Origin of the sequence: Mesorhizobium sp. B2-6-2 (assembly GCF_006440615.1) — a bacterium.
In the GTDB taxonomy this organism is placed as follows: Bacteria; Pseudomonadota; Alphaproteobacteria; order Rhizobiales; family Rhizobiaceae; genus Mesorhizobium.
The window spans coordinates 1-224032 of record NZ_VFUG01000002.1 but is presented as its reverse complement, the minus strand read 5'-3'; the positions used below and the strand labels follow the sequence as shown (position 1 = coordinate 224032).

Below are 224032 nucleotides of genomic sequence, written 5' to 3'. Positions count from 1 at the left end.
TCAAGCGATATTCGCAGGACCTGGCCCCCGCCGGCCAGCCGATGGCGGTCGCCGTGACCCAGGCGACCGAGGTCGGCACGGTCTACAGCGTCGACGACGTCAAGGCGATCGCCGAGGTCAGCCGCCGCCATAAGCTGCCGCTGCACATGGACGGCGCGCGCTTCGCCAATGCGATTGCAGCGACCGGCGTCAGCCCGGCCGAAATGACCTGGAAGAGCGGCGTCGACCTCATCTCCTTCGGCGGCACCAAGAATGGCTGCTGGATGGCCGACGCGGTCGTGGTTCTCAATCCGGACGTCGGCAAGGATCTGCGCCTGCTGCGCCAGCGCGCCGGACAGACTTTTTCCAAGGCCCGCTTCATCTCGGCCCAGTTCGAGGCCTATTTCACCGACGATCTGTGGTTGAGGATGGCAGGCCACGCCAATGCGATGGCCGCGCATCTGGCCGAGACGATCGAGGATGCGCCGGCCGGCAAGCTCGCCTGGCTGCCGCAGGCCAACGAAGTGTTTGCCATCCTCGGTCGCGCCACCGCGGAAAAGCTGCAAGCGGCCGGCGCCAAATTCTACGAATGGGGCGTGCCGCAGGGTTTCGATGGCCATTTCGGCGATAATGAAGCGATCTACCGCTTCGTCGCCAGCTTCGCCACCACGACGCAAGAGATCGACCGTCTCGGCCAGTTGCTTGGCTGAGCTTGCGGCACTCGGGAGCAGCCAGATGACCAAGCCGTCTCTCGGCTCGACGATGCGGCTGGTCCGTTCGGCGCCGAACGTGCTGGGCTTCTATGACGGCGCGTTGCCGGCGGCACCAATAAAAAGCGGCGCCTCGCGGCGCCGCTTTCGTCTCGGGAGGGAGACGTTGTCTGCGATGGAGCCCGCAGGTTACGCGGCGGCCTTGGTTTCGATCTGCTTGGCCTTATCCGCGGACGAGGTGATCGCGATCTTGCGCGGCTTCAGCTCCTCGGGAATGTTGCGCTTGAGGTCGACGAAGAGCAGGCCGTTCTTCAGCGTGGCGCCTTCCACTTCGACGTGATCCGCCAGCTGGAAGCGGCGCTCGAAGGACCTCGAGGCGATGCCGCGGTAAAGCAGCTCCGAACCCTCGCTGTTGTTCTCTTCCTTGCGCTCGCCCTTGACGGTCAGAACGTTGCGGTGGGCTTCGATCGAAATCTCGTCTTCCGAGAAGCCGGCAACGGCCATCGAGATGCGATAGGCGTTCTCGCCCGTGCGCTCGATATTATAGGGCGGATAGGTCTGCGCGGTCTCGGGCTGGCCGAGCGAATCGAGCATGGTGAACAGCCGGTCGAAGCCGACGGTCGAACGATAAAGCGGGGAAAAATCAACGTGACGCATGAGTGTTCTCCTTTTGAGCAACATGGTTTGCGTATGACCCGGTGCGAAACCCTCGAAAGGCGTTCCGGATAGGCCAGCGGCCCCGACATCGGCGGCCACAACCTTCATTTGGGAAGCTCAAAAAGCCATTTCAAGGTTTTCCTTGGTCGCAATGCAGCCACGTTCATGAACGGTGGATGAACCACCGCTTCGGCCTCCGTTCAGTCATGCGGCATTAGGCTTTGGTCAAGTTCGAGCAATTCCAGGAAAAGTGTGAAGCGGTTTTCCGTCCGGAATTGCGCGTCAAGACAGAGAGACAAGCGGCGCCCACTCCCCTGCGCCGCGACGAGGCCGAACCGGGTGCAACGTCCCTTCCTCCCGGATCGACAGAGGCCGGAAGTGCACCGCAGGCACTTCCGGCCTTCCCCGCACTACAGCGCCGCGCGTCCCCTGGACGCGCTAAGGACGCTGTAGCACTTTTGATTTCGCGCATGATCCTTTCCGAAAATCGATTCCGATTTTCGGGGTCATGTGCGGCAACCGCGTAAATCCTCGCAACGCCTTTGCTTTTGCCGCCTGGCCGTCTATCACCATGCCGACGCCTCGCCCGTCCGGGCAAAGAACAAGCAACGACGCCGCATGACGGATCTTTTCCATCTGACCGAGGACAATCCCGCGCCGCAGAATGCCGCGGGCGGCTTCTTCACCACACGCGACGGCAAGAAGATCCGCTACGGCGTCTTTGCCGCTGTCAGCCGCCCGCTGCAGGGCACGGTGGTTCTGCTGACCGGGCGCAACGAATGCATCGAGAAATATTTCGAGACCATCCGCTATCTCGCCGATCGCGGCTTCGGCGTCGCCATTCTCGACTGGCGCGGCCAGGGCGGTTCCAGCCGCCTGCTACGTGACCGCCAGCGCGGCTACGTCCGCAGCTTCCGCGACTATACGCGTGATCTCGAGCAATTCTTCGAAGAAATCGTGCTGCCCGACTGCCGCGGCCCCTATTACATCCTCGCGCACTCCACGGGCGCGGTGATTGCGCTGCTTGCCTCGCCGTCGATGGTCAACCGGGTGCGGCGCATGGTGCTGCTGGCTCCTTTTCTCGAAGTGCCGGACCTGCCGGTCTCGATCGCCACGGTCCGGCGCGTCTGCGCGGTCTTTTGCGCGCTCGGTCTCGGCCGGCTCTATGCCGCGCTCGGTCCGCGCCCGAAAGTGGCGCCCGCTTTCGAGGTGAACAAGGTGACCTCGGATCCTGCGCGCTACCGGCGCAATGTCGGAATCTACGAGGCCTGGCCGCAGCTCGCGCTCGGCGGCCCGACCATCCGCTGGCTGAGGGCCGCCGCCGCCGCCGCGAAAGCCGTCAGCGATCCGGATTTCATGGCCAGGGTGAAGGTGCCGATGCTGATCGTCGCTGCCGGCGCCGACCGGGTGGTCTCGACCAAGGCGGTGGAGGCCTATGCCAGGAAACTGCGCGTCGGCTCGCTGTTGATGATCGACGGCGCGCAGCACGAGATCCTGCAGGAGAAGGACATCTACCGCGAGCAGCTCCTGGCCGCTTTCGACGCCTTCATCCCCGGCACGGGTGATGCCATCTGACGCCCGATCGTGGGCGGCGGCCGCCGGCGACGCCTTACGGCTGGCACACGAGCTTCACGGCCGGTGGGTTCGACCTCGCCGCTCGGTCCACAAATCTCGGCTGAACGCGGCGGCGTTGTCACCTGCATGGTCATTGCCGATCCTGCAGCAAACGCGGGCGGAACCGGCTTAACTGAAGGCGCGCTCGCGCGGGAGCGACACCTCGTTTCCGCCAAGGCACCGAGCGCTAGATACCTTCCGGCGCCATGCGCCAGCCGAAAAGGACCGGGAGGAGGAACGGACATGAACGCATTGCTGTCACGTCAGGGGCATCGCCTGTTGCAGATCGGCGTCGCCCTACTGCTGTTTTCGTCATTCGAAGGATTTGCAATCCCATACCTCGCCGCACCGCGCCTGGGGCTGTCGGCGCATACGCTCAGCGGCTTGGAGGCCGTTCTCCTGCTGGCGCTGGGTCTCCTTTGGGAAAGGCTCAGCCTCAGCGCCGCCACATCGCGGGTTGCGTTCTGGCTTCTGATCTATTCGGCTCTTGCCATTCTGGCCGCCTACGTGATGGCGAGCGTCTGGGGCGCCGGCAACGAGACGATGCCTCTGGCAGCCGGAGCCTTCCACGGCAGCGCCTTTGAGGAGACGGCGATCAAGGGCATCGGGTATTCGTCGGCGCCGACCGGCCTCATTGCTTTCGCGCTCATTCTGTGGGGCTTGCGCCTTGCAGAGCCTTCGTCAACGGAGAGCTAGAGCGCGCCGCAGTCTTGCATCGGCGTTGCATGAAACGGTCTCATGGGCCACCTGGTGCTCAGCCGCGCAGCGCCGCCATCGCTGCCGCGTGAAGCTCGGGCGTCGCTGCCGCCAGTATATCGCCGCCCTTCTCCGCCGGCCCGCCTTCGAAAGTGGTGATGACGCCGCCGGCCTTCTCGATGATCGGGATCAGCGCGACGATGTCGTAGGGCTTCAGGCCCGGGTCGGCGACGATGTCGATGCTGCCGGCCGCCAGCATGGCGAAGGCGTAGCAATCGGTGCCGTAGCGGGCGAGCTGCACCTTTGTCTCGAACTGGTCATAGCGCTTGCGCGCATCGCCCTGGAACAATGCCGGCGTGGTCGTGAACAGCGTCGCTTGCGCGAGCTCGGTCGTCTTGCGGGTCGCGAGCCGGCGCGGGCTGCCCGGTCCTTCATAATGCGACCCGGAAGCGTTGGCGTAGAACAGCTCGCCGGTGAAGGGTTGCGACATCATGCCGGCGACCGCCTCGCCATCGACGGTCAGCCCGACCAGCGTTCCCCACACCGGGATACCGGAAATGAAGGCGCGGGTGCCGTCGATCGGGTCGATCACCCAGACATGCCGGCTGGCGAGGTTATGGCTGCCGTGCTCCTCGCCGAGGATGCCGTGCTCGGGATATTCGGACGAAATCAGCGCCCGGATCGCGCGCTCGGCTTCGCGATCGGCCTCCGTTACCGGATCGAAGCTTCCCGCAAGCTTGTTGGTGACCGCCCCCTGGCTGCGGAAACGCGGCAAGGTTTCGGCGGCGGCGGCATGCGCGATGCGCCGCATGAAATCGGTGCTGATATCCAAGTCGCTCTCCCCATCGCGGCCGTTGCCGGCCGCTCCTTATCGCGGAACAGGCGCGCTGAAGACCGGTCAGACGCCCGTTTTCTGTTGCCCGAATGTCACATCTGAGCCGCCGAAGCGGAATTTCCACATCATATTGAATTAAAAAAGCCCGCTGTCGATTGACATTTGTGCGGCGCACAATAATTTTGTCATCGGACAGGTTTTCCTGTCCATGCCCTCCTTGGGCGTTTCCTCCCTAGACTTCGACCGTGTCGTGAAAACGATGCGGTCTTTTTTTCAGGCAATTCCGGGAAAAATGTGAAGCGGTTTTCCGTCCGGAATTGCGTTTACAAGAACTGGGCGCGCCGACCGCGCCGTCATTCCGCCGCCAGCGGCAAATCGACGAAATGGTGGTCGGGCATCGACATCAGGTCGGCCGAGAAGCGGCTCAGGTCGCAGGCCAAGGCGTCGAAGCCGGCCGATTTCTGGAACGTCCGCTCGTCCATGTAAAGCCCGCGATTGACCTCGATCTGCAACGCATGCAGATGCCGCGCCGGCCTGCCATAATGTTCGGTGATGAACCCTCCCGCATAGGGCTTGTTATGCGCGACGGTGTAGCCCATGCGGACAAGCAGGCTAATCGCCATCTCGGTGAGCGCCGGCGAGGCCGAGATTCCGAACCGGTCGCCGATGATGAAGTCGGGCCGCACGCCGTTGTCGCCGACGCGTATGCTGGCCGGCATCGAGTGGCAGTCGATCAGCACGGCATAGCCGAACCTGGCATGCGTCCTGGTCAGGAGCCGCTTCAGCGTCTCGTGATAAGGCTTGTACACCGCTTCGATGCGCGCCACCGCCTCGGCCAGCGGCAGGCGGCCGGGATAGATATCGAGGCCTTCGCCGACAAGCTTCGGCACCGTGCCCAGCCCGCCGGCGACACGCGCCGAACGGATGTTGCAGAAGGACGGGACCGGCTCCGCGAACATGCGCGGATCGAGTTCCCACGGCTCGCGGTTGACGTCGAGATAGGCGCGCGGAAAATTGGCCGCCAGCAGTGGCGCGCCGAGCGGCACGGCGCCGCCGAAAAGCTCCTCGACATAGCAGTCCTCCGACCGGCGGATGGCGTTGCGGTCAAGCCGCGCCATGGCCAAGAAGCGCTCCGGATAATGGCGGCCGCTATGCGGTGAGTTGAACAGGAAGGGGACGCGCTGTTCGGCGCCCGATCGGATTTCGAAGGGTGGGACGACCGAAAAATCCTCGGCTGCCGTTTTCAATTTGCACGAACCAGGAAACAGCACTGCATCATGACGTAAAACTTGCCACCTTGCGTGCGGCATGTCCAGCATTTCAGGCGACGAAACCGCAGCTTGAACCGGATGTGGGACGCCCTTCATTCACTTGATGTTTACCGACACATCCTCATATACAGCATGGTTAACAGCCTTGCCCGGCGGCAGGCTTGGGGCGGGTGATTCGGACGGGATATGATGGCACGCATTCTGCTGGCGGAAGACGACGACGATATGCGCCGCTTCCTCGTCAAGGCGCTGGAACGCGCCGGCTACCAGGTAAGCGATTTCGACAATGGCGCCAGCGCCTATGAGCGGCTGCGCGAAGAGCCTTTCTCGCTGCTCCTGACCGACATCGTCATGCCGGAGATGGACGGCATCGAGCTTGCCCGCCGCGCCACCGAGATCGACCCGGACCTCAAGGTGATGTTCATCACCGGCTTTGCCGCGGTCGCGCTCAATCCGGATTCCAAGGCGCCCAAGGACGCCAAGGTGCTGTCGAAGCCTTTCCACCTGCGCGATCTCGTCAACGAGGTCGAGAAGATGCTGCAGGCGGCCTGAGCCACTTCGGCAGGCATCGACGATGCGCCGCGCCGATGCGACAAACACAAGCCGTCTTTCCACATTCCCGCTATTGACGCGCCGGATCAAAAGTGGTGTATGCGCGGCTTCGGATGGGCGTGTAGCTCAGCGGGAGAGCACTGCATTGACATTGCAGGGGTCACAAGTTCAATCCTTGTCACGCCCACCATCCTTCCAATAAGTTAGATATCTGGCGAGCACAGAACCCTGTGCGTGACTGTCTGGCTGCACTGCGGTTCGCGATTACCCGAGATCTCTTCGAACGAGCACAAGCATTTCGCCCAAGACGGCGAGCCCGTGGACGACGTAGCCCTTGCCGAGCAGCAGCTCGGCCAGATATGCCCCGTCCTGCCCGGTAACCCCGGTGACAAGGGCGACCTTGTCTGCCGGGGCGACTTTGTCCGCCATTGCCATGTGCGCCCGCGCCTATTTTTCGGCAAGCGAATACGATTTGTCGCCGAAACGCAAATTCCCGCGCGGGGGCCGGCTTAAACGCCCGCGACCGCCAGCAGGGTCTTCATCCTGGCGATGGCAAGATCGGGATCGGCCAGCAGCCCGGCCTGGTCGCAGAGCCGGAAGACATCCGCGTAGTGGCATATGCCGCGCGCCGACTGCATGCCGCCCACCATCGTGAAGTGGTCCTGATGCCCGTTCAGCCAGGCCATGAAGACGATGCCGGCCTTGTAGTATTCGGTCGGCGCCTCGAAGATTTTTCGCGATAGCGGCACGGTCGGCGCCATCAGCGCGTCGTAGCCGGCCTTGTCACCCTCTGCCAGCTTCGCCAGCGCGGCATTTGCCACCGGCGCTATGGCGTCGAAGATGCCGAGCAGCGCGTGCGAGTGTTTCCTGCCGTCGCCGGCAATCAGTTGGGGATAGTTGAAATCGTCGCCGGTGAACATCACCACCCCGTCGGGCAGCCTGTCACGCAGCCGCACTTCCTTCTCCGCGTCGAGCAGCGATATCTTGATGCCTTCGACCTTGCCCGCGTGCCGCTCGATGATGGCGACGACCGTGTCGAGCGCGGCATCGAAATCGTTGCTGCCCCAATAGCCCTTGAGCGCCGGATCGAACATGTCGCCCAGCCAGTGCAGGATGACCTTGCCCGATGCCTGGGACAGCATGCGGTCATAGACGCGGGCATAATCGTCCGGCCCCTTTGCCACCGCCGCGAGCGCGCGGCTCGCCATCATGATCGCCTTGCCGCCCTCGCCTTCGATGAAGGCGAGTTGCTCTTCATAGGCGCCGACGACGTCGTCGAGCGTCTTGGCCGCCGCCGGCGCCAGATGGTCGGTTCCCGCCCCCGAGGCAAGGTCGGCGCCCCGCACCGTTTTGGCTTCCGCGATCGAGCGGCGGATCAGCTCCTTCGCGCTCGCCCAGTCGAAACCCATCCCGCGCTGAGACGTGTCCATGGCTTCGGCGATGCGAAAGCCGAGCCGCCACAGATGATGGCGGAACGCCATCGTCCTGTCCCAGTCGACCGCCGGCCGCGACCACGGATCGGTCATGGCGATGGGATCGGCAACGACATGGGCGGCGGCATAGGCGATGCGCGAAAAGCGTGCGCCCTTGATCGGTTCGACCGGTTTGCCGACGAGCCGGTAGCTGACCCGGTCGCCGTTTGCCGCAGGCAAGGTGATGTCCATGGTTCTCTCCCGTTGCGGCCGCTATAAATGGAACGTTCCAATAAATCAAGGATCTTGATGGTTCAACGGATCCAGGTTGGAAGACACCGTGCCCTCCTGGAGGTGTCCCTTGCATTTGCTGAGGTTTTGAACCGCTTCAATCAATTTTTCGATTTTCGTCGCAATCGCAATTGACTCGGATTTGGATCGATGATTAGAACGTTCCAATAGATTTTGTCAAACTGGGAGGACGAGACGAGGATGGCCAGCCGGGCCAAGGCGACGATCCTGGACATCGCGCGCGAGGCCGGCGTGTCCAAATCGACGGTGTCGCTCGTGCTGCAGGGCAGCGGGCTGATCCGGCCTGAAACCGCGACCAAGGTGCGCAAGGCGATCGAGGATGTCGGCTATGTCTACAACCGCGGCGCCGCCAATCTGCGCAAGGCCCATTCCAATGTCATCGGCATGGTGATCAACGATCTCACCAACCCCTTTTTCGCCGAGTTGGCGGTCGGCATGGAGCGCGTGTTCCAGGCGGCGGGCGTAGTCCCCTTCATCGCCAACACGGCGGAAAACCCGGTACGTCAGGAAGAGGTGCTGAAGTCGCTGATGGAACAGGGCGTCGCCGGCCTGATCGTCTCGCCGGCGCGGGGCACGTCGCCCGGTACCTTCCGCCGCATCGAGACGGCCGGCGTCCCGATCGTCTTCACCATGCGCAGGCTGCCGGACAGCCGCATTCCGGTGATCGCGCCGGACAATCATCGCGGCGCGGTGCTTGCCGCCGAACATCTGATCCGCAGGGGCCATCGCCGCCTGGCCTTCTTCGGCGGTTCATCCGATCTCGTTGTTTATCAGGAGCGCCTGGGCGGCTTCCTCGAAGCCTGCGAAACGCTCGGCATCCCGGCTCCGGACCGGCTGATCGTCGAGGGCGAGACGAACCGCAAGGGCGGCATGGCCTGCCTGGAGACGGCCTTTGCCGTGCGGCAGCCACCGACCGCGGCGCTGTGCTTCAACGATGCGGTAGCCTTCGGCGTCATGCTGGCATTGCGCAAGCGCGGTCTCGAGGCGGGCGCAGACTTCGCCGTCGTCGGCTTCGACGATGTCGCCGAGGCCGAGCACTACAGTCCGGCGCTGACCAGCGTCGCCGTCGACACCGCGGGCCTCGGCGAGCGCGCGGCCCACGTCATGCTGAAGATGATCCAGTCGCGCACCACGCGCGCCGAGAACCATATTGGTGCCGTCAGCCTGGTCGTGCGGGAAAGCAGCGGCCCGGACCGCAACAGCCAAGTGGGAGACGCGGCGTGAGCGTGCGATGGGGACTGATCGGCGCCAGCACGATCGCCAGACAGTTCATGATCGATGCCATCCGCGCGCAGGCCGACGGCGAGGTCGCCGCCGTGATGAGCTCCAGCCCGGAACGGGCCGAGACCTATGCGAGGGAAAACGGCATCGCACGCGCAGTCTCGTCTCTCGACGCGCTGCTCAACTCGGACATCGACGCCGTCTACATCTCGACCACCAACGAATTGCATCTCGAGCAGGGGCTTGCCGCGATCAAGGCCGGCAAGCATGTGCTGTGCGAGAAGCCGCTGGCGCTGACGAGCGCCGATGCGCGTGAGATGGTTGTCGCCGCGAAAGCTGCCGGCATCGTCTTCGGCACCAATCACCATCTGCGCAATGCCGGCGCCCACCGCGCCATGCGCGAGGCGATTGCCGCCGGCCGCATCGGCAAGCCGATCGCCGCACGCGTCTTCCACTCCGTCTACCTGCCGGAGAACCTGCAGGGCTGGCGCATCGCCAGGCCTGAGGCCGGCGGCGGCGTGGTGCTCGACATCACCGTGCATGATGCCGACACGCTGCGCTTCGTGCTGGACGACGACCCCGTCGAGATTTCGGCCTTCACGCAAGCCGCCGGCATGGCCGGCGGCGGACTGGAGGACGGCGCCATGTGCATCTGGCGTTTCGGGTCGGGCGTGATTGCCCAGTCGCATGAGGGCTTCACCACGAAATTCGCCGGCACCGGCTTCGAGGTGCATGGCTCGGAAGGCTCGCTGATCGCCGCCAATGTGATGACGCAGAAGCCGGTCGGCTCGGTGCTGCTGCGCAGCGCGAGCGGGGAAGAAGAGCTGGGCTTCGACCGCGAGGATCTCTACACCCGCTCGCTGCGCCACTTCCATGCCGCGATCCGCGGCGAAGGCCATCCTGCCGCCACCGGCGAGGACGGCGTCTGGTCGCTGGCGTCGGCCGAAGCAGCACTGCAATCGTCGAACACCGGCAAGGCCGTCGCCATCGACCCGCAACTTGGGGGCCTCGCGTGAGCAAGCTCGTCTCGGCGGCCCATGCCGCCAGCCTGATCAAGGACGGCATGGTCGTCTCGGTGTCGTCGTCGAGCGGGCTCGGCTGTCCCGACGCCGTGCTTGCCGCGATCGGCGAGCGTTTCGAGGCGGAAGGCCATCCGCAGGCGATCACCACGCTGCATCCGATCGCCGCCGGCGACATGTACGGCATCAAGGGTATCGACCATCTCGCCAAGCCGGGCCTGCTCAAGCGCACGCTCTGCGGCTCCTATCCGTCCGGCCCCTCCTCTGCCGAGCCGCCGCAGATCTGGAAGATGATCGGCGACGATTCGATCGCCGCCTACAACGTGCCGTCCGGCATCCTGTTCGACATGCATCGCGAGGCCGCCGCCAAGCGTCCGGGCGTGCTGACCAAGGTCGGCCTCGACACCTTTGCCGATCCGCGCCACCAGGGTTGCGCCATGAACGCCGCGGCCAGCGAGCCGATCGTCTCGGTTGAGCAGTTCGACGGCGAGGAATGGCTTTATTTCCGCGCCATCGTGCCGAATGTCTCGATCATTCGCGCCACCACGGCCGACGAACGCGGCAATCTCACCTACGAGCATGAGGGCGCCTATCTCGGCGGGCTGGAGCAGGCGCTGGCCGCCCGCAACAATGGCGGCATCGTCATTGCGCAGGTCAAGCGCGTCGTCGAGAACGGCACGCTGAAGCCGCACGATGTGCGTGTGCCCGGCGTGCTGGTCGACTATATCGTGGTGGCGCCCGACCAGTTGCAGACGACGCAGACCTCTTATGACCCAGCGATCTCGGGCGAGATTTTCCGGCCGCTGTCGACCTTCCGCACGCCGGAGATGAACATCCAGAAGGTCATCGCGCGCCGCGTCGCCATGGAATTGCGCGACGGCATGGCCGTCAACATCGGCTTCGGCATCTCGGCCAACGTGCCGCGCATCCTTCTCGAGGAAGGCCAGCACGGCAAGGTCACCTGGGTGATCGAGCAGGGCGCGGTCGGCGGCGTGCCGCTGCTCGACTTCAAGTTCGGCTGTGCCTCCAACGCCGAGGCAATCATGCCCTCGCCGCACCAGTTCATCTATTTCCAGGCCGGCGGCTTCGACGCCTCGCTGCTCTCCTTCCTGCAGATCGACCGGCATGGCTCGGTCAACGTCTCGAAGCTCTCGGCGCGGCCGCATGTGACGGCAGGCGCCGGCGGCTTCGTCGACATCACCGCGCGGGCGAAGAAGATCGTCTTTTCCGGCTTCTTCAATGCCGGCGCGAAACTCTCGCTGGCGGATGGCGCCATCCGCATCGATCAGGAAGGCAAGGTCAAGAAGGTGGTCGCAGAGGTCGAGCACATCTCCTTCTCCGGCAAGCGGGCGGTCGCTCAAGGACAGGACATCACCTATGTCACCGAGCGCTGCGTGATGAAGCTGACGCCGGACGGGCTGATGGTGACGGAACTGGCCCCCGGCATCGATCTCGAACGCGATGTGCTGGCGCAGGCTGAGATCCCGCTCGCTGTGGCGAACGATCTCAAGGTCACGCCTGCGGCACTCTACCACGACCGGCCGATCGGCCTGTCGCTCAATGGCGGCGCTTCGCTCGGAGGCGCGCATGGCTGAGGGTCTCGTCACCTTCGAAAAGGACGGCGCCGTCGGCATCGTCACGCTGTGCCGGCCGGAAAAGTTCAACGCCCTCGACATCCCGATGCTGCGTGCGCTCGAGACGGCGCTCGACGAAGCGGAACTGGCCGAGGGCGTTCGCGCCGTGCTCGTCCGCGGCGAAGGCAAGGGCTTCTGCGCCGGTGGCGACGTCGAGGCCTGGGGTGCCATGAGCGCCGCCGACTTCCAGGTGCAATGGGTGCGCTACGGCCACCGCGTCTTCGACCGGCTGGCGCGGCTCAGGCAGCCGACCATCGCTGTGCTCTCCGGCCATGCGCTGGGCGGCGGGCTGGAACTGGCCGCGGCCTGCGATTTCCGCGTCGCCGAAATGCAGGTGAAGCTCGGCTTTCCCGAAACCTTGATCGGCGTCGTTCCCGGCTGGTCCGGCACCCAGCGCGCTGTGCGCCGCTTCGGTGCACAAATCGTGCGCCGGATGGCGATTGGCGGTGAGATTTTCCCGGCAGCCGAGGCGCTGGCGCACGGCGTCGTCGACCGGCTGGTCGAAACAGGCAAGGCTTTCGACGAAGCCAAAGCCTGGGCCGAAAAGATCGCCGAGCGCGGTCCGCTGGCGACCGAGGCCGCGAAGCTGATGATCGGCGTTGCCGAGGGCGAGGAAGACGCCGCCGCGACCGAGGCGCTGGCCAGCGGTTTCATCGCGCTGACAGGCGACCTCAAAGCCGGCGTCGACGCCTTCAAGGCCAAGCAGAAGCCGGCCTTTTCGAGATCCTAGAGAAGACATGATGAACGCACCGCTCAACATTACCATGCCGGCCGAGGCGTCCCACGCGCCGAAGGCCTACAAGCTGCTGATCGATGGCAGGCATGTCGATGCCCGCGACGGCCGCAGCATCGAACGCGCCAGCCCCGGCCATGGCTTCGTCGTGTCGCGCTATGCGCAAGCGGGCGCGGCGGAAGTCGAGGCGGCGGTGCAGGCCGCGCATAACGCCTTCGAGAACGGCCCGTGGCCGCGCATGAAGGCATCGGAACGCGCGGCGATTCTGCTGAAGACTGCCGACCTGATCGAGAGCCGGCTGGAAGAGATTGCGCGCCTCGACGCGCTGGAATCCGGCAAGCCGATCACCCAGGCGCGCGGCGAGATCGGCGGCGCGATCGACATCTGGCGCTATGCCGCCTCGCTTGCCCGCACGCTGCATGGCGAAAGCTACGCCAATCTGGGCGACTCCATGCTGGGCGTGGTGCTGCGCGAACCGATCGGCGTCGTCTCGATCATCACGCCGTGGAATTTCCCCTTCCTGATCGTCAGCCAAAAGCTGCCCTTCGCGCTCGCCGCCGGCTGCACGGCGGTGGTGAAGCCGAGCGAGATGACGTCCGCTTCCACTTTCGTGCTCGGCGACATGCTGCTCGAGACCGGGCTGCCAGCCGGCGTCGTCAACATTCTCGCCGGTTACGGCGCCGACGTCGGCGCGCCGATGGTCAGCCACCCGCTGGTCGAGATGGTCTCCTTCACCGGCTCGACCCTCGTCGGCAAGATAACCATGGCCGCCGCTTCCGATTCCTTGAAGAAGGTCTCGATGGAGCTCGGCGGCAAGAATGGCCAGATCGTCCTGCCCGACGCCGACCTCGAGGCCGCTGCGGATGCCGCGGTGTTCGGCGGCTTCTTCAACGCCGGCGAATGCTGCAATGCCGGCAGCCGCCTCATCGTGCATGAGGCGATCGCCGACGACTTCCTCAACGCGGTCAAGGCGCTGTCCCGGAAGGTCCGCGTCGGCGATCCGCTCGACGACCGCACCAAGGTCGGCGCGATGATCTCGGCCGACCATATGGAAAGGGTAGCCGGCTATGTGACGGCGGCGAAAACCGACGGCGGCAGCGTTTTCGCCGGTGGCGCGCGGCTTGCATCCAATGCCGGTCAATATCTCGATCCGACCATCATCCGTGACGTCACGGAGGATATGGCGATCGCGCGCGAGGAAGTGTTCGGACCGGTGCTGTCCGTGCTCACTTTTGAAACGATTGAAGAGGCATTGCGCATTGCCAACAACACGCCCTATGGTTTGTCCGCAGGGGTGTGGAGCGCCGGTATCGACACGTGCATGTCGGTGGCGCGCGGCGTGCGTTCGGGGACGGTTTGGGTGAATACGTTCATGGAAGGTTATCCCGAACTGCCCTTCGGCGGCTACAAGCAGTCCGGTCTGGGACGCGAACTCGGCAAACGCGCTGTCGAGGATTATACCGAGGAAAAGACTATCCAGTTTCATCGCGGCCAGCGCACCGGATGGTGGGTCGGCTGAGTTGGGAGACCCCGGCGGACACCCGCCGGTTCTGTGAATGCAACAAGGGAGGTAGTACATGTTGCGCAAACTGCTTATCGGAACGGCTCTTGCGACGAGCTTTGCGTTCTCGGCGAACGCCGCGGACGTCAAGGAAGTGCAGATGCTGCATTGGTGGACGTCGGGCGGCGAAGCGGCTGCTCTGAACGTGCTGAAGCAGGATCTAGCCAAGGAAGGTTATGCCTGGAAGGACGTGCCGGTGGCCGGCGGTGGCGGTGACCCCGCAATGGTCGCGCTGAAGGCAATGGTGGCTGCAGGCAATCCGCCGACGGCTTCTCAGATGCTCGGCTACACCGCGCTCGACTATGCGGCGGCCGGCAAGATGGGCGATATCACCGCCATCGCCGTCAAGGAGGGCTGGGACAAGGTTGTTCCCGCGGCGCTGCAGAAGTTTACCGTCTATGACGGCAAATGGGTCGCGGTGCCCGTCAACGTCCATTCGGTCAACTGGTTGTGGATCAACAAGGCGGTGATGGACAAGATCGGCGGCACCGAGCCCAAGACCTTCGACGACCTTATTGCGCTGCTCGATAAGGCCAAGGCGGCCGGCGTCATTCCGCTTGCCCTGGGTGGCCAGAACTGGCAGGAAGCCACCATGTTCGACTCTGTCGTGCTGTCGACCGGCGGACCTGAGTTCTACAAGAAGGCCTTCAACGACCTCGACGACGCATCGCTGAAGTCCGACACGATGAAGAAGTCGTTCGACAACCTCGCCAAGCTCGTCACCTATGTCGACCCGAACTTCTCGGGCCGCGACTGGAACCTCGCCACCGCCATGGTCATCAAGGGGGATGCCCTGGTTCAAGTCATGGGCGATTGGGCCAAGGGCGAGTTCCACGCCGCCAACAAGACCCCGGGTACGGATTTCCTGTGCTACCGCTTCCCGGGCACCGACGGCAGCGTCGTCTACAATTCCGACGTGTTCGGCATGTTCGACGTATCTGACGACCGCAAGGCCGCCCAAGCCGCACTTGCCACCGCCACTTTGTCGAAGAGCTTCCAGTCGGCCTTCAACGTCGTCAAGGGCTCGGTTCCGGCCCGCACCGACGTTCCGGACACCGACTTCGACGCCTGCGGCAAGAAGGGCATCGCCGACCTTAAGGCCGCCAACGAGAAGGGCACGTTGTTCGGTTCGCTGGCCCAGGGCTATGGCGCCCCGCCCGCGATCGCCAATGCCTACAAGGATGTCGTGACCAAGTTCGTCCACGGCCAGATCAAGACCTCGGACGAGGCGGTGACCGAGCTGGTCAAGGCGATCGACGACGCCAAGTAGGCCGTTACTTGAACTCGGGTCTCCCCCGCTTCGGCGGGGGAGATCTCCCGTCGACAAAAGGTGCGGGAAAGACCCTGGTGCGTTTCGCGCCGGGCGGTTTCCGACCAACCGGTACTGGACGAGCCGATGAGCACAGTTGCCGAAACCCAGATCAAGCTGACGCCGGAGCATGACGCCCGCCCTGGCGCGTCGGTCCGTTCGCGGCTGCAGGACCTGCTGCCGAAGATCGTTTTGGCGCCAAGCTTCGCGGCGACGATCGTCTTCGTCTATGGCTTCATTCTGTGGACGATCTATCTGTCCTTCACCAATTCAAAGACCTTCCCGTCCTATGTCATCACTGGCTCGCGCGCCTATCGGCGGCTGTGGGGCTGGACCTTCGACACCGACCCGCCATCGAGCTGGTACACGTCGATCACCAATATGGGCATATTCGGTTTCCTCTACATCCTGATCTGCCTGGCGCTCGGCCTGTTCCTGGCCATCCTGCTCGACCAGAAGATCCGCGGCGAAGGCATGCTCAGGCCGATCTACCTCTACCCTATGGCGCTCTCCTTCATCGTCACCGGCGTTGCGTGGAAATGGTTCCTCGATCCCGGCCTCGGGCTGGAACAGACGCTGCACCAATGGGGCTGGACGAGCTTCCATTTTGACTGGATCAAGAACAAGGATTTCGTCATCTACACGGTTGTGATCGCCGGCGTCTGGCAGGCGTCCGGCTTCGTCATGGCGATGTTCCTGGCCGGCCTGCGCGGCATCGACGGCGAGATCATGAAGGCCGCGCAGATCGACGGCGCTTCCGCCTTCCAGCTCTATCGCCGCATCGTCATCCCGCTGCTGCGACCGATCTTCCTGTCGGCCTTCATCGTGCTCGCGCACCTTGCCATCAAGTCGTATGACCTTGTCGTGGCGCTGACCAGCGGCGGGCCGGGCGGCTCGGCCTGGCTGCCGTCGAACTTCATGTATGAGTACACTTTCAAGCGCAACGAGATGGCCGTCGGCTCGGCCAGCGCCGTGATCATGCTGATGACAATCACGGCCATCATCGTTCCGTATCTCTATTCCGAGCTCAGGGAGAAGTCGCGATGAGCGCTGTCGCTTCACCCGCCCGCCGGACCGCAAGCGGCGCCCGCGCCAGGACGCTCAACCGCATCGTCATCTACGGGCTGCTCGGGCTGTTCGCGATCTTCTATCTGATGCCGCTCTTCGTCATGCTGGTCACCTCGTTCAAGACCATGGACGAGATCCAGAACGGCAACATGCTGTCGCTGCCGCATGCGCCGACCTTCGCACCGTGGATAAAGGCGTGGAGCGAAGTCTGCTCGGGCCTGACCTGCGTCGGCATGAAGGGCTACTTCTGGAACTCCATCAAGATGGTAGTGCCGGCGGTGCTGATCTCGACGCTGCTCGGCGCGCTCAACGGCTATGTGCTGACCAAATGGCGCTTCCGCGGCCACACGCTGGTCTTTGCCATGATGCTGTTCGCCTGCTTCATCCCGTTCCAGTCGGTGCTGTTGCCGATGGCGACGATCCTCGGCAGCCTCGGCCGCTTCGGTGTCACCTTGCAGAACGCCACCGGCTTTAGTTTCGGCCTCGGCAATTCGACCGTCAATCTCGTCTTCGTCCATGTGGTCTACGGCCTCGGCTTCACCACGCTCTTCTTCCGCAATTATTACGAGGCCTTCCCCACCGAGTTGGTGAAGGCGGCACAAGTCGACGGCGCGTCCTTCTTCCAGATATTTCGGCGCATCATGCTGCCCAATTCGCTGCCGATCATCGTTGTGACCGTGATCTACCAGTTCACCAACATCTGGAACGACTTCCTGTTCGCCTCCGCCTATGCCGGCTCCGGCGACGTAATGCCGATGACGGTTGCGCTGAACAACGTCGTCAACACCTCGACGGGCGTCGTCGAATACAACGTCAACATGGCGGCGGCGATGATTGCCGCGCTCCCCACCCTGATCGTCTATGTCGTCGCCGGCCGCTATTTCGTGCGCGGGCTGATGGCGGGCGCGGTCAAGGGCTGACCACATTTGGAAGGAACGACCATGGCTTTTCTGGAAATTGATGGGCTGAAGAAGCGCTTCGGGAATGTCGAGATCCTGAAGGGCATCGATGTCGAGCTCGAAAAAGGCGGCTTCCTGGTGCTGGTCGGTCCGTCCGGTTGCGGCAAGTCCACGCTGCTCAACACCATCGCCGGCCTGGAGCAGATCACCGAGGGCGAGATCCGCGTCGACGGTCGCGCGATCAACGACCTGCACCCTTCGAAGCGCGACATCGCCATGGTGTTCCAGAGCTACGCGCTCTATCCGAACATGACGGTGGCCGGCAACATCGCCTTCGGCATGGAGATGCGCGGCGTGCCGGCGGCCGAGCGCCAGGCGGCGATCGACAAGGTGGCGAAGATCCTGCAGATCGGCCATCTCCTCAAACGCAAGCCGAGCCAGCTTTCCGGCGGCCAGCGGCAGCGCGTCGCCATGGGCCGGGCGCTGGTGCGCGACCCGAAACTCTTCCTGTTCGACGAGCCACTCTCCAACCTGGACGCCAAGCTGCGCGTCGACATGCGCATCGAGATCAAGCGCCTGCACGCCACGACGGGCACGACCATCGTCTATGTCACGCACGACCAGATCGAGGCGATGACGCTGGCGACCAAGATCGCCGTTATGCGCGACGGCGAGGTGCAGCAGTTCGGCACCCCGGCCGAGATCTACAACAACCCGACCAACATCTTCGTCGCCGACTTCATGGGCTCGCCGGCGATGAACCTGATTCCGGCCAAGATCGGCGCCAATGGCAGCGGCCTTTCGGTGGTGCTCGACCGCGAGGCGCGCCAGCCCATCGTGCTGCCGATGCCTGGCGCGCCCTCCGGCCTTGCGGCCTTCAAGGACAAGCCGGTGATCTTCGGCGTGCGCCCCGAAGCGCTGACCGACCCGGAAGGTGCGGAACGCAACGCTTCCAGCATCGCTACGGCCGACTGCCATATCGAAGTGGTGGAGCCGGCGGGATCGGACACTTTCGCCGTCACCAATCTGGGCGGCAAGGGCGTGGTGGCGCGGCTGAGGGCCGATGCGAATATCCAGCCCGGCACCAGCACGCCTTTGGCCTTCAACCTCAGCAAGGCGGTGTTCTTCGACCCGGCGACCGAGAAGCGCATTCTTTAAAAGCTATGGCAAACCCGGATATCGTCATCATCGGCTCCGGCATCGGCGGCGCCACGATCGCCTCCGGCTTGGCCGGCAGCGGCGCCTCGATCCTGATCCTGGAGCGCGGCGAGCCGCTGCCCGCGACGCCGCATGCGCGCTCGACGCGATCGATCTTCATCGACGAGCACTACCGGCCGAAGGAGATGTGGCGCGAGGCCGGCGGTGCCGCCTTCAACCCAGGCAACTACTACTATGTCGGCGGCAATTCGAAATTCTTCGGCGCCGTCCTCATCCGCTACCGCAAGGAGGATTTTTCCGAGCTCGAGCATTTCGGCGGCATCTCGCCGGCCTGGCCGTTTTCCTATGATGAATTCGAGCCATGGTATTCGAAGGCCGAGCAGCTTTTTCGCGTGCGCGGCGCGCTCGGTGAGGATCCGACCGAGCCGTTCCATTCGATCCCCTACGCCTTCAAGCCGGTGCCGGACGAGCCGCCGATCGCGCGCGCCCGCGCCGAGCTGAAGAGACTTGGACTGCACCCCGCCTCGCTGCCGCTCGGCGTCGACATCGAGGCCTGGCTGAAGGACGGCAAGACGGGTTGGGACGCCTTCCCCAACACCGGCCAGGGCAAGATCGACGCCCAGACCGGGCCGCTGACGGCCGCACTCACCGACAAGAACATCCGGCTTGAGACCGGCGCGCATGTCGACTGGCTCGAAACCGCGCCGGACGGCAGGTCGATCGCGGCCATCCATTACACCCAAAACGGCGCGCAAAAGACGCTGTCGCCGAAGCTCGTCATCCTGTCCGCAGGCGCGATCAATTCGGCTGCCATCCTGCTGCGTTCACCTTCCGCAACGGGCAAGGGCCTCGCCAACAGCTCCGACCAGGTCGGGCGCAATTTCATGAATCACAATTCGAGCGCGATGCTGGCGATCGACCCGCGCCGCCGCAACACATCCGTCTACCAGAAGACGCTGATGCTCAACGACTACTATCTGTCGGACGGCAAGGGCGGCAAGCCGCTCGGCAATGTGCAACTGCTCGGCAAGATCGACGGCAACATGCTCAAGGCCAATGTGAAGAGGATGCCGAAATTCGCGCTCGACTTCGTGGCCGGCCACGCCGTCGACTGGTATCTGATGTGCGAGGACCTGCCCGATCCCGAAAGCCGCATCATGGTCGACGGCAAGGAGATCGTCATGCAGTGGCGGCGCTCCAACATGCAGTCGCTGGATGGCCTGACCAAGGTCATGCGCGAGAACCTTCGCGCCTGCGGCTATCCGATCGTGTTGTCGCGGCCCTTCGACAAGCGCACGCCATCGCACCAATGCGGCACCGTGAAGATGGGCAACGATCCGGCCACCTCGCCGCTCGACCCCTACTGCCGCGCCTGGGACCATCAAAACCTGTTCGTCGTCGACGGCGGCTTCCTGCCGACCTCCGCCGCCGTCAACCCGGCGCTATCGATCGCGGCGCAGGCGCTGCGCGTGGCCGACCATATTCGCAGGACGGAGCTTTCTTCATGATAGGCCGGCGCCACCCCTCATCCGCCTGCCGGCACCTTCTCCCCGTAAACGGGGAGAAGAAGGCTGGCCGCAACGCCGGCACCCATTCTGCAACGCTTGCGACTGGCGAAGCCGGCGACAAAGGCTTCCTTCTCCCCGTCACTATACGGGGAGAAGTGCCCGGCAGGGCGATGAGGGGCAGCGCGAACGTTCAAAAGGCTAGTCTCCAATGACCCGCCCGGCAGCCATCGTCACCGGCGGCGCGCGTGGCATCGGCCTCGCTTGCGCCGAGGCGCTGGCGGACGCCGGCTTCGACCTCCTCGTCGCCGACCTTGCCGACAATCCCGTCGGCGGTCTCGCCGAAAACATCGCCGGACGCAGCGCGAAGTTCGCTTACGCCCAATGCGACATCGCTGATCTCGCCGGCCATTCGAGACTTGTCGAAGCCGCAACCAACGCCTTCGGCCGGATCGATTGCCTGGTCAACAACGCCGGCGTCGGCGCCGTGGTGCGCGGCGATCTGTTGGAGCTGAAGCCGGAGAATTTCGACCGCGCTCTGGATATCAACCTGCGCGGTACAGTGTTCCTCAGCCAGGCCGTCGCCAAGGTCATGCTTGCGGCACCCGCAAACGCCGTCCGATCGATCATCACCATCACCTCGGTCAGCGCCGCCATGGCTTCGCCGGAACGCGCCGACTACTGCATCTCCAAGGCCGGCTTGTCCATGTGGGTGAAGAACCTGGCGCTGCGGCTCGCACCCGAAAATATCGGCGTGTTCGAGGTCCGGCCGGGCATCATCCGAACCGATATGACGGCTGGCGTTTCCGCCAAATATGACGCGCTGATCGAGGACGGCCTGGTGCCGGCAAAACGCTGGGGTGAGGCCGGCGACATCGGCGCCGTCGTAGCCGCGCTAGCCTCCGGAAAATTCGGCTTTTCGACAGGATCGGTCATCGATGTCGACGGCGCGCTCTCCGTGCCACGCTTGTGAGGAACAATGGCTGACTACATCATCGTCGGCGCCGGTCCGGCCGGCTGCGTTCTCGCCAACCGGCTGAGCGAGGATCCGTCCAATTCCGTCCTGCTTCTGGAGGCCGGCGGCAAGGACTGGCACCCGCTGATCCACATGCCGGCGGGCTTTGCCAAGATGACCAAGGGCATCGCCTCCTGGGGCTGGTCGACAGTGCCGCAGGGGCATATGAAGGACCGCGTCTTCTGGTACACGCAGGCCAAGGTCGTCGGCGGCGGCTCGTCGATCAACGCCCAGATCTACACGCGCGGCAATGCCCGCGACTATGACGCCTGGGAGAAGGAAGAGGGGTTGGCCGGCTGGGGCTATCGCGATGTTCTGCCCTATTTCAAGCGCGCCGAGAACAACCAGCGCTTCGCCAACGATTTCCATGGCGACCAAGGGCCGCTCGGCGTCTCCAACCCGATCTCGCCGCTGCCGATCTGCGAGGCCTATTTCCGCGCCGGGCAGGAAATGGGAATACCCTTCAACCCCGACTTCAACGGCGCCAGCCAGGAAGGCGTCGGCTACTATCAGCTGACCCAGAAAGACGCGCGGCGCTCGTCGGCCTCCGTCGCCTATCTGAAGCCGATCCGCAGCCGCAAGAACCTGACGGTCAGGACCGATGTGCTCGTCACCCGCGTCGTTGTCGAGAAGGGTCGCGCCGTCGGCGTCGAGATCGTCGACAAGCCGGGCGGTGAGAAGACCATATTGCGCGCCGAACGCGAGGTGATCGTCTCGTCGGGCGCGATCGGTTCGCCAAAACTCCTCATGCAATCCGGTATCGGCCCCGCGGACCATCTAAAGTCGGTGGGCGTCACGCCCGTGCATGACCTGCCCGGCGTCGGCTCCAACATGCAGGATCATCTCGACCTCTTCGTCATTGCCGAATGCACCGGCGATCACACCTACGACAATTACGCCAAGCTGCACCGCACGATGTGGGCCGGCTTGCAATATCTGCTGCTCAAGAAGGGCCCCGTCGCCTCGAGCCTGTTCGAGACCGGCGGCTTCTGGTACGCCGACCCGACCGCCGCCTCGCCCGACATCCAGTTCCATCTCGGCCTCGGCTCCGGCATCGAGGCCGGCGTCGAGAAGCTGAAGAATCCCGGCGTGACGCTGAACTCCGCCTTCCTGCGCCCGCGCTCGCGCGGCACGGTGCGATTGAAGAGCGCCGACCCGGCCGACCACCCGCTGATCGATCCGAACTACTGGTCGGACCCTTACGACCGCGACATGTCGATCAAGGGCCTGCGGCTGGCCCGCGAGATCATGCGGCAGAAGGCGCTGCAGCCTTATGTGCTGCGCGAGGTGCTGCCCGGCCCTGCCCTGCAAGGCGACGCGGACCTCTTCGACTACGCCTGCCGCTCCTCCAAGACCGACCACCACCCCGTCGGCACCTGCCGCATGGGGCATGATGCGATGGCCGTGGTGACGCCGGATTTGAGGCTGCGCGGCATCGAAGGTCTGCGCGTCTGCGATGCGTCGGTGATGCCGCGCGTTCCCTCCTCCAACACCAATGCGCCGACGATCATGGTCGGCGAAAAGGGCGCCGATCTCATCCTCGGCCGCGAGCCGCTGCCGCCGGCCGTGTTCAAGGGCAACCAGGCGGCATGAGGCATCAACGATGATCCGGCATTGCGTCTTTGTCCGCTTTCGCGACGACGTCCCTGAGACCGAGCGCGCGGCGATTCACGCCGATCTCGAAGCCTTGCGCGCCGTTATCGACGGCATGGACAGGGTGCAATTCAGCGCCAATGTCAGCCCGGAGCCGTTCGGGCGCGGCTTCGGCCACGGCTTCACCATCGACTTTCGCGATGCCGCCGCCCGCGACGCCTATCTCGTTCACGAGGCGCATCAGCGCGCCGGCGCCCGACTGGTCGCCGCGCTTGAAGGCGGCACCGATGGGCTGATGGTCATCGATCTGGAGCATGAATCCGAAAAGTGGGAACCGGTTTTCGGAAAAGATCATGCTCCAACAAAGAGTTAGATTGGGGCGACGATCCAACAAGGATTCACGCGACATGCCATAGGTCTTTGATTTTACTCATGTCTTTGTCCCGAAACCGCTGCACGCGCTGCAGGCTTTCGGAAGATACTTTAACACGAAAGCCGTCAATCGAGCGCGTCTAGGTCGATGACCTGGCCAACAGCGCCCTGCAACGATGCCGCTGCCGCGGCGCCCGAGAAGTTGGCGCGCAGCGCACCCACCGGGTCGCGGTCGCGGCCAAGGGCCAATCGACAGGTCGGGGTTGCCCGGCCGTTGACTTCGATCAGATGGGCGGTTCCTTCTTCGTCGAGAATGAAGTCGATCCCAGCGAGACCCGTCAGCCGCAATTGCTCCATGACCTTGCTGGCGGCCTGGAGTATCCCGGGATGGTCGATCACGCGAACTGTCTTCGCAGGACCGTTCCTGCATCGGCTTTCCAGCACCTCCACTGCCACCGCGGCTAACACTTTTCCGTCAACGACAGCGAGCGCGACGTTGGCGTCGCGTCCGGCCACATAGGCTTGTGCGTGCACAAAGGGCTTGCGGCCACGCCACAGATCCCGCAGTGAGCTGAGGTCGGCGTTCACGATCGCCCGTTTGAGGGCGCGGAAGAGGCTCGGACGGCGCGATAGGCAGCGCCACAGATGGGCGGCATGCGCCCTGTCGCGGGCGATGGCCACTCCGCGGCCACCCCAACTGCGGTCGGTTTTCAACACGATCGGCAGACCGTATGCGTTAATCCATTTGTCTAGCTCGGCAGGATCGCCGATACGTTGCGTCGGTGGCGCCTTGACCCCGGCAGCAAGCGCAATTTCGATCATCTCGGAGCGGGAGAGGTCCGGCCACGCACTTCGGCAGCTGTCGCGGATATTCCTCACCAAGTCCAATGCGGGCTCGTCACAGGGGACTACAAGATCCGGATTAACGCGCGCGATGAGTGTCCTAAGCGCGCGCTCTGGATGTTGCCACGGCATGCGGTACGACGCCAAGCCCGGCTGGCGCCGCATCGGATGCCGTCTTGGACAAAGCGCCACGACTCTGAAGCCGCCCCGCGCGAGGGCCGCGACGACGCCGACGGTCATTGGCCAGCGGAAGGTCGTGACGACGAGGGCGAGAGGCCGATGAGCGGTACCCTCCGGCCCTAAATGCTTGTCGACCAATCCTGCGAGCCGCTCGATCGACGTTGTGGCCCGCACAAGGTCGAGATGGTCGCCGGCGACTTCCTCGACGACAAGCCCATAGCTTCTCGCACGCCAGAGATCGGCCGGTCGACAGCCGAACATGGTGGGATCGCCAGCGCTGAGCAGTATCAGAGCACCGGGATAGAATGGAGGATCGTACGCGCGCAATGCGGCCATATTGGCGTCTGCGAGCGTCTCCGGTGTCGGTTCGTCAACTGGCGGCGCCGAGCTCCGCCATCTCGACTGGAGCCTTTGTGCCAACCGCCGGGCGCGGAAGGTCAATTCGCGAAATGCAGGGCCGGGCAACCGCCAGCCGATCTGGACCAGTTGGGCCTTGGTCCTGCGAACCTGCCCGAACCACCATGCCTTTCCCGGCCAGAACCGCTGGTCGTAATATGCATCGATCAGGATCGGCGGCGCCACCTTCTCGCCCGCATGTTTCAGTTGCCGAGCAACTTCCACCGCGACGAGGGCTCCGAAGGAGTAGCCAACCAGCCGGTAGGGGCCGTGTGGCTGGACCGTACGCAAGGCAGCAACCGCCGAGGCGGCGAGGCGACCAAGAGCATTGCTGCTCCCGGTCTGGAACGAGTAGGAGAGGCCGAAGATACGCCCTGGCATCGCCAGCCGCTCTGCCAGCCGGGCCAGCTCGCGGGCGTGTCCACCCAAGCCCGGGAAGAAAAACACCGTATCGGCGGCTGTGCCGTCGCGCAGGAGCTCCAGCGGCAAGGCTGCCGGGCGAGTCTCTCCAGCTGAGATAAACCGGTCCGACCTATACTCGATGACGGCAGCGTCACTCATATTCAGGCTGCCTGGGCGCTCTGCTGTCCGCGACGCCGACATTTCGGCGTACGCGGGTTGTCTCCAGGTGTTGCACAATCCGGCGAGCCGTGTAGTCGGCGCCGGCAACGAAACGCATAAGAGGGCCGAAGCTGCTGGCCGCAGCCAGTCCCGTCGCGTAGAGGCCGGGAGCCGAAGTCTCGAAATCGTGCGACAGGATCGGCACGCCGGCCACATGGCGGATTGCTCCTCGCAGCGACTTGTCTAGAAATTGCAGACGTTCGATCTGCGGCCAATAGCCGGTTGCAGCGATGACATGATCGACGTCGAGGGTTTTCGATTTGCCGGATGCATCGCCCAGCTTCAGCCGCACGCCGTTCCCGGTGGGCGCCGCGCCTTGCAGATGATGGCCGGCAAGGACCTCGGCCCCTCCCAGCACCTTGCCGCGGAGATACCATGCGGAGGACGGCCCGAGATGTCGGCGCAGGATGTTCAGCCGCAAGCGAGCCGGGAGGAGGCGATAAATCTGCGGCAGGTCGCTCGCAAGGCGGGACCGCCAACCAGGTCCAAGTGGCGACGAGGGATGCGTCAGCCACCCTAAGAGCGGCGGCTCACCGGCAGTGGGCTCAGAAGCAAAACGGATTCGATCCGCCCGGGTCACGATCTTCGGGCGAGCGCCTGCGTCGATCAGCGCAGCGGCCAGATCGACTGCCGACGCGCCTGCGCCGACAATAGCGATATCGCGCCCAGCGAAGCGATCCATATTGCGGTGGTCGGCGCTGTGACTGACCAGCGATGCGGGAAGGTCCGCCAGTTCTCTCGGCGCCACCCTGAAATGCGTGACGCCGACGGCCAGCACGACGCGCCGGGCCAGCACTGTCTGACCTTCCTCGGTTGTCAGCCTGAACCCATCGCCGCTGCGTCCGATATGACTAACGTTCACGGTTTCCAGGTGAGGGACGAAGCGTCGCTGGAAGTCCAGTCCGTAGGCGACAAAGGTCTCGAGCGACGCTGGCTCACCCTTGTCGCCGTAGGGAATCCCTCTGGTACGGCAGAACTCCCCGAGGGTCGACCCGGGACCCGGCGCCGACAGGTTGGACGCGAAGCCGTCCGACTTGAGCTTCATGCCGGCCGGCATGGCCGTGCACCAGGTCTGAAGCGGATTTCCAAAGACCCGCAGGCTTCGGCCCGCTGTGATGACGTTTGCCGCGACGGATAGCCCATAAGGGCCTGCCCCCACGACAGCAACATCCACGCTCGACGCCCCCATCTCAACGCTTCTCCCAGTCTGTGTTGCCGAAGAGACTGTCGGCGCGATGCCGCCATCCGGCTGCCACCGCAACCCACCGGTGGCCTTCCTTAGACTCGTGGCTGCGGGTCTGATTGCGAGAGCCGCCGCGTCCCGCCTGTCCTAAGCGATTGCGAAGTAGACCGCCCGGTTCCGGTAGGGAGTCAGAATGATTGTTGAAAGGTAGGTGAGCCGCCACGAGATCCGCCGTTGCCGAGACAAAATCCAGCTGGGCATTAGTAACAGCACAGATCGGAGTAGAGTAGGGGTAGCTCCCTACACCGTTAGTCTGTCTCACCCCTATCCGGCAGCAGAAAACGCAGGAGAGAAGTAAGATTTTAGGTCCCTAGGTCGGCGGTGCTTCGCGCAGCCCAGCGACTTGTGCGACGGAGTCCTCGAGCGCCGATGCCCAACAAGGGGTCGAGGCTTGGCGCAGCCTATTGCGGCGAACACCGGGTCGCCAGCGCAACTGACGCGCCTCCGGCAAGACTAACCAGCGGTATCAGCCATAGGTTGAACAAGGGCAGATATGAAAACAGGGGCGGCAGAAGCAACAATCCCGCGAACAGGCCGGCAAGCAGGCAAGCTGTTTGCCCGGCCGAGCGCCACCAGCTCAGAATGGCGATTGCCGTCATCATCCCGAGCATTGCCGCCCGCAGCGGGATTATCGTATCCTCTTTGTCGGACATGCGTATGCGGTCGGCCGCCCTTGGACGCTCGTGTTCTGTCGCCCTGCCGATTCCATCGCCGCGCATCACCGCCTTTATCTCCTCTCGGGTCAGCGCCAGTGAGTAGATTCGCGCGTCGTCAATGGAACCAGCAAACGCATAGCCGTCGGCGTCCTGGCGCTGCCCCACCGCAACACCCGCGCGAGCGCTGCGCTGTTGTGGCGTTATGGTGCCAAGAAGATCGCCATTGTCCAGTTCGCCATCGAGGTAGACGTCCAGGGTCCGGGCCGCAGCATTATATACGCCCGCGATATGGTACCAGGCGCCAAGGCCCAGAGGAGTGGCCCCGTACCGGGCCATGAGTTCCCCGTGCGAGTTGGTGAGCTTGAAGCCGATCGTGCGGGGCCCTCGGTCCACGGTCGTGTCCAGTTGGTAGCCGGCGTCTCCGCCGAATTGCGATATTACCGCCGCGTCATTTGCCGGAAACTTTGACGAATTGATCCAAGCGGTGATCGTCATGCTGCCGGCGAGCCGCAACGGTGTGGATTGGTGGAGATCGATTGAGTCGGTTGCACCATCGAAAGCGGCTGCACCATTCAGAACGCCCGAGACTCGCTTGGGCGGGTTGTGGAATCTTCCATTCAAGCCGTGTCCGGAAGAATCCCCTGCGGTATTTCCGCCCGGCTCGTCGAATTTCCAATGAGCCTCGAGTGTTCCCGGCGATGTGTATCCTCGCGTGTTGATAGGATTTGCCGCTGGAACCAAACCCCAGATCACGATCGCGCACGCCCCGATAGCGCCTCCCCATCCCGTCCACCGGTTCAAAGCGAGTTCTGGGGGCCGAAGCTCCCAATAGGTGCCGATGCCGGCTCCCAGCGCAGCGCCGATGGTGTTGGCGAGAATATCCGCTCCGGAAGGATCGCGATACATCATCACGAGCTGGCTGACTTCCGCGGTCGTTGATAGCAAGGCTGCCGCAACTATTGCTTGCAACCGGCCCACCCTGGCGAAAACCAGCCCCACCGGCACAAATCCCAAGACATTTGCTACGAAGTCGCCAGGATAAGCCCTGAAGTCCAGCGTTGCGTGGCCGAGGTCCCGCATCTCCACGGGAACCGCGATAGCAGCTAGAGTGAGCAGCAACACTGGGGCCCACAATGCAACTCGAAGATCGGGATTGGACCCTGTCACGAAAGCCCGTCCGCTCACGCCCTCATATGTCAAGGCGTTTACGGGATTGTCCAGAGGCAGACCTTCACGAGATATCAGCCTTGCGACCAAGTGCCTCTCACCCGTTCGTATACTGTCAAGTAACAAGAATTGGATGGGAAGAGTTCGAATGCCTGACTTCGAGTCCTTGTTGATTGCGTCTCGGCGGCGCGCGGGAACAGGGTTCCTTTTCGGAATTGCGCAAAACAAAGACTTACAGCGGTTCGGCGATTCCGTGAAACGCTGAACCGCTCCAGCGTTTACGGAAATGTGACCGCCGGTCCTCGAAAACCGGCAAACCAGCTGTTCTCTTTTGCACCTGGTGGAACATATCCTTGCGCCTGGTGGAACATATCGTGGCCTTTGGGGGATGCAAAAGGAGAACTGCCTTGAACCTCACCCCCGAGCAGAAGAAAACCGTAACCGCATCGTTTCTCGGCTGGACGCTCGACGCTTTTGATTTCTTCCTTCTGACGTTCCTTCTCACCGATATTGCCGCTGAGTTCCAGACCGACGTGCCGGCGGTCTCCAAAGCACTGTTCCTGACACTGGCGACACGCTTCATCGGCGCGTTCTTCTTCGGCATGCTTGCCGACAGATACGGCCGCAAGCCCATTCTGATGCTCAATATCGTCAGCTATTCGGTGATCGGCGCTTTAGCCGCCTTCTCGCCCAATCTCGGCATATTCCTGGCGCTGCGTGCCCTGTTCGGCATCGCCATGGGAGGCGAATGGGGTCTGGGCAGCTCGCTCGCCATGGAATCCATTCCGCCGAGCGCGCGCGGCACGGTCTCGGGCATTCTGCAATGCGGCTATCCGGCCGGCTATCTGCTGGCCGCGGTGGTCTACGGGCTGCTCTACGGGCAGAAGATCGGCGACTTTACCTTCGGTTGGCGCGCCATGTTCCTCCTGAGCTTCCTGCCGGCGCTGATCGTGCTCTTCATCCGCTCGCATGTGCCGGAATCGCCGGCCTTCGTCGAGGGCCGCGCCCAGACACGACCCGGCCTCCTCGAAACGCTGCGGAAGCACTGGCGGATCGCGCTCTATGCCGTGGTGCTGATGATGTTCTTCAACTTCTTCAGCCATGGTACGCAGGACCTCTATCCCACCTTCCTGAAAAAGCAGCATGGCTTCGACGCGCACACGGTGAGCTGGATCACCATCGTCGCCAATATCGGCGCCATCGTCGGCGGCCTGGCCTTCGGCGCGCTATCGGAAAGGATCGGCCGCATCAATGCCATCACGCTCGCCTGTGTGATCGCCTTGCCGGCAATTCCGCTATGGGCCTACACGACCACGCCCTTCATGCTGGCGATCGGCGCCTTCATCATGCAGGTAGCTGTGCAGGGCGCCTGGGGCGTCATCCCGGTGCATCTCAACGAATTGTCGCCGGGCTCGGTGCGGGCGACCTTGCCCGGCTTCATCTATCAGGCCGGCAATCTCGCCGCTTCCTATGGCGGTCCCTATCAGGCCGGCATCGCCGAAGCGCCGGGAGGCAGCTACGGCTATGCGCTGGCCCTGTTTGCCGGCGTGGTTGCCGTCTGCATCATCGTCGTCATCCGCTTCAGTCCGGAAAAGCGCGGCCAGGTGATGACCGTCCTCGGCTGAGGGTCTGTTTTCAACCCATTCTGAGCGCCGCGACGCCGGCAACGATGCCGAGCGCCGCGGCCGCGCGCCAGACGGTCATCTTCTCGCCCAGCGCCAGCACCGAGATCAGCATGGCGAACAGGATCGAGGTCTCGCGCAGCGACGCGACCGAGGCTATCGGCGCCTTGGTCATTGCCCACATCGCGATCCAATAGGCCGCGCCGCTGAGCACGCCGGTGAACAGCCCGGCCTTCCAGTCGTGCGCCAACACAGGCAGCGACCGCGGCCCGCGAAAGAAGATGCACAGCACAAGTGCCCACGTCGCGTCGCAGATGAACAGCCAGGCCGCATAGCTTTGCGCGGTTGCCGCCAGCCGCGCGCCGCTGCCGTCTGACAGCGTGTAGCTGGCGATGAAGATCGACGTGCCGAGCGCGAAGCCGACCGCGCGCAGATTGAGCTTCTCCAGATGCGCCCCGCCCCGAAACGACATGACCAGCGTGCCCGCCGACAAAAGCACGATGCCGAGGATGGCGAACGGCGCCGGGACCTCGCCGATCAGGACGATGCCGCCGAGCACCGAGAGCAATGGTGCGGTGCCGCGCGCCAGCGGATAGGTCTGGGCGAAATCGCCGGCCTTGTAGGCGCCGATCAAGAAAGTGCGGTAGCCCATGTGGAAGATCACCGAGGCGAAGATGTAGGGCCAAACTTCGGCCTTTGGCACCTCGACGAAGGGAAGCGCGACCAGCGCCGCAAAGCCCATGCCGAGCGTCATCAGCGTGATCGACAGGAAGCGGTCGAGATGCACCTTGACCAACGCGTTCCAGATCGCATGCATGGCCGCCGCCGAAAGCACCGCCAGGACGACGAACAGCGTCATGCCTGCCTCACCTGCTCGCCAGGCCTGAGGCGATGCCCGGCATTTCCAGATCGATATCGATCCTGAGCGGGAAATGGTCGGAAGCCACCTCGCCGATATCGGCGCTCACGGAACGCACCCGCCCGGCCAGCATGCCGCCGACGAAGCAATGATCGAGCCGTCGTTTCGCCAGCCTGCCGTCGATGATCTTTTCGTGCGTATGGAAGTCCGGCCCCGGCTCGCTGGCGACGGCCGCGGCATCGACGAATCCGTCGATATAGGCAGCGCCGCGATGGTAGGTCGTATTGCCGACGATGCGCCGGTATTCGGGGCTGCCCGGCTCCATGTTGAAGTCGCCCAGCCAGATCGCCGCCAGCGGGTTTTCCGGCTCCGGCTGGCCGTTCGACCAGTCGCGCTGCGGCTCGTCGTCGACGCCGCTCCAGGGGCCGCCGTCGGACGGCGCGCGGCGATGCTCGGCAAGCAGATAGTCGATCTGCTCCAGCCGCTCCTCGGCCGCGATGTGAGCGAGATGCAGCGAGAAAAAACGCACTGGCCCCGCCGGCGTGCGGATCATGCATTCCAGCGCCGCGTTGCGGGTGTTGAGCGGCCTCAGCGTGCGCCGCAGCGGCAAGGTGTGCAGGCGCGACCAAACGATCGGCAGCTTCGACAGCACCATCGTGCCGAACTGCCGCCGGCGGTTGACGACGCGGCCATCGCGCTTCTCGCTGGCATCCATGTCGAAGGCCGGGCCGTAGGCCCAGTAATAGCCGGGCAGCAAGCTGGACAGGATCTCGGGCTGGTCGTCCTCGTTGCTGCGCTGCCAATGCCGCTCCACCTCCTGCAGCGCGATGATGTCGGCGCCGTCCACCAGCCTGGCGCAGCGGCTGAGATCGTAGCGCCCGTCGCTGCCGTAGCCATACTGGATATTGTAGCTGATCAGCTTCATTGATTAACCGGCTCACTTCTGGTGATCGCAGTAGCGCCCCGCCCCTTGCGTTGCAATGGACCGGCGTGGCAAGCGGAATAGTCCAGTGGAAATCGGCGAACCGGCGCTCTAATAAGTCGTCAGCGGCTGGAAGCTTCCGGCGGGCGACGCCGCAAGTTCCGACCAGTCGATCTCCTCCTCCAGCCGGTGATAGGCTTCGTCGCCGATCGTGCCGTTGCTGCGCAGTTCCTCCAGCGTGTCGCGCTGCCGCTTGATGGCGTAGAGGCGCAACCGGTCGTATTCCGTCGCGGCCTGCGCATCGTCGGGATTTTCGGCGATCCGCCGCTGCGCCTCGTACTGCTCGCGCACGACGGCGGCGGCCGACGAGGTCTTGCGGCTCAGCACATCGAGCGCGGCCTGCATGATGGCGACGCGCGCCTCGGCCACCTCGCGATCGATCGTCGTATCGCGCGGGAAATTGAGCCAGCGCAGCAGGACCTTCAGGCTCATGCCTTGCAGCACCAGCGTGCCGAGCACGACCGCGAAAGCGGCGAGCACGATCGGGTCACGCCCGGGAAAGCCGGCCGGCAAGGCAATGGCGGCGACCAGCGTCACCAGCCCGCGCATGCCGCACCAGCCGACAAGCACGGCACCGGCAAATGTCGGCGCATCCTGCTTTTCTTCCTCGCTGTCGTTGCGGGCAAACCATCGGATGATCGCGACGTATCCCGCCACCCAGACGAGGCGCGCCACGACGACGACGGCAAGAACCGTCGCGGCGAAGACGAATGCCTCGCCTTGCCCATCGCCGGCAAGCCGGCCGATGATCGACCGTGCCTGCAGGCCCATCAGCACGAACGCCAGCACGTTGAGCACGAACACCGCCGATTCCCAGACCGAATAGGCGCTGACGCGGCGTCTTGCCGACATGCGGCGCGGCGTGGTGCGCGCGATGGTGATGGCATAGACGACGATGGTGATGATGGCGGAGAGGCCGAGCTTGTCGGCAATGATCCAGACGGCGAAGGTTCCGGCGAACTGCACCACGGTGCTGCTTGCCGCGTCCTCGATGCGTGTCAGCGTGAGCCGCGACGCTCGGCCGAACAGATAGCCGGCGATAACACTGCCGACCGTTGCAAGCAGGATGACGGGCGCTGCGTCTTTGAGCATGAGCGTGCCGATGGCGGCTGAAACCGATATCCGGTAGATCAGCAGCGCCGTGGCATCGTTGAGCAGGCTCTCGCCCTGCAGGATTGCAGTCAGACGGTGCGGCACCTTGAACTGATTGAGCACCGCGCTTGCGGCGACCGCGTCCGGCGGCGCGACGATGGCGCCGAGCGCGATCGCCGCCGCGATCGGCAGGCCGGCCATCTGCCAGCCGACAAAGGCAACGACCAACGCGGTGAAGACGACCGCGCCGAGCGCCAGCAGGGCAAGCGACAGCCGGTAGCGCTTCAGGTCGCGCAGCGAGGTGTCATAGGCGGCATCGAGCAGCACCGGCGCGATGAACAGCGCCAGCGCCAGTTCCGGATCGATCTCGATCGTCGGCGCGCCCGGCACGAAGGCAAGCCCAACGCCGGCAAGCGCCAGCAGCGACGGATAAGGTACCTCCAGCCATCGCGATACCGCCGTCAGCGCGACGGCGATGAGAAGCAGGATCAGGGTAAGTTCGAACAGCGCCATGGCTCATCGTAGCGATGGAACCAGGCGTTTGGCACTGCAAAAGTGATGGTGAATGGTGAATGGTGAATGGTGAATGGGTATCATCAGAACATCTCGAGCACGTAAAGTGCTGATCGCCATTCACCATTTACTATTCACCATTCACTCTTTCCCTAGTGCAAAACCAGCATATCGCCGGACGAGAACGAAATGTCCGCCTTGTCGCCTACAACAGGCGGCGGCGTCGTGGAGTTGTTGAAGGTATCGAGCGATACCGTGTTGCCGCCGATGCCGACGCGCACGCGGATGACTGAGCCAAGGAAATGCACTTCGGCGATCTCGCCCGACAGGCTGGTGTCGTGGCCGGGCTGGCGCCCCAGCGAGATGGCCTCGGGCCGCAGCGCCAGCGACAGCGTGTCGCCTGATTTCGAACCGTTGAGCTTGCCTTTCAGCGAGACTTCCTGCGAGTTGACTTGCACCTTGCCGGACGCGGCGTCGGTGACCTTGCCCTCCAGCACGTTGAGCGTGCCGACGAAATTGGCGACGAATTTGGTCGCCGGCCGGTTGTAGATCTCGAACGGCGTGCCGACCTGCTCGGCCTTGCCGCCATACATCACCGCGATGCGGTCGGAGATCGACAGCGCCTCTTCCTGGTCATGCGTGACGAAGATGGTGGTGATGCCGAGCTTCTTCTGGATCGAGCGGATTTCCTCGCGCAGCGACACGCGCACCTTGGCGTCGAGCGCCGACAGCGGCTCGTCGAGCAAGAGCAGCTTCGGCTTCGGCGCAATCGCCCGCGCCAGCGCTATGCGCTGCTGCTGGCCGCCGGAAAGCTGGTAGGGATAGCGATCGGCCATCTGCGGCAGCTTGATGATGTCGAGCATCTCGGCGACCCGCCTGTCGGCATCCGCCTTCGGCATGCCTCCTACCTTCAGCCCGAAGGCGATGTTCTGCGCCACCGTCAGGTTCGGGAACAGCGCGTAGGCCTGGAACACCATGCCGACATTGCGCTGGTTGGGCTTCAGCCTGGTGATGTCCTTGCCGCCGACGACGATCTTGCCGGCCGATGGCTCCTCGAAGCCGGCGACCATACGCAACACCGTGGTTTTGCCGCAGCCGGACGGCCCCAGGAACGAGACGAATTCGCCCGGCTCGACGTCGAGATTGAAATCCTCCACCACGGTGGTGGCACCGAAGGATTTTCGAACGTGCTGGATGGAGAGGAATGGGTCGGCCATGGCGTGGTTCTCTCGATCAATTTGGGCGGTTCGCCGATTTCGGCGCGAAGCGGGACAGGATCTGGATCAGCGACATGCAGCCCCAGGTGATGGCGAAGGCGATGATCGCAAGTGCAGCCGGCTCATAGGCACGATTGGCGCCGATATTCTGCAGGTAAGGGCCGAATGCCGGCCGATTGAGCAGGCTTGCCATGGTGAATTCGCCGATGACGATGGCGAAGGTGAGGAAGGCACCCGACAGCACCGCGATCAGCACGTTGGGCAGGATGACGCGAGTGATGATCGTGCCCCATCCGGCGCCGAGGATTTGGGCTGCTTCCGTCAGCGTCCTGACATCGATGGTCCGAAGACCGGTGTCGACGGCGCGGTACATGTAGGGTAGCGCCAGCGTCGCATAGCCGATCACCAGCAAGGCGCTGGCGCCGAGATCGCTGGCCAGGAACGGCAGCGGCGAATTCGAGCCGTACATACGGATATAGCCGAAGACGATGACGATCGCCGGAATGACCAGCGGCAGCAGCGTGATGAATTCGACGATCGGCCTGATTTGAGGCAATCGGAGACGGATCCAGTAGGCGGCCGGCACCACGATCAGCACGCCGAGGATGATGGTGAAGATCGCGGCGACCACCGAATACAGGAACGTCGCTTGGAAGCGCGGATCGCCGAGCACGACTTGATAGGCGTCGAAGGAATGGACGCCGCGCCGCATGCGCAGCGAAAACTCGAACGTCGCCAGCAGCGGGATGAAGAAATAGGCCGTGCCTATACCGAAGACGACCCAGGCCCAGAATTTGCCCGATTTCATTTCAGCCACCTCTCGGAACGGGTCCGGAACCAGATGTAGAAGACGTTCGCCAATCCGGTGATGACGATCATGCCGAACGCGATCGCGTAGCCCAGTTGCGGGTTGTGCAGCACGTCGCCGTTGATCTGCGAATAGAGCTTGATGGGGACGATGTTGAGCTGCGGACCGGCGAATGCATAGGCCGTCGCGATCGCGCCGAAGGCGTTGGCGAACAGAAGGATGACGGTGCCGAGGAAGCTCGGAAACAACACCGGTATCACCACCATGCGCCAGTACTGCCACTGGGTGGCGCCAAGCGTGGCGGCAGCCTCGTTCCATTCCTTCTTCAAGCCGTCGATCGCCGGCACGATGATCACCACCATCAGCGGGATCTGAAAGAAGAGATAGACCACGATCAACCCCCACGTGGTCAGGAAATTGAATCCCAGCGCATAGATGTTGAGGTTGAATATGTCGCGCAGCAGCACCGTCACGATGCCGACGCGGCCGAGCGTTGCTATGAACGCGAAGGCAAGCGGCAAGCCGGCAAAATTCGAGGCGACGCCCGAGAAGGTCAGCGTCGCGGAGCGCACCCAACTGGGCAGGCCGCCGCGCACGATGGCCACGGCAATCGCCAGTCCGGCAAAAGCGCCGACGATGGCCGACCAGAAGCTGATCTTAATCGAAACCCAATAGGAGTTGGCGATCGAAGGATCGCTCACCAATTGCAGGACGTTGTCGAGCGTGAACCCGCCTTCCCCGGTCTGAAACGCGCCGATGACGAGATAAAGCGTCGGCATGATCAGGAACATCAGGGCGAAGACGAAGAACGGCGCCACGCCGATCCATTGCGTCGGCAGGCGGAAAGCAGTCGCTTCGGTCGGCGGCGCGGGCTTGGTGGCAACAGACTGATTTGAAAGCGATAGATCGGCCATGCCCGGGCACCGTCTTCGAGGGAACGCCGGGCGGCCAGGCGGCCGCCCGGTGCATTTCAAGTCTTACTTGACGTTGGCGCCGACAGTGGCGTCCCAGTTCTTGCTGATGGCTTCCTTGGCCTTGCCCTGCTCGTCGAGCGTCGGGAAAGCCGCCGAGGCGTAGGACTCAGCCGGCGGCAGCTTGGCCAGCACGTCCGCCGGGATCTTGCCGTTCTTGGCGAGATCGTTGAAGCGGATCGGGTGGCAATAGCCCTTCAGCCAGCCGACCTGGCCTTCGTCGGAATAGAGGTATTCCATCCACAGCTTCGCGGCATTCGGATGCGGCGCGAAGGCGCTGATCGCCTGCACATAGACGCCGGCGACGACGCCGGTCTTCGGCACGATCACGTCGACGGGCGGGTTGCCCTTCAGCGTGTCGCGGCCGGCGAGCGCGTTGTAGTCCCAGTTGATCAGGATCGGCGTCTGGCCCTGGGCCAGCGTCGCCGGCTTGCCGACGACCGGAACGAAGTTGCCGGCGGCGTTGAGCTTCTTGAAGAACTCGAGGCCGGCTTTTCCGGCAGCTTCGCCAGCGGCGGCGCCCGACGACAGGCCGGAGGCATAGACCGCCTGGATGGCCTGGTTCGACGCGCGCGGGTCACCGGCGAGCGCGACCGAATTGGCAAATTCCGGCTTCTGCAGGTCGGCCCAGTCGGTCGGCGATTCCTTGACCAGGTCCTTGTTCACCATGAACGACAGCACGCCGTAATAATCGCCATACCAGGCACCATCGGCATCCTTGGCGCTGTCCGGGATCGAGTCCCAGGTCGACACCTTGTAAGGCATCAGCAGGCCGTCGGCCTTGGCGGTCGGGCCGAAGGACAGGCCGACGTCGATGACGTCGGGCGCCTGCGGGCCCTTGTTGTCCTTATTGGCCTTGATCGCCTCGACCTCGTCGCCCGAGCCGGCGTCGGGATTGAGCTCGTTGATGGTGATCCCCGGATACTTAGCCTTGAAACCGTCGATCACTGCCCCGTAGCCACACCAGTCATGCGGAAGCGCGATGGTGGTGAGCTGGCCTTCAGCCTTCGCGGCCTTGACGAGATCGTCCAGCGAATCCGCGGACGAAATCACCGTCGACGCAAAGAGCGCCGCGGCCGAGAGGGAAAGCACTTTCCCCGTGAACTTGAACATGTGTTCTCTCCGTTGAACTGGCGCGTTTAAGCGCCTGCGATGCGGGTATCGTTTTCGTGTGACAGCCGGATGAAGGCTTTTTGAAACCCGATCCCCGCGGCGAAAAAAGTTAACTCTTTTTAACGGACTGTAGCAATTAGCCCGCGCTTAATTTTCCGGCTAATGGTTATTCACCTTGCCCTTTGCCCTCTCCCTTCCCCTTTGGAACGCCTCTTCAGTCAACTCTTCGGCATTGAAAGCCGGCTCTCAGAAGGAGCCGGCGATCGCATTTTCGAGCAGCGTCAGCGCCGCCTTCTTGGTGAGCTTGACCGGGTTGCCGCCGGCGGTCGGGTCGACCACCGCCATGTCGGCGATCAGCGTCCTGCGCTTCTTGTCCATGTCGAGGCCCTTGATCAGGCCGGGCAGCGCGTGCGGCACCTTGAGCTCCTTGCGCAGCTTGACGATCGCCTTGGCGAAGCCGTCGAAGCCGCCCTTGATGCCGCAATAGGCGGCGAGCCTGGCGATACGCTCGTCGATCGCCTCGCGGTTGAAGGCCAGCACATAAGGCATGAACACGGCATTGGTCATGCCATGATGGGTGTCGTAGAGCGCGCCGATCGGATGCGACAGCGAATGGATTGCGCCCAGCCCCTTCTGGAAGGCGGCGGCGCCCATGGAGGCGGCGCTCATCATATGGGCGCGGGCAACCAGATCCTTGCCGTTGGCGAAAGCCCTGGGCAGGTTCTCGAACACCAGCCGGATACCTTCCACCGCGATGCCGTCGGCCATCGGATGGTAGCCCGGCGCGCAATAGGCCTCGAGGCAATGCGCGAGCGCATCCATGCCGGTGCCGGCGGTGATGAAGGCCGGCATGCCGACCGACAGCTCCGGATCGGCAATGACGATCGCCGGCAAAAGCTTCGGATGGAAGATAACCTTCTTGGTGTGGGTCTCCTCATTGGTGATGACGCCGGCGCGGCCGACCTCGGAGCCGGTTCCCGCCGTGGTCGGCACCGCGATGATCGGCGCGATCGCGTCCGAGTTGGCCCTGGTCCACCAGTCGCCGACATCCTCGAAATCCCATACCGGGCGCGTTTGCCCGGCCTGGAAGGCGATCAGCTTGCCGAGGTCGAGCGCCGAACCGCCGCCGAAGGCGATGACGCCGTCATGCTTGCCCTTCTTGAACACCGCGATGCCTGCAGTGAGGTTGGACTCGACCGGGTTCGGCTTCACCTCCGAAAACACACCGTAGGGAACCTTGGCCTCGTCGAGGATCTTCAGCGTCGAAGCGACGACCGGAAGTTTTGCCAGGCCCGGGTCGGTGACGAAGAGCGGACGCTTGATGCCCGCGGCAGCCAGCACGTCCGGCAGTTCCTTGATGCGCCCGGCGCCGAAACGGACGGTGGTGGGGTAGTTCCATTTGGAGATCAGCTTGGACATGTCTTGTCTTTCAAAAAGTCAGATTGCTTCGCGCAGGTGATAGGATTTCGGCCGGGTCAGATTGTCGTAGCCGATGGCCGAGAGCGCGGCGCCCTTGCCGGTGTCCTTGACGCCGGTCCAGACCAGCGCCGGGTCGAGATAGTCGCAGCGGTTCATGAACACCGTGCCGGTTTCGACGCGGTCGCCGATGGCCACCGCGCGCTCCGTGTCGCGCGTCCAGATCGAGGCGGTCAGCCCGTACGGGCTGTCGTTCATCAGCGCGATCGCCTCCTCGTCATTGCGCACCTTCATGATGCCGACGATCGGCCCAAAACTTTCCTCGCGCATGACGCTCATCTGGTGGTCGACCCCGGTCAGCACGTCCGGCGCCAGATAGGGCGAGCCTGGCCTGTCGTTCTCGACCTTCATGTCGATATGCGCCTTGGCGCCCTTGCGCAGCGCCTCGGCTTTTTGCTCGCGGATCAGGTCGGCGAAGCGTGGCTGCGCCATCGGTCCCATGGTCGTCGCCTGCTCCAGCGGATTGCCGACGACATAATTCCTGGTCTCGGCGACAAAACCCTCGACGAACTCGTCATAGACCTTCTCATGCACATAGACGCGCTCGATGCCGCAGCAGCACTGGCCCGAATTGAAGAAAGCGCCGTCGACCAGATTGGCGACCGCATGATCCATCTTGGCGTCGGGCAGCACATAGGCGGGATCCTTGCCGCCGAGCTCGAGGCCGAGCGTCATGAAGGTGCCGGCCGCGGCCTTCTCGATGGCGCGGCCGCCGCCGACCGAGCCGGTGAAATTGACATGGTCGATCTTGCCGGAGCCGAGCAGCTTCTCGGTCTGGGCGTGGTTCATGACCAGGTTCTGGAACAGCCCCTTTGGCAGGCCGGCCTTATCGAAAGCCTGCTGGAAGCGCTCGCCGACCAGCAACGTCTGCGCGGCATGCTTGAGGATGACGGCACTGCCCGCCATCAACGCCGGCACGATCGTGTTGACGGCGGTGAGATACGGATAGTTCCAAGGCGCGATCACCAGGACGACCCCGAGCGGCACCTTCTTCACATAGCGGCGGAAGCCGTCCTTCGGGTTGGGCGCCAGCACCGGCTTCAGCGCGGCTTCGGCGATCTCGACCATATAGTTGGTGCGTTCCTTGACGCCGCCGAACTCGCCGCCATAGCGCACCGGCCGGCCCATCTGCCAGGCGATCTCGGGCACGATCTCGTCGGTCATCGCAACCAGGGCTTCCAGCATTGCCAACATGTATTTGCCGCGCTCGACGACCGGCGTCTCAGCCCATTTTTCTTGCGCCGCCCTGGCGCGCTCGACCGCCGCGTTGATCGCCTGGTCGCTCGCGACCGGCCGCTCGGCATAGATCGAGCCGTCGATTGGGGATTTGAGTTTCACGGTTTCCAATTAAACGCTCTCCAGTTTGTCAGCAGGCAATGGCTCGAACGTGGCCCTGGGCTGCATAAGCCAGAATGGCCCGGTCTCGCGTTATGATCGTCTGATCGCGCTCTCTTGCAGTGGCTATGAGCATCCGGTCGACGGGATCGTTGTGCACCGTGCCAGGAAGATGGGACGCAGCCACAAGGATGCGGGGAGTGACGCCTTCCACCGTAACGGCCGCCGTCTCCACGAACTCTTCGAACCAGCGTTCGGGAGTCCTGATGGAGGGCAGCCTGCCTTTTGAGACCAGCATTCCGATTTCCCAAGCCGACATGACCGAGACAGCGATCGTACAGGCGTTCTTTCGTGCACGGTTCACCGCTTCAATCGCCGTTTTGGTGACCGGCTGCCGCGCCGACGACCAAAGCACGAAGCAGGTATCAAGCAGCAGCCCGTCATCTGTCATACACTTTGCCCCAGTCGGGATCCGCGGGGGCGGTGTAGTCAACTTCGGGAAGCAGCTTCAGCGTTCCGGCCATGCATCCAAACAAAGGGTCTGCGCCTGGAGGCGGCACGACATAGTTTTCCTTCACGTCGGTATCGTTGTTGAAATCCACATGCCCCTCCATGAAACCCGGTTCGCTTTCCAGCGCAGGGCGAGGCTTTGCGTCCGCAGGGTCGGATGAAGAACCCAGGTGGACCAATATCTCGCTGACGGGCCGATCGAAAACTTCCGCGATCTTGCGTATTTCATCGACTTGCATACGCCGTTCGCCGTTGAAGGTTCGCGACAGCGCGCTGTAGTGCATGCCCAAGCGGACGGCCATGCTGCGAACCGTTAGTTTGCGCTCCCTCATCCTGCTCATGAACCATGCCTTGTCGATGCCAGGCCTGCTTTCCGACAACGTCGCCTCCATGTTGCGGTACTATAATCGCAACATATTGCGAAAATCACAACAACGTCAATACCTCTCAAAGCCCCTGTGCAGCTCCCAATCCGTGATGCGGCGGTCATATTCGAACTGCTCCCAGCGGGCGGTGTGCACATAGTGCTCGATCACGTCGTCGCCGAAGGCCTGCTTCAGCATCTTCGACTTGGCCAGCGTTTCGGTGGCGTCGCGCAGCGTCTTCGGAATCTCGGGCAGGCGCGAGGCCTGATAGGCGTCGCCGACGAACGGCTTCTGCAGCTCCAGCTTCTCGTCGATGCCGGCAAGGCCGGACGCGATCAGAGCGGCGAAGGCGAGATACGGATTGAGATCGGCGCCGCCGATGCGGCATTCCATGCGGATGCCCTTGGTGCCCTCGCCGCACAGCCGGAAGCCGGCGGTGCGGTTGTCCTCGCTCCACATGATCTTGGTCGGTGCGAAGGTGCCGGCCTGGAAGCGTTTGTAGGAGTTGATGTACGGCGCCAGGAACCAGGTGAATTCCTTGGCGTATTTGAGCTGGCCGGCCGCCCATTGCTGGCCGAGGCTCGACAGCGTCCAGTCGGCCTTCTTGTCGAAGAACAGCGGCGTCTTGCCGTCCGCGCTCCACAGCGAATTGTGGATGTGGCTGGAATTGCCGGCGAGGCCGTAATTGTACTTGGCCATGAAGGAGATGGCCTTGCCCTCGGAATCGGCGATCTCCTTGGCGCCGTTCTTCAGGATGACGTGGCGGTCGGCCATCTCGAGCGCTTCGGCATAGCGCACATTGATCTCTTCCTGGCCGGGTCCCCACTCGCCCTTGGAATTCTCGATCGGAATGCCCGCCGCTTCCATCTCGTTGCGAAGCCGGCGCATGACGCCTTCTTCCTTGCTGGTGATGCCGATCTGGTAGTCGCCGATATAGGGCGAGGCGCTGTCGAGCCCCTGCCAGTGCTTCTTGCGCGCGGAATCGTAGGTCTCGCTGAACAGGTAGAATTCGAGTTCTGAGGCGAAATAGCCGATATAGCCGCGCTGCTGCAGGCGCTTGACCTGCTTCTTCAGGATCGCGCGCGGCGAGTGCGCCAAATCCTCGTGGTCGTGATGGTCGAGCACGTCGCAGATGACCAGCGCCGTCTTCCCCAGCCACGGAATGCGCCGCAGCGTCGACAGGTCCGGCTTCATGACGAAGTCGCCATAGCCCTTCGACCAGCTCGCCGCCTTGTAGCCCGGCACCGGCTCCATATCGATGTCGCAGGCCAAGAGATAGTTGCAGCCATGCGTCTCGCCATGCGCGGAATCGACGAAATACTGAGCCAGGAAGCGTTTGCCCGAGAGCCGGCCCTGCATGTCGACGATGCAGGCCAGCACCGTGTCGATCTCGCCGTTCGAGACCGCTTTCTTCAACTGATCGAACGAGAAATTCCCGGCCATTCCTTTGGCACTCCAGCGCTTGTCGATTGAAAGGGAGAAACAAAACCATGGCCGGCGTTGCGCCGGCCATGGCCATGAAGCGAAGTATCAGTGGCCGGTCTCGCCGACCGCCACTTCGGCTGCCGCAATTTCCGCCTGACGGCGAGCAATATCGGCCCCGATCGGCGGGCCTTTGAACCGCTTGGATTCGATGCCGAACCACAGCACCGCGAGAAGGATGATCAAACCGATGGCATAGTTGATCAAGATATCGAAGGGCGGCTGGATACCGGCATACATCAGGATCAGCACGCCGAGGATGGTGATGATCGCGAACGGCTTGGACCACATGCCCAGACGGAACGGACCGAATTCGGTCCAGCTCTTGCCTTCCGCAAAAAGGCCGGCCGCCACCGGCATCGCATAGGACACATAGAGGAAGAGCGCGCAGCCGGCCGCCAAAGCCGCGAAAGCCGGCGAGTAAAGCGTCGCTGCGATCGAGAGGACGGCTCCAAGCCAGATCGCCGCCACCGGCGTGCGCCATGTCGGGCTGACGGTTTTCCACATGGAGGAGCCTGGCAGGCCGCCATCACGCGCGAAGGCGAATATCATGCGCGAGGTGGAGGTCAGTCCGGCCAGCGCGCAGATGTAGTTTGCTACCACGATCGCGATGGCGATGATGCTCTTCAACCAAAACGGCGCCGGCAGGTTGTTAAAGAGATTGAACCAGGCGTTGGCGCCGTCCTTGGCGGTCGCGGCCAGATCCGGGCTTGCCAGCACGAAAGAGACGGCCATGACGAAGCCGAAGATCAACGACCAGAGAACCGAATGGATCATGCCGCGCGGCACTGCCACCCGGGCGTTATGGGTCTCCTCCGAGGTATGGGCGGAGGCGTCAAAACCGGTGATGGTGTATAGTGGATAGAGAAGACCGATCAGGAAGGCGACCAGCGCTGTCCGTGCCGTCGGCACATAGCCGCCACCCGCATCGCCCGTGTTGTTGACGAAAGTGGTCAGTCGCGAGAAATCCCAGCTCGCGCCCCAGATCAGGAACATCGCGGTCAACACCACCGCGACGACCAGGATGAGATAGCCCGAAAAGTCGGTCAGCGCGGTGGTCAGCTTGATGCCGAAATGGTTGAATAGCGCCTGCGTCACCGTGATGATCACGACCCCGATCACCTGCTCCTGATAACCCCACGCCGACACATCGTGGCCGAACACGCCGGCCCAGACGAGGTCCTTGAAGAGCGCATAGACGCCGACATTGACCGAAGCGACAACGAAGATCAGGCCAAGCAGGTTGATCCATGCCGTGGCCCAGCCCCAGCCGCGTCCGCCAAGGATTGAGGACCAGTGGTAAAGACCGCCCGCGGTCGGATAGGCTGAGCCGATCTGGCCGAGGGAGGCGGCGACGACCAGCGCGAAGACGCCGCCGACGGCCCAGCCGATAGTCGCCTCGAAACCGCTGCCGGTGGCCATGGCCAGCGGGAACGAGGTGATGCCACCCGCCAGGATGCAAATGATCGAGAAGGAAATGGCAAAATTGGAGAAGCCGCTCATGCGGCGAGCCAATTCCTGGGCGTATCCCATGCTGTGAAGGACTTTTACGTCCTCGGACTTGTCGAATTCTTCAGGTCTCATTTTGGAAGTCCCCTATCTGGTTCTTAGCTGGCCGATTGTACTGACTTTCCCATTGCGCGTTGTCGGGAGCCCCAGGCCTCGTCGGGCTCCAGATTCGAGAATATGCCGGTGAGCAGATCCGCCCATTTCCGCTGCCCGGTCTCGCCGGAGATTTCGTCGTTGCGGATTTCGATCATCGCGCAGGCAAGGCCGCGCGAACGCGCGTGCCGTTCCAGCGTGAAATAGACGCGGTCGGCCGGCGAATAGGGCTCGTTGATGCCGACGGTGACGCCGGAGAGCCGCTGCAGCGCCGATATCAGCGGCGCCGCCAACCGGCGATCCTCGTCATGGATGATGCCGACATGCCATGGCCGGCTCTTGCCCTTATAGACCGGCGTGAAGGAGTGCACCGACACCAGCCGCGTCTCCTGGCTGCGCGCCAGCCGCTCATCGATGATCTGGGCGATCGTGTCGTGGAACGGGCGCCAGGCAAGGTCGACGCGCGCGGCGCGCTGCTTGTCGGATAGATCCGTGTTGCCCGGGATGGCTGTCGTCTCGCTAATCGGCGGCACGAGGTCCGGCGCGTCGAGCGGCCGGTTGCAATCGATGACGAGCCGCGACACGCGGGTCTCGATCAAGGTGGCATCGAGCGTCTCAGCCATGCGGCGGGCGACGGGAAGCGCGCCCGGATCCCAGGCGATATGGCGCGAAAGGTCCTCGGCCGGCAGGCCGAGCGTCCCGAACTCGGCGGGCAGGACGTTGGAAGCGTGGTCGCAGGTGAAGACGAAGGGGCTTGAGCCGCCGGGGTTCGTCACCCTTACGGTTTCAGACGGTGCAAGGCTGGTGGGCCGTGCTCTCTCCATACTGCCGTCCCCTGGGGGGCGCTGTATCGAATGTTACGTATTTTGTCTCATTGCGTCCCTATGAATGATTTCATACAGTTTGACCGGCTTTGTCAAACGCGAATTCGGGAAAACCGCGGCGGGCGGCCAACGGGCGGGGGAAAACCATGATTTCCAGCATTGCCGAACTGATCTCGGACCGCATCGGGACGATGCCGGCCGGCGAGCGCCGCGCCGCCCAGACGCTGATTGCCAACTATCCCTTGACCGGGCTGAAGACGGTCGCCGAATTCTCGGCCGCGGCCGGTGTGTCGTCGCCGACGATCCTGCGCTTCGTCGCCAGGCTCGGCTTCCAGAACTACCCTGAGTTCCAGTCGGCGCTGCAGGATGAGTTGGCAGCGCAATTGCAGTCGCCCGCTTCGCGCACGCTCAATCCAAGCTCGGCCGGCGGGGCCGTCTCGCCGATGCTCGAGGCAACGCTCGACAACATGCGCGAGACCTTCCGGCACCTCACCGACAGACAACTGGCAGACATTGCCACGAGACTTGCCGAGCGGCGCGGCAAGACCTTCCTGATCGGCGGCCGTTTCACCGATCCGCTGGCGCGCTACATGGCCGCTCACCTGGCCATCATCCAGCCGGATGTCTATCACCTCGCCGGCCAGGAGAGCATCTGGCGCGACCGGCTGATCGACATGGGCAAGCGCGACGTCCTGGTGATCTTCGACATCCGCCGCTATCAGGAAAGTCTCGTCCGCTTCGCCGAGAAGGCCCATCACCGCGGCGTGCAGATTATTCTTTTCACCGATCAGTGGCTTTCGCCGATCGCCCGCTTCGCCCGCCACGTGATCGCGGGGCGCACCGCCGTGCCCTCGGCCTGGGATTCGTCCGCCGCACTCTTCGTCGTCGCAGAAACGCTGATCGGCGCCGTGACGAGGCAATTGGAAGCCGCCGGCGCCAAACGCATCCGCGACCTGGAGAGCTTGCGATAGAGCCGGATGATTTCATGTCGAATTTACCTGAAATCTGAATCCGTCTTTAAGCCGCCTATATCAATGCGGAGCCGGCCGAGCAGCTACTTTGCGATCCTGCCCTCGATCGACCAGCGTGCTGCCAAAAAGTTCAGCACGGCGGCGACCACGACGCCGATGATCTTGGCCGGCCAGACGCCGACAACCCCCGCCAGTGCGGCGATCGACAGGCTCGAAACGCCGAGCGAAATCAGCGCTCCGAGTGAGACGAAGCGCAGGAAGGAATGGTGCAGCCGGATGCCCGGGTCCCGTTCGAACGACCAGAAGCCGTTCGCCACGAAGGAGAAGAGCACCGCGACGAACCATGCGCCGACATTGGCGGCCAAAGCCGGCGCCGCGAGCTTGAGCAGCACGAAGAATGCGGCGAGATCGATACCGGTGTTGACCAGGCCGACCAAGGCGAAGCGGACGATCTTGTTGCCGGTCGAACGCCGCGGCTGGCCGGCGCTCACGCTTTGCCGTCCCTGACGCGCACTCCGGCCCGTTCGAGGCTGGCGCCGAAATCCTCAGAACTCAGAATCGTGAACTCGACCTCACGCGCGCCCTGCATCGGGTCTCGCTCACACAAGATAGCGTCGACATGGCCCGGATGGCACATGAACACCCCTTGTTCGGGCAAGGTGTCGACCACCGCGCGCAGCGTCGGAGCAAATTTTTGCGGCTGCCGCCAGTCATAGATGCCGCAGAGCGGCGTCATCACGTTAAAGCCGGCCCGCTGCATCGACCTGTTGAAGCCCGCGGCCAGCGTGGCGATCGCCGCGATCTTGGCCGCAGCGTCCAGGCCGGCAAGTCCGGGCGCGCCGCGCAGCGCCGGCTTGTGTGCGCTGCCTTCAAACCGGGCAAGCAACCAATTCCGTACCATGGGAAGAAAATGCACGTGCTGGTGCCCGTCGATGTGATCGGGCGGGCCAGCCAGCGCTTCGGTGAAGCGGTCGTACTGGGCGTCGAGCTCGGCATGAACGTCCCGCTCGTCGATGCGCCCGCGCCGCACCGGCAGCGCAAGAGAGGCAAGGCCAGGCAATTTGCCGTCTGGCGCCAGGCTGGACGAACCGGTTGCGGCTATCTGATCGGTGAGGGTCAGGTGCAGCCCGATGGCGGCCCGTTGACGCAACGGCCTGATGCGCGCCGCCGCCTCTTCCCATTCGGCAAACCCGGTCATGCAACTGGTCCCGGTCAGGCGGCCGCGCTCGATGAGGTCGAGGATCGCGCTCGATACTCCCGGCGCAAGCCCGTAATCATCGGCAATCAGGCGGATCGGCCGGGTCATTTGCCCGGAGCAACCTGCTCGGCGGCATTGCCATGCAGCACGTCGCGCACGATATAGACGGGCCGGTCCTTGCTTTCGCTGAGCGTGACCCAGACATACTCGCCGATCAGGCCGAGCAGCGCCAGGTTGAGGCCTCCAAAAAGCACGACGGCGACCATGATGCTGGGGTAGCCAGGCACGGCGATGCCATAGAACAGCACCTCGAAGAGCACCTTCACGCCATAGGCCAGGCCTGCGAATGCCGCGAGCAATCCAATGAGGCTGATGACGCGCAGCGGGATCACGGAAAACGAGGTGAACCCTTCAAGCGAGAACGCGATCAGGTTGAACCTGGTCCATTTCGACGTGCCGCCGCGGCGGTTTTCCGGCGAGTAAAGCACAGCCTTCTGGCGGAAGCCGGCCCAGGCGAACAGACCTTTGTTGAAGCGGCGCTTGTCGCGCACGCTGGTCAAGGCACGCGCCACCGCGCCGCGCATGACACGGAAATCTCCGGCATTCTCGGGAATATCGAAGCGCTGGCTGCTGTTGATCAGCCTGTAGAAAAGCCGCGCCAGCTGGCTGCGCCGCCAGCTCCCCTCGCGCCGGTCGTTCTGCGCGTAGACGACATCGATCTGCGGATGCTCGACCAGCTCGCCGATCATCCTCAAGCTGATATCCGTGGAATGCTGGAGGTCGGAGTCCATGATCAGGACCATGTCGCCACGGGAATGATCGAGCCCGGCGAGCACCGCCGCTTCCTTGCCGAAATTGCGGCTGAGCCGCACGATCTCCCAGGAGCCGGAGAGCGCGGCCGCGAACGTCTCGGCGCTGCCGTCGCGGCTGCCGTCGTCGACGAGTATCTTGCGGACCGTCATGCCGAAGCGCTCCGCCACAGCCACTTCCAGCCTGTCGAGCAGCCCGACAAACGCGATGGCGGATTCGGCCTCGTTGAAGAACGGCGCGATGATGTCGAGCATCTCAGCCATGCGCGACGGCTCCGGCGGCGGGCGCCTTCTGTTTGTCTTGCGTCCAGAACCAGCCGACGAGCACGCAGGCAATTATGCTGATGCTGATCGGCCGGAACCATAGGTGGAAGAAATCGTGCAGTCGCAGGTCGACACTGGTCAGTCCGGTGACGAAGAGAAGCGTGGCCAAAAACCAGCACATGGCCCTGGCTCCTTTCTCCCGCCAAAGCAAGGCGATGGAGACACCGGCAGGCACCGCCACCATGGCGTAGGTGTTCTGCTCGACCCGCGGATTGAAGACGCACATGTAGAATGCCGCGGCGAGGAAGACGGCGAGTCCGCTGATGTTCGCGTCAAGCCTACGATCGAGCTGGAGCACCAGCCAAAGCGTGAGCAAACCCGCGACAACGCGCATGATCGTCGCGTCAAACTCGGAAATCGGGATGCCAAATCGCATGAAAGGCGCTGTGAAGTCGGCCGGAATGAAGGGGCCGGTCGGGTCCACCGTCATCGAAGTCAGAAGCTGGAAGAAATCATGATATTGCGCGTTGACGTAGCCGGTCGACGCAAAGCCATAGGGTATGGCGAGCGCAACGAGCACCGCCAGCACCAGCACCGGTATCAGCCGGGGACGCAGCGCCCCCGTCAGAAGCAGCATGATGATCGCGGTCGGCTTGGCAATGATCGCAAGCATGGCCCAGAAGAAGGTTTCGGCCCGGCGCCCCTCAACTGCCGACCGCGTGAGAAACCAGCACGCCCCCGTGAGCAGGATCGTCGCCTGGCCATTGCGAAGCGCTGCCAGCGCCATCGGCAAGGCAAGAAAAAGACCCAAGGACAGCAGCCATGTCTGCTCCTCGCCGCCAAGCTTGCGCACCTGACGCATTGCGGCAAACGTCAGGACGCCGAAGCCCAGCACGTGCCACAAAATATTGCCCAGATAGGGCCCGAGCTTCAGCAGGGGAACATAGAGGACGGCGAAGGCGGGAGCGTATAGATACCCCATGGCAACTTCGACCTGATACAGCGGCTGGCGATCCAGAAAAGCTTCACTGCCATGCCTGTAGATATGGACCACCGAACGCGCATCGGGCGACCATAGCGCCAGACCAAGCACAAGCAGAAACGACCCGGCCCAAAGCCAAAGCCCCAAACGGTCGAAAACCGGCTTGGTTACCATCATAGCGCACCCCGCGTTCCGACCAGGACGGCTTTCCCATCGCCGCCTGGTTTTCCACCGCCGGCGAGATATCACATCGAATGGAATAAAACATCCGAACGTGGCTGTTACCGGCGCAAGGACGGCGCAACAGCGGCTTTTTTCCGCCGCCGTCTGGTCGATCACAGCTTTGTGTTCAAGGCATTGGTCTGGTCTGAACGGCTGCGATCGGCGCTCGGATTGCCTCACGGCCTGATGAACACCTTTCCGTTTGGCTTGGCGAGCTCGGCCGGCAGCCTCGCCATCGCTTCGTCGAGCGGCACGACCGCGGTGACGTCGGTCGACCAGCGTCCATCGGAAAAGCGCTTCTGCGCTTCCAGCACCGCCGGGCCCAGCCTGTCGCGGAACTGGCGCATCCATTCGGCCAGCCAGAACCCTTCGACGCGCTTGTGCTGGAAGATCAGTTGGCCGGGCTCGCGGATCACCGTCGGCTCGGCGCCGAGCCTTCCATAGACGATCCAGCGCGCGCGTTTCGGCATGGCATTGAAGACGGTCGAAGCCAGCGGGCCGGTGACCGCGTCGAGGAAGATGCGCGGCTGCTCGGTCTTCATCGCCTCGCGCAACGCCGCCTCGAAATCCGCCGCTTTCTCGTTGAGCACATGGGCGGCGCCGAGCTCCTTCAAAAGCGGGATCTGCTCGTCGCGACGCACGGTGACGATCGGGCGGAAACCTTCCTCCTTCGCCAACCCGATGATCAGCTTGCTGAGCTGGCTGGCGCCCGCGGTCATGATGAAGGATTTTTCGCCCTCCTCCCTGACGATGTCGAACATGGCCAAGGCCGTCAGCGGATTGACGATCATCGCTGCGCCGTCCTCATCGCGCACGGTGTCGAGAAGCGGAATGCAGGACGCGGCCTCGGCAACCGCATAATCCGCCCATGCGCCCCAGTTCGACACGCCGGTGGCAAAGGCGACGCGTTTCCCTGCAAGGCTCCTTGCATAGGGATCGTCGCCCGTGGCGACGACGATGCCGACGCCTTCGAAGCCCGCCGGCCGGCCCTTTACCCGCGGCTGGCCGTACTGGCCCTTGATGAAGGCGATGTCGGACGGGTTGATCGAGGCGAGGCTGACCTTGACCAGCGCCTGCGACGGCCCGGGCGCCGGCACCGCAATGCTGCCGGGCTGGAGGTAAGCCTCCATCGCCTCGAGCGCGGCCGCCGACGGCGTCCTGGTGTAACCGTCGCCGACAAGCAGCAGGCCCTGCATTTGCGAAGGAAGCGTCATGGCCGTCAGACCTTCTCCTGCGTGTATTTCTTCAGTTCCGTGCGCGCCACCTGCCGCCGGTGCACCGCGTCCGGCCCGTCGGCCAGCCGCAGCGTCCTCAAATGCGCCCACGAGCGGGCGAGCGGCGTGTCCTGGCTGATGCCTTGCGCGCCGAACATCTGCACCGCCTCGTCCGTGACTTTCAGCGCGACGCGCGGCGCCACCACCTTGATCTGGCTGATCCAGGGCGCGGCGGCGCGAGTGTCCCCCTGATCGATCATCCAGGCAGCCTTGAGGCATAAGAGCCTCGCCATCTCGATCTCCATCCGGCATTCGGCGATGATGTCGAAATTGGCGCCGAGCTTTGCCAGCGGCTGGCCGAAGGCCTCGCGCCGCACCGAGCGTTGGCACAGCATCTCCAGCGCCATCTCGGCCTGGCCGATCGCGCGCATGCAGTGATGGATGCGGCCAGGCCCGAGCCGCCCCTGCGCGATCTCGAACCCCCTGCCCTCGCCGAGGATCAGGTTCGCCGCCGGCACCCGGACGTTGTCGAATCTCAGATGCATATGCCCATGCGGCGCGTCGTCATCGCCATAGACCTGCATGGGCCGCAGCTTGGCGATGCCCTTGCTGTCGGAGGGCACCAGGATCATCGAATGCCGGCGATGTCGCGGATCCTCGTCCGAGCCGGTCCTGACCATGACGATATAGATGGCGCAGCGCGGATCGCCGGCTCCGGAAGCCCACCATTTCTCGCCGTTCAGCACATAGTCATCGCCTTGCCGTTCGCAGCGCATCGAAATGTTGGTGGCGTCAGAGGAGGCGACGTCCGGCTCGGTCATCAGATAGGCCGAGCGTATTTTCCCCTCGAGCAACGGCTCCAGCCAGTCGCGCTTGTGCGCTTCCGATCCGTAACGCTCCAGCACCTCCATGTTGCCGGTGTCGGGCGCCGAGCAGTTGAAGGTCTCGGCGCCGAGATGTGCCTTGCCCATCTCTTCGGCCAGATAGGCGTATTCGACGGTGGAAAGGCCGTAGCCGCGCTTGGAATCAGTGAGCCAGAAGTTCCACAGCCCGCGCTCCCGCGCCGTCTTCTTCAGGCCTTGCAGGATTTCCATCTGCCTGGCCGTATAGGCCCAGCGGTCGCCATTCTTGCCGACTTCGGCGAGGAACTCTTCGCCGAGCGGCGCGATCTCGTCGCGCACCATCGCCGCCACGCGCTGATGGATTGGCTTCAGCCGCTCGGTCATGCCGAGATTCATGTCCGTCATCGCTTCCGGCCTTTCCGAAGATAAATCTTTACGCGTGGCAAGGATGACCGTACTTCGGCTAGCCTTGTCAACGCGAGTCCTTGGGCGAGTCCCGGCCGGCCGGATGCGGAGAAACACGATGAGCTATCTGGACAAGCTGTTCTCGGTCGCCGGCAAGACCGCGCTGGTGACCGGTGCGGCGACCGGCATCGGCCGCATGGTGGCGACCGGGCTGGTACGCGCCGGCGCGCAGGTGATGATCGCCTCGCGCAAGGGTGAGGATTGCGCGAAAGTCGCCAACGAATTGAACGCGCTTGGCGGCTCGGGCCATGCCGAGGGCTTTGCCGGCGACGTGTCCAGCGAAGCGGGCATCGCCGCTTTAGTCGCCGAGGTCAAGGCGCGCACGGAACGCCTGCACATCCTGGTCAACAACGCCGGCATTTCCTGGGGCGCGCCGCTGCAGGATTTCCCCTACCACGCCTGGGCCAAGGTGTTCGGCGTCAACGTCACCGCCGTCTTCCATTTGACGCGGGAGCTCTTGCCGCTTCTCGATGTCGCCGCGAGCGACGAGGATCCTGCCCGCGTCATCAATCTTGGCTCGGTGATGGGCACCCAGCCGCTGGCCGACGACGCCTATTCCTATGCTGCTTCGAAAGCGGCGGTGCATCATTTGACGCGCACGCTGGCGATCGAGTTCGCCGCCCGCCGCATCACCGTCAACGCCTTTGCGCCCGGCCCTTTTCAGAGCCGCATGACGGCCTTTGCCACCGCGACCGCGGAGCAGGCGAGACATGTCGGTAACCATGTTCCGCTCGGCCGCATCGGCGTGGCGGATGACATTGCCGGCGCAACGCTTTATTTGTGCAGCCGAGCCGGAAGCTATGTCACCGGCGCCATCCTGCCTATCGACGGCGGCCAGTCGGTGCAGCATGGCATGACTTTGTTCAAGGAATAAGGTGCCCGGTTCGAGGAATCGCGATCCGGGCGGGTTGCGGAGGACATCAGTGTGGAACCGATCAGTCTCGATACGCTTCTGGCAAGCGTCGGCAAGGAGGTCGGCGTCTCGCCCTGGCGAACGGTGACGCAGCGCATGATCGATCAGTTCGCCGATGCGACCGACGACCACCAGTTCATCCATTGCGATCCGGAGCGCGCCGAGCGCGAGACGCCGTTCGGCGGCACCATCGCGCATGGCTTCCTGTCGCTGTCGCTTTTGTCGGCAATGACCTTTGAGACCATGCCGCCACTGGAAAACACCAAGATGGGCGTCAATCACGGCTTCGACACGCTGCGTTTCCTGGCGCCGGTGAAGACGGGTTCGCGCATCCGCACCCGGTTCGTGCTGGCGGACGTCAAGGTCAGGCCGTCCGGCTGGGTGCAGACCGCACATGACGTGACCATCGAGATCGAGGGCTCGAAGAAGCCGGCGCTGACGGCGCGCTGGCTGACCTTGACGCTGATTGAGCGCCAATCCGAGAACGCATGAGCGGCGAGGCCGGTGCCATAGACCAGGCGACGCTTGCGCCCTACCTCGAGGCGCATATCCCGGGTTTTGCCGGCCTGTCCGCGATTGAAAAATTCAAGTCCGGGCAGTCCAATCCGACCTATCTTTTGACCGCCGCCAGCGGACGCTACGTGCTGCGCGCCAAGCCGCCGGGACAGTTGCTGAAATCCGCGCATCAGGTCGACCGGGAATTCCGGGTGATGCAGGCGCTTGCCGGCACGGCGGTGCCGGTGCCGCGCATGCTGCATCTTTCCGGCGAGGACTCCCCGATCGGCCGCATGTTCTACGTCATGGAATATCTCGACGGCCGCATCTTCTGGGATCCGTCGCTGCCGGACGCATCCGGCAATGACGAGCGCGCCGCGATTTACGATGCCATGAATGCGACGCTCGCCGCCTTGCACGATATCGATGTGGACGCCGTCGGTCTTGGCGATTTCGGCAGGCCCGGCAGCTATTTCGAGCGCCAGCTCGCGCGCTGGACCAGCCAGTACAAGGCCTCCGAAACCGAAACCATAGCCGACATGGACAGGCTGATTGCGTGGCTCGAAACGCATATGCCTGCCGATGACGGCCGCGTCTCGCTTGTCCATGGCGACTACCGGCTGGACAACATGATGTTCGCGCCGGGCGCGCCGGAGATCATCGCGCTGCTCGACTGGGAGCTGTCGACGCTCGGGCATCCCTTCGCCGACCTTGCCTATCAATGCATGCAATGGCGGCTGCCGCATGCCTCGGGCTTTCGCGGCCTCGGCGGCATCGACCGCGCCGCTGCCGGCCTGCCTACCGAGGAAGCCTATGTCGAGGCCTACTGCAAACGGCGCGGCATCGAGAAGATCGACAACTGGACCTTCTTCCTCGCCTTCTCCTTCTTCCGGCTGGCGGCGATCTGCCAGGGCGTCTACCGCCGCGTGCTGGACGGCAACGCCTCCAATCCGGAGAAGGCAAGGACCTACGGCCAGGCGGTAAAACTGCTCGCCGCGCTCGCGGTGGAACTGATTGACGAGAACAGCTGAACGCGGAGGAGCCGGGCAATGGGCCGTTTCGATGGAATGACGGTGCTGATCACCGGCGCGACCGGCGGTCTCGGCAGCGGCGCGGCAAAGGCCTTCGCCGCGGAAGGGGCTCGGCTCGTTCTGTCCGACCTCGACGAGTCTGCGCTTGGCGATTTCGCCGCAACGCTCGACGCGGAGACGGCTCACCTTGCCGGCAACATTGCCGACGAAAAGCTCTCGGAGAGTTTGGTGGAGCTTGCCGTGCAAAAATTCGGCCGGCTCGATATCGCCGTCAACAATGCCGGCATTGTCCACTCCTTCGTACGCCTGCCGCAGGTCACCTCGGAGGAAGCGCGCCGCGTGGTGGAGGTCGACCTGCTCGGCGTCTTCTATGCCATGAAACATCAGATTCCTCAGTTGGAACGGCAATTCAGGGAAAGCGGCAAGGGCGGCGTCATCGTCAACATCGCCTCGGTCGCCGGCCTCTCAGGCGCGCCGAAGCTGTCGGTCTATGCCGCCGCCAAGCACGGCGTCGTCGGGCTGACGCGCTCGGCTGCCGTGGAATATGCCAGCAAGGGCATACGCATCAACGCGGTCTGCCCGGCTCACACCCGCACCGCGATGGTCGACGGCTTCGTGCGTTTTACCGGAGCGCCCGAAGCTGAAGCGATGGCCGAGCTCACGCGCGGCGTGCCGATGAAGCGTGTCGGCGAGGTCGACGAGATCACCACCGGCATCCTGTTCCTCGCCGACCCGGCCAATTCCTTCATGACCGGCCACGCTCTGGCGCTCGACGGCGGCATTGGCGCCATCTGAGCAATTCCAGGAAAAGTGCCTTAGCGGTTTTCCATCCGGATTGCGTTAAAACGGAGAGCGTACGCAAGGGAACCGGGGGCTCTCTTGTCCGTTTCCGTACAGCGTATATAATTTCGTCAGGCAACCAATCACAAAGGCAGGCGCATATTGGCGTTGAGCGTTCAGAAACGCCGCGAAAAACAGAAGGCGGAGCTTCGCTCCGAACTGGTCGCGGCGGCTCACAAGCTGGTCCAGGAAGAAGGCTATGAGGGCCTGACGATCCGCAAGCTCGCCAAGCGGGTCGGCTATGCGCCGATGTCCGTCTATTCCTATTTCGCCGACAAGCAGGACATTCTGTTCGCGCTCGCCGAAGACGCCTTCGAAACGCTCGCGCGGCGCATCGAGGAGCATCCCGCGGACGATCCGATCGAGGCGCTCAAGGCGGTGATGACCGAATATGCTGCCTTCGGGCTCGGCAATCCCAATGAATACCGCACCGTCTTCATGACCGAGAAGACCAAGCTGCCCGAAGGACGCAGCTACGCGGAAATGGAAGAAGGCAATCCGGCCATGAAGGTGCTGATCAAACGCGTCGAGGCCTGTGTTGCCGCCGGCAGGCTCAAGGGCGACCCGCGCGCCATCGCCACCATGCTGTGGACCGTGGGCCACGGCACGATTTCGCTCTTGATCACCTTTCCCTTCTATCCGTTCGGCGACGCCCAGGCCTATGTGAAGCGCATGTGCGATTTCACGCTGGCGGGGTTGCAGGCGCAGGATATTCCGCCGCTGACCGCAACGCCCGTCAACTGCTGATCTCTTTGATCGTCGGGTTGCACCGCTTCGCTTGATTTGCGGCGCCGAATTCCGGTGTTCAAAAAAATTTGTCGTACACCTACAGATTCCTCCTTGAATTCCGACTCTATTAACCGTATTTGTACGTCGTATCGTACGTGTACGAAAAAGATTGACTGGAGACGGAAAATGAAGAAGACCATCCTTGCTCTCGCCACCGTGCTGGCTTTCTCGGGTACCGCTTTCGCTGGCGCAAGCCAGCCGGCCAAGCACGCCCCCGCGGCTTGCGCCCAGACCAACGCCAGCGTGAAGCTCGACTGCACCTCGACCGGTTCGGTCGAAAAGGCCGACGCCGCCAAGACGACGAAGAGCCCGCGGCTCGGCATCGATGTCAGCCCCTGGTTCGTGCCCGGCCTCTGACAACTATTGGCAAGACTTCGAACGAAAACGGGCGGCATTTGGCCGCCCTTTTTCGTTTCTGCCCGCGCCCCTGAGGACCTGCTCGAGCCTATTTCTTGCGCGGTTTCGTTCCTGCGGCAGTCTTGGCCTTACTCTGCTTTGCCGGCCCGCCGGGGATGGAAGTGCCGGTGATCGATACCGGATCGCTGGCCGGAAATGTGTCCTCGAGGCCTTCCTCGAGTTCCTCTTCCTCGACCTCGTGGCGCCGCTCCTGCTCCAGCGAACGGACTGCAGCTGTCTTCTTGGATGACTTCGGCGCGGATTTGGACGGCATCGGCAATCTCCCTCGCAAGCCGCAGAAACGGCATGGACTGGCGATGGTTCCTTGGAACCGACGCCGCGAAGCTCAGTTCGCCGCGTCGCCCGCCGCTTCCGAAAGCAGAGTAAAGACATAGTCCGAGAAGGAACGCCAGCATTCCACCCGGAACGCATCGCCCGCGCTGCGCAGCAGCACGATCTCGGATTTGCCGAGAATGGTGCGCGAGGCAGCACCGACCGGGAAAGCCTCGAGCGACAGGTCCTGCGGGCAACCCGAATTGACCGTCGCCGCGGCCGCCGGCCCGATAACGGAGATCCCGACATTGCGGTGCGAGATGCCGACCGCCGAATGCAGCGCCGTCACCTTGGCGCAATCGGCGAACGGATCCTTGCCCGCCTCGTCGATGATCATCCATTCGTCGGGCCCGAGCCACAGCGCCGTGCGCCCGTCCTTGGTCGCCGAAGCCTTGGGCATTGTCGGCAGCGTGAGGCCGAGCGCCTTGGAAAGCGCGGCAAGCGAAGCTTGCGGCGCGCGCAGCGAGATGCGTTCGGCCGGCGGCAGTATCTCGACCTTGACGCCCGGCGCCGACAGCGTGCGGCCGGCAAGCGCGGGCCGACGCTCGACGAAGGCGGAAGCAGCGGCGGCTTTTGTCTTGGCGGCGGCCTTAGCCATTGAGGCGTTCTCCCTTCTCGTCGACGAACACCATGCCGGTGACTTCCACCTCGATCGTGCCGCTCGGCATCGGCACGTAGAGCGTCTGGCCAATGCGGTCGCGGCCGCCGGCGACGAGCGCCAGCGCGATCGAGCGGCCGCAATTCTCCGACCAATAGCTGGAGGTGACGTGGCCGATCATCTTCATCGGGATTGATTGCTTCGGGTCCGCGACGATCTGCGCGCCCTCTTCCAGCACGACCTTCGGGTCCCTGGTCTTCAAGCCGACCAGCTGCTTGCGGCCCTTGGCTACAAGGTCCGGCCGGGTCAGGCCGCGGATGCCGACGAAATCGGTCTTCTTCTTGCCGACCGCCCAGTCGAGCCCGGCATCGTTCGGCGTCACAGTGCCGTCGGTGTCCTGGCCGACGATGATGTAGCCCTTCTCGGCGCGCAGCACGTGCATCGTCTCGGTGCCGTAGGCAGTCGCGCCATGCTTCTGGCCTTCGGCCCACAGCGCTTCCCAGACGGCCTCGCCGTAATCGGCCGGCACGTTGACCTCGAAACCGCGCTCGCCGGTGAAGGACATGCGGAACAGCCTTGTCGGCACGCCGCAGATCTTGCCCTCGCGCACCGACATATGCGGCATCGCCTCGTCCGACATGTCGATGCCTTCGACCAGCGGCGCGATGATCTCGCGTGACTTGGGCCCCTGCACCGCGATCACCGCCCATTGCTCGGTGATCGAGGTCAGCCAGACATTCAAGTGCGGGAATTCGGTCTGAAGGTAGTCCTCCATGTGGTTCATGACGCGCGGCGCGCCGCCGGTCGTCGTCGTCACATGGAAGCGATCGGACGCCAGCCTGCCGACGACGCCGTCGTCATAGATGAAGCCGTCCTCGCGCAGCATGATGCCGTAACGGCAGCGGCCGGTTTCGAGCTTCTCCCACGGATTGGTGTAGAGCAGTTCCATGAACTTCGCCGCGTCCGGCCCGACCACCTCGATCTTGCCGAGCGTGGAGGCGTCGAACAGGCCGGCGGCCTTGCGCACCGTCACGCATTCGCGGTCGACGGCGGCATGCATGTCCTCGCCCGCCTTGGGGAAATACCAGGCGCGCTTCCAGTGGCCGACATCCTCGAACACCGCACCGTGCGACGCCGCCCAGCCATGCGTTGCCGTGCGGCGGGTCGGGTCGAACAAGGCGCCGCGCGCGTGGCCGACGATCGAGCCGAACGTCACCGGCGTGTAAGGCGCGCGGAAGGTGGTGAGGCCGACCTGCGGGATCGGCTTGCCGAGCGTCTCGGCGGCTATCGCCAGGCCGTGCATGTTGGACGTCTTGCCCTGGTCGGTCGCCATGCCGTTGGTGGTGAAGCGCTTGACGTGCTCGATCGAATGCATGCCTTCATGCACCGCCTGGCGGATGTCCTTGGCGGTGACATCGTTCTGGAAATCGACAAAGGCCTTGACCGTCGTGCCCGGCCCGGCACCGGGCGCGGCGCCCAGCATGCCGCGCGACCAGCTCTCGCCGGCGTCGACCTTCGGCTTGCCGCCCTTGCCAACCTTGCCGCCGGCCTCCTTCGCAGCCTTGGCGCCGGCCGCATAGGCCTCGTCGACTGAGGCGGCGAGCCCGTCGGTGCCGTTGCAGGCGCCGACCGAGACGCAGTCCTGCGCATAGGTGCCCGGCACGAAGCGCTTGGTCTCGTCGTTGAATGCGACCTTGCCGCGCGATTGCGAGAACAGATGCACCGACGGTGTCCAGCCGGCCGACATGAGGATCGCGTCAACCGGGATGGTCCGCTCGCCGCCGCCATTCTTCGGCTGCACGGTCATCGAGGACACACGCAATTTGCCGCCGGCGCTGACCACCGCGCGGCCGAAATTGATCTCGATGCCGAGCGCCCTCGCCTCGTCGATCACCGCCCCCGACGGATTGTCGCGCAGGTCAATGATCGCCGCGATGTTGATGCCGGCCTTCTTGAGGTCGATCGCGGCGGCGTAGGCGGAATCGTTGGCCGTATAGACGCCGACATTCCTGCCTACCGCCACGCCATACTGGTTGAGGTAGATGCGCGCCGCTGAAGCAAGCATCACACCCGGACGGTCATTGTTGGCGAACACCATGTGGCGCTCGATGGCGCCGGTGGCGATCACGACGCGCTTGGCGCGAACCTGCCACAGGCGTTCTCGCGCAAGCTCCCGGCCCGGGCTCTTGAGATGGTCGCTGACCCGCTCGACCAGTCCGACGAAGTTCTGCGCGTAATAGCCGAAGGCGGTCGTGCGCGACAGCACGCGCACATTGTCCATCGCCTTGAGCTTGGCGATCGCCGCTTTCGCCCAGGCATAGCCGTCGTGGCCGTCGATCCTGGCGCCGCTCTCGAAGCGCAGGCTGCCGCCGAATTCGGCTTGCTCGTCGGCGAGGATCACCCGCACGCCCGTTTCGGCCGCAGCGAGCGCGGCCGCGATGCCGGCGGCGCCACCGCCCAGCACCAGCACCTCGCAATGCGCGTAGCGCGCGGCATAGTGGTCGGGATCCGGCTTGTCCGGCGAAACACCGAGGCCCGCGGCAGCGCGGATCTTCGGCTCGTAGAGGTCCTTCCAGGCCCATTTCGGCCACATGAAGGTCTTGTAGTAGAAGCCGGCCGAAAACATCGGTGATGCAAGGTCGTTGAGGGCCCCGACATCAAAGGCAAGCGACGGCCAGCGGTTCTGCGAGTTGGCCGTCAGCCCGTCAAAGAGCTCCTGCACTGTCGCCCGCACATTCGGCGTCTTGCGCGCATCGTCGCGCACGATCTGCACCAGCGCGTTGGGTTCTTCCGCGCCGGCCGACAGGAAGCCGCGCGGACGGTGATATTTGAACGAGCGCCCGACCAGGTGCACGCCGTTGGCGAGCAGCGCCGAGGCCAGCGTGTCGCCCTCGATGCCGACATACGGCTTGTCGTCGAAGCTGAAGGAGGCGGTCTTCGCCTGGCTGAGGCGACCGGCACCGGAAATGCGGAAGGCGGCGTTCATTTCGAGGCTCCGGGCAGCTTCGCAGGCTTCGGCTCGCCGGCCTTGTAGGTCATGACGAACCTGTCGGTGACCGTGTCGCGCACCGCGTTGAAGAAGCGCGCGCAGCCATGGATGTGCCGCCAGCGCTCATAGATGACGCCCTTGGGGTTGGCGCGGATGAAGAAGAATTTCTCGAAATCGTCGTCGCTCTCGGCGGCAATGTTGGTCGGGCGCGCGATATGCGCCTCGCCGGCATTGCGGAACTCGAGTTCCGGGCGCTCTTCCTCGCAATAGGGGCAGCGGATGAGAAGCATCTGGGTTATCCTAAAACTTGCCGTGACCGGCGCACGCGCCGGCTAAGTGAAAGCAAATCGGCTGAGCCATCGTCAGTGCGCCACCGCCGCCGCGGCGGCTTCGTCGATGAGACGGCCGGTGCGGAAGCGCTCGAGTGTGAAGGGCGCGTTGATCGGATGCGGCTCGTCCTTGGCGATCGTATGCGCAAAGACGTTGCCCGAGCCGGGCGTCGCCTTGAACCCGCCTGTGCCCCAGCCGCAATTGACGTAGAGGCCCTGGACCGGCGTCTTCGCCAGGATCGGCGAACGGTCGGGGGTCACGTCAACGATGCCGCCCCAGGAGCGCAGCATCTTCATGCGGGTGAAGATCGGGAACATCTCGCAGATGGCGTCGAGCGTGTGCTGCAATATGTGCAGGCCGCCGGTCTGCGAATAGGAGACATACTGGTCGGTGCCGGCGCCGATCACCAGCTCGCCCTTGTCCGACTGCGAGATATAGGCGTGCACCGTGTTCGACATCACCACGCAGGGCACGACCGGCTTGACCGGCTCCGACACCAGCGCCTGCAGCGGATAGCTTTCGAGCGGCATGCGCACGCCCGCCATGTTCATGATGACGGAGGAATGGCCGGCGGCGACCACGCCGACCTTCTTGGCGCCGATGAAGCCGCGCGTCGTCTCCACGCCGCTGACCGCGCCATTGGCCGCGCGCTTGATGCCGGTGACCTCGCAGTTCTGGATGATGTGCACGCCGCGCGCCGAAGCCCCGCGCGCATAGCCCCAGGCCACCGCATCATGGCGCGCCGTGCCGCCGCGACGCTGCAGCGCGGCGCCCATCACCGGATAGCGCGCGTCCCTGGAGATGTTTAGCGGCGGACAGAATTCCTTCGCCTGTTCGGGCGTCAGCCATTCATTGTCGATGCCGTTGAGGCGGTTGGCATGGATGTGGCGCTTGAACACCTGGATGTCATGCACATTGTGCGCCAGCATCATGACGCCGCGCGGCGAATACATGACATTGTAGTTGAGCTCCTGGCTGAGCCCGTCCCACAGCTTCAGCGCATGGTCGTAGATGCCGGCGCTTTCGTCATAGAGGTAGTTGGAGCGGATGATGGTGGTGTTGCGGCCGGTGTTGCCGCCGCCGAGCCAGCCCTTTTCCAACACCGCGATGTTGGTGATGCCGTGCTCGCTCGCCAGATAATAGGCCGTCGCCAGGCCGTGTCCGCCGGCGCCGACGATGATGACGTCGTATTCTTTCCTCGGCTCGGGCGACGTCCATTGCTCTTCCCAGCCTCTGTGGCCGCGCATGGCCTCGCGGGCAATGGCGAATACCGAGTATTTCTTCACGTTCAGGCCTCGCGCCAGTAGCTTTCGCGGATTTGCGGCCGGGCATCCCTGCCCCGGCTTGCGAGGTGTATCACTAGCGAAACCGCGTCGCCATCCTTGCGCTGTTTGCGACGGCGCTTGCCGTTTTGCGCCACGGTCAAAAAACGAAGCGTCTGCTCTGGCTTCCGTGGTTCCGTTCGGCGACACTCCTGCCGCGTGATGCTGGAGGACGACAATGGGTAATGTCTGGTGGAATCTGACCCTGCGCTTCCTGCTGGAACTTGCAGCGCTGCTTGGGCTCGGCATGATCGGCTGGAGCTTTGCCGTCGGGTTCAGCCGTTGGATTCTTGCCGTCGCCTTGCCGCTCGTCGCGGCGGTGCTGTGGGGCACTTTCGCCGTGCTCAATGATCCGAGCCGGTCGGGTCGAGCTCCGGTGCCGGTGCCCGGCGCCCTCAGGCTGGCGCTGGAACTCGTCATCCTGTGCGGCGGCGCCGGGGGATTCTATCTGACCGGTCACGTGGCCATTGGCATCGTCATGGCTCTGCTGATTGCCTTCAGCTACGCCTTCTCGGTGGACCGGCTGGCTTGGCTGTTGCGGCAGTAGGGCAATGGCGCCTTTGCCGGTTTCGGGTGGCCGCCGTAATCCTCATCTGCGACCAAGCATCCAACCGCCGGCCAGCCCGGTACAAAGGAAGGATGCAAAGACATGTTCACCCTTACAAACAAGGTCGCAATCGTCACCGGCGCGAGCTCCGGCATCGGCCGCGCCACCGCCAAACTGTTTGCCGAGCAAGGCGCAACCCTGGTCGTCGCGGCCCGGCGTCAGGCCGAGCTCGACGCGCTCGTCGGCGAGATCGAAACGGCCGGCGGCACGGCAGCCGCGCTTGCCGGCAATGTAAGGGACGAGGCCTATGCGAAGGCGCTCGTCGAATTCGCCGTCGCGAGATTTGGCGGCCTCGACATCGCCTTCAACAATGCCGGCGCCGTCGGCGTGATGGGACCGGTGACCGACATGGCGCCGGCCACCTGGCACGAGACGATGGACACCAATCTGACCAGCGCCTACCTCGCCGCAAGGCACCAGATACCGGCCATGCTGGAGCGCGGCGGCGGCTCCCTGATCTTCACCTCGAGCTTCGTCGGCTACACCGCCGGCATGCCGGGCATGGCGGCCTACGCCGCTGCCAAGGCCGGACTGATCGGCCTGACGCAGGTGCTCGCTGCCGAATACGGTCCGCAAGGACTGCGCGTCAACGCGCTGCTGCCCGGCGGCACCGACACGCCCGGCGCAACCACGACCACGCCCGAGGCCCGCGCTTTCGTCGAAGGCATTCATGCCTTGAAGCGCATGGCGCAGCCGGAAGAGATCGCCCGCTCCGCGCTTTACCTTGCCTCGGATGCCTCGAGCTTCACCACCGGAACCGCGCTGTTTGCCGATGGCGGGGTCTCGATCAACCGGACGTGAGGAGATTGACGGGCATGCCGCTACCGGCCAACCGAAAAAGTCGCGGGGCGGCCTTGCAATCCGCTCCGATTTGACGATTTTCGTTTCCCGTCGAAATCGGACCGGAACGATGCTGCTGATCAGAACCTATGTTGCCCAGAGCGCCATCGAAGGGGTCGGGGTCTTCGCCGCCGAGCCGATCCGCAAGGGCGCTTCGATCTGGCGCCTCGATCCGGATTTCGACCGGCTGATCCCGATGGAAAAATATGAGGCGGCGCCGCCGCATCTGCGCGAGTTGCTCGACCGCTACGCCTATCCGAGCCCGGACAAGCCCGGCTTCATCGTGTATGAGGTGGACAATGGCCGCTTCATGAATCACTCCGAGCGGCCGAATACCGATTTCTCGCAATATGGCGGCGCCAGGGCCATTCGCGACATCGCTGCCGGCGAGGAAATCACCTGCGATTATGGTGAGTTTTTCGAGGACTTTGCGCGCCACCATCTGACGACCGCGTAGCGCGAGCAAACATGCGGGCGCAGCGCTCGGGTTTTTGATGCCGTTTCGCGCAATCAAAGGTGGACATCCCAGCCTGATTCTGCTATCAGCCGCCACAATTCGCGGTGCAATTCGCCGCGGAGGCATGTCAGCTATGGCTGTTTGCCTAATGATTTCAAACCCGAAGACAGGATTGCCCGTGCAGGTACTCGTCCGCGACAACAACGTTGATCAGGCGCTTCGCGCGCTGAAGAAGAAGATGCAGCGCGAAGGTATTTTCCGCGAAATGAAGATGCGCGGTCACTACGAGAAGCCGTCGGAGAAGCGTGCCCGCGAGAAGGCCGAGGCCGTGCGCCGCGCCCGCAAGCTGGCCCGCAAGCGCGCCCAGCGCGAAGGCCTGCTGCCGATGACCCCGCGCCCGGCTCCGGCTGGTGCTGCCGGCGCATCGCGCTCGCCGCGCTCATAACGCCTATTTTTCGTCCTTTTCGAAGGATACCGAAGGTGGCGCGATGCGGAATCGCCGCCACCTTTTTGTTTATGTATTGGAGCCGGTTCGGAGAGGGAACGGACTGACGGCGCTGCGGCAGTGAGGACAAAGATGAACGCAATTACCGTGGAGCGCAAAACCGCTTTTCGCGGCTTCGCCCTGACGGCGGCCCTGCTTTCGGGTCTGACGCTTGCAGCATGCCAGACGACTCCGACGGGTGGGTTCAACTCGATCGACAAGGCGCAGGGGTCGAGCGAGAACATCTCCTCGCTTTCGGCGGTCATCCAGCGAAATCCGCAGGATCCCGAGGGCTATAACGTGCGCGGCTCGGCCTATGGCCGCGGCGGCCAGTACCAGGCGGCGCTCAAGGACTTCAACCAGGCGATCCAGCTCAACCCGAACTTCTACCAGGCCTATTCGAACCGCGCGCTGATCCAGCGCTTCCTCGGCAATCAGGAAGCCGCTTTAGCCGACTACAACCGCTCGATCCAGATCAACGCCAACTACGACGCAGCCTATATCGGCCGCGGCAATCTCTACCGCAAGGCGGGCCGCACCCAGGATGCCTTCAACGACTTCCAGAAGGCGATCCAACTCGACACCACCGATGCCCGCGCCTACCACAATCGCGGCCTGATCTATCAGAGCCAGGGCCAGCACAAATTCGCCATCGAGGATTTCTCGACCGCGATCTCGCTGGCGCCGGACGCCGCCGAGCCCTACAACGGCCGCGGCCTCTCCTACCTGGCGACAGGCGACGAGGACAACGCCTTCTCCGACTTCAACATGGCCATCAAGCTCGACGGCAAGAACGCCGAAGCCTGGGCCAACCAGGCGCTGATCTACGAAAAGCGCGGCGACAAGGGAAGGGCCGCCAAGTCCTACCGCGAGGCGATCCACCTCGACCCCAACTACCAGCCGGCCAAGGACGGCCTGTCGCGCACCGGCGGCAACGCCAGCTGATCCGACGCCGGAAGGGACGACGCTTAAGCGTCGTTCGCGGTCGCCCGGTCGCCGTCGGCGGCCGCGATGTTGCGCTGCGGAGACGCCGATAGCGATCCGTTAACCGCCCAGGACAATGCGTTAACCCTTGCCATGTTCGCGTCAAAGTTTCGGCGGAACGCTCCGTGCACCTCGATCGTTTAAGCCGGGGCCAAGATTTTCGCGAAAGGGACTTTCCAATGATCAAGACACTTGCCTGTGCCGCTGCCGCGCTTGCCGCCACGGTCCTCGCTTCTCCGGTCAGCGCCGGCACGCTGCGGCTCGGCACGCTCGATTGCACCATCGACGGCGGCGTCGGCTATGTCATCACGTCGAACAAGGGCGTCTCCTGCGTCTTCCGGCCCTCCCATCACGGCCCGGCCGAGGTTTATACCGGGATGATCTCCAAGCTCGGCGTCGACCTCGGCAAGACGCATCAGGGCCAGCTCGTCTGGGCGGTGCTTGCCGCCACCCGCAGCCATGATGCGGGCGATCTCGCCGGCAGCTATTACGGCGTCAACGCCGAGGCGAGCGTGGTGACCGGCGGCGGCGCCAATATCCTGGTCGGCGGCCTGGACAGCGCCTTCATGCTGGAGCCGCTCAGCGTGCAGGCACAGACCGGCCTCAACCTGGCCGTCACCGTGGCGTCGCTGGATCTCGTCCACTCTTACAAGTGAGCCTTCGGCTTTCTAAATTCATCGCGCCGCACTCGGCCCGGAACATCTGTTCCGGGCCGAGTGCTTTGGAAAGCCGGATCCCTTCGGCGCCAATGGTGGCTTGCCTCGAAATCCGCGAAAAAGTCTCTTGAGCTCAACTGCGCTTGAGGTTCTACAAGCCTGCCGAACTGGATCTTGCCCCTCGTTCGCAACGCGGATGAAGTGCGCAAAATAAGCAGGAGATCGGCGTGACGGCAGCGAGCGGCAACAAGGTGGCCAGCAACAGGGTGGCCAGCAACAGGGTGGATTGGCGGGCATTGTGGGCAAGCGGCGACCTGGCGCGCTTCTGCTTCGTCAGCCTCGGCATCCTGCTGCATGCCACCAACGAGACAATGGTGGCGACGGTGATGCCCGCCATGGTCGGCGAACTCGCGGGCGTGCAGCTGGTCGGCTGGTCGCTGGCGATCTATGAGCTCGGCGCGATCGTCGCCGGCGCCGCAGCCGGCCGGCTGGTCAGTTATGTCGCCCTGCGCTCCAACATGATGGTCGCGGCCCTGCTCTATGCGACCGGCGCGTTGATCTGCGCCGCGGCGCCATCCATGCCGTTGTTCCTCATCGGGCGTCTGGTCGAAGGGCTTGGCGGCGGCGCACTCGTATCGCTGGCTTTCGTTTCGGTCGAGCGCCTGTTTCCACGCAACATCTGGCCGCAGCTCTTCGGCATCATGTCCGCGATCTGGGGCGTCGCCGCCTTCAGCGGCCCGATGCTTGGCGCTCTCATGACCGAGTTCCTGTCGTGGCGCTGGGCTTTCGGCGTCTTCACCTTCGGCGGCGCAGCGATGGCGCTGGCAAGCTTCGTCGTGCTCGACAAGCCCGAAGCGAGGAAGCCGCAGGCGAGCGGCGGCAAGGCACCGCCCTTCCCCTATCCCGCGCTTGCCTGTCTCGCCCTCAGCGTCGTGCTGATCGCCGCCGCCGGCATCGATATCGCCCTGCTGCGCTCGTCGCTGCTCCTCTTCCTCGGCCTGGCCGGCCTGGCGCTTTTCTTCCGCGTGGATGCGCTTAGACCGCAATCCCGGCTCTTCCCGTCGCCTCTGTTTTCATGGCGCTCCCCGCTTGGCAGCGGCATGACGATGGTTGCGGCTTTCTCCGTGGCGACCTGCACCTTCACCATTTACGGGCCGCTGCTTCTGACCACGCTGCACGGCATTCCGATCCTGACCACCGGCTACATCATCGCCGCAGAATCGATCGCCTGGTCGATCCTGTCTATCCTCATCGCCAATGCGCCGCTGGAGCGCGAGAGACTGATAATCCTCGTCGGCGCGCTGATGATCGCCTCCGGCCTTGCCGGTTTCGCCTACACAATCCCGGCGGGCTCGATCCCGCTGATCCTGCTCTGCGCCCTTTTGCAGGGCGGCGGCTTCGGCGTTTGCTGGCCCTTCCTCACGCGCGTCATCGTCGCCTCGGCCCGCGACGGCGAGCAGACCATCGCCTCGGCCGCCGTGCCGACCATGCAGCGCATCGGCTATGCGGTAGGCGCAGCGCTCGCCGGCATCGTCGCCAATGCCAGCGGCTTCTCGGAAGGCCTGAACCGTGAAGCGGCCGCAGGCGTCGCCGGCTGGCTGTTTCTGGCCTTCGTGCCACTCGGCGTGTTCGGCTGCCTGGCGGCGCTGAGAATCTTTTCGACGGCGAACCGGCCGCGACTTGCGGCGGGTTGACGCCGACGACGGCAACGACCGAAACGCGGGCTTGCCCTCAGACGACGACAGCCTGCTGCAGCCGCTCGGCAATCAGCGCGGCGAGCCGCGCCGCCACTTCGTCCTTGCCCATTTCTGGCCATTCCTCGACGCCGGTCCTGGAGACGATGCGCACCTTGTTGCGGTCGCCGCCCATCACGCCGGACGGACCGATGCCGCTTGCTTGCGAGACGTCGTTGGCAACGATGAAGTCCGCGCCCTTTTTCTTGAGCTTCGCCTCGGCATTGGCGATGAGGTCCTGCGTCTCGGCGGCGAAGCCGACGACGAGGCCCGGCCGCTGCGCATGATGGCCGATGCCCGCGAGGATGTCGGGGTTCTCGACCATCTGCAGCGAAGGCGGTCCCTTGCCCGCCACCTTCTTGATCTTCTCCCCGGCGGCGTTCACCGTGCGCCAGTCGGCGACGGCGGCAACGAACACGGCGGCATCCGCCGGCAGCAGGCTCTCGACCGCTTCCTTCATCTGGCCGGCTGTCTCGACATGGGTGGTCGCGACACCGGCCGGATCGGCGACGGTGACCGGGCCGGAGACAAGCCTGACATCGGCGCCGAGCTTCGCCAGCGCGGCCGCGATGGCATGGCCCTGCTTGCCCGAGGAGCGGTTGGCGATGTAGCGCACCGGATCGATCGGCTCATGCGTCGGGCCGGAGGTGACGATGACCCGGCGCCCGGCAAGCGGCTTCGGCTTCTCGTCGAGCATCGCCTCGATCGCGGCGACGATCTCCAGCGGCTCGGCCATGCGGCCTTCGCCCGCTTCATTGCTCTCGGCCATCTCGCCCTTGGCGGGGCCGGCAAAGGCGACGCCGTCCTTCTGCAAGGTGGCCCGATTGCGCCGCGTTGCCGGATGCCCCCACATCTTCGGGTTCATCGCCGGCGCCATCAGCACCTTCTTGTCGGTGGCCAAAAGCACCGTCGAGGCAAGGTCGTTGGCATGACCGTTGGCGAGCTTCGCCATCAAGTCCGCGGTTGCCGGCGCGACGACCAGCAGGTCGGCCTCGCGCGACAGCCTGATATGGCCGACATCGTGCTCGTCCTTGCGGTCGAACAGCTCGGTGAAGACATGGTCGGCCGAAAGCGCGCCGACCGACAGCATGGTGACGAATTCCTGCGCGGCCGACGTCATCACCACCCGCACCGAAGCGCCGCGTTCGCGCAACCGCCGGATCAGGTCGAGCGCCTTGTAGGCGGCGATGCCGCCGCCGATGATGAGCAGGATGCGCTTGCCGGAGAGAGAACCTCGCGAAACTGATTTGGCGGATGCAGCGACAACCGGCGCTGCCTGCTCCTTTGAGCCTATCAGCGCACGCAGCCTTTCTTCGATCTGACCGATGCGGTCGGCCTGCCCTGCCCGGCCTTCGACCGCGGCGCGTATCATCGCCCGCGCCTGCTCCTCCATCGAGCAGCCATTCTCGGCCGCGAGTTGCCTGAGCAGGTCCTTGACCTCGTCATCCAGGTTGCGGATCGTGATGCTGGCCATGTGATTGCACTCACTTCAGGTAGCGCTTGCAATGATAGCAATGCAATCAATTGGCGACAAGCCGCATGGCGGTCAGAGCAATTTCCACGCAATGTAGACCAATGTCAGCGCGATCACCCACAGCGCCACGCGGCCGGAACGGGTATGGCGCGCTTCGGCTTTGCCGATCGCGCGCGCGGTTGCTTGGTCGAAGCGCAGACCTTTCTCGGCCATCAGGTCGATCTCGCGCGACAGCCGGTCAGTGCGGGCGGCGAGGTCCGGTGCCTGGCGCGCGAGCGTCAGCAGCGCCTTGGCGCCGTCGCGCGCGTCGGTGAGCATGCCGCGCGGGCCGAGGTTGCCCGCGATCCAGTCGCTGACCACAGGCTCGGACGTCTTCCACATGTTGAAGGCCGGATCGAGCGTGCGGGCGACGCCTTCGACCACCACCATGGTCTTCTGCAAAAGCACCAGCTCGGTCCGCGTCGCCATATCGAACAGCTCCGTGACTTCGAACAGCAGCGTCAACAGCTTCGCCATCGAGATGGTCTCGGCCGACTGGCCGTGGATCGGCTCGCCGATGGCGCGGATCGCCTGCGCGAAGGCCGAGACATTGTGTTGGCGCGGCACGTAGCCCGCCTCGAAATGCACCTCGGCGACGCGCTGATAGTCGCGCACAATGAAGCCGTAGAGGATCTCTGCCAGGAAGCGGCGCTCCTTCCTGCCGAGCCGGCCGGCAATGCCGAGATCGACCGCGACGATTGTGCCGTTCGGCTCGACGAACAGATTTCCAGGATGCATGTCGGCATGGAAGAAGCCATCGCGCAACGTGTGCCGCAGGAACGATTGGACCAGATTGGCGGCGATCGCCTTGAGGTCGTGGCCGGCGTCGGCGAGGCCGGCGAGATCGTTCATCTTGATGCCGTCGATCCACTCCATGGTGAGCACGTCGCGGCCGGTCCGCTCCCAGTCGACCGCCGGCACGCGAAAACCCGGGTCGTCCTTGGTGTTTTCGCCGAGTTCGGAAAGCGCGGCTGCCTCGAGCCTCAGGTCCATCTCGATTTTGGTGGTCTGCGCCAGTGTCTGGGTCACCTCGACCGGACGCAGCCGGCGCGACGAGGGGATGTATCTCTCCTGCAGGTGGGCGGCGAGGAAATAGCTTTCGAGATCCTGGAAGAAGCGGCGCCGCACGCCGGGCCGGATCACCTTCACCGCCACGCGCGACGTCGTTCCATCACGTGCCACGTCGGCGCCGTGCACCTGCGCGATAGAGGCCGCCGCCACCGGTTCGCCGAAGCTCGAATAGAGATCGTCGATCCTGCGCCCGAGCGAGGCTTCAATCGCATGGACCGCCTCCGCTTTCGGGAAGGTATGCATCTTGTCCTGCAAGAGTGCGAGGTCCAGCGCCATGTCGTTGCCGACGACATCCGGGCGGGTTGCCAGGAACTGGCCGAGCTTGACGTAGGAAGGTCCGAGCCGCACCACCGCCCGCGCCAGCCTGTCGCCCCGCTGATAGCTCAGCGCCCGGCGGCGGGTGAAAAGCCGCGCCACGCGCCAGCCGAATTTCGGCATGCCGGAGAGCTCTTCGCCCGGCAACGCCGCGACGACGCCCTCGCGGACCAGCACCCAGCCGGCCCTGGCGAGCCTGAAGGCTGCGCCGACGCTGGTCATAGCCCTGCCTGTTTCAAAGGCGCCTGCTGCAAGGGGCCGCGCCTCAAAGCTTCCAGCCGGAATGAAGGGCGGCGATGCCGCCCGAATAGTTGCGGAAGGTGACGCGGTCGAAGCCGGCGCGAGTGATCATCGCTACGAAATTCTGCTGGTTGGGGAACTTGCGGATCGATTCGACGAGATAGGAATAGGGCTCGCCATCGCCGGTCACCGCCTTGCCGATTTTGGGGATGGCGTTGAACGACCAAGCGTCATAGACCTTGTCGAGCAGCGGCATATCGACCTCGGAGAATTCGAGGCAGAGCAACCGTCCGCCCCGCTTCAGCACCCGATAGGCTTCGTCGAGAGCGACCTCGATGCGCGGCACGTTGCGAATGCCGAACGCGATCGTATAGGCATCGAAGGTGTCGTCCTCGAAAGGCAATTCCTCGGCATTGGCCTCGACGAAGTCGGTGTTCGCGGCAAGCCCCAGCTTTTCGGCGCGGTCGCGGCCGACGGTCAGCATCGAGCCGTTGATGTCGAGCACCGTGGCATGGGCCTGGCGCTGGCTGGCCTCCACGATGCGGAAGGCGACATCGCCGGTGCCGCCGGCAACGTCGAGCACCTTCCAGCCCACCTTTTTAGGAGGGTTCAGCCAAGCGACCATCGCGTCCTTCCACAACCGATGCAACCCGGCCGACATCAGATCGTTCATCAGGTCGTATCGATTGGCCACCTTATGGAAGACGTCGTTGACCAGGGGCTGCTTCTCGCCTTCCCCGACCTTCCTGAAACCATAGGAGGTTTCCATGCCGCCCGCGGCCGTGGTTCTCTCAACTGACATTATTTTGATCCGCCATAAAACCGGCGGGACCATAGCCGATCGATGGTGCCGACGCTATTGTCCAAGGCGCGGTTTTCGGCCGCGCCTTCAAAACCCGGCAGGGAAAGGCCACGCATGATTTTCCGGCCAGAATCTGCGCGAGAGCAGCATATCGGACGGGATGACCGCATGATTTTGAAGGCCGAACTGCACTGCCACATCGAAGGGGCGGCGGCGCCCGAGCTCGTCGTCGCCCAAGCCCGCAAATACGGCAAGGACCCTTCGCCCTACATTCAGGACGGCTCATTCGTCTGGCAGGACTTCACCTCGTTTCTCGCGGCTTACGACTTCGCTTCCGACCTGTTTCGCACGGAGGAGGACTATGCCCGCCTCGCCGACTACTATCTGACCAGCCTCGCCCGCGACGGCGCCATCTATTCCGAGATCTTCACCTCCCCGGACCATGCCAAAAAGGCCGGCCTGTCGCCAAAAGCCTATACGGATGCGCTGGGCGAAGGCATGACCCGCGCCAAGGCCAAGACCGGTATCGAGGGCCGCATGATCGTCACCGGCGTGCGCCATGTCGGGGTCGAGGCGATCGAGCAGGCGGCGCGCTTCGCGGCGCGCTGCGGCCATCCGCTGGTGACCGGTTTCGGCGTCGCCGGCGACGAGCGCATCGGCGATTTCGAGGACTATGTGCGCGCCGTCGAGATCGCGCGCGAAGCGGGCCTCGGCATCACCATCCATGCCGGCGAGCTGGTGGGCTGGGAAAGTGTGGCGGCGGCGCTCGACCACATCCGCCCCTCCCGCATCGGTCACGGTGTTCGAGCCATCGAGAATCCGGACCTGGTCCGCCGCATCGCCGCCGAAGGCGTGGTGCTGGAATGCTGCCCGGGCTCCAACATCGCGCTGAAAGTGTTCGACAGCTTCGCCGACCATCCCTTTCCGGCGCTGCGCGCAGCCGGCTGCAAGGTGACGCTCAACTCCGACGACCCGCCCTACTTCTGGACCTCGCTGAAGCGCGAATACGATATCGCCGCCGAGCATTTCGCCTTGAACGACAAGGTGCTCGCCGGGATCACCAGAACGGCCGTCGAAGCGGCCTTCGTGGACAAGAAGACCAAGGCGATGCTGATAAGCCGGTTGGACGTGAAGGTACGGTGAGTGAGTAGGGGAGTAGTCGGTAGTCAGTAGTTATGGATTTGGCCGAGCGCGCATAGAGCGGTTGAAGGCAGGAGCTTTCCCCAGGGCGAGGACTCGCAAATCGGCTCACTATTCACTACTCACTACTGACTAACACCCACTGCGAACCAGTCGGAGCACATCATGCAGGGCGTCACCGTCGTCGACCACCCCCTCGTCCAGCACAAGCTGACCATCATGCGCAAGAAGGAGACCTCGACGGCCGGCTTCCGGCGGCTGCTGCGCGAGATTTCGCTGCTGCTCGGCTATGAGGTGACCCGCAATCTCGAACTGACCACGACCATGATCGAGACGCCGATCGAGGAGATGGAGGCGCCGACGCTGGAAGGCAAGAAGCTGGTCTTTGCCTCGGTGCTGCGCGCCGGCAATGGCCTGCTCGAGGGCCTGCTCGACCTGGTGCCGGCAGCACGCGTCGCCCATATCGGCCTCTACCGCGACCACGAGACGCTTGAAGCGGTCGAGTATTTCTTCAAGGCGCCGAGCGATCTTGCCGACCGCCTGGTGATCGTCGTCGATCCGATGCTGGCGACCGCGAATTCCGCGATCGCCGCGATCGACAAGCTTAAGGGGCGCGGCGCCACCAACATCCGCTTCCTCTGCCTGCTCGCCGCCCCCGAAGGCATCGAGCGCTTCACCAAGGCGCATCCGGACGTGCCGATCTTCACCGCCTCGATCGACCGGCAGCTGAACGACAAGGGCTACATCATGCCCGGCCTCGGCGACGCCGGCGACCGCATGTACGGCACAAAGTGAGCGCCGTTCTTAACTGGCCGTTTACGCAAGCTTGCGGTTCCCGCACGCGTTAAAGTCGTACACACCATGTCGGGCTTAAGGATGCTGCTTCGCGAGCAATTCCAGGAAAAGTGTGAAGCGGTTTTCGTTCGGAATTGCTCCAAAACAAGGGATAGAGCGGGTCGACGTTTCCTTGAAACGGTGAAACGCTCCAGGGGCATCAATGCTGCGCAAGATTCTCATCCTCGGCATCTTTGCCGGAACCTCAGCTTCTATTCCGATCGTCTATCAGGCTAACCCGCATCTGATGGACGGCTTGCTGAAATCGACCGTCGCCCCGCAGCCGGCTGCGCCGGAGGCAGAACCGCAGGTCAATCTCGCCTCGGTTCCGGACAAGCCGGCGACGCCGGTGCCGCTCGGCCGTCAGGTGCTGGTCAATGCCGATGGGCGCGGCCACTTCACGTCGCAGTTCAAGCTCAATGGCCGCCAGATCGACGGCATGATCGACACCGGCGCGACGCTGGTCGCCATCAACACCTCGACGGCGCGCAGGATCGGCATCTCGCTCAATCCGTCCGACTTCAATCGACCGGTGAACACCGCCAACGGCGCGATCAAGGCCGCCGTGGTGACGGTCGACCGCCTGCAGATCGGCAAGATCTCGGTCGATAACATCCAGGCGATGGTGCTCGACGACAGGGCGTTGCAGACCAACCTGATCGGCATGAGCTTCCTGCAGCGGTTGCAGAAATACCAGGTCCAGGACGGCTCGCTGCTGCTCGTGCAGTAAGTCCGATGTAAACAGTTCCAGGAAAAGTGCGCAGCGGTTTTCCGTCCGGAATTGCGTCAGCCACAAAAAATAGAGCAGTTCACCGTTTCCGCGAAACGATGAACTGCTCTAGCGCGGCAGTATCCGCCTGAGCACGGTCTTTTCGGCGGGCGGTTTGGAACCGCCGATCGTATAAGCAGCTCGCACGGCCGCCGCCGCCGCCTCGGCCTCCGCATTGGTACGGGCATGCACCAGCGCCAGTGCCTCGCCCGGGCGCAGCTCGGCGCCGACCGGCAACAGCCGGGTCAGACCGACGGCATGATCGATCTTGTCGTCCGGACGGCTACGGCCGCCGCCGAGCGTGACGACGGCAAGCCCGATATCGCGCGTGGCGATGCCGGTCACGAACCCATCCTGTTCCGCCTTCACGGCCAGTTCGACGGGCGCAGTCGGCAAATATTTTTCCGCGTTCTCGATGAAATCGGCGGGACCGCCAAGCGCGGACACCATTCGCGCGAAGACGGCCGCCGCACGGCCTCCGGCAAGCGCTTCGGTGGCGCGCCTGATGCCGTCCTGGTTGGACGAGACGAGCCCCGCCGACTGCAGCATCTCGGCCGCCAGCGCCAGCGTCACATCCTCCAGCCGCCGGTCGCGATATCGCCCGGTGAGGAAATCGACGGCATTCTTCACCTCGACCGCGTTGCCGGCGGCCGAGGCCAGCGGCTCGTTCATGCCGGTCACCAGCGCTGAGGCGCTCAAGCCGGCGCCATTGGCGACCTCGACCAGGCTGTTCGCCAGGGCGACAGCATCGCGCGACTTCTCCATGAAGGCGCCGTTGCCGACCTTGACGTCGAGCACCAGCGAGCCCAAGCCCGCGGCAAGCTTCTTCGACAGGATCGAGGCGGTGATCAGCGGGACCGATTCGACCGTCCCGGTCACGTCGCGGATCGCATAGAGCCTGCGGTCGGCCGGCGCGAGATCGGCGGTCTGGCCGATGATGGCGCAACCGGTCTCGAGCACCGTCTTGCGGAAAAGCGCCACGTCGGGCTGGCTGGCATAGCCGGGGATGGCATCCATCTTGTCCAGCGTGCCGCCGGTGTGGCCGAGACCGCGGCCCGAGATCATCGGCACACAGGCGCCGCAGGCCGCGACGATCGGCGCCAGCATCAGCGAGACATTGTCGCCGACGCCGCCCGTGGAATGCTTGTCGGTGACCGGGCCCGGCAGGTCGGACCAGTCGAGCACATCGCCGGAATCGCGCATCGCGATCGTCAGCGCCACCGCTTCCTCGCGGCTCATGCCGTTGAGGAACACGGCCATCGCGAAAGCGCCGACCTGGCCCTCGGAGATTGTGCCGGTTGTCAGCCCCGCGACGAAGGCCGCGATCTCGTCGGCCGAGAGTTTGTGGCCGTCGCGCTTGCGGCGGATGATCTCCTGCGGCAGCATCAATCGGGCAAGCCGTCCTGGAAGACGTGCCGCAGGATCGTCGCCAGCCGCGCGCCGCCGATGGGCGCCATATCCTTGGTTTCCTGGTGCGAGAGCTCCGCTCCGGTCATGCCGGCCGCCAGGTTGGTGATGACCGAGCAGGCGGCGACCTTGAGCCCGAGGAAGCGGGCGAGGATGACTTCCGGCACGGTCGACATGCCGACCGCCGTCGCCCCCATGACGCGGGCCATGCGGATCTCGGCCGGCGTCTCGAAGCATGGTCCGGAAAACCACATATAGACGCCTTGATGCAGCGCAGTTCCCGTTGCCTTCGCCGCTTTCTCGATCGCGCCGCGCAAGCCGGCGTCATAGACCTCGGTGAGGCCGACGAAGCGGCGGTCGCTCGGCTCGCCGATCAGCGGGTTGGAGCCGGAGAAATTGATGTGGTCGGTGATCAGCATCACCGACCCGGGCCCCATTTCAGGATCGACGGAGCCGGCGGCATTGGTGAGGATCAAATGCGAGATGCCGATGCCGGCAAGCACCTCCAGCGCCGGCCGCATCGCCGCGGCATTGCCATGCTCGTAATAATGCGCGCGCCCGGACAGCATCAGCACCGGCGTGCCGGCGAAATGCCCGGCAACCACCTCGCCGGCATGGCCGGAAACACCGCTGCGCGGGAAACCCGGCAGTTCGGCATAGGAGATGCGCCTGGCATCCTTGACCTGGTCGACCAGCCCGCCCAGGCCCGAGCCCAGCACGAGCGCCGCGGTCGGCGCCAGTCCGTCCAGCTTCTCGACCAGATGATCCAGCGCTTCCTTCATTTCAACCCGCTCTTCATTTCAAGATGTCGCCCCTGAAGCCGTAGGGCAGCATGTCGCCCATGGTCACCGTCTCGGCCACGCCCGCGTTGTCGCAGAGATAAAGCTTCGTGTCCGGCCGGCAGAATTCAGCCAGCCGCTGCCGGCAGCCGCCGCATGGCGAGCATTTGGCCATGCGTTCTGCGATCACCGCGATCTCCACGATCCTGCCGCCGCCGCCCATGATGTAATGGCCGAGCGCCGTCGTCTCGGCGCACCAGCCTTCCGGATAGGACGCCACCTCGATATTGGCGCCGGTGAAGACGCGCCCGTCCTCGGTGCGCAGCGCTGCCCCCACAGGGAACTTCGAATAGGGCGCATAGGCCTTTGCCATCGCCGTCTTCGCCGCCTCGAAAAGATCATGCGACATCCGGTTCTTCTCTCCCACGATCTTGTTCAAATACCGGTAGCCGCCGCACGAAAATCCCGCCCCGGCATTCTCCGACCTCAGCGTTCCTTCACATAGGGCACGCCGCCGGCACGCGGCGGGATGGCCTTGCCGATGAAGCCGGCGAGCAGAATGACGGTCAGCACATAGGGCAGCGCCTGCATGAATTGCACCGGCACCTTGCCGATGATCGGCAGCGGCGAGCCCTGCAGGCGGATCGCCGCTGCATCGAGGAAACCGAACAACAGGCAGGCGAACATGGCGTTGACCGGCTTCCATTTGGCGAAGATGAGCGCTGCCAGCGCGATATAGCCCTTGCCCGCGGTCATGTCCTTCACGAAGCCGCCATTCTGCACCATGGAAAGATACGCGCCGGCAACGCCCGTGAGGACGCCGGTGCAGATCAGCGCGCGGTAGCGCAGCCAGGCGACCGAGATGCCGGCGGTGTCGACCGCTGCCGGATTTTCGCCCACGGCGCGCATCCTGAGCCCGAAGCGGGTACGAAACAGCACCCACCAGGTGAACGGCACCATGGCGAAGGCGAAATAGACCAGGATCGAATGGCCGGAGATCAGCTCGGCATAGATCGGGCCGATGATCGGCACGTCCTTGATCGCCTCGGCGCCGGGCCAGATGATCGCCTCGAAGCGTTCGGCCGGCTGCAGGGCCGGCGTGCGTCCGCCCTGTTGGAACCACGCCTGGCCGAGGATGATGGTCGATCCGGCAGCGATGAAATTGATCGCCACGCCGGACACGATCTGGTTGCCGCGATGCGTGATCGAGGCGAAGCCGTGCACCAGGGCGAAAGCGACCGAGATCAGCACGGCCGTGCCGAGGCCGATCAGCGCCGAATGGAAGACGGCGGCGGCCGAAGCGCCGGCAAAGGCGCCGACCAGCATCTTGCCTTCTAGGCCGATGTCGAAGATGCCGGCCCGTTCCGAATAAAGACCCGCCAGGCAAGCGAGCAGCAGCGGCACCGAAAGGCGGATGGTCGAATCCAGCACCTGGATGATTGCGTTGAACATATCCATCTCAGGCCCCCTTGCCGTTCACTGCCTGCATGCCGACCGATTTCGGACTGACCGAGGCGAACAGCGCCTGGATGTAGGGCCTGAACATGTGTTCGAGCGCGCCGGCGAACAGGATGACCAGCCCCTGGATGATGACGATCATGTCGCGGCTGATCGCCGGCATCTCGAAGGCAAGCTCCGCGCCGCCCTGGTAGAGCATGCCGAACAGGATCGCCGCCAGGACGATGCCGACCGGATGCAGCCTGCCCATCAACGCGACCGCGATGCCGACATAGCCGGCGCCGGACACGAAATCGATCGCGACATTGTGTTGGTCGCCCATCACCGGGTTGAGCGCCATCATGCCGGCCAGCGCACCCGAGATCATCATCGCGGTGATGATGATGCGGGTTTCCGAAATGCCGGCATAGCGCGCCGCCTTCGGGCTGTGGCCATAGGTGCGCATTTCGTAGCCGAGCCTGGTGCGCCAGATCAAAAGCCAGACCAGGAAGGCCATGACCAGCGCCAGCAGGAAGCAGATGTTGAGCGGCGCCGAGCGGATCTTGGCGCCGAACAACTCGATGATCCAGTTGAGCTTCGGCAGCTCGGCGCCGGCGAGGAAATTGCGCGTCTGCGGCGCCTGCGAGCCGGCCGGCTTCAGCGCACCGACCAAGAGATAGACCATCACCGAGGCGGCGATGAAGTTGAACATGATGGTGGTGATGACGATGTGCGAGCCGCGCTTGGCCTGCAGATAGGCCGGGATCAGCCCCCACAGCGCGCCGAACGCCGCCGCGGCGACGATCGCGATCGGAAAGATCGCCCACCAGGGCAGCACGCTGTCGAGGCTCAGGCAAACGAGCGCGATGCCCAGGCCGCCTATATAGGCCTGGCCCTCGGTGCCGATGTTGAACAGGCTGCAATGCGCCGCCACCGCCACCGACAGCCCGGTGAAGATGAAGGTCGTGGCGTAGAAGAGCGTGAACGCGATGCCCGTGCCCTTGCCGAAGGCGCCCTCCACCAGGATGACGGCGGCACGGAACGGGTTTTCGCCGACCAGCATGACGACGAAGCCGGCGACGATGAAGGCAACCGACAGATTGATCAGCGGGATCAATCCATAGTCGGCCCAGGCCGGCAGCTTGGTGTAAGGCGTGCTCATTCGGCGGCCTCCTGGTGCTCGACGCCGGCCATCAGCAGCCCGAGCTCGCCTTCGGTCGCGTCCGGGCCGCGCTCGCCGACGACACGGCCGGCAAACATCACCAGGATGCGGTCGGACAGCGAGCGGATCTCGTCGAGCTCGACCGATACCACCAGCACGGCCTTGCCCTGGTCGCGCATGGCGATCAGCCGCTTGTGAATGAATTCGATGGCGCCGACGTCGACGCCGCGCGTCGGCTGCCCAACGATCAGCACGCCGGGATCTTGTTCCATCTCCCTGGCCAGCACGATCTTCTGCTGGTTGCCGCCGGAGAAGTTCGCCGTCTTCAGCCGCGGATTGCCGGGGCGGATGTCGTATTTCTCGATCTTGTCCTTCGCGTCGGCCATGATGGCATCGACGTCGAGGAACGGCCCCTTCAGGTAGCGCTCGTCGTCGTGATAGCCGAGGATCGAATTCTCGTTTTCCTCGAAGGCGAGCACCAGCCCGACATGATGGCGATCCTCGGGCACGTGGGCAAGCCCACGGTCGCGCAATTCGCCGGGATCAGCCTTGCCGGTGAGATCGATCGGCTTGCCTTCGAGCATGACCTCGCCGGAAACCGCATGCCTGATTCCGGAGATCGCTTCGAGCAGTTCGGACTGGCCGTTGCCGGCAACGCCGGCGATGCCGACGATCTCGCCGCCGCGCACGTCGAAGGAGACATTGTCGACCATGGTGACGCCGCGCGAATCCTTGACCGTCAGGTTCTTGACCGAGAGTTTTATCGCGCCGGCTTCCGACTGGCCCTTCTCGACCCGCAGAAGCACGCGCCTGCCGACCATCAGCTCGGCCAATTCGCCGACCGTGGTTTCCTTGGTCACCCGGGTTGCCACCATCGTACCTTGGCGCATCACCGAGACCGTGTCGGTGATCGCCATGATCTCGCGCAGCTTGTGCGTGATGAGCACGATCGTTTTGCCCTGCTCCTTCAATTGCTTGAGGATGCGGAAAAGGTGGTCGGCCTCGGCCGGCGTCAACACCCCCGTCGGCTCGTCGAGGATCAGGATCTCGGCGCCGCGATAGAGCGCCTTGAGGATTTCGACGCGCTGCTGCAGGCCGACCGGCAGCTCTTCGATGACGGCATCGGGATCGACCTCGAGGCCGTACTCGCGCTCCAGCCGGTCCAGTTCCGAGCGTGCCTTGGCGATGCTGCTCTTCAACAACACATCGTTTTCGGCGCCGAGGATGATGTTTTCCAACACCGTGAAATTGTCGACCAGCATGAAGTGCTGGTGCACCATGCCGATGCCGAGTGCGATGGCATCGTTTGAGGTGTTGATCGACACCGGCTTGCCGCCGACGTGGATCTCGCCGCTGTCGGCCTGATAGAAACCATAAAGGATCGACATCAGCGTCGACTTGCCGGCGCCGTTCTCGCCGACGATGCCGTGGATGGTGCCGCGCGCCACTTCCAGGTTGATGTCGCGGTTGGCGCGCACTGCGCCAAAGCTCTTGTTGATGCCTATGAGCTCGATTGCGGCTTGCGCCATGCAGCCTGTTCCCACTGTTATTTTTTATCGCTTGGTCAAAAGGCCTAGCATGATGCCCCGCTTATGCCAATCGGCGGTGCACTCTCGACAAATCGCAGCGCCCTTGTCAATTTCGAACCTGAGCAGGTTCCGCAAAACTGTCCACGGTTTAGCGATCAGACCTGCGGGAACCAATAGGGCCTAAGCAGATATATTCGGGCATCCACGAACATCTGCTGAGGCGGAGGCTTCACACTCGCAAGGGGTCGGTTTGCATGACCATGCCTGATGATCGGCTGACGGCGTTGGAAATCCGCGCCGCCGAGCAGGAAAACACAATCGAGGAACTGTCCGGGCAGATCGCCGAACAGTGGAAGGTGATCGAGCGCATGGAGCGCAAGCTCGCAGCGCTCACCGACCGATTCCTGGAGTTGGAGGAGCAGACCGCCTCCGATGTTCCGGTGACCAAGCCGCCGCACTGGTGAGGAGCACGGGAAAAGACGGCCATGTCCGGTGAAAGCGACCGTGTCGCCAGGGCCGGCGACTATGTCTTTGGCCTGATGAACGACAGGGAACGCGCTCGCGCCGAGCGCGATCTCGAGATCGATCCCGCCTTTCGCGATACGGTGCTGCGGCTGGCCGAGCGCTTGCGCGCCTTCGATCCCGCGGCACCTGAAGGGCGCGACAATGGCTGGGATCTGGTCACGCAGCGCCTTGCCGAATTGCCGCAGATGCAGGCACGGCTCGCCGGCATTGCCGCCCCCGAGGCCGAACCGCCGCCGATGATCCTCCGGCTCGAGCGCAAGCCCTATGGCGTCGGCCTGCATTCGCGTGGCGGCAGGCTTTGCTTTGTTATTGCGCTTGCCCTGCTGGCCGCCTTTGCACTCGGCTATCTCGCCGGCACGCTATAGCTCACGCGACATGAGAAGCATCGGCGCGCCGTCCTGCTCGAAGGTCTCGACCGCCGTCCATCCAAGCGCCTCGTAGAAGCCGCGCGCCTGCCATGTATAGAGATAGAGCTTGCCGACACCGGATGAGACGGCACGAGCCTCGACGGTTCTGACCAGCGCCGTGCCGACGCCGCTGCCGCGATATCCATCCTCGACGATCAGCCCGGCCAGCCATGGCGAGAAGTCGTGCGGCGAACTGATTTCGCTGCGGACGAGCAGGCAGCTCCCGATCGGCCGGCCACGGTCGCGCGCAACGAAGGCTGCCTCGGAGCCGTCGCCGGCGATCAGCCCGCGCAACCCGGCTATGTCCTCGTCGAGTGTCCGATCCGTGCCTTCGAAGAAAGCCGCGAGGCGAAGCCCCGCGATTGCTTCGACGTCACCTTCAGCCATGGCCTCGATCGTCGGCCGCATAGTTCCCTCTCCAAAGCGAAACCGCCGGGCGTTGACCCGGCGGTTCAAACCTTGCTTCAGCCGCAGATCAATAGGGGCAGGCGTTGTCGGTGGTGTAGTCGTGCACCTGGACCTTGCCCGAGATGATGTCGGCCTTGGCCTTTTCGACGGCCGCCTTCATCTCGTCGGTGACCAGCGCCTTGTTGTTGTCGTCCATGGCGTAATCGACGCCGCCTTCCTTGAGGCCGAGATTTTCGAGGCCACCTTTGAAGGTGCCGTTCTTGCCATCCATGAAGGTGTTGTAGACGGCGACGTCGACCCGCTTCATCATCGAGGTCAGCACCTTGCCCGGCTGCAGGCCGTTCTGGTTGGAATCGACGCCGATGCCGAGCTTGCCGGCATCCGCTGCCGCCTGCAGCACGCCGACGCCGGTGCCGCCGGCAGCGGCGTAGACCACGTCGGCGCCCTGGTCGATCTGCGTCTTGGCGATCTCGCCGCCCTTGGCCGGATCGTTCCAGGCGGCCGGCGTGTCGCCGGTCATGTTCTGGATGACGTCCGTCGCGCCGGCCGACTTGGCGCCGCCGACATAGCCGCATTCGAACTTGCGGATCAGCGGGATGTCCATGCCGCCGACGAAGCCGACCTTTTTCGATTTCGACGCCATCGCCGCCAGGATGCCGACGAGATAGGAGCCTTCGTTCTCCTTGAACACCAGCGAGCGGACATTGGGCAGGTCGACGGCATCGTCGATGATGGCGAAGTTGAGGTCGGTATATTCGGCTGCGACTTTCTTCAGCGCATCTTCCCAGGAAAAGCCGGCCATGACGATCGGGTTGCGGCCGTCCTCGGCGAAGCGGCGCAGCGCCTGCTCGCGCTGCGAGGCGTTGGAGACTTCGAATTCGACATAGGCGATGCCGGTTTCCTTCTTGAACTTCTCGGCACCGTTATAGGCGGCCTCGTTGAAGGATTTGTCGAACTTGCCGCCCAGATCGTAGAGGATGGCGGGCTGCACGTCCGCGGCGAATGCCGGAAGAACCATTGCAGTTGCGGCCAGAAGGCCGAGAACGATACGTTTCATGTGATCCACACCCTGTCGGTTATTTTTCCGTTATGCGCCGCCTGCCCGCCCGGTTCTCCGGCAGGCTTGCGGCGCCAGGCAGGAAGTGTTTTGCCCCTCCCGCTCGCGGTCAATCTGGCACGGCGCGAAACAAAATTCACGTGGAATTTTGACCTGTTGGAAAAGCGGTTACCGGCGGCAGGCCTCGGCGGTTTCGCCGTGGCCGTCCGTCCGCAACGGCGTCAAAACAAGGGGCCTTCAGGGACTTGGCGCGAATTCCGCGCCGCGGCGCTTGCGCCGGTAGCCGATGGCGTAGAGCAGGAAGGCCAGCACCGCGAAAACAGCAAAACCTGGTTGCGCGAGCACCCATGCGACGGCGCCGTCCCAGACCAACGGGCTTGCCTTGGCGCGCACGAAAGTCTCGAAGGCCGCACGGGTATCGGGCGAGACCGCGAGCCAACTTGCATTGAGCGGCGTCATCACCAGCGAGGAGGCTGCGACCGAGCGTGTCGTATCGATCACCGCCATGATCACGGAGATCGACAGCGCAACCATGGCTGCCAGCCGAAAGATGAAACGCAACATCGACGCTCTCCCCGGGAAAGCTCCCGTCTACCCCCGCAATCGACATAGAGCCTGCGTGGTTTCCGCGCAATCGCGACCCGTGAAATTAGCGAGCCCGCGCCGGTCTGCGCCGATTCACCCGCCAGACGGCCAAAATACCGCCGGCGATCGCGCCGACGATCAGGCCTCCCAGGCCGACAAAAGCCGCGAAAAATCCGCAGGCGCCCTCGAAGCAGCTCATATGCGTCAGGTCCGCTATCAGCGAACCGGCGAAGAAACCGGCGCAGGCGCCGACCGCGCCGCCAAGGATGATGCCGAGCAGCGCGGCAAGGATCGAGACCAAGACCGGCGGCCGCTCGGTCTCCGGATTGGCGTAGATCGTCTCGGCGCCGGCCCCGTTGCGCAGCAGGTAGATGCAGAGCAGGCCGATGGCGATCTCGGCGACGGTGAAACCCAGCGCCTCGGCCGAGAAGACGAAGTCGGACACGAGCAACACATAGGCCTGGCGCACCAGGAGCCAGATGATGATGGCGATCTGCCAGATCGTGTAATGGCGCGGGAAGCGGGCCGAGCGGTTGAAGGCAAGGCCAAGCAGGTACAGCCCCCACAGGATGGTGATGACGCCGCCGGTAAGGCCGCCATAGACCAGGAAGAACACGCTGTCGGGCAGGCTGAAGTCGCCGATCAGCCGCCAGGAGGAGATCAGCCCGTAGGCCGACAGCCCCATGACGATGACGAGCCACGCCACCGGGATGAGGGAAAGCCCGCCGTCCGGCCGCCCTGCGGGTTGCTGGTCGATCGATGCCATGTCGGGACGATGCCCCTCGCCCAGGCAATTCCGGGAAAGCCACCTCGCGGCTTTCCGGCGGGAATTGCAAAAAACCGAACCGGCAATCCAGGGAAAGCTCGCAACCGTCCACCGGGACTGCATGAAAACAAAGATTTGCCGCAGTCGACAGCCGGGCGGAGGCGAAGTCAAGCATCACCGGCGCGTCGCGATCGGCCTGTGCACATCATTCGAACGTGTCGCTTCCTGAGCGCGCCTTCGCGCCCATACACGGCAAAAGCCGCGGCAATGCCAATATGGCTTGGCATTCGCTTTAGGATCGACTAGATGAGCCCCGCGCCTGTTTGCCTAGACGGCTAGCGGTGCCGGGAAGGGTTGCCTGCCGGTTGAGGGCACACCAGACCTCCGTTGAGGACTTCCCGTGGGAGCATCTCCCCAACCCGCGCGGCGAAACCGACCGACGCGAGATGCCAAGACGGAGAGGTGGCCGAGTGGTTGAAGGCGCACGCCTGGAAAGTGTGTTTACGGGAAACCGTAACGCGGGTTCGAATCCCGCTCTCTCCGCCAGTAACTTTCCTAATAAACTTGACGATTTCAATAACTTAGCTAATTTCTGAGAACGCCCACACGGGAGCATGTGCTTCTTTCGGGGGAAAATCGAGCAAGATCGGCAGGATTCGACGCTCAGCGTCGACGTGATCAGCGTGCTGTCTGGGGCCGCAAAACGGAACGTACGCTTTTCGGGAGATTGAGAGCAGACATAGCATCCAGCGTGGTGACGATCGTTTGATCCAAACAGACGCCGACCAGCCACCGTCAGCAAAGTCTTCGCGCGTGGCAAACATCGCGAACGGCAATATCATGACCATTTTTTCCAGGCGTTCTCTTGGTCCGACCGCGATGTGCCCAAGGCCCGAAGCACCGACTCGACGGTCTGTTGGGTCAATTCGGGCCTGGCGCCGCGATCAAGGATACCCCGCGTCACCTGTAGCCATATGCCCATCACGATGTCTGCTGCCAGCTCCGTGTCCATTATGCTCACCCGCTCTTGGACTATTGCCTGGGCGATATCCGCCTTGAGGTTCGTCCGGATACTTCGCGCATTCTCGGCGCGCGACTGAGAACTCTGGATGACCAGACGTGCCCAGTTCGAGTCCGAGATCGCCTTTTCCAAGAACTTCGTGAAGGCGAAGGATAGGCGCTTGATGGGATCCTCTAGCGCGAGGCGCGCACCCGTCAGCACCGCGTCGAAGCTCTCCCCGAGTTTCTCCCCTACTGCCGCAGCCAGTTCGTCGATGCTCTGAAAGTGGTAGTAGAAGGTACCCTTCGCGACGCCGGCTGCCTCTACCACTGCGTCAACCGTAACCGCTTCGCGGGGCCGTTCCGCCATCAGCATCATCCCGGCATCCAAGATCAGCGTACGCGTCTTTTCTCGCTTCTCCCGTCCGATCTCCGCCCTGCGCGCTAAATCAACCTTCGCCATCCGTCTTGCCTTTTTTGCATCACACCATTACGCAAACGTCATATTGACCATTTAGTCGATTTGACCTGTTTGTGCAATATGAAAGTTTCTCAGCCGGCCAAAAACGGCCCGGGCCCCATTTTCGCAACACAAGCGAGGGCAAACACTGGAATATCTTATTGGATTTCGGCCCGTTCACGCCTGTCAACCTTGCTACTTCCAACGTGGTTACCCTGACCGTCAACGCGGCCGGGTGGAAGCACCCGTGGCCGCTAATGCTGACCAGGCGTTTGAAAGCCAGATAGCGTCCATGCTTGGCAAGCCCCTGAGCGCAGCAGAATCCCTGCCTATTGGTGGGGCTCTCGCTTCCTATCTCCTTCGAACTCGCCTGCCATTCGCCATGCCTTTCTGCATGGCATGATTGCGTGGAACTCATATTGACTATGAAGTCGATTTGACTTAAAAGCCTAAATCGAAATTGAGCCACTTAACTCGGCTGGTGGCTTGCTTCTTTCAGTTCCCTGCAACCCCGATCTTCTCGAGCGGAGGCTTCCATGCGCCTGTCGTCGCGTCACTTGCTTTTGGCTGGCATCGCCGGCCTTTGTCTTGCTGGTTGTTCACAAAAGGAGGCCGAGGCGCCGGCAGCGCCGCGAACGGCCCGCGTGGTGGTGGTAACGCCTCATAAGCTTGTGCTGGTGGCGCAGGGCGCCGGCCGTATCCAGTCACGCTATGTCAGCGAGGTTGGCTTCGAGGTCGGCGGCCGGCTCGTCTCACGCATTGTCGACGTCGGCGCAGCAGTCAAAAAAGGCCAGAAGCTCGCGGAACTCAGCGCCGTGGATTACCAGAACAAGGTGACCGCCAGCGCGGCGGACCTCGACGCGGCCAAGGCCGCGCTCACCCAGGCCGCGGCCCAGGAGGACAGGTTTCGGGTCCTCCTCGGCAAGGGGTTCGCCACGCATTCGCAGTACGATGACGCGCTGAGGTCACTGCGAAGCGCGCAAGCGCAGGTTCAGGCAACTGACGCGAACCTGCGTATCGCACAGAACCAGCTCGCCTATACGGAACTCAAAGCGCCCGACGATGGCATCGTGACCGCGACCGGGGCAGACCCCGGTCAGGTGGTGGCCGCCGGGCAGATGGTGGTGGAGATCTCGCGCAATGACGAGCGCGAGGCCGTCTTCGCCGTAGCAAGCGGGGACATCGTCAAGGCAAGGCTCGGGATGTCGGTGAGCGTTGCGCTCCAGGCCCATCCGGAAATCGCGGTGACAGGCACGCTCCGCGAGATTTCGCCCACGGCTGACAGCACCACCGGCACCTATCAGGTGAAGGTGTCGTTGCCTGCCCCGCCCCCGCAAATGCGGCTGGGAGCAATCGTCGTTGGTCGCGCCGAAAGCGACGAAGGTCAGATGGTCGCGACACTTCCGCCCAGCGCGCTGCTGCAGTCCGCAGACCAGCCCCAGGTTTGGTTGGTGGGCAATGACGACAAGGTAGAACGGCGCAAGGTCCAACTGCTCGAGTTCGATGCAAATTCCGTCACCGTGAGCCAGGGATTGGCCCCGGGCGATAAAGTGGTCGTCGCCGGCGTCAACTCGCTTGCCGACGGCGAAGTGGTCAAGCCCAATGCGGAGGTTGAGTGATGGCAAGCTTCAACCTTTCCGAATGGGCCGTTCACAACCGGTCGATTGTCGTCTTCCTCATGCTCGTCTGCGTCGTCGCCGGGATCACCTCCTACGAGCGGCTCGGCCGTCAGGAAGACCCTGATTTCACGGTGCAGACCATGGTTGTCCAGGCGAACTGGCCTGGGGCAACCGCCGCAGACACGCTACAGCAGGTGACGGACCGGATCGAGAAAAAGCTCGAGGAGACCCCGAACCTCGACTACCTCAAGAGCTACACCAAGCCGGGCCAGGCGACCATTTTCGTCAACCTGAAGGAGTCCACTCAAAAGCGCGACCTCGCCGGTATCTGGTACCAGGTCCGCAAGGAGGTCGACGATATAAGGCAGACCCTGCCGCAGGGCGTGGTCGGACCCTTCTTCAACGACGAGTTTGGCGACGTCTTCGGCACCATCTACGGCATAACCTATGACGGTTTCAGCCCACGTCAGGCGCGCGACTTCGCCGAGACCGCGCGGGCCGAATTCTTGCGCGTTCCCGATGTAGGCAAGGTCGACATTTACGGCGACCAGGACGAGAAGGTCTATCTGAATTTCTCACCGCAGAAGCTCGCCAATCTGAAGCTTAACCTCGATGACGTGCTGACGGCGATCGCCCGCCAGAATGCCGTCGTGCCTTCCGGCATCATCAACACGCCCAGCGAGAACATACTGGTCGACATGACCGGTTCCCTGTTGGCACCCGATGACATAGCCAAGCTCAATTTGTCAGTGGACGGGCATTTCTACAAGCTCTCGGACATCGCTGAGGTACAGCGCGGCTATAGCGATCCGCCGAGCAAGATGTTTCGCGTCAACGGCAAGCCGGCCATAGGTATCGGCATCAACATGCGCGACGGAGGCAACAATCTCGACTTCGGCAAGGGATTGCACGCGGTGGCGGAGCGGCTGAAACAGCGCTTCCCGGTCGGCATCGAGCTCAATCTGGTATCAGACCAGCCCGAGGTCGTGCGTGAGGCAATCGGCGAATTCACCAAGGCTCTCCTCGAAGCGGTTGCAATCGTGCTTGTCGTGAGCTTCCTCAGCCTGGGGCTGCGCGCCGGCCTGGTCGTCGCGCTGTCCATTCCGCTCGTCCTCGCCATAGTCTTCGCATTCATGGAGTTCGCGGGAATCAGCCTGCAGCGCATTTCGCTTGGTGCGCTGATCATCGCTCTCGGTCTTCTGGTCGATGACGCCATGATCACGATCGAGATGATGATCTCCAAGATCGAAGAGGGTATGCCGAAGATCAAGGCAGCAACCTTCGCCTATACGTCCACCGCCTTTCCAATGCTGACGGGAACGCTGATTACGCTGCTCGGCTTCCTGCCGATCGGGTTCGCGGACAACAATACCGGGCAATACTGCTTCTCGCTGTTTGCCGTCATAGGCGTCGCGCTCATCGCCTCGTGGTTCGTGGCCGTCATCTTCGCGCCGGTGCTCGGGCTGACCCTCTTGCCTGCACACATGAAAGCGCATGGCGTGGCCGAGCCGGGACGATTCATGCGGCTGTTCGGGCGCCTCCTGACTTTCACCATGCGGCACCGCTTCCTCACCATCGCCGCATCGCTCATCGCTTTCGGCGCCTCGCTCTACGGCATGGGCTTCGTCCAGCAGCAGTTCTTCCCGTCTTCCAACCGGCCTGAGCTGCTGGTGACGATGACCCTGCCCAAGAACGCCTCGATCGCCGCTACCGAGGCGCAAACGGAACGACTGGAGAAGGCGCTTGCGGGCGACCCTGATATCAACCGCTTCTCTTCCTACGGCGGCGGCGGCGCCATCCGATTCTACCTGCCTCTGGATGTGCAGCTCGACAACGACTTCATGGCTGAGACCGTGGTCGTCGCCAAGGACCTTCAGGCGCGCGATCGCGTGCAGACCAAACTGCAGACGTTGTTCGCCGACAATTTTCCGGACGTGACCGTGCGCATTTCGCGCCTGGAATTGGGGCCGCCTGTTGGCTGGCCCGTGCAGTACCGGGTGAGCGCGCCCACTCCCGAGGATGCCAGGAAGTATGGCGAGCGGGTTGCCGACATCCTGCGGGCTTCCGGCCTCGTGCAGAACGTCAACTTCGACTGGGGCGAGAAGAATAAGGCGCTGCGCATCGTCGTGAACCAGGATCGTGTCCGGCAGGCGGGCCTCAGCTCCGAACAGCTTTCCCAGACACTCAACCGGGTTCTCAACGGCTCGACGGTCACGCAACTGCGCGATTCCATCTATCTGGTGGACATGGTCGCGCGCGCTCAGAACGACGAGCGTTCCAGTATCGAAGCCCTGCGCCACCTTCAGATTACCACGCCTACGGGTGCAACCGTTCCATTGCGCGAGCTCGCCGATTTCAAATACGAACTTGATGAAGGGTATGTCTGGAGGCGCCAACGCTTGCCCACCATCACAGTTCAGGCACAGCCGCTGCCGGGACTGCAGCCGGCCTTGGTTCACCAACGCATCGCTGGCGCGCTGGACGCGCTTTCCAAGTCGATGCCGGCGGAAACATCGATCGAGACCGGCGGAACGGTGGAAAAAAGCTCGCTTAGCAACGCCGCCCTTCTGGCCCAGTTTCCGCTGATGATCACGTTGATGCTTACCGTGTTGATGATCCAGCTCGGGAGTTTCCGGCAGGTCGCCATGGTGATCAGCGTGGCGCCCCTCGGCCTCATTGGAGTTGCCATCGCGCTGCTCACCACCAATACGCCAATGGGCTTCATCGCGACGCTCGGCATCATTGCGCTCGCCGGCATGATCATCCGCAACTCGGTGATCCTGGTGCATCAGATCGAGCATGAGCGGGCCCAGGGGGTTGAGCCGTGGAAGGCGGTGATCGACGCGACCGTCCACCGGTTCCGGCCGATCATGCTCACCGCGGCAGCGGCGATCCTCGGCATGATCCCGATCATGCACGACGTCTTCTGGGGGCCCATGGCCTACTCCATCGTCGGCGGACTTGCCGTCGCCACCATGCTGACGCTGGTCTTCCTGCCGGCCCTTTATGTGGCAGTGAACGGCATCCGGGAAAAGGACGAGTCGTCGACCACAATCGAGCCACACGCCAGTTCATCCCCGGTCGCGGCCTTGGTGGACTGAGCATGCCATGTCGGAAGCACGGCGCGTTTCCATCGCGCCCTGCTGATGACCGTCGTCTCCTTCGCCGTACTTGGAGGAGAACAGCTTTTTCGCAGCGTCGCCATAACTTAAAAAAGAAATCCCGCCAGGAACCTGAAAGCTATGCTGAGGATCATCCTCCTTGGTCTATGTGCAATTCAGCTTACGGGCTGCATCGCCGCCTACCCACGCGATGGCGTGCCGATAGAACACATGGCGGCAGCCGAAGTGACCGGCTATCCCGGCGACATACGCATCTGGGGCGATTCCGATGAAAATTTCCCGCCCGACCGTCTCATCTCATTTCGCGACGAGAGAATTAAGGCGGCAAAAGCCGACCCTTCGATCAAACTACGAGAGCTTGCTGCGCTTACCATTTCGGGCGGCGGCAGCAGCGGTGCCTTCGGAGCCGGAATCCTTGTCGGCTGGACGAAGGCCGGGACCAGGCCCAGATTCGACATCGTCACCGGCATCAGCACCGGATCGTTGATCGCGCCGTTCGCGTTCCTTGGCCCTGCCTTTGACGATCGCTTGAAGCATGCCTTCACCACAATCAAGGACGCCAATATCTACACGGAGCACAGCTTCCTCGGCGTTCTGTCGAGCGCATCGTTCACCAGCAACGCCCCCCTTGCCAGGATGCTGGACGAAGAAGTCACCGAGGAGATGCTCGATCAGATCGCCCGAGAATCCGGCAAGGGACGGCGGCTCTTCATCGGAACGACCAACCTCGATGCTGATCGGCCGGTGATTTGGGACATGGGCGCGATTGCGGCGAGCCATCGGCCGGACCGGCTGAAGCTCTTCAAGCAGGTTATCCTGGCCTCCACCGCCATTCCCGGAATTTTCCCTCCAGTCGAGCTGAAAGTGACCGCCGCGGGCAAAACGTACCACGAAATGCACGTCGACGGCGGCACCACCAATCAGGTGTTTCTCATGCCTGCTGGCTTGAGCCTGCGCGAGCTCGATCGCGCGTTCCACGCACGGGTCAAGGCTCGCATCTATATCATCCGCAACGGCAGGACGACGCCTGAACCATCTGTGGTGAACGCCACGCTGCCAGATATCGCCGAAAAGGCAGTCTTCTCCCTAATCAAGACGCAAGGGATCGGCGATCTCTACCGGCTCTACGCCATCTCCAAGCGCGACGGTATCGATTACAACTTCATAGACGTTCCGGCCGACTTCACCGACGAGCCAAAAACCCCATTCGAGAATAAGTTCATGCGGGCGCTATTCGAAAAAGGCTATGAAATGGGCCGCAACGGCGTGCCTTGGAAAAACGTGCCACCCGGGTTTTCGAGATGAACTGGTCGAGCCGTTGACCCGTCGTGGCCCGCCGGTCGGTCCGGAAAGTCGGCCTGAATCTCTACCACGAGCTATTTCTTCGTCCTCTATCTGTCGAAGTGGCGGATGCTCCACAAGCAAGCGGCAGGCCAAGAGTGAAGGTGGGAGGCATCGAGGAACTCCGCGAGTTATTCAAAAGGCGGCGGGTGGGATCACACGCAATCGCCGCACATGAGCGGATTGTTTCGGTAGAAGGCTTCCTTGTGATGTGGGGCGGCGAGGGCCGGCAAACGGATCGATTCCGACCCTCACGCGTGCCATGCCGGCCGGGATCAGCCAGCTACTGGCGTGTTGAGAAGCTGCTGCTCCCAAAGATACGCGATGCCGCTGCCGCCGAAGTGCTGGATGAGAATCTCGGTCAGGTCCTCGACATGCTCGGTGCGCGCCCAATCGCGTTGCCATTCGCCAGCGAGCGCCATCACGGTCATCACGTTCGCGCCGGCCGCGATCATTCGCTGGATGGCAACTTCGTGAGACTCCTTCGAAATCCCGCCCGACGCGTCGGTGATCACGGTCACGTCCCAGCCTTCGCCGGCGGCCTGGATGACAGGCATTGCGACGCAGACCTCGGTCCACAGGCCGGCGATGATCAGCTGCTTGCGGCCGGTCGCCTTGACGACGTTCACCACATTCTCGTCCTGCCAGGTGTTCACCCAGGTGCGATCGATGACTTCCTGGTTCGGAAATACCTCGGTGATCTGCTTGAAAAGAAGTCCACCGCGCGCCGCGATGACGCTGGTGAGAATGGTCGGAACATTGAAGGCCTTTGCTAGCTTCGCCAGCGCGGTCGTGTTGTTGACCACCATGTGCGGGTCGTGGCTGTTCAGGTTTGCGAGCTGATAGGGTTGGTGATCAATCAGAACGAGGACCGAGTCTTCGGGACGAAGAAGCGAATCGAGACCGTTACGAGGGGTCATCAAGACTTCCTTTCTCTGCCGCCATGGACGGCGATGGGTTCAAGGGAGGCACGCGTCGGCGGGCGACGTTGCCTGGTCGCAATTTGCCGTTCCCATTGACGATGCGGTAGTGCCATAGTCAGGCAAGCTGTGTCGCGAAACAAGGAACGCTGGAATGGACGTCGAAGACCTGCAGACATTCGTCGCGGTGGCCGATGCAGGAGGCGTGTCGGCCGCTGCGCGCCGGCTCGGCGTCTCCAAGTCAATCGTCAGCCGGCGGCTCTTCAGGATCGAAGCCGAGCTTGGCGTCCAGCTCCTTGCGCGGACGACGCGCGGCGCCGCGCTCACGGAAGCGGGAATCACGTTCAGGGATCATGCGGCTCGAGCCAGCGCCGAGATCGATGCAGCTCGGGAGACGATTCTTCCCACCGGCGAGCTGCGCGGCCGCCTGAGGGTTGCCATGCCGCTGACGTTCGGCCCGACGCACTTCGCCCCCGTGCTAGCGGAAATGGCGCGTCTGCATCCAAAACTTCACATCCATACGTCCTACAGCGATCGCTTTGTCGATCTTATCGCAGAGGGGTTCGATTGCGCGATCCGGGGCGCCTACCTTCAGGACTCCAACCTGATCGCGAAGCGTGTCGGGCCGATCCATGGAAAGCTTGTCGCCAGCCCGGCTTATATTGAAGCGAACGGCTCACCCGAGGCTCCGGGCGAGCTCGCCACCCATCAGGCCCTCATGCAGGGAACGGAAGTCTGGCAGTTCCTGGATGGCGACAAGATCGTCACGGTCCAACCGCAGGGCAGGTTCAAGGCCGACAGCGCCACGGCGCTTGCCGCGGCGGCGGCGGCGGGTCTCGGCATCACCTGGCTCCCCGATTGCATCACGTACCCCTATGTGACCTCCGGCGCATTGGTTCCGATCATGACGCGTTATCCGGTCCCTCCGGGGGCTGCCTATGTCGTCCGCCCGCCGGGTCAGCACCCCACGCGGAAAGTGCGGGTGCTCACTGAAATGCTGAGCGAGTATTTCAAACGCAACCCGGAACTTTGGGGTTTCGACGGCTAGGACGCGAACGGAGCCAAGCCTCGTCAAGAACCTGCATTCGACGGTCGCTCTATAGCGAGGTGCCAAGCTCGCCCGCGCCCGCGTTCCGCTGCCCGCGCATAAACTCGGTATCATTCATATCTTACTATTCGCTCGTGACCCTGTTTTAGAGGGCTATGGAAAGGAACCGAGTGGCTTTAATTCTCTGGTTTGTCGTTCTCGGCCCGCCATCTAACTTGAGTGATTTCTATACTTTCGGCCGAGCCTTCATGCTCGACCAGGTGATATCTGAAGCGGTCGCGAACGAATTCGTTGAAGAACTGCCCTTTTGAGAAAGCCGCCTTGAAAGCCGTGTAGACCTCGGGTCCGACGTCCTCATAGTCATAGCGCTTGCCGGTCGGGACGAACCATACCGAAAGGATCCGCCTCGACGGATCGTAATGGATAGTCCGGATCGCGGTGGAAGGCATGTGCCGCCTCCTGCTTCCAACGCTTAATCCTTCCTGCGCCGCGAGGTTCCGCCGTATTGCACAGGAGGCCCGATTGCCTATCTGAGCCGCATGACATCATTGAAAAACCGAGCTGCCGGCGACGCTTTCCAGGGCGATCTTTTCGGTGCGCCTGCAAGCCTGCCGTCCATGCCAGTAGGCTTCTCCTACCAGCCGGACCTGATTGCCCGCGACGAAGAACACGAGCTGGTCCGCCATATCCAGGGCCTGCCTTTCAAGCCATTCGATTTTCACGGCCATCTTGCCAACAGGCAAATCGTCGGCTTCGGCTTGCGCTACGATTACGAACGCCGCCAGGTCGTGGAGGCGCCGCCCATACCGGACTTCCTGCTGCCGCTTCGGGCGAAGGTCGCCGCCTCCGCAGGCGTTCCGGCAGCCGAATTCGCGCAAGTGCTGATCAACGAATATCGCCCGGGCGCGGGCATAGGCTGGCATCGGGACAAGCCGCATTTCGAGCTGGTCGCCGGCGTTTCTCTGCTCGCGCCCTGCAGCTTCCGGCTGCGCCGCAAGAACGGCGCGGCATGGGACCGTGAAACGATCGAGGTCGAGCCCAGATCGCTCTACCTCATGGCAGGGCCGGCCAGGCACGAGTGGGAGCACAGCATCCCGCCCGTCGAACGCCATCGCTATTCGGTGACGTTGCGGACAATGCGGGCTCTTTAAGCAGCCGCGCCGGCGATTATCCGGGAACCATCGCCGGGCGCCAGGGTTGTGTCGTCAGGTTTTCCAGATGGAAAGGAAAGACGATGCGCATGTTGACGATGGTCCTGACGCTATCGGCAATGGCATTGGCGCAACCCGCTTCCGCTCAACGCGCCGATCCGCAGCCGCCGCAAGCGACGCCCCCTGCCCAGGAGCCCATCCCCGGCCAGCCGCAGCCCGGCCAGAACCCCGGCCAGGACGATGCCGCCCAGAACGTCACCAACATCGTCGTGGTGGCGATGGAGGACCTGCCCTCGGAAGTGAAGGCGCAGGCCGAAGCCATAGTCACCAGGACGACCGCCAAGGAACTGGCCAAGCTGCAGAACTCGGTCGACGCCTCGCCCGAGGCGACGTCGGTTCTGCATGCGAACGGACTGAATTCCTCGCAGGTCGTCGCCGCCAACATCGACGGTGACGGCACGCTGACGCTGATCATCCAGACGACGGCCTGACCTTTGGGGGCATGACCCAGCCGAACGGCGGCCGACGGGCCGCGGTTCGCCTTCGATCCTCACTCTTGCGGAGGCCGTCATGACCGAAGCCGCGGTCCGCAACTTCATGCTCAACTTCGGGCCGCAGCACCCGTCGGCGCATGGCGTGCTCAGGCTGGTGCTGGAACTGGACGGCGAGATCGTCGATCGCGCCGATCCGCATATTGGCCTGCTCCATCGCGGCACCGAAAAGCTGATCGAATACAAGAACTATCTGCAGGCCCTGCCCTATTTCGATCGGCTCGACTACGTCGCGCCGATGAACCAGGAGCATGCCTTTTGCCTTGCCGCCGAAAAGCTGCTCGAACTGTCCGTTCCCCGGCGCGGCCAACTGATCCGCGTGCTGTTTTGCGAGATCGGGCGGCTCTTGTCGCATCTTCTCAACGTCACCACGCAGGCCATGGATATCGGCGCCCTGACGCCGCCGCTATGGGGTTTCGCCGAACGCGAGAAGTTGATGGTGTTTTATGAACGCGCCTCAGGTGCGCGTATGCACGCGAACTATTTCCGCGTCGGCGGCGTCCATCAGGATCTGCCGGAAAAGCTGCTCGACGACATCTGGGACTTTTGCGATCCGTTTCTGAAGGCCTGCGACAATCTCGAGGGCCTGCTCACCGACAACCGCATCTTCAAGCAGCGCAATGTCGATGTCGGCGTGATCTCGCTCGACGACGCCTGGGCCATGGGCTTCTCCGGCCCCATGGTGCGCGGCTCGGGCGCCGCCTGGGACCTGCGCAAGGCGCAGCCCTATGAATGCTATCCCGAAATGGATTTCGACATCCCCATCGGCAAGCACGGCGACTGTTACGATCGCTATCTGGTGCGCATGGAAGAGATGCGCCAGTCGGTGCGGATCATGCGGCAGTGCCTGGAAAAGCTGCGCTCATCCGACGGCCAGGGTCCTGTCGCCGTGCCGAACCAGAAGATCACGCCGCCGCCGCGCGCCACCATGAAGCGCTCGATGGAAGCGACCATCCAGCATTTCAAGCTTTATACTGAAGGCCACCGCGTGCCGCCCGGAGAGGTCTATGCCGCGGTCGAGGCGCCGAAAGGCGAGTTCGGCGTCTATCTGGTCTCGGATGGCAGCAACGTTCCCTATCGCTGCAAGATACGCGCGCCGTCCTTCGCCCATCTCCAGGCAATGGATTTCCTGTCGCGCGGGCATATGGTGGCCGATGTCGCGGCGATCATCGGCTCGCTCGACATCGTGTTCGGCGAGATCGATCGCTGACGCGGAGGAGAGTCCGGCGCCTCTCCTTCGTCTCCGTCAACCGTCGAGCCCGACGCGATCCCGCGACGGAACCGCTCTAACGCATGAACACCGCCCTCAGCCAGGCAAAAATGCCGGCGCCCGGGGAGATCGCCGCGCGCACGCGCGAGGCCGCCCAGCGGGCCGGCATGTTGGCGCCGACATGGCAATGGCAGACGACTTCATGCAGCTGCCAGTCGCTCATTTCGAAGAAGCGCTTGGCTTCGCCGTAAGTGTCGTCCCGCAGGCCTTGCGCGCGGAAGATCGGGTCCTCGAAAGCGATGGTGATCGCCGAACCGTCGATACGCATTCTTTGGCGCACATCGGCTGAGGCATATTCGGTGCCCGCCAGCGCCGTGAGGCGGCGGCCGGGATTTTGTTCAAGAAGCTGCGCCCAGCGCTCGAGGCGCTGGCCGCGATTGGCGATGAGAGCCGGTGCTTCGGCATGAACGTCGGCAACGGCGTTGATCTGATCAAGGGTTTGGTGCTTCACGGCCGTCTCCTGTGTCGGCAGATGGCCCCCGTCCACAACGGGATTTAAGGCGCCGACCGACGCCGGCAAGAGCCGAAACAGGCAGGTGGAATCATTTGATCATTGTCTGCCGCCGTCGCGCGCCGCGATCGTGTTGGAACCATCCGCGGGCGTGGCCGTTCTGCCAGCTTGCGCCGCCGATCGCTCCAGACGAAGCGTCCGAATGCAGCGGTCACCTCCATCAGTTCAGGTCGGGCAGGACATCCCGGTTTTTGGGATTAGCAGCAGGCCTTGCCAAGGCATCGAACGGAAGGAAAACGCGATGGCCATTCTCCCCAATCCGGACCCATCTCCCACGCCCGTGCCCACGCCGCCGCCCATCCCGGAACCGAAACCGGTGCGCGAGCCGGAGCCGGACCGGCTGCCCGACGAGGAGCCGATCCCCAATCCCGATGAGAATGACGCGCCGCCCAGGCATTCCGCAACCAGGCGGCGCCGGATTTGAACGGCTCGTGGGAGGCGCCTGATGCGCCTCCCGCCGCCCGATCATTCCCCGCGCATCGTCGCCTGGAAGGTCGGCAGGTGCTTCTTCTGCGCCTCGATCATGCGTTCGCGGTAGACGCCGTAGATGACATCGGTGTCGTGCAGTCCTCGTCCTTCATGATTTGATGCCCCGCAGGTAATGCAGGCCGAGCCAGTTGAGCGGGCCGCCTTCGATGCGCTCGAACCCGGCTGCCGCCAGCGGTTCGCGAAGGCGGTGCAGGTCGAATTGGCCATGCGGGCCGTGCTTTGCCGACAGGTGTCTGCGCTCGCCCAGCGGTCCGGCGTAATCGATCAGCAGCAGCCGCCCGCCGGGGGGCAGAACGCGCGCGGCTTCACGCAGGCAAAAGCCGCGCCTTGCCTCCGGCACCATATGCAACACCGTCGTGAAGGTGACGACATCGAAGCGACCTTCCTCGAACGGCAGCTCGGCCGCATCGGCATGGTGAAACGCGATGTCGAGGCCGGCCCGGCTCGCCTTGCGGCGCGCGGCGGCAAGCATCTTTTCGGAGACGTCGACCCCAACCACCGATCCACCGGGCTGCACGCGGCGCCAGGCCGAAATCGCCTGGGTGCCGGTGCCACATCCGACGTCCAGCAAGTGGAAGCCCGGCGCCAGGCCGGCCAGATCGAGCATGGCCTCGCGATAGGCCTTGTCGCGCCCACGGGTCAATATGAGTACCAGCAGATCATAGAGGCGCGGAAAGCCGATGCCCCTGTTGGCCTCAGGGCCGATTGCGGCCCCCGCGTGTGCTTCGCTTCGCGTATGGTGCATGTTCGTCACGTCCTTTCTTCAGCAGCGCAAGGTCCGGCCGATACCGGCACAGCGACCGCGGCTGGCGTAGTTTCGAAACAGCTCGTAGGATAATGGACAGCTTGTTCGGGATTTTCGACGGAAGAAGCGGGCGGACCATTCGCTATCGGACAATCCGAGCCCGCTGTCCCGGAAAAGTCGCCCAATCCGTGGCGACAGCAAAGGAGCGAACCCATGCCTCGGGAAATCGACCGGAGGGCCGCCCGAACCCGCAAAGCCCTCCACGAGGCGCTGCTGGCGCTGATGCTGCGCAAGGGCTATGAGGCCCTTTCGGTGCAGGACATCATCGACGAAGCCGATGTCGGCCGCTCGACATTCTATGCGCATTATACGGGCAAGGAGGACTTGCTGCGCAGCGGCTTCCAGATGCTTCGGGAGGAGCTCAAGGAAGCGCAGTCGGCGACGCGCGCTGGAGCCGAAGCATCGCGCTCCGATCCGCTAGGCTTCAGCACGGCCATGTTCGAGCATGCGGCCCAATATGCCGACCATTATCGCACGATGAGCGGCGGGCGGGGCGGCGCAGTGACGGAGAACGAAATTCGCCTGATCCTGTCGGAAATGGTGCGGCAGGAATTGCCCCCTACCCTCCACGGCGATGCCATCCCGCGCGACTTCGTAGTGCAATTCATCGTCGGCGCTTTTCTTACAGCGTTGAACTGGTGGTTCGAGCGAAAGCCGAAATTGTCTCCGTCCCAGGTAGACGCCATGTTCCGGCGCCTGGCGCTCGAGGGGCTTTCACACCTGATCGGCAACGAGCGCCGGCAGGTCGGTCGCCCGGCCGCAAGCCGCGATACCGATTGATCGGTCTCAAGGACGCAAGAGACGCAGCGCTTATCCAAACCGCGCCGCCGATGGCCGGCGTGACGCTTGCAGTGCTGCCGCCGCTGGTGCTCTTCGTCTTCCTGCGGCGCCTCTTCGTCGGTTCCATCGTTGGGTCCGCGATCAAGGGGTAACACGATCGAGCACCCTCAGGCGTCCGGCTTGGTTCCACCGCAGATCAGATAGTAACACTCGTCGTGGCGCATATATTCGGGAGCACCCCCGCATCCGGCCAATCGCCAGTGTCGCGGTAGGTTTTGAGAAGGCGCATGCATTGCGCCACTTCCTTGGCGTTGCCTCGATACAGCACCAAAGCTTGCGGCGCCGCGAACGCAACGGCCGCTAGAGCAAGGCACCCGAGACTAGCTGCGAGAAAGAGAGATTTTTGCATTGCTTCCAAATACGGTCGGACAGGCGTCCAGACAGCGAACACCTCGTATCATCATTAACACATCAGTGGCAGGCACTTGCTTAGTCCGGCGATACTTTGTGGGTTGTGAACCCAGTCTCAGTCGGCGATCGGGAGCACGACAAACTATTACGTCGTCCCTTGCTCGATCAGCCTCCGAACCTCGCTGCCGTCCACACTCCTCCCGCCGCGCTCGACTCCACCGCGGCGGCGACAAACTTCACGCCGCGCGCGCCGTCGACAACATCGGGCACCTGCGCCGCCCGCGCGGCGTCGATCGCACCGCCCGAGCGATGCGCGCGGATGATCTCGGCGGCATCACGATAGAAATTGGCGAAGGCCTCGATATAGCCTTCGGGATGGGCAGCCGGCATGCGCGAGACGCGCCGGGCTTCCGCCGTCGAGCCATGGCCGCCGCGCACCAGCGTGCAGGCTTCCTCGCCATAGGGCGAGAAGCGCAACTCCTCCGGCCGCGATCCAAACCATTCGAGCCCGGCCTTCTCGCCATAGATGCGCACCGAAAGGTCGTTGTAGTGACCGGGCGAGGTCTGGCTGGCGAGGATCGTGCCGCGCGCCCCGCCCGCCCAGCGCAGCAGCACATGCGCGTTGTCGTCGAGCCGCCGTCCCGGCACGGCGGTGAAGAGGTCGGCCGAAACCGCCTCGGCCTCGAAGCCGGAGACGAAGCTTGCCAGGTTGAAGGCATGCACGCCGATATCGGCGAGCACCGCCGACTGCCCGGCGCGCGCCGGATCGGTACGCCATTCCGCCTGCTTCTGGCCCTCGGCGTCGATTGGCCTGGTTAGCCAGTCCTGGATGTAGGCGCCATGCACCGAGACGATCCGGCCGAGCTCGCCCGCCGCCACCATTTCGCGCGCCTGGCGGACCATGGCGTAGCCGGTATTGTTGAGCGTGACGACAAAACGGCGCTGCTTCGCTTTTGTCAGCGCAACCAGCGCCTCGGCCTCGGCAAGCGTCGTCGACAGCGGCTTGTCGCAAATGACGTCTATGCCGACCTCGAGGAACGCCGTGGCGATCGGCGCGTGCAAATGATTGGGCGTGACGATGACCACCGCCTCGATGCCGTCGGCCCGCGCCGCTTCGGCCTTCGCCATGGCGCGGTAGTCGGCATAGCTGCGCTCAGGCGCGATGCCGATCTCCGCGGCGGAGGCTGCGGCATTTTCCGGATCCGAGGACAGCGCGCCGGCGACCAGCGCGATCTGGTCGTCGAGCCGCATCGCCAGCCGGTGCACGGCGCCGATGAAGGCATTGCGGCCGCCGCCGACCATGCCGACCCGGAGGCGTTGACGGGAGATATCGTCAGCGGTTGCATGGACCATGTTTCGATTCCTCGCGGATAACTGTCATTGGCAGCGCGGGACTATACGGGGGCTTCCCACCAATTTCGAACAGTTTTTCCAGATTTTGTTTTGTAAAACGATCGTGCCGCACTAGGCTTGTAGGAAAGACGGAGGGTCTGGGCGATGAAGCGTCGGATGGCTGCCCTTTTTCCGGGCGCTGGAGCCGCCCCTCACCTGCCTGCCGGCATCCTCTCCCCGTATAGTGACGGGGAGAGGGGCGCTCTCATCACCGGTTTCGCCAATCGCCAGCGTTGCGGAAAGGGCGCCAAGGCTGCGGCCGCTTCCCTTCTCCCCGTCACTATACGGGGAGAAGGTGCCGGTAGGCGGATGAGGGGCGGCGCCAACTTCGAAAATTGGCGGTCTTTACCTTCTTGCGCAGTACTTCAAACCCGGCCCATGCCATGAGCGGGCGGCGAACCTCACCCGGCGAAGCCGGTGACAGCGCTCCCCGCAAACAAGGCCGTTCGCTGGCAGCACTTGGCTACACGAAACCGCAAACCTACGAGGAATTGCGGGCCGTGCTTGCGTCGGGAACCGTGCATTTCCCGAAGCGGCTTCGCCAGGTGGCGATCTTCCTCTGGCAGCATCCGAGCGAAGTGGCGCTTGGCACGATCGCGCAAGTGGCGGATCAGGCCGGCGTGCAGCCTTCGACCCTGGTGCGCTTCGCGCAGATCTTCGGCTATTCCGGCTTTTCCGATTTCCAGCTCCTGTTCAAGGACCGCATGAAGGGCTCCTGGCCGGACACGCAAGGCGGCCAGGACAAGGCCGCGGAGCCGAACGCCAACCTGCATTTCCTCAATGGCATGATCGGTGCCTGCCAGACCTCGCTTGGCCGCATCGGCAATGATTTCGATATCGCCGCTTTCGAGACGATGGTCGATCACCTGGCGGCGGCCGAGCTGATCTATGTCATCGGCAGCAAGCGCGCCTTCCCCGTCACCACCTATCTGTCGCTGACGCTCTCGCAGCAGGGCGTGCGTAACGTGCTGGTCGACAATGTCGGCTCGACCGCGCTCGACCAGGTCGGCTGCATCGCGCCGCGCGATGCGGTGCTGGCCGTCTCCTTTAGCCCCTACAACTCGATTACGCCCGATCTCGTCGCCGTGGCGCATGAGCGCAAGGCGCGCATTCTCACCATCACCGACAGCACCTTTTCGCCGTTGGCAAAACTCTCCGACACCTGGCTGGAAGTGGTCGAGCAGGACTTTGGCGGTTTCCGCTCGCTTGCCGCCTCGCTTGCGGTCGGCATGGCGTTGGTCCACGGCGTCGTTGCGCGCCGGACAGGCTGACAAGAGCAATTCCAGGAGAAGGGTGAGCGGTTAAGTTCGGCGTCTTCGCCGTAACCTTTCATCCGGAATTGCGAAAGACAAGGAGATAGAGCGGTTCACCGGTTCCATGAAAACGGTGAACCGCTTTAGCACGATTGACTAAAGAGAACCATCGTTCCATATTTGAAAAAATGGAAACTTTGTTCCGGGAGGAGGAATGGAGGTTCGTCTCGACGGCAAGGTGGTGCTGGTCACCGGCGCGACGCAAGGCATCGGCCGGGCCATCGCCGAGACGCTCGCGCGCTCCGGCGCCGCCGGACTGCTGATCACCGGGCGGGACCAGAAGCGCGGCGACGCGGTCACCGCCGAACTCGCGGCCATGGGCACTCCCGCCGCCTTCGCTGCTGCCGATCTCGGCGACCCCGAGGCCCCGGCGCGACTGGCGCAAGCCTGCATCGACCACTTCGGCCGCATCGACGGGCTGGTCAACGCCGCCGGCCTGACCGACCGCGCTTCTTTCCTCGACGCCACGCTCGACGACTGGGCGGCACTGTTTGCCGTCAACGCCCGCGCGCCCTTCTTCCTGATGCAGGCGGCAATTGCCGATATGAAGAAACGCGGGCAGGGCGGCTCGATCGTCAACATTCTGTCGATCAACGCGCATTGCGGCTCGCCGGAGCTTGCCGTCTATTCCGCCACCAAGGGCGCGCTGGCGACGCTGACCAAGAACGCCGCCAACGCGCACCGCTTCGACCGCATCCGCGTCAACGGCATCAATGTCGGATGGACCGACACGCCGGCCGAACGGATCATGCAGGCCGAGACGCTCGGCCACGGTCCGGGCTGGCTCGACGCGGCCAATGCGACGCAACCCTTTGGCCGGCTGTTCTCCGTAACCGACATAGCCAATCTTGCCGTCTTCCTGCTTTCCGACGCGGCCGGCCCGATGACCGGCGCGCTGATCGACCAGGAGCAATGGGTGATCGGAGCCAACCGGTGAGCGCCGAGATGCTCAGCCCTGCCCTGCTCGGCCACTTGCCATCGGAGGTTCGCAAGCCGGCTTACGATCGCGCTGCGCTGAAGCCAGGCATCGCCCATATCGGCGTCGGCGCCTTTCACCGCTGCCATCAGGCCGAATACACCGACGATCTTCTGGCGAGGGATTTCGACCGCTGGGGACTGGTCGGCATCAACATCCGCCCTCCCTTGCTGGCCGACACGTTGGGGCGCCAGGATGGCCTCTACACGCGGCTGATCCGCCAGAACGACGAGATCGAGGCGCGCGTCATCGGCAGCATCATGCGCGTCGTCGACAGCCAGGACAGCGCGGCGCTGGCGCTGGATGTGCTCGCCTCGCCCGACATCGAGACGGTCACCATGACGGTGACCGAGAAAGGCTATTGCCACATCCCGTCGAGCGGCGCGCTCGACCTCGACCATCCCGATATCGTGCACGACCTCGCCAATCCCGAGGCGCCGCGCAGCACGCCCGGCATCCTGGCGCGCGCGCTGGAACTGCGCATGGCCACGCATGGCAGGCCGGTGACGCTGTTGTCCTGCGACAACATCCCGACCAACGGCATCATCCTTGGCAATGTCGTGCGCACGTTCGCCGAACGGCGCGGCAGGAAGCTGGCGGACTGGATCGAAGCCAATATCGCCTTCCCGTCGGCCATGGTCGACCGCATCGCGCCGGCGACGACCGAGGCCGATATCGACACCGTCGAGCGGCGCTTCGGCTACAGCGACGGCGCCGTCGTCGTCGGCGAGCGCTTCCGCCAATGGGTGATCGAGAACCGCTTCGCCGGCCGCGTCCCGCGCTGGGATCTTGTCGGCGCGACCTTCATCGACGACGTCACGCCATTCGAGCACCTCAAGATGCGTGTGCTGAACGGTGCCCAGACGACGCTCAGCTATCTCGGGGTATTGGGCGGGTTGGAACACACTTCGGACGCCATCGCCGATCCGCTTCTGGCCAGTTTCGTTCGACGCATGCTGACGGAGGAAACGCTGCCGACGCTGAGGCCCGTGCCCGGCATAGCGCCGGCCGCCTATGTCGAGCAGAGCCTGTCGCGCCTCGCCAACACCGCGATCCGACATCGCAATCACCAGATCGCCACCGACGGCTCGCAGAAGATCGTACAGCGCCTGCTCAACCCGATCCGCGACCGCCTGGCGAAGGGCGAGGGCATTGCGCTCCTCTCGGTGCCGGTCGCCGGCTGGATGGCTTATCTGATCAGGGCTTCGGCCCGCTTCGGCCGCGCCTGGCAGGTGTCCGATCCGTTTGCCGACAAGATCGCCGCCATCGCCGACCGCATCGGTGCGGATAGCAAAGCGCTCGTCGATTCGATCCTCGCCATCGACGCTATCTTCGACCCGGCCTTGGCCGCCAACGCCAAATTCCGTGCCCATGTCGTCGCCGGGCTCAATGGTTTGCTTACGGACGATCCGATGGGCTTTGTCGGACAAGTCTGCGCTGGGCCAACCGATGCGCGGTTGAAGCAGCCGGCGCGATCTGCATAGTTAGCAACCGGGAGGGAACATGAAGCTTGGACTGCTGACAGCACCATTCCCCGACACGCCGCTCGGCGAAGTCGCCGAGTGGGCGCGCTCGGCCGGCTTCGAGGCGCTGGAAATCGCCTGCTGGCCAAAGACTTCCGGCGCCAGCCGGCGCTATGCCGGCACCAGCCACATCGCCGTGGACGTCTCGGCCGCTGAAGCCAAGAACATCGCCGACGAGCTTGCCGGCAAGGGCATGGCCGTCTCGGGTCTCGGCTTTTATCCCAATCCGCTCCATCCCGACCGGGCGCATCGCGAAGCGGTGATCGACCATCTGAAGAAGGTGATCGTGCTTGCCAGCCGCATGAGCGTGCCGCTCGTCAACACTTTCTGCGGCGGTGACGCTTCGAAGACCATCGATGCCAACTGGGAGGATGCGCAAAAAGTCTGGCCGGCGATCATCGCCCATGCCCGCGAGCATGGCGTCAAGCTCGCTTTCGAGAACTGCCCGATGATCTTCAGCTATGACGAATGGCCGGGCGGGCACAACATCGCCTACTCGCCCTATGTCTGGCGCCGCATCCTCGAAGCCTGGGGCGGCGATGTCGGCATGAACTTCGATCCTTCGCATCTCGTCTGGCAGATGATCGACAAGGAGCGCTTCATCCGCGAGTTCGGCAAGAGCATGCTGCATGTGCATGCCAAGGACCTGATGATTGATCATGATGGTTTGTACGAGCGCGGAATCCTTTCGGCTGGCATAGGCTGGCAGGTGCCGCGCATGCCGGGGCTTGGGGACATCGACTGGAGCAGGATTTTTTCGGGCCTCTACCGGGCCGGCTATGACGGGCCGGTCATCATCGAGCATGAGGACCGGCGCTTCGAGGGAACGGATGAAAAGGTCAAGCGCGGCTTCCTGCTGGCCCGCGACGTGCTGCGTCCTTTCATCAAATGACGAAAAAGCTTGGCTCCGACTGAATAGAGCCTGGAACTGAACTGAAAAGATCAATGTGGAGGAGTACTGAAATGAAAAGACATCTGACCGTGGCCTCGCTCCTTGCCGGCGCCGCGCTGCTTGCCTCGGTGGGCGCCTCGGCCGCAGCCGGCAAGTACACGATCGGCATTTCCAACACCGTGCAGGGCAATGGCTGGCGCGAGGAAATGATCTGCGCGATGAAGGCGCAGGCGCTCGCATCCGGCGAGGTGGCGAAGCTCAACATCGCCCACCGCAACACCGACGCCGCCGGCCAGCTCGAGGACATCCGTAACCTGATTAGCGCCAAGGTCGACGCCATCGTCGTCAACCCGGCCGATCCGGCAGGCATCAAGGCCGGCCTCGAGGAAGCCACCAAGGCCGGCATCGTCGTCGTCGCCGTCGACCAGGCGGTGACAGAGCCGTCCGCCTACATCATCTCCAACAACCAGGAACAATATGCCTATCTCGGCGCCAAGTGGCTGTTCCAGCAGATGGGCGGCAAGGGCGAGGTGCTCTACATGCGCGGCGCCGCCGGCGCTTCGGCCGACTCGGATCGCGACAAAGGCTTCAAGAAGGCGCTCGCCGAATTCCCCGACGTGATGGTCGCGCAGGAGGTCTTCACCGGCTGGCAGCAGGATCAGGCCAAGCAGCAGATCCTCTCCTTTCTCGCCACCGGCACCCCGATCGACGGCATCTGGACCTCGGGCATCGACAACGTCATCGTCGACGCGCTGGTCGAGCAGCAGGCACCGATGGTGCCGGTGGTCGGCGCCGACAATGCCGGCTTCGTCGGTCAGTTGAGCTCGGTCAAGGGCCTGGTGGGCGCGGCCGTCACCAATCCCGGTTCGATCGGCGGCGCCGGCGTGACGCTGGCGCTCCAGATCCTCGACGGCAAGAAGCCGGCGCAGCAGACCGTCCTGGTCGAGCCGCAGCTCTGGGAAAACGCCACTGACGAAGGCAAGGCCAAGCTGAAGAGCGTCGTCGACCCCTCGCTCAGCCCCGAATGGCCGGTCTCGATCTCGATCCCGGATTGGACGACCTACACCAAGGATCAGATCATCGCCTGCAAGGGCCCGGGCGAGTAAGCGCCTGATCCGAACGCAAGCGCGAGGACGCTGGACCAAGGTCCGGCGTCCTTGCCATTTGATTTGGCACGCACAATTTGAGCCGTTAGACCGAGAAAGCTTTGACCATCAACCCCCTCCTCGACGCCACCGGCGTAGCGAAGAACTATGGTGCGGTTGCCGCGCTGCGCAACGCCTCGCTGTCCGTGTTGCCGGGCGAGGTGCACGCGCTGATGGGCGCCAATGGCGCCGGCAAGTCGACACTGGTGAATATCCTGACCGGGGCGATCAAGGCCGACGCCGGGCGCATCCTGATCCGCGGCCAGCAGCTCGATGTCCGCTCGCCCGCCGCCGCCCGCCGCGCCGGCCTGCTGCCGGTCTACCAGGAACCTTCGCTGATCCCCGATCTCGATGTCCTGTCCAATCTGCGGCTCACCGGCACGCCGGTCGAGCCGTTCCGCGCCTGGGTGCGCGAGCTCGGCATTCCCGACCTCGACATCCGCGAGACGGCGCGTCATATCCCCTTGGCCATCCTGCGCGTGCTCGACCTGGCGCGCGCGCTCGCCGTCGAGCCCGACGTGCTTCTTCTCGACGAGATGACTGCCGCATTACCGGCGAATCTCGCCGAGAAGGTGCTTGCGGTCGTGCGCCGCCAGGGCGACGCCGGCCGCTCCGTCATCTTCATCTCGCACCGTTTCGTCGAGATCTCCGCGCTTTGCGACCGCGCCACCGTGCTGCGCGACGGCGCAACCGTCGGTGTCGTCGACATCGAGCCCGGCATCGAGGAAAGAATAGTCGAGATGATGCTCGGCACCCGCATCGAGAAAACGCGCGTCGCCGCGCGCGTGGCCAATGAGATGGCAGTCGCCGGCGGCGGTCGTCCGCGATTGTCGGTCCACAACCTGCAACTCGGCACCAAGCTCAACGACGTCTCCTTCGATCTCGCCAATGGCGAGGTCGCCGGCGTCTTTGCGCTCGAGGGCCAGGGCCAGGACGAGCTCTTCGCCGCGCTTGCCGGCTCGATCCGTCCGACCGGCGGCAGCATCGACGTCGACGGCGCGCCGGTCAAATTCTCGCATCCGAGCGACGCCATCCAGGCCGGCATCGCCTATGTGCCGGGCGACCGCGCCGAGGCCTTGGCCATGCAGCGTTCGGTGCGTGAGAACATCGCGCTGCCCTTCAGCGCGGCGCCGCGCAAATGGGGCCCGATCCGCATGCGCCGCGAGCAGGTGGTGGTTTCCAGCGCCATAGGCAGGTTGCAGATCGACACCCGCGCCCAGGGCGAAGTGCAGCGCCTGTCCGGAGGCAACCAGCAGAAGGTGACCATCGCCCGCTGGATCGCCGCTAACGCCCGCACCATTCTTTGCTTCGACGCGACCCGCGGCATCGATGTCGGCACCAAGCAGGAAATCTACAAGCTACTGCGCGAGCTCGCCGGCCAGGGTAAATCGGTGCTGTTCTACACATCCGAGATGGAAGAGGTGCAGCGTGTCTGCGACCGCGTCATCGTCATCTTCGGCGGCCGCGTCGTCGACACTTTCCCGGTCGAAGAAGCCGACGAAGCAGCATTGATGCGGGCCGCCTACGGCCTGCCGCGCGGCGCCAGGGCGGATGTCGGCATCCTTGCCGAGGTGAAACCCGGTTCCAGCGCCGAGGCCGCGTCATGAGCCGCTTCTTGCGCAACCAGGGCTGGGTGGCAGGCCTGTTCGCCCTGCTGATCTTTGTCTTCGTCGTCACCAAGCTGATCCAGCCGGGCTATGGCAGCGGCGACTTCGGTTCGCTGGCGCGGGCGGTTCTGCCTTACGCCTTTGCCGTCGCGGCCCAGACCGTCGTCGTCATCGCCGGCGGCATCGATCTGTCGGTCGCCGCCATGATGGCGCTGACCAGCGTGACCGCCGCCTCGATGATGAACGGCGCCAGCGAGGAAAATGCATTGTTCATCGTGCCCTTCGTGCTGGCCATGGGGCTGGTGCTCGGCGCGCTGAACGGCGTTCTCATCGTCGTCACGCGCGTGCCCGACATCGTCGTCACCTTGGCCATGTTGTTCGTGCTCCAGGGCGCGGCGCTGCTGGTGCTTGGTGCTCCCGGCGGCGCCGCCGCCGAGTGGCTGAAGGCAAGCGTCATCGGCACCGCGCCCATCCCCGGCCTGCCGGACTGGGCCGACGCCTGGGTTCCGAAGGCCCTGGTGCTGCTCGTCGTCTGCCTCTGCATCGTGTGGATTCCGCTCAGGCGCTCGCGGCTTGGCCTCTCCATCTATGCCATCGGCAGCGACGAGCTCGCCGCCTTTCGCAGCGGCGTGCCGGTGGCGCGCACCAGGATCGTCGCCTATGCGCTCTCCGGCCTGTTCGCCGCGATGGGCGGATTGTCTCTCACCATCAGCACCGGCATCGGCGCGCCCATTCCCGGGCCTTATCTGCTCGCCAGCGTCGCCGCGGTGGTGCTGGGCGGCGTCGCGCTCGGCGGCGGCAAGGGCGGCCTGCTCGGGCCGATCATCGCCGTCTTCGTGCTGCGGCTGGTGCGCACCGACCTGACGCTTCTGGCCATCGATCCGAACGTTACCGCCATCATCGAAGGCGCGATCATGGTCGCGGTCGTGATGTTTGGCGCCTTCATCACCATCCGCGGCCGTCCGGTGGGAGCAACGCCATGACCGACATCGCGACCATGCCCCAGCCGGTCTCGTTCGGGCGCCGCTTGAAGCGCTTCATGGCGGACCGGCCGCTCATTCCGCTGATCATCCTTTTGATCGTCCTCGTGGCGATCCTGCAGGTCCTGCGTCCGGGCATCGTCAACGAGCGCTGGATCGCCAACACGGCGAAATTCGCCATCCCGCTGGCGATCCTCGCCGGCTGCCAGACCATGACGATGCTGACCGGCGGCATCGACCTTTCGGTCGGCACCGTGGCGACGATGAGCGCCTTCATCATGGCGACGCAAATCGTCAACCAGGATCCCGCGGTGGCTTTCCTGCTGGCCATGCTGCCCGCCGTGCTGATCGGCCTCGTCAACGGCATCGGCGTCGGCGTGTTCCGGGTGCATCCGCTGATCATGACGCTCGGCACCAGCCTGATCGGCACCGGCTTCCTGCAGGTCTACCAGCGCACCGTGATCGCGTCCGGTGCCAGGATTCCCGATTTCCTCAACTGGCTGGGCACCGGCCTTACCTACGGCTTTCCCAACGCGCTCTTCCTGTTCGTGCCGGTGGCGGTGCTGATCGTCTTCATGCTGAACCGCACCGGCTTCGGCCGCCTGCTTTACGCCGTCGGCGATAATGAGCGCGCCGCGCGCCTGTCAGGCGTCCGCTACTGGCAGGTAATCACCGCGCTCTACGTCCTCTCCAGCCTGCTCGCCGGCATCACCGGCCTGCTCTATATAGGCCTGATCAAGGCGCCCTCGCTGTCGCTCGCCGAGCCGCTGGTGCTGCCATCCGTGGCGGCGGCCGTCATCGGTGGCACCTCGATCTTCGGCGGCCGCGGCGGCTACACCGGCACCATCGTCGGCGCGCTGATCTTGACCGTACTGACGACGCTGCTCACCATCCTGCAGATGCCCGAAGGCGGCCGCCGCATCCTCTTCGGCTTCATCGTGCTGTTCGTGACGGCGGCGTATTTGAGGATCATCGAGGATCGGTAGTATTTTGAGCTAAGGCATGTCGCGCAAAAGTGTGCAGCGGTTTTGCGGCAACGACATGCCTAAAATAGGGATTAAGGCGGCTCATCCCTGTCGCATCGGAGAGGCACCCCTTATGGCCGAGCGTTCGCGTGCTGCTGCAAACAGTCCCGTCGACGATGATCCTCGTCTTGCGTTCATCTATCAGGAGGCGGTGAGAGGTCTCACCCATCAGCAGACCGTGGTGGAGAACATGAGCACCCGCGCCGGGAGCCTGATCTTCGCCACAGCATTCGCGAACTCGCTGCTCGGCGGCGCGGCCCTTTCCGACGGGCTTGGGCTTTGGGAATGGATTGCGGTGTCCCTGCTGTTCAGCATCGGCGGGCTCATCGTCTTCATGCTTTGGCCTTATCACCAATACTCATTCCGCTTCGATCCGGAAGAATTGCTGCATCAATATGTCGATGGCGACGGGCCGGCATCGATGTCGGCGATGCACCGCGCCCTTGCTCTTCGCATCAAGGCGGACATGGCCGCCAACTGGCGAATCGTCCAGCGCCTGCGGGTGGCTCTGCAGATCGCGCTTCTGTTTCTGTTGCTCGACATTCTGGCCTGGCTCTTGGCGATCGCGGGCGGCTGAGCCAAAACCGCGCTGTGGCCTTACGCGGGACCAGCGCAGGAAGACATTGAGCGAGGGTCGAAGCAGAACATTTCGAAGCCGGCGACGGCGGCACGCATGCGTTACTCGGCGGCCTGCACACGGCTTGAGTCGATGATCGCCCTGATCTCCGAACGGCATGAGCCGCAATTGGTGCCCGCGCGCAGCGTCGAACCGATCGCCTCCAGGCTGTCACAACCGGCGGCGACCGCCGAAGCAAGCTGGTTGGCGCCGACATGGAAGCAGGCGCACACGACGCGCCCGATGGCAGGCATGGGCACAGGCGAGCGGCCGGACAGAAGCGCGTGCCGGTCTGCAGCCAAGAGCGGCTGGCGCGTGGCGAGCAACGACACCAGCCAGTCCCGCATGGGCAACTGGTCCGGAGCGGCGACCAGCAGGGCTTCGGCCATGGCGCCGCCTTCGTCGATGGCGGCTGCGCGATAGGCGAGCCCGCGACGATCGGTGTATTCCAGGAGCTGATCCCGTCGCTGGGCGCCGAGCAGCTTGCGCGCCAGGAGGATACCCTGGTCCGGCGGCTCGGTTCCGGTGAGCTCGTAAACCCATCCGCCCTCGACAGCATGCCGGCTCCAATGGACGAAACCAATTGGCCTGAGATCGCGCCGCGTGATGAGCACGCCCGCCCATCCGGTGTTTTCCCGCACGATCCTGACGGGGACATGCTTGAGCTCAGGCTGGCCGGAATGCGGATCGGTGACCGGCGAGGACAACAGGCCGGCGGCTGCCCTGGCCGCGAACTGGCCGCTCCAATGCATGGACATGAAGGCTTGGCCGCGCCGCTGCGCGTCGGCCACGCGCACCTTGGCGCGGACGAAGCCGAAGCGGGTTGAAAGATGAGCGAGGTCTCCGTCCTTGAGACGATACGCGGCCGCGTCCGCCGGATGAAGGTCGACCGCGGGCTCCGGCGCGTTCGCCATCAAACGCGGCACGTTTCCGGTGCGTGTCATGGTGTGCCACTGGTCGCGCAGCCGGCCCGTGTTCAGGGCAAGCGGATAGTCGGCATCGACCGTGAAGGCCGTCGCCTCCTGCCGCACCGGCACGAAACGCGCGCGGCCGTCCGGCGTCGGGAAACCACCTTCGGCGAACAATCGTATCTGCTGCTCGCCTCGCTCCGGTGCGGGCCAATGGCGCGGCGCGAAGACGGAATAATCTTCGTCGCTGAGATCAGCCACGCGACCAAGGTCGAACAGGCGCTTGCCGTCGTTCTCGAAGGCGGACAGCGAGGCATGCTCGCGGAAGATCGCGGCCGGCGTCCGGTAGGCGAAGGCCTCGCCAAAACCCATGCGCGCGGCAACCTCGCAGATGATGCGCCAGTCGGCTTTCGCGTCGCCGGGCGGCGGCAGGAACGGCCGCTGGCGCGAGAGGCGCCGTTCCGAATTGGTGACGGTGCCGTCCTTCTCGCCCCAGGCGGCCGCCGGCAGCAGCACGTCGGCATAGCGCGTGGTGTCGGTGCGGGTCACGTCCGAGACCGCGACGAAATCGCATTTGGACAATGCAGCGCGCACACGCGAAGCGTCGGGCATCGAGACGGCGGGATTGGTGCCCATGACCCACAGGGCCTTGATGCGGCCGTCGGCCACCGCCTGGAACATGTCCACCGCCTTCAGGCCGCCGCGCCGGGCGATGTTCGGCGCATTCCAGAAGCGGGAAACCCGGTCGATATTGGCCTCATCCCCGAAATCCATATGCGCGGCAAGCTGGTTGGCAAGCCCTCCGACTTCGCGCCCGCCCATGGCGTTCGGCTGCCCGGTGACCGAGAACGGCCCCATGCCGGGCTTGCCGATACTGCCGGTGGCGAGATGACAGTTGATGATGGCGTTGACCTTGTCGGTCCCATGCGCCGACTGGTTGACGCCCTGGCTGTACACGGTGACCGTCCGCTCGGTCTCGGCAAAGAGATCGTAGAAGGCCTGGACATCGGCTGCCGCCAGTCCGCAGCCTTTCGCGACGCGCGCGATCGACGGCGCATCGGCGCCGGCGAGCGAAGCTGCCGCATCGAAGCCCGTTGTATGGTCGCGGATGAAACCGGCATCGGTCTTTCCGGCCTGCGCGAGATGCGCGAGCAGCCCGTTGAACAAGAGCACGTCCGTGCCCGGATCGAGCGCCAGATGCAGGTCGCACTCGTCGACGGTTGCGGTGTTGCGCGGGTCGATGACGACGATCCTGCTCCCGCGTGCGCTCCGCGCCGCGAGCATGCGCTGGTAGAGCACCGGATGGCACCATGCGGTGTTGGAGCCGGTGAGCACGATGAGATCGGCGCGCTCGAAATCCTCATAGACACCGGGAACGATGTCCTCGCCGAAAGCGCGGCGGTGGCCGGCGACGGACGAGGCCATGCAGAGCCGCGAGTTGGTGTCGATATTACCGGAGCCGATGAAGCCCTTCATCAGCTTGTTGGCGGCGTAATAGTCCTCGGTGAGCAACTGGCCGGAGACATAGAAAGCGACAGAGTCCGGGCCGTGCTCGGCTACTGCCTGCGAGAATTTTTTGGCCACGAGGTCGAATGCGTCGTCCCAGCTCGCCGGCTTGCCGAGAATTTCCGGCCGCAGCAAGCGGCCTTCGAGGCCGAGCGTCTCGCCGAGAGCCGAACCCTTCGAGCAGAGCTTGCCGAAATTGGCGGGATGATCGGGGTCGCCGCGGACGGTCGTCGTGCCGTCCGCGGCGACCTCGGCGAGCACGCCGCAGCCCACCCCGCAATAGGGGCAGGTGGTCCTCACCTCGCGTGCTTCTTGCATGCCTCAGGCCGCTTTCGAGGCCAGCGCTTCGAGCGCGATGAACAACCGTTCGCCCTCGACCTTGACCGGAATAGTCTGGACCGAACCTTCGTCGGCGCCAAGCGCCTTGCCTGTCTCCAGCGAGATCACCCAATTGTGCAGCGGGCAAGTCACCGCCGCGCCATGGACGATGCCCTGGCTGAGCGGCCCGCCCTTGTGCGGGCAGTGGTCGTCGATGGCAAAGACCTGGTCGTCTGCCGTGCGGAAGACGGCGATCTTGCCTTGCGGTGTCGCAACGCAACGCGCCCCGCGCAGCGGTATGTCGGTGATGGAGCCGATGGCGATCCAGTTCATATTGGTCACTCCGCCGCCTCCGCAAACCCGACCGACGCCATCGGCCTGAACTCGTGCTTGTCCTTGCCGGAGACGCGCTCCGACCACGGGTCTACCTGGGCGAATTTCTGGCTGAAGACGAAGCGGTCGAAGAGCGTCCTGCGGCGCTCGGCATCGTCCAGGATCTGCTTCTTGATCTCGGCGGTGCCGATCCGCTTGGCCCATTTGTAGATGCGCTCCAGATAGCGGGCCTGCTCGCGGTACATCTGCACGAGCGCCACGATCGTCTCCAGCGCTTCGTCCTCGGTCTTCACCAGGCCGAGCACTTCCGTGCCCTTGATGTCGAGGCCGGCGGCACCGGCGAAGTGAATTTCGTAGCCAGAGTCGACGCACACCACGCCGACATCCTTGCAGGTCGCCTCCGCGCAGTTGCGCGGGCATCCCGACACCGCCATCTTCACCTTGGCCGGCGTCCAGGAGCCCCACATGAACTTCTCGATACGGATGCCGAGCCCGGTCGAATCCTGCGTGCCGAAGCGGCACCAGTCCGAGCCGACGCAGGTCTTCACCGTGCGCAGGCCCTTGGCATAGGCATGGCCGGAGACGAAGCCCGCCTTGCCGAGATCGGCCCATACCGCCGGCAGGTCTTCCTTGCGGATGCCAAGCATGTCGATGCGCTGGCCGCCCGTCACCTTGACCATCGGGATATCGAACTTGTCGACCACGTCGGCGATGGCGCGCAATTCCCCGGCGCTGGTGACGCCGCCCCACATGCGCGGCACCACCGAATAGGTGCCGTCCTTCTGGATGTTGGCGTGCACGCGCTCGTTGATGAAGCGCGACTGGTAGTCGTCGGCATATTGGTCCGGCCAGTCGCAGACCAGATAGTAGTTGAGCGCCGGCCGGCACTTGGCGCAGCCGCAGGAGGTCTTCCACTCCAGCTCCTGCATGACGGCGGGGATCGTCTTCAGGCCCTTTGCCTTGATCAGGCGCCGCACGTCGTCATGGCCAAGGCTCGTGCAGCCGCACATGGGCTGCACCGCAGCCGGATTGTATGCGTCACCCAGCGTGAGCTTCAGCAGCTGCTCGACGAGACCGGTGCACGAGCCGCAGGAGGCCGAGGCCTTGGTGTGGGCGCGCACGTCGTCGAGGCCGGTCAGCCCCTTGGCCGTGATCGCGCCGGTGATCTTGCCCTTGCAGACGCCGTTGCAGCCGCAGATTTCCGCATCATCCGCCAGTGCCGCAACGGCCGCCAAAGGGTCCGAGGAAACGCCTCCCTGGAACGCCTGGCCGAAGATCAGCGTGTCGCGCATCTCCGAGATGTCGGTCGCCTTCTTCTTAAGGTCGTTGAACCACGCGCCGTCGGCCGTCTCGCCGAACAAGACGGTGCCGATGATGCGGTTGTCCTGCAGCACGACGCGCTTGTAGATGCCGGCCGACGCGTCGCGCAGGATGATCTCCTCGCGGTCGTCGCCGTCGGCGAAGTCGCCCAGCGAATAAAGGTCGATGCCGGTGACCTTGAGCTTGGTCGGCGTGTCGGAGTGGACGAAGCGCCTGTCCTCACTGTCCGTCAGTTTGGCTGCCGCCACCCGCGCCATCTCGTAGAGGGGCGCGACCAGCCCGTAGACATGGCCGCCGACCTCGGCGCATTCGCCGAGCGCCATGATGGCGGGATCGGAAGTCCGCATGCGGTCGTCGACGACGATGCCGCGATTGACCTCGAGCCCAGCCTCCTTGGCTAAAGCGGTGCTCGGCCGGATGCCGACCGCCATCACCACCAGCGTCGCCGGAATGACCGTGCCGTCCATGAGCTCGACACCCTCGACCTTGCCGTTGCCGAGAATGGCCTTGGTGTTGGCCTTGGTCACGACCTTGATGCCGCGCGCCTCGACGGCTTTCTGCAGCAGATAGCCGGCGGCCGGGTCGAGCTGGCGCTCCATCAGCGTCGGCATGACGTGCAGCACGGTGACGTCCATGCCGCGCTCCTTCAACCCGGCCGCGGCTTCGAGGCCGAGCAGACCGCCGCCGATGACGACCGCCTTGGCGCGCGATTGCGCGGCAAGCAACATGGCGTTGACGTCGTCGAGATCGCGATAGCTGAGCACGCCGGGCAATTCCTTGCCCGGAACCGGGATGATGAAGGGAACCGATCCGGTGGCGATAACGAGGCTGTCGTAGCTCTCGGTGACGCCGTGGTCCGAGGTGACGGTCTTGGCCTCCCTGTCGATGGCGATGATCCGGTGACCCTTGTAGAGGGTGATGCCGTGCTTGATGTACCAGCCGTCGCCATGGATGACGATCTCCTCGAACGCCTTCTCGCCCGAAAGCACCGGCGACAGCATGATGCGGTCGTAGTTCACGCGCGGCTCGGCGTTGAAGATGGTGACGGCGTAGCGGTCGGGCGCGGCCTCCAGCAGGTGCTCGAGCATCCTGCCCGGCGCCATGCCGTTGCCGATGATGACGAGTTTCTCGGTCATGTCGCTCTGCTCCGATCTATTCGGCGGCGTAGGATAGGGACGGGCTCTTGACCTCGGCGGCGCGCTCCATCCGGCGGATGGTGACGTGCATCCAGACCAGGCAGGAGACGACGATGAGGAAGAGCAGCATGAAGCAGCTCGACCAGACCCCGGTGAGATCGTTCAGCGCGCCGAAGGCGATCGGCAGGATGAAGCCGCCAAGCCCGCCGATCATGCCGACGACGCCGCCGACCGCGCCGACGCTCTGCGGATAGTAGACCGGGATGTGCTTGTAGACGGCGGCCTTGCCGAGGCTCATGAAGAAGCCGAGCACGCAGGCGACGCCGATGAAGGCGAGCGGGCCGATCTCGAAATGGAAAGGGATCGGCCCGCTGATGCCGCGCACGACATAGTCTGCCGAGGGGAGAGACAGAACCAGTGTCGCGACGGCACAGACGCTGAAGGTCCAATAGAGCACGGTGCGGGCGCCGATGCGGTCGGAAAGCACGCCGCCATAGGCGCGGAAGATGCTGGCGGGGATCGAATAGGCGGCGCCGATCATGCCGGCGGTGGCGATGCCGAAACCGTAGACGCCGATCAGATAGCGCGGCAGCCAGAGCGACAGCGCCACGAACGCGCCGAAGGAGAAGAAATAATAGAAGGCGAGGCGCCAGACCCGCAGGTTCTTCAGCGGCGCGAATTCCTGCCAGAAGCTTCTTGCCGGCGCCGCCTTGCCGGCGCGGCGCTCGCGGATGACCGGGTCGTCGCCGGTGGTGAACCAGAAGATGGCGGCCATGACGACCAGCGCCGCGGCCCAGATCAACGCCACCGACTGCCAGCCCCAGGCGAGCAGCACGAAGGGCGCCAGGAACTTGGTGACAGCGGCGCCGACATTGCCGACGCCGAAAATGCCGAGCGCGGTGCCTTGTTTTCCGGCCGGGAAGAAGCGCGAGACATAGGCGACGCCGACGGCGAAGGAGCCGCCGGCAAGACCGACGCCGAGAGCGGCAAGCAGCATCTGACCGTAGGTGTGGGCGAAAGCGAGCAGGACGGTCGCGATCGCCGCGGCGAGCATGGTCGCTGTGTAGACCAGACGGCCGCCATAGCGGTCGGTCCAGATACCGAGCACCATGCGCACGAGCGAGCCCGTCAGGATCGGCGTGCCGACGAGCAGGCCGAACTCGGTCTCGTTCAGGCCGAGCTCCTGCTTGATGCGCACGCCGATGATGGAAAAGATCGTCCACACCGCAAAGCACACGGTGAAGGCGATGGTGGACATCACGAGCGCCTGCCGGGAAGCATTGTCCTGGCTGGGCGCGGCTGGGAGATTTGCGGTCATCTTGGGCTCCGGTTTGCGGCGTGGGAGGCGCCGCTCATGTTGTGTCGATCAGAGGCGAGGTATCAGCGGGGCGAGCCCGGGACTTGCGCGGTCACTTGCGGGCTTTTGCCTCCGGTTTGGTGATTGGCGGGAAACAGCAGGAGCGCGGCAGCAAAGAGCGCCGCGGTCAGCGCGCTGCTCACCAGGAAATCGCGACGGGTGAAATCATTGAGCAATGTTGTTGCGATCCGCTTGGTCATCGTCGTCTCCGCTCGGCGCCGGCTGGATCGGCGCCATCGATTTGCGTGGTCGGGTCCAAAAACGAAAAAAGCCGCCGTCCAGGCCTCGCGCGTCCGTACATCCGGGATCGCGTGGTGACCTGAGCGGCAGCTTTGCCTGTGGCGCCCGCCATTGGACGCCTGTTCCATTGCCCGCGAACGGGCTCGATTATTTCAAAGCACGAAGCGTGCCAGTTTTGCGCCGAGAGCGAATCTCGAGGAAAAACAATATGATCCGCGACTCAGGCGCTGCTCTGGCCGACGGACAGCACGGTCAAACATTGATCAATGGCATAGGCATTGCGCATAAATTTTGTGCAATGCACAAGATTGGCGCGCAAATGATCAGGCGCGCCGCTGGCCGGCAATATAGGCGTCTATCCGGTCCGGATCGAAGATCTGGCCGTCGAAAAATCCGTCGGGACCGAGGACCAGGCTTGCCCCCGCGGAGCCGACCGGCGTCGCTGTCTTCAGCGCCCCTTCGACCTTGGCATTGGCGCCCGGCAGCGCCACGCCGAGCGGCTTCAGCGCCGAGCGATAGAGGTCGGGCCGGTAACAATCGCGGGCGACGGCGAGGTTTTGCGGCGTATGTGGCAACTGTCCCCAGCGCACCATCTGCGTGTAGAACCAGAGCGCATGGCTCTTCCAGGGAAAATTGGCCGCCTTGTCGAAGGGCAGGAAGAAATCCTCGACGCGCCGTGCCGCGCCGCCGCCAAGTTGAAGCTGCCCGGTCAGGGCCGGCATCTGGATCGCCTCCGGCTGGCCGAGAAAAGCCGGCCTTGCCATCAGCGCCGCCAGTTCGCCGCGGTGTGCCGGATCTTGGCACCAGCGGGCGGAATGATGCAGAGCCCTCAGCAGCGCCGCCAGCGCCTCCGGGTTCTCTTCGGCCCACACCTTGCGCACCCCGATCACCTTTTCCGGGCTGTTGCGCCACAGCAGCGCCTTCACGGTGACGATGTGGCCGGTGCCTGCCGCGACGGCGGCGCTGTTCCAGGGTTCGCCGACGCAACAGCCGTCGATACGGCCGGCGGCCAATGCATCGGCCATGAAGGGCGGCGGCACGATGACGATCTCGATATCGCGATCGGGATTGACGCCGCAGGCGGCGAGCCAGTAGCGCAGCTCGTAATTGTGCCCGGAATGCGGATGCACGACGGCGAAGCGCAGCGGTTCGCGGCCGGCGGCCGCCCGCTCGCGGATCAGTGCGCCGAGCGCCGCGCCGGCGCGCGCCGGATCGAGGTCAGGCGCGGCGCCATGCGCCGCCATGCCTTGCCACACCGCATTGGACACCGTGATGCAATTGCCGCCGAGCCCGAGCGAGAACGGCACGATGGTCTCGGAAGCAAGCGGCGTGAGGCCGAGGCTGCAGGCGAGCGGCATCGGCCCCAGCATATGGGCGACATCGAAGTGGCCGATGGCGATGCGGTCGCGGATGTTGGCCCAGGAGGTCTCGCGATGCAGCTTGAGCTCGATTCCCTCGCGCGCGGCAAAGCCCATCTCGCCGGCTGCGACCAGGACGGCGCTGTCAAGGAGCGGCATGAAGCCGGCGGTGATCTGATGCGCTGCCGACATACTCATTCGCCCTCCAGCGGCCCCAGCAATCCCGCCGCGGTCACCAGGCTCTGGGCGATGTCGGCGATCTTGCGGTTCTGGTTCATGGCGGTCTTGCGCAGCAGCGCATAGGCCGCCTCCTCGCTTAAGCCCCGCGACTTCATCAATATGCCCTTGGCCCGGTCGATGACCTTGCGGTTCTCAAGCTCGCTGCGCGCCTCCTCCAGTTCGCGCGCCATGCGCGAGAAGGCATTGAAGCGACTGATCGCCATGTCGAGGATCGGCTTGATGCGTTCCTTCTTCAGCCCGTCGACCACATAGGCGGACACGCCGGCATCGACGGCCGCTTCGATCGAGGCCTGGTCGGAGCGGTCGACGAACATCGCGATCGGCCGCTTCACCACGCGCGACAGCTGGAACATGTTCTCCAGCATGTCGCGGTTGGGATTTTCGAGATCGATGACGATGACGTCCGGCTCGATCTCGGCGATGCGCCGGGCGATGCCGGCGACGTCATGGACCACCGTGACATGGCGATGGCCGGCGTCCCGCAATCCGGCCTCGATGATCGAGGCACGGATGCGGTTCTCGTCGATAACAAGGATGGTCAACGAACCGGTGGACATGCGCCTATTGTGCAGGCCGGGCGGGATTGTGCAATGCGGCAATCGACTGGGGCGGATCGCACCGCCCTCAAGGCATGAACTGCGACGCCATCGCCCCCAACCCTGTGTTGCCGCTAAGGGCCGGGAACATTGGGTGTCCCATCGCGTGCCGTTGCTTCGCGGCGTCCGCGCGATCGAGCTGCGGCCGTTATCACACCGCCAGGCTGTCCTGCTCGGCGGCGTTCGGGTCGCCCGGCGCCGTCGCCCAGGCGAGCTCGACCAGCGTCACCGTGCGCCGGCCCACGCCGTCGACCTGGCAGACGATGAGGCCCTGCTCCTCGATATAGTCGAGCAGCCGGCGCGCGCGGCGCAGCGAATGCGAACCGTAAGCCCGCGCGATCGCCGCGTCGCTCGGGCAGGGCCAGCCTTCCTTGGCGGCGCGCGCGATCATCATGAACACGCCCTGCATGTCCTCGGGCAGCAGTGACGCGCGCACGGAAACGTCGCGCCAGGCGTCGTCCTCGGCCATGTCGGAGCCGACGCCGGCGCGGGCGCGCGTCAGCATGCGGCGGAACTCCGACAGGTCGGGCACCACGGAGGCGAGCCCTTCGATGCGGCAGCGGACCACGAATTCCTGGTAGAGCACGCCGATGACGCGGAACCCGGCATCCGGCTCCGCCAGGATGGCGCGCAGGATGCGGTCCATCCGCTCGCGCCGCTCTGCCAGGTCCTCGGCGCTTGGCTGCGCCTCCATCGGCTCGGGGCGCATGTCCAGCGGCGCGGCCTTGGCCGCCATCAATTGGTCAAGCAGGTCGGGCGAAGGCCGGCGCTGCGGCCTGACCGTCTCCGGCGGCGGCGCGGCAAGAATGATCGCGCGCGCATCTTCGAGCGCGGCTCCCGGCATCGGCATCAGCCGCGGCGTGCCGTTGCGCGGGCTGGTTTCGGTCTGGCCGATGCGCACGCCGAGCGGACGGCGCGACAAGGCAGGACCGAGCGCCATGAAATGCCCGCGCTCCAGGTCGCGGAAAGCTTCGGCCTGGCGCCGTTCCATGCCGAGCAGGTCGGCGGCGCGCGCCATGTCGATGTCGAGGAAGGTCCGGCCCATCAGGAAGTTGGAGGCTTCGGCCGCGACGTTCTTGGCGAGCTTCGCCAACCGCTGCGTGGCGATGATGCCGGCAAGCCCGCGCTTGCGGCCGCGGCACATCAGATTGGTCATGGCGCCCAGCGAGAGCTTGCGTGCCTCGTCCGAAACCTCGCCGGCGGCGGCGGGCGCGAAGAGCTGCGCCTCGTCGACCACCACAAGCATCGGATACCAGTGGTCGCGCGCGACCTCGAACAGCCCGCCGAGGAATGCCGCGGCGCGCCGCATCTGGTTCTCGGCATCGAGCCCTTCGAGGTTGAGCACTGTCGAGACGCGGTGGATGCGCGTCCGCTCGCCGGCCGCCTGCAGGCCGCGCTCGGTATGCTCCTCGGCATCGATCACCAGATGTCCAAAGCGTTCACCGAGAGACACGAAGTCGCCTTCGGGGTCGATGATGGTCTGCTGCACCCAGGGCGCGCTCTGCTCCAGAAGACGGCGCAGCAGATGCGATTTTCCCGAGCCCGAATTGCCCTGCACCAGCAGGCGGGTCGCCAGCAACTCCTCAAGGTCGAGGGCCGCCGGCGCGCCTGCGCTCGTCTGTCCCATCTCGATTGCAACGGTCATGTTCTCGACTCGGATCGTCTCCCTGCGCGCGACGGGCTTACCAACCTGAGCGCGGTGCGTCGAGCTTACGCTGCCATTAGCCAGCAGGTGTCCACATCTGCGCTTGAAACACGGGGGTTGTCGCCAGCCACACTGGTCGGACCACCATTTTGCTGGCACATTCCAGCCGTTGGCGTATCATCTTTTGCGGGAGGGTTCATGGCAGGAGGAGGCCGATGAACGTCACTGCGGAAGTGCCCGTCATGGACCCGACGGTGCAAGATCTTGTTTCATCTGCTCTTTCGAAATTTCGCGCCGGCGATACCGTCTCGACCCGGGCGATGCTCGACGCCATACGCCGATCCGACCCGGCCTGCCAGGATAGCGACGACCATCTGATCGAACTGATCGTCATGGCCGCGGTTGGTAAGACCATGGGCGTCGTGTTCGACCACCGCTCGCCCGATGAGCGGTTGCCGCTTTCTGCAGGTATTTCCTTTCGGGCCTAGGAGTCGCCGAGCCCTAAATCTGTTGAGATTCAGGTCAGGCCGAGTCGAAAATGGTGGCTTCCGAGAACCGGAGCGGAGCGTACTTTTCGTACGTGAGCACCGGAAGCGCAGGAAGCCGGCCTTTGCAGGCCGGCCTCACCTGAATATCGGCAGATTTAGCTGCCTAGCGGATGCGGCATATAGCCGACGAAGCCGGCAATCTTCCAGCGTCCGCCGACCTTGCGGCAGAAGTAGAGCGTCTGCCATTTGAGCCGGTCGACGCCGCCGTCGGCCTTGGCGACCGAGCCGTCGAACTTCTTGTGCAGCACCGCGCGGTCGCCGTCGACGTCGATGTCGCACATGTTGGTGACGCGAAACAGCGCTTCGCGCAGCGGCTCGGCGAATTTCGTCGCCGCGGTTTCCTCGGCCTGGCGCAACCATTCGTCGCGATAGACCTCCAGCCTGGGGAACTGCAGCCGCCAGGCATCTGCATTGGCAAGGAAATGCGCATGCATGCCGAAGAAGCTTTCCGCGATGAAATCGTCCTCGACCATCGACCAATCCTGACCGAGGAAGGCGTCGATGTCGCGCCGCACCAGCATTTCCCACAGCGCGTGGCGGTCGGCATCGCCTTCCGGAAACGGATTCTTGTCGAAGGTCATGCCGATCTCCCTCATATGCGCGGCCGATTTCAAGCTGCGTCGAGCGCAAGATGCTCAGGCTTCTGTAATAAAGCAACATGGATTTCGAAAGAATGTTGCTTTCCGACATTGGCTCTAGGAGGATCGTGCCGACAGGCGTAGACGGCTATGCAACCCCGGTTCCCGTCAGTCGATAGAAGGAGGCTCCCCTTGTCCAAGCAGTGCTTTGGGAAATCCCACGTTCCGCTCTCGCCCGCCGTCCGCGCCGGCGATTTCGTCTATATCTCCGGCCAGGTGCCGGTGGGCAGCGACGGGCTCGTCGTCAAGGGCGGCATCGCCGAGCAGGCCGAGCAGGTGCTGCAGAACGTCAAGGCGGCCCTGGCGCTCGCCGGCTGCACCATGGACGATGTGGTGAAGACCACCGTCTGGCTGGAGGACGCGCGCGATTTCGGCACATTCAACACCGTTTATGCAAAACATTTCCCGAAGGATCCGCCAGCGCGCACCACGGTCGAATCGCGCCTGATGATCGACATCAAGATCGAAGTCGAAGCCGTCGCCTATCGGCCGGTCTGATCGCCCGGTCGGATCGCTTGAAGCAATTCCAGGAAAAGTGCTTAGCGGTTATGTTCGGCGACTTCGCCGTAGCCTTCCGTCCGGAATTGCGTGAAACGAACAAACAGCGAGGGCACCGATGCAGTTCGATCTCCTGATCAAGGGCGGGCGCCTCATCGATCCCGCATCGGGCCTGGACGCGCCACGCGATGTTGCCATTGCCGATGGCCGCGTCGCCGCGATCGACGCCGCCATCAATGCCGAGGCGGCGGGTGAAGTCGTCGACGCCAGGGATTGCATCGTCACGCCCGGCCTCATCGACCTTCACAGCCACGTCTACTGGGGCGGCACCTCGCTCGGCGTCGATGCCGACCGGCTCGCCGCCAAGAGCGGTACCACCACCTTCATCGACGCTGGCAGCGCCGGCGCCGGCAATTTCCTGGGCTTCCGCCGCCATGTCATCGAGCGCTCGAAGGTCCGGATTCTCGCTTACGTCAACATCTCTTTTGCCGGCATTTTCGGCTTCGCCAAGACCGTATCCGTCGGCGAATGCGGCGACCTCAGGCTTTGCGAGCCGCGTGAGACGGTTGCCGCGGTGCGCGAGCATGCCGATGTCGTCGTCGGCGTCAAGGTCCGTTCCGGCAAGCATGCCGGCGGCTCGAGCGGCATCGCGCCTGTCGACCTCGCGCTCGAAGCCGCCGACAAGGCCGGCCTGCCGCTGATGGCGCATATCGACGAGCCGCCGCCCGGCCGCTCGGAAGTGCTGCCCAGGCTGCGCCGCGGCGACATTCTCACCCATTGCTTCCGGCCGTTTCCCAACGCGCCGGTCTTCGCCTCCGGAGCGGTGCGGCCGGACATGCGGCTGGCACGCGAGCGCGGCGTCATCTTCGACATCGGCCACGGCATGGGTTCCTTCGACTTCGAGGTGGCGAAGGCGATGCTTGCCGAGGGCCTCGCGCCCGATGTCATCTCCAGCGACGTGCATCTCTACTGCGTCGACGGTCCGGCCTTCGACATCCTGGTCTGCATGTCGAAGCTCATGGCGCTCGGCATGCCGCTGGTCGAGGTGCTGCGCGCGGCGACGCAGCGGCCGGCGGAGGCGATCGCAAGGCCGGAACTCGGTACACTGAAGGTCGGCGGCACCGGCGACGTCGCCGTGCTGAAGCTCCAACCCGGCCGCTTCACCTTCGTCGACGCCGTCGGCGCGTCATTGATCGCGGATCAGCGGCTGGTCTCCAACGGCATCGTCATCGGCGGCAAATGGTGGCCGAACGAAGCGCCCGACCACAATGAGACGGAGCGCTTCGAGGCCCATGCGCCCCATACGCATGTCGATGTGGCGGCGATGCATTTTGGAAGGTGATTGGCCAATCTCCCCCCTTGTGGGGGAGATGCCCGGCAGGGCAGAGGGGGGCGCGAAGGAACGGCAACTTTGTTGACTTGCGACCGACCGGGAGCCGGCTGGCGGCGAGTAGCATCGATTGAGACGCCGGCGGGACAGCGCCCCCCTCTGGCCTGCCGGCCATCTCCCCCACAAGGGGGGAGATTGAAGCTTCACCGCCGCGAATTACTCGGCTCGCCGTAAACCGGCGTCGCTATCCCTTCCATGCGTGCCTTGAGCTGCAGCGCAACGAACTTCGAATAGAACCTCGACAGCGCCAGATTGCCGCCGTGGAACCACAGCGCTTCCTGCGCCGTCGGCTTCCACATGTTGCGCAATTCGCCCTGCCACGGACCCGGGTCGCCCTTCACGCCGGAGCCCAGGCCCCAGCACGGGCCGACCTTGTCGGCGACCTCGCGCGAGACGATGCCCGCAACCGTCTCGTTCATCGACTGGTAGCCAGTGCAGCAGACGATTGCGTCGACGGCGAGCTCGCTGTCGTCCTCGAACAGGATGCCGTCCGTCGTCAGCGACTTGATGCCGACGCCGCTCTTCACCTTGATCTCGCCGTTCAGGATCAGCTCGCAGGCGCCGACATCGATATAGTAGCCGGAGCCTGTCCGATAGGCCTTCATCAACAGCCCTGTCTCGTCCTCGCCGAAGTCGATGGCGAAGCCGCTGTCGCTGAGGCGCTGGTAGAAATCCGCGTCGCGCGCCCGGATCACATCATAGAGCGCGCGCTGGCCCTTCGGCACCAGCGCGAAGGGCGTGGAGGCGACGATCATGTCGGCCTTGTCGGTGGTGATGCCGCGCGCCAGCGCCTTCTCCGAGAATATCTCGAAGCCGACATCCATCAGCGTGTCGGACTTCACCACCGTCGTCGGCGAGCGCTGCACCATGGTGACCTTGGCGCCGGCTTCCCACAGATCGACGCTGACATCGTAGCCTGAGCTTGCAGCACCTATCACCGCGAGGCGCTTGCCGCGGAATTTCTCGCCGGTCGAATACTGGCTGGAATGCAAAAGCTCGCCCTTGAAGCTATCCGCGCCGGGCAATTCGATCCGCCGCGGCGGCCCGTATGCGCCGGTGGCGAAGACGATGTGCTTCGGCTTCAGCGTGACGCGCTGGCCGACCCGGTCGACCACCACGGTCCAGATCTTTTCGGCCTCGTCATAGGCGGCGCTGACGCATTTGGTGGCGACCCAATAGTTCAGCTCCATGACGCGGGTATACATCTCCAGCCAGTCGCCCATCTTGTCCTTGGGCGTGAAGACCGGCCAGTTTTCCGGGAACGGAATGTAGGGCAGATGATCGTACCAGACGGGATCGTGCAGCACGAGCGAGCGGTAGCGGTTGCGCCAGGAATCGCCGGCGCGCGCATTTTTCTCGATGATGACGGTAGGCACGCCGAGCTGGCGCAGCCGGGCGGCAAGCATGATGCCACCCTGCCCGCCGCCGATCACCAGGCAATAGGGCTGCTCATGCACGCCGAGATCGCGCGCCTCGCGCGCTCGTGCTTCCGCCCAGGTCTCGCGCTTCGGGTCGGCGTTGTGGCGGATGCCGAGTGGCCGCGCCGGCCCCTTCCGTTCCTCGAATCCCTTGAGCTCGCTCATCGCCGTGAACAGCGTGCGGCAGCGGCCGTCCTTGAGCCGCAGGATCCCCTCGCCGCGTGCCACCGCCGTCTCGAATGTGAACCAGGCTTCGACGGTGCCGTCGTCGACCCTGGGCTCCGCGGACATCCGCCAGTGCGATGGCTGCGCCGATGGCAGCGTGGCCTTCAACATGTCGCGGATCGCCGCCTGTCCTTCCATGGTCTTGATGTTCCAGGTGAAGGTCAAGAGATCGCGCCAGTAGCAATCCTGCGCGAAGAGGTTCGTCGCCGCCTCGATATCGCCGGCCTCGAGCGCCCGGCCGAATGAGCCGAGCCAGGTTGCCGCCTGTTGCGATGGTGCGATGTCGAGCATTTTTCTCCGTTCCCTTTTTGCACGGTTACAGGCGGATTTTCGCGGCCAGACCGAGCTCCGGCAACGCATAGCGCGCTCCCGCACCCAAAGCGCGCCCAGTCAAAATCCTTATAGAATTCCTATATCTTTCCCACCTGCTCCGTCTCGAACCTTTATGGCGATCGGGTCCATATTTTCCTTCGAAAAGCGCTGCGAACCGCCGTCGCCGACAAGGCGACGTGGGTCCGCGTATAGTTTTGAGCCCGCCACTGCGAGCCGGAAGCGCAAGGTGGAAAACAAGGAATGCCTGCCATGGACCTCATAGTTCTCGGGATCGGGATTTTATTCTTCGCCTTGTCCTCAGCCTACGTCAAAGCCTGCGACAGAATCTGAGCAAGGGACCGTACCATGCTTTTCGACTACATCCTCGGCGGCGCGGTGACCTTGTTCCTGCTTGCCTATCTTACCTATGCGCTCATCCACCCAGAGCGCTTCTGACCGGCACGCGGAGAGCCCATCATGACTATAAATGGCTGGATACAGATCCTCGTCTATTGCGGGATCTTGGCTTTGCTCGTGAAGCCGCTCGGCTTCTATATGCACCGCGTCTTCAGCGGCGACCGCACCTTGCTGTCGCCGCTGCTCGTGCCGATCGAGCGCGGGCTCTATCGCCTCGCCGGAACGAGCGAAAAGGAAGAACAGCATTGGGCCGCCTACGCGACCGGCATGCTGCTCTTCAACCTCGCTGGCTTCATCGTCCTTTATGCGCTGCAGCGGCTGCAGGGCGCCCTGCCCTACAATCCTGCCGGGATGACCGCGGTCGATCCTGAGCTTGCCTTCAACACCGCCGCCAGCTTCATCACCAACACCAATTGGCAGAACTACGGCGGCGAAAGCACGATGTCCTACCTCGTGCAGATGGCCGGCCTCACCGTTCAGAATTTCGTCTCGGCCGCCACCGGCATTGCCATCGCCATTGCCTTGATCCGCGGCTTCGCCCGCGCGTCCGGCAGGTCGATCGGCAATTTCTGGGTCGACCTCACCCGCTGCACGCTCTACGTGCTCCTGCCGATCTGTATCGTGCTGACGCTTGCCTATGTCTGGCTGGGCGTGCCGCAAACGCTCGGCGCCTATGTCGACGCCACCACGCTGGAAGGCGCCAAGCAGACGATCGCGCTCGGCCCAGTGGCCTCGCAACTCGCCATCAAGATGCTCGGCACCAATGGCGGCGGCTTCTTCAATGCCAACTCGGCGCATCCGTTCGAGAACCCGGGCGCGATCTCCAACCTGATCCAGATGCTGTCGATCTTCGCGCTCGGCGCCGGTCTCACCAACGTCTTCGGCCGCATGGTCGGCAGTGAGCGCCAAGGCTGGGCGATCCTTACCTCGATGGGCGTGCTGTTCCTCGTTGGCGTCGCCGTCTGCTACTGGGCGGAAGCCGCCGGCAACCCGGTCGTCCATGCGCTCGGCATCGACGGCGGCAACATGGAAGGCAAGGAGACGCGCTTCGGCATCGCCTTGTCGGCTCTTTTCGCGGTGATCACCACGGCCGCCTCCTGCGGCGCCGTCAACGCCATGCATGACAGCTTCACCGCGCTCGGCGGCATGATCCCGCTGATCAACATGCAGCTCGGTGAAGTCATTGTCGGCGGTGTCGGCGCCGGCTTCTACGGCATCCTGATGTTCGTCGTCCTCGCCGTCTTCGTCGCCGGCCTGATGGTCGGCCGCACGCCCGAATATCTCGGCAAGAAGATCGAGGCCAAGGAGGTCAAGATGGCGATGCTGGCAATCCTGTGTCTGCCGCTGGCGATGCTGATCTTCACGGCCATCGCCGTGGTCCTGCCGAGCGCCGTGGCCTCGATGGCCAATGGCGGCCCGCATGGCTTCACCGAGGTGCTTTATGCCTATACCTCGGCGGCCGCGAACAACGGCTCGGCCTTCGGCGGCCTCACCGGCAACACGCCCTGGTACAACGTCACCATCGGCATCGGCATTCTGATGGGCCGCTTCCTGGTCATCATCCCGGCTCTGGCCATCGCCGGCTCGCTGGCCGCCAAGAAGACCGTGCCCGCCTCCGCCGGCACCTTCCCGACCGACGGCACGCTGTTCGTGGGCCTCCTGGTGGGTGTTATCGTCATCGTCGGCGGCCTCACCTTCTTCCCGTCGCTCGCCGTCGGTCCGATCGTCGAGCATCTGGCGATGATTCATGGACAGACCTTCTGAGGTGACCATGCCCCGCTTCAATGACATACGACGCAGCGACCGCCCCCCGACCGGTGACGGAGCGCCCGACGACGGAAGGGACGAGAAGCCTCGACCTTTCCCGACGCTTTCAACCTTTCTCGGCATGGCGGCCGCGCTGTTCGTGTTGTGGCTGCTGGCCACCGGCCTGCCGCACCTGTTCCCGAAGACCGAACACCCGGCGCCGTCCAACATAACTGATACCGGAACCCAAAAATGAGCCAGTCCAAATCCGCTGTTATCGTGGATGCGCGCGTTCTGGTGCCAGCCCTCGGCGGCGCCTTCCGCAAGCTTAATCCGCGCACGCTGGCCAGGAACCCGGTGATGTTTGTCGTCGCGGTCGTCTCAGCTCTCACCACCGTGCTTTTCATCCGCGACCTGATTGCCGGCGTTGGCGATCTCGGTTTCACCTTGCAGATCATCATCTGGCTCTGGTTCACCGTACTGTTCGCCAATTTCGCCGAGGCCGTCGCCGAAGGCCGCGGCAAGGCGCAGGCCGACTCGCTGCGCAAGGCGCGCACCGAGACCCAGGCCAAGTTGCTCACCAACCGCGAGGACCGCTCGAAATTCAAGCTGATTCCCGGCACTAGCCTGAAGGTCGGCGATGTCGTGCTGGTCGAAGCCGGCGACATCATCCCTTCCGACGGTGAGGTGATCGAGGGCGTTGCCTCGGTCAACGAAGCGGCGATCACCGGCGAATCCGCGCCCGTCATCCGCGAATCCGGCGGCGACCGCTCCGCCGTCACCGGCGGCACGCAGGTACTTTCCGACTGGATCCGCGTGCGCATCTCCGCCGCGTCCGGCCACACTTTCCTCGACCGCATGATCTCGCTGGTCGAAGGAGCCGAGCGCCAGAAGACGCCGAACGAGATCGCGCTCAACATCCTGCTTGTCGGCATGACGCTGATCTTCGTGCTGGCGACCGCGACCATCCCGAGCTTCGCCTCCTATTCGGGCGGCTATATCCCGGTGACGATCCTCGTCGCGCTGTTCGTGACGCTGATCCCGACCACGATCGGCGCACTGCTGTCGGCGATCGGCATCGCCGGCATGGACCGCCTGGTGCGCTTCAACGTGCTTGCCATGTCCGGCCGCGCCGTCGAGGCCGCCGGCGACGTCGACACGCTGCTGCTCGACAAGACCGGCACCATCACGCTCGGCAACCGCCAGGCCACCGAGTTCCGCCCGGTCAAGGGCGTCACCGAGCAGGAGCTGGCCGACGCGGCCCAGCTTGCATCGCTGGCCGACGAGACTCCGGAAGGCCGCTCGATCGTCGTGCTGGCCAAGGAGAAATACGCCATCCGCGCCCGCGACATGGCAACCTTGCACGCGACCTTCGTGCCATTCACCGCGCAGACCCGCATGAGCGGCGTCGACATCGACGGCTCGTCCGTGCGCAAGGGCGCGGTCGATGCGGTGCTCAATCAGGTGAACCGGTCGACCGTCGCCACCCACGGCGCGCGCCCGACGACCGAAACGATCCGCGACCTGCAGGCGATCGCCGACGAGATCGCCAAGGCCGGCGGAACGCCGCTGGCGGTCGAGCGCGACGGCCGCCTGCTTGGCGTCGTCCACCTCAAGGACATCGTCAAGGGCGGCATACGCGAGCGTTTCGCCGAGCTGCGCAAGATGGGCATCCGCACGGTGATGATCACCGGCGACAATCCGCTTACCGCCGCGGCAATTGCCGCCGAAGCCGGCGTCGACGACTTCCTCGCCCAGGCGACGCCGGAGAACAAGCTGTCGCTGATCCGCGAGGAGCAGGCCAAGGGCAAGCTGGTCGCCATGTGCGGCGACGGCACCAACGACGCGCCCGCGCTCGCCCAGGCTGATGTCGGCGTCGCCATGAACACCGGCACCGTCGCCGCGCGCGAGGCCGGCAACATGGTCGACCTCGACAGCGATCCCACCAAGCTGATCGAGATCGTCGAGATCGGCAAGGCGCTGCTGATGACGCGCGGCTCGCTGACCACCTTCTCGATCGCCAACGACGTGGCCAAGTATTTCGCGATCATCCCGGCGATGTTCGCGGTCTTCTACGTCGCGCCCGGCCAGCCCAGCGGTCCGCTGCAGGCGCTCAACATCATGCATCTGGCGACGCCGCAGAGCGCCATCCTGTCGGCCATCATCTTCAACGCGCTGATCATCATCGCGCTGATACCGCTGTCGCTGAAGGGCGTGAAGTACCGAGCCATGGGCGCCGGTTCGCTGCTCACTCGCAACCTGCTCATCTACGGCCTCGGCGGCATCGTCGTGCCGTTCGTCGGCATCAAGACGATCGACCTGATCGTCACAGCCCTCGGCCTCGCATAAGGATTTGCCCCGATGTCCAAGCAACTCAGACCCGCTTTGGTCATGATCGTCTTCTTCACGGTGCTGACCGGCCTCATCTATCCGATCGGGATGACCGGCATCGCCCAGGCGCTGTTTCCGAACCAGGCCAATGGCAGCCTTGTCGAAAAAGACGGCAAGGTCATCGGCTCCAGCCTGATCGGCCAGGCTTTCGCCGTCGACCGCTATTTCCACGGCCGGCCGTCGGCAGCCGGTGAAGGCTACGACGCCGCCGCCTCCGGCGGCTCGAATCTCGGTCCGACCAATCCCAAGCTCATCGAGCGCGTCAAGGGCGACGCCGAGAGGCTCAAGGCCGAAAACCCGAATGCGCCGGTGCCGATGAACCTCGTCGCTACCTCGGGCAGCGGTCTCGATCCCGACATCAGCCCGGACGCCGCCTATTTCCAGGTGCCGCGCGTCGCCGAGGCCCGCGGCGTGGACGAGGCCAAGGTGAAGGCGCTCGTCGACAGCCATGTCGAGGAGCGCGAGCTCGGCGTCCTCGGCGAGCCGGTGGTCAACGTCCTGGCGCTGAACCTGGCGCTGGACGACCTGAAGTAACCCGCCCGCGCCCGGGGATCGACACGATCCCCGGCGCAATTCATGATTGGACCTGATGCCGGACGACAGGACCGACCCCAAGAACCGACCCTCCCCCGACGCGCTGCTGGAGCATGCCGAGCGCGAGGGCCGTGGCCGCCTGCGCATATTTCTCGGCGCCGCGCCCGGCGTCGGCAAGACCTATGAGATGTTGATGGCCGGCCGCGCCCGCCGCGCCGATGGGATCGACGTCGTGATCGGCATCGTCGAGACGCACGGCCGCAAGGAAACCCAGGCCTTGGTCGACGGCTTTGAGGTGATCCCGCGCCGCCTGGTCGACTATCGCGGCCAGACCCTGGACGAGATGGACATCGACGCTATCCTGAAGCGACGCCCTGCGCTGGTCCTGGTCGACGAGCTTGCCCACACCAACGCGTCCGGCAGCCGGCATCCCAAACGCTATCTCGACGTGCAGGAGATCCTGGCGCAAGGCATCGACGTCTACACCACGCTCAACATCCAGCATGTCGAAAGCCTGAACGACGTCGTCGCCCAGATCACGCGGGTCAGGGTGCGCGAGACTGTTCCCGATTCCATCATCGACAAGGCCGACGACATCGAGATCATCGACCTCACGCCCGACGACCTGATCAAGAGGCTGCAGGACGGCAAGGTCTATTTCCCCAACACCGCGCAGCGCGCGATCGAGAATTATTTTTCGCCGGGCAATCTGACGGCGCTGCGCGAGCTGGCGCTGCGCCGCACCGCCCAGCGCGTCGATGAGCAACTGCTCAACCATATGCAGTCGCACGCCATTCCGGGGCCGTGGGCGGCCGGCGAGCGGGTGCTCGTCTGCGTCGACTCGCAGCCTGGCGGAGCGGCCCGCATCCGCTACGCACGCAGGCTCGCCGACCGGCTGCGCGCGCCCTGGACGGCGCTGCATGTCGACACGCCGCGCCTCGCCGGCCTGTCCGAGGAGGACAAGGACCGCCTGGCCAGGAACCTGCGTCTTGCCGAGCAGCTCGGCGCGGAGATCACAACCATTCCCGGCCAGAACGTCGCGCAGGACATCGTTCGCCACGCGACGACGAACAACTTCACCCATATTGTCGTCGGCAGGCCGACCCGCTCGCGCTGGCGCGAGCTGATCGAGGGCTCGCTCACCTATGATCTGATCCGCAATGCCGGCGACATCAGCGTCCATGTCATTTCGGGCGCCGGGCGCGATGGCGACGCGCCGTCGGCGCGGGTGAAGGCCGCGCCCGAGCAGAAGCCTTTCCAGATCTGGCCCTATTTGTTCTCGACGGCCTATGTCGCCGGCGCGCTGGCCGCTAGCTCGATCCTCGACCAGTTCTTCGACGTGCGCAATCTCGCCAGCGTCCTGCTTCTGGCCGTGCTGACCTCGGCCGTGACGTTCGGGCTCTGGCCGGCGCTCTATGCCTGTTTCCTCAGCGCGCTTGCCTTCAATTTCTTCTTCCTCGAGCCGCGTTACACGCTGACGATCAGGGACCCGGAGAGCATCGTTGCCTTTACCGTTTTCCTCGTCGTCGCCGTGATCGCCAGCAATCTGACGGCACGCGTGCAGCGCCAGGCCGTCGCCGCCCGCTCGCGGGCGCGCGCCACCGGGGACATCTATTCCTTTTCCAGGAAGCTCGCCGGTGCCGGCACGCTCGACGACGTCTTATGGGCCACCGCCTTCCAGATCGCTTCGATGCTGAAGGTCCGCGTCGTGCTGCTTTTGCCGGAAAACGGCACCATCACCGTCAAGGCCGGCTATCCGCCGGACGACACCTTGGCCGAGGCCGATATCGCCGCCGCCCGCTGGGCCTGGGAGCACAATCGGCCGGCCGGCCGCGGCGCCGACACCTTGCCCGGCGCAAAACGTCTCTATCTCCCCTTGCGCACCGGACGGACGGCGATCGGCGTCGTCGGTCTCGATAATGACAAGCAGGGCCCGCTGCTGACGCCCGAGCAGCAACGTTTGCTCGACGCCTTGGCCGACCAGGCCGCCGTCGCCATCGAACGCGTCCAGCTCGTCGCCGATGTCGACCGCGCCAGGCTGGCCGCGGAAGCGGACCGGCTGCGCTCGGCGCTGCTCACCTCGATCTCGCATGACCTGAAGACGCCGCTTGCCGCGATCATGGGCGCGGCCGGCACGCTGAAGGAATTCGCGCCGGCGCTGCCGGAACAGGATCGCGCGGAGCTTCTGGCGACCGTCGTCAGCGAGTCCGAGCGGCTGAACCGCTTCATCGCCAATCTGCTCGACATGACCAGGATCGAGTCGGGCGCGATGGAACCGAATTATGCGCTCAATTATGTCGGCGATGTCGTCGGCTCAGCGTTGAACCGGGCGCAGAAGATCACCGCCGAGCACAAAATAGAGACCGACATCCCGGCCGACCTGCCGATGCTGCGGCTCGATCCGGTTCTGTTCGAGCAGGCATTGTTCAACCTGCTCGACAATGCCGCCAAATACGCCTTGCCGGGCTCGGCCATCCGGCTGCAGGCCTGGGTGGACAGCGGCGCCGTCATCCTGCAGGTGATGGACGAGGGGCCGGGCATCCCGCCGGACGATCTGGAGCGGATATTCGATACCTTCTACCGCGTGCGCAAGCGCGACCAGGTGCGCGCCGGCACGGGTCTCGGACTGTCGATCAGTCGCGGCTTCATCGAGGCGATGGGCGGCACGGTCGCGGCGGCCAACCGCACCGACCGTCCAGGCGCGATCTTCACCATCCGCATGCCGGTGCCGGCTGAGTTGCCGGCGCTCGGCGCACCCCTTACGGACGATGCGGCATGACAAATCAGACCGTCTCCATTTTGGTCGTCGACGACGAGCCGCCGATCCGAAAATTGCTGCGCGTCGGCCTCGGCAGCCAGGGCTATGCGGTCTCCGAGGCGCCGAATGCCATGGCGGCGATCGAACTCATGCAGGCGGAACGGCCCGACCTTATCCTGCTCGATCTCGGCCTGCCCGGCATGACCGGCCTCGAATTGCTCGGCAAATGGCGGGCCGACGGACTCGACGTTCCGGTCGTCATCCTCTCCAGCCGCACCGACGAGGCCGGTATCGTCGCAGCGCTCGAGCTCGGCGCCGACGACTATGTTACAAAACCCTTCGGCATGAACGAGCTGGTCGCGCGCATCCGCGTGGCGCTGCGCCACAAATTCCAGCAACAGGGCGAGAAGCCGGTGTTCCATACCGGCGACCTTTCGGTCGACCTTGTGAAGCGCATTGTCAAGGTCGAGGATAAGGAATTGAAACTGTCGCCCAAGGAATACGACATCCTGCGCATGCTCGTGCAATATGCCGGCAAGGTGCTGACCCATCAGTTCCTGATGAAGCAGATCTGGAACGACTCGACCGACGTGCAATATCTGAGGGTCTATGTGCGTCAGCTCCGACAGAAGATCGAGAAAACGCCGGACCAACCGCGCTACATCATCACCGAGACCGGCGTTGGCTACCGTCTGCGCGAGGTGGAGTAGCTGACAGACCGTGGTGGTTGGCCGAAGCATCTCAGGGTCGTCATCCACGGGCGGAGCGGGAGCGAAGCGGACGCGTAGACCCGAGGATCCATGCCGTTACGCCGGCCAAGGAGCGCTGCGGAGCAGAACCTGCACCGTTACAGCGCTTCGAGGTCACGGCATGGATCCTATGGTCTGCGCGCGTCGCTTCGCTCCTTGCTCCGCCATAGGATGACGATCGCGACGGGCGTTTGAGTGAAATCCCTGCATGCGCGCACGCTCACACACAGCAGCGATCCCCACGAGCTAGTCCGCCGACAGGTCCGCCGTCCGGGCGAGCGCACTGCCAAAACCGTTGAGCGAGATGGTGAAGGAGATCGGCTGCGCAGTGTCGGCCGCCGTGGCGTTGACCTTCAGCGTGGTGCCGTTTTGCAGCAACGGCGTGATATTGGCATCGAACGTCACCGGTACCAGGCAACCTACCGCCTGGCAGGTGTTGAACTGCAACGTGCCATCCAGCTTCTTGTCGTCGATTTCGAACGAGATCCCATTGGCCAAGGCAAGCCCGAAGGGCAGCGCCAGCGTGCCGGCGGCGTCCTGACCGGTCTTGGTCGTCAATTCGATCGCCAGCAGCCGCTGGCCGCTCTGCTTGTTGAACTGCTGATGCGACAGGCTGCAGACCTTGTTGGTGCCGGTGACCTGGCAGTTGACCGTCCAGTCGCCATGCGTCTCCGACAGCGCCGAGGCGCCGCCCGGCAGCTGCGGCTTGGCCGCTGCGTCGCCCGACTGAGCGGCCGCGGGCGCCACCTTGTCGGCCTTATTCTGCGCGGCAACTCCCGCTGCCGGCACACCGGCAATGCAGGCGGCTGCCAGCATCGCCGCGAGATACGCGTATTTCGTCCTCATGAGATCCCTTCTTAGCCGCCGCCCGCGTCAGCTAGAAGCTGACCTTCAGAGACGCGCTGACCGCATTCTGCTTGACCGTTTGCCCAAAGGCGCCGTTGTACCTGACAGCCAACCCGACGCCGTTGACGTCATCGAGCTCCAGCCCGGCGCCGACCCGATAGAGGGGCGAATCGATGGCTTCCGTCAAGTGCAATGCCGGATTGCCGGGCAGATTCTCGGCGGCGGCGAAACGCCCCTCGATTTCCCACTGCTTGGTGGAGAACTCGACGCCGGCCTTTCCGCAGATGCGGGAACTGGCGACGGCGCTGACCGGGATGTCGACCCCGATCTCCAGCGCCGGCGTCGCGGCATAGCCAATCGCGCGGCCTCGGTGAGCCGCATCACGTTTCGCAACTTGCCCATAGCGTTATTGGCCATCCGCTCTATATGAAACGCATGGTTTTTCGTATGGGAGCCTTGCGGATGCTTCGTCCGGCTGTTCTGGCAGGCGCCGTGCTGGCGGCCTCGGTTTGTCTGATTGCGCCGTCTTATGCGCAGATCGTCATCCCGACGAATCGCAACGCGTTGGTGCAGCAGAATGAGCTGCAGCAGTTGCAGAACCGCTTGCAGCGGCAGCAATACCAGCAGCAGCAGCAAATCTATCGCGAGCTCGACCGGCCGGCCCCGCCCAGGCGCCAACCCGATGTGCCGGTATACGGCAACACATGTCGGATGGAATCGGTCGGCAACATTATTTCCAGGGTTTGCCGCTGACATATTGTTCTTTTCAGTTTATTAGCCGACTTACTTACTGGCAAAATGCCGGATTGCAAGGGCGGTGGTTCTAGAGCAATTCCAGGAAAAGTGTGACACGGTTTTCCGTCGGGAATTGCGTCAAAAAGAGATAGAGCGGGTCGCCGTTTCCGTGAAACGGTGAAACGCTCTAGGGTTTGCAGGAGAACAGGTTTTTGCCTACGCGGATAGCGTATGGCAGGGATGCTGCTCTGACCGGAATTTGGGATGGCAACAACCAAGAAAAAAGCAGTCCGCAGAGCCAGGAAAGGCCAACGGATCCGCCAGGTGGCGGCCATTCCGTATCGGGTGCGAGAAGACGGCAATCTCGAAGTGTTGCTGGTCACCTCACGCACCACGCGGCGCTTCATCGTGCCTAAGGGCTGGCCGATGAAGGGCAAGAGCGGGCGCAGGGCGGCAACGATCGAAGCCCGCGAGGAAGCCGGCGTGCTCGGCAGGACGCTGAAGCAGCCTGCCGGCACCTATTCCTATTGGAAACGCATGCCCGACGGCTTCATTCGCGTCGACGTTGTGGTCTATCTGCTCGAGGTTGCCGAGGAGCTTGTTGATTGGCAGGAAGCCGCGAACCGCCAGCGCGCATGGCTTCCGGCGGTCGACGCCGCCCTGCTCATTGACGAACCGGACCTTTCCACGCTGCTGAGGGATTTGACCGTTCCGTCAGCAAACGCAGCATAAGCAACCATCTATTCAGTAGCGTCCGGCCGTACTGGCGTGCCGGCCCACGGCCGCGGCTTCGGATGCGCGTCCTCATTCGCTGCTTGACTCATGCATATCCCAATAGTTATACGTCAATCAATAGCCAACGGGTTATCGGTTAATGACGACCGCGCATGACATGCTGTTCAGGACGCTCGCCGATCCGACGCGACGCGCCATCTTCGAACGCCTCTGCCGCCAGGGCGAGCAGACGGTCGGAGCCCTGACCGCCCAGGCCGGGGTGTCGCAGCCGGCGGTGTCGAAGCATCTGGGCGTCCTCAAGGAGGCGGGACTGGTGCGCGACCGCCATGAGGGCCGCCAGACCCATTACAGCGCCCAGCTCAAGGCGCTCGCGCCGTTGATGGACTGGACGCGCCACATGGCGGGGTTTTGGGAAAGCCGCTTCGACGATCTGGAAGACCTGCTCAAAAGGATGGATCAATGAATGAGGCCGCAACGCGCTCCGTCATCGTCGAGCGCGAGATACCTTTTCCGCCGGAGAAGATCTGGCGCGCGCTCACCCAACCGCATCTCATCGAGGAGTGGCTGATGAAGAACAGCTTCAAGCCGGTCGTGGACCATCGCTTCAATATGAGCGCCGAATGGGGCGGCGTCGATTGCCAGGTGCGGACGGTCGAGCCCAACCGGACCCTGTCCTACAGCTGGGACACCAAGGATCTCGAGAGCGTGGTCACCTGGACGCTCACCCCGACGGGCAAGGGCACGCATTTGCGGATGGAGCAGGTCGGCTTCCGCACCGACCAGGAGCCGTATTACCGCGGCGCCACGGTGGGCTGGAAGCGCAACTTCACGGCCCTGGAGCAGTTGCTTTCGCGGATCGATTGACGTCCGCCGAAGCCTCAAAACACAGACACGGTCCCGGCGGGGCGGCAACCCGCGAGCGTAAGCAATGGAGGCACGAAAATGAAGATCAAGCTGACCAGCATCTATGTCGACGACCAGGAAAAGGCTCTTGGCTTCTATACCGAAATTCTGGGCTTCACCAAGAAAGCCGACTTCACCAATGGCCCGTTTCGCTGGCTGACTGTCGTCTCGCCTGACGATCCGGACGGCACCGAACTGCAGCTGGCCCTCAACGACAATCCGGCGGCAAAAACTTATCAGCAGGCCATCTTCAAGCAAGGCCAGCCGGCGCTGATGCTGTTCACCGACGACATCAAGAGCGATCATGAGCGCATCAAGGCCAATGGCGGCAGTTTTGCCATGGCGCCGACCGCGGTGACCGGCGCGACCATCGCGCAGCTCAACGACACCTGCGGCAACCTCATTCAGCTTTCGCAGCTGGCGCGCTGGTAGAGAGCTCGATCCGTATCGTCATTTGCAAGGGAGGTTATATTGAACTGGAGCAAGTGGATCAGGCAGCTTCACCGCTGGCTTTCGATCATCTTCACCGTCACCGTCATCGCCAATTTCGCCGCCATGGCCATGGGCCCACCGCCGGCCTGGATCGTCTATTCGCCGTTGATTCCGCTTTTCCTGCTGCTGTTCAGCGGCCTCTATATGTTCGTGCTGCCCTATGCCGCCGGATGGCGCGCGGGGCCGGCGGGCGAGCGCACGGGATCGGCCTGATGGCAAAAACGAGATCGAAGGCTGCCAAGTCCGCGGACGCGAAACCTGTCCTGCTTTCAGGCGGCAACCCACAGATCGCCAAGGGCTACGGCGATGCTCCGGTGCAGGCCTATATCGCGGCGATGCCGGGCTGGAAGAGCGAGGTCGGGCGCCGGCTCGACCAGCTCATCATGCAGGCCGTCCCTGGCGTGCAAAAGGCCGTCAAATGGAACTCTCCCTTCTACGGCATGGAAGGCGAAGGCTGGTTCCTCGGCATCCATTGCTTCGCCAAATACATCAAGGTGGCGTTCTTCCGCGGCCTGTCGCTGAAGCCCGTGCCGCCTGTCGAATCCAAGAGCAAGGACACACGCTATTTCCACATCCACGAGAACGAGCCGATCGACGAGGAGCAATTCGTTTCTTGGGTGAAGCAGGCGAGCCAGCTGCCCGGCGAACGGATGTAAGCGCACGAAAAATCAAGCGCCGTCTCCCCCGAAAGGGCCAAGGTGGCGATCTCTATCCAGCATCGAGGAGAACCGGACATGCAACAAGGCGACATGCAGGACGGCAAGTCTGCGTCCGAACTGATCGACGGACGGATCAAGGAGCTGGGCGACTGGCGGGGCGAGACGCTTGCCCGGCTCCGCGCTCTTATCAGGGAGGCAGCGCCCGAAGTCGTCGAGACATGGAAATGGCGCGGCGTGCCGGTCTGGGAGGATGCCGGCATGATCTGCACCGGCGAGACTTACAAGGCTGTCGTCAAGCTGACCTTCGCCAAAGGCGCGGCGCTGCCAGATCCCAAGAAGCTCTTCAACTCCAGCCTGGAAGGCAACACCCGGCGCGCCATCGATTTCAAGGAAGGCGACAAGATCGACGCGGACGCCCTGAAGTCGCTCGTCCGCGAGGCCGTGGCCCTCAACAAATCCAAGACCAGGCGCTGAGACGCGACTGTCGCGCGGCGCTATCGGATTGATGTTGCCGGCTTTTTCTTCCGCGTCCTCGCACTGTGGATCGACACTATGCACGAAATATCGGCATCAAGCGCGTAGGCGTCCTTCTTTTGCTGAGCAATAACTCATGAAACAAATACTGGGCAAATTTATCGACTGTTAATCCAGGCACGTTATTTGGATTGATGTCGCCAGTAACCGGACGGCATGTGGGGAAGAACATCGTCTCAACCGGCGGATGAGCCAGTCGGACAGACACCGAGGGGGCCTGCGCACGCGCCATGGGAATGGGATGAAGCTCTCATCGACCGATGCTGCCCCGCGCCTCATCGGGCTGGTCTGGCCCTTCGTCGCGGTCGTCCTGATCCAGGCGCTGGTCGCGACCCTCAGCCTCCACACGTTGTCAGCCGTCCGCGCCTATGTCGGCGGCGAAAGCCAATGGTCGAAGGGGCAGAAGCACGCCATCTATTTCCTCAGCCTTTATGCCGACACCGGCCGAGAAGAGTATTTCAGCGAATATCGTCAGGCCGTCGCCGTGCCTCTGGCCGATCGAACCGCGCGGCTTGCGCTCGAACAGGCTGAGCCCGACACGAATGCGGCCAGGCTTGGCTTTCTCGGCGGCAACAACCATCCCGACGATGTCGCCGGCCTGATCTGGCTGTTCCGGAATTTCCGCGGCGTCAGCTATCTCGACACGGCGATCCGGCACTGGACGGCTGCCGACGAGATGATCCTCGCCATCGAAAGACTTGGCGACGACATACATCGCAGGCTCGAAAAAGGGCCGCCATCGTCAGCCGAGATCGCTCTCTGGAAAGTGCAAATCCACCAGATCGACCACCAGATCGGGCCGCTCGCCAAGGCCTTCTCCGACAGTCTCGGCGAGGGGTCGCGCTTCATCAAGACGGCGCTGACGGCGGCCAATCTCGCGACAGCCGCGCTGCTTATCCTGCTCGCCGTCTGGCGCACGCGAAAGCTGATGAAACAGCGTCAGGCATTTCAGACGGCCCTCAGCGCCGAGCGCGAGCGGGCTCAGATCACATTGGCCTCGATCGGCCAGGCCGTCATCAGCACCGATGCCGAGGGGCGGCTGGACTACATGAATGCTGGAGCGGAAAGGCTGCTTGCCTGCTCTTTAGCCGCCGCCAAAGGCAGGTCGGTCGCCTCGTTGTTCCGGCTCGTGGACAAGGACAGTGGCGTCGAGGAGACCGATCTGATCCCGCGCCTGCTGGCGGGCGAGCCGCGCCGCTCCAATGTTCGCCCGCAGCTTCTGGAGCGCCCCCACGGTTCGGTCGTGCCGGTGGCGCTGAACGGCGCTCCGCTGATCGTTTCCGGCTCGATCCTGGGTTGCGTCCTGGCCCTGCACGACATGACGCGCGAGCAGGACTATATCGAGCGCCTGTCGTGGCAGGCATCGCATGATGCGCTGACCGGTCTCGTCAACCGCCGCGACTTCGAGAAGCGTCTGGCGAGCGCGATCTCCGAAGCGCCGGAAAGGTCGCGCCGGCACGCGCTGATGTATCTCGACCTCGATCAGTTCAAGCTGGTCAACGATACCTGCGGCCACGCCGCCGGCGACCAGTTGTTGCGCCAAATCTCGGCGCTGCTCGCCAACGAGCTGCCGCCCGGCGACATCCTGGCGAGACTGGGCGGCGACGAGTTCGGCGTGCTGCTCTTCGATTGCGATGCCGACTGCGCCGCCGCCACCGCCGAACGGTTGCGCGCCACGGTCCAGGATCTGCACTTTTCCTGGGAAGGGCGTCCCTTCAACATCAGCGTCAGCATCGGCATGGTCGAAGTAGCCAATGTCGGCATGACGCTGGAGGAAGTGCTGCGCGCCGCCGACGTCGCCTGCTACATGGCCAAGGAAAAGGGCCGCAACCGCGTCCAGCTCCACAGCGACGGCGACAGGGCGCTGCGCGAGCGCTTCGGCGAGATGGCCTGGGTGCAGCGCCTGCATGCCGCGCTGGATGAGAACCGCTTCCGGCTGCATGCGCAGGAGATCGCGCCGTTGCGCGATGATATTGCCGAGGCAGGCGCGCATGTCGAAATCCTGCTCAGGCTGACCGACGAGGACGGCAGCTTCGTCACCCCGCAGAGCTTCATCCCGGCGGCGGAGCGCTACGGACTGATGCCGGCGATCGATCGCTGGGTGGTACGCAACGCCTTCGCCATATTGGCGTCGCGACGCACCGATCCGCGCGCGACGCCGATATCCACCTGCGCGATCAATCTCTCCGGCGCCACTTTCGGCGACGAGACATTTCTCGGCTTCATGCGCGAGCAGTTCGCTGCGCACGCCATTGCGCCCGAGACGATCTGCCTGGAGATCACCGAGACCAGCGCCATCGCCAATCTGACCGACGCCATGCGCTTCATTGCCGACCTGCGCGGATTGGGCTGCCGCTTCGCGCTCGACGATTTCGGCTCCGGCATGTCGTCCTTCGCCTATCTGAAGCATCTGCCGGTCGACTACCTCAAGATCGACGGCGGCTTCGTCAAGGACATGCTCGACGACCGCATCGACCGCGCGATGGTCGAGATGATCCATCACATCGGCAAGGTGACGGGAAAACGCACCATCGCCGAATTCGTCGAAAGCGATGGCATCGTCGAAGCCTTGAAGGCGATCGGCGTCGATTACGCGCAGGGCTATGCCATAGCGAGGCCCCAGCCATTCGACGCGACGACGGTGCTGGGCAGCCGTCCAGGTGCAAAGGCGGACGCGTGGAACGGAGTGGCAGGGGCGTTGCGCCGCAAGGCGGGTTAAGCGCCTCCTTTTCCGGATCCGGCCTGCCGTTCCAACAGGATCGTCGGCTTCTCGTGATAGGTGGTCCGCAAAATCTCTCTATAGCCGTTCCTTTCAGCCACCTTCTGCGAGGCGCGGTTTTCAGGATCGATGATGCAGACGGTTCTTGCCTGTCCGAACGTCTCGTCACTCCAGGCGACGATCCGCCCCACGACTTCGCTCGCAAGCCGTTGGCCATGCGCCTCGGAGGCCAGCGCCCAGCCGGCCTCCGGCACGCCTTCGAGAGACGGCACGATCTCGCGCTTGAGGTCGTGGAAGCCGGCCTCGCCGATGAAGCGCCCCGTCGCCTTGTCCTCGATCGCCCAGAATCCATAGCCGATCAGCGACCATAGGCCGGCATGGCGCAGGAAGCGCATCCAGCTCTCCTCGCGCGTGCGCGGCTTGCCGCCGATGAAACGGGTGACGGCGGGCTCCGCCCACATGGCGGCATAGGTTTCAAAATCGTCCAGCCTGTGCGGCCGCAAAACGGTGCGCGCCGTTTCGAGAAGCGGCACGCCGGCTTCGGTTCTGATGCTCATGGCATTGCCCTCCATTGACGCGACAGCGCTTAGCAAAACAGCACGCTCGATCAAGAGCCAGGCCAATGCGTTGGCTCTTCCAGCCATAACGGCCATGGCACGGCTGCATCGCTATGGGCTTTTCGCCCGGCGATGCTAGTTTGCGCGCGAAGCCGACCAGAAACGCAAGTCGACCGAACGAAGAACCATGGACACCATAGACCTGTTGCTGGCGATCGCGCATCACCTTCTGGTGTTCTCGCTGGCCGGCATCATCGGCGCCGAGTTCGTGCTGGTGCGCGGCGATTTGGCAGCGGCGACGCTGAAGCGCCTTGCCGGCATCGACCGCCACTACGGCATCATCGCCGCGCTGATCGTCATCGTCGGCATCTGCCGGGTGTTCTTCGGTCTGAAGGGCTGGGAATTCTACGTCTATAATTGGGTGTTCTGGGCAAAGATGGCGGCCTTCGTCATCGTCGGCCTGCTGTCGATTGTGCCGACCATACGCTTCCTCTCCTGGAACAGGCAGGCGAGCGGCAGTCCGTCTTTCGCGGTGCCGGCGGCGGAACTGGCATCGGTGAAGAACTATGTCCGCGCCGAGGGCTTTATCTTCCTGCTCATTCCGGTTTTCGCCGCGGCCATGGCGCGCGGTTACGGTTATTAGAGCAGAAATCCGATATTATGGCGCAAACGCCTCGGGTCGGCGACAGACCTAACCCACATGTCAGCGGGTGCTGACATGACAGGGCTTCTGGTAACGTTTCTCTTGGCGATAGGCTCAGGTGGCGTCTTCAGTCACCATGTCCAAGAATCTGATTTCGCGATCAGTGAAAGTGGCCGGTTTGCCGTCGAAAGGCTCATGGCCAATTCTGAAGATTTCTCGGATGCCGGACGTATAGCGGGCGCGGCCACCCGTTGGGAGACTGTAATAAACACAGTACGCCACTACCGGCCGAAGACGATTTTCTTCGTCCTCAGCCATCCCGGCCGAGATATCATCCCTGCTTACGGTGAGAGACCACTTTTTCGGGCGGGGGACGGCGGGAAACAATGTTTGACCAAACATGTTCGCAACCATGTATCTGGAGTTGTCTTCCATTTTGGCTCTCCACTCGACTGCCCTCCTAGTGGAAACAAAAAATTCGACGTAAGCTTCGGTCCTGATAGCCGGCGACCGGCCATGATTGGTGATCGTCACATCCAATTTGATGCTGCAATCATCGGCGGTAAAAACCAGTGGGCGGAGAATCTGAAGTTCTACCCCGACCCAAGGCCGGTCATTCAGCACCATAGTCCGTTCGGCAACTTCGGCGGATCTGTTAGCAGCCTTGGCAGCGTCCTCTGCGACTTTGATAGAAGCCTGCATATCGGCGGATTGCAGAGCGGCGTTGTCCTGAATCAGCTTCATTTGCTTTTCGCCGGCCAGCCAGAGCTTGTTGGTGGAGCGCCAGAGCAAGCCGGTGAACACGCACAGGACAAAGGTGAAGAACGCGACAGACCAGTCGGGCGCATGTTCAATGAGGCTTTCGCGCCACTCTTTGCCGGCGCTGCTCTGCTCGTCATCGGCGCGCTTTTCTTCGCCGACAGGCTTGCTTGGTGTGGTCGCGAGAAATTGGGATTCGCTGTCCTGCTTGGTGGGTTGCTGGTTTTCGGGAGCACTTGGTTGTGGAGGCCGGCTTTGCTGATTTGATTGCGCCTCTTGTGAGAGGCTGAACCCCACCAAGGCGATAACAAAGCCGATGGCCAACGGCCATGCTTTCCAGTTTCGCAGCATCCCCTACCGCCCTGAAAGCCCTAGATGTCCGCTAGACTTACGCCCTCTTTCCCCGTGGCGGCAAGCGCCGCCAAATAGAAATGCGCGGACATAGAACGGCCAGCCGGTTTGCCCATCTTGCGGTGGCGTCGATGCCTATGATTGCCGCCCTCCGAATGGTGCCAGCCGCTTCCGGCGCCGCGCCTGCCAGAAGGATTTCAGCATCACGTCCGGCACGCTGTTCGCGTCGCACAAGCTGCCCCTGCGCAGCTATCTGGCGGCCATCGCGATCTTCTGCAATGAGGTCAAGGGCAAGAGCATGCTCGCCATGTCCCGCGACCTGGGGCTGTCCTACAAGGCCGCTTTCGTTCTCTGCCACAAGATGCGTGAAGCCATGGCAGAGGAAATGAAGGGCCGCACCATCGGCGGTGAAGGCAAGGTGGCCGAGATCGACGGCGGGCACTTCGGCGGCTATGTGAAGCCGGCGAACCGCAAGGAAAATCGCCTCGACCGTCGCCTTTGGGAAAACCAGAACGGCAGGCGCAAGGCTGTCGTCATCATCCGCGGGCGCAACGGCAATTCGCTGCCGGCAGTGTTCGGCACGGAAGGCGCTGCGCTTAACTGGATCAAGTCGCGCATTGCCGAAGGCACGGTCGTCGACGTCGACGAAGCTGCGGCTTGGAATGGCCTGCATTCGCGCTTCGAAAATGAAGCGCATCAACCACCAAGAGGCTTACAGCGCCGACGGTGCCTGCACCAATGGCAGAGGAATATTTCAACCGCCTGCACCGTGCCGAGATCGGCCACCATCATCATATCGCCGGTGCCTATCTACTCTGGTATGCGCAGGAAGCCGCATGGCGCGAAGACAACCGCCGCAATGCCAATGGCGAAGGTCCAGCGCGTCGCCGGCAACGCCTTGAAGCGGAAACCGTCTGTCGATTTCACTGGCTACTGGCGGCGTCGCAAAGTGGCATAACCAAGCACAATTTGTGCGGCGCAATATTATTTGCGTGCAAAACGAGTTTTGAAGTCGATTATTTCTCTAGACTTTAGAAAAGCGCGAAATAGTTCCGTCAGGAACTTGTCAGTAGATAGGCAGATACCTACTTACTGACAGTTTTACCGAAATTGTCGGGAAAAACAGAGCGGCCCGGTCGGTGTGCAACCACCGCCGGGCCATTGAACACCACCTTGCGGTGGAGAAGTGATCACTTGACGGCTAAATGGGGTTCCTCCCTCCCATTGTCAAGCCATTTCTCCGCCGCATAACGACGTCAAGAAAGGTTTATGTCGTAATGCCGGAAATGAAAGTTATCCTCTTTAAGAAGACCCGTATTCGAGTCGATGAGAACGGTCTTGTTTGCCTCAACGACATCCATGTCGCGGCTGGATATTCCAAAAACCAGACGCCATCGGATTGGTTGGCCTTGCCGGGCGCTAAGGGCGCTATCACGGCACTGTTGGTCAAAAACACCGGAAAATCCGGGGTTTTGTCGAGGGATGAAATCCGGTCTGTCTATTACACGAAGGCTGGAAAAGGCGGCGGCACATGGGCGCACGAAAACCTCGCGCTTGCGTATGCTGAATACTTGTCCCCGAAGCTCGGCGTCGAAATCCGCGATGTCTTCCTTCGCTATCAGCGCGGCGACGAAACACTCATCCCGGAGATCATCTCGCGGAAGCCTGCCGCCGATGACCGTGATCTGCACCGTCAAATCGGAAGGGCCGTTAGGAAGAAGTACACGCAGGCCCTTGACGAGCATGGCGTGAAGGAACCCGTGGAGTACGCCATCTGCACCAATGAGACGTACAAGGAACTGCACGGCGGGACGGCCAAGCAGATCCGCGTAAGGCGCGGGCTGCCGCCAAAGGCTAATATTCGGGACCATATGACGTTGCCCGAACTGGCCTATACCATGGCTGCAGAAGCATTGGCTTCCGAGCGCATTGAGCAGCAACAGTCGGCTGGTTTCGTTGAATGTCGCGACGCCACCAAGCAATCGGCGTCATCGATCAAGAGCGCTATAGAAGGCGACCGCAAGACTCGCCAGAAGGCGATTGACGGTTCGAACGAATAGCCGAACTGAAACTGTCGCCGGCCTGTTTCATCGCGGGCCGGCGACGTCGGTTTAATCGTCAGTTTCGGCGCGCGCTATGATCCCTTCAAGCGTGGCGATCATCCTGAGATTGTCAGCTATGATTTCAGCACCCAGGCTAACCGCGTTCCGTTCGGCAATGTTGAGCCGATCTCGCCGGGACTTTCCTGCTCTTGTCGAATCTCTTCGCGCAACGGCACGATTTCAGCCTTGTGGTTCGCAATTAGATTCTGCCGCCAATCCATGAAAACTCTCGGCAACCCGGAGCGTAGAAAACGCCATGGGTAGGCGTCAAATGCATATTTTCCTTGAAGCCGGAACTTTCTGGTGATAAAACTATTCCCCATTCAGGGAATGGTTTCCTTGAAGGAGCTGAATGATGAACCATGTCTGCATGAACGAGGAGAGGAATCCTAGCGCAAGTGCTGCGCGCGCTCTGCTGTCGCTCAAAGAGGTAGTGACTCTTGCCGACGTATCCGAAAAGCGCGTGCGAAAAGATATCGAAAGGGGGGTAATTGTAGAGCCAAGAATTATGCGTCTGACGGATGCTCGGATAGCATTTCCGTGGAGTTATGTTGTTTCCTTCGCGGCCGTCTACGGGAACGCCCATCTGGATGTTGAAATGAGAAGGGTGGCGCTATCCAAGCTTGACCGTCTGATAGATGGTTCTTGGTTCAAGGCCGATCCAGACGCATGTGTAAAGTTCACTAGGAGGGCGGCAGCATCCTGTGACTATATGCATGTCGATATCGATAGATATGTCACGCTGGACATGGGCCGGGTGTTGCATCAAGTCGCGCCGCGTCTTCACCTCTATTACTGCGGGTTTGAACGCATAGAAGAGAGAGAGGACACTCTCGGAGGCGAAGCCGTATTCAAAGACTCTCGATTGGCCGTGAACCACATCGGAAAGATGGTGGAAAGCGGTGAACCGGTGAAGAATATTCTGGAGGACTACCCGTATTTAAATGAAGATGATGTGCGGTTCGCACATCTTTATTATCGCGCCCATCCGACGACAGGTCGGCCCCGCGCGAGCGATAGCGACGACGAGGCTGACAAGCATGCTGAAATTGATGTTGGATGAAAACATCTCGCCCGCTTTGAACAAGCCCCTTTGGGAGATGCAGGTCGATACGACCAGCACTCGCGATAGGAACATGCTCAAGGCGGGCGACCATGAAGTGTGGAAGGTCGCTCAAGATGAGGACCGATCTGTTGTGACCATCAATTATGGTGATTTCGAAAGGCTCGCTCGCCTGACGCCGCGCCATGCTGGGCTTGTCATCATACCGAGCGGGCGGGGCCGGGACGGGCAGTTAAAACTCATTCAGAGCGTGGTCGAATCCGTCCGTGCCGAAAATGCTGTTTTGCCCTCTTTCAGGGGGCGCGTTTTCAAGATTTCCGAAGACGGCACGATTTCCGTTGAGCAGACGCCTGATCCTCAAGCGGCAAGGGTCGCCCTCCGCGTCGTGAGTTAGCGCTGTAAAGTCCAGCGCCGTGGCCCGCCTCCGTGCAGCGTCGTTGTTGTTCAAGAGAGACGAACTTACTGCGCCATACAGGCGGTGGAGGTCGTCCCGCTCAGGCCCTTCAACGCCCTTGGAACCAGCGCGATCTCTTCGGCGCTCATAGGCGCTGTAGCCGTCCTGAGAACGTCCAGCGCGCCCCGAATGACATGCCCGGGCTTGAACAGCGGGTTCGGGTTGTTGCGGCGCTTGATCGATATCGCCTGTGCGTTGAAACCTGGCTCTAGTAGGTGCAGCACCGCCTCGACATGCTTCATGTCTTCGATGAGCTTTTCACGCTGCGCCTGATTGGCCTGTAGCTTCCAGCCGATCTCGGCATGAAGTTTAATGAGTGCGTAAAGTGCGGGTTGTGTTCCATGGCTCGGAAGATAGGCTAAGGCCGGATTCACTTCCCGTGGCGTTTGCGCCATAATACCGGAAAAGTCTCTCTAAGCCCCGACCGGATACGTCTCATCCAGCGGCGCGATCGGTACCAGCGGGGCCGGCACGTCGGTGGTCTTTTCCTTCGACTTGCATATATCGGCGATGACGCAGATCGGGCAATCGGGCTTGCGCGCCTTGCAGACATAGCGGCCATGCAGGATCAGCCAATGATGCGCATGGCGCATATAGTCGGTGGGGATGACCCTGAGCAGCCCCTGTTCGACCTGTTCCGGCGTCTTGCCGGGCGCCAGCCCGATGCGGTTGCCGATGCGGAAGATATGGGTGTCGACCGCCATCGTATGCTGGCCGAAGGCGACGTTGAGCACGACATTGGCGGTCTTGCGCCCGACGCCCGGCAGCTTCACCAGTTCGTCGCGATCCTGCGGCACCTGGCCTGCATAATCGTCGATCAGCGCCTTCGACAGCGCGATCACGTTCTTGGCCTTGTTGCGCCACAGACCGATGGTGCGGATATAGTCGCCGACCTTGGCCTCGCCCAACGCCAGCATCTTGGCCGGCGTGTCGGCCGCGGCGAACAGCGCCTTCGTCGCCTTGTTGACGCCGGCGTCCGTCGCTTGCGCCGACAGCACCACCGCGACCAGCAGAGTGAAGGCGTTGACATAGTCGAGCTCGCCTTTCGGCTCAGGCCGCTGCACGGAAAAGCGCCGGAATATCTCATGCACCTCGGCGGGACTGTAGAGCGACCGCGTGGCGGCTTTTCGCGGCCGTCGACCAGGCGCCCGGCCGCCGCCCGGGATAGCGGGCTGAGGTTTTTTGACAGCTGCGGATTTTTTCGACTTGGGAGGCGCCATTTCCCTCCTATAATATTCCCTCATGAGCGACACAAACGCCTCGTTCCAGGCCGACGAGCCATTTTTCCAGGCCTTGCTGACGCCGCACCGCTCGCTCGGCCGCACCGGCTTCCTGATCCTGATGGGAGCGCTTCTGTTCGGCTGGGCGGTCACCGGCGCTTTCTTCCTGGCGCATGGCGCATGGCCGGTGTTCGGCTTCTTCGGCCTCGACGTGGTCGCCGTCTACATCGCTTTCCGCGCCAATTACCGGGCTGCGCGCGCCCGCGAGGAAATCTCGGTCTCGCGCACCAGTCTCGACATTCGCAAGACAGCGCCTTCCGGCCGCTCGGAAAACCATCGCTTCAACCCGTTCTGGACGCGGTTCTCGATCGCCCGCCACAGCGAGATCGGCATCACCAAGATGGCCGTCGAGGCGCAAGGCAAGAGTGTCGCGATTGGCGGCTTTCTCAATCCCGACGACCGCGAAAGTTTTGCTAGCGCCTTTTCGCGCGCGCTGGCGACCGCCAAGACGCGCTGATACGTAAGCGTTTCAGAACCGGTAGCGCAGCAGCCTGCCGACCTTGCGCATCGCGGGGATAAGCCTCCAGAGGCCAACGAACAGACGCGCGGACCAGCCCAGGCGCGCCCCTTGCTCCGGCTTGTAGGACGGAACCTCGCCGATGAAGCGAAGTTTCGGGATGGCTCGCTCCAGTTCGCGCGGATCCTCAATGGCCCAATGGACTTCGGCGCCCGTTGCCTTCAAGGCAGGGCTGAGACGCATCAGCTTCAATCCAAAACGGCTGTAGGCGTCGAACATCAACTCGCCGCCGGCCAGATGCGAGACGAGGCGCGCAAACAGCCGCGGCCCCTCGTCGGCGGCGAGATACGGCGTCAGCCCTTCGGCCACGATCATCGCCGGGCGATTGCGCGGCACCTCGGCCAGCCAGGCCGGTTCGGTAACCGGCGAAGCGATCAGATGATACCGGTCCCTGCACGGATAAAGCCTGCGCCTGAGCGCGACGACGTCAGGATAATCGACGTCGAACCAATCGACGCCTGGCAGTGGGTCGACCCGGAAGATCCGCGTATCGAGCCCGCATCCCAGATGCAGCACGATCGCATCCGGATATCGCGCAAGGAAATCGCGGACGCGGACGTCCAGTGTCTTCGCCCTGATTGCAAATCCCAGCCCGAGATTGCCGTCGACCTTGAGCCTCGAGAAATCATAGTCGATCCTGCGCACCGCCTCGTCGGCAAAGCGATCCTGGAGCAGCGAATTGGGCAGCCGGCTCTCCAGCGCCTTGCCGTAGAGCGTCATCAGCAAGGTCTCCCTTGCCCCGGTCAGATTAACCTTTTCGACGGCCATGATCGTCCTCTTCGGCCCGAAGCTGACTCTATCTGGGTGCCGGCGGCGGGAAGGCAAGTTTCGGGTGGTGGCCAAGCTCTGGAAGACCGATATTCGCGGTCAAGGAGATATTGCCATGAACGCGCAGATGACCATGAATACGCGGATGAAACCGACCGCGATCCTTGAGAACGACATCACGCCGGAAGGCAGCGACTACGACGTCGTGCGCCGCGCCATCGAGAAGATCAGCCTCGACTATCGCGACCAGCCCTCGCTCGAGGTCCTGGCCGAGGAAGTCGGCGAGACGCCGACCGGCCTGCAGAAACTGTTCACGCGCTGGGCCGGACTGTCGCCCAAGGCCTTCCTGCAGGCGGTGACGCTCGACCACGCGCGCAGGCTGCTGGATTCAGGCATGCCGCTCCTGGAGACCTCGTTCGAGCTCGGCATGTCCGGTCCCGGCCGGCTGCACGACCTCTTCGTCACCCATGAGGCGATGTCGCCCGGCGACTATAAGACCCGGGGCGCGGGTCTCACCATCCGCTACGGCTATCACATCTCGCCTTTCGGCATCGCGCTGATCATGGTCACCGACCGCGGTCTCGCCGGCCTCGCCTTCTGTGACGCGGGCGGCGAGCGGGCGGCCTTCGCCGACATGTCCGGCCGCTGGCCGAACGCGACCTATGTCGAGGACATGTCCGCTACGCAGGCTTACGCCGCGCGGGTCTTCGACCCGACGCAATGGCGCGCCGACCAGCCGCTGCGCGTGGTGATGATCGGCACCGATTTCCAGCTGCGCGTCTGGGAAGCACTGCTGCGCATCCCGATGGGCAGGGCCTGTAGCTATTCCTCGATCGCGGCAAGCATCGGCGCGCCAAGCGCGAGCCGGGCCGTGGGCGCGGCGGTGGGCGCCAACCCGATGTCGTTCGTAGTGCCCTGCCACCGGGCGTTGGGCAAGTCCGGCGCGCTCACCGGCTATCACTGGGGCCTGACGCGCAAGCGCGCCATCCTCGGTTGGGAAGCGGGACAAGTGACGTCCTGAAAACAATCGATTTTTTCGCGCCCCCTTGCGAAAAACCGCGTATCAAAATATAAAGGGGCACAAGCCAAACAAATAAACAGCCTTGTTCATGAATGCAACCGGCGACAACCTCTGGTTATTGCCGGCTTTCTTTGAAGTTGCTTTCCGCTGTTATTTCACTTAACGCTAAATTAACCACGGTAAAGAGAAGATAACCCCAAATTGAGCCGCATTATCCGGCTCGAAAGCGGGGTCTCAATGAAGTTCTTTCGCGCCGTCATGGCTGCGAGCGTGCTCGCCGCCTGCGCCGGCCAGGCAGCATCGGCGGCCACCACCGGAAATGTGCTGTTCAATGGTACGATCACCGCGACCTGCACGGTCACGATCAACTCCAACGGCACGATGACCGTCAGCAGCAATCTTCAGTCGCTGAGCTCGCATAATGCCGGCGGCTCAGCCGGCAGCGCTCAGGTCGATACCACGGGCGGCGTCTCGCTCAGCGTAGACCCGGTAACCACGACGACCGTGCCGGCCTCGGACGTTACGGCGACGACATGGACCCCCACCTTCGCCACTTCCGGCGCTCAGACGATTGCCGAAACCGGCACTGCGACGGCCCTGACGGTGCCAGGCACATCCACGGTCGCCGTCAATCTTGCCGGCACCAAGAGCGGCACGAACCGCTTCTCCGCCGGCAACTACCAAGCAACGGTGACGCTGCGCTGCGAATAGTCTTGTCGCGAAAGGAGTGATCCTTGAGAACGATTGCAATTCTGGCGGCGGGCCTGACTGCCGTGCTGTTTCCCATCGCCGCGATCGGCCAGTCGATGACGCCGATGCGGGGCGAGGTGCGATCCTTCGCGGATGCCTTCGCCGTTCGTGTCTTCCCAGGCAACCCGTATAACCAGCGCATACGTGTCGAGGTTCATGTCTATGACCAGGATTTCCAGCCGGTCGACGCCAAGATCACGCCAAGCGCCTTCCTTTTGGCCGGCCAGGCGTCGCGTCCGGTTCTGGTGGTCGTCCCGTTCGACGGCGCCAACGAGCGTAAAGTGCGTATCTGTACCGAGAGTATCCCCTTTCCAAGCGAGCAGACCCAGATAAGGGCACAGATATGCGGAAAGTTTTTCGGGCATCGCAAGTTCTGACCTTGTCCCTGCTGTCCGCCTTGGCTGTCGTAAGTCAGGGGCTTGCCGAGGACATCCTGAACCTGAATCAGAACCAGACCGGTTTCAGTCTGCCCGGCGTCAGCCTGCCTCAGGGCCAGGACGAGGTTCATGCCAGCGATGGCACGACCTGCCGCTCAGCCGTCTCCGGCAGCGGCGCCTATCTCGACCTCGGCGTCATCCGGGGCAACAACAGCAGCAACCAGGCCAATAGCGACATCGCCACATACGGCCGCGTGGTGATCCCGATCGGGCGGACGCCGAAACGCGTCGATTGCAGCCGCCTCTACGAGCTGGAAGTCGAGCGCCTGCAGCTTGAATTGAAGCTCCTGAAAATGGGCCTTGGCACCGATGGTCAGACAACGGGAAGCACGACGAGCACCGCTGCCACGGCTTCCGAGGCTCCTACGGCTCGCTCGGCCGCATCGGCAGGATGGGCCAACGAAGGCTGGAGCATCCGAGGCACAACCGGCAATGAAACGAAAAAGAAGCGGAAATAGCCGCGCGCTGCTTACGATGGCAGCGCTTGCCGGCTTCTGTCCCCCGGCACAGGCGGCGATCATCGGCACCTGCACCATCATGATCGGTGCCTCGGGAACGATGAAGTCGAACCCCTCTATCAACATATTCGGTTCCAGGCAGGCGGGCGGGTCGAGCGCCGGCGCCACCATCATCGCGAACTCGACGCTGTGTTCGATCCTGAACCTGCTAGACTGCTATACCGTCTCCGCGCCGGCTCCGATCGCCTTCACCTCGGCTCCGAGCGGCGGCGACACCGACGTCTCTTTCGCCTCCGTCTTCCGCCTCGACGGCTCGGGATTGGATAACCCGGGCAGCTCGCCGCAAAAGCTGGCCAACGGCACCCATACGATCCAGGTCGATCTGACCGCCACGAAGTCGCCGGGCATCTTCCCGGCGGGCAGTTACCAGGCGGAGGTCACTGTGCGTTGCGAATGATGCTGTGGGCCAGATCGCGCCAGCGACGACATGATCTGGCAACCGGCGCGCTTTGCGGCTAGCTTCGCGCCCAGCCGGCAATTTCAGGGGGAAAAACACTTCATGTATTTCCCCTGGAATTGCGCAAGAAAGCAGAAGTCTTGGAGCAGGTCCGCCTTTCAGTACAGGCTGACCCGCTTCACCGGGAGGCAGTTTTTTGATTATCGTTGTCGGTTCGATCAACCTCGACCTCATCGCCAATGTCGACCGCTTGCCGGAACCCGGCGAGACGGTGCGCGGCTCCGGCTTCGCCACCGCGCCCGGCGGCAAGGGCGCCAACCAGGCCCTGGCCGCGGCGCGCGCCGGCGCGCAAGTGCGCATGGTGGGCGCGGTCGGCAAGGATAGTTTTGCCGCCGAGGCGCTCGCCCTTCTCAAGGCCGGCAATGTCGATCTGTCCGGTGTCGGCGAGAGCTTCGCCTCCACCGGCACGGCGTTGATCCTGGTCGGCGCCGACGGGGAAAATGTCATCGCCGTCGTGCCGGGCGCCAATGATTCGGTTGTGCCGGGCGATGTCGCAAAGGCCTATCTCAAGAAAGGCGACGTCGTTCTCTTGCAGCACGAGATCCCGTTGCAGACGGTCGAGGCCACACTCGACGCGGCGCGCGCGGCGGGCGCCGTCAGCTTGCTCAACACCGCCCCCTTCCGTGCCGAAGCCGCCGGCCTCCTCGGCAAGGCCGATTATGCGGTCGCCAACGAAACCGAGTTCGATCTCTATGGCGAGGCGCTGGCGCTTTCGGGGCGCGACCGCCCGGCCCGCATGCGCGACTATGCCAAAAAGACAGGCCGCATCATCGTCGTCACGCTCGGTGGCGACGGGGTGCTGGCCGCCACGCCGGGCGATTTCCTTGCCGTTCCGGCGCTGAAGATCACCCCGGTCGACACGGTCGGCGCCGGCGATACGTTTTGCGGCTATTTCGGCGCCGGCCTGTCGTCTGGCCAGTCGCTTGAGGAAGCGCTTGCCCGCGCCGCCGTAGCCGGCTCGCTCGCCTGCCTGAAACCCGGCGCGCAGCCGGCGATTCCGTTGGCAAAAGATGTCGATACCGCCTTGGCGGCGGCGCGGTAGCGGCCATGCGTCCCGTCACAAGACATGCAGTGCCGCCGGCCGGCGATATCTGCCGCCTCTCCGCCGTCGAGCTCGCCGGCGAGATCAGGCAGCGCCATTTGTCGGTGCGCGAGGTGGCCGGCGCCTTCCTCGACCGCATCGAGGCGGTCAACCCGCTGGTCAACGCCATCGTCTCGCTGCGCGAGCGCGCCGATGTCCTTGCCGAGGCCGACAGGGCCGATGCCGATCTGGCGCAAGGCGGCGAGGCCGGATCGCTATTCGGCCTGCCCATCGCCATCAAGGACCTTGCCCAGACCAAGGGGCTCAGAACCACCTTCGGCTCGCCGATCTTTGCCGATTTCATTCCCGACACGGACGACTTCTTCGTCGAGCGCGTCCGCAAGGCCGGCGCCATCATCATCGGTAAGACCAATGTTCCGGAATTCGGCCTCGGCTCCAACACCTACAATCCGGTTTTCGGGCCGACGCTCAACGCCTTCGACCCGGCGCTGACCGCCGGCGGCTCGAGCGGCGGCGCGGCTGTGGCGCTGGCGCTCGACATGGTGCCGGTCGCCGACGGCAGCGACTTCGGCGGTTCGCTGCGCAATCCGGCGGCCTACAACAATGTCTACGGCTTCCGTCCCTCGCAGGGTCTTGTGCCTGCAGGCCCGGACGTCGATGTCTTCCATTCGCAGATGGGCGTCGAGGGGCCGATGGGCCGCAACATTCGCGACATCGCACTGCTGCTCGACGAACAGGCCGGCTATCACCCGCATGCGCCGCTTTCGCACGACAAGACGGGCTCGTTCCTTGAAGGTTTGCGGATCAAAGCGTCAGGCGGCCGCATCGCCTGGCTGGGCGACCTCGGCGGCCGCCTGCCGACGGAGCCCGGCGTGCTCGACCTTTGCGAGGCCGCGCTTGCCCGCTTCGCCGATGCTTCCTTCCACAGCGAGGCCTTGGTGCCGGATGTCGACTTCGAGGCATTGTGGCAGGCTTTTGTCACCTTGCGCCAGGCGAGCACCGGCTGCGGACTGAAAGCGCACTACGACGACCCGGCAAAACGCGGGCTTCTGAAGCCTGAGGCCGTCTGGGAAGTGGAGCAGGCGATGCGCCTGACCGCGCCGCAGATCCATGCCGCGACCGTCCGGCGCACCTCCTGGCTCAGGACGCTGCTTGCGCTGTTCGAGCGCTTCGACCTGATCGCGCTGCCCACCGCCCAGGTCTTCCCCTTCGACGTGACCACCCACTGGCCGCGCGAGGTCGCGGGGCGGGCCATGGACAGTTATCATCGCTGGATGCAGGTCTCTGCCTTTGCCACGCTGGGCGGCTGCCCGGCGCTCAACGTGCCGGCCGGCTTCGACGAGAAGGGCCGGCCCATGGGCATGCAGCTGATCGGCCGCCCGCGCGGCGACCTCGCCGTGCTCAGGGCCGGCGCAGCCTACGAGGCGACGCTGCCCTGGACGGCGGGGGCCGCGTGACGAGCCGTCCTGCCCGACGAGCTTGCGCGGGCGTCAATCCCGTGCATTGATCGCGCTCCGCCCAAGTCGGCGCTGTCCTGTTCGAGGGAAATCATGTCGCTGGAACTCTACGCCACCTATGTCGTCGCCTGCATCGTCATTATCCTGGTGCCGGGGCCCACGGTCACGCTGATCATCGCCAACAGCATCCGCCACGGCTCGCGCGCGGGCTTGGCCAACGTCGCCGGCACCCAGGCCGGCCTTGCCATCATGATCGCCATCGTCGGCATCGGCCTCAACACGCTGATCGCCGGCATGGGCCACTGGTTCGAATGGGTGCGGCTGATCGGCGCCGCTTATCTGATCTGGATGGGCGTGCAGATGTTCCGCGCCAAGGGTACGCTGAACCCCGACGGCTCGGCCAAAAAGCCGCGCGGCGGCTTCTTCCTGCAGGGTTTTCTGGTGGCGATCTCAAATCCGAAGACTTTGGTGTTTTTCGGCGCCTTCTTCCCGCAGTTCATCGCGCCGCAGGGCAATTATACGCTGCAGATCGTCGTCATGGGCCTGACAGCGATGATCTTCGCCGCCATGTCGGACTCGACCTATGCCCTTGCCGCGGGCCGCGCCGGTCGGCTGCTGTCGGCCAGCCGCGTCAGGCTCATGTCGCGCATCAGCGGCAGCTTCCTGGTCGGCGGCGGACTGTGGCTTGCGTTCTCGAAGGCGAAGTGACAAGGCTTCCCCTTCTCCCCTTGTGGGAGAAGGTGGCCGAGCGAAGCTCGGTCGGATGAGGGGTGCTCCAGGGAATACCAACGTCTCACTCCGCTGGAACACCCCTCATCCGTCTCGGCGCTTCGCGCCGATCCACCTTCCCCCACAAGGGGGGAAGGAAGAAGCGGCTCTTACAGCCGTCCCAGCCGCTCCACCAGCAGTGCGAAGAAGCCGTCATGGTCGATGTCGCGCATCACCATGGCGTTCTTTTTGCGCTTGGTGACGCCCCACCAGTCGATCACCGTCATGCCCATGGTGAGCTCCGACGCGGTCTCGACGCTGACATTGCAGTGGCGGCCCTTGAACAGTTCCGGCTTGACGAGATAGGCGATCACGCATGGATCGTGCAGCGGCCCGCCATCGGTGCCGTATTTTTCCTCGTCATAGCGCTCGAAGAACTCCAGCATCTCGGCGGTCGCGGTGCCGACCTTGGTGCCGAGCTTGCGGAACGCCTGTATGCGCTGGGACGTCGTCAGCGCCTTGTGGGTGACGTCGAGCGGCATCATCACGATCGGGATGCCTGATTTGAACACCAGATCGGCGGCCTGCGGGTCGACATAGATGTTGAATTCGGCGGCCGGCGTGACATTGCCGCCTTCGAAGAAGCCGCCGCCCATCAGGACGATTTCCTTGATCCGCGGCGCGATCCTGGGCTCGCGGATCAGCGCCAGCGCGATGTTGGTGAGCGGTCCGAGCGGGCAGAGCGTGATGGTGCCGCTTTCCTCGCGCATCAGCGTCTCGACGATGAAATCGACGGCGTATTGTTCCTGGAGCGGCATGGTCGGCTCCGGCAGCTGCGGGCCGTTCAGGCCGGTCTTGCCATGCACCTCCTCGGCGGTGACGAGCTCGCGCGCCAGCGGCCGGATGGCGCCGGCATAGACCTTGATATCGGGCCGGCCGGCCAGCTCGCATATCTTGCGGGCGTTGTTCTGGGTCAGATTCAGCGGCACGTTGCCGGCAACCGCGGTGATGCCGACGATCTCCAGCTCGGAGCTGCCGAGCGCCAGCAATATGGCGACGGCATCGTCCTGGCCGGGATCCGTGTCGATGATGATCTTTCTGGACTGGGGCATTTCATTTCCTTTTGGGGAGTCTTTTTGGGCGGGTTTTAGAGCATGGTTCCCAAAAAGTGGGAACCGGTCTTCGGACGAAATCATGCTCCAATGAAAGGCTGGATGAAGATGACGGTTCGACGAAACGTCATACTGGTTTGGCGGCTTGAACTTGATCGCGCGACGGACCATATCAAGACCATCGGGAAAAATGCCATCCGGGTTTTTCCAGTTTGTGTCGCTCTTCAGAGGACAGTGTAACAATGAGTCGAATGACGCCTTTCTCCAGCCCGCTTCTCCTGGGTTTTGATGCCATGGAAAAGACGCTTGAGCGTCTGGCGAAGTCCGGCGACAGCTACCCTCCGTACAACATCGAGCGCCTCAATGCCGCCGACGGCAAGGCCGAAAGGCTGCGCATCACGCTGGCCGTTGCCGGTTTCGCAGAAAACGACCTCGATGTCACCACGGAGGAAAACCAGTTGATCGTGCGCGGTCGTCAGACCGACGACACCGAGCGCGAATTCCTGCACCGCGGCATCGCCGCGCGCCAGTTCCAGCGCTGCTTCGTGCTGGCCGACGGCATGCGGGTGATCGCGGCGGAACTGAAGAACGGTCTGCTGTCGATCGATCTCGATCGGCCGGAGTCCGAGCGGATGGTACGGAAAATAAACATATCGGTGAAAGACTGACCTTTGCCGATGGCTCTATGCGAGGCGGCCGATCCTGGCGTCCTCGCGCCAAGGAGGCTTGAAATGACCAGAACTGACGAAACGATCACCATGACCAGCGGCGAACTCGCCCATCTCGGCGAAGGTTCGGTCGCTTATCTCAGGAAAGTGTCGAGCGACGACCTGCGCGGCCGCTTCCCCGGTCTTGGCGAGATCGCGCCCGGCCTGGAGCTGTGGGCGCTGTTTGCCGCCAACGGCCAGCCGATCCTGCTTTCCGACGCCCGCGACCGGGCACTGGCGGGCGCGCTGGAGAACGACCTCACCACCGTCGCGATCCACTAGTTCCCCCGACACAGGGATTTTTGAAAGGTTGCCGTTTGTCTTGGCGCAAGATTTCCGTTCATTTGCGGGAAATCAGCGCAAACGCGGGGGATTGGTGGAGGCCGCCCCAACCTCGTCATTCTATGGCGGAGCGAGGAGCGAAGCGACGCGGCGAAGACCATAGAATCCGTGACTTCGACGCGCCGCCACGGTGCGGAATTCTGCTCCGTTGCACTCCTTGGCGAAGGTAACGGCATGGATTCTAGGATCTTCGCGACGGAGCTTCGCTCCTGCTCCGCCATAGAATGACGATCGCGATGGGCGTTTCGGCCAATCTCCAACTCGTGCCATCTAGGCCATAGTCCCGAAAAGTGGGGAATAGCGACTGTGACGTCTGGAATCGAAAGGGCCGCCCCCGGCGGCTCTCGAGAGATTTAAGCCAAGAACCGAAAAACGTCAGGCCGCGTGCGAGGCCTGCGCATCCGACAAGAGCGCGTGGATCGCCACCGCGTCGCGCGTGCCCCTGATCTTGGCCACCGTGTCGGCATCGCGCAGCACGCGCGCGATGCGCGACAGCGCCTTGAGATGGTCGGCGCCGGCACCTTCCGGCGCAAGCAGCAAAAACACCAGGTCGACCGGCTGGTCGTCCAGCGCTTCGAAATCGACCGGCGTCTCCAGCCGGGCGAAGACGCCGGCGATCCGCTTCACGCCGGCGAGCTTGCCATGCGGAATGGCAATGCCGTTGCCGACGCCGGTCGAGCCCAGCCGCTCGCGCTGCAGGATGGTGTCGAACACCTCCCGCTCCGGAACCCCCGAAATCGCCGCCGCCCTCTCCGACAGCAATTGCAGAAGCTGCTTTTTGGAATTCGCCTTCAACGCCGGCATGATCGCCGGAACGCTGATGAGATCGCTGAGATCCATGCTTGAAAAATCCCTTGCTCGCCTGCCGCGCCAGTCGTCGCCCCCTTGCGCGGCTGGCTTTTTATCCTTGCGCGACTTTGGTCGTCGACGGATCGATCCAGCCGATGTTGCCATCCGGCCGGCGGTAGACGATGTTGAGATGGTCGGTTCCGGCGTTGCGGAACAGGAAGACCGGGCTGTCGCTGTTGTCGAGCTCGATGACTGCCGAAGCCACCGACATGGTCCGCAGCGTCACGCTTGATTCGGCGACGATGACCGGAGCGAAGTCCTCCGGAATGTCTTCCTCGTCGTCGGCGAGGGGAGCCATCACGGTGTAGGCGATGTCGGTCGGCTCTTCGCCATTGCCGTTGCCGGTGTTGCGCGACTTCAGCCGGCGCTTGTAGCGGCGCAGCCGCGTTTCCAGGCGGTCGGCGGCCGCCTCGAAGGCAAGCGTCGGGTCCTGGGCGTCGCCGGTCGCCTGCAAAGAAGCGCCGGAATCGAGCCGGACCATGCAGTCGGCGGAGAAACGCGACCCCGATTTGATGACCGTGACATGTCCTGAAAAACCCCGATCGAAATATTTCTCGATCGCCTCGCCGACCCGGTCGTTGATGCGTGTGCGGAACGCATCGCCGATGTCCATGTGTTTTCCCGAAATGCGTAGATTCATCTGAAAACTGACCTTCCTTGCTCAGGCTTCAAACTGTTCCCGAGTTTATACCCGTGGTGCGCGCGCACAAGCTTTGCAGCGGCATGCGCGCCGATTTTAGACCCGAACTTTCCGGTTGATCACAAGTCGCCTTCTTGGCCGTCCATGGCCGTGTCTGACGGACCCATTCGCAAGCGGGCATTACCGCCCTGCTCCATGCGGGCGGGCTTCTAGACACTTCATTGCGGCTTGTCAATGAAACTTGGGAATTGTGGAAAGTCAGCACGTGCCGCACCGGCCAGGGCTTGCCGGATTCGGATCAGGCCTAGCGGCCGGCGTTCGCGAGCGCCCGCTTTTCCCGCCGCCGCTGCACCGACGATGGGATGTTCATGCCCTCGCGATATTTCGCGACGGTGCGGCGTGCGATGTCGACCCCGCTTTCCTTGAGCATGTCGACGATGGCGTCGTCGGAAAGCACGTCGATTGGCTTTTCCTCGTCGATCATCTGCTTGATGCGGTCGCGCACGGCCTCGGACGAATGCGCTTCGCCGCCTTCCGCGGAGGCAATCGATGCAGTGAAGAAATAGCGCAGCTCGAAGACGCCGCGCGGCGTCAGCATATATTTGTTGGCGGTGACGCGGCTGACCGTCGATTCATGCATGCCGATGGCGTCGGCCACCGTACGCAGGTTGAGCGGCTTGAGGTGACGCACGCCATGGACGAGGAAAGCGTCCTGTTGTCGCACGATCTCGGACGCCACCTTGAGGATGGTCTTGGCCCGTTGGTCGAGACTGCGCGTCAGCCAGTTGGCGTTCTGCAGGCATTCGGCGAGAAACTCTTTTTCCGCCTGGTCCTTGGCGTGGCTCGAAATGCGGGCGAAATAGACATTGTCCACCAGCACGCGCGGCAGCGTATCGGCATTGAGCTCCACCGCCCAGCTGCCGTCATTGGCGGCGCGCACCTCGACATCGGCGACAATCGCATCGCTCGCGCCGCCCGAAAACGCCAGGCCGGGCCGCGGATCGAGCGCGCGGATCTCGGCCAGCATGTCGAGCAGGTCCTCCTCGTCGACGCCGCAGATGCGTTTCAGCGTGTGGAAATCCCGCCGCGCCAGAAGCTCGAGATTGGCGACCAGCGCCTTCATCGCCGGATCGAGCCGGTCGCGCACCGCCAGTTGCAGCGACAGGCACTCGGCAAGGTCGCGCGCGAAAAGTCCTGCCGGCTCGAATGTCTGGCAGACGCCAAGCACCCGCGCCACCGTCGCGCCGTCCGTGCCGAGCCGGACCGCGATCTCGTCGAGTTCGGTGCGCAGGTACCCGGCTTCGTCGAGCCCTTCGGCCAGCTCACCCGCGATAAGCCGTTCGCCGGGGCTCAGGGAGGCAAGCGCGATCTGCTCGCCGACATGGTCGCGCAGCGTGATGGCGGCCGCGGCTATGTCGCCGACGTCGAACCCCTCGGACGATGCCGCGCCCGCGCCCCCCCCGGCGGCCGACTTCCATTGCGCCGTGAGATCCGGCCCCAGCCTCTCGCTGGTGCCTGGATCGTCGGGAAACAGGTTCTCCAACGAAGAATCGAGCTTTTGCGAGATCGCTTCCGCGCTCCACTCCATCTCGCCCTCGAACCAGTCGCCTTCGGTGTCCTTTTCCGGCAACGCCTCGCTTTTCTGGGATAGATCGCCGGCGGCGTCGTCCTGCGGCTCGGCCCGTTCCAGCAGCGGGTTGCGCTCGATCTCCTCGTCGATGAAGCGCTCGAGCTCGACATGGGTGAGCTGCAGCAGCCGGATCGACTGCATCAGCTGCGGCGTCATCACCAGCGACTGGGATTGTCTGAGCTGCAGTTTGGCTGCCAGCGCCATGATGGACTTCAAACGCCTCGTCTACGCGTCGACTGTTTTTCGGTCGGGCATAGAAACTGGCCCGGCTTTTGCTTGTCAAGCAAAACGCTATCAGCTGCGGCTTACCGGAGCGTTATCGATCGCTAAAATGACCGAAAGCCGTGACGAGGCCATCGAAACCGCGTCGAAACCCGCAGTCAGAGCGTGAAACCCTCGCCGAGATAAAGACGCCGCACATCGGCGTTGGCGACGATCTCGTCGGCGCGGCCATGCGTCAGCACCTGACCGGCATGGATGATGTAGGCGCGGTCGATCAGGCCGAGCGTCTCGCGCACATTGTGGTCGGTGATCAAGACGCCGATGCCGCGCGCCGTGAGGTGGCGAACGAGCTGCTGGATGTCGGCGACGGCGATCGGGTCGATGCCGGCGAAGGGCTCGTCGAGCAGCATATAGGCAGGCCGCGTCGCCAGCGCCCGCGCGATTTCGAGGCGGCGCCGTTCGCCGCCCGACAGCGACATGGAGGGCGCCTTGCGCAGATGGCTGATGTGAAACTCCTCGAGCAGCTCGTCGAGCGTGCGCTCGCGTTCCTTGCGGCTCTTTTCCACCACCTCCAGCACGGCCCGGATGTTCTGCTCGACATTCAGGCCGCGGAAGATCGACGCTTCCTGCGGCAGATAGCCGATGCCGAGGCGGGCCCGCCGGTACATCGGCATCGAGGTGACATCGAAGCCGTCGATCTCGATCGAACCTTCGTCGACGGGAACAAGGCCGGTGACCATGTAGAAACAGGTGGTCTTGCCTGCGCCGTTGGGCCCGAGCAGGCCGACGGCCTCACCCGCGCGCACGCCGAGCGTCACACCGCTCACCACCTTGCGGCCCTTGTAGCTCTTGGTCAGCCCCTTGGCGATCAGGGTGCCCTTGAACTTCGCCTTGTCGGCGCCGACCGTCGCCGGCGCAGCGGGTTGTGCGGCTGCCCGTCCCGGAAGACGGGCCAGCAGCGAAGTCACGCCGGCCATTACTTGCTCGACGCTCCCTGCTGCTGCGCGTCCTGTTTCTGCGGCTTGAACATCATGATGACGCGAGGACAGCCTTCGACATTGCCGAGGCCGCTCTTCATCTGCACGGTGAGCTTGCAGCCCTTGAGCACATTGTCGCCCTGCGACAGCACCACTTCCTTGCCGGAAAGCACCAGCACCTGTGTCTTCATGTCGAATTTGCCGGTGTCGCCGGTGGCGATCTGGTCGTTCGATTTGATGTAGACTTTGTTCTCGACCTCGAGATGGTCGATATTGGCGGAGCCCGTCATCGCCGATGCGCCGGCCGCGGCACTTTTGCCGGCATTGGCATCCTTGACATAGTAGACCGTCATCTTGCCGGCCTTGAGCAGGGTCGGCCCCTGATTCACCGTCACATTGCCGCTGAACACGGCCATGCTGTCGGCCTGGCGGACCTCGAGCTTGTCGCTTTCGATCTGGATCGGCTGGTCGCCCGACAGCTTGAGCCCGGGAATCTGGCTGGTCGCGCTCGACTGTGCGAACGAATGCGCCGTTGCCAAAACCAGCAATGCGGAAGCAGCGCCCGGAAGCCATGCGGATTTACTGCGACGCATTCTGTTCTCCACCGTTTACCCCCGCTGCCTTCAGCGCAGTTGGATCTATGTTGACGCGAACCCGGTTCTCGAAGACCACGAGCCTGCCATTGTCCTCGACCGACATCGCGTCCGCGGTGATGCGCGACCCGCCACGGCTGACGTCGACCGGATTGCTCGTCTTCATAGAGCCTTTGCCCATGTCTAGGAAGATCGATTTGAACTTCGCCACTAGGCCGTCCGTCGTCGTCACGCTGACGTCGCTGGTCAGATCCATCGTGTTGGCGTCGCGATTGTAGATACCGTGCGCGGCATCGACCGACACGATGTTGTCGGTGGCCACCGGCAGTTTGGCGTTGATGCCTTCGAGGTCGATGACGGCCTGCTGGCCGACATCTTGCGTCGCCCTGATCGCCGTCAGCGAATATGGCAGCTTCTGCTTGGTGAAGCCGTTGAGCTTCGGATTGGCCATCACCAGCTTGCCGTTGGAAAACGCCGTGCCGTCGGCCTGCACCGATACGGACACCGGCGCCTTGAGGTAGGAATAGACCGGAAAGGCGACGGCGATCGCGACCGCGAGCAGCGGCACCGCGAATTTCAGCACGCGGACGCGGCGCGAGTGCCGCTGGGCGCGGTTGAACGCATCGCCGCGAGTGCCGCCTTGGTTCGCGGGAGCCGATGCCTCACCGGCATCGCTCGTTTCGTCAGATCGCGCCAACATGACTTTTCTAATGGACCTTTGCCCGCCCAAACACCGCCTATAGGTGGTATGCCGGCACCTACAAGCAAGCACAAGCGGAGGAAAACTGCAAAAATGTGACAGCTGCCGCCCGCAAAATCGAAAGGAATTCGGCGAGACGGCCTGTACTTCATAGCAGATACGGACTGCTTGCGTTAATTTTTCGTGAGCCCGGCGTCAACGCCGGAGGCCGAAGCCGGGGCCTTTCGGAACAGTTCCGGGAAAGCTGCGAGCGGTTTCCGGAAGGAATTGCATCAGGACAAGAAAGTAGAGGGGTCACCGTTCTGTGAAGCGGATGACCCGCGCCAGGAAACGGTAGCCGTGTGTAGACGCTTGCTTTAAAAGCGTGCTTTCCCACCACCCATGAGGCTGACAATGGCAATGAGAGCCGACGACCTGATCGACCGCCGCCGCTTGCGCCGCAAGCTGACGTTCTGGCGCGTGGTCGCGTTTCTGGTTCTGGCGGCAGCGATCATCGCTTTCTCGACCTGGGTCTATGACGACAATTTTACCGGCCGGGCGCTCCCCCACATCGCCAAGGTCAAGATCGAAGGCACCATCACCGAAGACGAGGAGCTGCTCAAGAGGCTGGAAGCGATCCGCAAGTCGCCGGAGGTAAAGGGCGTCATCCTGTCGATCGATTCGCCGGGAGGCACCACGGTCGGCGGCGAGTCCACATTTGACGCCGTGCGCAAGCTTGCCGGCGACAAGCCGGTGGTGGCCGAAGTCGGCACGCTGGCCGCATCGGCCGGCTATATGATCGCAAGTGCAGCCGACCACATCGTCGCCCGCAAGACATCGATCGTCGGCTCGATCGGCGTGCTGATCCAGTATCCCGACGTCAGCGGTCTCATGGACAAGCTCGGCATCAAGCTGGAGGAGGTGAAATCGTCACCGCTCAAGGCTTCGCCCTCGCCCTTCAAACCGACCAATGACGACGAGCGTGCCATGGTGCGGAAGTTGATTCTCGACAGTTACGACTGGTTCGTCGGCATTGTCGCAGACCGCCGCAAAATGACGCATGAGCAGGCGCTGGCGCTGGCCGACGGTTCGATCTTCACCGGTCGCCAGGCTTTGGCCAACCACCTGGTCGACGCCGTCGGCGGCGAGCAGGAGGCGATCGACTGGCTGGCGACGAAGGGCGTGGACAGCAAGCTCAAGGTCGTCGAGTGGAAGGACAAGGACAGGCATGGCGGTTTCCTGTTTTCCCAGTCGATGGCAAAAGTGGCGGCCAAGGCGCTCGGCCTGCCGGATGCCGGCGGCGATATCATTCACGAACTCGGCGCCGACCGCTTGTTTCTTGACGGTCTCGTTTCGGTCTGGCACCCTTAAGGTGCCGTTGGGACGAGCCGAAAAAGCAATAAAATCATCCTGATAATCGGTTGCAGTGGTTTTACGGGGAATGTTCTATGATCAAATCCGAACTTGTGCAGATCATTGCTGCACGCAACCCGCACCTTTTCCTGCGCGACGTCGAAAACATCGTCGGCGCGATCTTTGACGAGATCACCGATGCGCTTGCGGAGGGCAACCGGGTCGAGTTGCGCGGTTTCGGCGCCTTTTCGGTGAAGAACCGTCCGGCCCGCACCGGCCGCAACCCGCGCACCGGCGAATCCGTCGAGGTCGAGGAAAAATGGGTGCCGTTCTTCAAGACCGGCAAGGAGTTGCGCGAAAGGCTGAACGGCGGCAAATAGGCGCCGGGCCGGCGGGTTGAAACGGCATCTCGGCGCCTAAACGCATGTCTCCCGAAAGTGGAGACCGGTTTCGGGACAAGGACATGCGCGCTTCAAGAAGCCTCTCCATGGAGATTTGATGTTCAATCGCTTCATCCTCGTCGTGGTCTTCGTGCCGCTGGCCGTCATCCTGATCGCGCTCGCCGTCGCCAATCGCGGCCCTGTCGCCTTCACGCTCGATCCATTTCATCCCGGCAATCCCGCGCTGACGTTGAACCTGCCGCTTTTCATCTTCCTGTTCCTGGCCTTGGCCATCGGCATGGTCGTCGGAAGCCTGGCCACCTGGGTGAAGCAGGGACGCTATCGCAAGCTCGCGCGCCAGCGCGGCCTCGAGGCGGAAAACCTGCGCCAGGCAGTGAGCCGCACGCCCGTGGCGCCCAAGGGACCGGCGCTGCCCAGCCCGACGAGCTAATGCATGTCGCCCAGAAGGGCCCCGCGGTTCTGGGACAACGACATGCATCAAAACAAAGACTTAAAGCGCGTCGCCTGAAATCTGTTTCAGCGCGACGCGCTTTAGCAATTCCAGGCAAACTGCGTGGCGGTTTTCCGTCCGGAATTGCATAGAAGATAGTCGAGCGTCATTTCGACACCACGGAGCTCTCAATGCTGACCATTTCGGCCGCACAGGTCGACCGCGCGCTGACCTTTCCGGGCCTTGTCGAGACGCTGCGCACCGCCTTCCGCGATGGCGCCGTGCAGCCGGTTCGCCACCATCATGGCGTCGAACGGCCGGACGGCGCCGCCTCGACCCTGCTTTTGATGCCGGCCTGGACCGACTTCAACGCCGCCGGCACCTCTTCGGGAGGCCATATCGGCGTCAAGATCATCACCGTGTCGCCGGACAACAACGCCATCGGCAAGCCGGCGGTCATGGGCCTTTATCTTTTGCTCGACGGCGTCACCGGCGAGCCGCAGGCGCTGATCGACGGCCAAAGGCTGACCCAATGGCGCACCGCCTGCGCATCCGCGCTCGCCGCGTCCTATCTCGCCCGCAGGGATGCCTCTCGGCTTCTGGTGATCGGCGCCGGCGCGCTGTCGCCCTTCCTTGCCAAGGCGCATTCGGCGGTCAGGCCGATCACATCCATCCGTATCTGGAACCGCACGCCGGCCAATGCCGAAAAGGTGGCCGCCGCCCTGCGCGCCGAAGGCCTTCCAGCAAATGCCGCCGGCGACCTCGACGCGGAGCTCGCCGAGGCTGACATCGTCGCCTCCGCGACCATCACGAACACGCCGCTGGTCAAGGGCGCGCTGCTGAAACCGGGCGCCCATGTCGATCTCGTCGGCGGCTTCACGCCGACGATGCGCGAAAGCGATGATGACGCCATTGCCCGTGCCCGCGTCTATGTCGACACCCGCGCCGGCGCCACCAAGGAAGCCGGCGACATCGTCCAGCCGCTGGCCTCCGGCGTGCTGAAGCCGGAAGCGATCGTCGCCGACCTGCACGAGCTCGCCCGCGGCGAGAAACAGGGCCGGCAAACCGACGACGAGATCACGCTGTTCAAGTCGGTTGGCGCAGCACTTGAGGATCTCGCCGCCGGCATCGCCGTTTACAAGGCGCTCAAATAGGCAGTAGGGATCGGGCAGCAGGCAATAGGGAAGAAAGACCTACTGCCTACTGCCCATTCGGCCAGTAGACGCGCAGGCGGTGATTGTCGGGATCGAGCGCTACGAAGGTGCGGCCGAAATCGAGATCGGTTGGCGCCTGCAGTACCTTAAGTCCTCTGCCAGTCCAATCCGCATGGGTGGCATCGACCGCGCTAGCGTCCTCGACCGCAATCACGATCTCGCCGCCCCCGCCCGCTGCCGCGGCCGCCGGTTCCACCGTGTGGCGCGACCAGAGGCCGAGCTTGAAACCCTTGTCGAGCACGAACATCACGAAGGTGGGCGAGGATTCGACCGGCTCGCGTCCGAGCAGCGAACCGTAGAACGCGCCGCTCTTTTCCGGATTGTCGACATAGAGGATGACGAAATTCGGCGTGGTCATATCTGATCTCCAAAGTGTCTGAACCTTGGAGACAATACGCGGACCTGCTGTCAGATTCTGGCAGCAGCGATCAGCGGGAAGCGTCTTTCGCTCCATTTTGGCCCGGCGCATCGAGGGTTGCCCGCCACTCTTTGAGCATCGCCTGGCGGCGGCGCGGATAGCGGATGTCTGTCGCTGTCAGGCCGGACATCCGGTCGGCGCGGAAGTGCCGGAAATCCTGGCGCGTTTCGCACCACGCCACCATTACCCGCACCTTGTCGAAGAAGGCGAGCGCGAACGGCCAGACCAGACGCTTCGATGCCGCTCCCCCGGCGTCACGGTAAAGGAAGCCAAGCTTGCGCTCGTCGCGGATCGCCTGCCGCACGATGCCGAGGTCGACCGCTTCGGCATTTTCCGAGCGCGGCCCGACGAGCAGTGTCGTAGCGTCGAGATCGTCGCGCAGATCATCCGGCAGCACCGCCGCGATCTTGGCCAGCGCATCCGCCGCGGCGGCCGCCAGCCTTTTGTCCGGCTGCTTCGCCACCCAGCGCGAGCCGAGCACGATCGCCTCGATCTCCTCGTCGGTGAACATCAGCGGCGGCAGCATGAAGCCGGGCTTCAGCACATAGCCAAGCCCCGCCTCGCCTTCGATCGGCGCGCCCTGCCCCTGCAGCGTCGCGATGTCGCGATAGAGGGTGCGGATCGACACGCCGATTGCGTCCGCAAGCGTGCGGCCGCTCACCGGCCGGCGATGGCGGCGAAGGATCTGGACGAGGTCGAGCAGGCGGGCTGAACGGGACATGAATGGCTAACCGGCGTGCCGCACAATAGGGCTGGCCTGCACATCACGGCAAGCAGCCCGATGCCAAGGAACGCCTGCGTCCGATCCTCGTTGTCTCAACAATGGAGATGCGCGGGATCCTGCTGTTCTGGGCGGTGCTGAGCGCTTTCGTCGCGGCGCTCAGCCTTGGGCCGTCCTTTGCCCATGTGCTGGAATCGCTGCCCAGGCTGACGAAATGGTCGCCGGCGCTGTGGCGAGAGGCGACGGTCTTCAACGGTCAATTTCTGCTCTTTGCCGTCATCGGAGCGCCGCTCGATATCGCAGCGATCCTCTGTCCGGCGTTGCTTACCTGGATGCTGCGTGGGGACCCATTTGCCTTCCGGTTCGTGCTCGCCGCCACACTGCTTTATGCCGTCTCGCTGGCGCTCTGGTTCGGACTGGTCAAGCCGGCCAACGACATTCTCGCGACCTGGGCGCCTGGACCGATCCCGGACAATTTCGAAGCCGTCCGGTTGCGTTGGGAGACCGGCCACATGGCGGTGACCGCGGCGAAGGCGCTTGGCTTCATTTCGCTTTGTTTCGGCCTGCTTGGCGTCAGGCATGGCTGATGACAGCACCATTGAATAAGCCGGGCTTTGTTGCGCCGGTGGGCTGAGCTGTGGCAGAAGCGGGCCGAACCGCCGGAGATGATCCTTCTTGAAATCTTTTCGCGACAAACGCCGCGATGGCCGCCCGCATCCCGCAAGGGCGGAACAACCCCGCCCGCGCGATGCATTCGCGGCCGGACGGCAGCAGGCCGCACCTGCCGAGCGCCGTGAAACAAAGCCGGCGGAGCAGCAGGAGGCCAAGCCGGCGCCGCGCGTGCTTGCGCGCCGCGAAGGCGCGTTGCCCGCCGAGCGCCTGCCATTGATCCTCGAAGTCGCGCCCAACGCCGATTACGCCCTGCTGGACAGCGGCGGCGGCGAGAAGCTCGAGCAATACGGCCCCTACCGCATCGTGCGCCCCGAGGGCCAGGCGATCTGGCAGCGAGCCCTTCCGGCGAAGGAATGGGAGCGCGCCGACGCCATCTTCACCGGCGACACCGACGAGGAAGGCATCGGCCGCTGGCGATTTCCTAAAACGCCGCTCGGCGAGACCTGGCCGATGAAGCATGACGGCATTGATTATCTCGGCCGCTTCACCTCGTTTCGCCATGTCGGCGTCTTCCCTGAGCAGGCGTCGCATTGGGACCATATGGCCGGGCTGATCGCGTCGGCGAGACGCCCGGTCAAGGTGCTTAACCTGTTCGGCTATACCGGCCTCGCCTCGCTGGTGGCGGCCCGCGCCGGCGCCGAGGTCACCCATGTCGATGCCTCGAAGAAGGCGATCGGCTGGGCGCGCGAGAACCAGGGGATGGCCGGCCTTGCCGACAAGCCGATCCGCTGGATCGTCGAGGACGCGATGAAATTCGCCGAGCGCGAGGAACGCCGCGGCAGCCGTTACGACATCGTGCTGTTCGACCCGCCGGCCTATGGCCGCGGCCCCAAGGGCGAGGTCTGGCAATTGTTCGAGGACCTGCCGGGCCTCACCGACCTTTGCCGCTCGATCCTGACGCCGAAACCGCTCGCCGTCGTCCTCACCGCCTATTCGATCCGCGCCTCCTTCTTCGCCATCCACGCGCTGATGCGCGACACCTTCGCCGGCATGGGCGGCACGGTCGAATCTGGCGAGCTGATCATTCGCGAGAAATCCGCCGGCCGCGCGCTGTCGACCTCGCTGTTCTCGCGCTGGGTGGCTTGAATGACGGCACATGATGGCGCGCGCACGGTCGGGCAGGTCAAGGAAGTCACCAGCCTTGCCAATCCCCTGGTCAAGGACATCAAGGCGCTGGCGCTCAAGAAATTCCGCGACCAGCAGAACGCCTTCATCGCCGAGGGCCTGAAGCTGGTCATCGATGCCCTCGACCTCGGCTGGTCGATCAGGACCTTGGTCTTCGCCAAGGCCGGACTCGGCAACGCGGCCGTCGAAAAGGTCGCCGCGCGGACCGTCGCCGCCGGCGGCATGGTGCTCGAAGTTTCCGAAAAGGTGCTCGCTGCCATCACCCGCCGCGAGAACCCGCAAATGGTGGTCGGCGTCTTTGCGCAGCAGACCGTGCCGCTGAAGGACATCCGCGCCAGGGACGGCGATGTCTGGGTCGCGCTCGACCGGGTGCGCGACCCCGGCAATCTCGGCACCGTGATCCGCACCGTCGACGCGGTCGGCGCCAAAGGCGTCATCCTGGTCGGCGACACCACCGACCCGTTCTCGCTGGAGACGGTGCGCGCCACCATGGGCTCGATCTTCGCCGTGCCGGTCGCCAGGGCGACCGAGCAGGCCTTCCTCGCCTGGCGCCGCGATTTCTCCGGCCTTGTCGCCGGAACCCATCTCAAGGGCGCGGTCGACTACCGCTCGGTCGATTTCTCCAGAGGGCCGGTCTTGCTGCTGATGGGCAACGAGCAGCAGGGCCTGCCGGACAGTCTCGCCGAAAGCTGCGACCGGCTGCTCAGAATTCCCCAGGCAGGCCGGGCCGATTCGCTCAATCTGGCGGTCGCCACCGGCGTGATGTTGTTCGAGATCCGGCGCGGCGCGTTGAAGCTCGAGCCTGCCAACGACATCCGATGAGGACTGCCAAATGAAATCCTGGTCCCCTTACGCGGTGCTGGTCGTCATCGCCATCGCGCTCGACCAGTGGATCAAGCAGCTGGTCGAGAACGGTCTCGCCTTTCAGGAGAAGCTCGATCTACTACCGTTCCTGGCGCTGTTCCGCACCTACAACACCGGCATCGCCTTCTCGATGTTCCAGTCCTTCGGCGATACCGGCCTGGTGGTCATCGCCGTGCTGGTCGTCGCCTTCGTGCTCTATCTCGCCACGCGCACGCCCGCCGGCTATGTCGTCGCCCGTATCGGCTTTGCGCTGATCATCGGCGGCGCGCTCGGCAACCTCATCGACCGTGCCGTCTACGGTCACGTCATCGACTACATCCTGTTCCACACGCCCCTATGGTCCTTCGCGGTGTTCAATCTCGCCGACGCCTTCATCTCGGTCGGCGCGGCGCTTGTCGTCTTCGACGAGCTGATCGGCTGGCGGCGCGAAGCCAAGTCCCAGGACCTTGGCAATTGACCTCACGCCGTTGAAACCGCAGACTTCCTCATCAGCCAGAGGCGAGGAGAAAATCATGCCCGACACCTTCAAAGCCATCCTCGTCTCGCGCGATGCGGACAAGAAGCAGTCCGTCGATGTCGTCGACCTCACCGAGGCCGACCTGATGGAAGGCGATGTCACCGTCGCCGTCGAGGCGACGACGGTGAACTACAAGGACGGGCTCGCCATCACCGGCAAGGCCCCGGTCGTGCGCCGCTGGCCGCTGGTTCCAGGCATCGATTTCGCCGGCACCGTGCTTTCCTCCTCGCATGCCGACTGGCGCAAGGGAGACAAGGTGATCCTCAACGGCTGGGGCGTCGGCGAGACGCATTACGGCGCCTATGCCGGCCGCGCCCGCGTCAAGGGCGACTGGCTGGTGCCGCTGCCCGAGGGCATGAGCGCGCATGATGCGATGGCTGTCGGCACGGCGGGCTACACGGCAATGCTCTCGGTCATGGCGCTGGAGCGGCACGGCATCGTGCCGGACCGCGGTCCCGTGGTGGTGACGGGGGCTGCCGGCGGCGTCGGCTCGGTCGCCATCTCGATCCTGTCGAGCCTCGGCTATCATGTCATCGCCTCGACCGGCCGCAACGCCGAGAGCCCCTATCTGATCGACCTTGGCGCGGCCGAGGTGATCTCGCGCGAAGAGCTCGGCCAGCCGGCGAAACCGCTCGCCAAGGAACGCTGGGCAGGCGGCGTCGACTCGGTCGGCAGCCATACCTTGGCCAATGTGCTGTCGATGACCTCCTATGGCGGCGCGATCGCCGCTTGCGGCCTGGCCGGCGGCATGGACCTGCCGGGAAGCGTCGCGCCGTTCATCCTGCGCGGCGTCTCGCTGCTCGGCATCGATTCGGTGATGGCGCCGAAGGAAGTCCGCCTGGAGGCATGGCGCCGCATCGGCACCGACCTCGATTCCAAGAAGCTGTCGACATTGTCGCGCACGATCGGTTTCGACGGCATTGTCGCTGCCGCGCGCGATATCGTCGAAGGCAAGATCAGGGGTCGCGTCGTCGTCGACATGTAGCCGGCAACGACCTCGTAAAGCTACGGTTTCGCCCGCGCATGCGCGCGGCCGGAATCCGCGCGATTCGCTAAAATTCGAACGATCCCTCCCAGCCTTCCATAATTTCTGTCTGGCATGGTCTGCGCATGGTCGCGGACTCCGACATCAGACAGGACAGCAAAGCCGCGGGCGCTGACAGGCTCATCCCCGATGCGCCGAAGCGGCAGGTGCTCGTCGCGCCGCCGCTGGCTCCCGATCTGCCGGCGGCCAGCCAGGACGGCCTGCCCTTCCTGACGATCGTTGCCATTGCCGTTCTGGCGGGGCTGGCGCATCTTACCGGAGCCCCGCTGATCGTCACCATCGGCCTCGCCGCAGCGGCATTTGCCGGCCTTGCCATGCATCTGCGCAGCCGTCGCGACGAGCGGCGCACCGCAGTGCTGCTCGACGAAACCGCAGCCCGCAGCCGCGCCGAAATCGAGACTCTCGCCGACCGCATGTGGGAGATGCAGGAGAGTGAGGAGCGCTTCCGCGGCCTGATCGACGCGCTTGGCGACCTCGTCGTCCATCGCGATCGCGACGGCCATGTCGTTTATGCCAACAGCGTCTTTGCCTCGCTGGTCGAGCTCGATGCGCGCGATCTTGCCGGCAAGACCTTGTCCGAGCTTGGCATCGATGTCGGCATCGTCCCCGACGCCGCCTTCTCCGATCATGAATGCCTGAGCTCGACCGATGTCGCGATCCGCACCCCGAACGGACCACGCTGGTTCTCCTGGATCGAATTGTCGGTGCGCGACAAGGACACGGGCGCGGTCTCGCACCGGGCGATCGCCCGCGACATCACCGCCCGCAAGCGCGCCGAATCCTCGCTGATCACCGCGCGCGAACGGGCCGAATATGCCAGCCTGGCCAAGTCGCGCTTCCTCGCCACCGTCAGCCATGAAATCCGCACGCCGATGAACGGCATCATGGGTATGGCGAAGCTGCTTGCCGATACCGACCTCTCGCCCGAACAGCGCACCTATGTCGGCGCTGTTTCCACCTCGGCCAGCGCGCTGCTCGCGCTCATCGAGGACCTGCTCGACTATTCCAAGATCGAGGCCGGCCGCTTCGAACCCGAGCCCCAGCCGACCTCGCTGCGCGAGATCGCCGACAACATCATCGAACTTCTGGCCGCAAAGGCCTTCGCCAAGAACATCGGCCTCGGCTGCCATGTCGAGCCCGATGTGCCGCAGATGATCACCGCCGATCCCGGCCGCGTGCGCCAGGTGCTGCTCAACCTCATCGGCAATGCGGTGAAGTTCACCGACACGGGCGGGGTGCTGCTGACCGTGGCGCGCGCCCGCACCGAAACCACCGACCGTATCTGCTTCACCATCGCCGACACCGGCCCTGGCCTGCGCGAAGAGGACATGGAGCGCATTTTCGAGGAATTCGAGCAGTCCGACGGCACCTCGACCAGGGTGCATGGCGGCGCCGGCCTCGGGCTTGCCATCTCGAAGCGGCTGGCGACGGCGATGGGCGGCTCGATCTCGGTCTCGAGCCGGCTCGGCGAAGGATCCGAATTCGTCCTGGAGCTTCCGGCGGTCGCCGCGACCGAGCCGCCGCCGCATCGCCACAACATCCTTGCCAACCGGCGGGCGGTGATCGTGTCGAAAAACGCGATCGAGGCCGACGCCATCGCCCGCGCGATCAGGGCCCATGGCGGCATCGTCGAAGTTGCCGCGACACCGAGCCAGGCCGCCCCGTTGGCGGCAGGCTGCAACGTCCTTCTGATCGACGCTGCGCTCGAAAGCAGCGACGGCAGACTGCTCAAGCGGCTGCGCGATTCGGGCTTTGCCGACTGCGAGGCCATCACCCTGATTGCGCCGACGGATCGCGGCATGCTCGGCGAATTCCGCGCCAGCGGCTACGCCACCTTCCTGGCCCGGCCGGTGCGTGGCGAGACCCTGCTGCGTGTGCTGTTGACCAGCCATGGCTCAGCGCTGGCCAAGCCGCTGCCGGAGCCGCGCGGTGCCCCCTCGGTGCGCAAGCGCGACCAGGGCCTGTCGGTGCTGATCGCGGAAGACAATGACATCAACGCCATGCTCGCCCGCGCCACGCTGCTCAAGGCCGGGCATCGCGTCAAGGTCGTCGGCAACGGCAAGGCCGCGGTCGATGCCGTTACCGATGCCGGCCTCAAGTTCCGCTTCGATGTGGTGCTGATGGACCTGCATATGCCTGTCATGGATGGGCTGGACGCGATCGCCGCAATCCGCCGCCATGAAGAGTCCCTGGCCATGCCCCCGATTCCGATCATGGTGCTTTCGGCCGACAGCCAGGAAAAGACCCGGCATGCCGTGCTCGCCCATGGCGCCAGCGGTTTCGTGACCAAGCCGCTCGACCCGGACGCGCTCGTCCAGGCGGTCGAGGGCCAGGTTGCCGCCTGACGAAATTTCTAACTGTTGAACGCCTTGGCTTGCTTGGCTTTCGCGATCACAAGATAGCCGGTTGAGTGTATTGCCCAGCCGACAAAGTATTGCCCGCCACGTCGTATCACGGTACTGTCACAATCCTGTTGCACCTACACCGTATCCCCGTGCCAAGAGGGATGGCTCGAAGGAGAATCACTCGTGCATACAGTCGTGCCTGAATGTGACACTCGGCCGAATGCCGGCGGCGCCCTGCTCGCCGCCCGTACCGCCGACGCCGTCGCAAGCGGCGCTCCGCTGGGCCGCATCGGCAATCTCGAAGTGCGGCTCGCCCGCAACGAGGCCGAGATCGCCGCCGCCCAGGAAGTGCGCTATCGGGTATTCTACGACGAGCTTGGCGCGAGGAAGGATCTGTTCCAGGCGCAGGACCGGCGCGACGCCGACCGGTTCGACCCGCTCTGCGATCACCTTCTCGTGTTGGACAATTCCCTTCCCGGCCCTGAGCACCGCCGCATCGTCGGCACCTACCGCCTGCTGCGGCAGGAAATCGCCGCGACGGCCGGCGGCTTCTATTCCGAGGGCGAGTTCGAGCTCACCAAGCTGATTGCGCGGCATCCCGGCCAGCGCTTCCTCGAGCTCGGCCGTTCCTGCGTTCTGCCGGAATACCGCTCCAAGCGCACCATCGAGGCGCTCTGGCAAGGCATCTGGGCCTACATCAACCACTACGACATCGGCGTGATGACCGGCTGCGCCTCGTTCCATGGCATCGTGCCGGCGGCGCATGCCGAGGCGCTGACCTATCTCGCTCATCATTGCCGCACCAACTCCGCCTGGGATGTTCGCGCGGTTCCGGGACGTTACTGCTCCATGGACCTGATGCCGATCGAGGCGGTGAACGCCAAGGCGGCGATCGCCGCCATGCCGCCGCTGGTCAAGGGCTACCTGCGCGTCGGTGCCCGCATCGGCGACGGCTGCGTCATCGACCACGAATTCTCGACCGTCGACGTCTTCGTCGTCATGCCGGTCAAGGAGATCGGCGCCCGCTATGTCAACTACTATGGCGGCGAAGGGCAGCGTTTCGCGGCGTGATTCCGGTGAATGGTGAATGGTGAATGGTGAATGGTAGTAGCCATCGAGGCTGGTTCACCGCACCGAGATCTATTCACTATTCACTATTCACTATTCACTATTCACCACTCGCTCCATCACGGAATATCCTCCGGCCTTCGCCCCGGCCGGCTCTTATAGGCCGGAAACGACCAGCCGAATTTAAGCGCTCCGCCGCGCACCGCGAATGCGCCCGCGAAGCCGAGCAGGCTGGACGCCAGCGCCGGCAGGCCGGCAAGATCGCCAAGGGTGAATATGGCGGCGCCGGCGAGGGCGGCCGTGACATAGATCTCGGGCCTGAGCAGCACCGATGGCTCGCCGGCAAGCAGGTCGCGCAGAATGCCGCCGAAGGTCGCCGTCAAGACGCCGGTGATGACCGACACGACGGGCGAACCGGTGATCGCCATCCCCTTGGCCGCGCCCATCACTGAAAAAGCGGCAAGGCCGACGGCATCGAGCCACAGCAGCAGCTTGTAGCGGGATTCGAATCGATGGGCGCTGAAGAAGACCAGCACCGCGACGACGGCGCAGATCAGCACATAGCCGCTGTTGGCGACCCAGAACACCGGCAGATTGAGGATGACGTCGCGCAGCGTCCCGCCGCCGATGCCGGTGACGCTGGCCAGGAACAGAAAGCCGATGATGTCGAGTTCTTTGCGCGATGCGGCAAGCGCGCCCGTCGCCGCGAAGACGGCGACGCCGGCATAGTCGAGCAAGGCGATGGGATTCATTGGTGAATGGTGAAATGGTGAATGGTAAATAGCACTAGCCTAACACGCGCTAACGCCCATTCACCATTGACTATTCACCATTTACCAGACGTCACGCATCTTTCTCGGCCTGCTCGTTCACCGGACCAGGCTCGACCTTCGGCTCGGCGGCGGCCGCCTTCGGGCCGCCTTTGGCGACACCGACCATCGCTGGCCGCAGCACGCGCTCACCTATCGAGTAGCCCGGCTGCACCACCTGGACGACGGTGCCTGCGGGAACATCCGGATTGGGGATCTCGAACATCGCCTGGTGGAAGTTCGGATCGAACTTCTCGCCTTCGGGCGCGAGTCTCTTCACGCCATGGCGCTCCAGCGCTGAAAGCATGGCGCGCTCAGTAAGGTCGACGCCTTCGATCAGCGATTTGAATCCGGCGTCGCCGCTGGCCTTCGCCTCGGCGGGAATCGCGTCCAGCGCGCGGCGCAGATTGTCGGACACCGACAGCATGTCGCGCGCGAAATTGGCGACGGCATAGGCGCGGGCGTCCTGGACGTCGCGCGCGGTGCGCCGCCGCAAATTCTCCATTTCGGCCGACGTGCGCAGCGCGCGGTCCTTCAGTTCCTCGTTTTCCTTCAGCAGCCGCACTAGCGCTTCGTAGTCGCCGTCGACGCCGCCCTCCGCACGCTCGCCGGAAGCCTCGGCGGCTTCCATCTCTTCGGGCGTGCGTTCGTCTTTTGCCTGGTCGCTCATCGCGTTTCCCGTCATTTCGAATTGCTCTGGATTTGCGCCCGATATCGAGGTTTGGAGGCCAAAAATCAAGGGGCAAGCGCAGGCGGCTGGTGGCAGGCTGCCGTTCCAAATTAATTCAAACTTTACCGTATCACGCAGCTTTGCTTGCTCTCGAGCACTACTAGCGGAACCATGAACCGGCTGCGGGAGTTTCGAAACCGACACAGGATTTTGGGACGATGAACGGCAACAACGGCCATAGGCGCGTCGAATTGGCCAACGATATCAGGCGACGGGCGGGCAGCGAAGCGACGAAGCGCTTTCTGCGCACCTTGCCGGTATTTCGCCTGGAAAGGGAAATGCCCCGGCAGTTGACCGACCTGCTTGACCGCCTCGACGGCGCCGAGGCGGAGAACCCGGACGACCCGCGGCGTCAATAGCCGCGTGCCGCAACTGACAAGTTTCAGGCCGCCTTTCTGTCGTCGCGCATCAGCACTTCGCCGTGACGGATCTCGGTGCCGAGCACCTTCAGGCATTCCCGCATGAAGGCGGCAAGGCCCGGCCAGCCCTTGGCTGAAACCAGATTGCCGTCGACATGGGCGCCGGTCGGCGCGACATCGATATAGATGCCGCCGGCGAGCGTCACTTCCGGCTCGCAATAATGCAGCGCCGCTACTTCCTTGCCGCGCACCACCCCGTCGACCGCGATCAGGATCTGCACGCCATGACAGATGGTGAAGATCGGCTTGCCGGTTTCATGGAAATGCCTGACCAGCGCCTGCACGCGCTTGTCGATGCGGATATATTCCGGCCCGCGGCCGCCCGCCGCATAGACAGCGTCATAGTCGGCAGGATTCACCTCGGCGAAGGTCTTGTTGAGGATGTAATCGTGACCGGGTTTTTCGGTATAGGTCTGGTGGCCCTCGAAGTCGTGCAATGAGGTCTTGAGCACGTCGCCGGCCTTCTTGTCCGGGCACACCACATGGACGGTGTGGCCGACCGCGTGCATGGCCTGCTCGAAGACGAAAATCTCGTATTCCTCGCTGAACTCGCCAACGAGCATCAATATCTTCTTGCCTGCCATGCCGTTTCCTCCCTTAGTGCCATTATTTCGTGGTACGAAGTAATGACCCTATCCTAAGGGCAGGTCAGCCGAAGCGGAAGCCCGAATCGCCAATGTGGTCTGACCAGACCAGCACCGCGAGCCTTCCAAACCTATCTTGAACCGAGCTGACCAACAAAATGCGTGATGCTGGTCGGACCACAGCGGTTTCATTGGCCGTATGAAATGCCGCGTCAGTTGGGGCGCTTGCGCCGCCAGGAATATTTTGGACCCTTGGCCTCCGGTTCGACCGCCGGCTGGTAGTAAAGCGGCAAGCCGCCGGTCCGGCCTTCCTCCAGCCGCTTCAAGAGCACTGGATTGGAGACCTCGAACTCATCGAAGCCGAGCCGCAGCATATGCGGCAGCTGGTCGACCAGCACCTGCCCGGTGGCGCGCACCGCGCCCTTGAATTGATGCCGGGCGCGCAGCAATTCGCCCTTGGAAAAAGAGCGGCCGTCATTGAAGGCCGGGAAGGCCAGCGCCACCAGCGACAGCTGGTCGAGCAGGCCGGTTATCTTGTCCAGCTCGTCGCCGGGCTGCAGCAGGACGCCGAGGCGCTCCTTGGCTGATTTGCGAACGTTTTCATCCAACCCGAGAAAAGCCTGCAGAGGCAGGATGAAGCGGCCGTTGCCGGCAAGCGCCTCCGCGCTTTCGGCGTGGGTCCACTCATCCTCGCGAAAACCGTCACGGGTCCAGAGGCGGGTCCCCGCTGTCGTCGATCCTGTCATCAAAAATCCCAAAGTTCCAGAGATTCCAAGGATATGTCGAGATTCAGGTCAGGCCGAGCCGAAAATGGTGGCTTCCGAGAACCGGAGCGGAGCGTACTTGAAGTACGTGAGCACCGGCCTACGCCGGCCGAAGCCTTATCTTACTCCCTCGCCACTATCATGAATGCTTCGGTCGGCGAAGGCCGGAAGCACAGGAAGTTGCCATTTGCAGGCCGGCATCACCTGAATATCGGCGTATCCTAAAGCGAGGCGTCGGTCAGCGACTTCTCCAAACCGGAGAGGTGAATGCCGCACTCGGTCTTGGCGTGTCCCGCCCAGCGGCCGCTGCGCGCATCCTCGCCAGGCTGCACCGGCTGCGTGCAGGGGAAGCAGCCGATCGAGAGATAGCCATAGGCGACCAGCGGATTTTCGCGCAGCGCATGCGCCCGCATATAGTCGGCCTGGTCCGATGTCGTCCAATGCGCCAGCGGATTGATGCGGATGCGCGAGCCGACGGCCTCGAAGACGGGCAAAGCCGTGCGCGTCGAAGCCTGGAAGCGCTTGCGCCCGGTGAACCAGGCGCGGAACGGTTCGACGCCGCGGGCCAGCGGCTCGACCTTGCGCACATTGCAGCAGGAATCGGTGTCGGTCTCGTGCAGCCTGCCGGTCGGGTCGACGCGTTGGAGCGCGGTCTCTTCCGGCTTGATCACCCTGATGTCGGTGAGGCCGAAATCGGCGACCAGCGCGTCGCGATAGCCGAGCGTCTCCTCGAAATGCTTGCCGGTGTCGAGGAAGATGACCGGCAGCGAGCGGTCGATCTCCGAAATCATGTGCAGCAGCACGGCGGAGTCCGCGCCGAAGGAAGACACCGCGGCGACCGCGCCGCGGAATTCGTGCGCCGACCGTTCGATGATCTCGATCGGCTTCAGATGGCCCAACAGCGCGTCGAGCCCCGCTGCCTCGGCGGCAACGCCGGTCTCGACTTCGCCCGTCCGGTCAAGCGGCCTTGGTTTCGCCAGCATAGAGCGCCTCCTTGAACGGCGCGGGACCGACACGGCGGTAGGCGTCGATGAAACGTTCGTCGGGACTGAGCCGAAGGCCGAGATAGGTATCGACGATCTGCTCGATGGCATCGGTGATCTCATCGGAGGAGAAGCCGCGGCCGATGATCTCGCCGACGGATGTGTTTTCGTCGGCCGAGCCGCCGAGCGTCACCTGATAGAGCTCGGTGCCTTTCTTCTCCACGCCCAGAATGCCGATATGACCGACATGGTGGTGGCCGCAGGCATTGATGCAGCCGGAGATCTTCAGCTTCAGCTCGCCGATTTCGCGCTGCCGCTCCAGCGAGGCGAAGCGGCGCGAGATTTCCTGCGCCACCGGAATCGAGCGCGCCGTGGCCAGCGCGCAATAATCGAGGCCCGGGCAGGAGATTATGTCGCTGATCAGATTGGAATTGGCTGTCGCCAGGCCGATCTCGACCAGCGCGTCGTAGACGGCCTTGAGGTCGGCGCGCGCTACATGCGGCAGGATCAGGTTCTGTTCGTGGCTGACCCGCAATTCGTCGAAGGCGTATTTCTCGGCGATGTCGGCAACCGCTTCCATCTGGCTGTCCGTTGCGTCGCCGGGCACCTCGCCGATGCCCTTGAGCGAGATGGTCACCGCCGCATAGTCGGGATGGCGATGCGTCACGACATTCTGGTCGAGCCATTCCGAAAAGCTCTTGGAATCGAGCCTGGCCTGTTTCACCGCATCATCGCCTTCCGGCCGGGAAACCAGCGCCGGCGGCGCGAAATAGGCGTTGATCGCCTGGATATCGGCTTCCGGCAGCTTGAGCTCGGCGTCCTTCAGCGCCTGCCACTCGGCCTCGACCTGCCGGGTGATCTCCTCCACGCCGGTCTCGTGCACCAGGATCTTGATGCGCGCCTTGAACTTGTTGTCGCGACGGCCATAGAGGTTGTAAACGCGCAGGATGGCCGTGCAGTAGGACAGCAACTCCGCTTCCGGCAGGAAGTCGCGGATCTTTCTCGCCACCATCGGCGTACGGCCTTGGCCGCCGCCTATATAAACGGCGAAACCCAGCTCGCCGGCCGCGTTCTTTTTCAGATGCAGGCCGATGTCATGCGTCTGGATGGCGGCGCGGTCGCGCTCGGCGCCGGTCACCGCGATCTTGAACTTGCGCGGCAGGTACGAGAACTCGGGATGCACCGACGACCATTGGCGCAGGATTTCCGCATAGGGGCGCGGATCGGCGACCTCGTCGGCGGCGGCTCCGGCGAAATGGTCGGCGGTGACGTTGCGGATGCAGTTGCCGCTGGTCTGGATGGCGTGCATCTCGACGCTCGCCAGATCGGCGAGGATCGCCGGTATGTCGGACAGCGCCGGCCAGTTGAACTGGATGTTCTGGCGCGTGGTGAAATGGCCGTAGCCCTTGTCGTACTTGCGCGCGATGTGGCCGAGCATGCGCAATTGCCTGCTGTTCAGCGTGCCGTAGGGCACGGCGATGCGCAGCATATAGGCGTGCAGCTGCAGATAGACGCCGTTCATCAGCCTGAGCGGCCGGAACTGGTCCTCGGTGATCTCGCCGGCAAGCCGGCGCTGCACCTGGTCGCTGAACTCGGCGACACGGGCGTGAACGAAATCCTGATCGAACTCGTCGTAACGGTACATGCTTCGTCTTTCAGGGCGCGTCCGCCCGCTGCTTTCGTTGGTTAAGCCGCCCGTGCCGGTTGCGGGCTCGCCTGCTTGCCGAGATCGGTGCGGATGGTCGGGCCGGCGGCGCGGATCTTTTCGCGCAGCCGCACCGGTTTGACCAGACCATCGACCATCGTGACGTCGATCAGGTTGACGTCGACCACCTCATTGTTGGCGCCGGCCGCGGCGCCGATCGCTTCCAGCCGGTCCTCCGCCGTCTTGTCATGCGCGATATCGGCGTGACCGACCGTCTCCGCCCAGCCGCCGTCGGCGTACCAGACGGCGATGCCGTCGGAGAGCCTGTTCGCGGTGAGAACCTTCATTGCCGGACTCCTTCGGCCACGGCTGAAGCCGCGCCTTCATGCTTATGTGCCGCGAGCGGCTCGGATTGTTCAAAATTGGCGCCGGCGACGGCGTCGCCGATGATCGTCATCACCGGTCCGGTGAGATCGGCGCGCTCCTCCAGCGACGGCAGGTCGGCAAGCGTGCTGTGGAAACGGCGTCGGTTGCCGAGGCTGGCATTCTCGACGACGGCGACCGCCGTGTCCGGCGACAGTCCCGCTTCGATCAGCCGGCCGGCGACTTCGGCAGCAACCGAACGGCCCATATAGACGGCGACCGTCGCGCCCGCGATGGCAAGCTTGGCCCAGTCGGGCAGCGAATTGCCCTTGAGGTCGTGGCCGGTGGTGAACACCATCGAGGACGAAACGCCGCGCAGCGTCAGCGGCAGCTCGAAATCGGCGGCGGCGGCGAAGGCAGCAGTGACGCCCGGAACCACCTCATAGGCGATCCCGGCCTCGCGCAGCGCCGCCATTTCCTCGCCGGCGCGTCCGAACACCAGCGGATCGCCGGACTTCAGCCGCACCACGCGCTTGCCGGCGCGGCCAAGCTCGATGAGCAGCGCGTTGATCTCTTCCTGGCTCTTGGAATGGCAGCCCTTGCGTTTTCCCACCGGCAGGCGCTCGGCGTCGCGGCGACTCATGGCGACGATCGCTTCCGGCACCAGCGCGTCATAGACGATGGCATCGGCCTCCAACAGCAGGCGATGCGCGCGCAAGGTCAAAAGGTCCTCGGCACCCGGACCGGCGCCGACCAGCGCGATATGTCCCTCGACCGGACCATCCTGGGCCAAGAGGTCGAGCGCCGCGCCGTGCGCCTCGGCGAGGTCGCCTGCTTCGATGGCCTTGGCCGGCGCGCCGGCGAAGAAATCGCTCCAGAAGCGGCGGCGGCGATTGCCCTTCGGCAGCGTCTCGGCGGCGGCGCGGAAGGACGCGGCAAGTGCCGCCAGCCGGCCGAGCGACGGCGACAGCATGCGGTCGATGCGCCCGCGCAGCATCTGCGCCAGAACCGGTCCGGCGCCCTCTGTGCCGATGGCGATCGCCACCGGCGCCCGGTTGACCAATGCGGGCGTGAAGAAATCGCACAGCTCTGGACGATCCACGGCGTTGACGGCAATGCCCAGCCGCCGCGCGTCCTCGACGACGCGGCGATCGAGCGCCTCGTCGCCGCTGGCGGCGAACACCAGGGCGGCACCTTGCAGATGCGCGGCCTCATAGGCGGCGTTGATGTGAACGGCGCCGGCCGACGCGATGAAATCCAGCAAGCCGTCGCTGGCATCGTCGGCAACGATGCGCAACACCGCGCTCGATTGCGAAAGCAGCCGCGCCTTGGCGAGCGCCTCCTCGCCATTGCCGACGATGGCTACGGCTTCGCCGTCGACCCGCATGAAGACGGGAAAAGCATTGAGCTTGGTGTTGGCTGGCGACATGGCGATGAGCAATACTGAAACAGTTTGGCAGTTTTACGCGGCCACGCCCAAAATCAGAAGGCAAGCACTCGCGCGCCGCCGAACGGCAGGCAATCGCTTTTTCGCAACCGCGAAGGCCAAGAGAAAAAATTTCTACTTTGAGGCTGAGACGACCAGAGCGGCATAAGAAACCGCCTTGATCCGTCGTAATTTTTAGCGCCCGACGAGGAAAGCCGCAAAACGGTTTATTCTAAATTCTACTAAGTTACTAGATTAAAGCCGACCCTGCGGGATCGGCGCTCGACCGTGTCTGCCGGAAGCGATCGAGACGCCATCGCCGGATCGGAACAATCATGCCTCGCGGCTCGTTTGCCTAGCAATCCATTTGCCGATCCCAAGCTCCATCTATCGGCAAGCAGCAGGCAAGGAGGAACGCCATGAGCATCAAGCTGAAACACGGACTGTGGGTCATCGTGGCCGATGGCGAAAAGGCGCTCTTCCTGCGCAACCGGGGCGACAGCAAGTTCCCGAACCTGGAAGTGGTGCAGGAGATGGAGCAGGACAATCCCGCCACGCGCGAGCAAGGCAGCGGAAAGCCGGGCCGGTACAGCAACGAGGGACCTCGCAGCGCCATTGAGGAGACCGACTGGCACCGTCTCGGCAAGGAACGCTTCGCCGTCGACATTGCCGACCGGCTCTACAAGCTGGCGCATCGGGGCGCGTTCGACGCGGTCGTGCTGATCGCGCCGCCGCAGGTGCTTGGCGAGATGCGCCAGAAACTGCACAAGGAGGTTTGCGAGAAGGTGCAGGCGGAAATCCCCAAGACGCTCACCAACCATACGATTCCCGACATCGAGAACCTGCTCCAGGCGGCATGAAGCGGCGAAAGGAAAGCGGCTTGGGGCAAGACAGCGTCCCGAAGCCGCCTCCCCGCGCGGCCAATCCGGGGATCGACGTCGCCCGCGCTCATTTCGACGCCGAGGTCGAGCACCTCAAAGGGCTGGGCCCGGCATCGTGACCATGGGCGAGCGCGAGATCGCCCGAGGGATCGTCGAGGTGGTGACCGGCAAGACCGTCGATCGGGCCGGGCCTGCCATGGAGATCAACCCGCAGCCCGCTTGATCGATGTCAGGCCAGGAACGCGGAACCACCATTCTGCGCGATATCGCTGAGATATTTCGCCGGCGGCTTGCCCAGCGCCTTCTTGAACATGGTGATGAAGGCGGTCACGGATTCATAACCGAGATCGCCCGACACCTGCTGCACGCTGGCGCCGGAAGACAGCTCCCTGAGCGCGACGATCAGCTGCAGCTGCTGGCGCCAGCGCCCGAAACTTAAGCCAGTCTCCTTCACGACGAGGCGTGCCAGGCTGCTCTCGCTGAGCGCCACGCGGTCCGCCCACTCCGCCAGCGTGCTGCGATCGGCGGGGTCGTCGGCCAATGCTTCGGCGATCCGACGCAGCCGCGGCTCGGCCGAGATCGGCAAATGCAATTGCTGGACAGGCATACGCGGCAGTTCCGCGAGCAGCACGCTTCCCAGGAAATTGCCGCGCGCATCGTCCGGCGCGCACTCCGACAGTTCGATGATCAGCTCGCGCAGCAGAGGCGAGATCAAAAGCGTGCAGCACCGGTCCGGCAGGTCGGCGGCGCCGGGCTCGATATAGACGAAGAAAATCCGCGCGTTCGCCGTCGCGATGTTGCTGTGTTCCATGCGGCTCGGCACCCACACCCCGCAATGCGGCGGCACCATCCAAAGCCCGCTCGGAACGCGGCAGATAACGCCGCCGCCGAGCGCGACGACGAGCTGCCCCTTGCGATGCCAATGCTCACGCGCCTCGGCCCTGGTCTCGGTGACATCGACGCCAACAGCCATCGCCGGCGCGGCCACGTCGTCGACGTCGAAATCCAGCCAGGGCCAGCGAAGCGGCTGTCTCATTCTTGACTGCTTTCAGCGATCATCTGGCTTTATCTCTAAATTCTTCGACCACGGAAGTCGATAGGCTCCAGCCAATTCCAAACGCCAATTTCAAAAGGAGGGGCCATGCTCGCTCTCGCCATTTCTTCCGACAGCCCCGACCGGCTGAAGCTCGCCGAGGTCGATCAGCCAAACTGCAATGGAAATGAAGCATTGGTGGCCGTTCATGCAACATCGTTGAATCGTGGCGAGCTGCGCCTGCTCGGCATACGACCCGACGGATGGATACCTGGCCAGGACATCGTCGGCATTGTCGAGCGCGCGGCGGCCGATGGCTCAGGCCCGACCGCGGGCACGCGCGTTGCCGCCTTGGTCGACCAGGCCGGCTGGGCTGAACGGGTGGCCGTTCCGACCGATCGTCTTGCCGTCGTGCCGGACGCAGTCAGCTTCGCCGCCGCAGCCACGCTTCCCGTGGCGGGCACGACGGCGCTGAGGACCTTGCGCCATGGTGGCAATCTCGCTGGACAGCAGGTCCTGATCACCGGCGCGAGCGGCGCGGTCGGCCGCTTCCAGGTCCAGATCGCCAGCGAGCAAGGCGCTTCAGTGACAGCGGTCGCTTCGGCCCGGCACCACGATGATCTTCGCGATCTGGGCGCCGGGCAGCTCGTCGAGTCGATCGAACTGGCCGAGGGACCCTTTTCGCTGATCACCGAGTCGGTTGGCGGCAAAAGCCTCGCCGATGCGATCGAACGCATTGCGCCCGGCGGGACCATCGTCATGTTCGGTTCGAGCAGCGGCGAGCTCACGCCTATCGGATTCCGCCAATTCGTTCCCGGCCACGAAGGCGCGCGGCTACAGACCTTCGCCTATTACACGTCCGGTTCAGCCATCGGCGCCGACATCGCCGCGCTGCTCGATCTTGTCGCGGCCGACCGGCTGGAGACCCGCGTGGCCATGACGGTGCCGTGGGCGGACATCGGCCGGGCCCTGGACGCGCTACGGCAGCGCAGCTTCAGCGGCAAGGCCGTTGTCACCATGACCTGAAGTCAGCCATCAAACGTGCTGGCCGCCATTGATGTGGATCTCCGAGCCGGTGACGTAGGACGCCTGGCCCGAGCACAGGAAGAAGATGATGTCGGCAACTTCCGAGGTGGCGCCCAGCCGTCTCAGCGGGATCGTCTCGACTATTCTGTCGGTGCCGGGCGACAGGATCGCGGTGTCGATCTCGCCCGGCGCGATGGCGTTGACGCGGATGCCGTGCGGGCCGAAATCATGCGCCATCTCGCGCGTTAGCGAGCCAAGCGCCGCTTTCGACGTCGCATAGGCCGTGCCGGCGAAAGGATGCACACGGGTGCCGGCGATCGAGGTGACATTGACAATCGAGCCTTTGGCGGCGGCGAGCTCCTTGAACAGCCCTCTTGCCAGCATGATCGGCGCGAAGAAATTGACCTGGAACACGTCGCGCCAGACATGCATCGGCGTCTCGATCGAGTCCATGCGCCTGCCGTCTTTCAGCTTCGGCGAGATGCCGGCATTGTTGACCAGGGCGTGCAGCTGCCCGCCATGCGCCTCCAGCCGGTGACGGATTTCCGAAACGGCGATGCCGACATCTTCCTGGTCGGCGAGGTCGACTTTGATGTGGTCCTCGGGGCCGGCCGGCCACGGGCAATCCTCGGCAAAGGCCTGCCGCGAGCAGGTGATGACGCGCCAGCCCTCGCGCGAAAAGCGCTTCACCGTTGCATGGCCGATACCGCGGCTGGCGCCGGTGAGCACAATGGTTTTTCTGCTGTCAGTCTCGGCCATGGTTTTGTCTCCGGCCGGACATGTAGCCGAAGGCGCTTGCCATTACGAGAGGTGAAGTTGCCGCTCTAACCGCCGCCCAGAATATCGAGGATCGAAGTCTGTCGCTTTTTCGTCGGGCCGCCGACATTGCCGGGCGGCACCGGATGCTTGATCGAGGCGGTTTCGCCGCTGTCGCTCGGCATGCCGAAGCCGGCGGCATCGACGGTCTCGGCGGGTCGCGTGGTCCGCACCGGACGCGCGGGCGCCTGGGCGACAGGCTGTGATGGAGCAGCAGGCTGTGACTGGCCGACAGCCGCGGGCGGCGCAGCCGGCGGCTGCGAGGCGTCCGCCGACGGGGTCTCGTCCGGCACGATCGTGTCGGACGGCGTCGACTTCCAGGTGCCGGGCAGCGGCCGCACCGGCACGCCCTCATGTGCGGCCACCATGAATTCGTGCCAAGCCTGCGCCGGCAGGGCGCCGCCGGTGACCTTCTTCATCGGGCTGCCGTCGTCATTGCCGAACCACACGCCCGTCGTGAGATTGGCGGTGTAGCCGACGAACCAGGCGTCGCGCGAGTTCTGGCTGGTGCCGGTCTTGCCGGCCGACGGCCAGTTGAAGGCCGCCTTCTTGGCGGTGCCGATCTCGACCGTGCCGGTCATCATCGAATTCATCATGCCGACGACATCGGCCTTGATGACGCGCGGCGCGCTGCCGCCGCTGTTCTCGTAAAGCACCTTGCCCTCGCCGGTGGTGATGCGGCGGATGAAATGGACGTCCGGCTTGTAGCCGCCATTGGCGAACGGGACATAGGCGGAAGTCAGCTCCAGCGGCGTCACCTCCGAGGTGCCGAGCGCGATCGAGGTGTTGGCCTGCAGGTCGGACTGGATGCCCATGCGATGCGCTGCTTCCACCACCGCGTCGGGCCCGACTTCCATGGTGAGCTGCGCCGCCACCGAATTCAGCGACTTGGCCAGCGCCGTCGCCAGCGTCACCTTGCCGTAATATTTGCCGCCGTAATTGTCCGGCGTCCATTTGCCGATCTTGATCGGCGCGTCGTTGCGCACGCTGTCCGGCGTGCGGCCGGCCTCCAGCGCCGCCATGTAGACAAATGGCTTGAAGGCCGAGCCTGGCTGCCGGCGCGCTTCCGAGGCGCGGTCGAACTGGCTGGTCGAATAATCATAGCCGCCGACCATGGCGCGCACCGCGCCGGAATCGTCGATCGACACCAGCGCGCCCTGCGTGACGTTGAGCTTCTTGCCGCTTTCGTCGATCAGCCGGCGGATCGATTGTTCGGCAAGCTTCTGCAGGGTCAAGTCGACAGTGGTGTCGACGATGATGTCGCCGCGCACGTCGCCGATGAGATCGGGAAGCTCCTCCATCACCGTGTCGGCGACATAGTTCTCGGAGCCGGTCCAGTAGGACGGCGCGCGCGTCGCCGGCGCGCTCAGCGCCACCTTGTATTCCTTGTCGCTGATCTTGCCTTCCGCGCGCATGGCCGCGAGCACGAGCTGCGCCCGCTCCTCGGCCGCCTTCGGGTCGCGCGCCGGCGAAAGCTTGGACGGTGCCTTGAGCAGGCCCGCCAGCAGTGCTGCCTCGGAAAGGCTCACGTCGCGCGCGCTCTTGCCGAAATAGCGCCGCGAAGCCGCTTCCACGCCATAGGCTCCGGATCCGAAATAAACCCGGTTGAGGTACATTTCGAGGATCTGGTCCTTGCTGTGCTTGTGCTCCAGCCACAGCGCCAGAAGCACTTCCTGCACCTTGCGTTCCAGCGTGCGGTCCGGCGTCAGGAACAGGTTCTTGGCCAGCTGCTGCGTCAGCGTCGAGCCGCCCTGGGAGAAATGGCCGCCGAGAACATTGGTGACCATGGCGCGGGAAAGCCCGATCGGATCGATGCCGAAATGCGAATAGAAGCGGCGGTCCTCGATGGCGACGACGGCTTGCGGGATGTAAGGCGACATTTCGTGCAGGCCGACGGCCTCGCCGCCCGACATGCCGCGATTGGCGATCAGCCCGCCATCGACCGAGACGATCTTGATGTTGGGCGCGCGGTCGGGGATCGACCAGGTGGTCGCCGCCGGCATCTTGGCGCCGTAATAGACGACGATGCCGGCCGCAGCGATGCCGCCCCAGATACAGAGCACGAAGCACCAGTAGACCAGGCGGGTGGCGATGCCGAGCAAGCCCCGCCGGCTTCCGCCCCGCCCGCGGCGTGAGATTTTCGCCTTGGCGGATTTGCCTTTTGCTGTGGATTTACGGGTGCGCGGCACGACGCGATCCTCCTCGCTCACCGAAAAGCCTTCGGAGGATTTCGCGCGCGGCGCCTCCTCGAAGCTCGGTTCGATGCGACTGTCTCTGCGGTTCGCCATGCGCTCTTGCTAGCTTGCCCCCGGGTGCCGATGGCGTTCGGGTTGAAGACTAGATGCGGCGATTTAAGGGCGGGTTAAAGCAGGGTTTATGCAGCCTTGTGAAAACCCTTAGGATTTTCTAAATCCAACGGCATCGCACCATCCTTCGCTGTCGAATCGATCGCCTGCGGGACGCCGTATCATCGCGGGCGGACGGTTGCTCAAAGTCCCGCTGCCTTTGCCAGATAAGGCGCCAGCGCCAGCGCGTAGGTTGCCGTGAGATGATGGTTGTCGCGCAGCACGACGATGTTGCCGACCACCGCCGGGCAGCTCTCCTCGCTGCATAGCGCATCGTTCATGTCGACCAATGTCACCCCGGCCACGGACCGGGCGGCGAGCGCGTAGATGTTTTGCCGTTCGACCTCGGCGCGCGGATTGATGCATTTGGCCGGGTCCGTGCCCAGGCAGGTGCGCGGGTCGAACAGGCTGAAAGGTGTGTTGCGGATGGCGATGACGCGCACGCCCTGATTTGTGAGCTCGCCCCAGACGCTGCGCAATCCCTCAATCATCGCACCTTGGGTAACGCTGGTATAGTTGCTCTGGCTGGTGATCACGAAATCGGGCTTCAATTTGGCGATTTCGGCGAGAACTTTCTCCCGCCACAGCGCGCATTGCTCGTACGGCTTGGCGTCGTCAAGGATGGTGACCCGGGTTACCGGGCATGCCGCCTTGGTGAAGGTGACGAGCCTCCAATTTCTGTCCTTGGCGATTTTGTCGACTGCCGGCACCCATTGCGCCGCGTGGGAATCGCCCATCACGACGATGGTTCTCGTCCCCGCCGGGTCGCCGAGCAGGCAACCGGTCGCGTCAGTTCCCTTCTGCTCCTGGTGACATTTCATCGTGTAGATGATGGGCACATCGCTGCCGATCTTGCTCAAGGGCGGCAATGGCTTGACACCGTCGGGAACGGCAGCGTTCGCCTGCAAGGCAGCAGGTCCCGGATAATTCGGCGTTCCAATCAGGCCGGTATCGATGGGCTGCCGGTCGATCGCATGGACGAGTCCGCCGGCCACCGCCACGCACAACCCCACCGCCACAGTGCCGTCGATCAGCGGCCGCCATGCCAGGGACGAGCGCGAATGGCGATAGGGCTGTTCGACGAAGCGGTAGGAGAGTTCGGAAACCACCAGGGTGGCGGCGATCAGCAGAAGACCATCGGCAAGATTGATCGCGCCGCGCTGCGCGACGTAAAAAATGATCAGCGGCCAATGCCACAGATAGATCGAATAAGAGCGATCGCCGACATAGCGCAGCATGGCGATGTCGAGCCCACGGAAGCGGCCCATGCGTACGCCGCCGGCCGCAATGATCAATGCCGCGCCAAGTGTCGGCAGCAGCGCCTTGAAGCCCGGAAAATCGGTCGACCTTGAAAACAGCATCGCCGATGCGAGCGCCGCCAAGATGCCGGCGACAGCCATCGCTGTCCGCACGCGGCCGTTTGGCCGGAAGCGGTCGGGGATGAGCGCCAGCAGCCCACCGAGGGCCAGCTCCCAGACCCGCGTATGGCTGACGAAATAGGCCCAAGCCGGATCGGATCGGGTGAGAGCGACGGAAGCCGCGAGCGAGCCCGCCATGACCACGCCGAGCACGAAGACGAGCGTCTGCATCGGCGAATGTCCGCGACGCCTGGCGCACCACAGCGCCGCCATCATAAGCAGCGGCCAGGCGATATAGAACTGCTCCTCGATCGACAGCGACCAGAAATGCTGCACGGGGCTCGGCGCGTCCTCGGCACCGAGATAATCCACGGCCTGTTCGGCAAGCCGCCAGTTCTGCATGTAGAGCGCGCTTGCGATCACCTGTCTGGCGGTTTCTTCCCACCATGCGTCCGACACGAACAGCAGCGTTCCTGCGAGCGTGACCAAGAGGGCGACGATCGCCGCCGGCAGCAGCCGCCTGACCCGGCGCGTGTAAAAGCCGGCCAGCGAGATGCCGTCCTCGCTGAGCGCCATGCGGGTGAGCAGGCCGGTGATCAGGAAGCCGGAGATGACGAAGAAGATGTCGACCCCGACATAGCCGCCGGGAAGCGCTGCCGGCCAGATGTGGAAAATCACCACAAAGGCGACGGCAAGCCCGCGCAGCCCCTGTATCTCCGGCCGAAATCCCCCCGGCGCAATGTCGTCTCGCAAAGCCGGTCTAGCCCCTCACGGCGCCGGTCTCCCGGCTGGCCACCATGGTCAATTCTGCTGGATCGAAATGCCCTTGTCGTCGATCTTGAGCTCGACGCCTTTTGGCCTGGTCTGCTCGCGATAGACATAGATGCCGAGCGCGATGACAACCGCGACCAGCGCACCGATGACGAGATAGAGCGTGTTCTGCCTCATTGCGCCCCCCTTGTTGCGGCCGAGCCTCGTGCCCGCTTTGAAATTGTCGGGCCAGGATCGCCTACTGCTCGTCGTTCCCATGATCGGATGCCGGCCGCCAGCTCGTCGGATCGACCTTCTTCTGCGTGTCGCTGTCGGTGTAGACCCACCAGCCGCCGTCGCGATATTGCCCGACGGATTCGTTGACGACGCCGTCGCGGTCCTTCCACATGATCGTTACTTTGGAGCCGTCCTTCGGCGCGCTTTCTATCGGTCTGCGCTCTGCCATTTCACTTCTCCACGGGCTGGGTCGACGGACCTTCGTCCCTCAACTATGCGCGAAAATATCTTCCTCAGCCCAGCCCATAAGGTCGAGCTTGGCGCGCGTCGGCAGGAAACGGAAGCAGGCGTCCGCCTCCTTGGTGCGGTTCTCGCGCGCCAGGCGCGCGCCCAGCACCTCGCGCAGCCTGTGCAGGTAGAGCACGTCCGAGGCGGCATATTCGAGCTGTTCGGGCGAGAGCATTTCGGCCGCCCAGTCGGAGGATTGCTGCACCTTGGACAGGCCGATGCCGAGCAGTTCGCCGCAGAGATCCTTCAGCCCGTGGCGGTCGGTATAGGTGCGGGTGAGCCGCGAGGCGATCTTGGTGCAGAACACCGGCTCGGCCATCACGCCGAAGGCATGGTAGAGCACGGCGATGTCGAAGCGGCCGTAGTGAAACAGCTTGGTGATCGTGTTGTTTCGCAACAGGCTGGCGAGGTTCGGCGCCTCCTTCTGGCCTGGTGCGATCTGGATGACATCGGCGCTGCCGTCGCCGGGCGAAATCTGCACCACGCAGAGCCGGTCGCGATGCGGGTTGAGCCCCAGCGTTTCCGTGTCGATGGCCACCGCCCCGACATTGTATCGCGACAGGTCGGGCAGATCGTTTTTGTGGAAACGGATATCGGTCATTCTCTTCTCCGGGTCGCGCCTGCGCGCGTTGCGCATCCTCGCAACGCCGCAGCACTTCGCGCTAGCTAATTCGTCCTCGCCGCGATCCGGAGAAAAATCAACAGAAAGTTGAATCTCAAGGCTTTCGTGATTTTCGCTCAGCGGGTCAGCGCGTCGAGAATGCGCGCCCAGGACCGCTGCCCCTTGTGGAACGAGGTCAGCTCATACTTCTCGTTCGGCGAATGAATGCGGTCGTCGTCGAGGCCGAAGCCGACCAGCAGCGATTCCATGCCGAGATAGGTCTGGAAATCGCCGACCACGGGAATGGAGCCGCCACCGCCGGTGGTGACCGCCTGCTTCTCCCATTCGTCGGACAGCGCATCCTTGGCCTTGGCCAGGAACGGCGAATCGTAGGAAAGCTGGATCGCCGGCGAGCCGCCATGCGGGTGGAATTCGACCGAGCAATCGGCCGGGATGCGCTCGCGCACGAAGGCCTGGAAGGCGGCGCGGATCTTCTTCGGATCCTGCTTGTGCACTAGCCGGAACGACACTTTCGCCGACGCTTGCGCCGAGATCACCGTCTTGAAACCCTTGCCGGTATAACCGCCGATGATGCCGTTAAATTCGGCCGTCGGCCGCGCCCAGGTGAGCTCGAGCAGCGAGCGCCCCTTCTCGCCGGCCGGAATGGAGAGGCCGACTGGTCCGAGGAAGGTCTCGGCCGTCTCGCCAAGTCCCTCCCAGGATTTCAGCACCTGCGAAGGCGTCTCCTCGACGCCGTCATAGAAGCCTGGAATGGTGATGTGGCCGTCCTTGTCGTGAATATCGGCCAGCACCTTGGCCAGGATCCGGATCGGATTGGCGGCGGGACCGCCATAGAGGCCCGAATGCAGGTCGCGGTTGGCCGCCTTGACGGTGACCTCCTCGCCGACCATGCCGCGCAGCGACACGCAGATCGACGGCGTCTCGCGGTTCCACATGCTGGTGTCGCAGACCAGCGCGAAATCCGCCTTCAGCTCGGCGGCGTTGGCTTCCAGGAACGGCTTCAGCGACGGCGAGCCGGATTCCTCCTCGCCCTCGAACAGGATGGTGACGCGGCAGGGCAGGTTGCCATGCACCTGCTTCCACGCGCGGCAGGCCTCGACGAAGGTCATCAACTGCCCCTTGTCGTCGGCCGAGCCGCGCCCGGTGATCACCTTGCGGCCGGGCTCGAGCTCCTTGACCGACGGCGCGAACGGATCGGTTTCCCACAATTCGATCGGATCGACCGGCTGGACGTCGTAGTGGCCGTAGAACAGCACATGCGGCGCGCCCTCCGGTCCCTCGTGATGCGCCACCACCATCGGATGTCCGGGCGTATCGCGCATACTGGCGTCGAAGCCGATCAGCTTGAGCTCGGCGACCAGCCATTCGGCACCCGTGCGGCAATCGGCGGCAAAGGCCGGATCGGTGGAGATCGACCTGATGCCGAGCAGGCCGAACAGCCGCTCCAGGCTCTGGTCGAGATTCTGGTCGAGACGGTCGAGGACGGGGGAGATTCTGGACATGCGCTTTGCCTTTCGATTTGGGCAGACCCTAAAGGGCCATGCCGAAAACGAAAAGCCCGCGATCATTGGACCAAGCGGGAAAGGCTTGCCTGAAGGCAAAAAAGAACCGCCGTGGTGGAGGGGGAACCACGGCGGTCTTTACTCGAAACGATGCGGCAGCCCGGAGAGGGGGGATAGGCTGCCGCAATTGCCCGGGATAGGCGGGGGACGGGCCTTACTCCGGACTTCGGCGAAAAACTGCCGATGACGTGTATTTGGGTCCGTGAACATGGCGATTCAAGGGCACGAAAATTACACTTTTGTAACATGCCCGTGAGCGGCAAATTTCCAACCGGACAGGATGTGTCAGGGGTGTTGCCCGAACCGGTGGGTTCCACAGCCTTAGCCATGGACCGCGAAGCCGGGCCGCGCTATCCCTGCCGGCATGAAAAAAGGCGATCACCTCTTCCTCGTCGACGGCTCCGGCTACATTTTCCGCGCCTATCACGCGCTGCCGCCGCTCAACCGCAAATCCGACGGCCTGCCGACCAGCGCCGTGCTCGGCTTCTGCAACATGGTGTGGAAGCTGATGCAGGACGCCCGCAACACCGATGTCGGCGTGGTGCCGACGCATTTCGCCGTCATCTTCGACTATTCGTCGAAAACCTTCCGCAGCGATCTCTACCCCGAATACAAGGCCAACCGCTCCGCGCCGCCGGAAGACCTGATCCCGCAATTCGGCCTGATCCGCCAGGCGACCGCGGCCTTCAATGTCCCTTGCATAGAGACGGAGGGTTTTGAGGCCGACGATATCATCGCGACTTATTGCCGGCTGGCTTGCGAAGCCGGCGCCGATACCACCATCATCTCCTCCGACAAGGATCTGATGCAGCTGGTCGGTCCGACCGTCGGCATGTACGACCCGATGAAGGATCGCCAGATCGGCATTCCCGAGGTGATCGAGAAATGGGGCGTGCCGCCCGAAAAGATGATCGACCTGCAGGCGCTGACCGGCGACTCGGTCGACAACGTCCCGGGCGTGCCCGGCATTGGCCCGAAAACCGCGGCGCAATTGCTCGAACAGTTCGGCGACCTTGACGGGCTGCTGGCGCGCGCTTCCGAGATCAAGCAGGACAAGCGCCGCGAGACCATCATCGCCAATGCCGACAAGGCGCGCATCTCGCGCGAGTTGGTGACGTTGAAGAACGACGTACCGCTAAGGGAAGGATTGGACGACCTTGTCCTGCATGCGCCGGATGGCCCGAAGCTGATCGGCTTCCTGAAGACGATGGAGTTCACCACGCTGACCCGACGCGTCGCCGAAGCGACCGCAACGGACGTTGGCGACGTCCAGGCCACCGCCGTCACAATCGAGCGCGCCGATACCGCGCATGGCCCCGATGTCGGCGCCGGCGCACCGCCGGTGCCAAGGCCGGCGGCCGCGCCGAACGATGCTTTAAAACCGGCTGCGCCGGTCAGGGGCGAGGACGCGCCGCCGCAAGGCGACACCCCATCGCTCCTCTCTGCCCTGCGGCTGGAGCAGGCGGCCGCTCGCAAGATCGACCCTTCGGCCTATGCGCCCATTCGCGACGCGGCAGCGCTCGAGGCCTGGATAGCCGAAGCCCGCGAGGCCGGTGTCCTTGCGTTCGACGCCGAGACCAGCTCGTCCGACCCGATGCGGGCGGACCTGATCGGCCTTTCCATGGCGCTCGCGCCTGGCCGCGCCGTCTATGTGCCGCTCGCCCACAAGAGCGGCAATGGCGACCTGCTCGGCGGCGGCATGCTGGAGAACCAGATCCCGGTCCGCAAGGCGCTGGCGCTGCTGAAGCCGCTGCTTGAGGACCGATCGGTCCTCAAGATCGTCCAGGATATGAAATACGACATCGTCGTGATGAGCCGGCACGGCATCGAGGTCGGCCCGTTCGACGACACGATGCTGATCTCCTACGTGCTCGACGCGGGCACATCCGGCGGTCACGACCTCGTCTCGCTATCGGAGAAGTGGCTCGGCCACGCGCCGGCCTCGAAGAAGGAACTCGCCGGCTCGGGTAAGAGCGCCATCGGCTTCGATCAGGTCGATATCGAACGCGCGACCGCCTATGCCGGCGAGCAGGCCGACCTGGCGCTCCAGCTCTGGCAGGTGCTGAAGCCGAGACTGGCCGCCAAGGGCCTCGTTTCCGTCTATGAGCGTCTGGAGCGGCCGCTGGTGCCGGTGCTCGCCCGCATGGAGCAGCGCGGCATCTCGGTCGACCGCCAGATCCTGTCGCGGCTCTCCGGCGAATTGGCGCAGGGCGCGGCTCGCGTCGAGGAAGAGATCTACGGGATCGTCGGCGAGCGCATCAACATCGGCTCACCGAAACAGCTCGGCGACATATTGTTCGGCAAGATGGGCCTGCCGGGCGGCTCGAAGACCAAGACCGGTCAATGGTCGACCTCGGCACAGCTTTTGGAAGATCTCGCCGCCGAGGGCCACGAGCTGCCGCGCAAGATCGTCGACTGGCGCCAGCTCACCAAGCTGAAATCGACCTATACCGACGCGCTGCCCGGTTTCATCAACCCCGGCACCAACCGCGTCCACACTTCCTATGCGCTGGCAGCGACCACCACCGGGCGCCTGTCGTCCTCCGACCCCAATCTGCAGAACATCCCGGTGCGCACGGCGGAAGGGCGCAAGATCAGGACCGCCTTTATTGCGGAGAAAGGCCACAAGCTGGTCTCGGCCGACTACAGCCAGATCGAGCTCCGCGTGCTTGCCCATGTCGCCGAAATCCCGCAGCTCAAGCAGGCCTTCGCCGACGGCGCCGACATCCATGCCATCACCGCGTCGGAAATGTTCAACGTGCCGGTCGAAGGCATGCCTTCGGAGGTGCGCCGGCGCGCCAAGGCGATCAATTTCGGCATCATCTACGGCATCTCGGCCTTCGGCCTCGCCAACCAGCTGTCGATCCCGCGCGAGGAGGCGGGCGCCTACATCAAACGCTATTTCGAGCGTTTTCCCGGCATCCGGGACTATATCGAGGAGACCAAGGCCTATGCGCGGGAGAACGGTTTCGTCGAGACGATCTTCGGCCGCCGCATCCACTATCCGGAGATAAGGGCTTCCAACCCGTCGGTGCGCGCCTTCAACGAGCGCGCCTCAATCAACGCCAGACTCCAAGGCACCGCCGCCGACATCATCCGCCGCGCCATGGTCCATATGGAAGAAGCGCTGGAGAAGGCGAAGCTCTCCGCCCGCATGCTGTTGCAGGTGCATGACGAGCTGATCTTCGAGACAGTCGAAGCGGAGGTCGAGGCGACAATCCCCGTCGTGCGCCGCGTCATGGAAAACGCGCCGATGCCGGCGGTCTCGATGTCGGTGCCGCTGCATGTCGACGCGCGAGCGGCGAACAACTGGGACGAGGCGCATTGACGCCTCACGTTCGTTCGTCATCCACGGGCGGAGCAAGGAGCGAAGCGACGCGGCGAAGACCCGAGGATCCATGCCGTGACGCAGGCCGTAAAACGCGGCGGTTGCGGAGAGCCTTGCCAGGCTCTTTGATCCAGATTCTGCGGCGTGGCGGCGCGTGCGTGTCACGGCATGGATACCAGGGTCTGCGCGCGTCGCTTCGCTCCTTGCTTCGCCCTAGTATGACGAAGTGATGGCTTACGCCGCCTCAGCCCTACACTTGGCGCACACACCGCGAAACTCGATCACCGCCTTCTTGGCCGCAAATCCCGTCGAGCGCACCCATTCGTCCAGCCGGTGGCCGACGTCGTGGTCGGACATCTCGGTCACCTGGCCGCAATTGTCGCAAATGGCGAAGGCCGTCATCGAATGGCTGTGGTCGTGCGGCTCGGCGCAGGCGACGAAGGAGTTGAGGCTTTCGAGCCGATGCACGAAGCCGGACTTCACCAGCGTGTCGAGCGCCCGGTAGACCTGCAGCGGCGCGCGGAAACCGCGCTCGCGCAGCTGGTCGAGCAAAGTATAGGCGCTGAGCGGCCCGCTGGACGCCTCGAGCTTCTCGAGCACGCAGAGCTGGTTCTTGGTCAGCGCATCTCTTGCCGTCATCTTGTTCGCCCAATCGACGCTCGCGGCAGATCTCGCGAACGACTTCAATTCCCCTGAGATAACGACGAACGAGCGATTTTGCCACTGTTTCCGCAGCGCATCCCTTCTGGTGCGCGCCCCGACGAGATGATTCGCCAGCTGATCGCTACTTGCGCGGCGGCCCCTTGCGTTCGGCCGAAGCCGCCCAGAGGTTGATGTCGGACTCGCGGGCGTGGCTGTCGATCTCGGCCAGCTCGGCGTCGGAGAACTCGAGCGCCTTGAGCGCGCCGACGCAATCCTCGACCTGTTCCGGCCGGCTGGCCCCGATCAGCGCCGTGGTCACGCGGCCTTTGCGCAGCACCCAGGCCAGCGCCATCTGCGCCAAGGTCTGGCCGCGGCGGCCGGCAATGGCGTTGAGCGCCTTGATGTTGACGATCGACTTGTCGTTGATGAAGGCCGGTCGCAACGACTTGCCCTGGGATGCGCGGCTGCCCTCGGGGATGCCGCCGAGATATTTGTCGGTCAGCATGCCCTGCGCCAGCGGCGAGAACACGATCGAGCCGATGCCGAGCCCCTCCAGCGTGTCGAGCAGCCCATCCTCCTCGACCCAGCGGTTGAGCATCGAATAGCTCGGCTGGTGGATGAGGCAAGGGGTGCCGAGCTGGCGCAAAATGTCGGCTGCTTCCCGCGTGCGCTGCGAGTTGTAGGACGAGATGCCGGCATAGAGCGCCTTGCCCGAGCGCACCGCGTGGTCGAGCGCGCCCATCGTTTCTTCGAGCGGCGTCTCGGGATCGAAACGGTGCGAATAGAAGATATCGACATAGTCGAGCCCCATGCGCTTGAGGCTCTGGTCGAGGCTGGCCAGCACATATTTGCGGCTGCCCCATTCGCCGTACGGACCGGCCCACATCTCGTAGCCGGCCTTGGTCGAGATGATCATCTCGTCGCGATAGGCGGCGAAATCGGTGCGCAGAATCTCGCCGAACGCGGTTTCCGCCGAGCCGGGCGGCGGGCCGTAATTGTTGGCGAGATCGAAATGCGTGATACCGAGGTCGAAGGCCTTGCGCACGATCGCCTGCTTGGTCCTGTGCGGCGTATCGTTGCCGAAATTGTGCCATAGCCCGAGCGAGATCGCCGGCAGCTTCACGCCGGACCGTCCGCAGCGATTATAGATCATCTTCTCGTAGCGGTTTTCGGCGGCGACATAGGGCATGGGAAATCCTCGGGATCGAAACGGCGCGGCGACCACCGCCAACCTGATTTGAATCGATGCTTGCCCCTAACCCTTACCCTCTCCCCGCCGGAACGGGGAGAGGGGGTTGCCACCTACTTTTTTTTCGCCAGCAACGCCTTCGCGTCCTTGACGCCGAGCGCGGCCGGCCGCTCGCAGGTCGTCTGCATGGCGACATAATTGCCGCTTTCGCCCGAGCGCAGGATGCCGGTCATGACATCGACGGCGTGCAGCGCCAGCTCCATCGAGCAGCGATGCGGCCGCCCTTCGGCAATCGCGATTGCCATGTCGGCAAGGCCGGCGGTGCGATAGTTCGCCATCATGCCTTGGCCGTGCATCTCGTTCGGCACGCCGAACGGATGGTTCCACTTGGGCAGCTTCTTTACCGGCTTGGCCGAATCGGTGAAGCGTACATCGCCGCCGAAGAAATTCGGATCCGGCACGAAGACGGTGCCCAATTCGCCGTAGAGTTCCATCGGCGCGTGCCCATGGCTCCAGACGTCCCAGGAGGTATTGAGCGTGATCACCGCGCCATTCGCGAATTCCAGTAGCGCATGGATGGTGGTCGGCGTGTTGACCGGGATCTTCTCGCCCGCCCGCGGTTTGGAGCTGATGGTGCGCTCCTTGGCCGGCGTCGTCGCGAAGGCGGCCACCTGCTTTACCGGCCCGATCAGCTGGATCAGGTTGGTGACATAGTATGGCCCGATGTCGAGCACCGGACCGGCGCCCGGCTGGAAGAAGAAATCCGGGTTGGGGTGCCAGTGCTCCATGCCGTGGCCCATCACATGGCAGGTGCCGCTGGTGATCGCGCCGAGCTTGCCGCTGTCGATGAGATCGCGGACCAGTTGGTGCGCGCCGCCGAGGAACGTGTCCGGCGCCGAACCGATGCGCAGACCCTTCTTCTCGGCCCGTTTCTTGAGATCGAGCCCTTCCTCGATCGACAGCACGAACGGCTTTTCCGAATAGACATGCTTGCCGGCGTCGAGCACCGCTTTGGAGATTTCGTAATGCACGGCTGGAACCGTCAGGTTGACGATGATGTCGATCTCGTCGTCCTTGAGCAGGTCGTTGACCCCCTCGGCGCGCAGCTTGAACTCCTTCGCCCGCGCTTTCGCGGCCTCCATGTTGATATCCGCGCAGGCACGCATCTTGATGCCGCGGAACAGCGGCGCCAGCGAGAAATATGCCTTCGAGATGTTCCCGCAGCCGATGACGCCGATGCCAAGTTTGTCTGCCATTTCGATTACTCCTGCCAGCTCTTGGCTGCCGCGATCGAGCGTCGGGCATAGCGCTCGATGTCGTTGGGGTTGTCCTGCTCCATGATGAAATACTGCGCCGCGCTCTTGGCGCGCAACGTCTTGAACAGACCCGCCCAGTCGATCGTGCCGTGACCGACATCGGACCAGCCATCCTCGTCCAGCCCCTCGCCCGGCTTCGCCATGTCCTTGACATGGACGGCGACGATGCGCTTGCCGTGCTTCTCGATCCAGGGCAGCGGATCGGCGCCGCCGCGCACCACCCAGGCGACGTCCATTTCCCAGCCGATGTCGGGTGCCGCGGACAGGATGTGATCCTGCGGCAGCGAGCCGTCCGCAAGCGCCTTGAACTCGAAATCGTGGTTGTGCCAGGCAAAGCCATAGCCTGCCTTTTTTGCCGTCTCGCCGACCTTGGCCAGGCGCTCGCCGAAGCCGCGCCAGCCGGCGGTGTCGGACGGGCGCTGATCGGGCATCAGATAGGGGCAGATCAGCAGCGTGATGCCGAGCGCGTCGGCGATCTTGCGCACGCCGTCGAAATCGTTCTCCAGCGCATCGATCGAGAAATGCCCGGTCGGCATCGCAAGCCCGTTCTTGTCGAGCTCGGCGCGAAACGCCTTCGGGTCGTCATAGACGCCGCCAAAGCCTTCGACCTGGCTGTAGCCGAGCTCGCCGAGCATTTTCACCACGCCGTTCCATGGTTGAAAGTTGCGGGCGCTGTAGAGTTGGAATGACCAGTTCATGTCCTGTCCGTTCTGCTTGGGGGATGGTTTTGGGCGTTAAAGGCGGCTGTCGGTTTGAGCGTCGAAGAGCGAGGCGCGCGCCGGATCGAAGCCTATGCGGATCGCTTCGCCGTTGCGCAGCGTCTTGTCGGCCTCGACGCGGAAGGAGATGATCTGGCCGGCGAGCTTCGTCCACACCAGCGTATCGGACCCCATCGGGTCGACGATCTCGACGGTCGATTCGGCGGTAAACGGCATCGCCTTGGCGGCTTCGCCGAAGGCGATGTGCTCGGGCCGGATGCCGAACACGCAGGACTTGGCCGTGCGGCCACCGTCGCCCTCGAACTGATAGCGGTCGAGCGGCACGGAAACGCCATCGCCCTTGAACGTCGGCGTGGCGCCCGTCTCCAGTTCCCCTTTGAGAAAATTCATCGCCGGCGAGCCGAGGAAACCGGCGACGAAGCGGTTGACCGGACGGTTGTAGATGGTCTGCGGCGCATCGAGCTGCTGGATGACGCCGCCCTTCATCACCGCGATGCGGTCGGCGAGCGTCATCGCCTCGATCTGGTCGTGAGTGACGTAAATCATGGTGTTTTCGAGCTTGCGGTGCAAAAGCTTGATCTCGACGCGCAGTTCCGCCCGCAGCTTGGCATCGAGATTGGAGAGCGGCTCGTCGAACAGGAAGACGTCGACGTCGCGCACCAGTGCCCGCCCGATCGCCACGCGCTGGCGCTGGCCGCCGGAGAGCGCCGAGGGCTTCCTCTGCAGCAGCGGCTCGATCTGCAGGATCTCGGCGGCGCGCGCGATGCGCTTGGCGATCTCCTCTTTCGGCACGCCGGCAACGCGCAGGCCGAAGGAAAGGTTCTTCTCGACCGTCATCTGCGGATAAAGCGCGTAGGACTGGAAGACCATGCCGATGCCCCGGTCCTTCGGCTCCTCCCAGGTGACGTTCTTGCCTTTGATGAAGATGCGACCTTCTGAAATGTCGAGCAGGCCGGCGATGCAGTTGAGCAAGGTGGATTTGCCGCAGCCGGACGGTCCCAGAAGCACGATGAACTCGCCCTCGGCGACGTCGAGATTGAGCGTCTTCAGCACCGACATCACACCGAAATTGAGCGACAGGTCCTGGATCGAAACGCTGGGATTGGCGATTGCCGCTGCCATCATCATCCTTTCACCGCGCCGGCGGCGATGCCGCGCACGAAGAGCTTGCCGGAAATGAAATAGACGATGAGCGGCACAAGGCCGGTCAGGATGGTAGCCGCCATGTTGACATTGTATTCCTTCACGCCTTGCACCGAATTGACGATGTTGTTGAGCTGCACCGTCATCGGATAGGTGTCGGGGCGCGTGTAGACGACGCCGAACAGGAAGTCGTTCCAGATGCCGGTGACCTGCAGGATGATGGCGACGACGAAGATCGGCAGCGACATTGGCAGCATGATGCGCAGATAGATGCCCCAGAAACCGGCGCCGTCGACGCGCGCCGCGCGGAACAGTTCCTCCGGCATCGACGTGAAATAGTTGCGGAACAAGAGCGTCAGGATCGGCATGCCGAAGATCGAATGCACGATCACAAGGCCGGTCAGCGTGCCGTATATGCCGATCTCGCGCAAGATGATGACGATCGGGTAGATCATCACCTGGTAGGGGATGAAGGCACCGACGATCAGGATGATGAAGAAGGTGTCGGCGCCCTTGAAGCGCCAGTTGGCCAAGGCATAGCCGTTCACCGAGGCGATCGCGATCGACAGCAGCACCGACGGCACGGTGATGCGCACCGAATTCCAGAAACCGCGCGAGAGCCCGTCGCAGTTGAGGCCGGTGCAGGCGGTCGCCCAGGCCTTCACCCAGGGTTCGAAGGTGATTTCCACCGGCGGCGAGAAGATGTTGCCGAGGCGGATTTCCGGCATGCCCTTCAGCGACGTGACGATCATCACGTAGAGCGGCAAAAGGTAATAGAGCGCCACGACGATCAGCGTGCCGTAGAGGAAGATGTTGCGGCGCGAGAGCGCATGCCGCGGCTTCGCTCCGGCGGGCCCGGCGTCGTCGCGCGGAAGGACGCCCGCATCGGATGGGGAGGCAGCGACATCAACCACGCCGGCGGCCTCCGAATTCGAGATAGGCCCATGGCACGATGACGATCATCACCGAGAGCAGCATCATGGTCGAGGCGGCGAAACCCTGGCCGAGATTCTGGGCGAAGAACATGTAGTCGTAGACGTATTTTGCCGGCACCTCGGAGGCGATGCCCGGCCCGCCGCTGGTCTGCGCCACGACGAGATCATAGACCTTGACGATGCCGGCGGCGATGATGACGAGCGTGGTGATGAAGACCGGCCGCATCATCGGGATGACGATGAACAGGTAGGTCTTCCACATCGGGATGCCGTCCACTCGCGCCGCCTTCCATATGTCTTCGTCGATGCCGCGCAGACCGGCAAGCATCAGGCACATGATCAGCCCCGTGCCCTGCCAGAGCGCGGCGATGGAAATGCCGTAGATGACGATGCTGGAATTATAGAGCGGGTCGAAGCTGAAGCTCGTCCAGCCGAGGTCGCGCACGACGCGCTGGATGCCGAAATCCGGGTTGAGCAGCCATTGCCAGACCAGCCCGGTGACGATGAAGGACAGCGCGAAGGGATAGAGGAAGATGGTGCGGAACGTATCCTCGAAGCGGATCTTCTGGTCGAGCAGCGCCGCCAGGACGAAGCCGATCACCAGCGAGAACACCAGCGAGATCACGCCGTAGATCAGGAGGTTCTCGATCGAGATCAGCCAGCGCGGCGTCGCCCACAACCGGTGATACTGGTCGAGCCCGACGAAGTTGAGCCGTGGCAGCAGCTTCGAATTGGTGAAGGAGTAGAGAACCGTCCACGCCGTGCCGCCGACGAACACCACAAGCGCGGTGAGCACCATCGGAATCGATGCGATCTTCGCATTGAGGTTACGGAAAAGCTGGTTGGGGCGTTCGCTATTGCTCATCTCGACAGCCGGGCTGGGGCAATGAGGACATCATGCTCCCAACCCCCGATAGGCAGGGGCCGGGAGCTGGCGGGGCGCCGGTAGATCAATCGGCCGAAGCGATGATGGCGGCGAAGCGCTTCTGCGCTTCTTCGACCGTCATGTCCGGCTTGGCGAAGAACTCGGAGAACAGGTCCTCCTTCTGCTTCTGGCTGTCCTGCGAAAGCAGTTGGTCCGTCCACGGCATGACGGCGCCCTTGGCGAGGATGGCGAGGCCCTTCTTCATGCAGTCGTTCGCCGCGTTGAGGTCGACGTCGCCACGCACCGGCAGCGAGCCCTTCTTGAGGTTGAAGGCGACTTGCGTCTTCGGATCGAGCAGCGTCTCGGCCAGCACCTCCTGGGCCTTGGACTTGTCGGCATCTTTCAGCAGCGGGAAGTAGAAGGCGTCGCCGCCGGTGGCGATGACCTCGTTCAGGCCGAGGCCGGGCAGGCAGGTATAGTCCTTGCCGGCGGTCTTACCGGCGACCTGGAACTCGCCCTGCGCCCAGTCGCCCATGATCTGGCCGGCGGCCTTGCCGGTGATGACCAGATTGGTGGCCTGGTTCCAGTCCTGCACATTGGTGTTCTTGGCCATCTTGCGGGCGTCGTCCGCCGCCTTGAACACCTTGGCGATCTCCGGGCCTGCCGCGAAGGTGGCATCCTTGTCCTTGTAGACCTTGAGGAACGTGTCGGTGCCCGCGGTCGCGGCCATCAGCACGTCGAAGGCGCCCGAGGCTTGCCAGGCCTGTCCGCCGACCGCGAGCGGAATGATGCCCGCCTTTTCCAGCGCCGGCGCATCCGCCACGAATTCATTCCAGTCCTTCGGCACTGGCAGGCCGGCCTTCTGGAAGGCCTCGTTGGACAGCCACAGCCATTGCCAGGAATGGATGTTGACCGGCACGCAATAGATCTTGCCGTCGATGGTGCAGCTATCGAGCAGGCTCTTCGGCCGCACGATCTCCGTCCACTTGTCCTTGGTGGCGATATCGGTGAGGTCGCGCATCAGCCCGGCCTGCACCAGCTCCTCCGCCTGGCGGCCGTGGTTGAACTGGGTGGCGCCCATTGGATCCCCGCCGGTGATGCGGCTGATCATGATCGGCCGCGCCGTGCCGCCGGAGCCTGCGATGGCGCCGTCGACCCAGTGGTTGCCCGTCGCGTCGAACGCCTTGGCAAGCTCGGCCACCGCCGCCGCCTCGCCGCCGGAAGTCCACCAATGGGTGACTTCCAGGTCGGTCGCGGCCGCCGGGCCGGCGAAGTTGAGCGCAACTGTCGCGGCAAAGGCGGCAGTCAGGATTTTGTATCGCATTTCGGCTCCTCCCAGAATCTGAAACGTTACAGATTTTCGATACGGCAAATGATCCGCCTAGGCAACCCCTCGCCTTACGGTCGGTCAAGATTTTTTCGCGGCGCGAACAAAATCTTTTTTCCGAGGCGGCAATGCCGGTGTCGGATCAGACGATTGGTGCAAAAAGCAGGCTCGGACCGATATTTCTTTGTGATTCCAGCGAGCTTCGGCCCTCTCCGCATCTGTGATTCAGAGGGTTCGATCTCGCCGGTCGATCACGAAGATTGGCAATCTGTAACGTTTCAGTATATTGAGCCGAGCCGCAAACTGAAGGTCGCGCAAATGTCACCGCCGCACGATTGCCGGTCGGCCCCGCGACTGCTATGCGCCTGACGGGCGGGACGATGGATAGACGGATAACGAAGAAGGGCGACGACGACACGTCGGGCAAGGAACGGCCGACGCTGAAGACGCTTGCCTTCATGACCGGGCTGGGCGTCACGACGGTCTCGCGCGCGCTGAAGGATGCGCCCGAGATCGGCGCCGAGACAAGGCGCCGCGTCCAGCTCGTCGCCAAGCAGATCGGCTACCGCCCGAACCGCGCCGGCGTACGCTTGAGAACCGGCAAGACCAACGTGATATCGCTTGTGCTGAACACCGAGCACGAGCTCATGAGCTTCGTCTCGGACATCATCTACGGCGTTACCGAGGTGATAGCAGACACGCCCTACCATCTGATCGTCACGCCCTATTCGCGCTCGCAGGATCCGCTGGACCCGGTGCGCTATCTGGTCGAGACGGGCTCGGCCGACGGCGTCATCATCTCGCGCACCCAGCCCAACGATCCACGGGCGCGCTATATGCTGGAGCGCGGCATTCCTTTCGCCACGCATGGCCGCACCGACATGGGGCTGGTGCATCCCTATCACGACTTCGACAATTACGCCTTTGCCGGCGAAGCAGTCCGCTATCTCGCCGGCAGGGGCCGCAACCGGCTTGCCCTGGTGACGCCTCCGGTCGGCCTCACCTATCACGGCCATACGGTCGCCGGCTTTGCCGATGCGCTGAGCGAGGTGGGTGCCAGCGAGGTGCCGTTCAACACCGTCTCCATCGATCAGTCGATCGAGCAGATCAGGATGCGGACCGCGCAATTGATGCGGCGCAAGGACCGTCCGGACGGCTTCGTCAGCAGCGCTGCCGCAGCGACGCTCGCCATCGTGGCCGGCATCGAGGACGCCGGGCTGAAGCTCGGCCGCGACGTCGACGTGGTGTCGAAACAATCGTCGGAATTGCTGCATCTGTTCCGGCGAGAGCTGCTCGTCGTCAACGAGAATTTCCGGCTCGCCGGCTCCGAGCTCGCCCGCGCCGTGCTCGGCTGGATCGGCGGCGCCGATCCAGGCACGCTGCAATCGCTCAGCACGCCGAGCGAGGTTTTGCCTTACCGTGGTTGATTGGCGCGACTTGAGGGGCAGGTCAGGCCGAGTCGAAAATGGTGGCTTCCGAGAACCGGAGCGGAGCGTACTTAAAGTACGTGAGCACCGGAAGCGCAGGACGCCGCCATTTGCAGGCCGGCCTCACCTGGCCCTAGGCGGCCCCACTCCCCCATGGGCCATGAAACGCCCCCTCTTCCCCGATGCGCTCGAAGCCGTGCGCGCCGAAGAAGTCGCGCTGCGCCTGGATCAGGTTCGAGGTGCCGCGTCCTTGGCGGTAGCTGTCGAAATAGGCGAGCGCCGACGACAGTGCCGGCACCGGCGAGCCGGCTTCGGAGGCGCGTGCCACGATGCGCCTCAGCGACGGATGCGCCTCCTTCATCATGGCGATGAAGGCCGGCGCCATCAGCAGATTGGTGGAAGCGCCGCCCGAACCGAAGGCCTCGGCCATCGTGTCAAGCATCTGCGAGCGGATGATGCAGCCGGCGCGCCAGATCTTGGCGATGGTCGGCATGGGCAGGTTCCAGTTGAATTCCTTGGAAGCGCCGCTCATCACCGCGAAACCTTGCGCGTAAGCCGCGATCTTGCCGGCGAACAATGCCAGCTCCAGGTCCTTGAGCAGCGCGCCCCTGTCGCCGGAAATCTTCTCGACACCGATATTGCCGTAGGCCTTTTCCGCCGCCTGCCGCTCGTCCTTGATTGAGGACAGCACGCGGGCCGCGACCGCCGCCTCGATCGCCGTCGCCGGAATGCCGAGCTGCTGCGCTTCGATGACCGACCATTTGCCGGTGCCCTTCTGCCCGGCGCGGTCGAGGATGATGTCGGCAACCGGCTTGCCGGTCTTGGGATCGTCGGCGGCGAGAACTTTTGCGGTGATCTCGATCAGGTAGGAGTTGAGCCGGCCTCTGTTCCATTCTTCGAAAACCTTGCCGATCTCCTTCGGCGCCATGTCGAGGCCGTCGCGCAGGATGCCGTAGATCTCGGCGATCATCTGCATGTCGGCATATTCGATGCCGTTGTGGATGGTCTTGACGAAATGGCCGGCGCCGTCGGTGCCGAGCCAGGCGGCGCAGGGCTCGTCCTTGAACTTGGCCGAGATCGCCGTCAGCACTTTCTCGACGCGCTTCCAGGATTCTTCCGTGCCGCCGACCATGATCGAGGGGCCGTGCCGCGCGCCCTCCTCGCCGCCCGACACGCCCATGCCGATGAAGGTCAGGCCCGAGCCGGACAGCTCTGAGAAGCGGCGCATCGTGTCGCGGAAATTGGCGTTCCCGGCATCGACGACGATGTCGTTGGCCGACAGCACGCCGCCCAGCGCCGCGATCTGCTCGTCGACCGGCTTGCCGGCCAGCACCATGATGATGATCGGCCGCGGCGGCCGGATCGCAGCGGCGAGCTCCTCCAGGCTGTAGCAGGGAACGACCATGTCCCTCAGCGAACCGGCACTATCGACAAAGGCGTCGGTGCGCGATGGCGTGCGGTTGAAGACGGCGATGCGGTGCCCGTGCTCGGCGATGTTGAGCGCCAGGTTGGAACCCATCGTGCCAAGGCCGATCAGGCCGATTTCGGCTTTTTCCATCGTTTCTTCCCTGCGTTCGGATGCTTGTTGTGGGTTGCGTCCTGGAGAACGCCTTTCCCAGATGAATGACGGGCCTTGGCGGCTGCGTCAACCGTCTCGCAGAATTGTGTCGAGGTCGGTGAGACCGAGGGGGAAGACTGAGGGCGAATGGTGAATGGTGAATAGTGAAATGGACAGGCGAACGTCGTCTCGACGCGGAAACGAAAATCGCCTGCTATTCACCATTCACTATTCACCATTCACTCTCAATTTCACTCTGCGCGGATATCGATTGGCGCCTCGATCTTCACCACCTCGAAGTCCGAAACGAGAATATCGAGCCGGGCGTTCCAGCGGCCAGGGAACGGGATGACGAGATTGTCAATACGCCAGGTGCCGTCGCCGGACTTTCTCGCCGGCCGCTTGATCGGCTCGATGCCGGAATCCGGCTTGGACAGCACCAGCGTCACCTCCTTGGCGTCGAGTGGTCCGAAATCGCCGGTCATGATCATCATCGAAGCGGCGACCTCGCCGGCATGGCCCGGCGTGATGCTGAGATCGGCCATCGCCTTCAGCGTGTGGATGTGGATCGAAACCGGCTGCGCGGCAGCGATCGCCAGCGCGCGTGGCGGCGGGGTGAAGCGCCAGCCGGCGGCGACGCCGAAAATGGCAAGCACGATGACCACCTCGATGCCGATCGAGCGCACCATCCGCCGCTGCACCTCGGTGTCGCCGGCCACGGCCGGCGCCGTCAACGTCCAGCGGTTGATGGCGGCAAGCGTGAATAGGAAAAGCAGCAGAGCGAGCTTGAGCAGCAGCAGCCGGCCATAAGCGGTATGGATCAACGCTGCCGGCTGCTGCACCTGGATGATCGCCAGCACGATGCCGCTGGCGGCAACGACAGCCACGACCGGCAGGATCGCGCGCGAGAAGCGCCGCAGAAAGACCTTTGCTTCCGCCGGCTGCTGCCGCAACGCGAGGCCGAGCGGCGCCAGCGCGCCCGCCCAGAAGGCGATTGCGGTGCCGTGCAGGAACACCAGCGGCCGCGTCAGCCATTGCGGTTCGGCGGCGCTGGCGTGACCGCTGGCGGCAAGGGCCGCGCCAACCCCGAGAAGCGCTACGGACGCCGCCAACCTGCGCAGGCCCGACGGTCCGGCAAGGGAAAGCAAAGCCAAGCCGAGCGCGATCAGGCCGAGCAGCACCGTCCAGACGAAGCTCGTCTCGAGCGCGGTCTTCCAGACAGCCGGTGTCGCAAACCGGGCGAGCGGCGCGCCGAGCGCATCCAGCCCCTGGAGGCCGAGCGAAAGCGGCGCTCCGACGAGGCCGATAAGAAGCGTCGCGATGACGGAGCGTTGGCCGCGGCGCCGATCCTCGGCGAGCCAGGCAAGTGCGAACGCGCCGCCGATGCCGAGAAAAAGCCCGGCATAGAGAAACAGCTTGCCGAGCCAGATCATCGCCCGCAGCGTCCAGTCGACGGCCTCGCCCGCCACTGGTGCCGCGCTTGGCGCGCCTATGGAAAACAGCGCCGAGCCGCCGACCGGATGACCGTCGACCGAAACGACCCGCCAACTCAGCACATGCGTGCCGGATTTGAGCGTTTCGGGATTGTCGATCTCGACCGTCCGGTCCTTGAGACGGAAGGATGTCAGCGCAAGCTGCGAGCCGTCCGGCCGCACAAGCCTCAGCACCAGCGGCGAGACGGGCTCGCTGAAGGTGAGCGAGAATTGCGTCGGACTTTGCGTCAGCACCGCGCCGTCGGCCGGATCGGTCGCGATGAGCGCCGCATGCGCCAAAGCGCGGTCGGGCACGACGAGCAGCGCCATCGCCACGAGCATTGCCGCCAGCCAGACAAGAGAGCCGGCAAGCATGCGGTTCATTGAGGAAGGCATTGCTGCATTCATGCCGTCATAACTGGAAATGGTGGCGCCCCCCGATGGAGCGCGCCAACAGAGATCATTTCTTCGGCAGCAATTTGATGCCGGGCGCAGGCGTTTCCAAGGCGTCCTCGTCCTGGCCGGCCGCCGGGATCTCGATCCAGCGCTCGGCGGCATCGCCGCATTCCTGCACCACCGGGAAATAGAGCATCTGGCCGGCCGGCAGATCGGCCGCCAGCGAGGCGCGGAGGACGAACTCGTCATAGAATTCGTCAGGCAGATTGCCGCCGCTCCAGTCGACTTCCTTCACGCCGGTGGTCAGCGTCTCGCCATAGAGCTGGTAGGATTTCTCGTATTTGCCCTTCTTGACCTGCAGCGTCCAGCCGGGCTTGGGCATCGGCTTCACCGCGATGACGCCTTCGGGGATCTGCACGCGCACGGCGGTCGTTGCCTTGCCCTCGCAGCCATGCGGCACGCGCAAGACCGCCTTGTAGGTCGAGCCGACGGCCGCTTCCTGCGTTTCGAGCGTGATGTGGGCGAGCGCGGCATTGGTCCCGAGCGCGCAAAGCGCGCCCGCCGCCAAAAGATACTTGTTCATGAATTGTCCCTCTGATTTCGAATTGGGCGGATTATTCGGCGTGATCCATGTCGCCCATATCGCCACTGCCCGTCTCGCCCATGCCTCCGACAGCGAACTCGACGGTGACGCTGCCGGCCTTCTCGAAGGTCAGCGTCGCGGGGAATTTCTCGCCCTGCTTCGGCTGCCGCTTCAGGCCGGTGAACATCAGGTGGTAGGCGCCCGGCGTCAGCGCGACCTTGCCGCCGGCAGGGATCTCCAACCCGCCCTCGACCGGCCGCATGGTCATGACGCCGTCCTTGACGCCCATCTGATGCAGTTCGGCCTTGTCGGAGATGTCGGAGGAGATCGACAGCAGCCGGTCCGGCGCGCTGCCCTTGTTGATCACGGTGAAATAGCCGCCGGCCACCTTGGCGCCCGGCGGCGTCGCCCGCGACCAGGGATGCTCGATCTCGAGATCGCCAACCTTGAACTCATGCGCCAGGGCGGCGGGAATGCAGGCCAGGAGAAGAAGAAGAAGGCCAAGCACGGCAAGGCCAACGCGCAGCTGGAGGTGGAAGGGCGGCGCGCCGCGAAGGGCGAAGGCTTGCGCCTTGGGAAGAAGATTGGACATGGTTGCTCCATGAGTACGGGATCGCGCCGAAATGCGGGCCACGAACAGTCTGATCTTTGGATGAATAGTCGCGCGGAAGGTTCCGCGGATCAGACCATCGCCGGCGGCGCGCGAGGATTGGCCGGAGAGCGGTCGCGGGCGAAATCCTGGTGCCGGAAGGCCGGAAGCTGGAAGGCGACGGCCTCGAAAAGCCGGGTCCTGGCCAGCGCGCCGGCTTCCGGCGGCGGCAGATGCGCCGCCGTAACCATGTTGCAGCCGAGCGAGCAGCAGGCCGGCAGATGCTGCTGGTGGGGATCGCCGCCGGGGAGTTTTACGGCCCCTTCATGCGTGCAGATGACGTTGCCGAAGGCGTCGAGCTGCGAAGGCGCGCCGAAGGCGAAAGCGCCGAGAGAGGACTGAAGCAATAGAAGCAGCGCCGCGATGAACGCGGCCGGCATGCTCCTTCGTCTCAGCCGGATATCCAACGCAAAGCCTCTCCCGGAAACGCCTCGACGGTAGCACGCGGAATGCGCGCGGGAAATCGGCAAAACCGCGCTGCGGCAACGCGGCGCGATGGGTCGTTGTGGATCGCGGCCCGCCTATCAGGCGGGCTGCATCTGCCGCCCTTCAGGAATGGAGGTCAGAAGCGTCTGGCGCGCCGACTTCAGGTGCTTGCGACAGGCGGCGTCCACCTTGCCGGGATCGCGCGATTTCAGCGCCGCGATGTAAGCGAGATGCTCCTGAATAGCGACCTCGTTGCGCTGGCGCTCCTCAGCCTTGTTCCACTGATAGTGGTAGTGGAAGATCATCGCGATGACATCGTAGAAGTCGACGATAAAGCGATTGTGCGAGGCGCGGTGGATCAGCCGGTGGAAGCGCTCGTCGAGCTCGGAGAATTCGTTGAAGCGCGTGGCGATTTCGCTGGCGAGCTGACGATGCTCGAGCTCCAGCCGGTCAAGATCGGCCCATACCGCGCTATCTTCCGGCAGCGCGGCGAAAGCCGCTGCCGAACGCAGCTCGAAAATCTCGCGGATCTCGGTCAGCTCCAGCGCGAAGGCGCGCGTGAAACCCTTCAGCACCCAGTGGCTGTTGCGCCGCTTCTCGATCAGCCCGAAGCGCGAGAAGCGGATCAGGAATTCGCGCACGCTGGTGGTGCCGACGCCGATCTCGCGCGCCAGCTCCAGCTCGTTGATCTGCATGCCGGCTTCCGCGCCGCCGGCAAGCAGGCGACGCATGAAGGAGCGCTCGATGATCTCAGCCAGCGAGTCGGTCTCCTCCTCGGGGAAGAAATCCTCCGGCCGTGGCGCCCTGAGCACCGTCTTGTTGCGCTTGTTCCAGTCGATCAGCCCGGTTTCTTCCATGCGCGCAAGGATGCTGCGCACCGTGGTGCGGCTGACGCCGAGCAGCGTGCCGAGTTCCGGTTCCGACGGCAGGCTCTTGGTCTCGTCGAGCAGCCGCAGACAGCGGTTATAGGCGTCCTTGTAGACATTGTTGCTTTTCGACATGCCCCGTATCCCCCAACGCTTGCGGCGGCCTGCCGGAAACGCGATATGGTCGGTGTTCCTAGAGCAGTTCAGCGTTTCTCGGAATGCCGAACTGCGCTAAATCTTTGTTTCTGCGCAATTCCGGACGGAAAGCCGCTACGCACTTTTCCTGGAATTGCTCTGGCGCAAGCCTCCGAAAAGCGGAACGTTTTTCGCCGGCTTGCCAAACGGGCGGCGCTGGCGTCCAAAAGACGAGCGCCAACCGAGCGAAAAAACAATTGACGCAAAATTGTTTTTTCCCGATAAAAGACATTACCTTTAAACGGGCGCAAGTCAATCCGCCCGCATTCCCAGGATCACCCAGGACAGCCGCCCGTGAACGTTGCAAACACCATCCTTCTCTCACCCTCCGACAATGTCGCCGTCGCCAACGGGCGCATCGAGATTGGAACGCCATTGCCGGGCGGCGCAACCGCGGCTGCCGTGATCGAGCCGGGCCACAAGGTGGCGATCAAGCCGATCCCGGCGGGCGAAGCGGTTGTGAAATACGCGCAGGCGATCGGCCGCGCCACGCAAGACATCGCGCCCGGCGAGCATGTTCATTCGCACAATCTGGTTTTCGAGAGCGGCCGCTTGCCGGTGGTGCCGCCGAGTGAGGCCGAGCACGCCACCGAGGCCGACCGCAAGCGCACCTTCATGGGCTACCGCCGCGCCGATGGGCGCTCCGGCACGCGCAACTTCATCGGCATCATCGCCAGCGTCAATTGCTCGTCGACCGTCTGCCATGCCATTGCGGACGAAGCCAACCGCACGCTTCTGCCGAAATATCCCGGCATCGACGGCTTCGTGCCGATCGTGCACGGCCAGGGCTGCGGCATGAGCGCCACCGGCGACGGCATGATGGTTCTGCACCGCACTTTAGCCGGCTATGCGCGCCACCCGAATTTCGGCGGCATCCTGATGGTGGGCCTGGGCTGCGAAGTCAACCAGCTTACGCTTTACGGCCAGAAGGGCGTGGCCGCGGGAAAACGGCATTTCAACATCCAGGAAGCCGGCGGCTCGCGCAAATCGGTCGAGCGCGCGATGGGCGTTCTGGCCGAGATCGCCGAGGAGGTCGGCCAGCTGCAGCGTGAGCCGATCCCAGTCTCGGAGATCGTCGTCGGCCTGCAATGCGGCGGCTCGGACGGCATGTCCGGCATCACGGCAAACCCGGCATTGGGCGCCGCTGTCGATATCCTGGCAGACTGCGGCGGCATCGGCATCCTATCGGAGACGACCGAGATCTACGGCGCCGAGCACCTGTTGGCCTACCGCGCCGCCTCGCCCGAAATCGCCGCCAAGCTCGACGGCTTTGTGAAGTGGTGGGAGGACCATACCGCCAAACACGGCGCCTCGATCGACAACAACCCCTCGCCCGGCAACAAGCGCGGCGGCCTGACCACGATCCTCGAGAAATCGCTGGGCGCGGTCGCCAAGGGCGGCCAGACGCCGCTCAACGGCGTCTTCGGCTACGCCGAGAAGGTTTCGGGCAGCGGCCTGGTGTTCATGGACACGCCCGGCTACGACCCTGTCTCGGCCACCGGCCAGGTCGCCGGCGGCGCCAACGTCATCGTCTTCACCACCGGCCGCGGCTCCTGCTTCGGCTGCCGGCCGACACCGTCGATCAAGGTCGCCACCAACTCCACCATGTATCACCAGATGGAAGAGGACATGGACGTCAATTGCGGGGTCATCGCCTCGGGCGAGAAGACGATTCCCGGCATGGGCCGCGAGATCTTCGAGCTGATCATCGAGACGGCATCCGGCCGCAAGACCAAGAGCGAGGCGTTCGGCTACGGCGACAACGAATTCGTGCCGTGGCACCTCGGCGCGACGCTTTAATCAAAGGCCGTTATCGCGTCGGAAGCGCCACCGACAACAGGAGGCGACCTTCACTACCGTGCAGGCTTTTTCTATGGAATAAATATTCCATGTTGACAGAATTATGAAATTATTGTTCCATGCCGGTAAGGAGGAACGGGAGCATCCGAGCACTGCCAGGGACGAGCCGAACGGACCTTGACCCGCATCACGCACGGCAGCAGACATCGCTTGCATCGGTCACGGCAATGCTCTATCAAAAAACGGTATCTGTTTTTTATTGATAAAGTTCTGTTTGGGCCGCGCCTATCCAGATGGAGCTTCCGCAACCTTCACCAGGCGACTTAGGGAGGAACCTAATGAAATTCGTGACCAGCCTTCTCAACCGCCGCGGCTTCGTGGCTTTGGCCGCCGCTTCGATGCTCGCCGGCGTGATGCATTCCGCGCCCGCCTCGGCGGCCGATGTGACCATTCCGATCATCGTCAAGGATACCACATCCTTCTACTGGCAGATCGTTCTGGCCGGTGCCCGCAAGGCCGGCAAGGATCTAGGCGTCAACGTGCCGGAACTCGGCGCCCAGGCCGAAACCGACGTCAACGGCCAGATCTCGATCCTGGAAAACGCCGTCGCCAGCAACCCGGCGGCCGTCGTCATCTCGCCGACCGAGTTCAAGGCGCTCGGCAAGCCGATCGACGAGGCTGCCTCCAAGGTCAAGGTCATCGGCATCGACTCCGGCGCCGATTCCAAGGCCTTCACCTCCTTCCTGACCACCGACAACGTGCAGGGCGGCCGCGTCGCCGCTGACGGCCTCGCCGCCGCCATCGGCGCCGCCAACGGCGGCAAGGTGGAAGGCAAAGTCGCCCTGATCACGGCGCTTCCCGGCGCCGGCTCGCTCGAGCAGCGCAAGCAAGGCTTCATCGAGCAGATCAAGGCCAAGTATCCGGGCCTCGAGCTTGTCGCCGACAAATATGCCGATGGCCAGGCCACCACCGGCCTCAACATCGCAACCGACCTGATCACCGCCAATCCGGACCTCAAGGGCATCTTCGCCTCGAACCTGATCATGGCGCAGGGCGTCGGCCAGGCGATCGCCGAAAACAATCTCGGCGGCAAGGTGGCGCTGATCGGCTTCGACAGCGACGAAAAGCTGATCAAGTTCCTCAATGACGGCGTCATCTCGGGCCTCGTCGTCCAGGATCCGTACCGGATGGGCTATGACGGCATCAAGACCGCCTTGGCCGCCTCGAAGGGCGAGAAGGTCGAGGCCAATGTCGACACCGGCGCCAACCTCGTCACCAAGGACAACATGAAGGATCCCAAGATCGACGCGCTGCTCAACCCGAAGCTCAAGTGAGCAGCGTCGCGACAGTCGTTTCCGGGGCCTCGCGCCCCGGAAACATCGGGGGCGATTTGGAAGTTCGCCGGCCCGATTTAGGCTCCGCCTTCAAGATGCGCGCCAGACGCATCGCTGCGTACCCAATGGTTGAGGCCAATCTGGGAGGATTGTCATGACGTCGACGGCGCAGGAACTGCATCCGGCCCCTACGCTGGAACCGGGCAGGACGATCCTCGAGCTCAACGGCCTGGAAAAGCGCTACCCCGGCACGCATGCGCTGAAGCCTGTGCATCTTGCCTTCAAGGCAGGCGAGATCCACGCCATCGTCGGCGAGAACGGCGCCGGCAAGTCCACCCTCATCAAGCTTCTGACCGGCGTCATGCCGCGCACCTCCGGCGAGGTGATCTGGGAAGGCAAAGCCGAGGCGCTCGCCACCCCCTACGAGGCGATGGCGCTCGGCATCAACGCCGTCCACCAGGAGGTGGTGCTGTGCCGCCATCTCACCGTCGCCGCCAACATGTTCCTCGGCGAGGAGGAATCCCGCTTCGGCCTGCTGCAGCAGCGCGCCATGGTCAAGGACGCACAGAAGATCATCGACGGCCTCGGCTTCGACCTGCCGGCGCATGTCGTGCTCGGCGACCTCACCATCGGCCAGCAGCAGTTGATCGCCGCCGCCCGCGCCACGGTGCGCGGCACCAAATTCCTGATCTTCGACGAGCCGACCGCCTACCTCACCCGCAAGGAGGCCGACCAGCTCTTCAAGCTGATCCGGCGGCTCAAGGGCGAAGGCGTCACCATCATCTATATCAGCCACCGCATGGAGGAAGTGTTCGAGCTCGCCGACCGCGTTTCCGTGCTGCGCGACGGCACTTTGGTCGGCACCCGCAACATCGCCGAGACTGGCGAGGCCGAGCTGGTCAAGCTGATGATCAACCGCTCGATCGAGCAGATCTACCACAAGGAGCATTTCACCCCCGGCGCCACCATCGTCGAGACGAAGAACCTTTCGGGCAAAGGCTTCGAGAACGTCTCGGTGACCGTCCGCGCCGGCGAGATCGTCGGCCTCTACGGCCTGATCGGTGCCGGCCGCAGCGAGTTCGTCACCACGCTTTACGGCCGCCACAGGAAATCTGCGGGCCAGATCCTGTGGCAAGGCAAGGAGGTCCAGGTCAATTCCGAGCACGACGCGATCCGGCTCGGCATGGCGCTGGCGCCGGAAAGCCGCCGCGACCAGGGCCTGTGCCTCAATTTGCCGGTCGGCACGAACCTCAACCTGCCGATCTACAAGCGCATCTCCAGCAATTTTCTGATCTCCGGCGCCAAGGAGAAGGCCGAGGCCGACCGCCAGATCGCCGACCTGCGCATCAAGACGCCGACGCGCCATGCGCTCGCCTCCAGCCTGTCGGGCGGCAACCAGCAGAAGATCGTCATCGGCAAATGGCTGGCGCATGGCGCCAAGCTGTTCATCTTCGACGAGCCGACGGTGGGCGTCGATGTCGGCACCAAGGCCGAGATCTACCGCCTGTTCTCGACGCTCTTGTCCAAGGGTGCCGCCATCATCCTGATCTCGTCCTATCTGCCGGAAGTCTACGAGCTTGCCGACGCGCTGCATGTGTTCCGGCGCGGCAAGCTGGTCGCGACCCATGGTTTCCGGACCGCGAGCCACGAGGACATTTTGGGTCAGGCACTGGCCGAGAAACAAGAAAAGTCGGGAGGACAGATATGAGCACCGAGGCGATCCCCGCCGAACGATCCAAGCGCAATTTCAACGCCCTGTTCGGCTTGACGCTGCTTGGCCTTCTGCTCCTGATGTGGATCGTGCTGGCTTTCGCCACGCCGTCCTTCGCCACGACGCTCAACATCACCAACCTTCTGCGTCAGGGCTCGCTGATCGCCATCCTGGCCGTCGGCCAGACCTTCGTCATCATCACCGGCGGCATCGACCTGTCCGTCGGCGCGGTGGTCGGCTTCACCACGGTCATCGTCGCGCTGTTGATCAATGCCGGCTGGCCGATCTGGGCGGCGGTGCTGGCGACCTTGCTGGTCGGCGTCGCCATCGGCCTCTTCCACGGCTTCGGCATCGTCAAGATGGGCCTGCCGCCCTTCATCATCACCTTGGCCACCATGACCTCGCTGCGCGGCATCGGCCTTTTGATGACCAACGGCAACTCGATCTCCATCAACAGCGACCCTTTTCAGGCGTTTTCCCGCGGCTCGCTGCTCGGCATCCCCTATCTGTTCTGGATGGTCATCCTGGTCGCCATCCCCTCCTACGTGTTCCTGCACCACACGCGCTGGGGCCGTTACCTGTTCTCGGTCGGCTCCAATGCGGAGGCCGCGCGTCTGTCGGGCGTCAACGTGCCGCGCACCATCTTCATGGCCTACATCCTGTCCGGCCTGCTCGCCGCCATCGTCGGCGTGCTGCTGGCCTCGCGCATCGGCATCGGCAACCCCACACAGGGCGATACCTATGAGCTTCAGGCCATCGCCTCGTCGGTGATCGGCGGCACCTCACTGTTCGGCGCCATCGGCTCCGTGCATGGACCGCTGATCGGCTCCTTCATCCTTTCGACGATCAACAACGGCGCCAACCTGCTCAACGTCAACACCTTCTGGCAGCGCGTCATCACCGGCCTGCTGATCATCGTCATCGTCTACTTCGACGGCCTGCGCCGTCGCGGAAAATGAACCCTACCTGAATCTTCCGCGCCGGCCCCGCTCAAGCGAGGCCGGCGCTTTTTGCCTTGGATTGCCTATGAAAGCCGTTGTCTGCCGCTCGCCCGGCGAGCTTGTCCTCGAAGACCGCGCCGGGCCCGGCGCACCGCCGCCCGGCTGGGCGCGCGTCGCGGTGAGCCATGTCGGCATCTGCGGCACCGACTACCACATCTTCGAAGGCAAGCACCCATTTCTGGCCTATCCACGCATCATGGGCCATGAGGTTGCCGGCACGATCGTCGAGAAGGGCGAAGGCGTCGAGATCAGCGTCGGCGAGCCGATCGTCATCAACCCCTATCTTTCATGCGGCAAATGCATTGCCTGCCGGCGCGGCAAGCCGAACTGCTGCGTGAGGATCGAGGTGCTGGGTGTCCATCGCGACGGAGCCATGTGCGACGAAATTCTGGTGCCGGCGCAGAACCTCTACCCGGCGAACGGCCTGTCGCTGGCCGACGCCGCGGCGGTCGAATTCCTGGCGATCGGCGCGCATGCGGTGCGCCGATCGCTCGGGCTGCCCGGCCAGCGCACGCTGGTCATCGGCGCCGGCCCGATCGGCCTCGGCACGGCGATCTTCGCGCGCATCGCCGGGCTGGATGTCAGCCTGCTCGACATGAGCGCCGAACGTCTCGGCTTCGCCGAGAAGCAACTCGGCTTTGCTCCGCTGGACAGCTCGAAGGCGCCGGCTGCCGAGCTGGTCCAACAGGCAACCGCCGGCGAAGGGTTCGACCTCGTGTTCGACGCGACCGGCAACACCCAGTCCGTGCAGTCGGCCTTCGCCCATGTTGCGCATGGCGGCACGCTGGTGCTGGTCAGCGTTGTCAAGGACGACATCACCTTCTCCGACCCCGAATTCCACAAGCGCGAGATGATGTTGATCGGCAGCCGCAACGCGCTGAAGGCCGATTTCGACCATGTCGCAGATTCGATCCGCAACGGCGCCGTGCCGTTGAACAAGCTCGTCACCCATCGCACCACGCTCGCCGGAACGCCGCGCGATCTCGCCAGGTGGACACATGAGAAGTCGGGACTGATCAAGGCGGTCATCGAGGTGGGCTGATCCATCCCTTCGTCATCCACGGGCGGAGCAAGGAGCGTAGCGACGCAGCGCAGACCCGAGGATCCATTCCGTGACGTCGATGCGTTACAGCGATCCCAGAATTCTGCTCCGGTGCGCTCTACGATCGAGGTTACGGAATGGATCCTCGGGTCTGCGCTCCGCTTCGCGTCGCTCCGCCCGTGGATGACGACCTCTGAATTATCGCCTTGGATGACGACGACGAAGACCTAATCGCCGGCCGAGAGCCTAAGCTCCACCCGCTCCGCGGGAAAGCGCGACTCCGCGAATTGGATCGGCTCACCATCGACCGTGACGTTGACGGCGACGGTGACCAGCACGATGGCGCCGGGCTGCAGATCGAGGGCTGCAAGGTCGTCGGCGTCGGCGTGGCGCGCCGACAGCACGGTCGAATGCCGCAGATAATCGTTGATGCCGAAACGCTTCAGCGAGGCGGTGATCGATCCCGTTTCCGCCATTGCCGCCTCGATTCCGGCGAAGCGCTTGGCATCGAACCAGGTCGTCGCGCGCGATACCGCATGACCGTCGGCCTCGCCGCGCGTCTCCAGGCGGATGACGGCAGCGCATTTGGCGATGCCCAGCGCCTCGGCGATGCGCCGGCTGGCCGGCTCGGTGGATGACGACAGCAGCGCGATATGCCGCTCGCTCGTCTGCCCCTGCAGGCCGGTCGAGAAGCGCGTGCGCGCGCCGATCGGATAGGACAGCCGCTTGCGCGACAACACGAAGGTGCCGCGTCCCTGCTCGGCCCTCAGCACGCCTTCCTGCACCAGTGCCGCAATGGCGCTGCGCACCGTATGGCGGTTGACGCCGTAGCGTTCCGCCAGCGCGACTTCAGGCGGCAGCGCGGCATTCTCGGCGAAATCGCCATTGGCGACCGCCTGCAGGATCCTGTCGGCGATCTGCCGCCATAGCGATACGCCGTTACGCCTCTCGATGCTGCTTGCCAGCCCGGTCATTTCCCCGCCCCCAACGTCCCCAC

General features: G+C 63.9%; 223 protein-coding genes, 2 tRNA genes and 2 pseudogenes (1 of these 227 cut by a window edge). 116 read left to right on the top strand and 111 right to left on the bottom strand.

Annotated elements, in window-relative coordinates; translation table 11 throughout:
* Positions 1-689, top strand: partial view of a low specificity L-threonine aldolase gene (locus FJ419_RS06475; RefSeq protein ID WP_140688629.1) — the 3' portion only. Its footprint begins 361 nt before the window's first position; 689 of the gene's 1050 nt are visible here — the last part of the coding sequence; its start codon lies off the left edge, out of view; its stop codon occupies positions 687-689.
* A 189-nt stretch (positions 690-878) separates the two neighbouring features.
* Here FJ419_RS06475 and FJ419_RS06470 read toward each other — a convergent pair whose 3' ends face one another.
* The gene (locus tag FJ419_RS06470) at positions 879-1346 is read right to left on the bottom strand and encodes an Hsp20 family protein (RefSeq protein WP_095766320.1); all 468 of its coding nucleotides are present in this window, start codon (positions 1344-1346) and stop codon (positions 879-881) included.
* A 618-nt stretch (positions 1347-1964) separates the two neighbouring features.
* Here FJ419_RS06470 and FJ419_RS06465 point away from each other — a divergent pair.
* Positions 1965-2921, top strand: coding sequence for an alpha/beta hydrolase (locus tag FJ419_RS06465; RefSeq protein WP_140688622.1), 957 nt, complete (start codon positions 1965-1967; stop codon positions 2919-2921).
* A gap of 282 nt (positions 2922-3203) precedes the next feature.
* Positions 3204-3656, top strand: a complete 453-nt coding sequence (locus FJ419_RS06460) for a hypothetical protein (RefSeq protein WP_140688620.1) — start codon at positions 3204-3206, stop codon at positions 3654-3656.
* 58 nt (positions 3657-3714) lie between these two features.
* Here the strand turns inward: FJ419_RS06460 and hisN are convergent, their stop codons facing one another.
* Both hisN and FJ419_RS06450 read right to left on the bottom strand, forming a co-directional pair.
* Entirely contained in the window at positions 3715-4488 is a 774-nt protein-coding gene (gene hisN / locus FJ419_RS06455) for a histidinol-phosphatase (RefSeq protein WP_140688618.1), read from the bottom strand.
* Positions 4489-4844: 356 nt separating this feature from the next.
* Entirely contained in the window at positions 4845-5801 is a 957-nt protein-coding gene (locus tag FJ419_RS06450; protein WP_140688616.1) for an N-formylglutamate amidohydrolase, read from the bottom strand.
* A 150-nt stretch (positions 5802-5951) separates the two neighbouring features.
* Between FJ419_RS06450 and FJ419_RS06445 the strand changes: the two genes are divergently transcribed.
* The gene (locus FJ419_RS06445) at positions 5952-6314 is read left to right on the top strand and encodes a response regulator (RefSeq protein WP_006199474.1); all 363 of its coding nucleotides are present in this window, start codon (positions 5952-5954) and stop codon (positions 6312-6314) included.
* 115 nt (positions 6315-6429) lie between these two features.
* A tRNA-Val gene (locus tag FJ419_RS06440) sits at positions 6430-6504 on the top strand.
* Between the two features lie 122 nt (positions 6505-6626).
* Here the strand turns inward: FJ419_RS06440 and FJ419_RS06435 are convergent.
* Positions 6627-6749, bottom strand: a pseudogene (locus FJ419_RS06435) (GDP-mannose 4,6-dehydratase); the annotation flags it as partial.
* A 74-nt stretch (positions 6750-6823) separates the two neighbouring features.
* A complete protein-coding gene (locus FJ419_RS06430; protein WP_140688614.1) occupies positions 6824-7978 on the bottom strand; it encodes a dihydrodipicolinate synthase family protein in 1155 nt (384 codons plus the stop codon).
* A gap of 240 nt (positions 7979-8218) precedes the next feature.
* On the opposite strand from FJ419_RS06430, the gene FJ419_RS06425 reads away from it, so the two are divergent.
* The 13 genes from FJ419_RS06425 to FJ419_RS06360 all read left to right on the top strand — a co-directional run bounded on the left by FJ419_RS06425 (position 8219) and on the right by FJ419_RS06360 (position 23126).
* The gene (locus tag FJ419_RS06425; protein ID WP_140688612.1) at positions 8219-9262 is read left to right on the top strand and encodes a LacI family DNA-binding transcriptional regulator; all 1044 of its coding nucleotides are present in this window, start codon (positions 8219-8221) and stop codon (positions 9260-9262) included.
* On the top strand, positions 9259-10275 hold the full coding sequence (locus tag FJ419_RS06420) for a Gfo/Idh/MocA family oxidoreductase (protein ID WP_140688610.1): 1017 nt from the start codon (positions 9259-9261) through the stop codon (positions 10273-10275). Before FJ419_RS06425 ends, FJ419_RS06420 begins: the two co-directional genes overlap by 4 nt.
* Positions 10272-11873, top strand: coding sequence for an acyl CoA:acetate/3-ketoacid CoA transferase (locus tag FJ419_RS06415; RefSeq protein WP_140688608.1), 1602 nt, complete (start codon positions 10272-10274; stop codon positions 11871-11873). The genes FJ419_RS06420 and FJ419_RS06415 overlap by 4 nt, the downstream gene beginning before the upstream one ends.
* A complete protein-coding gene (locus FJ419_RS06410) occupies positions 11866-12642 on the top strand; it encodes an enoyl-CoA hydratase/isomerase family protein (protein WP_140688606.1) in 777 nt (258 codons plus the stop codon). The genes FJ419_RS06415 and FJ419_RS06410 overlap by 8 nt, the downstream gene beginning before the upstream one ends.
* Before the next feature lie 10 nt (positions 12643-12652).
* Positions 12653-14164, top strand: a complete 1512-nt coding sequence (locus tag FJ419_RS06405; protein WP_140689319.1) for an aldehyde dehydrogenase family protein — start codon at positions 12653-12655, stop codon at positions 14162-14164.
* 58 nt (positions 14165-14222) lie between these two features.
* Positions 14223-15476, top strand: a complete 1254-nt coding sequence (locus tag FJ419_RS06400; RefSeq protein WP_140688604.1) for an ABC transporter substrate-binding protein — start codon at positions 14223-14225, stop codon at positions 15474-15476.
* Between the two features lie 126 nt (positions 15477-15602).
* Positions 15603-16562 (top strand): sugar ABC transporter permease, encoded by a 960-nt coding sequence (locus FJ419_RS06395; protein ID WP_140688602.1) that lies wholly within the window; start codon positions 15603-15605, stop codon positions 16560-16562.
* Complete coding sequence (locus FJ419_RS06390; RefSeq protein ID WP_140688600.1) at positions 16559-17503, top strand: carbohydrate ABC transporter permease; 945 nt, start codon at positions 16559-16561, stop codon at positions 17501-17503. The genes FJ419_RS06395 and FJ419_RS06390 overlap by 4 nt, the downstream gene beginning before the upstream one ends.
* 21 nt (positions 17504-17524) lie before the next feature.
* Positions 17525-18640 carry an ABC transporter ATP-binding protein gene (locus tag FJ419_RS06385; protein WP_140541876.1) on the top strand — a complete coding sequence of 372 codons (1116 nt, stop codon included), beginning with the start codon at positions 17525-17527 and terminating at the stop codon, positions 18638-18640.
* Between the two features lie 5 nt (positions 18641-18645).
* Positions 18646-20148: a GMC family oxidoreductase gene (locus FJ419_RS06380; protein ID WP_140688598.1), complete on the top strand. Its 1503-nt coding sequence runs from the start codon at positions 18646-18648 to the stop codon at positions 20146-20148.
* Between the two features lie 208 nt (positions 20149-20356).
* On the top strand, positions 20357-21118 hold the full coding sequence (locus FJ419_RS06370; RefSeq protein ID WP_140688597.1) for a 3-ketoacyl-ACP reductase: 762 nt from the start codon (positions 20357-20359) through the stop codon (positions 21116-21118).
* A gap of 6 nt (positions 21119-21124) precedes the next feature.
* Positions 21125-22753 carry a choline dehydrogenase gene (locus FJ419_RS06365; RefSeq protein ID WP_140688596.1) on the top strand — a complete coding sequence of 543 codons (1629 nt, stop codon included), beginning with the start codon at positions 21125-21127 and terminating at the stop codon, positions 22751-22753.
* Between the two features lie 10 nt (positions 22754-22763).
* The gene (locus FJ419_RS06360) at positions 22764-23126 is read left to right on the top strand and encodes a Dabb family protein (RefSeq protein WP_140688595.1); all 363 of its coding nucleotides are present in this window, start codon (positions 22764-22766) and stop codon (positions 23124-23126) included.
* Between the two features lie 125 nt (positions 23127-23251).
* Here the strand turns inward: FJ419_RS06360 and FJ419_RS06355 are convergent, their stop codons facing one another.
* The 3 genes from FJ419_RS06355 to FJ419_RS06345 form a co-directional block, all read right to left on the bottom strand.
* Positions 23252-25105, bottom strand: coding sequence for a thioesterase domain-containing protein (locus tag FJ419_RS06355; protein WP_181170630.1), 1854 nt, complete (start codon positions 25103-25105; stop codon positions 23252-23254).
* Positions 25098-26354, bottom strand: coding sequence for an NAD(P)-binding domain-containing protein (locus FJ419_RS06350; RefSeq protein ID WP_140688593.1), 1257 nt, complete (start codon positions 26352-26354; stop codon positions 25098-25100). Before FJ419_RS06350 ends, FJ419_RS06355 begins: the two co-directional genes overlap by 8 nt.
* A gap of 455 nt (positions 26355-26809) precedes the next feature.
* Entirely contained in the window at positions 26810-28186 is a 1377-nt protein-coding gene (locus tag FJ419_RS06345) for a LamG-like jellyroll fold domain-containing protein (protein ID WP_140688592.1), read from the bottom strand.
* A 452-nt stretch (positions 28187-28638) separates the two neighbouring features.
* Here FJ419_RS06345 and FJ419_RS06340 point away from each other — a divergent pair, with 452 nt between their 5' ends.
* The gene (locus tag FJ419_RS06340) at positions 28639-29856 is read left to right on the top strand and encodes an MFS transporter (RefSeq protein ID WP_140688591.1); all 1218 of its coding nucleotides are present in this window, start codon (positions 28639-28641) and stop codon (positions 29854-29856) included.
* A gap of 10 nt (positions 29857-29866) precedes the next feature.
* On the opposite strand, the gene FJ419_RS06335 is transcribed toward FJ419_RS06340, so the two are convergent.
* From FJ419_RS06335 to FJ419_RS06270, 14 genes are all read right to left on the bottom strand, one after another.
* Positions 29867-30712 (bottom strand): EamA family transporter, encoded by an 846-nt coding sequence (locus tag FJ419_RS06335; RefSeq protein WP_140688590.1) that lies wholly within the window; start codon positions 30710-30712, stop codon positions 29867-29869.
* Between the two features lie 7 nt (positions 30713-30719).
* On the bottom strand, positions 30720-31637 hold the full coding sequence (locus FJ419_RS06330; protein WP_140688589.1) for an endonuclease/exonuclease/phosphatase family protein: 918 nt from the start codon (positions 31635-31637) through the stop codon (positions 30720-30722).
* 108 nt (positions 31638-31745) lie between these two features.
* A complete protein-coding gene (locus FJ419_RS06325) occupies positions 31746-33299 on the bottom strand; it encodes a sodium:proton antiporter (RefSeq protein ID WP_140688588.1) in 1554 nt (517 codons plus the stop codon).
* Positions 33300-33451: 152 nt separating this feature from the next.
* Complete coding sequence (locus tag FJ419_RS06320; RefSeq protein ID WP_140632506.1) at positions 33452-34516, bottom strand: ABC transporter ATP-binding protein; 1065 nt, start codon at positions 34514-34516, stop codon at positions 33452-33454.
* Between the two features lie 16 nt (positions 34517-34532).
* Positions 34533-35324 (bottom strand): ABC transporter permease, encoded by a 792-nt coding sequence (locus tag FJ419_RS06315; protein WP_095766296.1) that lies wholly within the window; start codon positions 35322-35324, stop codon positions 34533-34535.
* Positions 35321-36115 (bottom strand): ABC transporter permease subunit, encoded by a 795-nt coding sequence (locus FJ419_RS06310; protein WP_224524636.1) that lies wholly within the window; start codon positions 36113-36115, stop codon positions 35321-35323. The genes FJ419_RS06315 and FJ419_RS06310 overlap by 4 nt, the downstream gene beginning before the upstream one ends.
* A 186-nt stretch (positions 36116-36301) precedes the next feature.
* Entirely contained in the window at positions 36302-37408 is a 1107-nt protein-coding gene (locus FJ419_RS06305) for an ABC transporter substrate-binding protein (protein WP_140541890.1), read from the bottom strand.
* Positions 37409-37654: 246 nt separating this feature from the next.
* Entirely contained in the window at positions 37655-38827 is a 1173-nt protein-coding gene (locus tag FJ419_RS06300; RefSeq protein ID WP_140688585.1) for an iron-containing alcohol dehydrogenase, read from the bottom strand.
* Positions 38828-38845: 18 nt separating this feature from the next.
* Positions 38846-40231, bottom strand: coding sequence for an aldehyde dehydrogenase family protein (locus FJ419_RS06295; protein ID WP_140688578.1), 1386 nt, complete (start codon positions 40229-40231; stop codon positions 38846-38848).
* Between the two features lie 19 nt (positions 40232-40250).
* A complete protein-coding gene (locus tag FJ419_RS06290) occupies positions 40251-40670 on the bottom strand; it encodes a type II toxin-antitoxin system VapC family toxin (RefSeq protein WP_140632518.1) in 420 nt (139 codons plus the stop codon).
* Positions 40660-41109 carry a helix-turn-helix transcriptional regulator gene (locus FJ419_RS06285; protein WP_181164932.1) on the bottom strand — a complete coding sequence of 150 codons (450 nt, stop codon included), beginning with the start codon at positions 41107-41109 and terminating at the stop codon, positions 40660-40662. Before FJ419_RS06285 ends, FJ419_RS06290 begins: the two co-directional genes overlap by 11 nt.
* A 57-nt stretch (positions 41110-41166) precedes the next feature.
* Positions 41167-42537, bottom strand: coding sequence for a glutamine synthetase family protein (locus FJ419_RS06280; protein WP_140688570.1), 1371 nt, complete (start codon positions 42535-42537; stop codon positions 41167-41169).
* A gap of 87 nt (positions 42538-42624) precedes the next feature.
* Positions 42625-44160, bottom strand: coding sequence for an amino acid permease (locus FJ419_RS06275; protein WP_140688562.1), 1536 nt, complete (start codon positions 44158-44160; stop codon positions 42625-42627).
* A gap of 23 nt (positions 44161-44183) precedes the next feature.
* A complete protein-coding gene (locus FJ419_RS06270) occupies positions 44184-45002 on the bottom strand; it encodes an N-formylglutamate amidohydrolase (RefSeq protein ID WP_140688555.1) in 819 nt (272 codons plus the stop codon).
* 146 nt (positions 45003-45148) lie between these two features.
* Here FJ419_RS06270 and FJ419_RS06265 point away from each other — a divergent pair, with 146 nt between their 5' ends.
* Entirely contained in the window at positions 45149-45973 is an 825-nt protein-coding gene (locus FJ419_RS06265) for a MurR/RpiR family transcriptional regulator (protein WP_140688552.1), read from the top strand.
* Between the two features lie 83 nt (positions 45974-46056).
* Here FJ419_RS06265 and FJ419_RS06260 read toward each other — a convergent pair whose 3' ends face one another.
* The 6 genes from FJ419_RS06260 to FJ419_RS06235 all read right to left on the bottom strand — a co-directional run bounded on the left by FJ419_RS06260 (position 46057) and on the right by FJ419_RS06235 (position 51909).
* Positions 46057-46464, bottom strand: a complete 408-nt coding sequence (locus tag FJ419_RS06260; protein ID WP_140688550.1) for a GtrA family protein — start codon at positions 46462-46464, stop codon at positions 46057-46059.
* Positions 46461-47279 carry a ChbG/HpnK family deacetylase gene (locus FJ419_RS06255; protein ID WP_140688548.1) on the bottom strand — a complete coding sequence of 273 codons (819 nt, stop codon included), beginning with the start codon at positions 47277-47279 and terminating at the stop codon, positions 46461-46463. Before FJ419_RS06255 ends, FJ419_RS06260 begins: the two co-directional genes overlap by 4 nt.
* Positions 47276-48244, bottom strand: a complete 969-nt coding sequence (locus tag FJ419_RS06250) for a glycosyltransferase family 2 protein (RefSeq protein WP_140688546.1) — start codon at positions 48242-48244, stop codon at positions 47276-47278. The genes FJ419_RS06255 and FJ419_RS06250 overlap by 4 nt, the downstream gene beginning before the upstream one ends.
* The gene (locus tag FJ419_RS06245; RefSeq protein ID WP_140688544.1) at positions 48237-49403 is read right to left on the bottom strand and encodes a glycosyltransferase 87 family protein; all 1167 of its coding nucleotides are present in this window, start codon (positions 49401-49403) and stop codon (positions 48237-48239) included. Before FJ419_RS06245 ends, FJ419_RS06250 begins: the two co-directional genes overlap by 8 nt.
* A 221-nt stretch (positions 49404-49624) precedes the next feature.
* On the bottom strand, positions 49625-50662 hold the full coding sequence (locus FJ419_RS06240; protein ID WP_140541902.1) for a zinc-binding dehydrogenase: 1038 nt from the start codon (positions 50660-50662) through the stop codon (positions 49625-49627).
* 5 nt (positions 50663-50667) lie between these two features.
* Positions 50668-51909: an acyl-CoA dehydrogenase family protein gene (locus FJ419_RS06235; protein WP_140688542.1), complete on the bottom strand. Its 1242-nt coding sequence runs from the start codon at positions 51907-51909 to the stop codon at positions 50668-50670.
* A gap of 118 nt (positions 51910-52027) precedes the next feature.
* On the opposite strand from FJ419_RS06235, the gene FJ419_RS06230 reads away from it, so the two are divergent.
* The 6 genes from FJ419_RS06230 to FJ419_RS06205 all read left to right on the top strand — a co-directional run bounded on the left by FJ419_RS06230 (position 52028) and on the right by FJ419_RS06205 (position 56394).
* Complete coding sequence (locus FJ419_RS06230; protein ID WP_140688539.1) at positions 52028-52843, top strand: SDR family oxidoreductase; 816 nt, start codon at positions 52028-52030, stop codon at positions 52841-52843.
* Positions 52844-52888: 45 nt separating this feature from the next.
* A complete protein-coding gene (locus FJ419_RS06225) occupies positions 52889-53374 on the top strand; it encodes a MaoC family dehydratase (RefSeq protein WP_281405819.1) in 486 nt (161 codons plus the stop codon).
* Positions 53371-54408 (top strand): phosphotransferase family protein, encoded by a 1038-nt coding sequence (locus tag FJ419_RS06220; RefSeq protein WP_140688532.1) that lies wholly within the window; start codon positions 53371-53373, stop codon positions 54406-54408. Before FJ419_RS06225 ends, FJ419_RS06220 begins: the two co-directional genes overlap by 4 nt.
* Positions 54409-54426: 18 nt before the next feature.
* Entirely contained in the window at positions 54427-55203 is a 777-nt protein-coding gene (locus tag FJ419_RS06215; RefSeq protein ID WP_140688530.1) for an SDR family oxidoreductase, read from the top strand.
* 147 nt (positions 55204-55350) lie between these two features.
* On the top strand, positions 55351-55995 hold the full coding sequence (locus FJ419_RS06210; protein ID WP_140688528.1) for a TetR/AcrR family transcriptional regulator: 645 nt from the start codon (positions 55351-55353) through the stop codon (positions 55993-55995).
* Positions 55996-56163: 168 nt separating this feature from the next.
* Entirely contained in the window at positions 56164-56394 is a 231-nt protein-coding gene (locus FJ419_RS06205; protein ID WP_140632562.1) for a DUF680 domain-containing protein, read from the top strand.
* 88 nt (positions 56395-56482) lie between these two features.
* Here the strand turns inward: FJ419_RS06205 and FJ419_RS06200 are convergent, their stop codons facing one another.
* From FJ419_RS06200 to FJ419_RS06180, 5 genes are all read right to left on the bottom strand, one after another.
* A complete protein-coding gene (locus FJ419_RS06200) occupies positions 56483-56707 on the bottom strand; it encodes a hypothetical protein (RefSeq protein WP_140541910.1) in 225 nt (74 codons plus the stop codon).
* 72 nt (positions 56708-56779) lie between these two features.
* Positions 56780-57364, bottom strand: coding sequence for a sarcosine oxidase subunit gamma (locus FJ419_RS06195; protein ID WP_140688526.1), 585 nt, complete (start codon positions 57362-57364; stop codon positions 56780-56782).
* Positions 57357-60350: a sarcosine oxidase subunit alpha gene (locus FJ419_RS06190; RefSeq protein WP_140688524.1), complete on the bottom strand. Its 2994-nt coding sequence runs from the start codon at positions 60348-60350 to the stop codon at positions 57357-57359. Before FJ419_RS06190 ends, FJ419_RS06195 begins: the two co-directional genes overlap by 8 nt.
* Positions 60347-60643, bottom strand: coding sequence for a sarcosine oxidase subunit delta (locus FJ419_RS06185; RefSeq protein ID WP_140541913.1), 297 nt, complete (start codon positions 60641-60643; stop codon positions 60347-60349). Before FJ419_RS06185 ends, FJ419_RS06190 begins: the two co-directional genes overlap by 4 nt.
* Before the next feature lie 72 nt (positions 60644-60715).
* On the bottom strand, positions 60716-61969 hold the full coding sequence (locus tag FJ419_RS06180; RefSeq protein WP_140541914.1) for a sarcosine oxidase subunit beta: 1254 nt from the start codon (positions 61967-61969) through the stop codon (positions 60716-60718).
* A gap of 214 nt (positions 61970-62183) precedes the next feature.
* Here FJ419_RS06180 and FJ419_RS06175 point away from each other — a divergent pair, with 214 nt between their 5' ends.
* The 7 genes from FJ419_RS06175 to FJ419_RS06145 all read left to right on the top strand — a co-directional run bounded on the left by FJ419_RS06175 (position 62184) and on the right by FJ419_RS06145 (position 67727).
* Positions 62184-62552, top strand: coding sequence for a YrdB family protein (locus FJ419_RS06175; RefSeq protein ID WP_140688522.1), 369 nt, complete (start codon positions 62184-62186; stop codon positions 62550-62552).
* A 102-nt stretch (positions 62553-62654) separates the two neighbouring features.
* Positions 62655-63413, top strand: coding sequence for an SDR family oxidoreductase (locus FJ419_RS06170; protein ID WP_140688520.1), 759 nt, complete (start codon positions 62655-62657; stop codon positions 63411-63413).
* Positions 63414-63522: 109 nt separating this feature from the next.
* Positions 63523-63909: an SET domain-containing protein-lysine N-methyltransferase gene (locus FJ419_RS06165; protein ID WP_140688516.1), complete on the top strand. Its 387-nt coding sequence runs from the start codon at positions 63523-63525 to the stop codon at positions 63907-63909.
* A 178-nt stretch (positions 63910-64087) separates the two neighbouring features.
* Complete coding sequence (gene rpsU, locus FJ419_RS06160) at positions 64088-64354, top strand: 30S ribosomal protein S21 (RefSeq protein ID WP_027165252.1); 267 nt, start codon at positions 64088-64090, stop codon at positions 64352-64354.
* Between the two features lie 132 nt (positions 64355-64486).
* Complete coding sequence (locus FJ419_RS06155; RefSeq protein WP_140688514.1) at positions 64487-65338, top strand: tetratricopeptide repeat protein; 852 nt, start codon at positions 64487-64489, stop codon at positions 65336-65338.
* Between the two features lie 218 nt (positions 65339-65556).
* A complete protein-coding gene (locus FJ419_RS06150; RefSeq protein ID WP_140688512.1) occupies positions 65557-66033 on the top strand; it encodes a DUF992 domain-containing protein in 477 nt (158 codons plus the stop codon).
* A gap of 227 nt (positions 66034-66260) precedes the next feature.
* Positions 66261-67727, top strand: a complete 1467-nt coding sequence (locus tag FJ419_RS06145) for an MFS transporter (protein WP_246679132.1) — start codon at positions 66261-66263, stop codon at positions 67725-67727.
* A 37-nt stretch (positions 67728-67764) separates the two neighbouring features.
* On the opposite strand, the gene coaBC is transcribed toward FJ419_RS06145, so the two are convergent.
* The 3 genes from coaBC to ubiE all read right to left on the bottom strand — a co-directional run bounded on the left by coaBC (position 67765) and on the right by ubiE (position 71707).
* Positions 67765-69240, bottom strand: coding sequence for a bifunctional phosphopantothenoylcysteine decarboxylase/phosphopantothenate--cysteine ligase CoaBC (gene coaBC / locus FJ419_RS06140; protein WP_210241648.1), 1476 nt, complete (start codon positions 69238-69240; stop codon positions 67765-67767).
* Positions 69241-69312: 72 nt separating this feature from the next.
* Positions 69313-70887 (bottom strand): 2-polyprenylphenol 6-hydroxylase, encoded by a 1575-nt coding sequence (gene ubiB / locus FJ419_RS06135; RefSeq protein WP_140688509.1) that lies wholly within the window; start codon positions 70885-70887, stop codon positions 69313-69315.
* A 43-nt stretch (positions 70888-70930) separates the two neighbouring features.
* Positions 70931-71707: a bifunctional demethylmenaquinone methyltransferase/2-methoxy-6-polyprenyl-1,4-benzoquinol methylase UbiE gene (gene ubiE, locus FJ419_RS06130; RefSeq protein WP_140688503.1), complete on the bottom strand. Its 777-nt coding sequence runs from the start codon at positions 71705-71707 to the stop codon at positions 70931-70933.
* Positions 71708-71875: 168 nt separating this feature from the next.
* Between ubiE and FJ419_RS06125 the strand changes: the two genes are divergently transcribed.
* The 3 genes from FJ419_RS06125 to FJ419_RS06115 all read left to right on the top strand — a co-directional run bounded on the left by FJ419_RS06125 (position 71876) and on the right by FJ419_RS06115 (position 74411).
* The gene (locus FJ419_RS06125) at positions 71876-72850 is read left to right on the top strand and encodes an adenosine deaminase (protein WP_140688486.1); all 975 of its coding nucleotides are present in this window, start codon (positions 71876-71878) and stop codon (positions 72848-72850) included.
* Positions 72851-73012: 162 nt separating this feature from the next.
* Positions 73013-73642 carry a uracil phosphoribosyltransferase gene (gene upp, locus FJ419_RS06120; protein WP_027165262.1) on the top strand — a complete coding sequence of 210 codons (630 nt, stop codon included), beginning with the start codon at positions 73013-73015 and terminating at the stop codon, positions 73640-73642.
* 202 nt (positions 73643-73844) lie between these two features.
* Positions 73845-74411: a TIGR02281 family clan AA aspartic protease gene (locus FJ419_RS06115; RefSeq protein ID WP_140688479.1), complete on the top strand. Its 567-nt coding sequence runs from the start codon at positions 73845-73847 to the stop codon at positions 74409-74411.
* 108 nt (positions 74412-74519) lie between these two features.
* Here the strand turns inward: FJ419_RS06115 and deoA are convergent, their stop codons facing one another.
* The 6 genes from deoA to FJ419_RS06085 all read right to left on the bottom strand — a co-directional run bounded on the left by deoA (position 74520) and on the right by FJ419_RS06085 (position 80764).
* Positions 74520-75836, bottom strand: a complete 1317-nt coding sequence (gene deoA / locus FJ419_RS06110; protein WP_140688477.1) for a thymidine phosphorylase — start codon at positions 75834-75836, stop codon at positions 74520-74522.
* On the bottom strand, positions 75836-76639 hold the full coding sequence (locus FJ419_RS06105; RefSeq protein WP_140688475.1) for a purine-nucleoside phosphorylase: 804 nt from the start codon (positions 76637-76639) through the stop codon (positions 75836-75838). The genes deoA and FJ419_RS06105 overlap by 1 nt, the downstream gene beginning before the upstream one ends.
* 13 nt (positions 76640-76652) lie before the next feature.
* Positions 76653-77045 carry a cytidine deaminase gene (gene cdd / locus FJ419_RS06100; protein WP_095766692.1) on the bottom strand — a complete coding sequence of 131 codons (393 nt, stop codon included), beginning with the start codon at positions 77043-77045 and terminating at the stop codon, positions 76653-76655.
* A gap of 77 nt (positions 77046-77122) precedes the next feature.
* Positions 77123-78094, bottom strand: coding sequence for an ABC transporter permease (locus tag FJ419_RS06095; protein ID WP_140688472.1), 972 nt, complete (start codon positions 78092-78094; stop codon positions 77123-77125).
* Between the two features lies 1 nt (position 78095).
* A complete protein-coding gene (locus FJ419_RS06090; protein ID WP_140688469.1) occupies positions 78096-79235 on the bottom strand; it encodes an ABC transporter permease in 1140 nt (379 codons plus the stop codon).
* Entirely contained in the window at positions 79232-80764 is a 1533-nt protein-coding gene (locus FJ419_RS06085; RefSeq protein ID WP_140632610.1) for an ABC transporter ATP-binding protein, read from the bottom strand. The genes FJ419_RS06090 and FJ419_RS06085 overlap by 4 nt, the downstream gene beginning before the upstream one ends.
* A gap of 254 nt (positions 80765-81018) precedes the next feature.
* Between FJ419_RS06085 and FJ419_RS06080 the strand changes: the two genes are divergently transcribed.
* Together FJ419_RS06080 and FJ419_RS06075 are read left to right on the top strand one after the other, a co-directional pair.
* On the top strand, positions 81019-81228 hold the full coding sequence (locus FJ419_RS06080; protein WP_140546338.1) for a SlyX family protein: 210 nt from the start codon (positions 81019-81021) through the stop codon (positions 81226-81228).
* A 21-nt stretch (positions 81229-81249) separates the two neighbouring features.
* Positions 81250-81654 carry a hypothetical protein gene (locus FJ419_RS06075; RefSeq protein WP_140688467.1) on the top strand — a complete coding sequence of 135 codons (405 nt, stop codon included), beginning with the start codon at positions 81250-81252 and terminating at the stop codon, positions 81652-81654.
* Here the strand turns inward: FJ419_RS06075 and FJ419_RS06070 are convergent.
* The 4 genes from FJ419_RS06070 to FJ419_RS06055 form a co-directional block, all read right to left on the bottom strand.
* Positions 81649-82083 carry a GNAT family N-acetyltransferase gene (locus FJ419_RS06070; protein WP_246679131.1) on the bottom strand — a complete coding sequence of 145 codons (435 nt, stop codon included), beginning with the start codon at positions 82081-82083 and terminating at the stop codon, positions 81649-81651. The genes FJ419_RS06075 and FJ419_RS06070 overlap by 6 nt on opposite strands.
* Positions 82084-82171: 88 nt before the next feature.
* Positions 82172-83161, bottom strand: a complete 990-nt coding sequence (locus FJ419_RS06065; RefSeq protein WP_140688463.1) for a BMP family ABC transporter substrate-binding protein — start codon at positions 83159-83161, stop codon at positions 82172-82174.
* A 237-nt stretch (positions 83162-83398) separates the two neighbouring features.
* The gene (locus FJ419_RS06060) at positions 83399-83725 is read right to left on the bottom strand and encodes a hypothetical protein (protein ID WP_140632622.1); all 327 of its coding nucleotides are present in this window, start codon (positions 83723-83725) and stop codon (positions 83399-83401) included.
* 85 nt (positions 83726-83810) lie between these two features.
* Positions 83811-84512, bottom strand: coding sequence for a DUF2569 family protein (locus tag FJ419_RS06055; RefSeq protein WP_140688460.1), 702 nt, complete (start codon positions 84510-84512; stop codon positions 83811-83813).
* A 456-nt stretch (positions 84513-84968) separates the two neighbouring features.
* Here FJ419_RS06055 and FJ419_RS06050 point away from each other — a divergent pair.
* A tRNA-Ser gene (locus tag FJ419_RS06050) sits at positions 84969-85058 on the top strand.
* A 292-nt stretch (positions 85059-85350) separates the two neighbouring features.
* On the opposite strand, the gene FJ419_RS06045 is transcribed toward FJ419_RS06050, so the two are convergent.
* Positions 85351-85974: a TetR/AcrR family transcriptional regulator gene (locus FJ419_RS06045; RefSeq protein ID WP_140688458.1), complete on the bottom strand. Its 624-nt coding sequence runs from the start codon at positions 85972-85974 to the stop codon at positions 85351-85353.
* A gap of 533 nt (positions 85975-86507) precedes the next feature.
* Between FJ419_RS06045 and FJ419_RS06040 the strand changes: the two genes are divergently transcribed.
* The 3 genes from FJ419_RS06040 to FJ419_RS06030 all read left to right on the top strand — a co-directional run bounded on the left by FJ419_RS06040 (position 86508) and on the right by FJ419_RS06030 (position 92017).
* Complete coding sequence (locus FJ419_RS06040) at positions 86508-87590, top strand: efflux RND transporter periplasmic adaptor subunit (protein ID WP_140688456.1); 1083 nt, start codon at positions 86508-86510, stop codon at positions 87588-87590.
* Positions 87590-90691 (top strand): efflux RND transporter permease subunit, encoded by a 3102-nt coding sequence (locus tag FJ419_RS06035; protein ID WP_140688454.1) that lies wholly within the window; start codon positions 87590-87592, stop codon positions 90689-90691. The genes FJ419_RS06040 and FJ419_RS06035 overlap by 1 nt, the downstream gene beginning before the upstream one ends.
* Positions 90692-90832: 141 nt before the next feature.
* Positions 90833-92017: a patatin-like phospholipase family protein gene (locus tag FJ419_RS06030; protein WP_140688452.1), complete on the top strand. Its 1185-nt coding sequence runs from the start codon at positions 90833-90835 to the stop codon at positions 92015-92017.
* Positions 92018-92328: 311 nt separating this feature from the next.
* Here the strand turns inward: FJ419_RS06030 and FJ419_RS06025 are convergent, their stop codons facing one another.
* Entirely contained in the window at positions 92329-92973 is a 645-nt protein-coding gene (locus tag FJ419_RS06025) for a hydrolase (RefSeq protein ID WP_140688450.1), read from the bottom strand.
* A 154-nt stretch (positions 92974-93127) separates the two neighbouring features.
* Here FJ419_RS06025 and FJ419_RS06020 point away from each other — a divergent pair, with 154 nt between their 5' ends.
* Positions 93128-94021 carry a LysR family transcriptional regulator gene (locus FJ419_RS06020; protein ID WP_140688448.1) on the top strand — a complete coding sequence of 298 codons (894 nt, stop codon included), beginning with the start codon at positions 93128-93130 and terminating at the stop codon, positions 94019-94021.
* Between the two features lie 176 nt (positions 94022-94197).
* On the opposite strand, the gene FJ419_RS06015 is transcribed toward FJ419_RS06020, so the two are convergent.
* The gene (locus FJ419_RS06015) at positions 94198-94470 is read right to left on the bottom strand and encodes a KTSC domain-containing protein (protein WP_140688446.1); all 273 of its coding nucleotides are present in this window, start codon (positions 94468-94470) and stop codon (positions 94198-94200) included.
* 90 nt (positions 94471-94560) lie between these two features.
* Here FJ419_RS06015 and FJ419_RS06010 point away from each other — a divergent pair, with 90 nt between their 5' ends.
* From FJ419_RS06010 to FJ419_RS06000, 3 genes are all read left to right on the top strand, one after another.
* The gene (locus FJ419_RS06010; RefSeq protein WP_140688444.1) at positions 94561-95172 is read left to right on the top strand and encodes an alpha-ketoglutarate-dependent dioxygenase AlkB; all 612 of its coding nucleotides are present in this window, start codon (positions 94561-94563) and stop codon (positions 95170-95172) included.
* A gap of 83 nt (positions 95173-95255) precedes the next feature.
* Positions 95256-95663, top strand: a complete 408-nt coding sequence (locus FJ419_RS06005) for a hypothetical protein (RefSeq protein ID WP_140688442.1) — start codon at positions 95256-95258, stop codon at positions 95661-95663.
* Positions 95664-95742: 79 nt separating this feature from the next.
* Entirely contained in the window at positions 95743-96933 is a 1191-nt protein-coding gene (locus FJ419_RS06000) for an NADH-quinone oxidoreductase subunit D (RefSeq protein WP_140688440.1), read from the top strand.
* Positions 96934-97009: 76 nt separating this feature from the next.
* Here FJ419_RS06000 and FJ419_RS05995 read toward each other — a convergent pair whose 3' ends face one another.
* Positions 97010-97444 carry a hypothetical protein gene (locus FJ419_RS05995; protein ID WP_140546328.1) on the bottom strand — a complete coding sequence of 145 codons (435 nt, stop codon included), beginning with the start codon at positions 97442-97444 and terminating at the stop codon, positions 97010-97012.
* 301 nt (positions 97445-97745) lie between these two features.
* Here FJ419_RS05995 and FJ419_RS05990 point away from each other — a divergent pair, with 301 nt between their 5' ends.
* The gene (locus tag FJ419_RS05990) at positions 97746-97928 is read left to right on the top strand and encodes a hypothetical protein (protein WP_095766249.1); all 183 of its coding nucleotides are present in this window, start codon (positions 97746-97748) and stop codon (positions 97926-97928) included.
* 153 nt (positions 97929-98081) lie between these two features.
* Here FJ419_RS05990 and FJ419_RS05985 read toward each other — a convergent pair whose 3' ends face one another.
* Entirely contained in the window at positions 98082-98738 is a 657-nt protein-coding gene (locus FJ419_RS05985; RefSeq protein ID WP_181170628.1) for a methyltransferase domain-containing protein, read from the bottom strand.
* 213 nt (positions 98739-98951) lie between these two features.
* On the opposite strand from FJ419_RS05985, the gene FJ419_RS05980 reads away from it, so the two are divergent.
* Entirely contained in the window at positions 98952-99578 is a 627-nt protein-coding gene (locus FJ419_RS05980; protein ID WP_140688436.1) for a TetR family transcriptional regulator, read from the top strand.
* Positions 99575-99730 carry a hypothetical protein gene (locus tag FJ419_RS05975; RefSeq protein WP_246679130.1) on the top strand — a complete coding sequence of 52 codons (156 nt, stop codon included), beginning with the start codon at positions 99575-99577 and terminating at the stop codon, positions 99728-99730. Before FJ419_RS05980 ends, FJ419_RS05975 begins: the two co-directional genes overlap by 4 nt.
* Positions 99731-100154: 424 nt before the next feature.
* Here FJ419_RS05975 and FJ419_RS05970 read toward each other — a convergent pair whose 3' ends face one another.
* Positions 100155-101342: a Gfo/Idh/MocA family oxidoreductase gene (locus tag FJ419_RS05970; RefSeq protein WP_140688434.1), complete on the bottom strand. Its 1188-nt coding sequence runs from the start codon at positions 101340-101342 to the stop codon at positions 100155-100157.
* Between the two features lie 422 nt (positions 101343-101764).
* Here FJ419_RS05970 and FJ419_RS05960 point away from each other — a divergent pair, with 422 nt between their 5' ends.
* The 9 genes from FJ419_RS05960 (at position 101765) to FJ419_RS05920 (ending at position 111419) form a co-directional block, all read left to right on the top strand.
* Complete coding sequence (locus FJ419_RS05960) at positions 101765-102652, top strand: MurR/RpiR family transcriptional regulator (protein ID WP_140688432.1); 888 nt, start codon at positions 101765-101767, stop codon at positions 102650-102652.
* 196 nt (positions 102653-102848) lie between these two features.
* Positions 102849-103631, top strand: a complete 783-nt coding sequence (locus tag FJ419_RS05955; protein ID WP_140688430.1) for an SDR family oxidoreductase — start codon at positions 102849-102851, stop codon at positions 103629-103631.
* Positions 103632-103639: 8 nt separating this feature from the next.
* A complete protein-coding gene (locus FJ419_RS05950) occupies positions 103640-105154 on the top strand; it encodes a mannitol dehydrogenase family protein (protein ID WP_246679147.1) in 1515 nt (504 codons plus the stop codon).
* Positions 105155-105173: 19 nt separating this feature from the next.
* Complete coding sequence (locus FJ419_RS05945; protein WP_140688426.1) at positions 105174-106085, top strand: sugar phosphate isomerase/epimerase; 912 nt, start codon at positions 105174-105176, stop codon at positions 106083-106085.
* Positions 106086-106156: 71 nt separating this feature from the next.
* Complete coding sequence (locus FJ419_RS05940; protein ID WP_140688420.1) at positions 106157-107191, top strand: ABC transporter substrate-binding protein; 1035 nt, start codon at positions 106157-106159, stop codon at positions 107189-107191.
* 101 nt (positions 107192-107292) lie between these two features.
* On the top strand, positions 107293-108837 hold the full coding sequence (locus FJ419_RS05935) for a sugar ABC transporter ATP-binding protein (RefSeq protein ID WP_140688415.1): 1545 nt from the start codon (positions 107293-107295) through the stop codon (positions 108835-108837).
* Positions 108834-109820, top strand: coding sequence for an ABC transporter permease (locus tag FJ419_RS05930; protein WP_140688413.1), 987 nt, complete (start codon positions 108834-108836; stop codon positions 109818-109820). Before FJ419_RS05935 ends, FJ419_RS05930 begins: the two co-directional genes overlap by 4 nt.
* On the top strand, positions 109817-110803 hold the full coding sequence (locus FJ419_RS05925) for an ABC transporter permease (RefSeq protein ID WP_140688410.1): 987 nt from the start codon (positions 109817-109819) through the stop codon (positions 110801-110803). Before FJ419_RS05930 ends, FJ419_RS05925 begins: the two co-directional genes overlap by 4 nt.
* 112 nt (positions 110804-110915) lie before the next feature.
* Positions 110916-111419: a hypothetical protein gene (locus FJ419_RS05920; RefSeq protein ID WP_181170627.1), complete on the top strand. Its 504-nt coding sequence runs from the start codon at positions 110916-110918 to the stop codon at positions 111417-111419.
* Positions 111420-111520: 101 nt separating this feature from the next.
* On the opposite strand, the gene FJ419_RS05915 is transcribed toward FJ419_RS05920, so the two are convergent.
* The 8 genes from FJ419_RS05915 to FJ419_RS05880 form a co-directional block, all read right to left on the bottom strand.
* Entirely contained in the window at positions 111521-114190 is a 2670-nt protein-coding gene (locus tag FJ419_RS05915) for a nitrate reductase (RefSeq protein WP_140688408.1), read from the bottom strand.
* 3 nt (positions 114191-114193) lie between these two features.
* Positions 114194-114523: a nitrite reductase small subunit NirD gene (nirD, locus tag FJ419_RS05910; protein WP_140689309.1), complete on the bottom strand. Its 330-nt coding sequence runs from the start codon at positions 114521-114523 to the stop codon at positions 114194-114196.
* Positions 114524-114528: 5 nt separating this feature from the next.
* Positions 114529-116979 (bottom strand): nitrite reductase large subunit NirB, encoded by a 2451-nt coding sequence (nirB, locus tag FJ419_RS05905; RefSeq protein WP_140688403.1) that lies wholly within the window; start codon positions 116977-116979, stop codon positions 114529-114531.
* Between the two features lie 16 nt (positions 116980-116995).
* Positions 116996-118297, bottom strand: coding sequence for a nitrate/nitrite transporter (locus tag FJ419_RS05900; protein ID WP_140688400.1), 1302 nt, complete (start codon positions 118295-118297; stop codon positions 116996-116998).
* 62 nt (positions 118298-118359) lie between these two features.
* Complete coding sequence (locus tag FJ419_RS05895; protein WP_140688398.1) at positions 118360-118536, bottom strand: twin-arginine translocation signal domain-containing protein; 177 nt, start codon at positions 118534-118536, stop codon at positions 118360-118362.
* 363 nt (positions 118537-118899) lie between these two features.
* Positions 118900-120126 (bottom strand): CmpA/NrtA family ABC transporter substrate-binding protein, encoded by a 1227-nt coding sequence (locus FJ419_RS05890; RefSeq protein WP_181170639.1) that lies wholly within the window; start codon positions 120124-120126, stop codon positions 118900-118902.
* A 2-nt stretch (positions 120127-120128) separates the two neighbouring features.
* On the bottom strand, positions 120129-120731 hold the full coding sequence (locus FJ419_RS05885) for an ANTAR domain-containing response regulator (protein ID WP_140545508.1): 603 nt from the start codon (positions 120729-120731) through the stop codon (positions 120129-120131).
* A gap of 190 nt (positions 120732-120921) precedes the next feature.
* Positions 120922-122415, bottom strand: coding sequence for an ATP-binding protein (locus tag FJ419_RS05880; RefSeq protein ID WP_140688392.1), 1494 nt, complete (start codon positions 122413-122415; stop codon positions 120922-120924).
* Between the two features lie 215 nt (positions 122416-122630).
* Between FJ419_RS05880 and FJ419_RS05875 the strand changes: the two genes are divergently transcribed.
* Positions 122631-122903 (top strand): hypothetical protein, encoded by a 273-nt coding sequence (locus FJ419_RS05875; RefSeq protein WP_140688390.1) that lies wholly within the window; start codon positions 122631-122633, stop codon positions 122901-122903.
* Positions 122904-123058: 155 nt separating this feature from the next.
* On the opposite strand, the gene FJ419_RS05870 is transcribed toward FJ419_RS05875, so the two are convergent.
* Positions 123059-123544, bottom strand: a complete 486-nt coding sequence (locus tag FJ419_RS05870; protein ID WP_140688388.1) for a hypothetical protein — start codon at positions 123542-123544, stop codon at positions 123059-123061.
* A gap of 147 nt (positions 123545-123691) precedes the next feature.
* Between FJ419_RS05870 and FJ419_RS05865 the strand changes: the two genes are divergently transcribed.
* Both FJ419_RS05865 and FJ419_RS05860 read left to right on the top strand, forming a co-directional pair.
* Complete coding sequence (locus FJ419_RS05865; RefSeq protein WP_181170626.1) at positions 123692-124099, top strand: RidA family protein; 408 nt, start codon at positions 123692-123694, stop codon at positions 124097-124099.
* Positions 124100-124217: 118 nt separating this feature from the next.
* Complete coding sequence (locus FJ419_RS05860) at positions 124218-125441, top strand: amidohydrolase/deacetylase family metallohydrolase (protein WP_140688381.1); 1224 nt, start codon at positions 124218-124220, stop codon at positions 125439-125441.
* 191 nt (positions 125442-125632) lie between these two features.
* Here FJ419_RS05860 and FJ419_RS05855 read toward each other — a convergent pair whose 3' ends face one another.
* The gene (locus FJ419_RS05855; protein ID WP_140688376.1) at positions 125633-127423 is read right to left on the bottom strand and encodes an NAD(P)/FAD-dependent oxidoreductase; all 1791 of its coding nucleotides are present in this window, start codon (positions 127421-127423) and stop codon (positions 125633-125635) included.
* A gap of 387 nt (positions 127424-127810) precedes the next feature.
* Here FJ419_RS05855 and kdpF point away from each other — a divergent pair, with 387 nt between their 5' ends.
* From kdpF to FJ419_RS05820, 7 genes are read left to right on the top strand one after another with little or no spacing between them, the layout of a single operon-like run.
* Positions 127811-127900, top strand: a complete 90-nt coding sequence (gene kdpF, locus FJ419_RS05850; RefSeq protein WP_140688371.1) for a K(+)-transporting ATPase subunit F — start codon at positions 127811-127813, stop codon at positions 127898-127900.
* Positions 127901-127921: 21 nt separating this feature from the next.
* Positions 127922-129625, top strand: coding sequence for a potassium-transporting ATPase subunit KdpA (kdpA, locus tag FJ419_RS05845; RefSeq protein WP_140688366.1), 1704 nt, complete (start codon positions 127922-127924; stop codon positions 129623-129625).
* Positions 129609-129863 (top strand): hypothetical protein, encoded by a 255-nt coding sequence (locus tag FJ419_RS05840; RefSeq protein WP_246679129.1) that lies wholly within the window; start codon positions 129609-129611, stop codon positions 129861-129863. The genes kdpA and FJ419_RS05840 overlap by 17 nt, the downstream gene beginning before the upstream one ends.
* The gene (kdpB, locus tag FJ419_RS05835; RefSeq protein ID WP_140688359.1) at positions 129860-131956 is read left to right on the top strand and encodes a potassium-transporting ATPase subunit KdpB; all 2097 of its coding nucleotides are present in this window, start codon (positions 129860-129862) and stop codon (positions 131954-131956) included. Before FJ419_RS05840 ends, kdpB begins: the two co-directional genes overlap by 4 nt.
* Before the next feature lie 12 nt (positions 131957-131968).
* Complete coding sequence (kdpC, locus tag FJ419_RS05830; protein WP_140688357.1) at positions 131969-132532, top strand: potassium-transporting ATPase subunit KdpC; 564 nt, start codon at positions 131969-131971, stop codon at positions 132530-132532.
* 55 nt (positions 132533-132587) lie between these two features.
* The gene (locus FJ419_RS05825) at positions 132588-135311 is read left to right on the top strand and encodes a sensor histidine kinase KdpD (RefSeq protein ID WP_140688355.1); all 2724 of its coding nucleotides are present in this window, start codon (positions 132588-132590) and stop codon (positions 135309-135311) included.
* Positions 135308-136000: a response regulator transcription factor gene (locus tag FJ419_RS05820; RefSeq protein ID WP_140688353.1), complete on the top strand. Its 693-nt coding sequence runs from the start codon at positions 135308-135310 to the stop codon at positions 135998-136000. The genes FJ419_RS05825 and FJ419_RS05820 overlap by 4 nt, the downstream gene beginning before the upstream one ends.
* Positions 136001-136285: 285 nt before the next feature.
* Here the strand turns inward: FJ419_RS05820 and FJ419_RS05815 are convergent, their stop codons facing one another.
* Positions 136286-136885: an invasion associated locus B family protein gene (locus FJ419_RS05815; RefSeq protein ID WP_140688351.1), complete on the bottom strand. Its 600-nt coding sequence runs from the start codon at positions 136883-136885 to the stop codon at positions 136286-136288.
* A 31-nt stretch (positions 136886-136916) separates the two neighbouring features.
* Positions 136917-137072 (bottom strand): hypothetical protein, encoded by a 156-nt coding sequence (locus FJ419_RS30710; protein WP_181170625.1) that lies wholly within the window; start codon positions 137070-137072, stop codon positions 136917-136919.
* Here FJ419_RS30710 and FJ419_RS05810 point away from each other — a divergent pair.
* The 10 genes from FJ419_RS05810 (at position 137059) to FJ419_RS05765 (ending at position 143662) form a co-directional block, all read left to right on the top strand.
* Positions 137059-137238: a hypothetical protein gene (locus FJ419_RS05810; RefSeq protein WP_140688349.1), complete on the top strand. Its 180-nt coding sequence runs from the start codon at positions 137059-137061 to the stop codon at positions 137236-137238. The two genes, FJ419_RS30710 and FJ419_RS05810, sit on opposite strands and share 14 nt — an antisense overlap.
* A gap of 109 nt (positions 137239-137347) precedes the next feature.
* On the top strand, positions 137348-137638 hold the full coding sequence (locus FJ419_RS05805) for a hypothetical protein (RefSeq protein ID WP_246679128.1): 291 nt from the start codon (positions 137348-137350) through the stop codon (positions 137636-137638).
* Between the two features lie 246 nt (positions 137639-137884).
* Positions 137885-138352 carry an NUDIX hydrolase gene (locus FJ419_RS05800; protein WP_140688345.1) on the top strand — a complete coding sequence of 156 codons (468 nt, stop codon included), beginning with the start codon at positions 137885-137887 and terminating at the stop codon, positions 138350-138352.
* A 142-nt stretch (positions 138353-138494) separates the two neighbouring features.
* A complete protein-coding gene (locus FJ419_RS05795) occupies positions 138495-138818 on the top strand; it encodes a metalloregulator ArsR/SmtB family transcription factor (RefSeq protein ID WP_140636921.1) in 324 nt (107 codons plus the stop codon).
* On the top strand, positions 138815-139219 hold the full coding sequence (locus FJ419_RS05790; protein WP_095769285.1) for an SRPBCC domain-containing protein: 405 nt from the start codon (positions 138815-138817) through the stop codon (positions 139217-139219). Before FJ419_RS05795 ends, FJ419_RS05790 begins: the two co-directional genes overlap by 4 nt.
* 78 nt (positions 139220-139297) lie before the next feature.
* On the top strand, positions 139298-139690 hold the full coding sequence (locus FJ419_RS05785) for a VOC family protein (protein ID WP_140546258.1): 393 nt from the start codon (positions 139298-139300) through the stop codon (positions 139688-139690).
* A gap of 39 nt (positions 139691-139729) precedes the next feature.
* Positions 139730-139963 (top strand): hypothetical protein, encoded by a 234-nt coding sequence (locus tag FJ419_RS05780; RefSeq protein ID WP_140688339.1) that lies wholly within the window; start codon positions 139730-139732, stop codon positions 139961-139963.
* Complete coding sequence (locus tag FJ419_RS05775) at positions 139963-140406, top strand: DUF1801 domain-containing protein (protein ID WP_181170624.1); 444 nt, start codon at positions 139963-139965, stop codon at positions 140404-140406. The genes FJ419_RS05780 and FJ419_RS05775 overlap by 1 nt, the downstream gene beginning before the upstream one ends.
* Positions 140407-140484: 78 nt before the next feature.
* Complete coding sequence (locus tag FJ419_RS05770; RefSeq protein WP_140688331.1) at positions 140485-140883, top strand: DUF1801 domain-containing protein; 399 nt, start codon at positions 140485-140487, stop codon at positions 140881-140883.
* A gap of 301 nt (positions 140884-141184) precedes the next feature.
* Entirely contained in the window at positions 141185-143662 is a 2478-nt protein-coding gene (locus tag FJ419_RS05765) for an EAL domain-containing protein (protein ID WP_140688326.1), read from the top strand.
* On the opposite strand, the gene FJ419_RS05760 is transcribed toward FJ419_RS05765, so the two are convergent.
* On the bottom strand, positions 143659-144219 hold the full coding sequence (locus FJ419_RS05760) for a GNAT family N-acetyltransferase (protein ID WP_140688321.1): 561 nt from the start codon (positions 144217-144219) through the stop codon (positions 143659-143661). The genes FJ419_RS05765 and FJ419_RS05760 overlap by 4 nt on opposite strands.
* Before the next feature lie 187 nt (positions 144220-144406).
* On the opposite strand from FJ419_RS05760, the gene FJ419_RS05755 reads away from it, so the two are divergent.
* On the top strand, positions 144407-144862 hold the full coding sequence (locus FJ419_RS05755; RefSeq protein ID WP_140688317.1) for a DUF2214 family protein: 456 nt from the start codon (positions 144407-144409) through the stop codon (positions 144860-144862).
* Between the two features lie 114 nt (positions 144863-144976).
* Here the strand turns inward: FJ419_RS05755 and FJ419_RS05750 are convergent, their stop codons facing one another.
* Together FJ419_RS05750 and FJ419_RS31415 are read right to left on the bottom strand one after the other, a co-directional pair.
* Complete coding sequence (locus tag FJ419_RS05750; RefSeq protein WP_140688312.1) at positions 144977-145945, bottom strand: hypothetical protein; 969 nt, start codon at positions 145943-145945, stop codon at positions 144977-144979.
* 64 nt (positions 145946-146009) lie between these two features.
* Positions 146010-146669, bottom strand: a complete 660-nt coding sequence (locus tag FJ419_RS31415; protein ID WP_181170642.1) for a hypothetical protein — start codon at positions 146667-146669, stop codon at positions 146010-146012.
* A 41-nt stretch (positions 146670-146710) separates the two neighbouring features.
* Between FJ419_RS31415 and FJ419_RS31410 the strand changes: the two genes are divergently transcribed.
* Both FJ419_RS31410 and FJ419_RS05735 read left to right on the top strand, forming a co-directional pair.
* Positions 146711-147007 (top strand): transposase, encoded by a 297-nt coding sequence (locus FJ419_RS31410; protein WP_140688308.1) that lies wholly within the window; start codon positions 146711-146713, stop codon positions 147005-147007.
* Between the two features lie 242 nt (positions 147008-147249).
* The gene (locus FJ419_RS05735; protein ID WP_181170623.1) at positions 147250-148032 is read left to right on the top strand and encodes a KilA-N domain-containing protein; all 783 of its coding nucleotides are present in this window, start codon (positions 147250-147252) and stop codon (positions 148030-148032) included.
* Positions 148033-148148: 116 nt separating this feature from the next.
* On the opposite strand, the gene FJ419_RS30700 is transcribed toward FJ419_RS05735, so the two are convergent.
* A complete protein-coding gene (locus tag FJ419_RS30700; RefSeq protein ID WP_181170622.1) occupies positions 148149-148397 on the bottom strand; it encodes a hypothetical protein in 249 nt (82 codons plus the stop codon).
* Positions 148398-148429: 32 nt separating this feature from the next.
* Between FJ419_RS30700 and FJ419_RS05730 the strand changes: the two genes are divergently transcribed.
* Together FJ419_RS05730 and FJ419_RS05725 are read left to right on the top strand one after the other, a co-directional pair.
* Positions 148430-149137: a DUF433 domain-containing protein gene (locus FJ419_RS05730; RefSeq protein ID WP_210241647.1), complete on the top strand. Its 708-nt coding sequence runs from the start codon at positions 148430-148432 to the stop codon at positions 149135-149137.
* Positions 149115-149531: a DUF5615 family PIN-like protein gene (locus tag FJ419_RS05725; RefSeq protein WP_140688304.1), complete on the top strand. Its 417-nt coding sequence runs from the start codon at positions 149115-149117 to the stop codon at positions 149529-149531. The genes FJ419_RS05730 and FJ419_RS05725 overlap by 23 nt, the downstream gene beginning before the upstream one ends.
* A 65-nt stretch (positions 149532-149596) precedes the next feature.
* Here FJ419_RS05725 and FJ419_RS05720 read toward each other — a convergent pair whose 3' ends face one another.
* Together FJ419_RS05720 and nth are read right to left on the bottom strand one after the other, a co-directional pair.
* A complete protein-coding gene (locus FJ419_RS05720) occupies positions 149597-149986 on the bottom strand; it encodes a hypothetical protein (protein WP_140688302.1) in 390 nt (129 codons plus the stop codon).
* Positions 149987-150004: 18 nt separating this feature from the next.
* Positions 150005-150811, bottom strand: coding sequence for an endonuclease III (gene nth, locus FJ419_RS05715; protein ID WP_140688300.1), 807 nt, complete (start codon positions 150809-150811; stop codon positions 150005-150007).
* Positions 150812-150833: 22 nt separating this feature from the next.
* Between nth and FJ419_RS05710 the strand changes: the two genes are divergently transcribed.
* A complete protein-coding gene (locus tag FJ419_RS05710; protein ID WP_140688298.1) occupies positions 150834-151328 on the top strand; it encodes a DUF2244 domain-containing protein in 495 nt (164 codons plus the stop codon).
* Between the two features lie 12 nt (positions 151329-151340).
* Here FJ419_RS05710 and FJ419_RS05705 read toward each other — a convergent pair whose 3' ends face one another.
* A complete protein-coding gene (locus tag FJ419_RS05705) occupies positions 151341-152156 on the bottom strand; it encodes a class I SAM-dependent methyltransferase (protein ID WP_140688296.1) in 816 nt (271 codons plus the stop codon).
* A 115-nt stretch (positions 152157-152271) separates the two neighbouring features.
* On the opposite strand from FJ419_RS05705, the gene FJ419_RS05700 reads away from it, so the two are divergent.
* The 8 genes from FJ419_RS05700 (at position 152272) to FJ419_RS05665 (ending at position 158546) form a co-directional block, all read left to right on the top strand.
* Positions 152272-153177 (top strand): methylated-DNA--[protein]-cysteine S-methyltransferase, encoded by a 906-nt coding sequence (locus tag FJ419_RS05700; RefSeq protein WP_181170621.1) that lies wholly within the window; start codon positions 152272-152274, stop codon positions 153175-153177.
* Between the two features lie 237 nt (positions 153178-153414).
* Positions 153415-153888 (top strand): hypothetical protein, encoded by a 474-nt coding sequence (locus tag FJ419_RS05695; RefSeq protein ID WP_140546268.1) that lies wholly within the window; start codon positions 153415-153417, stop codon positions 153886-153888.
* 23 nt (positions 153889-153911) lie between these two features.
* Positions 153912-154304: a hypothetical protein gene (locus FJ419_RS05690; RefSeq protein WP_140688293.1), complete on the top strand. Its 393-nt coding sequence runs from the start codon at positions 153912-153914 to the stop codon at positions 154302-154304.
* On the top strand, positions 154271-154822 hold the full coding sequence (locus FJ419_RS05685) for a hypothetical protein (RefSeq protein WP_140688291.1): 552 nt from the start codon (positions 154271-154273) through the stop codon (positions 154820-154822). The genes FJ419_RS05690 and FJ419_RS05685 overlap by 34 nt, the downstream gene beginning before the upstream one ends.
* Positions 154797-155279 (top strand): hypothetical protein, encoded by a 483-nt coding sequence (locus tag FJ419_RS05680; RefSeq protein ID WP_140688289.1) that lies wholly within the window; start codon positions 154797-154799, stop codon positions 155277-155279. Before FJ419_RS05685 ends, FJ419_RS05680 begins: the two co-directional genes overlap by 26 nt.
* 196 nt (positions 155280-155475) lie before the next feature.
* Complete coding sequence (locus FJ419_RS05675) at positions 155476-156381, top strand: ribokinase (RefSeq protein WP_140688287.1); 906 nt, start codon at positions 155476-155478, stop codon at positions 156379-156381.
* A gap of 5 nt (positions 156382-156386) precedes the next feature.
* On the top strand, positions 156387-157838 hold the full coding sequence (locus FJ419_RS05670) for an amidase (RefSeq protein ID WP_140688285.1): 1452 nt from the start codon (positions 156387-156389) through the stop codon (positions 157836-157838).
* A 93-nt stretch (positions 157839-157931) separates the two neighbouring features.
* Positions 157932-158546, top strand: a complete 615-nt coding sequence (locus tag FJ419_RS05665; RefSeq protein WP_140688282.1) for a LysE family translocator — start codon at positions 157932-157934, stop codon at positions 158544-158546.
* 170 nt (positions 158547-158716) lie between these two features.
* Here FJ419_RS05665 and FJ419_RS05660 read toward each other — a convergent pair whose 3' ends face one another.
* Positions 158717-159658 (bottom strand): nucleoside hydrolase, encoded by a 942-nt coding sequence (locus FJ419_RS05660; protein ID WP_140688280.1) that lies wholly within the window; start codon positions 159656-159658, stop codon positions 158717-158719.
* Positions 159659-159900: 242 nt separating this feature from the next.
* Between FJ419_RS05660 and FJ419_RS05655 the strand changes: the two genes are divergently transcribed.
* Positions 159901-160326, top strand: a complete 426-nt coding sequence (locus tag FJ419_RS05655) for an Hsp20 family protein (protein ID WP_140688277.1) — start codon at positions 159901-159903, stop codon at positions 160324-160326.
* Positions 160327-160389: 63 nt separating this feature from the next.
* Complete coding sequence (locus tag FJ419_RS05650; protein WP_036257920.1) at positions 160390-160647, top strand: DUF1150 family protein; 258 nt, start codon at positions 160390-160392, stop codon at positions 160645-160647.
* A gap of 435 nt (positions 160648-161082) precedes the next feature.
* On the opposite strand, the gene ptsN is transcribed toward FJ419_RS05650, so the two are convergent.
* From ptsN to lptC, 6 genes are all read right to left on the bottom strand, one after another.
* Positions 161083-161547, bottom strand: a complete 465-nt coding sequence (gene ptsN, locus FJ419_RS05645) for a PTS IIA-like nitrogen regulatory protein PtsN (RefSeq protein WP_140688275.1) — start codon at positions 161545-161547, stop codon at positions 161083-161085.
* Between the two features lie 61 nt (positions 161548-161608).
* Positions 161609-162196 carry a ribosome-associated translation inhibitor RaiA gene (gene raiA / locus FJ419_RS05640; protein ID WP_140546445.1) on the bottom strand — a complete coding sequence of 196 codons (588 nt, stop codon included), beginning with the start codon at positions 162194-162196 and terminating at the stop codon, positions 161609-161611.
* Between the two features lie 304 nt (positions 162197-162500).
* Positions 162501-164030 carry an RNA polymerase factor sigma-54 gene (rpoN, locus tag FJ419_RS05635; RefSeq protein ID WP_140688273.1) on the bottom strand — a complete coding sequence of 510 codons (1530 nt, stop codon included), beginning with the start codon at positions 164028-164030 and terminating at the stop codon, positions 162501-162503.
* A 176-nt stretch (positions 164031-164206) separates the two neighbouring features.
* Complete coding sequence (gene lptB, locus FJ419_RS05630) at positions 164207-165025, bottom strand: LPS export ABC transporter ATP-binding protein (RefSeq protein ID WP_095769266.1); 819 nt, start codon at positions 165023-165025, stop codon at positions 164207-164209.
* Positions 165025-165618, bottom strand: a complete 594-nt coding sequence (locus tag FJ419_RS05625) for an LptA/OstA family protein (RefSeq protein WP_140688270.1) — start codon at positions 165616-165618, stop codon at positions 165025-165027. The genes lptB and FJ419_RS05625 overlap by 1 nt, the downstream gene beginning before the upstream one ends.
* Positions 165605-166318, bottom strand: a complete 714-nt coding sequence (gene lptC / locus FJ419_RS05620; RefSeq protein ID WP_140688268.1) for an LPS export ABC transporter periplasmic protein LptC — start codon at positions 166316-166318, stop codon at positions 165605-165607. Before lptC ends, FJ419_RS05625 begins: the two co-directional genes overlap by 14 nt.
* Before the next feature lie 393 nt (positions 166319-166711).
* Here lptC and sppA point away from each other — a divergent pair, with 393 nt between their 5' ends.
* From sppA to FJ419_RS05600, 4 genes are all read left to right on the top strand, one after another.
* The gene (gene sppA / locus FJ419_RS05615; protein WP_140688266.1) at positions 166712-167668 is read left to right on the top strand and encodes a signal peptide peptidase SppA; all 957 of its coding nucleotides are present in this window, start codon (positions 166712-166714) and stop codon (positions 167666-167668) included.
* Positions 167669-167745: 77 nt separating this feature from the next.
* On the top strand, positions 167746-168030 hold the full coding sequence (locus tag FJ419_RS05610) for an integration host factor subunit beta (protein WP_027165368.1): 285 nt from the start codon (positions 167746-167748) through the stop codon (positions 168028-168030).
* A 118-nt stretch (positions 168031-168148) separates the two neighbouring features.
* Positions 168149-168481: a LapA family protein gene (locus FJ419_RS05605; protein ID WP_140688264.1), complete on the top strand. Its 333-nt coding sequence runs from the start codon at positions 168149-168151 to the stop codon at positions 168479-168481.
* Between the two features lie 191 nt (positions 168482-168672).
* A complete protein-coding gene (locus FJ419_RS05600) occupies positions 168673-169635 on the top strand; it encodes an ornithine cyclodeaminase family protein (RefSeq protein ID WP_140688262.1) in 963 nt (320 codons plus the stop codon).
* 46 nt (positions 169636-169681) lie between these two features.
* Here FJ419_RS05600 and FJ419_RS05595 read toward each other — a convergent pair whose 3' ends face one another.
* Positions 169682-170053 carry a VOC family protein gene (locus FJ419_RS05595; protein ID WP_140688260.1) on the bottom strand — a complete coding sequence of 124 codons (372 nt, stop codon included), beginning with the start codon at positions 170051-170053 and terminating at the stop codon, positions 169682-169684.
* Positions 170054-170123: 70 nt separating this feature from the next.
* Positions 170124-170834: a YafY family protein gene (locus FJ419_RS05590; protein ID WP_140688258.1), complete on the bottom strand. Its 711-nt coding sequence runs from the start codon at positions 170832-170834 to the stop codon at positions 170124-170126.
* Between the two features lie 101 nt (positions 170835-170935).
* On the opposite strand from FJ419_RS05590, the gene FJ419_RS05585 reads away from it, so the two are divergent.
* The 7 genes from FJ419_RS05585 (at position 170936) to FJ419_RS05555 (ending at position 178473) form a co-directional block, all read left to right on the top strand.
* Positions 170936-171421 (top strand): DUF1772 domain-containing protein, encoded by a 486-nt coding sequence (locus tag FJ419_RS05585; RefSeq protein ID WP_140688256.1) that lies wholly within the window; start codon positions 170936-170938, stop codon positions 171419-171421.
* 88 nt (positions 171422-171509) lie between these two features.
* The gene (locus tag FJ419_RS05580; protein WP_140688254.1) at positions 171510-172592 is read left to right on the top strand and encodes a class I SAM-dependent rRNA methyltransferase; all 1083 of its coding nucleotides are present in this window, start codon (positions 171510-171512) and stop codon (positions 172590-172592) included.
* A complete protein-coding gene (locus FJ419_RS05575) occupies positions 172593-173453 on the top strand; it encodes an RNA methyltransferase (protein ID WP_140688252.1) in 861 nt (286 codons plus the stop codon).
* Positions 173454-173463: 10 nt separating this feature from the next.
* Entirely contained in the window at positions 173464-173952 is a 489-nt protein-coding gene (gene lspA, locus FJ419_RS05570; RefSeq protein ID WP_140688249.1) for a signal peptidase II, read from the top strand.
* 55 nt (positions 173953-174007) lie between these two features.
* Positions 174008-174997, top strand: coding sequence for an MDR family oxidoreductase (locus FJ419_RS05565; protein ID WP_140688247.1), 990 nt, complete (start codon positions 174008-174010; stop codon positions 174995-174997).
* 125 nt (positions 174998-175122) lie between these two features.
* Entirely contained in the window at positions 175123-177402 is a 2280-nt protein-coding gene (locus tag FJ419_RS05560) for a PAS domain-containing hybrid sensor histidine kinase/response regulator (RefSeq protein WP_140688245.1), read from the top strand.
* A gap of 183 nt (positions 177403-177585) precedes the next feature.
* The gene (locus tag FJ419_RS05555; protein WP_095769253.1) at positions 177586-178473 is read left to right on the top strand and encodes a GNAT family N-acetyltransferase; all 888 of its coding nucleotides are present in this window, start codon (positions 177586-177588) and stop codon (positions 178471-178473) included.
* Positions 178474-178589: 116 nt separating this feature from the next.
* On the opposite strand, the gene FJ419_RS05550 is transcribed toward FJ419_RS05555, so the two are convergent.
* Both FJ419_RS05550 and grpE read right to left on the bottom strand, forming a co-directional pair.
* Positions 178590-179222, bottom strand: a complete 633-nt coding sequence (locus FJ419_RS05550; protein ID WP_140688243.1) for a trimeric intracellular cation channel family protein — start codon at positions 179220-179222, stop codon at positions 178590-178592.
* A gap of 91 nt (positions 179223-179313) precedes the next feature.
* Complete coding sequence (grpE, locus tag FJ419_RS05545) at positions 179314-179949, bottom strand: nucleotide exchange factor GrpE (protein ID WP_140688241.1); 636 nt, start codon at positions 179947-179949, stop codon at positions 179314-179316.
* Between the two features lie 218 nt (positions 179950-180167).
* Between grpE and FJ419_RS05540 the strand changes: the two genes are divergently transcribed.
* Positions 180168-180368 (top strand): hypothetical protein, encoded by a 201-nt coding sequence (locus FJ419_RS05540; RefSeq protein WP_140688239.1) that lies wholly within the window; start codon positions 180168-180170, stop codon positions 180366-180368.
* Positions 180369-180391: 23 nt separating this feature from the next.
* On the opposite strand, the gene FJ419_RS05535 is transcribed toward FJ419_RS05540, so the two are convergent.
* The 6 genes from FJ419_RS05535 to cysG all read right to left on the bottom strand — a co-directional run bounded on the left by FJ419_RS05535 (position 180392) and on the right by cysG (position 186196).
* The gene (locus FJ419_RS05535) at positions 180392-181012 is read right to left on the bottom strand and encodes a DJ-1/PfpI family protein (protein WP_140688236.1); all 621 of its coding nucleotides are present in this window, start codon (positions 181010-181012) and stop codon (positions 180392-180394) included.
* Between the two features lie 212 nt (positions 181013-181224).
* Positions 181225-181758, bottom strand: a complete 534-nt coding sequence (locus FJ419_RS05530; protein ID WP_140688234.1) for a DUF934 domain-containing protein — start codon at positions 181756-181758, stop codon at positions 181225-181227.
* A 239-nt stretch (positions 181759-181997) separates the two neighbouring features.
* Entirely contained in the window at positions 181998-182759 is a 762-nt protein-coding gene (locus tag FJ419_RS05525; protein ID WP_140688231.1) for a phosphoadenylyl-sulfate reductase, read from the bottom strand.
* A complete protein-coding gene (locus tag FJ419_RS05520) occupies positions 182734-184404 on the bottom strand; it encodes a nitrite/sulfite reductase (RefSeq protein ID WP_140688229.1) in 1671 nt (556 codons plus the stop codon). The genes FJ419_RS05525 and FJ419_RS05520 overlap by 26 nt, the downstream gene beginning before the upstream one ends.
* Before the next feature lie 41 nt (positions 184405-184445).
* The gene (locus FJ419_RS05515; protein ID WP_140688227.1) at positions 184446-184751 is read right to left on the bottom strand and encodes a DUF2849 domain-containing protein; all 306 of its coding nucleotides are present in this window, start codon (positions 184749-184751) and stop codon (positions 184446-184448) included.
* On the bottom strand, positions 184748-186196 hold the full coding sequence (gene cysG / locus FJ419_RS05510) for a siroheme synthase CysG (protein ID WP_140688225.1): 1449 nt from the start codon (positions 186194-186196) through the stop codon (positions 184748-184750). Before cysG ends, FJ419_RS05515 begins: the two co-directional genes overlap by 4 nt.
* A gap of 416 nt (positions 186197-186612) precedes the next feature.
* On the opposite strand from cysG, the gene FJ419_RS05505 reads away from it, so the two are divergent.
* Positions 186613-187053, top strand: a complete 441-nt coding sequence (locus FJ419_RS05505) for a host attachment family protein (RefSeq protein ID WP_140546625.1) — start codon at positions 186613-186615, stop codon at positions 187051-187053.
* 53 nt (positions 187054-187106) lie between these two features.
* A pseudogene (locus FJ419_RS05500) lies at positions 187107-187297 on the top strand (hypothetical protein); the annotation flags it as partial.
* A gap of 6 nt (positions 187298-187303) precedes the next feature.
* Here the strand turns inward: FJ419_RS05500 and FJ419_RS05495 are convergent.
* Complete coding sequence (locus tag FJ419_RS05495; protein ID WP_140688223.1) at positions 187304-188110, bottom strand: helix-turn-helix transcriptional regulator; 807 nt, start codon at positions 188108-188110, stop codon at positions 187304-187306.
* 105 nt (positions 188111-188215) lie between these two features.
* On the opposite strand from FJ419_RS05495, the gene FJ419_RS05490 reads away from it, so the two are divergent.
* Positions 188216-189133, top strand: coding sequence for a zinc-binding dehydrogenase (locus FJ419_RS05490; RefSeq protein ID WP_140688221.1), 918 nt, complete (start codon positions 188216-188218; stop codon positions 189131-189133).
* 9 nt (positions 189134-189142) lie between these two features.
* Here the strand turns inward: FJ419_RS05490 and FJ419_RS05485 are convergent, their stop codons facing one another.
* The 7 genes from FJ419_RS05485 to FJ419_RS05455 form a co-directional block, all read right to left on the bottom strand.
* Positions 189143-189892: an SDR family oxidoreductase gene (locus FJ419_RS05485; RefSeq protein WP_095769240.1), complete on the bottom strand. Its 750-nt coding sequence runs from the start codon at positions 189890-189892 to the stop codon at positions 189143-189145.
* Positions 189893-189957: 65 nt separating this feature from the next.
* Entirely contained in the window at positions 189958-192237 is a 2280-nt protein-coding gene (locus FJ419_RS05480; RefSeq protein WP_140688219.1) for a transglycosylase domain-containing protein, read from the bottom strand.
* 200 nt (positions 192238-192437) lie between these two features.
* Entirely contained in the window at positions 192438-194405 is a 1968-nt protein-coding gene (locus tag FJ419_RS05475) for an acyltransferase family protein (RefSeq protein ID WP_140688217.1), read from the bottom strand.
* 48 nt (positions 194406-194453) lie between these two features.
* On the bottom strand, positions 194454-194600 hold the full coding sequence (locus FJ419_RS05470) for a hypothetical protein (protein WP_140635595.1): 147 nt from the start codon (positions 194598-194600) through the stop codon (positions 194454-194456).
* 61 nt (positions 194601-194661) lie between these two features.
* A complete protein-coding gene (locus FJ419_RS05465) occupies positions 194662-194868 on the bottom strand; it encodes a hypothetical protein (RefSeq protein ID WP_140688215.1) in 207 nt (68 codons plus the stop codon).
* A 39-nt stretch (positions 194869-194907) separates the two neighbouring features.
* Positions 194908-195528, bottom strand: coding sequence for a ribonuclease D (locus FJ419_RS05460; RefSeq protein WP_140688212.1), 621 nt, complete (start codon positions 195526-195528; stop codon positions 194908-194910).
* 137 nt (positions 195529-195665) lie between these two features.
* Positions 195666-197051 (bottom strand): M20/M25/M40 family metallo-hydrolase, encoded by a 1386-nt coding sequence (locus tag FJ419_RS05455; protein WP_140688210.1) that lies wholly within the window; start codon positions 197049-197051, stop codon positions 195666-195668.
* A gap of 424 nt (positions 197052-197475) precedes the next feature.
* On the opposite strand from FJ419_RS05455, the gene polA reads away from it, so the two are divergent.
* Positions 197476-200439, top strand: coding sequence for a DNA polymerase I (gene polA / locus FJ419_RS05450; protein ID WP_140688208.1), 2964 nt, complete (start codon positions 197476-197478; stop codon positions 200437-200439).
* Positions 200440-200673: 234 nt separating this feature from the next.
* On the opposite strand, the gene FJ419_RS05445 is transcribed toward polA, so the two are convergent.
* The 8 genes from FJ419_RS05445 to FJ419_RS05410 all read right to left on the bottom strand — a co-directional run bounded on the left by FJ419_RS05445 (position 200674) and on the right by FJ419_RS05410 (position 208572).
* Positions 200674-201078, bottom strand: a complete 405-nt coding sequence (locus FJ419_RS05445; protein WP_042640862.1) for a Fur family transcriptional regulator — start codon at positions 201076-201078, stop codon at positions 200674-200676.
* A gap of 145 nt (positions 201079-201223) precedes the next feature.
* Complete coding sequence (gene mgrA, locus FJ419_RS05440; protein ID WP_140688206.1) at positions 201224-202270, bottom strand: L-glyceraldehyde 3-phosphate reductase; 1047 nt, start codon at positions 202268-202270, stop codon at positions 201224-201226.
* A gap of 113 nt (positions 202271-202383) precedes the next feature.
* On the bottom strand, positions 202384-203526 hold the full coding sequence (locus FJ419_RS05435) for a Gfo/Idh/MocA family oxidoreductase (protein ID WP_140688204.1): 1143 nt from the start codon (positions 203524-203526) through the stop codon (positions 202384-202386).
* A gap of 5 nt (positions 203527-203531) precedes the next feature.
* Positions 203532-204284 (bottom strand): sugar phosphate isomerase/epimerase, encoded by a 753-nt coding sequence (locus tag FJ419_RS05430; RefSeq protein WP_140688202.1) that lies wholly within the window; start codon positions 204282-204284, stop codon positions 203532-203534.
* Positions 204285-204320: 36 nt separating this feature from the next.
* Positions 204321-205430 carry an ABC transporter ATP-binding protein gene (locus FJ419_RS05425; RefSeq protein WP_181170620.1) on the bottom strand — a complete coding sequence of 370 codons (1110 nt, stop codon included), beginning with the start codon at positions 205428-205430 and terminating at the stop codon, positions 204321-204323.
* Entirely contained in the window at positions 205430-206362 is a 933-nt protein-coding gene (locus FJ419_RS05420) for a carbohydrate ABC transporter permease (RefSeq protein ID WP_140688200.1), read from the bottom strand. Before FJ419_RS05420 ends, FJ419_RS05425 begins: the two co-directional genes overlap by 1 nt.
* Positions 206355-207248 carry a sugar ABC transporter permease gene (locus tag FJ419_RS05415; protein ID WP_140544557.1) on the bottom strand — a complete coding sequence of 298 codons (894 nt, stop codon included), beginning with the start codon at positions 207246-207248 and terminating at the stop codon, positions 206355-206357. The genes FJ419_RS05420 and FJ419_RS05415 overlap by 8 nt, the downstream gene beginning before the upstream one ends.
* An 85-nt stretch (positions 207249-207333) precedes the next feature.
* Positions 207334-208572, bottom strand: a complete 1239-nt coding sequence (locus tag FJ419_RS05410; protein WP_140688198.1) for an ABC transporter substrate-binding protein — start codon at positions 208570-208572, stop codon at positions 207334-207336.
* 383 nt (positions 208573-208955) lie between these two features.
* On the opposite strand from FJ419_RS05410, the gene FJ419_RS05405 reads away from it, so the two are divergent.
* A complete protein-coding gene (locus FJ419_RS05405; RefSeq protein WP_095769304.1) occupies positions 208956-210002 on the top strand; it encodes a LacI family transcriptional regulator in 1047 nt (348 codons plus the stop codon).
* A 133-nt stretch (positions 210003-210135) separates the two neighbouring features.
* Here the strand turns inward: FJ419_RS05405 and gndA are convergent, their stop codons facing one another.
* From gndA to FJ419_RS05375, 6 genes are all read right to left on the bottom strand, one after another.
* On the bottom strand, positions 210136-211623 hold the full coding sequence (gene gndA, locus FJ419_RS05400; protein ID WP_281405818.1) for an NADP-dependent phosphogluconate dehydrogenase: 1488 nt from the start codon (positions 211621-211623) through the stop codon (positions 210136-210138).
* 188 nt (positions 211624-211811) lie between these two features.
* Positions 211812-213428 carry a copper resistance CopC/CopD family protein gene (locus tag FJ419_RS05395; RefSeq protein ID WP_140688194.1) on the bottom strand — a complete coding sequence of 539 codons (1617 nt, stop codon included), beginning with the start codon at positions 213426-213428 and terminating at the stop codon, positions 211812-211814.
* Positions 213429-213492: 64 nt separating this feature from the next.
* Positions 213493-214011 carry a YcnI family protein gene (locus tag FJ419_RS05390; RefSeq protein WP_140688192.1) on the bottom strand — a complete coding sequence of 173 codons (519 nt, stop codon included), beginning with the start codon at positions 214009-214011 and terminating at the stop codon, positions 213493-213495.
* A 31-nt stretch (positions 214012-214042) separates the two neighbouring features.
* Positions 214043-214603, bottom strand: a complete 561-nt coding sequence (locus FJ419_RS05385; protein ID WP_140688190.1) for a copper chaperone PCu(A)C — start codon at positions 214601-214603, stop codon at positions 214043-214045.
* Between the two features lie 89 nt (positions 214604-214692).
* Positions 214693-215040: a hypothetical protein gene (locus FJ419_RS05380; RefSeq protein ID WP_140688188.1), complete on the bottom strand. Its 348-nt coding sequence runs from the start codon at positions 215038-215040 to the stop codon at positions 214693-214695.
* 144 nt (positions 215041-215184) lie between these two features.
* A complete protein-coding gene (locus tag FJ419_RS05375; RefSeq protein WP_140544539.1) occupies positions 215185-216087 on the bottom strand; it encodes a GntR family transcriptional regulator in 903 nt (300 codons plus the stop codon).
* A gap of 354 nt (positions 216088-216441) precedes the next feature.
* On the opposite strand from FJ419_RS05375, the gene FJ419_RS05365 reads away from it, so the two are divergent.
* The 5 genes from FJ419_RS05365 (at position 216442) to FJ419_RS05345 (ending at position 223035) form a co-directional block, all read left to right on the top strand.
* The gene (locus FJ419_RS05365) at positions 216442-217947 is read left to right on the top strand and encodes an altronate dehydratase family protein (RefSeq protein WP_140688184.1); all 1506 of its coding nucleotides are present in this window, start codon (positions 216442-216444) and stop codon (positions 217945-217947) included.
* A 338-nt stretch (positions 217948-218285) separates the two neighbouring features.
* Positions 218286-219281, top strand: a complete 996-nt coding sequence (locus FJ419_RS05360; RefSeq protein ID WP_140688182.1) for an ABC transporter substrate-binding protein — start codon at positions 218286-218288, stop codon at positions 219279-219281.
* A gap of 154 nt (positions 219282-219435) precedes the next feature.
* A complete protein-coding gene (locus tag FJ419_RS05355) occupies positions 219436-220989 on the top strand; it encodes a sugar ABC transporter ATP-binding protein (protein ID WP_140688180.1) in 1554 nt (517 codons plus the stop codon).
* Positions 220986-221951 carry an ABC transporter permease gene (locus FJ419_RS05350; protein ID WP_140544531.1) on the top strand — a complete coding sequence of 322 codons (966 nt, stop codon included), beginning with the start codon at positions 220986-220988 and terminating at the stop codon, positions 221949-221951. The genes FJ419_RS05355 and FJ419_RS05350 overlap by 4 nt, the downstream gene beginning before the upstream one ends.
* Before the next feature lie 67 nt (positions 221952-222018).
* On the top strand, positions 222019-223035 hold the full coding sequence (locus FJ419_RS05345; RefSeq protein WP_140688177.1) for a zinc-binding alcohol dehydrogenase family protein: 1017 nt from the start codon (positions 222019-222021) through the stop codon (positions 223033-223035).
* Positions 223036-223262: 227 nt separating this feature from the next.
* Here the strand turns inward: FJ419_RS05345 and phnF are convergent, their stop codons facing one another.
* Positions 223263-224009, bottom strand: coding sequence for a phosphonate metabolism transcriptional regulator PhnF (gene phnF, locus FJ419_RS05340; RefSeq protein ID WP_140688175.1), 747 nt, complete (start codon positions 224007-224009; stop codon positions 223263-223265).
* Positions 224010-224032 lie beyond the last annotated feature (23 nt).

Excerpts from the sequence above, each read along its gene's own strand:
- FJ419_RS06470 (WP_095766320.1), bottom strand. The coding sequence starts at position 1,346 with ATGCGTCACGTTGATTTTTCCCCGCTTTATCGTTCGACCGTCGGCTTC.
- FJ419_RS06465 (WP_140688622.1), top strand. The coding sequence starts at position 1,965 with ATGACGGATCTTTTCCATCTGACCGAGGACAATCCCGCGCCGCAGAAT.
- FJ419_RS06460 (WP_140688620.1), top strand. The coding sequence starts at position 3,204 with ATGAACGCATTGCTGTCACGTCAGGGGCATCGCCTGTTGCAGATCGGC.
- FJ419_RS06450 (WP_140688616.1), bottom strand. The coding sequence starts at position 5,801 with ATGCCGCACGCAAGGTGGCAAGTTTTACGTCATGATGCAGTGCTGTTT.
- FJ419_RS06445 (WP_006199474.1), top strand. The coding sequence starts at position 5,952 with ATGGCACGCATTCTGCTGGCGGAAGACGACGACGATATGCGCCGCTTC.
- FJ419_RS06430 (WP_140688614.1), bottom strand. The coding sequence starts at position 7,978 with ATGGACATCACCTTGCCTGCGGCAAACGGCGACCGGGTCAGCTACCGG.
- FJ419_RS06425 (WP_140688612.1), top strand. The coding sequence starts at position 8,219 with ATGGCCAGCCGGGCCAAGGCGACGATCCTGGACATCGCGCGCGAGGCC.
- FJ419_RS06410 (WP_140688606.1), top strand. The coding sequence starts at position 11,866 with ATGGCTGAGGGTCTCGTCACCTTCGAAAAGGACGGCGCCGTCGGCATC.
- FJ419_RS06405 (WP_140689319.1), top strand. The coding sequence starts at position 12,653 with ATGAACGCACCGCTCAACATTACCATGCCGGCCGAGGCGTCCCACGCG.
- FJ419_RS06400 (WP_140688604.1), top strand. The coding sequence starts at position 14,223 with ATGTTGCGCAAACTGCTTATCGGAACGGCTCTTGCGACGAGCTTTGCG.
- FJ419_RS06395 (WP_140688602.1), top strand. The coding sequence starts at position 15,603 with ATGAGCACAGTTGCCGAAACCCAGATCAAGCTGACGCCGGAGCATGAC.
- FJ419_RS06390 (WP_140688600.1), top strand. The coding sequence starts at position 16,559 with ATGAGCGCTGTCGCTTCACCCGCCCGCCGGACCGCAAGCGGCGCCCGC.
- FJ419_RS06385 (WP_140541876.1), top strand. The coding sequence starts at position 17,525 with ATGGCTTTTCTGGAAATTGATGGGCTGAAGAAGCGCTTCGGGAATGTC.
- FJ419_RS06380 (WP_140688598.1), top strand. The coding sequence starts at position 18,646 with ATGGCAAACCCGGATATCGTCATCATCGGCTCCGGCATCGGCGGCGCC.
- FJ419_RS06370 (WP_140688597.1), top strand. The coding sequence starts at position 20,357 with ATGACCCGCCCGGCAGCCATCGTCACCGGCGGCGCGCGTGGCATCGGC.
- FJ419_RS06365 (WP_140688596.1), top strand. The coding sequence starts at position 21,125 with ATGGCTGACTACATCATCGTCGGCGCCGGTCCGGCCGGCTGCGTTCTC.
- FJ419_RS06360 (WP_140688595.1), top strand. The coding sequence starts at position 22,764 with ATGATCCGGCATTGCGTCTTTGTCCGCTTTCGCGACGACGTCCCTGAG.
- FJ419_RS06355 (WP_181170630.1), bottom strand. The coding sequence starts at position 25,105 with ATGAGTGACGCTGCCGTCATCGAGTATAGGTCGGACCGGTTTATCTCA.
- FJ419_RS06350 (WP_140688593.1), bottom strand. The coding sequence starts at position 26,354 with ATGGGGGCGTCGAGCGTGGATGTTGCTGTCGTGGGGGCAGGCCCTTAT.
- FJ419_RS06335 (WP_140688590.1), bottom strand. The coding sequence starts at position 30,712 with ATGACGCTGTTCGTCGTCCTGGCGGTGCTTTCGGCGGCGGCCATGCAT.
- FJ419_RS06330 (WP_140688589.1), bottom strand. The coding sequence starts at position 31,637 with ATGAAGCTGATCAGCTACAATATCCAGTATGGCTACGGCAGCGACGGG.
- FJ419_RS06325 (WP_140688588.1), bottom strand. The coding sequence starts at position 33,299 with ATGGCGCTGTTCGAACTTACCCTGATCCTGCTTCTCATCGCCGTCGCG.
- FJ419_RS06320 (WP_140632506.1), bottom strand. The coding sequence starts at position 34,516 with ATGGCCGACCCATTCCTCTCCATCCAGCACGTTCGAAAATCCTTCGGT.
- FJ419_RS06315 (WP_095766296.1), bottom strand. The coding sequence starts at position 35,324 with ATGAAATCGGGCAAATTCTGGGCCTGGGTCGTCTTCGGTATAGGCACG.
- FJ419_RS06310 (WP_224524636.1), bottom strand. The coding sequence starts at position 36,115 with ATGTTCCTGATCATGCCGACGCTTTATCTCGTCATCGGCGCGTTTCAG.
- FJ419_RS06305 (WP_140541890.1), bottom strand. The coding sequence starts at position 37,408 with ATGTTCAAGTTCACGGGGAAAGTGCTTTCCCTCTCGGCCGCGGCGCTC.
- FJ419_RS06300 (WP_140688585.1), bottom strand. The coding sequence starts at position 38,827 with ATGTCCAAGCTGATCTCCAAATGGAACTACCCCACCACCGTCCGTTTC.
- FJ419_RS06290 (WP_140632518.1), bottom strand. The coding sequence starts at position 40,670 with ATGACAGATGACGGGCTGCTGCTTGATACCTGCTTCGTGCTTTGGTCG.
- FJ419_RS06280 (WP_140688570.1), bottom strand. The coding sequence starts at position 42,537 with ATGGCCGGGAATTTCTCGTTCGATCAGTTGAAGAAAGCGGTCTCGAAC.
- FJ419_RS06275 (WP_140688562.1), bottom strand. The coding sequence starts at position 44,160 with ATGAGACCTGAAGAATTCGACAAGTCCGAGGACGTAAAAGTCCTTCAC.
- FJ419_RS06270 (WP_140688555.1), bottom strand. The coding sequence starts at position 45,002 with ATGGAGAGAGCACGGCCCACCAGCCTTGCACCGTCTGAAACCGTAAGG.
- FJ419_RS06265 (WP_140688552.1), top strand. The coding sequence starts at position 45,149 with ATGATTTCCAGCATTGCCGAACTGATCTCGGACCGCATCGGGACGATG.
- FJ419_RS06255 (WP_140688548.1), bottom strand. The coding sequence starts at position 47,279 with ATGACCCGGCCGATCCGCCTGATTGCCGATGATTACGGGCTTGCGCCG.
- FJ419_RS06250 (WP_140688546.1), bottom strand. The coding sequence starts at position 48,244 with ATGGCTGAGATGCTCGACATCATCGCGCCGTTCTTCAACGAGGCCGAA.
- FJ419_RS06245 (WP_140688544.1), bottom strand. The coding sequence starts at position 49,403 with ATGATGGTAACCAAGCCGGTTTTCGACCGTTTGGGGCTTTGGCTTTGG.
- FJ419_RS06240 (WP_140541902.1), bottom strand. The coding sequence starts at position 50,662 with ATGACGCTTCCTTCGCAAATGCAGGGCCTGCTGCTTGTCGGCGACGGT.
- FJ419_RS06235 (WP_140688542.1), bottom strand. The coding sequence starts at position 51,909 with ATGACGGACATGAATCTCGGCATGACCGAGCGGCTGAAGCCAATCCAT.
- FJ419_RS06230 (WP_140688539.1), top strand. The coding sequence starts at position 52,028 with ATGAGCTATCTGGACAAGCTGTTCTCGGTCGCCGGCAAGACCGCGCTG.
- FJ419_RS06220 (WP_140688532.1), top strand. The coding sequence starts at position 53,371 with ATGAGCGGCGAGGCCGGTGCCATAGACCAGGCGACGCTTGCGCCCTAC.
- FJ419_RS06215 (WP_140688530.1), top strand. The coding sequence starts at position 54,427 with ATGGGCCGTTTCGATGGAATGACGGTGCTGATCACCGGCGCGACCGGC.
- FJ419_RS06205 (WP_140632562.1), top strand. The coding sequence starts at position 56,164 with ATGAAGAAGACCATCCTTGCTCTCGCCACCGTGCTGGCTTTCTCGGGT.
- FJ419_RS06200 (WP_140541910.1), bottom strand. The coding sequence starts at position 56,707 with ATGCCGTCCAAATCCGCGCCGAAGTCATCCAAGAAGACAGCTGCAGTC.
- FJ419_RS06195 (WP_140688526.1), bottom strand. The coding sequence starts at position 57,364 with ATGGCTAAGGCCGCCGCCAAGACAAAAGCCGCCGCTGCTTCCGCCTTC.
- FJ419_RS06190 (WP_140688524.1), bottom strand. The coding sequence starts at position 60,350 with ATGAACGCCGCCTTCCGCATTTCCGGTGCCGGTCGCCTCAGCCAGGCG.
- FJ419_RS06185 (WP_140541913.1), bottom strand. The coding sequence starts at position 60,643 with ATGCTTCTCATCCGCTGCCCCTATTGCGAGGAAGAGCGCCCGGAACTC.
- FJ419_RS06175 (WP_140688522.1), top strand. The coding sequence starts at position 62,184 with ATGGGTAATGTCTGGTGGAATCTGACCCTGCGCTTCCTGCTGGAACTT.
- FJ419_RS06170 (WP_140688520.1), top strand. The coding sequence starts at position 62,655 with ATGTTCACCCTTACAAACAAGGTCGCAATCGTCACCGGCGCGAGCTCC.
- FJ419_RS06165 (WP_140688516.1), top strand. The coding sequence starts at position 63,523 with ATGCTGCTGATCAGAACCTATGTTGCCCAGAGCGCCATCGAAGGGGTC.
- FJ419_RS06155 (WP_140688514.1), top strand. The coding sequence starts at position 64,487 with ATGAACGCAATTACCGTGGAGCGCAAAACCGCTTTTCGCGGCTTCGCC.
- FJ419_RS06150 (WP_140688512.1), top strand. The coding sequence starts at position 65,557 with ATGATCAAGACACTTGCCTGTGCCGCTGCCGCGCTTGCCGCCACGGTC.
- coaBC (WP_210241648.1), bottom strand. The coding sequence starts at position 69,240 with ATGGCCAGCATCACGATCCGCAACCTGGATGACGAGGTCAAGGACCTG.
- ubiB (WP_140688509.1), bottom strand. The coding sequence starts at position 70,887 with ATGACCAGCGTCGGCGCAGCCTTCAGGCTCGCCAGGGCCGGCTGGGTG.
- ubiE (WP_140688503.1), bottom strand. The coding sequence starts at position 71,707 with ATGTCAGTTGAGAGAACCACGGCCGCGGGCGGCATGGAAACCTCCTAT.
- FJ419_RS06125 (WP_140688486.1), top strand. The coding sequence starts at position 71,876 with ATGATTTTGAAGGCCGAACTGCACTGCCACATCGAAGGGGCGGCGGCG.
- upp (WP_027165262.1), top strand. The coding sequence starts at position 73,013 with ATGCAGGGCGTCACCGTCGTCGACCACCCCCTCGTCCAGCACAAGCTG.
- FJ419_RS06115 (WP_140688479.1), top strand. The coding sequence starts at position 73,845 with ATGCTGCGCAAGATTCTCATCCTCGGCATCTTTGCCGGAACCTCAGCT.
- deoA (WP_140688477.1), bottom strand. The coding sequence starts at position 75,836 with ATGCTGCCGCAGGAGATCATCCGCCGCAAGCGCGACGGCCACAAACTC.
- FJ419_RS06105 (WP_140688475.1), bottom strand. The coding sequence starts at position 76,639 with ATGAAGGAAGCGCTGGATCATCTGGTCGAGAAGCTGGACGGACTGGCG.
- cdd (WP_095766692.1), bottom strand. The coding sequence starts at position 77,045 with ATGTCGCATGATCTTTTCGAGGCGGCGAAGACGGCGATGGCAAAGGCC.
- FJ419_RS06095 (WP_140688472.1), bottom strand. The coding sequence starts at position 78,094 with ATGGATATGTTCAACGCAATCATCCAGGTGCTGGATTCGACCATCCGC.
- FJ419_RS06090 (WP_140688469.1), bottom strand. The coding sequence starts at position 79,235 with ATGAGCACGCCTTACACCAAGCTGCCGGCCTGGGCCGACTATGGATTG.
- FJ419_RS06085 (WP_140632610.1), bottom strand. The coding sequence starts at position 80,764 with ATGGCGCAAGCCGCAATCGAGCTCATAGGCATCAACAAGAGCTTTGGC.
- FJ419_RS06080 (WP_140546338.1), top strand. The coding sequence starts at position 81,019 with ATGACCATGCCTGATGATCGGCTGACGGCGTTGGAAATCCGCGCCGCC.
- FJ419_RS06075 (WP_140688467.1), top strand. The coding sequence starts at position 81,250 with ATGTCCGGTGAAAGCGACCGTGTCGCCAGGGCCGGCGACTATGTCTTT.
- FJ419_RS06070 (WP_246679131.1), bottom strand. The coding sequence starts at position 82,083 with ATGGCTGAAGGTGACGTCGAAGCAATCGCGGGGCTTCGCCTCGCGGCT.
- FJ419_RS06065 (WP_140688463.1), bottom strand. The coding sequence starts at position 83,161 with ATGAAACGTATCGTTCTCGGCCTTCTGGCCGCAACTGCAATGGTTCTT.
- FJ419_RS06060 (WP_140632622.1), bottom strand. The coding sequence starts at position 83,725 with ATGTTGCGTTTCATCTTTCGGCTGGCAGCCATGGTTGCGCTGTCGATC.
- FJ419_RS06055 (WP_140688460.1), bottom strand. The coding sequence starts at position 84,512 with ATGGCATCGATCGACCAGCAACCCGCAGGGCGGCCGGACGGCGGGCTT.
- FJ419_RS06045 (WP_140688458.1), bottom strand. The coding sequence starts at position 85,974 with ATGGCGAAGGTTGATTTAGCGCGCAGGGCGGAGATCGGACGGGAGAAG.
- FJ419_RS06040 (WP_140688456.1), top strand. The coding sequence starts at position 86,508 with ATGCGCCTGTCGTCGCGTCACTTGCTTTTGGCTGGCATCGCCGGCCTT.
- FJ419_RS06035 (WP_140688454.1), top strand. The coding sequence starts at position 87,590 with ATGGCAAGCTTCAACCTTTCCGAATGGGCCGTTCACAACCGGTCGATT.
- FJ419_RS06030 (WP_140688452.1), top strand. The coding sequence starts at position 90,833 with ATGCTGAGGATCATCCTCCTTGGTCTATGTGCAATTCAGCTTACGGGC.
- FJ419_RS06025 (WP_140688450.1), bottom strand. The coding sequence starts at position 92,973 with ATGACCCCTCGTAACGGTCTCGATTCGCTTCTTCGTCCCGAAGACTCG.
- FJ419_RS06020 (WP_140688448.1), top strand. The coding sequence starts at position 93,128 with ATGGACGTCGAAGACCTGCAGACATTCGTCGCGGTGGCCGATGCAGGA.
- FJ419_RS06015 (WP_140688446.1), bottom strand. The coding sequence starts at position 94,470 with ATGCCTTCCACCGCGATCCGGACTATCCATTACGATCCGTCGAGGCGG.
- FJ419_RS06010 (WP_140688444.1), top strand. The coding sequence starts at position 94,561 with ATGACATCATTGAAAAACCGAGCTGCCGGCGACGCTTTCCAGGGCGAT.
- FJ419_RS06005 (WP_140688442.1), top strand. The coding sequence starts at position 95,256 with ATGCGCATGTTGACGATGGTCCTGACGCTATCGGCAATGGCATTGGCG.
- FJ419_RS06000 (WP_140688440.1), top strand. The coding sequence starts at position 95,743 with ATGACCGAAGCCGCGGTCCGCAACTTCATGCTCAACTTCGGGCCGCAG.
- FJ419_RS05990 (WP_095766249.1), top strand. The coding sequence starts at position 97,746 with ATGGCCATTCTCCCCAATCCGGACCCATCTCCCACGCCCGTGCCCACG.
- FJ419_RS05985 (WP_181170628.1), bottom strand. The coding sequence starts at position 98,738 with ATGCACCATACGCGAAGCGAAGCACACGCGGGGGCCGCAATCGGCCCT.
- FJ419_RS05980 (WP_140688436.1), top strand. The coding sequence starts at position 98,952 with ATGCCTCGGGAAATCGACCGGAGGGCCGCCCGAACCCGCAAAGCCCTC.
- FJ419_RS05970 (WP_140688434.1), bottom strand. The coding sequence starts at position 101,342 with ATGGTCCATGCAACCGCTGACGATATCTCCCGTCAACGCCTCCGGGTC.
- FJ419_RS05960 (WP_140688432.1), top strand. The coding sequence starts at position 101,765 with ATGAGCGGGCGGCGAACCTCACCCGGCGAAGCCGGTGACAGCGCTCCC.
- FJ419_RS05955 (WP_140688430.1), top strand. The coding sequence starts at position 102,849 with ATGGAGGTTCGTCTCGACGGCAAGGTGGTGCTGGTCACCGGCGCGACG.
- FJ419_RS05950 (WP_246679147.1), top strand. The coding sequence starts at position 103,640 with ATGCTCAGCCCTGCCCTGCTCGGCCACTTGCCATCGGAGGTTCGCAAG.
- FJ419_RS05945 (WP_140688426.1), top strand. The coding sequence starts at position 105,174 with ATGAAGCTTGGACTGCTGACAGCACCATTCCCCGACACGCCGCTCGGC.
- FJ419_RS05940 (WP_140688420.1), top strand. The coding sequence starts at position 106,157 with ATGAAAAGACATCTGACCGTGGCCTCGCTCCTTGCCGGCGCCGCGCTG.
- FJ419_RS05930 (WP_140688413.1), top strand. The coding sequence starts at position 108,834 with ATGAGCCGCTTCTTGCGCAACCAGGGCTGGGTGGCAGGCCTGTTCGCC.
- FJ419_RS05925 (WP_140688410.1), top strand. The coding sequence starts at position 109,817 with ATGACCGACATCGCGACCATGCCCCAGCCGGTCTCGTTCGGGCGCCGC.
- FJ419_RS05920 (WP_181170627.1), top strand. The coding sequence starts at position 110,916 with ATGGCCGAGCGTTCGCGTGCTGCTGCAAACAGTCCCGTCGACGATGAT.
- FJ419_RS05915 (WP_140688408.1), bottom strand. The coding sequence starts at position 114,190 with ATGCAAGAAGCACGCGAGGTGAGGACCACCTGCCCCTATTGCGGGGTG.
- nirD (WP_140689309.1), bottom strand. The coding sequence starts at position 114,523 with ATGAACTGGATCGCCATCGGCTCCATCACCGACATACCGCTGCGCGGG.
- nirB (WP_140688403.1), bottom strand. The coding sequence starts at position 116,979 with ATGACCGAGAAACTCGTCATCATCGGCAACGGCATGGCGCCGGGCAGG.
- FJ419_RS05900 (WP_140688400.1), bottom strand. The coding sequence starts at position 118,297 with ATGACCGCAAATCTCCCAGCCGCGCCCAGCCAGGACAATGCTTCCCGG.
- FJ419_RS05895 (WP_140688398.1), bottom strand. The coding sequence starts at position 118,536 with ATGACCAAGCGGATCGCAACAACATTGCTCAATGATTTCACCCGTCGC.
- FJ419_RS05890 (WP_181170639.1), bottom strand. The coding sequence starts at position 120,126 with ATGTCGGCAGCGCATCAGATCACCGCCGGCTTCATGCCGCTCCTTGAC.
- FJ419_RS05885 (WP_140545508.1), bottom strand. The coding sequence starts at position 120,731 with ATGTCCACCGGTTCGTTGACCATCCTTGTTATCGACGAGAACCGCATC.
- FJ419_RS05880 (WP_140688392.1), bottom strand. The coding sequence starts at position 122,415 with ATGACCGTTGCAATCGAGATGGGACAGACGAGCGCAGGCGCGCCGGCG.
- FJ419_RS05875 (WP_140688390.1), top strand. The coding sequence starts at position 122,631 with ATGAACGTCACTGCGGAAGTGCCCGTCATGGACCCGACGGTGCAAGAT.
- FJ419_RS05870 (WP_140688388.1), bottom strand. The coding sequence starts at position 123,544 with ATGACCTTCGACAAGAATCCGTTTCCGGAAGGCGATGCCGACCGCCAC.
- FJ419_RS05865 (WP_181170626.1), top strand. The coding sequence starts at position 123,692 with ATGCAACCCCGGTTCCCGTCAGTCGATAGAAGGAGGCTCCCCTTGTCC.
- FJ419_RS05860 (WP_140688381.1), top strand. The coding sequence starts at position 124,218 with ATGCAGTTCGATCTCCTGATCAAGGGCGGGCGCCTCATCGATCCCGCA.
- FJ419_RS05855 (WP_140688376.1), bottom strand. The coding sequence starts at position 127,423 with ATGCTCGACATCGCACCATCGCAACAGGCGGCAACCTGGCTCGGCTCA.
- kdpF (WP_140688371.1), top strand. The coding sequence starts at position 127,811 with ATGCTTTTCGACTACATCCTCGGCGGCGCGGTGACCTTGTTCCTGCTT.
- kdpA (WP_140688366.1), top strand. The coding sequence starts at position 127,922 with ATGACTATAAATGGCTGGATACAGATCCTCGTCTATTGCGGGATCTTG.
- FJ419_RS05840 (WP_246679129.1), top strand. The coding sequence starts at position 129,609 with ATGGACAGACCTTCTGAGGTGACCATGCCCCGCTTCAATGACATACGA.
- kdpB (WP_140688359.1), top strand. The coding sequence starts at position 129,860 with ATGAGCCAGTCCAAATCCGCTGTTATCGTGGATGCGCGCGTTCTGGTG.
- kdpC (WP_140688357.1), top strand. The coding sequence starts at position 131,969 with ATGTCCAAGCAACTCAGACCCGCTTTGGTCATGATCGTCTTCTTCACG.
- FJ419_RS05825 (WP_140688355.1), top strand. The coding sequence starts at position 132,588 with ATGCCGGACGACAGGACCGACCCCAAGAACCGACCCTCCCCCGACGCG.
- FJ419_RS05820 (WP_140688353.1), top strand. The coding sequence starts at position 135,308 with ATGACAAATCAGACCGTCTCCATTTTGGTCGTCGACGACGAGCCGCCG.
- FJ419_RS05815 (WP_140688351.1), bottom strand. The coding sequence starts at position 136,885 with ATGAGGACGAAATACGCGTATCTCGCGGCGATGCTGGCAGCCGCCTGC.
- FJ419_RS05810 (WP_140688349.1), top strand. The coding sequence starts at position 137,059 with ATGGCTTCCGTCAAGTGCAATGCCGGATTGCCGGGCAGATTCTCGGCG.
- FJ419_RS05805 (WP_246679128.1), top strand. The coding sequence starts at position 137,348 with ATGCTTCGTCCGGCTGTTCTGGCAGGCGCCGTGCTGGCGGCCTCGGTT.
- FJ419_RS05800 (WP_140688345.1), top strand. The coding sequence starts at position 137,885 with ATGGCAACAACCAAGAAAAAAGCAGTCCGCAGAGCCAGGAAAGGCCAA.
- FJ419_RS05795 (WP_140636921.1), top strand. The coding sequence starts at position 138,495 with ATGACGACCGCGCATGACATGCTGTTCAGGACGCTCGCCGATCCGACG.
- FJ419_RS05790 (WP_095769285.1), top strand. The coding sequence starts at position 138,815 with ATGAATGAGGCCGCAACGCGCTCCGTCATCGTCGAGCGCGAGATACCT.
- FJ419_RS05785 (WP_140546258.1), top strand. The coding sequence starts at position 139,298 with ATGAAGATCAAGCTGACCAGCATCTATGTCGACGACCAGGAAAAGGCT.
- FJ419_RS05775 (WP_181170624.1), top strand. The coding sequence starts at position 139,963 with ATGGCAAAAACGAGATCGAAGGCTGCCAAGTCCGCGGACGCGAAACCT.
- FJ419_RS05770 (WP_140688331.1), top strand. The coding sequence starts at position 140,485 with ATGCAACAAGGCGACATGCAGGACGGCAAGTCTGCGTCCGAACTGATC.
- FJ419_RS05765 (WP_140688326.1), top strand. The coding sequence starts at position 141,185 with ATGAAGCTCTCATCGACCGATGCTGCCCCGCGCCTCATCGGGCTGGTC.
- FJ419_RS05760 (WP_140688321.1), bottom strand. The coding sequence starts at position 144,219 with ATGAGCATCAGAACCGAAGCCGGCGTGCCGCTTCTCGAAACGGCGCGC.
- FJ419_RS05755 (WP_140688317.1), top strand. The coding sequence starts at position 144,407 with ATGGACACCATAGACCTGTTGCTGGCGATCGCGCATCACCTTCTGGTG.
- FJ419_RS31415 (WP_181170642.1), bottom strand. The coding sequence starts at position 146,669 with ATGCGCTTCATTTTCGAAGCGCGAATGCAGGCCATTCCAAGCCGCAGC.
- FJ419_RS31410 (WP_140688308.1), top strand. The coding sequence starts at position 146,711 with ATGGCAGAGGAATATTTCAACCGCCTGCACCGTGCCGAGATCGGCCAC.
- FJ419_RS05735 (WP_181170623.1), top strand. The coding sequence starts at position 147,250 with ATGCCGGAAATGAAAGTTATCCTCTTTAAGAAGACCCGTATTCGAGTC.
- FJ419_RS30700 (WP_181170622.1), bottom strand. The coding sequence starts at position 148,397 with ATGGGGAATAGTTTTATCACCAGAAAGTTCCGGCTTCAAGGAAAATAT.
- FJ419_RS05730 (WP_210241647.1), top strand. The coding sequence starts at position 148,430 with ATGAACCATGTCTGCATGAACGAGGAGAGGAATCCTAGCGCAAGTGCT.
- FJ419_RS05725 (WP_140688304.1), top strand. The coding sequence starts at position 149,115 with ATGCTGAAATTGATGTTGGATGAAAACATCTCGCCCGCTTTGAACAAG.
- FJ419_RS05720 (WP_140688302.1), bottom strand. The coding sequence starts at position 149,986 with ATGGCGCAAACGCCACGGGAAGTGAATCCGGCCTTAGCCTATCTTCCG.
- nth (WP_140688300.1), bottom strand. The coding sequence starts at position 150,811 with ATGGCGCCTCCCAAGTCGAAAAAATCCGCAGCTGTCAAAAAACCTCAG.
- FJ419_RS05710 (WP_140688298.1), top strand. The coding sequence starts at position 150,834 with ATGAGCGACACAAACGCCTCGTTCCAGGCCGACGAGCCATTTTTCCAG.
- FJ419_RS05705 (WP_140688296.1), bottom strand. The coding sequence starts at position 152,156 with ATGGCCGTCGAAAAGGTTAATCTGACCGGGGCAAGGGAGACCTTGCTG.
- FJ419_RS05700 (WP_181170621.1), top strand. The coding sequence starts at position 152,272 with ATGAACGCGCAGATGACCATGAATACGCGGATGAAACCGACCGCGATC.
- FJ419_RS05695 (WP_140546268.1), top strand. The coding sequence starts at position 153,415 with ATGAAGTTCTTTCGCGCCGTCATGGCTGCGAGCGTGCTCGCCGCCTGC.
- FJ419_RS05685 (WP_140688291.1), top strand. The coding sequence starts at position 154,271 with ATGCGGAAAGTTTTTCGGGCATCGCAAGTTCTGACCTTGTCCCTGCTG.
- FJ419_RS05680 (WP_140688289.1), top strand. The coding sequence starts at position 154,797 with ATGAAACGAAAAAGAAGCGGAAATAGCCGCGCGCTGCTTACGATGGCA.
- FJ419_RS05670 (WP_140688285.1), top strand. The coding sequence starts at position 156,387 with ATGCGTCCCGTCACAAGACATGCAGTGCCGCCGGCCGGCGATATCTGC.
- FJ419_RS05665 (WP_140688282.1), top strand. The coding sequence starts at position 157,932 with ATGTCGCTGGAACTCTACGCCACCTATGTCGTCGCCTGCATCGTCATT.
- FJ419_RS05660 (WP_140688280.1), bottom strand. The coding sequence starts at position 159,658 with ATGCCCCAGTCCAGAAAGATCATCATCGACACGGATCCCGGCCAGGAC.
- FJ419_RS05655 (WP_140688277.1), top strand. The coding sequence starts at position 159,901 with ATGAGTCGAATGACGCCTTTCTCCAGCCCGCTTCTCCTGGGTTTTGAT.
- FJ419_RS05650 (WP_036257920.1), top strand. The coding sequence starts at position 160,390 with ATGACCAGAACTGACGAAACGATCACCATGACCAGCGGCGAACTCGCC.
- ptsN (WP_140688275.1), bottom strand. The coding sequence starts at position 161,547 with ATGGATCTCAGCGATCTCATCAGCGTTCCGGCGATCATGCCGGCGTTG.
- raiA (WP_140546445.1), bottom strand. The coding sequence starts at position 162,196 with ATGAATCTACGCATTTCGGGAAAACACATGGACATCGGCGATGCGTTC.
- rpoN (WP_140688273.1), bottom strand. The coding sequence starts at position 164,030 with ATGGCGCTGGCAGCCAAACTGCAGCTCAGACAATCCCAGTCGCTGGTG.
- lptB (WP_095769266.1), bottom strand. The coding sequence starts at position 165,025 with ATGGCCGGCGTGACTTCGCTGCTGGCCCGTCTTCCGGGACGGGCAGCC.
- FJ419_RS05625 (WP_140688270.1), bottom strand. The coding sequence starts at position 165,618 with ATGCGTCGCAGTAAATCCGCATGGCTTCCGGGCGCTGCTTCCGCATTG.
- lptC (WP_140688268.1), bottom strand. The coding sequence starts at position 166,318 with ATGTTGGCGCGATCTGACGAAACGAGCGATGCCGGTGAGGCATCGGCT.
- sppA (WP_140688266.1), top strand. The coding sequence starts at position 166,712 with ATGGCAATGAGAGCCGACGACCTGATCGACCGCCGCCGCTTGCGCCGC.
- FJ419_RS05610 (WP_027165368.1), top strand. The coding sequence starts at position 167,746 with ATGATCAAATCCGAACTTGTGCAGATCATTGCTGCACGCAACCCGCAC.
- FJ419_RS05605 (WP_140688264.1), top strand. The coding sequence starts at position 168,149 with ATGTTCAATCGCTTCATCCTCGTCGTGGTCTTCGTGCCGCTGGCCGTC.
- FJ419_RS05600 (WP_140688262.1), top strand. The coding sequence starts at position 168,673 with ATGCTGACCATTTCGGCCGCACAGGTCGACCGCGCGCTGACCTTTCCG.
- FJ419_RS05595 (WP_140688260.1), bottom strand. The coding sequence starts at position 170,053 with ATGACCACGCCGAATTTCGTCATCCTCTATGTCGACAATCCGGAAAAG.
- FJ419_RS05590 (WP_140688258.1), bottom strand. The coding sequence starts at position 170,834 with ATGTCCCGTTCAGCCCGCCTGCTCGACCTCGTCCAGATCCTTCGCCGC.
- FJ419_RS05585 (WP_140688256.1), top strand. The coding sequence starts at position 170,936 with ATGGAGATGCGCGGGATCCTGCTGTTCTGGGCGGTGCTGAGCGCTTTC.
- FJ419_RS05575 (WP_140688252.1), top strand. The coding sequence starts at position 172,593 with ATGACGGCACATGATGGCGCGCGCACGGTCGGGCAGGTCAAGGAAGTC.
- lspA (WP_140688249.1), top strand. The coding sequence starts at position 173,464 with ATGAAATCCTGGTCCCCTTACGCGGTGCTGGTCGTCATCGCCATCGCG.
- FJ419_RS05565 (WP_140688247.1), top strand. The coding sequence starts at position 174,008 with ATGCCCGACACCTTCAAAGCCATCCTCGTCTCGCGCGATGCGGACAAG.
- FJ419_RS05560 (WP_140688245.1), top strand. The coding sequence starts at position 175,123 with ATGGTCGCGGACTCCGACATCAGACAGGACAGCAAAGCCGCGGGCGCT.
- FJ419_RS05550 (WP_140688243.1), bottom strand. The coding sequence starts at position 179,222 with ATGAATCCCATCGCCTTGCTCGACTATGCCGGCGTCGCCGTCTTCGCG.
- grpE (WP_140688241.1), bottom strand. The coding sequence starts at position 179,949 with ATGAGCGACCAGGCAAAAGACGAACGCACGCCCGAAGAGATGGAAGCC.
- FJ419_RS05540 (WP_140688239.1), top strand. The coding sequence starts at position 180,168 with ATGAACGGCAACAACGGCCATAGGCGCGTCGAATTGGCCAACGATATC.
- FJ419_RS05535 (WP_140688236.1), bottom strand. The coding sequence starts at position 181,012 with ATGGCAGGCAAGAAGATATTGATGCTCGTTGGCGAGTTCAGCGAGGAA.
- FJ419_RS05530 (WP_140688234.1), bottom strand. The coding sequence starts at position 181,758 with ATGACAGGATCGACGACAGCGGGGACCCGCCTCTGGACCCGTGACGGT.
- FJ419_RS05525 (WP_140688231.1), bottom strand. The coding sequence starts at position 182,759 with ATGCTGGCGAAACCAAGGCCGCTTGACCGGACGGGCGAAGTCGAGACC.
- FJ419_RS05520 (WP_140688229.1), bottom strand. The coding sequence starts at position 184,404 with ATGTACCGTTACGACGAGTTCGATCAGGATTTCGTTCACGCCCGTGTC.
- FJ419_RS05515 (WP_140688227.1), bottom strand. The coding sequence starts at position 184,751 with ATGAAGGTTCTCACCGCGAACAGGCTCTCCGACGGCATCGCCGTCTGG.
- cysG (WP_140688225.1), bottom strand. The coding sequence starts at position 186,196 with ATGTCGCCAGCCAACACCAAGCTCAATGCTTTTCCCGTCTTCATGCGG.
- FJ419_RS05505 (WP_140546625.1), top strand. The coding sequence starts at position 186,613 with ATGAGCATCAAGCTGAAACACGGACTGTGGGTCATCGTGGCCGATGGC.
- FJ419_RS05495 (WP_140688223.1), bottom strand. The coding sequence starts at position 188,110 with ATGAGACAGCCGCTTCGCTGGCCCTGGCTGGATTTCGACGTCGACGAC.
- FJ419_RS05490 (WP_140688221.1), top strand. The coding sequence starts at position 188,216 with ATGCTCGCTCTCGCCATTTCTTCCGACAGCCCCGACCGGCTGAAGCTC.
- FJ419_RS05485 (WP_095769240.1), bottom strand. The coding sequence starts at position 189,892 with ATGGCCGAGACTGACAGCAGAAAAACCATTGTGCTCACCGGCGCCAGC.
- FJ419_RS05480 (WP_140688219.1), bottom strand. The coding sequence starts at position 192,237 with ATGGCGAACCGCAGAGACAGTCGCATCGAACCGAGCTTCGAGGAGGCG.
- FJ419_RS05470 (WP_140635595.1), bottom strand. The coding sequence starts at position 194,600 with ATGAGGCAGAACACGCTCTATCTCGTCATCGGTGCGCTGGTCGCGGTT.
- FJ419_RS05465 (WP_140688215.1), bottom strand. The coding sequence starts at position 194,868 with ATGGCAGAGCGCAGACCGATAGAAAGCGCGCCGAAGGACGGCTCCAAA.
- FJ419_RS05460 (WP_140688212.1), bottom strand. The coding sequence starts at position 195,528 with ATGACCGATATCCGTTTCCACAAAAACGATCTGCCCGACCTGTCGCGA.
- FJ419_RS05455 (WP_140688210.1), bottom strand. The coding sequence starts at position 197,051 with ATGTCCAGAATCTCCCCCGTCCTCGACCGTCTCGACCAGAATCTCGAC.
- polA (WP_140688208.1), top strand. The coding sequence starts at position 197,476 with ATGAAAAAAGGCGATCACCTCTTCCTCGTCGACGGCTCCGGCTACATT.
- FJ419_RS05445 (WP_042640862.1), bottom strand. The coding sequence starts at position 201,078 with ATGACGGCAAGAGATGCGCTGACCAAGAACCAGCTCTGCGTGCTCGAG.
- mgrA (WP_140688206.1), bottom strand. The coding sequence starts at position 202,270 with ATGCCCTATGTCGCCGCCGAAAACCGCTACGAGAAGATGATCTATAAT.
- FJ419_RS05435 (WP_140688204.1), bottom strand. The coding sequence starts at position 203,526 with ATGGCAGACAAACTTGGCATCGGCGTCATCGGCTGCGGGAACATCTCG.
- FJ419_RS05430 (WP_140688202.1), bottom strand. The coding sequence starts at position 204,284 with ATGAACTGGTCATTCCAACTCTACAGCGCCCGCAACTTTCAACCATGG.
- FJ419_RS05425 (WP_181170620.1), bottom strand. The coding sequence starts at position 205,430 with ATGATGGCAGCGGCAATCGCCAATCCCAGCGTTTCGATCCAGGACCTG.
- FJ419_RS05415 (WP_140544557.1), bottom strand. The coding sequence starts at position 207,248 with ATGAGCAATAGCGAACGCCCCAACCAGCTTTTCCGTAACCTCAATGCG.
- FJ419_RS05410 (WP_140688198.1), bottom strand. The coding sequence starts at position 208,572 with ATGCGATACAAAATCCTGACTGCCGCCTTTGCCGCGACAGTTGCGCTC.
- FJ419_RS05405 (WP_095769304.1), top strand. The coding sequence starts at position 208,956 with ATGGATAGACGGATAACGAAGAAGGGCGACGACGACACGTCGGGCAAG.
- FJ419_RS05395 (WP_140688194.1), bottom strand. The coding sequence starts at position 213,428 with ATGCCTTCCTCAATGAACCGCATGCTTGCCGGCTCTCTTGTCTGGCTG.
- FJ419_RS05390 (WP_140688192.1), bottom strand. The coding sequence starts at position 214,011 with ATGAACAAGTATCTTTTGGCGGCGGGCGCGCTTTGCGCGCTCGGGACC.
- FJ419_RS05385 (WP_140688190.1), bottom strand. The coding sequence starts at position 214,603 with ATGTCCAATCTTCTTCCCAAGGCGCAAGCCTTCGCCCTTCGCGGCGCG.
- FJ419_RS05380 (WP_140688188.1), bottom strand. The coding sequence starts at position 215,040 with ATGCCGGCCGCGTTCATCGCGGCGCTGCTTCTATTGCTTCAGTCCTCT.
- FJ419_RS05375 (WP_140544539.1), bottom strand. The coding sequence starts at position 216,087 with ATGTCGAAAAGCAACAATGTCTACAAGGACGCCTATAACCGCTGTCTG.
- FJ419_RS05360 (WP_140688182.1), top strand. The coding sequence starts at position 218,286 with ATGAAATTCGTGACCAGCCTTCTCAACCGCCGCGGCTTCGTGGCTTTG.
- FJ419_RS05355 (WP_140688180.1), top strand. The coding sequence starts at position 219,436 with ATGACGTCGACGGCGCAGGAACTGCATCCGGCCCCTACGCTGGAACCG.
- FJ419_RS05350 (WP_140544531.1), top strand. The coding sequence starts at position 220,986 with ATGAGCACCGAGGCGATCCCCGCCGAACGATCCAAGCGCAATTTCAAC.
- FJ419_RS05345 (WP_140688177.1), top strand. The coding sequence starts at position 222,019 with ATGAAAGCCGTTGTCTGCCGCTCGCCCGGCGAGCTTGTCCTCGAAGAC.
- phnF (WP_140688175.1), bottom strand. The coding sequence starts at position 224,009 with ATGACCGGGCTGGCAAGCAGCATCGAGAGGCGTAACGGCGTATCGCTA.